The 193,194-nt window shown below is 34.2% G+C and carries 166 protein-coding genes, 5 tRNA genes, 3 rRNA genes and 1 other annotated feature (1 of these 175 cut by a window edge); of the genes, 84 read left to right on the top strand and 90 right to left on the bottom strand.

Annotated features, from left to right (window positions below):
- From ASE21_RS02520 to ASE21_RS02555, 8 genes are all read right to left on the bottom strand, one after another.
- Nucleotides 1-259 carry the 5' portion of a 2TM domain-containing protein gene (locus ASE21_RS02520; protein WP_057120987.1) on the bottom strand. 110 nt of this gene lie to the left of the window's left edge, so 259 of the gene's 369 nt are visible here — the first part of the coding sequence; its start codon is at nt 257-259; its stop codon lies off the left edge, out of view.
- An 18-nt stretch (nt 260-277) separates the two neighbouring features.
- Nucleotides 278-583 carry a 2TM domain-containing protein gene (locus ASE21_RS02525; RefSeq protein ID WP_242410207.1) on the bottom strand — a complete coding sequence of 102 codons (306 nt, stop codon included), beginning with the start codon at nt 581-583 and terminating at the stop codon, nt 278-280.
- A gap of 2 nt (nt 584-585) precedes the next feature.
- On the bottom strand, nt 586-912 hold the full coding sequence (locus tag ASE21_RS02530) for a 2TM domain-containing protein (protein WP_057120989.1): 327 nt from the start codon (nt 910-912) through the stop codon (nt 586-588).
- Between the two features lies 1 nt (nt 913).
- A complete protein-coding gene (locus tag ASE21_RS02535; protein WP_057120990.1) occupies nt 914-1,216 on the bottom strand; it encodes a 2TM domain-containing protein in 303 nt (100 codons plus the stop codon).
- A gap of 2 nt (nt 1,217-1,218) precedes the next feature.
- On the bottom strand, nt 1,219-2,559 hold the full coding sequence (locus tag ASE21_RS02540; protein WP_057120991.1) for a histidine kinase: 1,341 nt from the start codon (nt 2,557-2,559) through the stop codon (nt 1,219-1,221).
- Nucleotides 2,560-2,579: 20 nt separating this feature from the next.
- Nucleotides 2,580-3,200, bottom strand: a complete 621-nt coding sequence (locus tag ASE21_RS02545; RefSeq protein WP_057120992.1) for a hypothetical protein — start codon at nt 3,198-3,200, stop codon at nt 2,580-2,582.
- A 45-nt stretch (nt 3,201-3,245) separates the two neighbouring features.
- Nucleotides 3,246-3,653, bottom strand: coding sequence for a DUF2141 domain-containing protein (locus tag ASE21_RS02550; protein ID WP_082603431.1), 408 nt, complete (start codon nt 3,651-3,653; stop codon nt 3,246-3,248).
- Nucleotides 3,654-3,925: 272 nt separating this feature from the next.
- Nucleotides 3,926-6,091 carry a TonB-dependent receptor gene (locus ASE21_RS02555; protein WP_057120994.1) on the bottom strand — a complete coding sequence of 722 codons (2,166 nt, stop codon included), beginning with the start codon at nt 6,089-6,091 and terminating at the stop codon, nt 3,926-3,928.
- A 142-nt stretch (nt 6,092-6,233) separates the two neighbouring features.
- On the opposite strand from ASE21_RS02555, the gene ASE21_RS02560 reads away from it, so the two are divergent.
- The 8 genes from ASE21_RS02560 to ASE21_RS02595 all read left to right on the top strand — a co-directional run bounded on the left by ASE21_RS02560 (nt 6,234) and on the right by ASE21_RS02595 (nt 12,092).
- Nucleotides 6,234-6,692 carry a DinB family protein gene (locus ASE21_RS02560; RefSeq protein ID WP_057120995.1) on the top strand — a complete coding sequence of 153 codons (459 nt, stop codon included), beginning with the start codon at nt 6,234-6,236 and terminating at the stop codon, nt 6,690-6,692.
- A 75-nt stretch (nt 6,693-6,767) separates the two neighbouring features.
- Nucleotides 6,768-7,343: a sugar O-acetyltransferase gene (locus ASE21_RS02565; protein WP_057120996.1), complete on the top strand. Its 576-nt coding sequence runs from the start codon at nt 6,768-6,770 to the stop codon at nt 7,341-7,343.
- The gene (locus ASE21_RS02570) at nt 7,343-7,732 is read left to right on the top strand and encodes a VOC family protein (RefSeq protein WP_057120997.1); all 390 of its coding nucleotides are present in this window, start codon (nt 7,343-7,345) and stop codon (nt 7,730-7,732) included. The genes ASE21_RS02565 and ASE21_RS02570 overlap by 1 nt, the downstream gene beginning before the upstream one ends.
- A gap of 242 nt (nt 7,733-7,974) precedes the next feature.
- Nucleotides 7,975-9,252 (top strand): chloride channel protein, encoded by a 1,278-nt coding sequence (locus ASE21_RS02575; RefSeq protein ID WP_057120998.1) that lies wholly within the window; start codon nt 7,975-7,977, stop codon nt 9,250-9,252.
- Between the two features lie 3 nt (nt 9,253-9,255).
- Nucleotides 9,256-9,855, top strand: a complete 600-nt coding sequence (locus ASE21_RS02580) for an HPP family protein (protein ID WP_057120999.1) — start codon at nt 9,256-9,258, stop codon at nt 9,853-9,855.
- 140 nt (nt 9,856-9,995) lie between these two features.
- Complete coding sequence (locus tag ASE21_RS02585) at nt 9,996-10,538, top strand: IS1096 element passenger TnpR family protein (protein ID WP_057121000.1); 543 nt, start codon at nt 9,996-9,998, stop codon at nt 10,536-10,538.
- A 93-nt stretch (nt 10,539-10,631) separates the two neighbouring features.
- Nucleotides 10,632-10,997 (top strand): four helix bundle protein, encoded by a 366-nt coding sequence (locus ASE21_RS02590; protein WP_057121001.1) that lies wholly within the window; start codon nt 10,632-10,634, stop codon nt 10,995-10,997.
- Nucleotides 10,998-11,033: 36 nt separating this feature from the next.
- Entirely contained in the window at nt 11,034-12,092 is a 1,059-nt protein-coding gene (locus tag ASE21_RS02595) for a nucleoid-associated protein (RefSeq protein ID WP_057121002.1), read from the top strand.
- Between the two features lie 87 nt (nt 12,093-12,179).
- On the opposite strand, the gene ASE21_RS02600 is transcribed toward ASE21_RS02595, so the two are convergent.
- Nucleotides 12,180-12,761, bottom strand: a complete 582-nt coding sequence (locus tag ASE21_RS02600; protein WP_057121003.1) for a TetR/AcrR family transcriptional regulator — start codon at nt 12,759-12,761, stop codon at nt 12,180-12,182.
- A gap of 71 nt (nt 12,762-12,832) precedes the next feature.
- A complete protein-coding gene (locus ASE21_RS02605) occupies nt 12,833-13,585 on the bottom strand; it encodes an SDR family oxidoreductase (protein ID WP_057121004.1) in 753 nt (250 codons plus the stop codon).
- A gap of 231 nt (nt 13,586-13,816) precedes the next feature.
- Here ASE21_RS02605 and ASE21_RS02610 point away from each other — a divergent pair, with 231 nt between their 5' ends.
- The gene (locus ASE21_RS02610; RefSeq protein WP_057121005.1) at nt 13,817-16,186 is read left to right on the top strand and encodes a GAF domain-containing protein; all 2,370 of its coding nucleotides are present in this window, start codon (nt 13,817-13,819) and stop codon (nt 16,184-16,186) included.
- Between the two features lie 187 nt (nt 16,187-16,373).
- Here ASE21_RS02610 and ASE21_RS02615 read toward each other — a convergent pair whose 3' ends face one another.
- Nucleotides 16,374-17,552, bottom strand: a complete 1,179-nt coding sequence (locus tag ASE21_RS02615; RefSeq protein ID WP_057121006.1) for a Pycsar system effector family protein — start codon at nt 17,550-17,552, stop codon at nt 16,374-16,376.
- Between the two features lie 26 nt (nt 17,553-17,578).
- On the opposite strand from ASE21_RS02615, the gene ASE21_RS02620 reads away from it, so the two are divergent.
- On the top strand, nt 17,579-21,310 hold the full coding sequence (locus ASE21_RS02620) for a metallophosphoesterase (RefSeq protein ID WP_057121007.1): 3,732 nt from the start codon (nt 17,579-17,581) through the stop codon (nt 21,308-21,310).
- A 161-nt stretch (nt 21,311-21,471) separates the two neighbouring features.
- Here the strand turns inward: ASE21_RS02620 and ASE21_RS02625 are convergent, their stop codons facing one another.
- Together ASE21_RS02625 and ASE21_RS02630 are read right to left on the bottom strand one after the other, a co-directional pair.
- Complete coding sequence (locus ASE21_RS02625; protein WP_057121008.1) at nt 21,472-22,329, bottom strand: hypothetical protein; 858 nt, start codon at nt 22,327-22,329, stop codon at nt 21,472-21,474.
- Between the two features lie 109 nt (nt 22,330-22,438).
- Entirely contained in the window at nt 22,439-23,491 is a 1,053-nt protein-coding gene (locus ASE21_RS02630; RefSeq protein WP_057121009.1) for a hypothetical protein, read from the bottom strand.
- A gap of 108 nt (nt 23,492-23,599) precedes the next feature.
- Here ASE21_RS02630 and ASE21_RS02635 point away from each other — a divergent pair, with 108 nt between their 5' ends.
- Genes ASE21_RS02635 through ASE21_RS02645 form a run of 3 tightly spaced genes read left to right on the top strand, consistent with a single transcriptional unit; the run spans nt 23,600 to nt 27,691 of the window.
- Nucleotides 23,600-24,511, top strand: coding sequence for an ABC transporter ATP-binding protein (locus ASE21_RS02635; RefSeq protein WP_057121010.1), 912 nt, complete (start codon nt 23,600-23,602; stop codon nt 24,509-24,511).
- Nucleotides 24,512-24,514: 3 nt separating this feature from the next.
- On the top strand, nt 24,515-25,351 hold the full coding sequence (locus ASE21_RS02640; protein WP_057121011.1) for an ABC transporter permease: 837 nt from the start codon (nt 24,515-24,517) through the stop codon (nt 25,349-25,351).
- Nucleotides 25,352-25,366: 15 nt separating this feature from the next.
- The gene (locus ASE21_RS02645; protein WP_057121012.1) at nt 25,367-27,691 is read left to right on the top strand and encodes a T9SS type B sorting domain-containing protein; all 2,325 of its coding nucleotides are present in this window, start codon (nt 25,367-25,369) and stop codon (nt 27,689-27,691) included.
- Between the two features lie 110 nt (nt 27,692-27,801).
- Here the strand turns inward: ASE21_RS02645 and typA are convergent, their stop codons facing one another.
- Nucleotides 27,802-29,598, bottom strand: coding sequence for a translational GTPase TypA (gene typA, locus ASE21_RS02650; RefSeq protein WP_057121013.1), 1,797 nt, complete (start codon nt 29,596-29,598; stop codon nt 27,802-27,804).
- 222 nt (nt 29,599-29,820) lie between these two features.
- Between typA and ASE21_RS02655 the strand changes: the two genes are divergently transcribed.
- Both ASE21_RS02655 and ASE21_RS02660 read left to right on the top strand, forming a co-directional pair.
- Nucleotides 29,821-31,476, top strand: a complete 1,656-nt coding sequence (locus tag ASE21_RS02655; protein WP_242410208.1) for a PAS domain-containing protein — start codon at nt 29,821-29,823, stop codon at nt 31,474-31,476.
- 5 nt (nt 31,477-31,481) lie between these two features.
- On the top strand, nt 31,482-31,892 hold the full coding sequence (locus tag ASE21_RS02660) for a response regulator (protein ID WP_057121015.1): 411 nt from the start codon (nt 31,482-31,484) through the stop codon (nt 31,890-31,892).
- Between the two features lie 169 nt (nt 31,893-32,061).
- On the opposite strand, the gene rpsT is transcribed toward ASE21_RS02660, so the two are convergent.
- The 4 genes from rpsT to proS all read right to left on the bottom strand — a co-directional run bounded on the left by rpsT (nt 32,062) and on the right by proS (nt 34,208).
- Nucleotides 32,062-32,313, bottom strand: coding sequence for a 30S ribosomal protein S20 (gene rpsT / locus ASE21_RS02665; protein WP_053473851.1), 252 nt, complete (start codon nt 32,311-32,313; stop codon nt 32,062-32,064).
- Between the two features lie 151 nt (nt 32,314-32,464).
- Nucleotides 32,465-32,536: transfer RNA gene (locus tag ASE21_RS02670), tRNA-Glu, on the bottom strand.
- 43 nt (nt 32,537-32,579) lie between these two features.
- A tRNA-Glu gene (locus tag ASE21_RS02675) sits at nt 32,580-32,651 on the bottom strand.
- Nucleotides 32,652-32,729: 78 nt separating this feature from the next.
- Nucleotides 32,730-34,208 (bottom strand): proline--tRNA ligase, encoded by a 1,479-nt coding sequence (proS, locus tag ASE21_RS02680; protein WP_057121016.1) that lies wholly within the window; start codon nt 34,206-34,208, stop codon nt 32,730-32,732.
- 101 nt (nt 34,209-34,309) lie between these two features.
- On the opposite strand from proS, the gene ASE21_RS02685 reads away from it, so the two are divergent.
- From ASE21_RS02685 to ASE21_RS02705, 5 genes are all read left to right on the top strand, one after another.
- Nucleotides 34,310-35,290 (top strand): hypothetical protein, encoded by a 981-nt coding sequence (locus ASE21_RS02685; RefSeq protein WP_057121017.1) that lies wholly within the window; start codon nt 34,310-34,312, stop codon nt 35,288-35,290.
- Between the two features lie 48 nt (nt 35,291-35,338).
- Nucleotides 35,339-36,847, top strand: a complete 1,509-nt coding sequence (locus ASE21_RS02690) for an OmpP1/FadL family transporter (protein ID WP_057121018.1) — start codon at nt 35,339-35,341, stop codon at nt 36,845-36,847.
- A 162-nt stretch (nt 36,848-37,009) separates the two neighbouring features.
- A complete protein-coding gene (rimO, locus tag ASE21_RS02695; RefSeq protein ID WP_057121019.1) occupies nt 37,010-38,320 on the top strand; it encodes a 30S ribosomal protein S12 methylthiotransferase RimO in 1,311 nt (436 codons plus the stop codon).
- A gap of 39 nt (nt 38,321-38,359) precedes the next feature.
- Nucleotides 38,360-38,911, top strand: coding sequence for a hypothetical protein (locus ASE21_RS02700; protein ID WP_057121020.1), 552 nt, complete (start codon nt 38,360-38,362; stop codon nt 38,909-38,911).
- A gap of 30 nt (nt 38,912-38,941) precedes the next feature.
- Complete coding sequence (locus tag ASE21_RS02705; protein WP_057121021.1) at nt 38,942-39,847, top strand: N-acetylmuramoyl-L-alanine amidase; 906 nt, start codon at nt 38,942-38,944, stop codon at nt 39,845-39,847.
- Nucleotides 39,848-40,164: 317 nt separating this feature from the next.
- Here the strand turns inward: ASE21_RS02705 and ASE21_RS02710 are convergent, their stop codons facing one another.
- From ASE21_RS02710 to ASE21_RS02740, 7 genes are all read right to left on the bottom strand, one after another.
- Nucleotides 40,165-41,235, bottom strand: coding sequence for an outer membrane beta-barrel protein (locus tag ASE21_RS02710; RefSeq protein ID WP_057121022.1), 1,071 nt, complete (start codon nt 41,233-41,235; stop codon nt 40,165-40,167).
- Nucleotides 41,236-41,827: 592 nt separating this feature from the next.
- Nucleotides 41,828-42,793 (bottom strand): glycoside hydrolase family 5 protein, encoded by a 966-nt coding sequence (locus ASE21_RS02715; RefSeq protein WP_057121162.1) that lies wholly within the window; start codon nt 42,791-42,793, stop codon nt 41,828-41,830.
- A gap of 11 nt (nt 42,794-42,804) precedes the next feature.
- Entirely contained in the window at nt 42,805-44,037 is a 1,233-nt protein-coding gene (locus ASE21_RS02720; RefSeq protein ID WP_057121023.1) for a glycoside hydrolase family 27 protein, read from the bottom strand.
- A 91-nt stretch (nt 44,038-44,128) separates the two neighbouring features.
- Entirely contained in the window at nt 44,129-45,187 is a 1,059-nt protein-coding gene (locus tag ASE21_RS02725) for a hypothetical protein (RefSeq protein ID WP_057121024.1), read from the bottom strand.
- 17 nt (nt 45,188-45,204) lie between these two features.
- The gene (locus tag ASE21_RS02730) at nt 45,205-46,803 is read right to left on the bottom strand and encodes a RagB/SusD family nutrient uptake outer membrane protein (protein WP_057121025.1); all 1,599 of its coding nucleotides are present in this window, start codon (nt 46,801-46,803) and stop codon (nt 45,205-45,207) included.
- 12 nt (nt 46,804-46,815) lie between these two features.
- The gene (locus ASE21_RS02735; RefSeq protein ID WP_057121026.1) at nt 46,816-50,007 is read right to left on the bottom strand and encodes a SusC/RagA family TonB-linked outer membrane protein; all 3,192 of its coding nucleotides are present in this window, start codon (nt 50,005-50,007) and stop codon (nt 46,816-46,818) included.
- A gap of 310 nt (nt 50,008-50,317) precedes the next feature.
- Complete coding sequence (locus ASE21_RS02740) at nt 50,318-51,196, bottom strand: helix-turn-helix domain-containing protein (protein ID WP_057121027.1); 879 nt, start codon at nt 51,194-51,196, stop codon at nt 50,318-50,320.
- A 305-nt stretch (nt 51,197-51,501) separates the two neighbouring features.
- Here ASE21_RS02740 and ASE21_RS02745 point away from each other — a divergent pair, with 305 nt between their 5' ends.
- From ASE21_RS02745 to ASE21_RS02775, 7 genes are all read left to right on the top strand, one after another.
- The gene (locus tag ASE21_RS02745) at nt 51,502-52,629 is read left to right on the top strand and encodes a glycoside hydrolase family 26 protein (RefSeq protein WP_057121028.1); all 1,128 of its coding nucleotides are present in this window, start codon (nt 51,502-51,504) and stop codon (nt 52,627-52,629) included.
- 114 nt (nt 52,630-52,743) lie between these two features.
- Entirely contained in the window at nt 52,744-54,135 is a 1,392-nt protein-coding gene (locus tag ASE21_RS02750) for an MFS transporter (RefSeq protein WP_057121029.1), read from the top strand.
- A 28-nt stretch (nt 54,136-54,163) separates the two neighbouring features.
- Complete coding sequence (locus ASE21_RS02755; RefSeq protein ID WP_057121030.1) at nt 54,164-55,354, top strand: glycosidase; 1,191 nt, start codon at nt 54,164-54,166, stop codon at nt 55,352-55,354.
- 5 nt (nt 55,355-55,359) lie between these two features.
- Entirely contained in the window at nt 55,360-56,550 is a 1,191-nt protein-coding gene (locus ASE21_RS02760; protein ID WP_057121031.1) for an AGE family epimerase/isomerase, read from the top strand.
- A gap of 4 nt (nt 56,551-56,554) precedes the next feature.
- Nucleotides 56,555-57,787, top strand: coding sequence for a glycoside hydrolase family 26 protein (locus tag ASE21_RS02765; protein WP_057121032.1), 1,233 nt, complete (start codon nt 56,555-56,557; stop codon nt 57,785-57,787).
- A gap of 79 nt (nt 57,788-57,866) precedes the next feature.
- Complete coding sequence (locus ASE21_RS02770; protein WP_057121033.1) at nt 57,867-59,150, top strand: glycoside hydrolase 5 family protein; 1,284 nt, start codon at nt 57,867-57,869, stop codon at nt 59,148-59,150.
- A 34-nt stretch (nt 59,151-59,184) separates the two neighbouring features.
- Entirely contained in the window at nt 59,185-61,164 is a 1,980-nt protein-coding gene (locus ASE21_RS02775; protein ID WP_057121034.1) for a glycoside hydrolase family 97 protein, read from the top strand.
- A gap of 52 nt (nt 61,165-61,216) precedes the next feature.
- Here ASE21_RS02775 and mgrA read toward each other — a convergent pair whose 3' ends face one another.
- The 4 genes from mgrA to ASE21_RS02795 all read right to left on the bottom strand — a co-directional run bounded on the left by mgrA (nt 61,217) and on the right by ASE21_RS02795 (nt 67,450).
- The gene (mgrA, locus tag ASE21_RS02780) at nt 61,217-62,173 is read right to left on the bottom strand and encodes an L-glyceraldehyde 3-phosphate reductase (RefSeq protein WP_057121035.1); all 957 of its coding nucleotides are present in this window, start codon (nt 62,171-62,173) and stop codon (nt 61,217-61,219) included.
- A gap of 313 nt (nt 62,174-62,486) precedes the next feature.
- A complete protein-coding gene (gene bglX / locus ASE21_RS02785; RefSeq protein WP_057121036.1) occupies nt 62,487-64,781 on the bottom strand; it encodes a beta-glucosidase BglX in 2,295 nt (764 codons plus the stop codon).
- 208 nt (nt 64,782-64,989) lie between these two features.
- Complete coding sequence (locus ASE21_RS02790) at nt 64,990-66,369, bottom strand: sialate O-acetylesterase (RefSeq protein ID WP_057121037.1); 1,380 nt, start codon at nt 66,367-66,369, stop codon at nt 64,990-64,992.
- Nucleotides 66,359-67,450 (bottom strand): SGNH/GDSL hydrolase family protein, encoded by a 1,092-nt coding sequence (locus tag ASE21_RS02795; RefSeq protein WP_057121038.1) that lies wholly within the window; start codon nt 67,448-67,450, stop codon nt 66,359-66,361. Before ASE21_RS02795 ends, ASE21_RS02790 begins: the two co-directional genes overlap by 11 nt.
- A gap of 208 nt (nt 67,451-67,658) precedes the next feature.
- Here ASE21_RS02795 and ASE21_RS02800 point away from each other — a divergent pair, with 208 nt between their 5' ends.
- Nucleotides 67,659-68,159, top strand: coding sequence for a C40 family peptidase (locus ASE21_RS02800; RefSeq protein ID WP_057121039.1), 501 nt, complete (start codon nt 67,659-67,661; stop codon nt 68,157-68,159).
- A gap of 60 nt (nt 68,160-68,219) precedes the next feature.
- Here ASE21_RS02800 and ASE21_RS02805 read toward each other — a convergent pair whose 3' ends face one another.
- Nucleotides 68,220-68,633: a DUF1573 domain-containing protein gene (locus tag ASE21_RS02805; protein WP_057121040.1), complete on the bottom strand. Its 414-nt coding sequence runs from the start codon at nt 68,631-68,633 to the stop codon at nt 68,220-68,222.
- A gap of 163 nt (nt 68,634-68,796) precedes the next feature.
- On the opposite strand from ASE21_RS02805, the gene ASE21_RS02810 reads away from it, so the two are divergent.
- The 3 genes from ASE21_RS02810 (at nt 68,797) to ASE21_RS02820 (ending at nt 71,617) form a co-directional block, all read left to right on the top strand.
- Entirely contained in the window at nt 68,797-70,062 is a 1,266-nt protein-coding gene (locus ASE21_RS02810; RefSeq protein WP_057121041.1) for a sensor histidine kinase, read from the top strand.
- Nucleotides 70,059-70,745, top strand: a complete 687-nt coding sequence (locus ASE21_RS02815; RefSeq protein ID WP_057121042.1) for a response regulator transcription factor — start codon at nt 70,059-70,061, stop codon at nt 70,743-70,745. The genes ASE21_RS02810 and ASE21_RS02815 overlap by 4 nt, the downstream gene beginning before the upstream one ends.
- A 107-nt stretch (nt 70,746-70,852) precedes the next feature.
- On the top strand, nt 70,853-71,617 hold the full coding sequence (locus tag ASE21_RS02820; protein WP_057121043.1) for an MBL fold metallo-hydrolase: 765 nt from the start codon (nt 70,853-70,855) through the stop codon (nt 71,615-71,617).
- Here ASE21_RS02820 and ASE21_RS02825 read toward each other — a convergent pair whose 3' ends face one another.
- Nucleotides 71,618-73,873 carry a B12-binding domain-containing radical SAM protein gene (locus tag ASE21_RS02825; RefSeq protein WP_057121044.1) on the bottom strand — a complete coding sequence of 752 codons (2,256 nt, stop codon included), beginning with the start codon at nt 73,871-73,873 and terminating at the stop codon, nt 71,618-71,620.
- Nucleotides 73,874-74,005: 132 nt separating this feature from the next.
- Here ASE21_RS02825 and ASE21_RS02830 point away from each other — a divergent pair, with 132 nt between their 5' ends.
- Nucleotides 74,006-79,822 carry a T9SS type B sorting domain-containing protein gene (locus ASE21_RS02830; protein ID WP_057121045.1) on the top strand — a complete coding sequence of 1,939 codons (5,817 nt, stop codon included), beginning with the start codon at nt 74,006-74,008 and terminating at the stop codon, nt 79,820-79,822.
- A gap of 60 nt (nt 79,823-79,882) precedes the next feature.
- Here ASE21_RS02830 and ASE21_RS02835 read toward each other — a convergent pair whose 3' ends face one another.
- The gene (locus ASE21_RS02835; RefSeq protein ID WP_057121046.1) at nt 79,883-81,160 is read right to left on the bottom strand and encodes an MFS transporter; all 1,278 of its coding nucleotides are present in this window, start codon (nt 81,158-81,160) and stop codon (nt 79,883-79,885) included.
- A gap of 272 nt (nt 81,161-81,432) precedes the next feature.
- On the opposite strand from ASE21_RS02835, the gene bshC reads away from it, so the two are divergent.
- The 3 genes from bshC (at nt 81,433) to ASE21_RS02850 (ending at nt 85,004) form a co-directional block, all read left to right on the top strand.
- Complete coding sequence (bshC, locus tag ASE21_RS02840) at nt 81,433-83,022, top strand: bacillithiol biosynthesis cysteine-adding enzyme BshC (protein WP_057121047.1); 1,590 nt, start codon at nt 81,433-81,435, stop codon at nt 83,020-83,022.
- 114 nt (nt 83,023-83,136) lie between these two features.
- Nucleotides 83,137-84,408 carry an acyltransferase family protein gene (locus ASE21_RS02845; protein WP_057121048.1) on the top strand — a complete coding sequence of 424 codons (1,272 nt, stop codon included), beginning with the start codon at nt 83,137-83,139 and terminating at the stop codon, nt 84,406-84,408.
- A gap of 176 nt (nt 84,409-84,584) precedes the next feature.
- Nucleotides 84,585-85,004 (top strand): nucleoside-diphosphate kinase, encoded by a 420-nt coding sequence (locus ASE21_RS02850; RefSeq protein ID WP_012026941.1) that lies wholly within the window; start codon nt 84,585-84,587, stop codon nt 85,002-85,004.
- Nucleotides 85,005-85,092: 88 nt separating this feature from the next.
- Here the strand turns inward: ASE21_RS02850 and ASE21_RS02855 are convergent, their stop codons facing one another.
- The 3 genes from ASE21_RS02855 to ASE21_RS02865 form a co-directional block, all read right to left on the bottom strand.
- Nucleotides 85,093-85,809, bottom strand: a complete 717-nt coding sequence (locus tag ASE21_RS02855) for a hypothetical protein (protein ID WP_057121049.1) — start codon at nt 85,807-85,809, stop codon at nt 85,093-85,095.
- Nucleotides 85,810-85,944: 135 nt separating this feature from the next.
- Nucleotides 85,945-86,241 (bottom strand): DUF721 domain-containing protein, encoded by a 297-nt coding sequence (locus ASE21_RS02860; RefSeq protein WP_057121050.1) that lies wholly within the window; start codon nt 86,239-86,241, stop codon nt 85,945-85,947.
- A complete protein-coding gene (locus tag ASE21_RS02865; RefSeq protein WP_057121051.1) occupies nt 86,222-86,662 on the bottom strand; it encodes a hypothetical protein in 441 nt (146 codons plus the stop codon). Before ASE21_RS02865 ends, ASE21_RS02860 begins: the two co-directional genes overlap by 20 nt.
- Nucleotides 86,663-86,978: 316 nt before the next feature.
- Between ASE21_RS02865 and ASE21_RS02870 the strand changes: the two genes are divergently transcribed.
- Together ASE21_RS02870 and ASE21_RS02875 are read left to right on the top strand one after the other, a co-directional pair.
- Nucleotides 86,979-87,512 carry a hypothetical protein gene (locus ASE21_RS02870; protein ID WP_057121052.1) on the top strand — a complete coding sequence of 178 codons (534 nt, stop codon included), beginning with the start codon at nt 86,979-86,981 and terminating at the stop codon, nt 87,510-87,512.
- A gap of 71 nt (nt 87,513-87,583) precedes the next feature.
- A complete protein-coding gene (locus ASE21_RS02875; RefSeq protein ID WP_057121053.1) occupies nt 87,584-88,654 on the top strand; it encodes a serine hydrolase domain-containing protein in 1,071 nt (356 codons plus the stop codon).
- Nucleotides 88,655-88,715: 61 nt separating this feature from the next.
- On the opposite strand, the gene ASE21_RS02880 is transcribed toward ASE21_RS02875, so the two are convergent.
- The 11 genes from ASE21_RS02880 to ASE21_RS02925 form a co-directional block, all read right to left on the bottom strand.
- Entirely contained in the window at nt 88,716-88,895 is a 180-nt protein-coding gene (locus ASE21_RS02880; protein WP_057121054.1) for a hypothetical protein, read from the bottom strand.
- Between the two features lie 7 nt (nt 88,896-88,902).
- On the bottom strand, nt 88,903-89,856 hold the full coding sequence (gene ftsY, locus ASE21_RS02885) for a signal recognition particle-docking protein FtsY (RefSeq protein WP_057121055.1): 954 nt from the start codon (nt 89,854-89,856) through the stop codon (nt 88,903-88,905).
- A gap of 258 nt (nt 89,857-90,114) precedes the next feature.
- Nucleotides 90,115-90,267 (bottom strand): DUF4295 domain-containing protein, encoded by a 153-nt coding sequence (locus ASE21_RS21535; RefSeq protein ID WP_008468081.1) that lies wholly within the window; start codon nt 90,265-90,267, stop codon nt 90,115-90,117.
- A 77-nt stretch (nt 90,268-90,344) separates the two neighbouring features.
- On the bottom strand, nt 90,345-90,527 hold the full coding sequence (gene rpmG / locus ASE21_RS02890; protein ID WP_008253902.1) for a 50S ribosomal protein L33: 183 nt from the start codon (nt 90,525-90,527) through the stop codon (nt 90,345-90,347).
- Nucleotides 90,528-90,554: 27 nt separating this feature from the next.
- On the bottom strand, nt 90,555-90,791 hold the full coding sequence (rpmB, locus tag ASE21_RS02895) for a 50S ribosomal protein L28 (RefSeq protein WP_008468080.1): 237 nt from the start codon (nt 90,789-90,791) through the stop codon (nt 90,555-90,557).
- A 71-nt stretch (nt 90,792-90,862) separates the two neighbouring features.
- Nucleotides 90,863-92,116, bottom strand: coding sequence for a competence/damage-inducible protein A (locus ASE21_RS02900; protein WP_057121056.1), 1,254 nt, complete (start codon nt 92,114-92,116; stop codon nt 90,863-90,865).
- A gap of 184 nt (nt 92,117-92,300) precedes the next feature.
- Nucleotides 92,301-92,645 (bottom strand): Hpt domain-containing protein, encoded by a 345-nt coding sequence (locus ASE21_RS02905; RefSeq protein WP_057121057.1) that lies wholly within the window; start codon nt 92,643-92,645, stop codon nt 92,301-92,303.
- A complete protein-coding gene (locus ASE21_RS02910) occupies nt 92,645-93,256 on the bottom strand; it encodes a fumarylacetoacetate hydrolase family protein (protein WP_057121058.1) in 612 nt (203 codons plus the stop codon). The genes ASE21_RS02905 and ASE21_RS02910 overlap by 1 nt, the downstream gene beginning before the upstream one ends.
- Before the next feature lie 89 nt (nt 93,257-93,345).
- Nucleotides 93,346-94,116 (bottom strand): 3'-5' exonuclease, encoded by a 771-nt coding sequence (locus ASE21_RS02915; RefSeq protein WP_057121059.1) that lies wholly within the window; start codon nt 94,114-94,116, stop codon nt 93,346-93,348.
- 207 nt (nt 94,117-94,323) lie between these two features.
- Nucleotides 94,324-95,670, bottom strand: coding sequence for a dihydrolipoamide acetyltransferase family protein (locus ASE21_RS02920; RefSeq protein WP_057121060.1), 1,347 nt, complete (start codon nt 95,668-95,670; stop codon nt 94,324-94,326).
- Between the two features lie 83 nt (nt 95,671-95,753).
- Nucleotides 95,754-96,917, bottom strand: a complete 1,164-nt coding sequence (locus ASE21_RS02925) for a glycosyltransferase family 2 protein (protein WP_057121163.1) — start codon at nt 96,915-96,917, stop codon at nt 95,754-95,756.
- 128 nt (nt 96,918-97,045) lie between these two features.
- On the opposite strand from ASE21_RS02925, the gene ASE21_RS02930 reads away from it, so the two are divergent.
- The gene (locus ASE21_RS02930; RefSeq protein WP_057121061.1) at nt 97,046-97,612 is read left to right on the top strand and encodes a hypothetical protein; all 567 of its coding nucleotides are present in this window, start codon (nt 97,046-97,048) and stop codon (nt 97,610-97,612) included.
- A gap of 41 nt (nt 97,613-97,653) precedes the next feature.
- Here the strand turns inward: ASE21_RS02930 and ASE21_RS02935 are convergent, their stop codons facing one another.
- Nucleotides 97,654-98,841 (bottom strand): DUF5009 domain-containing protein, encoded by a 1,188-nt coding sequence (locus ASE21_RS02935; RefSeq protein ID WP_057121062.1) that lies wholly within the window; start codon nt 98,839-98,841, stop codon nt 97,654-97,656.
- Nucleotides 98,842-98,966: 125 nt separating this feature from the next.
- Here ASE21_RS02935 and ASE21_RS02940 point away from each other — a divergent pair, with 125 nt between their 5' ends.
- On the top strand, nt 98,967-99,707 hold the full coding sequence (locus ASE21_RS02940; protein WP_057121063.1) for a tyrosine-protein phosphatase: 741 nt from the start codon (nt 98,967-98,969) through the stop codon (nt 99,705-99,707).
- Here the strand turns inward: ASE21_RS02940 and ASE21_RS02945 are convergent.
- The gene (locus tag ASE21_RS02945; RefSeq protein WP_057121064.1) at nt 99,704-101,116 is read right to left on the bottom strand and encodes an undecaprenyl-phosphate glucose phosphotransferase; all 1,413 of its coding nucleotides are present in this window, start codon (nt 101,114-101,116) and stop codon (nt 99,704-99,706) included. The genes ASE21_RS02940 and ASE21_RS02945 overlap by 4 nt on opposite strands.
- A gap of 129 nt (nt 101,117-101,245) precedes the next feature.
- On the opposite strand from ASE21_RS02945, the gene ASE21_RS02950 reads away from it, so the two are divergent.
- From ASE21_RS02950 to ASE21_RS02970, 5 genes are all read left to right on the top strand, one after another.
- Nucleotides 101,246-102,211, top strand: a complete 966-nt coding sequence (locus tag ASE21_RS02950) for a hypothetical protein (protein ID WP_057121065.1) — start codon at nt 101,246-101,248, stop codon at nt 102,209-102,211.
- A gap of 90 nt (nt 102,212-102,301) precedes the next feature.
- Nucleotides 102,302-104,164, top strand: a complete 1,863-nt coding sequence (locus tag ASE21_RS02955) for an ABC-F family ATP-binding cassette domain-containing protein (RefSeq protein WP_057121066.1) — start codon at nt 102,302-102,304, stop codon at nt 104,162-104,164.
- 91 nt (nt 104,165-104,255) lie between these two features.
- A complete protein-coding gene (locus ASE21_RS02960) occupies nt 104,256-104,621 on the top strand; it encodes a four helix bundle protein (protein ID WP_057121164.1) in 366 nt (121 codons plus the stop codon).
- 63 nt (nt 104,622-104,684) lie between these two features.
- Nucleotides 104,685-105,143, top strand: coding sequence for an FKBP-type peptidyl-prolyl cis-trans isomerase (locus tag ASE21_RS02965; protein WP_057121067.1), 459 nt, complete (start codon nt 104,685-104,687; stop codon nt 105,141-105,143).
- Nucleotides 105,144-105,161: 18 nt separating this feature from the next.
- Nucleotides 105,162-105,941: an O-methyltransferase gene (locus ASE21_RS02970; RefSeq protein ID WP_057121068.1), complete on the top strand. Its 780-nt coding sequence runs from the start codon at nt 105,162-105,164 to the stop codon at nt 105,939-105,941.
- Between the two features lie 57 nt (nt 105,942-105,998).
- Here ASE21_RS02970 and ASE21_RS02975 read toward each other — a convergent pair whose 3' ends face one another.
- Nucleotides 105,999-106,664, bottom strand: a complete 666-nt coding sequence (locus ASE21_RS02975) for a DUF6565 domain-containing protein (protein WP_057121069.1) — start codon at nt 106,662-106,664, stop codon at nt 105,999-106,001.
- Between the two features lie 285 nt (nt 106,665-106,949).
- On the opposite strand from ASE21_RS02975, the gene ASE21_RS02980 reads away from it, so the two are divergent.
- The 8 genes from ASE21_RS02980 to ASE21_RS03015 all read left to right on the top strand — a co-directional run bounded on the left by ASE21_RS02980 (nt 106,950) and on the right by ASE21_RS03015 (nt 117,204).
- The gene (locus ASE21_RS02980) at nt 106,950-107,636 is read left to right on the top strand and encodes an ABC transporter ATP-binding protein (RefSeq protein ID WP_057121070.1); all 687 of its coding nucleotides are present in this window, start codon (nt 106,950-106,952) and stop codon (nt 107,634-107,636) included.
- Between the two features lie 86 nt (nt 107,637-107,722).
- Nucleotides 107,723-108,292, top strand: a complete 570-nt coding sequence (locus tag ASE21_RS02985; RefSeq protein ID WP_057121071.1) for a cob(I)yrinic acid a,c-diamide adenosyltransferase — start codon at nt 107,723-107,725, stop codon at nt 108,290-108,292.
- Nucleotides 108,293-108,442: 150 nt separating this feature from the next.
- A complete protein-coding gene (locus tag ASE21_RS02990; protein WP_007138072.1) occupies nt 108,443-108,664 on the top strand; it encodes a DUF2795 domain-containing protein in 222 nt (73 codons plus the stop codon).
- An 88-nt stretch (nt 108,665-108,752) separates the two neighbouring features.
- Complete coding sequence (gene secA / locus ASE21_RS02995; RefSeq protein WP_057121072.1) at nt 108,753-112,100, top strand: preprotein translocase subunit SecA; 3,348 nt, start codon at nt 108,753-108,755, stop codon at nt 112,098-112,100.
- 238 nt (nt 112,101-112,338) lie between these two features.
- Nucleotides 112,339-112,683, top strand: a complete 345-nt coding sequence (locus ASE21_RS03000; RefSeq protein ID WP_057121073.1) for a hypothetical protein — start codon at nt 112,339-112,341, stop codon at nt 112,681-112,683.
- 189 nt (nt 112,684-112,872) lie between these two features.
- Nucleotides 112,873-113,247 carry a hypothetical protein gene (locus tag ASE21_RS03005; RefSeq protein WP_242410209.1) on the top strand — a complete coding sequence of 125 codons (375 nt, stop codon included), beginning with the start codon at nt 112,873-112,875 and terminating at the stop codon, nt 113,245-113,247.
- A 90-nt stretch (nt 113,248-113,337) separates the two neighbouring features.
- Nucleotides 113,338-115,497 (top strand): TonB-dependent receptor, encoded by a 2,160-nt coding sequence (locus ASE21_RS03010; protein ID WP_057121075.1) that lies wholly within the window; start codon nt 113,338-113,340, stop codon nt 115,495-115,497.
- Nucleotides 115,498-115,599: 102 nt separating this feature from the next.
- A complete protein-coding gene (locus ASE21_RS03015; protein WP_057121076.1) occupies nt 115,600-117,204 on the top strand; it encodes a PepSY-associated TM helix domain-containing protein in 1,605 nt (534 codons plus the stop codon).
- A gap of 78 nt (nt 117,205-117,282) precedes the next feature.
- On the opposite strand, the gene ASE21_RS03020 is transcribed toward ASE21_RS03015, so the two are convergent.
- The 4 genes from ASE21_RS03020 to cysC all read right to left on the bottom strand — a co-directional run bounded on the left by ASE21_RS03020 (nt 117,283) and on the right by cysC (nt 120,321).
- Nucleotides 117,283-117,948, bottom strand: a complete 666-nt coding sequence (locus ASE21_RS03020; protein ID WP_057121077.1) for a TrmH family RNA methyltransferase — start codon at nt 117,946-117,948, stop codon at nt 117,283-117,285.
- A 61-nt stretch (nt 117,949-118,009) separates the two neighbouring features.
- Nucleotides 118,010-118,978 (bottom strand): hypothetical protein, encoded by a 969-nt coding sequence (locus tag ASE21_RS03025; protein ID WP_057121078.1) that lies wholly within the window; start codon nt 118,976-118,978, stop codon nt 118,010-118,012.
- Between the two features lie 7 nt (nt 118,979-118,985).
- Nucleotides 118,986-119,669 carry an aspartyl/asparaginyl beta-hydroxylase domain-containing protein gene (locus tag ASE21_RS03030; protein WP_057121079.1) on the bottom strand — a complete coding sequence of 228 codons (684 nt, stop codon included), beginning with the start codon at nt 119,667-119,669 and terminating at the stop codon, nt 118,986-118,988.
- Between the two features lie 118 nt (nt 119,670-119,787).
- Entirely contained in the window at nt 119,788-120,321 is a 534-nt protein-coding gene (gene cysC, locus ASE21_RS03035) for an adenylyl-sulfate kinase (RefSeq protein WP_057121080.1), read from the bottom strand.
- Nucleotides 120,322-120,484: 163 nt separating this feature from the next.
- On the opposite strand from cysC, the gene ASE21_RS03040 reads away from it, so the two are divergent.
- The 3 genes from ASE21_RS03040 (at nt 120,485) to ASE21_RS03055 (ending at nt 125,110) form a co-directional block, all read left to right on the top strand.
- Nucleotides 120,485-121,186, top strand: a complete 702-nt coding sequence (locus ASE21_RS03040) for an SIR2 family NAD-dependent protein deacylase (protein WP_057121081.1) — start codon at nt 120,485-120,487, stop codon at nt 121,184-121,186.
- Nucleotides 121,187-121,288: 102 nt separating this feature from the next.
- Nucleotides 121,289-122,635 carry an adenylosuccinate lyase gene (gene purB / locus ASE21_RS03045; protein WP_057121082.1) on the top strand — a complete coding sequence of 449 codons (1,347 nt, stop codon included), beginning with the start codon at nt 121,289-121,291 and terminating at the stop codon, nt 122,633-122,635.
- Nucleotides 122,636-122,869: 234 nt separating this feature from the next.
- Nucleotides 122,870-125,110 (top strand): cation:proton antiporter, encoded by a 2,241-nt coding sequence (locus ASE21_RS03055; protein ID WP_057121165.1) that lies wholly within the window; start codon nt 122,870-122,872, stop codon nt 125,108-125,110.
- Between the two features lie 248 nt (nt 125,111-125,358).
- On the opposite strand, the gene ASE21_RS03060 is transcribed toward ASE21_RS03055, so the two are convergent.
- Nucleotides 125,359-125,997, bottom strand: a complete 639-nt coding sequence (locus tag ASE21_RS03060; protein ID WP_057121084.1) for a peroxiredoxin — start codon at nt 125,995-125,997, stop codon at nt 125,359-125,361.
- Nucleotides 125,998-126,107: 110 nt separating this feature from the next.
- A complete protein-coding gene (locus tag ASE21_RS03065; protein WP_057121085.1) occupies nt 126,108-127,019 on the bottom strand; it encodes an AEC family transporter in 912 nt (303 codons plus the stop codon).
- 210 nt (nt 127,020-127,229) lie between these two features.
- On the opposite strand from ASE21_RS03065, the gene ASE21_RS03070 reads away from it, so the two are divergent.
- The 3 genes from ASE21_RS03070 to meaB all read left to right on the top strand — a co-directional run bounded on the left by ASE21_RS03070 (nt 127,230) and on the right by meaB (nt 129,775).
- Nucleotides 127,230-127,637, top strand: coding sequence for an RrF2 family transcriptional regulator (locus ASE21_RS03070; protein WP_057121086.1), 408 nt, complete (start codon nt 127,230-127,232; stop codon nt 127,635-127,637).
- 56 nt (nt 127,638-127,693) lie between these two features.
- Nucleotides 127,694-128,335, top strand: coding sequence for an NAD(P)-dependent oxidoreductase (locus ASE21_RS03075; RefSeq protein ID WP_057121087.1), 642 nt, complete (start codon nt 127,694-127,696; stop codon nt 128,333-128,335).
- A 348-nt stretch (nt 128,336-128,683) separates the two neighbouring features.
- A complete protein-coding gene (gene meaB / locus ASE21_RS03080; protein WP_057121088.1) occupies nt 128,684-129,775 on the top strand; it encodes a methylmalonyl Co-A mutase-associated GTPase MeaB in 1,092 nt (363 codons plus the stop codon).
- 28 nt (nt 129,776-129,803) lie between these two features.
- Here meaB and ASE21_RS03085 read toward each other — a convergent pair whose 3' ends face one another.
- The 4 genes from ASE21_RS03085 to ASE21_RS03100 form a co-directional block, all read right to left on the bottom strand.
- The gene (locus ASE21_RS03085) at nt 129,804-130,340 is read right to left on the bottom strand and encodes a hypothetical protein (RefSeq protein WP_057121166.1); all 537 of its coding nucleotides are present in this window, start codon (nt 130,338-130,340) and stop codon (nt 129,804-129,806) included.
- Between the two features lie 176 nt (nt 130,341-130,516).
- Complete coding sequence (locus ASE21_RS03090; protein WP_057121089.1) at nt 130,517-132,457, bottom strand: LTA synthase family protein; 1,941 nt, start codon at nt 132,455-132,457, stop codon at nt 130,517-130,519.
- Between the two features lie 53 nt (nt 132,458-132,510).
- On the bottom strand, nt 132,511-132,738 hold the full coding sequence (locus ASE21_RS03095) for a hypothetical protein (RefSeq protein ID WP_026984926.1): 228 nt from the start codon (nt 132,736-132,738) through the stop codon (nt 132,511-132,513).
- 130 nt (nt 132,739-132,868) lie between these two features.
- A complete protein-coding gene (locus tag ASE21_RS03100; RefSeq protein ID WP_057121167.1) occupies nt 132,869-134,254 on the bottom strand; it encodes an MATE family efflux transporter in 1,386 nt (461 codons plus the stop codon).
- A gap of 191 nt (nt 134,255-134,445) precedes the next feature.
- On the opposite strand from ASE21_RS03100, the gene ASE21_RS03105 reads away from it, so the two are divergent.
- A complete protein-coding gene (locus tag ASE21_RS03105) occupies nt 134,446-134,964 on the top strand; it encodes a hypothetical protein (RefSeq protein WP_057121090.1) in 519 nt (172 codons plus the stop codon).
- 185 nt (nt 134,965-135,149) lie between these two features.
- On the opposite strand, the gene ASE21_RS03110 is transcribed toward ASE21_RS03105, so the two are convergent.
- The 3 genes from ASE21_RS03110 to ASE21_RS03120 all read right to left on the bottom strand — a co-directional run bounded on the left by ASE21_RS03110 (nt 135,150) and on the right by ASE21_RS03120 (nt 139,549).
- The gene (locus tag ASE21_RS03110; protein WP_057121091.1) at nt 135,150-136,928 is read right to left on the bottom strand and encodes a cytochrome-c peroxidase; all 1,779 of its coding nucleotides are present in this window, start codon (nt 136,926-136,928) and stop codon (nt 135,150-135,152) included.
- 92 nt (nt 136,929-137,020) lie between these two features.
- On the bottom strand, nt 137,021-138,475 hold the full coding sequence (locus tag ASE21_RS03115; protein ID WP_128414645.1) for a DUF839 domain-containing protein: 1,455 nt from the start codon (nt 138,473-138,475) through the stop codon (nt 137,021-137,023).
- A gap of 192 nt (nt 138,476-138,667) precedes the next feature.
- Nucleotides 138,668-139,549: a PPK2 family polyphosphate kinase gene (locus ASE21_RS03120; RefSeq protein WP_057121092.1), complete on the bottom strand. Its 882-nt coding sequence runs from the start codon at nt 139,547-139,549 to the stop codon at nt 138,668-138,670.
- Nucleotides 139,550-139,755: 206 nt separating this feature from the next.
- On the opposite strand from ASE21_RS03120, the gene ASE21_RS03125 reads away from it, so the two are divergent.
- The 7 genes from ASE21_RS03125 to ASE21_RS03155 all read left to right on the top strand — a co-directional run bounded on the left by ASE21_RS03125 (nt 139,756) and on the right by ASE21_RS03155 (nt 146,543).
- On the top strand, nt 139,756-140,592 hold the full coding sequence (locus ASE21_RS03125; RefSeq protein ID WP_057121093.1) for a DUF6929 family protein: 837 nt from the start codon (nt 139,756-139,758) through the stop codon (nt 140,590-140,592).
- A 162-nt stretch (nt 140,593-140,754) separates the two neighbouring features.
- A complete protein-coding gene (locus ASE21_RS03130; protein WP_057121169.1) occupies nt 140,755-141,255 on the top strand; it encodes an RNA polymerase sigma factor in 501 nt (166 codons plus the stop codon).
- A gap of 2 nt (nt 141,256-141,257) precedes the next feature.
- Nucleotides 141,258-142,226: a hypothetical protein gene (locus ASE21_RS03135; protein WP_057121094.1), complete on the top strand. Its 969-nt coding sequence runs from the start codon at nt 141,258-141,260 to the stop codon at nt 142,224-142,226.
- A 72-nt stretch (nt 142,227-142,298) separates the two neighbouring features.
- A complete protein-coding gene (locus tag ASE21_RS03140) occupies nt 142,299-144,470 on the top strand; it encodes a vWA domain-containing protein (RefSeq protein ID WP_057121095.1) in 2,172 nt (723 codons plus the stop codon).
- A gap of 53 nt (nt 144,471-144,523) precedes the next feature.
- A complete protein-coding gene (locus ASE21_RS03145; protein WP_057121096.1) occupies nt 144,524-145,111 on the top strand; it encodes an LURP-one-related/scramblase family protein in 588 nt (195 codons plus the stop codon).
- Between the two features lie 111 nt (nt 145,112-145,222).
- Nucleotides 145,223-145,939 carry a 3-ketoacyl-ACP reductase gene (locus ASE21_RS03150; RefSeq protein WP_057121097.1) on the top strand — a complete coding sequence of 239 codons (717 nt, stop codon included), beginning with the start codon at nt 145,223-145,225 and terminating at the stop codon, nt 145,937-145,939.
- Between the two features lie 94 nt (nt 145,940-146,033).
- Nucleotides 146,034-146,543 (top strand): hypothetical protein, encoded by a 510-nt coding sequence (locus tag ASE21_RS03155; RefSeq protein ID WP_057121170.1) that lies wholly within the window; start codon nt 146,034-146,036, stop codon nt 146,541-146,543.
- Between the two features lie 128 nt (nt 146,544-146,671).
- On the opposite strand, the gene mtaB is transcribed toward ASE21_RS03155, so the two are convergent.
- On the bottom strand, nt 146,672-148,006 hold the full coding sequence (mtaB, locus tag ASE21_RS03160; RefSeq protein WP_057121098.1) for a tRNA (N(6)-L-threonylcarbamoyladenosine(37)-C(2))-methylthiotransferase MtaB: 1,335 nt from the start codon (nt 148,004-148,006) through the stop codon (nt 146,672-146,674).
- Between the two features lie 500 nt (nt 148,007-148,506).
- Here mtaB and ASE21_RS03165 point away from each other — a divergent pair, with 500 nt between their 5' ends.
- The gene (locus ASE21_RS03165) at nt 148,507-149,031 is read left to right on the top strand and encodes a hypothetical protein (protein ID WP_057121171.1); all 525 of its coding nucleotides are present in this window, start codon (nt 148,507-148,509) and stop codon (nt 149,029-149,031) included.
- 82 nt (nt 149,032-149,113) lie between these two features.
- Here ASE21_RS03165 and ASE21_RS03170 read toward each other — a convergent pair whose 3' ends face one another.
- The 12 genes from ASE21_RS03170 to hisS all read right to left on the bottom strand — a co-directional run bounded on the left by ASE21_RS03170 (nt 149,114) and on the right by hisS (nt 160,031).
- The gene (locus ASE21_RS03170) at nt 149,114-149,644 is read right to left on the bottom strand and encodes a GNAT family N-acetyltransferase (RefSeq protein WP_317039135.1); all 531 of its coding nucleotides are present in this window, start codon (nt 149,642-149,644) and stop codon (nt 149,114-149,116) included.
- Nucleotides 149,645-149,647: 3 nt separating this feature from the next.
- Nucleotides 149,648-150,451 carry a Cof-type HAD-IIB family hydrolase gene (locus ASE21_RS03175; protein WP_057121099.1) on the bottom strand — a complete coding sequence of 268 codons (804 nt, stop codon included), beginning with the start codon at nt 150,449-150,451 and terminating at the stop codon, nt 149,648-149,650.
- 119 nt (nt 150,452-150,570) lie between these two features.
- On the bottom strand, nt 150,571-150,789 hold the full coding sequence (locus ASE21_RS03180; RefSeq protein WP_057121100.1) for a putative signal transducing protein: 219 nt from the start codon (nt 150,787-150,789) through the stop codon (nt 150,571-150,573).
- 24 nt (nt 150,790-150,813) lie between these two features.
- Nucleotides 150,814-151,629, bottom strand: coding sequence for an alpha/beta hydrolase (locus ASE21_RS03185; RefSeq protein ID WP_057121101.1), 816 nt, complete (start codon nt 151,627-151,629; stop codon nt 150,814-150,816).
- Between the two features lie 80 nt (nt 151,630-151,709).
- Nucleotides 151,710-152,369: a DEAD/DEAH box helicase gene (locus tag ASE21_RS03190; RefSeq protein WP_057121102.1), complete on the bottom strand. Its 660-nt coding sequence runs from the start codon at nt 152,367-152,369 to the stop codon at nt 151,710-151,712.
- 46 nt (nt 152,370-152,415) lie between these two features.
- Nucleotides 152,416-153,579, bottom strand: a complete 1,164-nt coding sequence (locus ASE21_RS03195; protein ID WP_057121103.1) for a sigma-54-dependent transcriptional regulator — start codon at nt 153,577-153,579, stop codon at nt 152,416-152,418.
- 103 nt (nt 153,580-153,682) lie between these two features.
- Nucleotides 153,683-154,999: an ABC transporter permease gene (locus tag ASE21_RS03200; RefSeq protein ID WP_057121104.1), complete on the bottom strand. Its 1,317-nt coding sequence runs from the start codon at nt 154,997-154,999 to the stop codon at nt 153,683-153,685.
- Nucleotides 155,000-155,079: 80 nt separating this feature from the next.
- Entirely contained in the window at nt 155,080-156,009 is a 930-nt protein-coding gene (locus ASE21_RS03205) for an ABC transporter ATP-binding protein (protein ID WP_057121173.1), read from the bottom strand.
- Nucleotides 156,010-156,169: 160 nt separating this feature from the next.
- A complete protein-coding gene (dnaJ, locus tag ASE21_RS03210) occupies nt 156,170-157,279 on the bottom strand; it encodes a molecular chaperone DnaJ (RefSeq protein ID WP_057121105.1) in 1,110 nt (369 codons plus the stop codon).
- 71 nt (nt 157,280-157,350) lie between these two features.
- Nucleotides 157,351-157,929 (bottom strand): nucleotide exchange factor GrpE, encoded by a 579-nt coding sequence (locus tag ASE21_RS03215; protein ID WP_057121106.1) that lies wholly within the window; start codon nt 157,927-157,929, stop codon nt 157,351-157,353.
- Between the two features lie 352 nt (nt 157,930-158,281).
- Nucleotides 158,282-158,352: transfer RNA gene (locus tag ASE21_RS03220), tRNA-Trp, on the bottom strand.
- Between the two features lie 254 nt (nt 158,353-158,606).
- The gene (gene hisS / locus ASE21_RS03225; RefSeq protein ID WP_057121107.1) at nt 158,607-160,031 is read right to left on the bottom strand and encodes a histidine--tRNA ligase; all 1,425 of its coding nucleotides are present in this window, start codon (nt 160,029-160,031) and stop codon (nt 158,607-158,609) included.
- 239 nt (nt 160,032-160,270) lie between these two features.
- On the opposite strand from hisS, the gene ASE21_RS03230 reads away from it, so the two are divergent.
- Nucleotides 160,271-161,515: an ABC transporter permease gene (locus ASE21_RS03230; RefSeq protein ID WP_057121108.1), complete on the top strand. Its 1,245-nt coding sequence runs from the start codon at nt 160,271-160,273 to the stop codon at nt 161,513-161,515.
- An 88-nt stretch (nt 161,516-161,603) separates the two neighbouring features.
- Here ASE21_RS03230 and prmC read toward each other — a convergent pair whose 3' ends face one another.
- Both prmC and ASE21_RS03240 read right to left on the bottom strand, forming a co-directional pair.
- The gene (prmC, locus tag ASE21_RS03235; protein WP_057121109.1) at nt 161,604-162,467 is read right to left on the bottom strand and encodes a peptide chain release factor N(5)-glutamine methyltransferase; all 864 of its coding nucleotides are present in this window, start codon (nt 162,465-162,467) and stop codon (nt 161,604-161,606) included.
- 76 nt (nt 162,468-162,543) lie between these two features.
- Nucleotides 162,544-163,035 (bottom strand): GNAT family N-acetyltransferase, encoded by a 492-nt coding sequence (locus ASE21_RS03240; RefSeq protein WP_057121110.1) that lies wholly within the window; start codon nt 163,033-163,035, stop codon nt 162,544-162,546.
- A gap of 126 nt (nt 163,036-163,161) precedes the next feature.
- Between ASE21_RS03240 and ribD the strand changes: the two genes are divergently transcribed.
- The 3 genes from ribD to ASE21_RS03255 all read left to right on the top strand — a co-directional run bounded on the left by ribD (nt 163,162) and on the right by ASE21_RS03255 (nt 165,542).
- Nucleotides 163,162-164,211, top strand: a complete 1,050-nt coding sequence (gene ribD, locus ASE21_RS03245; RefSeq protein ID WP_057121111.1) for a bifunctional diaminohydroxyphosphoribosylaminopyrimidine deaminase/5-amino-6-(5-phosphoribosylamino)uracil reductase RibD — start codon at nt 163,162-163,164, stop codon at nt 164,209-164,211.
- Nucleotides 164,204-164,806 carry an HAD family hydrolase gene (locus ASE21_RS03250; protein WP_057121112.1) on the top strand — a complete coding sequence of 201 codons (603 nt, stop codon included), beginning with the start codon at nt 164,204-164,206 and terminating at the stop codon, nt 164,804-164,806. The genes ribD and ASE21_RS03250 overlap by 8 nt, the downstream gene beginning before the upstream one ends.
- Before the next feature lie 103 nt (nt 164,807-164,909).
- Nucleotides 164,910-165,542, top strand: a complete 633-nt coding sequence (locus ASE21_RS03255; protein ID WP_057121113.1) for an IMPACT family protein — start codon at nt 164,910-164,912, stop codon at nt 165,540-165,542.
- A 31-nt stretch (nt 165,543-165,573) separates the two neighbouring features.
- On the opposite strand, the gene ASE21_RS03260 is transcribed toward ASE21_RS03255, so the two are convergent.
- The gene (locus ASE21_RS03260) at nt 165,574-165,978 is read right to left on the bottom strand and encodes an acyl-CoA thioesterase (RefSeq protein WP_057121114.1); all 405 of its coding nucleotides are present in this window, start codon (nt 165,976-165,978) and stop codon (nt 165,574-165,576) included.
- A gap of 186 nt (nt 165,979-166,164) precedes the next feature.
- On the opposite strand from ASE21_RS03260, the gene dnaA reads away from it, so the two are divergent.
- From dnaA to scpA, 10 genes are all read left to right on the top strand, one after another.
- Nucleotides 166,165-167,592 carry a chromosomal replication initiator protein DnaA gene (gene dnaA / locus ASE21_RS03265; RefSeq protein WP_011921525.1) on the top strand — a complete coding sequence of 476 codons (1,428 nt, stop codon included), beginning with the start codon at nt 166,165-166,167 and terminating at the stop codon, nt 167,590-167,592.
- Between the two features lie 9 nt (nt 167,593-167,601).
- Nucleotides 167,602-168,069 carry a low molecular weight protein-tyrosine-phosphatase gene (locus ASE21_RS03270; RefSeq protein WP_057121115.1) on the top strand — a complete coding sequence of 156 codons (468 nt, stop codon included), beginning with the start codon at nt 167,602-167,604 and terminating at the stop codon, nt 168,067-168,069.
- A 59-nt stretch (nt 168,070-168,128) separates the two neighbouring features.
- On the top strand, nt 168,129-168,842 hold the full coding sequence (locus tag ASE21_RS03275; RefSeq protein WP_057121116.1) for an SAM-dependent methyltransferase: 714 nt from the start codon (nt 168,129-168,131) through the stop codon (nt 168,840-168,842).
- Between the two features lie 21 nt (nt 168,843-168,863).
- Nucleotides 168,864-169,376, top strand: coding sequence for an energy transducer TonB (locus tag ASE21_RS03280; RefSeq protein ID WP_057121117.1), 513 nt, complete (start codon nt 168,864-168,866; stop codon nt 169,374-169,376).
- Entirely contained in the window at nt 169,369-170,496 is a 1,128-nt protein-coding gene (locus ASE21_RS03285) for a methionine aminotransferase (RefSeq protein WP_057121118.1), read from the top strand. Before ASE21_RS03280 ends, ASE21_RS03285 begins: the two co-directional genes overlap by 8 nt.
- Before the next feature lie 73 nt (nt 170,497-170,569).
- Nucleotides 170,570-171,451 (top strand): SDR family oxidoreductase, encoded by an 882-nt coding sequence (locus tag ASE21_RS03290; protein WP_057121119.1) that lies wholly within the window; start codon nt 170,570-170,572, stop codon nt 171,449-171,451.
- Between the two features lie 251 nt (nt 171,452-171,702).
- Nucleotides 171,703-172,311, top strand: coding sequence for a uridine kinase (gene udk / locus ASE21_RS03295; protein WP_057121120.1), 609 nt, complete (start codon nt 171,703-171,705; stop codon nt 172,309-172,311).
- Between the two features lie 106 nt (nt 172,312-172,417).
- Complete coding sequence (locus ASE21_RS03300; protein ID WP_011921532.1) at nt 172,418-172,750, top strand: FtsB family cell division protein; 333 nt, start codon at nt 172,418-172,420, stop codon at nt 172,748-172,750.
- 16 nt (nt 172,751-172,766) lie between these two features.
- Entirely contained in the window at nt 172,767-174,128 is a 1,362-nt protein-coding gene (locus ASE21_RS03305) for a methylmalonyl-CoA mutase subunit beta (RefSeq protein ID WP_057121121.1), read from the top strand.
- 40 nt (nt 174,129-174,168) lie between these two features.
- Nucleotides 174,169-176,304, top strand: coding sequence for a methylmalonyl-CoA mutase (gene scpA / locus ASE21_RS03310; RefSeq protein WP_057121122.1), 2,136 nt, complete (start codon nt 174,169-174,171; stop codon nt 176,302-176,304).
- Between the two features lie 44 nt (nt 176,305-176,348).
- Here the strand turns inward: scpA and ASE21_RS03315 are convergent, their stop codons facing one another.
- The 5 genes from ASE21_RS03315 to dapF all read right to left on the bottom strand — a co-directional run bounded on the left by ASE21_RS03315 (nt 176,349) and on the right by dapF (nt 180,456).
- Nucleotides 176,349-176,993 carry a hypothetical protein gene (locus ASE21_RS03315; RefSeq protein ID WP_057121123.1) on the bottom strand — a complete coding sequence of 215 codons (645 nt, stop codon included), beginning with the start codon at nt 176,991-176,993 and terminating at the stop codon, nt 176,349-176,351.
- 99 nt (nt 176,994-177,092) lie between these two features.
- Nucleotides 177,093-178,010: a DUF2279 domain-containing protein gene (locus ASE21_RS03320; RefSeq protein ID WP_057121124.1), complete on the bottom strand. Its 918-nt coding sequence runs from the start codon at nt 178,008-178,010 to the stop codon at nt 177,093-177,095.
- A gap of 2 nt (nt 178,011-178,012) precedes the next feature.
- Complete coding sequence (mltG, locus tag ASE21_RS03325; RefSeq protein WP_057121125.1) at nt 178,013-179,053, bottom strand: endolytic transglycosylase MltG; 1,041 nt, start codon at nt 179,051-179,053, stop codon at nt 178,013-178,015.
- Nucleotides 179,054-179,063: 10 nt separating this feature from the next.
- The gene (locus ASE21_RS03330) at nt 179,064-179,597 is read right to left on the bottom strand and encodes a GNAT family N-acetyltransferase (protein ID WP_057121126.1); all 534 of its coding nucleotides are present in this window, start codon (nt 179,595-179,597) and stop codon (nt 179,064-179,066) included.
- Between the two features lie 76 nt (nt 179,598-179,673).
- Nucleotides 179,674-180,456, bottom strand: a complete 783-nt coding sequence (gene dapF, locus ASE21_RS03335) for a diaminopimelate epimerase (protein WP_057121127.1) — start codon at nt 180,454-180,456, stop codon at nt 179,674-179,676.
- A 174-nt stretch (nt 180,457-180,630) separates the two neighbouring features.
- On the opposite strand from dapF, the gene ASE21_RS03340 reads away from it, so the two are divergent.
- Both ASE21_RS03340 and ASE21_RS03345 read left to right on the top strand, forming a co-directional pair.
- A complete protein-coding gene (locus tag ASE21_RS03340; protein ID WP_057121128.1) occupies nt 180,631-182,031 on the top strand; it encodes a Do family serine endopeptidase in 1,401 nt (466 codons plus the stop codon).
- A 229-nt stretch (nt 182,032-182,260) separates the two neighbouring features.
- Nucleotides 182,261-183,709, top strand: a complete 1,449-nt coding sequence (locus ASE21_RS03345) for a glyceraldehyde-3-phosphate dehydrogenase (RefSeq protein ID WP_057121129.1) — start codon at nt 182,261-182,263, stop codon at nt 183,707-183,709.
- Nucleotides 183,710-183,766: 57 nt separating this feature from the next.
- Here the strand turns inward: ASE21_RS03345 and ASE21_RS03350 are convergent, their stop codons facing one another.
- Complete coding sequence (locus tag ASE21_RS03350; protein ID WP_057121130.1) at nt 183,767-184,225, bottom strand: Lrp/AsnC family transcriptional regulator; 459 nt, start codon at nt 184,223-184,225, stop codon at nt 183,767-183,769.
- 201 nt (nt 184,226-184,426) lie between these two features.
- Between ASE21_RS03350 and ald the strand changes: the two genes are divergently transcribed.
- Nucleotides 184,427-185,545: an alanine dehydrogenase gene (gene ald / locus ASE21_RS03355; protein WP_057121131.1), complete on the top strand. Its 1,119-nt coding sequence runs from the start codon at nt 184,427-184,429 to the stop codon at nt 185,543-185,545.
- Between the two features lie 112 nt (nt 185,546-185,657).
- On the opposite strand, the gene pafA is transcribed toward ald, so the two are convergent.
- The 6 genes from pafA to ASE21_RS03385 all read right to left on the bottom strand — a co-directional run bounded on the left by pafA (nt 185,658) and on the right by ASE21_RS03385 (nt 192,852).
- Complete coding sequence (gene pafA, locus ASE21_RS03360; protein ID WP_057121132.1) at nt 185,658-187,277, bottom strand: alkaline phosphatase PafA; 1,620 nt, start codon at nt 187,275-187,277, stop codon at nt 185,658-185,660.
- A 179-nt stretch (nt 187,278-187,456) separates the two neighbouring features.
- Nucleotides 187,457-187,566, bottom strand: a 5S ribosomal RNA gene (gene rrf / locus ASE21_RS03365).
- 16 nt (nt 187,567-187,582) lie between these two features.
- Nucleotides 187,583-187,666, bottom strand: a sequence feature (5S ribosomal RNA rRNA prediction is too short).
- Between the two features lie 249 nt (nt 187,667-187,915).
- Nucleotides 187,916-190,798, bottom strand: a 23S ribosomal RNA gene (locus ASE21_RS03370).
- 126 nt (nt 190,799-190,924) lie between these two features.
- Nucleotides 190,925-190,998 (bottom strand) — tRNA-Ala (locus ASE21_RS03375).
- Between the two features lie 147 nt (nt 190,999-191,145).
- Nucleotides 191,146-191,219 (bottom strand) — tRNA-Ile (locus tag ASE21_RS03380).
- Between the two features lie 119 nt (nt 191,220-191,338).
- Nucleotides 191,339-192,852: ribosomal RNA gene (locus ASE21_RS03385) — 16S ribosomal RNA — on the bottom strand.
- Together the 16S, 23S and 5S rRNA genes with 2 tRNA genes alongside form the textbook arrangement of a ribosomal RNA operon.
- Nucleotides 192,853-193,194: the final 342 nt, after the last annotated feature.

Here is a 193,194-nt window from a genome sequence, read left to right on the forward strand (position 1 = left end):
GTGCTGCTAAACCTATTCCCCAGAAAAATGCCGTCGAGTATGTCTCCCAGTCCATTAGTCCGCTTTCGTGAATATTAGCACCAAAAATATTTCGGTTCAGGTTCGCAATAATAATGATAATGTTTACAATTATGTAAACTCTCAAATGTGAATAAAATCCTTTTAACCTTTTTACTTTTCTATATGCATTATTATAGCTTTCATCTGTGCTGAATTCGTTTGCATATTCTTCGTACATGCGTCTTCTAAAACGTCCCATAATATTATTTTTATTTTATTATTTCCACTTGTTTTTACTGTCTTTTTCTTTTTCCATAAATTCCCTGATTTTTCTTTCTTCCCAGTCTTTTCCTAAAACCGGAAATACTTCAAAAACCTTTAATCCATGAAAAACAACTCCAATTCCCCACCACATTAAAGGCCAGAAAAACCATAAATATTTTGGAGAAGTGTATAGATTAATGAAAATTAAAATTGCATTTACTAATATATAAGCAGCCAAATTTCCATAAAATCCTTTAATCTTTTCTACTTTCTTTTTTGCTAAAAAGTATTTATCGTCCTCATTAAAATTCATTTCCATGATTACTCCCATTTTTGTGTTTTATTTTTCTTTTCTAAAAGACTTCTCAATTTCTTTTCTTCCCATTCCTGTCCAAATATTTTGAAAGAAACAAACATATCAATTGCAGATCCAACATAAACTGCAGTCCAGATAATTACCACAACGCCATTTAAAAATTGTAATGGAAGAGCATGTAAAGGCAGTTCTGTATACTCTTTCAGGAAATAAAGAATCATCGCGACAGCATAAAGAAAAGTATGTTTGTAAAATGATTTTAGTTTTACAACTTTCTTACTTGCAAGCTGTTTTAACTCTTCGTTTTCAAAATTATCAGAATTTGTTTCCATATTATTTCCAGTTTTTTTGATTTTGTTCTTTCTCTAAAATCTCCCTGATTTTTCTTTCTTCCCATTTTTTATTAAAGAAAGGAGGAAGATTAAAAGCTTTTAATCCGTGTAAAACGATTGGAATTCCCCATCCCATAAGCGACCAGATACACCATAAATATCCTGGCGAAGTCATCATATTTACCACAATTACAATAGGATTTACAAGTATATAAACTGTTAAATGCTCATAAAAACTTCTAATTTCTTTTACTCTTTTTTGAGCATGGTAATATCTTTCTCCTTCAAAGTAATTATTTTCCATAATTATTGCCAGGTTTTTTGATTATTCTCCTTTTCTAAAATTTCCCTGATTTTTCTTTCTTCCCAATCAGAGCTGTATCCAAAGACTTTAAAAGCATGCATTGCTACCCCAAATCCCCAGCCTAAAGCTGAAAACCAAAACCATTGAAATCCTGGTGAAAATTTTAAATTGATGAAAACTAAAAATGGAATCACACATAAGTATGAAATTATATTCCCGTAAAATCCTTTTAATTCTTCAACTCTTTTTTTAGCTCTGTAATATGCTTTTGCTTCGTCGTTATATTCTGTACTTATGTCCATAACAGTGATTTGTTTTGTTAAAATTGGAATCTTAACCGAGAAATTTTTCTCATCTTGTTCGATCAGCACTTTTCTGTCGGTTATAATTCCGTAACGATTTACAATATTCTGCAGTCCAACACCTTGCCTGTCCTGCAGAACTTCTTTTTTCTGAAGATCATTTTGAATAACCAAATAATGTTTATCAATAAAAATTCTGATATGTAATGGTTTTTGTTCGCTTACCACATTATGCTTTACCGTGTTTTCGAGTAAAAGCTGTAAGGAAAGCGGCACTACTTTAGCATCCGGATTAATATTGGCCGTTGGCAGTTCATAAAACAGACTATTCTCGAAACGCATTTTGAGCAGGTTCATGTACGTTTTTGCAAAAGACAATTCGTCTTCGACAGAAACCAGTTCCTTGTCTTTTTGTTCCAAAACATATCTGTAAATTTTAGACAAAGAAGTCGTAAATCGCTGTGCATTATCCGGATTTTCTTCAATTAATGAACTAAGAACGTTTAAGCTGTTAAAAAGAAAATGCGGGTCGATCTGATTTTTTAAACTTTCGAATTTGGCATTTGCCGTTCCCGCAATAATCTTTTGCTGTATAACTTTATTTTCCTGATATAGTTTATAAAAATGTAATGCGTGAAATATCAGTAAAACAATAAAAGTAAGGACCGAAGATTCTATATAATTTGCCGGATCTTCGTTTGCCAAAAAACTTAATAAAGGGCGTTTTTCTATAACAACCTGCGTAAAAATACGCAGTACAAAAATGACAAAAAGCGAAATAAAAAATGAACTTACAAACCCTATAAAAATTCTTTTGGCAGAAAACCTGTTTGCTCCTTCAAAAACCTTATCTAAGTACACAAATAGAGAAGCATTTACCACGTACAAAACAACGCTGTACAACATGCAGTACAAAAAATAGATGTACAAATCTTTGGTAAAAACTGCAGTTCCAAATGATGCAAAGCGAATCAGGAAGGAGAATAAAAATACTACTCCGCCAATTAAAAACGCTTTTAATAGATTTGGTTTTAAGTTCATTCTTTTATTTTTTTATTAAATTATTTACAAGTTTTCTGGATTTCCAAAGCTCTGTCTAATCCCCATTTTGGAGAAAAAGGAGTTTCTGGTTTAAAAGTAGCAAAAAGTTCAATAGATTTATCAACCTGTGCACAAAGCGGTTTTGTGTCAACTCCTGTCCATTTTGCTCCTCCTAACTGATAATCAGCTTCTCCAAAAACAGCTCTTGGATTGTTTGGGTCAATTGCTTTGGCTTTTGCGTAAGCTTCCATTACTTTACCAGAATATTTCATTCCGTTTGTCATTGGATCGGCTACCACATAACCTGTGTAAATTAAAGCCTGTAAAACATAAAGCTCTGCATTATTCTGATCTTTAATAAATTCTACATCCAATGCGTCCTGAGCTTTAGTAAGCATAAGGTCGATTTTTGTTTTGTCTTTTTCAGTAAAAACTGCCGTTGTATTCATAAGAGCAATATAATAGTTTGGCAGATAACTTGTTTTATCAGCAGCGGCAATTCTTTCAAATAATGCTGCAGCTTCTGTATTTTTTCCTTCTTTCCATAGTGCGAAAGCTTTAGTCATTCCTTGTTCAAATTGTGTTTGAGCTGAACTGATTACTACTACAAATAATGCGATTAAAGTGATGATTTTTTTCATTTTACAAGTAATTAAATGGTTGTTTTATTGTTTGTTAGTTACTATTTATAATATAATTTTAATTTTCGAATCTTTGTCTATAACAAATTTAGCATCTTTATAAGAAGGAGGTCCCATAAATCCTTTAGCATTATTTGAGGCTGCATAATCTTCAGAAGGGATTCCCATCATATTTTTGTCCAGCATTCCATTATTATTTTCGTCATGATAAGTTGAAATTGCATATTCTCCAGCCGGAAGATTTTCAAATGTTACTGCAGCTTCATTATTTTTAATTTCAGATGTAAGGCTTTTGTATGACGTTTTAAGAAATGTACCATCTGAATTGTACAAACCTACTCTAACAATTCCTGTATTGTTTTTTAAACCGGAAACAGTAACCGTTAATTTTACATTTTGAGCAGACATTAAGCTGCAGATAAATAACGTGATTATGGTAATAATTTTGGTCATGGCTTTGTTTTTTTTAAAGATTTTAAGTGACTGATTGACTAAGGTTTTAAATTTTTTTATTGATGATTAAAACTCTGTTTGTTAATTTATACTTCAAAAGTATGTCAGATTTTATGGTTTAAAAATTAAATAATACCGAGTTGTTGATTTTGGTTACTGAATTGTTTTTTTTGAGGTTCTGAGGTTCTAAGGTGCTAAGGTTCTAAGGTATTATCTAAAAAGTTGCCAAGAGAAAAACTCAGAACCTTAGCACCTTAGAACCTCAGAACCTTTTAAAGATTCTTCAACTGATTTTCATTTTTATCCTGGCTGATGGTCCAGAAGAAACCTACGAAGAAAAATCTGTCTGCTGTTGGGGTAATAGCCTGTCTGTTATATACTCCGTTTGGATCTGGTAATTTTGCATAATCGTATCCAAAAATATTTTGCGTTCCTAAAATGTTTGAAACTGAGAAATAAAGGATTTTTTGTGTTGTTAATAAATATGCCCAGTTAAAACTCAGACTATTGTAGGATTTTGTTTTTCCATTCATGAATTGCGTTTGATTTGGATCGTTGTACGGACGACCTGAACTGTAACTATTTGTAAATCCGATTTGTGATTTCCAGTCTGTAATGAAATATTTAGTTACAACAGATAATGTATGATTTGCTATAAAACTTGGCGTTGTCATGGTTGGAAAATTTTTATACTGTCTTTCAGAATCGATATAAGAATATGAAATCCAGTATTCTAAATTTTTATACAAATTGCTGTCTCTCCAAAATAAATCCAGTCCTTTTGCATAACCTGAACCGTTATTATTGAATACCGAATTGTACTGAATATCCCTTGTATTGTATTGTACTAAATTGCTGTAATCCTTGTAGTAAGCTTCTGCCCTAAAAGTTTGTCCAGGCTGTGTAAACTGATAATTCAGGATATAATGTTTTGCTTTTTCACTTTCAAACTGATGGTATTTTGAATACTTAATATAATCAACAACAGGAGTTTGAGAAAAATCTCCGTAAGCAAATGAAAACTGGCTGCTTTTTGAAACTTTATATGCCAATGAAGCTCTTGGTGCAATATTATTTTCGTTTAATAAACTGTTGTTAGAATATCTCAAACCCACTTTCATTGCCAGTTTTTTAGAAAAAAGAATATCTCCTTCGGCGTAAGCTGCAAAAATATTAGAGTCGTATCCGTTTGCAACATCTATAGAAACATTGTCGTTAAAATCTTCGTTGAATTTTGTAATGAAATAATCTGTTCCAAAAGAAACTTTGAAATAGTTTGAAATTTTCTTTCCAAGTTTTAATTTCAACTGTGCCGCATTTTCATCTGTATTGATATCACTAATATCGTATTTTGTTTTGTTTTTGCTGTAACCATAACTAATTCCAGTAGTTAGCTGCCATCCGGTTCCAAAAGTTCCTTTATAGGAAGAGTTAAGATAAAAGTTATTGTTATTTAAATCTGTTCTTACAGGATTTGCGAAGTTGATATTTTTCTGGTTCAGATCGAATCTTTCAGAATCAAAAGCGGCATACAATTTAAAGATTCCGTTTGTAAAATTATATCGGTAAACGGTTTCACCTCCAAGAGACTGATAAGGACTATTCCAGTCTACATTTTGAGGAATCACAGCCTGATAAGGCGCTAAATTAATGTAAGCCATATTTACGCTCAACGAACTTTTTTTCCATTTTTGAGTATTTCCCAAACTCAGTCCAACTGTCATTAAACCGATATCTGTTTTATTATGATCCGGCTCATCTTGAGTATTTAAAAGTAAAACACTTGACAAAGCTTCACCATATTCCGCAGAATAACCTCCTGTAGAAAAAGCAATTCCGCTGAATAAAAATGGAGAAAAACGGCTTCTTGTTGGTAAATTATTAGTGGTTGCCCCATAAGGCTGTGCAACGCGAATTCCGTCTACAAAAGTCTGCGTTTCGCTGGCTTCACCTCCGCGTACAAATAAACGGCCGTCTTCACCTACACTTTGTGTTCCCGGCAAAGTCTGCAGAGCGGCAATAATATTTCCGGCAGAACCCGCTGTTGTAACAATATCTAAAGGTTTTAAAACTGAAACCCTTGCTTTGTCTCCAGATTCTAAAGTTCCGGCTGTAATAACAACGGCATCAAGGGCATTTACATTTTCTCTTAGTTTTACCGTTTGATCTTTAAAATTGGTAACATCAATTTCTTTTTTGAAAGTTTCGAAAAGCAAAAAGCTTACTACTAAAAACTGATTTCCTGTTGAAGAAGTTTCAAAGGAGAAATCTCCTGTTTCAGAACTTGTTGCTCCGTCATAAGTACCATCTATATAAATATTGGCACCTGCTACCGGTTTTCCTTTTTGATCTAAAACTTTTCCTGAAATAACGTTTTGTGCAAAAGTGAATGCTGTCAAAAGTAAAAAGCTAATTGTAATAAGTAATTTGGTTTTCATATCATTTTGATTTTTGATACAGCAAATGTATTTTAACATTTCCTGTTAAAAAATATATAATAACCCAATTGTAGAATTTTAAGGATGAGTTGTAAATTTCTAATTTGTATCTTAGCTGTAGTGTTTTTAAAAACTATTAACTATGTCAGAAAGTAAAAGAGTTTCGAATTTGTATCAATCCATTTATAATGGAAATCCGTGGCTTGAAGTTACCTTAGCAGATACTTTAAAAGATGTAACTGCAGCTCAGGCTTATAAAAAAATTAATCCTAATTTAAACACGATTTGGGAAATTGTCAATCACCTCATTCAATGGAGAAGAAACATATTAAAACGTGTTCAGGGAGAAATAATCACAACTCCCGATCATAATTATTTTGTACCGATTTTAGATTCATCTGAACCAGCCTGGGAACAATCACTGCAAAGTCTGGCAAAATCTCAGGAATTATGGAATGATTGTCTGAGTAATTTTAATGATGCGGATTTTGAGAAAATAGATCAAAATAATAATCATAATTTTTATGAAGATATTCACGGAATTATTCAGCATGATGTTTATCATTTGGGTCAGATTGTTATTTTGAAAAAACTACTTTAATTACGCTGCTGCAGCTTTGCAGAAAACTGCAAAAATCCATTAAAGATTTCCAGGGATGAAAATGCAATACCTTATATGAAAACAGAAAAAGAAAAAATGATCAGCGGTGAATACTATAATGCTTTTGACCCCGAATTAGTAAAAGGCCGCCGGACAGCAAAAAATCTTCTGCACAGCTTAAATGTAAAAGAATACAGAGTTACAAAAAAAGCAAAAGAAATTTTAAAAGAATTAATTCCCAATGCAGGTGAAGGTTTTTACATCGAACCGCCTTTTCACTGCGATTATGGTTATAATATTATTGCCGGACAAAATGTTTATTTTAATGTAAACTGCGTTGTTTTGGATTGTGCCCCGGTCAATATCGGATCGAATGTTTTTATTGCGCCAAATGTTCAGATCTATACTGCATCGCACCCGCTTGATGCCGAATTAAGAAAATCGCTTGAAAATGCTTATCCGGTTACAATTGGAGATGACTGCTGGATTGGCGGAAACTCTGTAATCTGTCCGGGCGTTACAATTGGAAAAGGCTGCGTTATTGGAGCCGGATCTGTCGTAACAAAAGATATTCCTGATAATTCATTAGCTGTTGGAAATCCTGCAAAAGTAATTAGAAAACTAAATCAAGAACCTGAATCAAAATCCTAATGCTTACCTTAAATAAAGTCCATCATATTGCCATTTTATGCTCTGATTATCAAAAATCTAAATCTTTCTACACTGAAATTTTAGGATTGACAATTATTCGTGAAATCTATCGCGAAGAACGCCAGTCGTATAAATTAGATTTGGCTTTAAACGGAATTTATGTTATCGAATTATTTTCATTTCCAGATCCGCCAAAAAGACCTTCAAGACCAGAAGCGGTCGGTTTACGCCATTTGGCATTTGAAGTAATTAATTTAAACGAAACCGTTGCTTTTTTAACTTCCAGAAATATAGAATCAGAACCCATTCGAATTGACGAAACAACTCAGAAACGTTTTACTTTTATTGCAGATCCTGATTTACTGCCGATAGAGTTTTATGAAAGGTAACTGTATGAATAAATAGAAAATATTTAATCTCGCAAAATCGCAGAGCCGCAAAGTTTTTAAATTTTCTTGCAGCTCTGCTACTTTCCGAGATTTTCTACATCGCATATCCATAAAAAACGCACTGCAAGAATTTTCCTGTTTTTATGAGTTTTAACACATTAAAATCATTACTTCCTATAAAAAACCGATTTTGATTCCTAATTTTGTAATCCGCATTAAAATGCGATTCAAATTTCCTTCTGATGAACAAAACGGCGCAAATCAAAAAAAATCATCAATTTATTAAATTCCGAAAATTAGTTATTGTTTCTATTTTAATTGGCTTTCTTTCTGCTTTCCTCGGAATTTCTCTAAAAAAAATAACCGAATATTACGAAGCAATTTTCTTTCATGAGGTTTCGGTTAATCCGGTATTCTATATCATTTTTCCGGTTTTTGGCTTATCTGTAATTTATTTTCTAAGACAATATCTCTTTAAGAAAAAAGAAAATAAAGGAATCAAAGAGGTCTTTGAAAGTACCAAAACCACAAAAAATCTTCCTTCATACAAAATTCCATCACACTTTATAAACGGTTTGCTTACTGTTGTCTTTGGAGGCTCAACCGGAATCGAAGTTTCGACCGTTGTTGCGACTGCCACAATTGGATCTGTTGCACATGAAAAAGAAAATGTATTCCGTCAGTACAAAACAGAATTAATTTGTGCCGGAGTCGCTGCCGGAGTTACAGCACTTTTCAGCAGTCCCGCTGCCGGAATTTTATTTGCTTTCGAAGTTATTTCAAGAAGAGTTACACGCGCTTTTATTATTTCAAATTGTATTGCCGTTTTAATTGCTTTTGGTTTGCTTTCTATTTTAAAAGAAGAGCCTTTATTTGCTGTTTCGATCACAACCTGGCATTTAAAAGCAATTCCGTATTTTATTCTTTTGGGAATTTTAGCCGGAATGAATTCGGTTTACCTTACGAAATGTGTTTTGTTTTTCAAATCACAATTCGGAAAAATAAATGCCCATTATTATAAAATCCTCATTGGTTCTGCAGTATTAAGTATTTCATTGTTCATTTTTCCTCAATTGTACGGAGAAGGATATCATGCTATAAAAACTATTTTTGGAAACTCAGGAGAAATTCCTCTCACTATAACTTTAGCCTTAACATTTATCGGGATTTTGATTCTGAAACCTGTTGTAACATCTGTCACATTAGCTTCAGGAGGCGACGGCGGTGTTTTTGCTCCAAGCTTATTTATCGGAGCTTTTTTAGGATTGTTACTGGCTTCTGTTTTAAATACGTTTTTCCATGTTCATGTAATTCCGGTTAACTTTATGATCATCGGGATGGCTGCTGTTTTAAGTGCCAGTATTCATGCACCGTTTACGGCAATCTTTTTAGTCTGCGGATTAACAAACGATTATACTTTGTTTCTGCCAATTCTGGGAGTTTGCCTGATTTCAAAATATACTGCCAAAACAATTTATCCTTATACTGTATACAGTTATTCGCCAAGCTTAATCAAATAAATTATGCCCATTCAAAAAATAAAAAAAAGCTATCGCAAAACACGTTATATTCTTTATAAAGAAACTTTAATCGATTATAAAGAGCATTTTTGGTCCTTTTTAGGCTCTTTTGTTGGAATTGGAATTTTAGCCTATGTACAATCGATACACTTTTCAGGAAATGATGCTGTGTATTTAATTGGTTCGTTTGGAGCTTCCAGTGTTTTAGTTTATGGCATCATTCAAAGTCCTTTTTCCCAGCCTCGAAATTTAGTTGGGGGACATGTAATCTCGGCCCTTGTGGGTGTTACAGTCAACAAAATTGTGCCGGACATTATGTATATAGCCGCTCCATTGGCTGTTTCTATTGCAATAATTTTAATGCAGATTACAAAAACACTTCATCCGCCCGGTGGCGCGACATCACTAATTGCTGTTATTGGTACAGAAAAAGTAAAAGCGCTTGGTTATATGTATGTACTTTCTCCCGTTTTAAGCGGAGTCCTTATTTTACTTTTAACCGCTTTGATTTTTAATAATATGACTTCCGGCAGAAGTTATCCAAGCCACAGCACGTATCACAAACATTATCATAAGCTTAGAAAAAGACTTTCAGGAAAATAATTTATATCAAAATTTCTTGCAGGAATACTTATTACACTCAGGAAAAAATCCAAAATAAAATCTTTTCAACAAATCACGATTCCTGATTCGTATTTCGTTTTTTATATTTTACCTTTGACCTCTCAATAAAAACAAAGATTATGGTTTATAAATTTAGAGTAATTCTAGACGCCGAAGAAGATATTTTTAGAGATATTGCTATTCTTGAAGATGATACGCTTGAAGATTTACACAATGCAATCTTCAATGCTTTTGGTTTTGACGGATCAGAAGTTGCTTCATTTTATACTTGTGATGAAACCTGGAATCAGGAAGATGAAATTCCTCTTTTTGATACCGGCGATGTTCCGGGAGAACAAAGAACCATGAACGATTATCCGTTATCTAGTATTTTAGATAAAGAAAATACCAAGATTATCTACGTTTATGATTTCATCAGCATGTGGACATTCTTAGTAGAATTGGCTGCGATCGAAGAGGAAGCTGTAGGCGCGACTTATCCTGAAACTTTATTTTCTCACGGAGAAATGCCAGACGAAGCAACCGAAAAAAGCTTTGAAGCCGATGATATGCACAACGACATCTACGGAGAATTTGAAGATGATCTTGATGAAGATGATCTTGACATGTTCGAAGGAGACGACAGCTTCGAAGATTATGGGTTTGAGGAAAATTGGAACTAACGTTAAGCTGCTAAGATACTTAGATTCTAAGATTCTGAGTTTTTTACTTTGAAGGATTTTTCTTATTTTTAAATTCAATTTAAAAATAATCGAATGAGTCATTTTAGAAGAATTTTGGTATGGCAAAAATCAATCGCCTTAGTTACCAAAATTTACAGCACAACAAGAGCTTTTCCAAAAGAAGAAACTTTTGGATTAACTTCACAAATACGTAGAAGTTCAGTATCAATTTCAAGCAATATTGCAGAAGGATCTGGAAGAGAAAGTGCTAAAGATTTTTTACGCTTTTTATACATCTCTCTCGGTTCTGTATTTGAAATGCAGACTCAGCTCGAAATTGCAAAAAACATAATTTACATAAACGAAGAAGAATTTAACAACTTATATGAGGATAGTCGTGAGATTGAAAGAATGCTCGTATCATTAATTAATAAAATTAAGGCCAGCAGCTCAACTTAGAATCTCAGAAACTTAGAATCTCAGAAACTCAAAAATATGATAAACCTATTCAACACCCACATCGAGACGCTTGCGATACACCGCGTAGGGAATAAAAGTCGTAATGAAGCGATCTTTTTATCAGAACAGCCATTTAATCTTAATGATGAAATTGTGCCTTTGATCAAAGAATACTTTTTTAAGCCTTTTAGAGAGAAAGAAGAAAACTATTATCAGTTTGCACACGAAGTGGACTTGGATTACAATGATATGTTTAAATATGCAACGGAGATTTTTGCGAATCCTGCAAGTACTCAGGAAGTTTCAAAAAAAATCACAAAGCATTTATATGAGCAGTCTAATCATCCGCACATTAAAAACGGAGAGGTTTATGTAACGTATTTAACAAACTTAAGCATTGATAATAATGTAGTTGACGCAATTGGGATTTTTAAAAGCGAATTGCAGTCAGACTTTTTACAGTTTGAAGAAAAAGACAGCAACCTTGAAATGATTTTACAGCAGGGAATTAACCTGAGTAAACTGGATAAAGGATGCCTGATTTTTAATTATAAAAAAGAAGAAGGATACAAAATCCTGACTGTAGACAGTAACCGTTATGACGCACGCTACTGGTTAGAGCACTTTTTATCGGTTGATGCTTTTGAAGACGAAAACTTCATCACTAAAAAATATTTAAAATTCTGTCAAAACTTCGCAAAAGATGTTGTTTTACCAGCAGAAGACAAGAAAGAAGAAGTAATGTTTATGAACAGATCTGTGAATTATTTCGCTAAAAATGATCAGTTTGAAGAGCAGAATTTCCTAAATGAAGTATTAGACAATCCGGACTTAATTCCTGAATTCAAAAATTATAAAGTTGATAAAGGAGAAAAATACAGCATCGAAGATGTAACCTCATTCCCAATTGCCAATGCAGCAGTTTCTGATGCCAGAAAATCGATTAAAAACGTAATTAACCTGGATACGCACATTCAGATTAAAATGGATTTTATTAATCCTGAAAGCGCAGAAAAATTTGTTGAAAAAGGGTGGGATGAAGAAAAACAAATGTATTACTACTTAGTTTACTTCAACAAAGAAGAAAAAAGCTAAGAAGTTTTCATTTTCTATTACTTACTTAAAACAAAAAATGGCAGTTGCAAAATGTAACTGCCATTTTTTATTTGAGGTACTGCTTGTTTATAAAACAGAAAATACTGTTTTTACAATATCATCATAAACTTGTTTATCTCTTTCGCCGGTGCGGGCCAAAACCCTGATTCCGGAATAATTATTAAAGATGAATCGGGCCAAAACTCTCGCATCTTGCTGTTTAGAAATATTTCCTTGCTCCTGCCCTTTTTTAACTGCATTTGTAAAAACTTCTTCCATTGTCTGGCTGTTGTTTTTTACAATTTTTGCAATTTCTTCATCGTGCAATGCCAGTTCGACAGAAGAATTGACCATAAAACAGCCTTTTGTAATCCGGTCTTCCAGACTTTCTAGAACTGCCTGCTTAAAAATATTGTGCAATGTTTCCTTGACATTTTCAGATTTTTCCAAAAGTTCTTTTACAATATCCTGCGACTGCTTTTGATAGCGCTGCAAGGATTTAGAAAATAACTGTTGTTTGTCTCCAAAAGTATCATACAAACTCGAACGGCTTAAACCTAAATAGTTAACTAAATCCTGAGCCGATGTACCGTTATAACCTTTGTGCCAAAAAATTTCAATTGCTTTATCTAAAGCCTGATCTTCATTAAATTCTTTCGTTCTTGCCATGACTTCAAAATTAAATTTCCTTACAAATATAAGAATAAAACGGAACAATCGTTCCTGAATTAATCAAAAAATTATACTACTGCATTTACGGTAAGTCCGCCGTCAACTACAATTTCAGTTCCGGTGATAAATGATGAATCGTCTGAAGCCAGAAAAGCAACTGTTTTTGCAATTTCAGAAGATTGAGCAAAACGTTTCAATAAAATTTTTTCGCCAAGAACTGCTCCAAAGCCTTCAACTTCTTCTTTTTGCAAACCTAATTTCCCGTAAAGCGGAGTTTCAACAGGACCAGGAGAAACAGCATTTACCCTGATTTTTCTTGGAGCCAATTCTACGGCAAACACTTTATTAAAGGATAAAACAGCTGCTTTACTTGCTGCATAAACACTAGAATTTGGCATTCCAAGCTGTGCATTTACTGATGTATTAAAAATAATAGATGCCCCGTCATTTAAAATTGGCAACAATTTCTGAACTGAAAAATAAACCCCTTTTGTGTTTACATTCATAATTGTATCGTAATGGTCTTCGGGTGCAAGTTCAACCGGAGCAAAAGAAGCAACTCCTGCATTTAAAAACAGAATATCAACTTTTCCGAATTTTGCTTTTACCTCAGCCGCCAAATTATCAATTGATTTCAAATCTGACTGGTCTGCAGCGATTCCGGTAACATTTAATTCTGTTTCGGCTTTTGCCAAAGCTTCTTTATTTCTACCTGTTACAATTACTTTTGCACCCAATGATGCTAATTCTGCAGCAGCTGCATACCCAATTCCGCTATTTCCACCTGTTACAATAGCTACTTTGTTTTCTAAATTTTTCATTTTATTTATTATTTAAATTATTGATTATTCAATTATTACGGTACAAAGATATAATAACGGAACGATCGTTCCGTTATTTATTTTGTTAAAATTTCGTTAAAATTTCCTGAAGCTCTCAGAAGAGCCCTTTAATTAGGGAAATTAACTATCGGACTATAAAGGAAAGAAATCGCAAAATGTCGATCCTTTTTATTTTATGCGTAATTTTGTAGCCTAAAAACAAAAAACAAAATGGATCGTCTTTTACCAATCGAAAGCCCTTTCGAAACGATAATCTCATTTCATAAATTAATTGAATCTTTTGAGCAGATTGCTTTATCAGATGTTGATTACCGATCTAATTACGCCAAAGCAATTTTAAAGGAAATAGAAGCTTATCCTGAATTTAGAACGGGAATTCGCGATTTTAGTACTATTAAAAATAATGAAGCTTTAATTAAAAATATTGCTGCAGATTTATTTCCAACGGCTTTGACAAACAATGAAATAAAAGCTATAACAATTCCTTTTCAGAATATATCTTTTAATTATACTGAGCGGTTCAAGAAAATTTTACGCAATGCCGGCGACGAATTTTATATGGAAATCCGTGATTTTGATGATCACCAATTCTATATAAATAACTGCTGTTTAATCCTGGCTTATTATTACAATCAAAATATCGATTTTAATAAACCGTTTTTCTATGACATTCCCGATGAAGAAGGTGTAGAAAAGCATTACCGCATTTTGTATAATGCAGATTTTATGGAAATTACCCCAACAGAAAAATCTGTTGAACTTACTCAGGAAGATATAGACCAGTTAATTGATAATTATAATGATATTGACTTATGGAAATCTAAATTTCCGCCCGGAAGCTGGCAGTTAAAAGGCTTCGGGATTGTTTCTTTATTTGATGCAACTACAGAAAGTGCTATTTCTACTTTAAAAAGCAACCTTTTAAAACCTAATACAAAAGGCCTGGATTCTGATAATATTCTGGAAAACATTTTCAGATCTATTTTTAAAATCCCGAGCTTAAAAGTTGGATTTATTATTTATAATCCTGAAGAAGAAAAATTCATCAGGCCAATGAAATTCGACAAACAAATTACAAGCTTTTTATTAGATTCAGATCAGGAAATAGATTGTAAAAATGCTTTCTTTGGATGTTCATTTGAAAATCTTCTGGATAAAAATGAGCCATTTGTTATTTCAAATGTCAAAAAGTTTATTGAAGAGTCGTCAAATAAAAAACTGGGTGAACACTTATTAAAACAAGGCATTCAAAGCTGCGTGTTTGCTCCGGTAACCAAAGACGGCCATATATTAGGCGTTATCGAGCTGGTTTCAGAAAATCCGAGAGATTTAAACAGTGTAAACGCAACAAAACTGGAACTTGTTCTGCCGTATTTAACCGATACTATTGATCGCTATAATACAGATATGCAGCATCAGATTGAGGCGATTATCCAGCGTGAATACACTACAATTCACCCGAGTGTATATTGGAAATTCAGAAAAGAATCTCAAAATTATTTTCAAAATATAAATCATACAAAAGATTATATTTTCAAAGAAATTGTATTCAAAAATGTATTTCCGCTTTACGGGCAAATTGATATAAAAGGTTCTTCTGAACACCGAAATGAAACCGTAAAAATTGATTTAAAAAATCAGCTTACGGCTCTTTTGGAAATTTTCGATAATCAAAAACCAAATTCAAACCTGGTTCTTTTGGAGCAGAGAAAGTTTGAACTGGAATCGCTTCGAAATGAACTCGATTTTCCTCTAAAAGCTGATATGGAGCAGCATATTCAGCGTTATATAGAAGAAGAAATTCATCCTATATTAAAAAACACAAAAGATAATGCCCAAAATCAGCAATTAGAAGAATTGTATTTTGAAAGTCTGGATGAAAAAACCGGAATGTTTTACCAGGAAAGAAAAAAGTTTGATAATGCAATGTCTATTATCAACAAAAGGCTGGCTTCTGTTTTAGATAAAAAGCAAGTCGAAGCACAGCAAATTTATCCGCATTATTACGAGCGTTTTAAAACAGACGGAGTAGAACACAATTTATATATTGGGGCTTCTATTTCGCCGACAAAACCTTTCGATATTATGTACCTGCACAATTTGCGTTTATGGCAGCTGCAGACTTTATGTGAAATGGAACTAGAACATCATCAGCTAAAAGAATCGCTTCCTTATGAATTGGATGTTACTTCCCTGATTTTGGTTTTCAGTTCTCCGCTTTCGATTCGTTTCAGAATGGATGAAAAGCGTTTTGATGTTGACGGAACTTATAATGCAAGATATGAAGTTGTTAAAAAACGAATTGACAAGTCGCATATAAAAGGAACAAACGAACGTATCACGGAAAAAGAGAAAATCACTATCGTATATTCTCAAAACAGTGAAGAAATTGAATATTTAAAATACATTAAATACCTGCAGCACAAAAAAATTCTGGAACCTTCCATTGAACAATTTGAGGTTGAAGATCTTCAGGGTGTTTCTGGCTTAAAAGCCATTCGTGTAAAAGTGATTAATAATGCAAACACTTCTAAAATAAAGAAAATTACTTATCAGGATTTATTAGATGAGCTCAACTAAAAGTTGAGCTTTTTTATTTTGTAACACATAGAAACATAAATTTTTAAAACTTAAAAAGGCATTTCATTTGTTTAAAAAACATAGGTGAGAAACTTGTTTCTTTTACGATTCTTCATTCGAATTTAAAATCTATGCTTCTATGTGTTTAAAACATTTCGCAAACTTTGTCAAAGTTGATGATAAAGTGTTAAATCGATTTAAATGCTATTACAAACGAAATCACAGTAATAATAATTCCAACCATAAAAAGGTTATAAGCGATTCGGAGTAAATTATATTTTCGCTGTAAAACCAACCCCAGATAATACAAGTCTTTAATCATGTTAGAATAAAGATAATCACGGTCTTTCATCATTTCGTTCATTGCCCAGTCATATTCTTCTAAAGGCATTTTATAGAAATTTCCAAAAAACAATAAATTGATTTTTTTATTCTCAATATCTTCTCTTGTAAAAACACCCGAAGTTACTTTTGGCCGCGTTGAAAGAATTGCAAATATTATTGTAATAACACTCGACATGAGCATAATGAAAGTTGGAAGTACTAAATGCGCATTTTTCGGACTATCCAGTTTAGGAATAATTGTGGAAAGTGCAATCGAAATAATAATAGCATTTACAGACAATAAAATATTGGCTTTACTGTCGGCAATTCCGCTCAAACGCGTATGATTTCCTAACGTAACCCGAAATAAGGTGTCGACACCGCGATCTGGTTTTTCAATTTTTTCGCTTTTTTTGTTTTCCTTCTCAAGTGCTTCTGCAGCTTTCAACTCTTGTTTGTTTATTTTTTTCTGAATTAAAATAAGGTTTTTTTCTTTTAAAGGCTGCCATTTTTTCAAAGCATGATCTGTATAAAACCTATGTTTATTGAGTAAAAAATTCAGGTTTTCTTTTGTCCACTCCGCATTTGAAAAATTTACGATGCCGGTATTTTTTAATTCCAGACGCAATAATTCACAGGTTGTAACATATTCAGCACCCATTAAATGAGCATAATCTGCATCTTTTATTATTTTTTCCAAAAGTGTTTTTGGCTGGTAATCTTTAGCAGTAGCTAAAATTAAACCGGACACCTGTTCGATAAATTTTTCAGATTTGCCTTTTTCCCTTAAAAAATCAGCAGCAATCTTTACACTCTTGCTTTCGTGGTTTTCATATCCGTCTACATATCCCGTATCATGAAACCATGCGGCAACTAAAAGTGCCTCTTTATCATCACTTTCTACGTCTTCTTTTTTGCAAAGCTCTTTAACCGCCGTAACTACGCTAAAAGTATGGTTAAAATTATGGTAAGAATATAAATTAGAAAGTTTATCTTTGAGTAAATTACTGACGAAATCCTCGGATTGTTCTATTAGATTCATAAAGAATATTTTTATACCACTAAATTATGAAATTGTTTTTGGAAAATCATTTTATTGCGAAGATTAAAAACTTTTCTGCAGCAATAATAACACTTCTGTTTATTTATTCGTGTGCTACGAATAAAGCTCAATACGGAAAAGATATTACGGCCACCGAATCAGAAAACGCAACAGATACTATAAAAATTGACCATACCTTTTATCTTGTTGGAGATGCCGGAAATGCTGACGAAGAACAAGCGCAGCAAACACTAGGACTCTTACATCAAAAACTTAAAAAAGCAAGTAAAAAATCGACTCTTCTTTTTTTAGGTGATAACATTTATCCAAAAGGCTTTCCGGCTGATAAAAATAAAGGAGATCAGGCTCTTGCAGAAAAAAAACTTAACAATCAATTAAAACTCACTAAGGGATTTAAGGGAAAAACCATCTTTATTCCCGGAAATCATGATTGGTACAACGGAATAAAAGGTTTGGAATTACAGGCCGATTTTATAACAAAAAATTTAAATGATAAAAAAGCTTTTCTTCCGAGAAAGTCCTGCCCTATTGAAGATGTAAAAATTGACAGTATTACCACATTAGTAACTATTGACAGCGAATGGTTTCTGGAAGACTGGGACAACCATCCTACAATAAATGATAATTGTGACATCAAAACGCGTGAAGATTTTTTTGAAGAGCTTGAAAATATTTTAAATAAAAATCAGGAAAAAACAGTTGTTCTGGCTATTCATCATCCTTTATTAAGCAACGGAAGCCACGGCGGACAGTTTTCATTAGAAAAACAATTATTTCCTTTAGAGAAAAAAATCCCGCTTCCGGTAATTGGATCTTTTATAAATCTGCTTCGAAAAACTTCTGGTGTAAGTCCGCAGGATATTCAAAATAAACAATATACAATTTATGCAAAAAGAATAAAAACACTTTTGCAAAAGCAGCGAAACGTAATTGTAGTTTCAGGCCACGATCACAATTTACAATATATCAGTAAAGAAAACATTCAGCAGATTATCAGCGGTGCCGGATCAAAATCTGAAGCGGCAAGAGCCATAAATCCGTTTGATTTTTCATATGGCGGAAACGGTTATGCAGCTTTGACTTTATTTAAAAGCGGCGATGCCAAGGTTTCTTTTTATGGATATGAGAATAATAAAGAGAAACTGCTTTTTGAAAAAGAAATCATAAAAGCAAAAGAAATCAATTGGGCTTCAGATATTCCGAATAACTTTTCTCCAAAAATCACCACTTCTATCTATTCAACCAAAATGACCGATAAAAGCTGGTTTCATAAATTTCTGTTCGGACAGCATTACAGAAAATATTACAGCACACCAATCGAGGCAAAAGTGGCTACTGTAGATACTTTGATGGGCGGCTTAAAACCTATTCGCGAAGGCGGCGGACATCAATCTGTTTCTTTAAGAATGTCTGACCCAAAAGGCCGTGAATATGTAATGCGCGGCATGAAAAAAAGTGCCACAGTGTTTTTACAATCTGTTGCTTTTAAAGATCAGTATATCGTAAATGATTTTGAAGACACTTATGCGGAGAGTTTTTTATTTGATTTTTATACGACTTCTCATCCGTATGCATCATATGTAACAGGAAGCATGTCAGACAAAATTGGTATTTTTCATACCAACCCGATTTTATATTACATTCCGAAACAAAATGGTTTGGGAGAATTTAATGCAGGTTTTGGCGATCAGCTGTATATGATTGAAGAAAGGCCGGCAGACAATCATTTAGATGGTAAGAATTTTGGAAATCCGTCTAATATCATCAGCACAGATGATATGATGGCAAATCTTCATAAAGATGAAAAATATTCTGTTGACGAAAAAGAATATATAAAAGCCCGTTTATTTGATATTCTGATTGGCGACTGGGACAGACACAGCGATCAATGGCGATGGGCAGAATTTAAAAAAGGAGACAAAGTTATTTATAAACCAATTCCGCGAGACAGGGATCAGGCATTTGTTAAATATGACGGAGCACTGCTTTCTATTTTGATGAATATTCCGGCATTGCGCCACATGCGTACTTTTAAAGATAAAATTGGCAATGTAAAATGGCTGAGCAGAGAACCTTACCCGATGGATTTGGCTTTATTAAGAACTGCCGAAGAAAAAGACTGGATTGAACAGGCAAAGTTTATTCAGGATAATTTATCTGACAGCGACATTGAAAATGCTTTTAAAAATATGCCAAAAGAAGTTCAGGACGGAACTGTTGACGAAATTATCCGAAAATTAAAAAACAGAAAAAGGGAACTTCAAAAATACGCAGGCCGTTATTCTGATGTTTTAAGCAGAACAGTAATGATTGCCGGAACCGATAAAAAAGACAAATTTGTTTTGAATCATAATGCAAGAAAAAGTATTGAAATTCAGGTTTTCAGAATTAAAAAAGAAGGAGATGATTTAGTTTATACAAAGACATTACATGATGCCAAGACCAAAAATGTCTGGATTTATGGTTTAGATGATAATGATGTTTTTGAAGTAAAAGGAGATCAGAAATCCAGAATTAAAGTCCGCCTGATTGGTGGTCAAAACAACGATACCTACACTATTGAAAATGGCAGAAAAGTTATTGTTTACGATTTTAAATCAAAGGAAAACACATACCACTTAGATTCTAAAACCCAAACCCAGTTAACTGACGATTACGACGTTAATTTATACAATTATCAAAAACCGAAATATAATGTAGTTTCGGGTTTACCTAATATTGGTTACAATCCCGACGACGGTGTAAAAGTTGGTGTGAATGTAAATTATACCGTAAACAATTTTAAACAAAATCCGTACACGCAGCGTCATGTTTTTAATGCTTTTTACTATTTCGCAACAGGAGGTTTAGAATTTAATTATGCTGCACATTTCCCGGGATTATTAGGAAAATGGGTTATAGATGTTGAATCACTTTACACCACGCCAAATTTTGCGATGAATTATTTTGGGTATGGAAACGAATCTCAATATGATGATAACCTTGGTTTGGACTATAATCGGGTACGTATCCGTAAATTTAATGCTTCTGGCGCCATCAGACACGTTGGAAGATACGGAAGTGAATTTAGTATTCAGCCTATCTTTCAAAGGATGACAGTTGAAGATACAGAAAACAGATACATTGATACTCCAAATATTGTAAATCCTGATGTATTTAATAGTCAGAATTATGGAAGCCTGAAAGTAAAATATCTTTTCAAAAACTCTGATTTTGCAGCAAAACCAACTTTAGGAATGGCTTTTATGATTGCCGCAACCTGGACAACTAACTTAGAAGACACGAAGAAAAACTTTCCAACGCTGGAAAGTTATTTAGGATTCACGCATAAAATTGACCATAACGGAAAACTGGTTTTAGCCACTTATTTAAAAGGAAAAGCAATTTTTAATAATAATTACGAATTCTATCAGGGTGCAGCTCTGGGCGGAGATACCGATTTGCGTGGTTTTAGAAATGAGCGCTTTTTAGGAAACTCTTATTTCTCTCAAAGTTCTGATTTACGCCTGAGCCTTGGCAAAATACGAAAAACAATTGCTCCGTTTACATACGGAATTTTAGGCGGTTTTGATTATGGAAGGGTTTGGCTTGATGGTGAAAATTCCAGAAAATGGCATCAGGATTACGGCGGCGGACTTTGGCTGAATGCAATCAATGTATTAACTGCCAGAATATCTTATTTCAAATCTCCTGATGAAATTGGAAGGGTTATTTTTGGAGCGGCATATAGCTTTTAAAAGATTCTAAGTTTCTGAGATACTAAGATTCTAAGTTTTTTTAGACTGTAATTTAAAATAAAGAGCCACGAATTCACGAATTATTTTTATTTAAAATTCGTGAATTCGTGGCTGACTTTTTTCTTAGAATCTTAGTATCTCAGAACTTAGAGCTTAGAAGCTTAGAGTTTAAATTCATAAACATTCCCTCCTATTTTGTTTGTTTTTTCATCGGCAATTAATAGTGTGTTATTGTCTTTAAAAACGATGGCTTCTTTTTGAGAAAAGTGATTTAAATTGATTTCTGTTTGAGTTCCTTTGTGGAATAAATCTCCTTTAAAACCTTTAAACAAGACTATTTTATCATGACTTAACAAAACTACTCTTTTGCCGTCGGGGCTTATTGTGGCACTGGTTAAAACACAATGATTGTAATTATTACAGGTTTTAAATTCGCCAATTTTAACCGCTCTCTGCGTTCCTTTAGCATTTTTAATTTTGTAGATAAACGCAGTTCCGTCAAAACCTTTACTCCTGTTTTTGGTAAAAAGATAGAAATAACCGTTGTGCTCAAAGAAACCCTCAACATCGAAAAACAATTCTTTTTTCTTTGGAGGAAATTCGGTTTGTTCCGGATAGGAAAATGAGATTTTATATTCGGCGGAAGCCACATTTTTATTCAATTGATTTTTGGCTACTTTATAAATGCACAAATCTCTGCGTTCGTTGTCGTTATTTCCAAAATCTCCAATGTATATATTTCCAATTTTATCTTTGGTAATATCTTCCCAATCAACATTTAATGCGTTTGCAATGATGATAGTTCTTTCTAATTTTCCTTTGGAATTAATGGCATAAATTGCATTTTTGTTTCCGCTGTCTTCTAAAGTGTAAATTGTTTTCGTTTCAGGAAAATAGGTAATTCCCGAAACTTCTTTCAATTTCTTCGGAAGCGGATAAAGCGTTTTTAAACCGCTGTCTGATTGCTGCTGACAGGCCAATAAAACTATAGAAACGGCTACTAAAAAAGTTTTTTTCATAAGATTGATTTTTTTATTTCTCCACAGATTTCAGATTAAAATAATTTTTTTTCTAATTTGATAATCCTTCAAATCTGTAAATCCCAATAGTTATTGGGGTGGCAAATAACTAAACTAAATTTGTGTTTTTAAAATTACGAATGATGAATTCAAAAGCTGCCTGCATGATATGTCCCATTGATCTTGCATTTTTAAATTTCATATCGTTGGTGTAACGGTACAATTCCATTTTCAGCTGATTCAAATGTTCTTCTGTTGAAATGGTATCGTGGCACATTATATTTAATAATTTTTTAATTCTGTTTTCGGCAGAATGAATACGTTTGGCCAAAATCGCTCTTTCTTCATCTTTATACTGAATTATAGAGCGTTCTTCCAATTTCTCTTTAATCAGCTGAATCATCGGAGAGTTTTCTTTAAAAAACTGCGGACGATATACCTTGAAATTGCCTTCGTAACATTGCTGATCAAAATCGATCGGACGAATTTTATAAACCACCTGATCAAAATCGTGAATTGGCACAATAACATAATTATAGGCTCTCATATCTCCCAAAAGTCTAATCATGCAGCGTTCGTTGAATTTGACAAATTCTTTGGCGATCTGGGCTTTTTCCATTTCAGTACATTTGTCCAGTAAAGTATCCATAAAAACATCACCTGGAATTCCTATGATATGTTCTTCAATTAAAGTATCATTATAAACAAGAAAGTTGATTTTATCCGGCGATAAAATATCTTCTAATTCTAAACCGTAAATTCTGGAAGCATCGGCTTTTTTGATATAAAAATGAACATAATTATCGTTGAGAATATTTCGGACTTTAATCCTAAAAGGTTTTGAATTTCCAAAAGTACAATAGTCAATGGCATCAATATTTAAAAACTGAATGATCTCGCTGTTTCCGTCAGAATGCAGGAGAGAATAGATTTTCTTGAGATTGAGATCGATTTCATTTCGTTCAAATTCATTGTAATAAACCCGAATCCACAAAGTATCGGTTTCATTTTTATCGTAAACATTAACAGAACCTGCAAATCGCAATAAGTCATCATAAAACACAGATACTTTCGAAATACGCTCGTATCTGTCCAAATAACTTAAAAGTGGCTGTGTTAAAGGAAAAGAAGGTTTCTTTAACACCATCAAAGGTTCGCTCATTTTGAATATCTTTATTACAAATTTACATCAATATGATGATAAAAATAAATTTGACGTAACAATATAGAATTTGAATCGTCATACTTAAAACTAAAACCGGAAATAAATTTGGAAACCATTCTTACCATTCAAAATCTCAGTAAAAGATACGGCCGTATTCAGGCGCTTAAAAATGTATCTTTTAGTATACAAAAAGGCCATGTCTATGGAATTTTAGGCCCTAACGGAAGCGGAAAATCAACTACTTTAGGAATTGTTTTGAGTGTTGTAAACAAAACATCGGGCGATTATAAATGGTTCGACGGAAATGTACAGACACATGAAGCTCTAAAAAAAGTGGGAGCTATTATCGAGCGTCCAAATTTTTATCCGTACATGACGGCTGAAGAAAACCTTAAATTGGTTTGCAAAATTAAAAGCATCAATTATTCTAAAATTGAAGAAAAACTAAATCTTGTTGGTTTAGCTGAAAGGAAAGATTCAAGATTCAGCACTTTTTCATTAGGAATGAAACAGCGTCTGGCGATTGCATCGGCACTTTTAAATGATCCTGAAATTTTAATTCTTGATGAACCAACAAATGGATTGGATCCGCAGGGAATTCATCAGATTAGAGATATTATTAAAGAAATTGCTTCACAGGGAACTACAATTTTATTGGCTTCACATTTATTGGACGAAGTCGAAAAAGTATGTTCGCACGTTGTTGTTTTACGAAAAGGTGAAGTTTTATATTCTGGTTCTGTAGATGGAATGTCTGCAAATGAAGGTTTCTTCGAAATTTCTTCCAATGATAATCTAATGCTGAAATCTGTTTTAAGTAATCATCCGGCTGTTTCAGAAATTAAAGATGAAGACGGGAAAGTTTTAGTTTACTTAAAATCAGAATTAACAGCTTCAGAACTGAACCAGTTTTTATTTTCTAAAAATATTATTTTAAGTCACTTGGTCAAACGTAAAAATAGTTTGGAAGCCCAATTTTTAGAATTAACCAAAAATACCAATCCAAAAATTAACTAAGCCATGAAAAGACTTATCTTTATAGAATTACAAAAAATCTGGATGAACAGAGCCAGTCGTATTCTTACTTTAACTTACTTTATTTTACTTTCATTTATAGCTTTAATTGCCTCTATAAAATTTGATATAGGTCCATTTAAATTTCATTTGGCAGAAATGGGAATTTTCAATTTTCCTTTTATATGGCATTTTAATACTTATGTTGCTGCTTTTTTAAAATTCTTTCTCGCGATTGTAATCGTTTCCATGATGGCAAATGAATATAGTTACGGCACTTTAAAGCAAAATTTAATTGACGGTTTAAGCAAAAAAGAATTTATTCTGTCTAAATTCCTGACAGTAATTGTTTTTGCATTGTGCTCTACCATTTTTGTTTTTGTAATGAGTTTACTGCTGGGTTTAAGTTTTTCGTCTTATAATGAATTTGACGTTATCTTAATGGATTTAGATTATTTATTGGCCTTTTTTATAAAATTAGCGGGATTCTTTTCTTTCTGTTTATTTTTGGGAATTTTGGTAAAACGATCTGCCTTTGCTTTAGGATTTTTGTTAGTCTGGAGTATTTTTGAAAGTATAATAAAAGGAATTTTAGTATTCAGGATTTTTCCAAACAGCAGTACCGGCGACACTATTATGCAGTTTTTTCCATTAGAAGCAATGTCAAATCTAATTATAGAACCATTTACAAGATTATCAGTAATTAGAACCATAGGAACACAAATAGGTGTTGAAAATACTAAAGATTACAGCGTTCATTATTTCTCAATTCTTATCGTTGCAGTCTGGACATTTTTATTTATTTACTTTTCTTACAAATTATTAAAGAGACGGGATTTGTAGTATATTTGTTATACTATGGGTCAGGCAAGATGTTTTTTAATTAGCTTATTTTTATGCTGTGTATCTGCAAAGATAAACGCTCAATATATAACTATAGATGATCAAAAAACTCCACAGCAGCTCATTGAAGATGTTTTAGTAAACAGTTCGTGTGCTGCTGTTAGCAATATAACCGGGATTGGAGATACTTATACAACCGGAAGAAACAGTTTTGCTTACTTTAACTCAGCTGCAAGTAATTTTCCTTTTAAAGAAGGAGTAATTCTTTCAACTTCGACTAGTATTGACGCAATTGGAGGTTATTTTAGTAATCAGGGAGGCGGAAGTGAAAATTGGGTTGGAGATAACGATTTAAATCAAATTTTAGGCATAAGTTCCATAAACGCTACCTCATTTGAATTTGATTTTGTACCGCTGACAGATTTTTTAAGTTTCAACTATCTTTTTGCTTCAAACGAATATCAATATTTTTATCCATGCGAATATTCAGATGGATTTGCTTTTTTAATTAAAGAAGCCGGAACAGCAGATCCTTACAGGAATTTAGCTGTTTTACCCAATTCTGCTACACCGGTGTCTTCATTAAATGTCCGTCCGAAAATTGAACCCGGCACTGCACCAAACGGAGATAGATATCCAGGATGCGGCGAAGTTAATATTGATTATTTTAATGGTTTAAACAATAACACAAGCCCTATTAATTACGCCGGACAAACTGTTGTGATGACAGCCCAGAGCAATGTAACTGCGGGAAAAAAATATCATATAAAACTGGTCATTGCTGATGATAAAAACAGATATTATGATTCAGCAGTATTTCTGCAAGCCGGAAGTTTTGCTTCAAAAATAGATTTTGGCCCAAACAGAACATCTGCTAATAATAATCCTTTATGTTTTGGCGATAGTTATTTATTAGATACGAAATTGTCTGCGGCATATTCGTATAAATGGTTTAAGGATAATGTACAGGTAGCCACGACTCCAACCTACACCGTTACTCAAACCGGAAATTACAAAGTTGAAGTAACATTAACTCCTTCGAGCTGTAGTTTAGCCGGAGAGATTAAAATTGATTTTGCTCCTGAAATCTTTTTCACAAACACATCATTAGTTCAATGTGACGATAACAATGACGGGGTTTCAATTTTTAATTTGGATAAAGCCGGCAGCATTGTAAAAAATAATAATACATCCATTTTAATCGAAGGATATTACGAAACACAAGCTGATGCTGAAAATAAAATAAACAAAATTACATCTCCGGAAAATTACATTAATAAAAGTGCCAATCAAATCATTTATTCGCGCCTTGAAAATGAATTTGGCTGTTATAAAATTGCACAGATAACGCTTCAAATTTCTAATAATGCCATTAGCAATCCAGGTCCAGTAAGTACATGCGACAGCGATGACTCTCAAGATGGATTTTACCAATTTGATTTAAATGCAGAAATAACACCAAAAATAACAAATGGTCTTCCTAATGGATTAACAGTAAATTATTATGCAACGGCAAATGATGCCCTAACAGAAAACAATCTGCTTTCTAATATTTTTAAAAACACCACAGCTTATAATCAGACTATTTATGCAAGAGTTATAAATGGTCCCGATTGTTATGGCATAACACCTGTTAATCTTGTTGTAAATACTTTTGATCCGCCTAATTTTGAAAACGTATCTAAATTTTTATGCAAAAACGATGAGATAACCTTATCAGTCGCAGCTGGTTTCGACAGTTATTTATGGACAAATGGAGAAACAACCAACAGCATATTAGTAAGTATTCCGGGCGATTATTCTGTTACGGTAAAAGACATTAATGGCTGCGAAAAAACTAAAACTTTTAAAATAATCCTTTCAGAACCGGCAGCAATTACAAATGCTTTTGTGAAAAGTTTTGCAGGAAATGATAATTCTGTTTTAATTGAATATAAGGGGGTCGGAAATTATGAATTTTCATTAGATGGAGAAACTTTTCAGAATGAATCATTATTTGAAAATGTTAGCCCGGGAATTTATAATGTTTCGGCAAGAGATAAAAACGGATGCGGATTATCGAATTCTCTTACAGTATATGTCTTGGATTATCCCAGATTTTTTACCCCCAACGGAGACGGTTTTAATGATATCTGGTTTATTCAAAATTCTAATATTCTTCCGGATTATACAATAGATATTTTTGACCGTTACGGAAAATTCATAATGCAAATGAATAAAAACAGTGCCGGATGGAATGGTCTTTTTAACGGTCAGCAGCTTCCATCAGATGATTACTGGTTTACTTTACTTTTCAAAGACGGAAGAAATTTAAAAGGACATTTTAGTCTGAAAAGATAAGAGTTTAAAATTCCAATACTGAAATTCCAAATTTCAAAAGTTATAACTAAAAAAAATCCCAAACTCCTAATTGGAATTTGGGATTTTTATATTGAAAGTTAAAACTAAAATTAGATTTTGTATCTTTTTCTATCAGTTTCACTTAAGTAAATCTTTCTTAAACGAAGAGATTTTGGAGTAACTTCAACATACTCATCTTTTTGAATATATTCTAAAGCTTCTTCTAGAGAGAATTTTACAGCCGGAATAATTCTTGCTTTATCATCCGCTCCTGAAGAACGTACGTTTGAAAGTTTTTTCGTTTTAGTTACGTTAACTGTCATATCGTCGCTTCGGGTATTTTCTCCAATAACCTGACCTTCGTAGATATCTTCGTTTGGATCAACAAAGAATTTACCACGATCCTGTAATTTATCAATAGAGTAAGGAATTGCTTTTCCGTTTTCCATAGAGATTAACGAACCGTTGTTGCGTCCTGGAATTTCTCCTTTGTATGGTTCGTACCCAATGAAACGGTGCGCCATAATAGCCTCACCAGCAGTTGCAGTAAGCAATTGATTTCTTAAACCAATAATTCCACGAGACGGAATATTAAATTTAATAATCATACGCTCTCCTTTACCTTCCATAGAAAGCATTTCACCTTTACGGATTGTTACAAATTCAACCGCTCTACCTGAAAGGTTTTCTGGTAAATCGATTGTTAATTCTTCAATTGGCTCACATTTAACACCATCAATTTCTTTGATGATAACTTGCGGCTGACCAATTTGTAACTCATATCCTTCTCTTCTCATTGTTTCAATAAGAACAGATAAGTGAAGTACACCACGACCAAAAACCATGAATTTATCAGCAGAATCAGTTTCTCCAACTTTCATTGCTAAGTTTTTCTCAAGCTCTTTTGTTAATCTTTCACGGATATGTCTGGAAGTAACAAATTTACCTTCTTTACCAAAGAAAGGCGAATCGTTAATTGTAAATAACATACTCATTGTTGGCTCATCAATAGCAATCGTCTGTAAAGCTTCTGGATTTTCAAAATCAGCAATAGTATCACCAATTTCAAAACCTTCAATACCTACAACAGCACAAATATCTCCGGCAACAACTTCTTCTACTTTTCTACGGCCTAAACCTTCAAAAGTATGTAATTCTTTAATTCTTGATTTTATGATTTTTCCATCTCTTTTTACCAAAGAAATTGGAGATCCTTCTTTCAAAATACCTCTTTCAAGACGACCGATAGCGATACGACCTGTAAAAGAAGAGAAATCTAAAGATGTAATTAACATTTGAGGAGTACCTTCAGAAACTTTAGGAGCCGGAACATTAGCAATTACCATATCTAATAATGGCTCAATGTTTTGTGTTTGATTTTTCCAGTCATCAGACATCCAGTTGTTTTTAGCAGAACCATAAACAGTTGGGAAATCTAATTGTTCTTCAGTTGCACCTAATTCAAACATTAAGTCGAAAACTTTTTCGTGAACTTCTTCAGGAGTACAGTTTTCTTTATCAACTTTATTAATAACTACGCATGGTTTTAAACCTAAATCAATAGCTTTTTGTAATACAAAACGCGTTTGTGGCATTGGTCCTTCAAAAGCATCCACTAGTAAACATACACCATCGGCCATGTTCAATACACGTTCTACTTCACCTCCAAAATCGGCGTGGCCTGGAGTGTCAATAATATTGATTTTCGTTCCTTTGTACTGAACTGAAACGTTTTTTGAAGTAATAGTAATACCTCTCTCACGCTCTAAATCGTTATTATCAAGAATTAAATCACCTGTATTTTCGTTTTCACGAAATAATTGACAGTGATACATAATTTTATCAACCAAAGTGGTTTTACCGTGATCGACGTGGGCAATAATTGCAATATTTCTAATAGATTCCATTTGTGATTTTTAATGGGTGCAAAAGTACACTTTATTTTGATAAAAAAAACGTTTCTGCGATAGTTATCGTATATACAAGTAATTAGTTCATTAAATCAGTATTATTTTACGACCTAAAATGAACTTTACATATTGTTTAGTTATAGTTAATTTAACTATATTTGAGTAATGAAAAGTAAAACTCTCAAAATTACTCTCGTTTACGTTATCTTATCGTTAATTATGGCAATCCTCTGTCATAATCTACTCACTACTTACTTTTTTGAAGCAAAATATTCCTATTTCTTCTTTATAAAAGATGTTTGTTTTATAATCGCTACCGGATTTATTTTCAAATACATACTCTCGACAAATGAAAATAAAAATATCTCTGTTTTTAAAAAATTAAAAAGAACAAACGAAGAAATTAAAGAGTCTAACGAAAAATATGATATCGTTGCAAAAGCGACTAGTGATACCATTTGGGACTGGAAAATTCAGGAAGATAAGATAAACTGGAACAAAGGAATTGAAAGTGTTTTTGGATACAATCCTCAGGAAGTTGGAAAAACTTCAAAATGGTGGTTTGATAAAATTCATCCTGAAGACAGCATTAGAATGTCTATTAAATTATATTCTTTTATTGAACAAAAAACAGAAAAATGGCAGGATCAATACCGATTTAGATGTGCCGACGGAACTTATAAATATGTTTTGGACCGGGGTTTTTTGTTAAAAGATGAAAATGGAAGAGCCATCAGAATGATTGGGGCTATCCAGGATATTACAAAACAAAAAGAAGAAGAACAGCGATTAAAACTTTTAGAGACGGTAATTACACAATCAAAAGATTCTATTTTAATTACCGAAGCAAATTCTCAGGATCGAAAAATACCAAAAATCGTTTACGTAAATCCGGCCTTTTCTCAAATGTCAGGTTATCTTTCAAATGAAATTATTGGAAAATCAACCAATATTTTTAAAGGACCAAAATCTGATTCTGAAGAATTAAAAAAGCTTTTAAGAGCCATAAAAAACGAAGAAGAATGTGTAATTGAAACCATAACTTATACTAAAACACAAGAAGAATACTGGGTTAGGTTTGCCATGATTCCGATTTTCAACAATGAAGGTGTAATTAGCCACTGGATTTCAATTCAAAGAGACATAACGGATGAAAAGAAACTGGAAACTGAAAAAGAACATCTTATTCGGGAATTAACTCAAAACAATAAAGATTTAAAACAATTCTCCTATATAACCTCTCATAATCTTCGTGCACCGTTATCAAATTTAATTGGACTTTTAAATTTGATAGAAGATATTCCGATTGAAAACAAGGAACTGGAAGAAATCCTGACAGGTTTTACAAAGTCTACCCATTTATTAAATGAAACCATAAATGACCTTGTAAAAGTTATTATCATAAAAGATAATCCTTCCATGCAGAAAGAAGAGGTTTCACTAAAAGAAGTTTTTGAAAATGTTTTTAGTCAATTGTCTTTTCAAATCGAGTTACACAAACCAATAATCAAACTGAAATTTGATAAAGTCCCGCTTTTAATTACTAACAAAGCATATATTGAAAGTATTTTGCTTAATTTACTAACAAATTCAATAAAGTATAAATCGGAGAACAGGAAGTTAAAAATATCAATTACTGCCGAACTGGTAGATAATCACGCTATTTTAACTTTTAAAGACAATGGAATTGGGATCGATTTAGAAAGAAATCGCGATAAAGTTTTTGGTCTTTATCAAAGATTTCACAATTATCCTGACAGTAAAGGATTAGGTTTGTATCTTGTAAAATCTCAGGTAGAAACGATGGGCGGAACGATAAGTATAGAAAGCGAAGTAAACAAAGGCACCACATTTACTATAACATTTAAAAATTAACACGTATGCTTGAGCAAATTTTATGCATTGACGACGACCCTATTACGTTGATGTTGTGTAAAAAAGTAATTTCAAAATCTTCATTTTCACGCGAAATTATTACAGCTCAAAACGGCGAAGAAGCATTACATCATTTTAATACTTTAAAATATACTAATAATAAAAATAAGGTAAACAAAAAGCCGGAACTTATTTTCCTGGATTTAAACATGCCTGTAATGGGCGGCTGGGAATTTCTGGACCATTTTACATCTGATGATTATGCCGAATTCAATGACGCAAAAGTAATTGTATTATCGTCTACAATTGATCCTGAAGATTTAACAAAAGCCAAGAGATACCCAATAATTATAGATTTTCTTTCAAAACCAATTACACAGGCTATGTTGGAATATCTAAAAAAGAAAATTAGTTGATATCTAAATATTCAAATTTCAAATTTCAAATTTCAAAATAGGACGTAAATTTCTTTTTAAAGTTTAAATTGGAATTTGGAATTTAAAAATATTGAAATTTTAACAAAACGGTATAAACAAAAAAAGTCCTCAAAAGAGGACTTTTATATATTTCGTAAATTGTAGTTAATTACAATTTAGCAACGTGTTTTGTTAATTTAGACTTCAAATTAGAAGCTTTGTTATCATGAATGATATTCTTTTTAGCTAACTTATCAATCATAGAGATTACAGTTGATAATTTTGCAGCCGCATCAGCTTTATCAGTAGCTATTCTTAATGCTTTAATAGCATTACGAGTAGTTTTATGCTGGTATCTGTTAAGAACTCTTCTTTTTTCGTTACTTCTGATTCTTTTTAATGCTGACTTATGATTTGCCATTTCTTTTAATTTTAGATGTAATAATTATTATAAATACTAGTTAAAAAAGAAAAACCTCCCACAATTGTTAAAAAACACTCACTTTGGTTTTAACTAATAAAATAAAAACCGAGACACCAATTTTTATTTTATAAAACTTATTTACAACTTGTAGTCCGTAGGGGAATCGAACCCCTGTTACCAGGATGAAAACCTGGCGTCCTAACCCCTAGACGAACGGACCTAATTCTCCTAAGTTGGAAATTTTCAATATGTAATATAACTTGTAGTCCGTGGGGGAATCGAACCCCCCTTACCAGGATGAAAACCTGGCGTCCTAACCGATAGACGAACGGACCGTGCTTCTCTAATGCGGATGCAAAGATACATCTATTTTTTAGTTGCACAATAGTTGAGTCAAAAAAAAATTATTTTTTTTAATATGCCTTAGCAAAAAGCACTCTTTTAGACGAAGGATTCCCAGTAAACACACAGGTTCCCGCTTCTTCAACAGCATCCAAAGGAATGCATCGAATTGTTGCTTTTGTCAAATCTTTTATCTTTTCTTCGGTAGCTGCAGTGCCGTCCCAATGAGCCGAAATAAATCCGCCTTTGCCTTCTAAAACTTGTTTAAATTCCTCAAAATTATTTACTTCCGTAATATGAGTATTTCGATAGTTTAATGCTTTATCAAATAAATCTGTCTGAATTTGTTCTAACAGATCATTTACATGTTCTACTATTTTTTCAGCCGAAACAACTTCTTTTGATAAATTATCACGTCTTGCAACCTCAAAAGTTCCGTTTTCTAAATCCTTTGGTCCAACTGCAATTCTAACAGGAACTCCTTTCAATTCCCATTCAGCAAATTTGAATCCCGGTTTTTGAGTTGTTCTGTCATCATATTTAACTGAGATCTTAAGTTTTCTCAATTTAGCAGTAAGTTCGTTTACAGCTTCTGTAATCTGAGCCAGCTGTTCATCTGTTTTATGAATTGGTACAATTACCACTTGTATTGGAGCTAAATTTGGAGGCAGTACTAATCCCTGATCGTCAGAATGTGTCATAATTAACGCTCCCATCAAACGGGTAGAAACTCCCCATGAAGTTCCCCAAACATGTTCTTGTTTTCCTTCTGCGTTAGCAAACTTTACATCAAAAGCTTTTGCAAAATTCTGGCCTAAAAAATGCGAAGTCCCTGCCTGTAATGCTTTTCCATCCTGCATCAGTGCTTCGATACAATAGGTTTCATCTGCTCCTGCAAAACGCTCACTTTCTGTTTTAAATCCTTTTACTACAGGGATTGCCATAAAATTTTCAGCAAAATCAGCATAGACATTCATCATTTTTTCAGACTCTTCAATCGCCTCTTCCTTCGTAGCATGAGCCGTATGCCCTTCCTGCCATAAAAATTCTGCTGTTCTCAAAAATAAACGCGTACGCATTTCCCAACGCACCACATTAGCCCATTGATTAATAAGCAAAGGTAAATCTCTATAAGACTGCACCCATCCTTTATAAGTAGACCATATAATGGCCTCGCTAGTTGGACGAACAATCAGCTCCTCTTCTAATTTTGCATTTGGATCAACCATTAATTTTCCAGGTCTGTCCTCATCATTTTTTAACCTGTAATGCGTTACAACCGCACATTCTTTTGCAAATCCTTCTGCATTTTTCTCCTCAGCCTCAAACATGCTCTTAGGAACAAACAAAGGAAAATAAGCATTTTGATGTCCTGTTTCTTTAAACATTCTATCTAACTCTGCCTGCATTTTTTCCCAAATTGCATATCCGTACGGTTTGATTACCATACACCCTCTAACTCCTGAATTTTCAGCTAAATCTGCTTTGACAACCAGTTCATTATACCATTTCGAATAATCTTCTGATCGTGTAGTAAGGTTCTTACTCATATTATATAGTTTGGCACAAATTTTGTTTTAATAATTTTAACTAAATAGTTTGACAAAACTAACTATTTTTGTAATGTGCAACAATAAAAAACACCACAGATATGAAAACTAATAATACTCTCCGCCAAAACTCAAGTCATTTTTACTTAATTGGATTACTGAGTTTTCTGTTAGCATCTTGTGGCTCTTACCAAAATACATCTTATCAGGATAATGATGGTGTATATGGTAACTCTACCAACAGATACGCGCAAACAAATACCACAAACACCAATAATCAATATAAAGATTACTTTAGATCACTTCAGGATGATAATCAGCCTACTGAAATTTTTACAGACGTAGACAATTATGGCAATTATGCTGAATCTGACAGTACACAAACAGCAGCTGTAGCTTCTTACCCGGCTTGGGGAAGCAGCAATTCAGATGTTTCTGTAAATGTTTATTCTAATCCAGCCTGGTCATTCGGATTCGGATGGGGATATCCTTATTACGGATACGGATATGGATGGGGATATGGCGGATATTGGGGCGGCTACTGGGGTTATCCCGGATACGCTTGGGGATATCCTGCTTACTGGGGTCCAGGATGGGGATATCCCGGATATTGGGGAGGAAGTTACTATAGAAACTACTCTTACAGCTATGGAAGAAGAGGATCTGCTGCTTACTACGGAGGCAGAAATTATGCTTCTAACCGAAATTTCGTTAATAGCAGAAACTACTCTAACCGAGGAAGCTATACAACAAACAGAAACTATACTAACAGATCAAACGGCTATTCTGATTACAGAAGAAGCTCTTCTATAAATGGAAGAACTTACAATTCTAATCCAACTTTTAGCAACAGAAGAAGCTATTCTCAAGGTCAAAACAACAGCTACGATTATTCTAACAGAAGATCAAGCTCAACACCGACCAACAGAAGTTACAACAATAACAACAGCAGTTCATCACGAACTTACTCTCCTAGCCCATCCCGTTCATATAACAGCGGCGGCGGTGGAAGCATGAGATCGTCTGGCGGCGGTGGCGGTGGCGGAAGATCATACGGAGGCGGTGGCGGCGGAAGAAGGTAACAATTTCCTTCTTTTGCACATCTAATTACACATTAAAAACTTACCCAAATGAAAAAAATACTTTTCCTTTTAATTACAGGACTGACTGTCAGCGTCTCACACTCTCAGGAAATTTCAGATGCTGTTCGTTATTCGCAAGACAACCTGACCGGAACTGCACGATTTAGAGCAATGAGCGGTGCATTTGGAGCTGTAGGCGGCGATTTATCTGCCATGTCTGTCAATCCGGCCGGATCTGCAATTTTTAACAATAATCAGGCTGGAATAACTTTGAGTAATCAAAACTTGGTTAATAGTTCAAAATATTTCAACAATAATCAAACTCAGGACAAAGACAATTCTTTTATCCTGAATCAGGCTGGCGGTGTTTTTGTTTTTAAAGACAGAAATCCAAATAATGGATGGAATAAAATTGCTATTGGAGCAAGCTATGAGAATACAAACAATTTTAATAACAATACTTTTTCAGCCGGATGGAATCCAACAAATTCTATAGCTAATTATTTCTTAGCATACGCTAATGGAATTGCTTTAGGAGACATTACCAACATTCCTTACAGAGATCAATTTTATGATGAGCAGCAAGCAAATTTTGGATATTACGGCTTCCTGATAAACCCGGTGAATCCTAACAACAATGATAATACTCAATACACCTCTAATGTACCGGCCGGAGGAAATTATTATCAGGAAAATAATGTTTACGAACGAGGCTACAACAGCAAAGTGAGTTTTAACATTGCAACATCATATAATGATCGCATTTACTTTGGAGCAAACTTAAATGTACATGTGACAGACTACAGAAGATCAAGCAGCTTTTACGAATACAATAATAATCCGTTAACTGGTACGCCAACTATTTCGGATGCAACATTCAACAATGAATTATACACTTATGGAAATGGATTTTCTTTTCAATTAGGTGCTATAGCGAAAGTTACAGAAGAGCTTAGACTTGGTCTGGCTTATGAATCAAATACATGGTATGAACTTTACGATGAAGTTTCACAAAGTCTTTCATCCACAAGACAAGCTATTGGCGGACCAGAACTTTACAAAACCGTAAACTATAATCTGGTAAACGTCTATGATCCTTATACTTTACAAACTCCAGGAAAGTTTACTTTCAGCGGAGCTTATATATTTGGCAAATCAGGTTTAATTAGTATCGATTATTCCATCAAAGATTACAGCAATACAAAATTCAAACCTACTAGTGATTCAGGCTTTAGAGGTGTAAACACCCGAATCAATGATCAATTAACAAAAAATGGAGAATTAAGAGTTGGTGCTGAATATAAAATAAAACAATTGAGCCTGCGCGGCGGATATCGTTTTGAAGGAAGTCCTTATAAAAATGGAACTACTATTGGAGACACAAATAGTTTTTCAGGAGGTTTGGGATATAATTTTGGAGGAACAAAATTAGATTTGGCTTATTCTTATTTAGAAAGAAAATCAAACCAGCCATTTTTTAGTCAAGGTTTTACCGATGGAGCAAACATTACTTCAAAATTGAATAATGTTACTTTGTCTTTATTATTTGAATTGTAATTAAGAATAAATAGATGAATGGAAATTTCCGTCAGGTTTTACTTGGCGGATTTTTTTTGATCTGAAATTGCCGGAAACTCTTCATAAAAAACAGCTAAAAGAAAAGGAAACAAGCGGTGTTTGAATAAAAAAGTGTAATTTTGCACTCCAATTTATAAAAGTATGAGAACCAAGTCTTTAAAAAAGAACAAAATTAACGTAATCACTCTTGGGTGTTCAAAAAATGTATATGATAGTGAAGTACTTATGGGTCAGCTTCGTGCAAACGGAAAAGAAGTAACTCATGAAGCAACAAAGGACGAAGGAAACATTATTGTAATTAACACTTGTGGATTTATTGATAATGCGAAAGCAGAATCTGTAAATATGATTTTGGAATATGCAGATAAAAAAGACAAAGGATTAGTTGACAAAGTTTTCGTAACCGGATGTTTATCTGAACGTTACAGACCTGATTTAGAAAAAGAAATACCAAACGTTGACCAATATTTTGGCACAACCGAATTACCTCAGCTTTTAAAAGCTCTTGGAGCCGATTATAAACATGAATTATTAGGTGAAAGACTAACTACTACTCCTAAAAATTATGCTTATTTAAAAATTGCTGAAGGATGCGACAGACCTTGCAGTTTCTGTGCGATTCCGTTAATGCGTGGTTCTCACGTTTCGCAGCCAATTGAAAAGTTAGTTAAAGAAGCACAAGGCTTAGCTAAAAATGGCGTTAAGGAATTAATATTAATCGCTCAGGACTTAACGTATTACGGTTTAGATCTTTATAAAAAGAGAAATCTGGCAGAATTATTAGAAGCTTTAGCAGCAGTTGAAGGAATCGAATGGATTCGCCTTCATTATGCATATCCAACGGGTTTCCCAATGGATGTTCTGGAATTAATGAAACGCGAACCTAAAATTTGTAATTATATTGATATCCCGCTGCAGCATATTTCAGATTCTATTTTGAAATCAATGCGCCGTGGTACAACTCAGGCTAAAACAACACAGTTATTAAAGGATTTTCGTGCTGCGGTTCCGGGAATGGCAATCAGAACTACTCTAATTGTTGGGTATCCTGGTGAGACACAGGAAGATTTTGAAATTTTGAAGGATTTTGTTCAGGAAATGAAATTTGACAGAATGGGATGTTTCGCCTATTCTCATGAAGAAAATACACATGCTTATTTACTTGAAGATAATGTTCCGGATGATGTTAAACAAGCAAGAGCTAATGAAATCATGGAATTACAATCTCAGATTTCATGGGATTTGAATCAGGAAAAAATTGGAAAAGTATTCAGATGTATTATTGACAGAAAAGAAGGAGCACATTTTGTGGGAAGAACAGAGTTTGATAGTCCGGATGTTGATAATGAAGTTTTAATTGACGCTTCTAAACATTATGTAAAAACTGGTGAATTTGTTAATATCAAGATAATTGAAGCTACAGAATTTGATTTATACGGAGAACCTGCTTAAATTTACCGGGAACAATCGTTAACTTACACAAAACAACTTATGAAAGCTACTCAAAACTTAATAATTTTAGTTTTTACGTTATTCTGTTTCAACTTTGCTTCGGCTCAGTACGGAAATGGATATGGTAATGGTTACGGCAACGGGTATGGCGGAGGTTACGGAAGAGGCGGCGGAATGGGTATGGACAGAAGTATGATGAGCGGCCCGCAGCAAAATACCAGTAAACCTAAAGAAATTCCGGTTGAAGAAACGGCTGCAAAAATAGTTGAGCAAATGAAACCGGCAGTTAATCTTGATGAACTTCAGGCAATTGCTATAACAAATGTTTTTGCTGATGGTTTAAGAGAACAAGGAATCCTTATAAAAAATGAAAGCAGCAGTCAGGACGAAAAAATGGAGCAGTTAAAAGCTTTAAAAGAAAGCATGACAAAAAAAATCACTGCTTTTTTAAATCCTGATCAGATAGAAAAGTATAATAACTTCATGGCTGATTTTAAAGAGATTAAAAAAACAAAGTCAAAAAAGAAAAAAGATAAAGATTCAAAAGATACTAAAGAAGAAGAAAAAACAACTGAAAAAATTCAGGAATAATTGTTCTAATTCTCACAAATGTAATTAACCATGGTAAAAAAACATTTTTGTTATTTGATTTTAGCAATTATTATTACTTCTTGCTCAACAAATCCTTATAAGCATACTGAAAAAGCTTATGACCAACAGTTGAAAACTTTAGAAAATCAAATTACAAGTAAGGAAGCACAGACAATTCCGCCTATAAGTCCTTTGATTATTGATACTACTTATGCTTCGCAGCTGGGAATCATAAAAGATACTTTATCAAAAACGGGTTCAACAGCTTTATTAAATGGTATTAGTACAGAATGGATTGGTACCGTAAATTTCAATTTAAGAAAACCTAGTTTTATTATTATTCATCATACTGCTCAGGATTCTCTGCAGCAGACAATAAACACTTTTACTAAAACAAAAACTCAGGTAAGTTCACATTATATAATTTCTGAAAATGGGAAAGTTGTTCAAATGCTTAATGATTATTTAAGAGCATGGCACGCCGGAGCATCAACTTGGGGAAAAAATACCGATTTGAACTCGTCATCTATAGGAATTGAACTTGACAATAATGGTTTTAAACCTTTTACAGAAGCTCAAATAAGCAGTTTAGTAGCTTTATTGACTAAACTAAAAAAGGATTACAATATTCCGACTCAGAACATTTTAGGCCATGCCGATATTGCTCCGGGAAGAAAACAGGATCCAAGTGCTTTGTTTCCGTGGAAAACTTTAGCTGAAAAAGGTTTCGGAATCTGGCCTGATGAAGTTTTAGAAGAAGCGCCGTTTGATTTTAAAATTGAACCTGCACTTCGGATTATTGGTTACAACACAAAAAATCTTTCAGCAGCAATTCAGGCCTTTAAATTACATTATATTCAAACTGATGCCACTGCTACCTTGGACAGAAAAACAATTGATACTATTTATTCTATATACAAAAAACAACTTCAATAGTATTTCACAAAAACAAAAAACCGCATTTCTAATATATTTAGAAATGCGGTTTTTTTGTTTTTTGTAAGGTTATAAGTTATGAATTAAGAGTTATGAGTTGTTGCAAATGCTGTCTAACACACATCACTTATGCTTCTAAATTTTATATTAAACAATTTACTTAACTCCCAAAAACTCATAAACCATACATCATATTTCATCACTCACAATTGATAATCCATAATCCATAACTCACAAATCATACTAAATAAAAAAGCTGCCAAAACATTAGTATGTTTCGACAGCTCCAAAAAAAAAAAAAATATCAATCTTTATCTCTAGAAAGAGTATGTTGTAGCAAGTAAAGCGAAGAATGAACCTCCTGTTGGAGCAGCATCGCTGTCTAAAAAGATATCCTCAGATGCAGCATCGTATCTTAACTCTGGAATTATTGTAAGTTTTCCAACTTTATAGTTTAATGAAACTGTATTAGCAAATACACTAGATCCTGTTAATGTACCTAAACTTGGAGCAGCATCTTTAGCATCAAAATATTCAATTCTGTAAGCTAAAAGCAAAGAAGGACTGAATGAATAGTTAGCATATCCAACTAATGAAAACCACTCACCATCTAAAGTTGAATCAAAATCATTTTTAGTTTTAGCGTAAGTAGCATTTAATCCAAGACCAAAGCTGTCACTAATTGTTTTAGATGCAGTCAAATCAAATTGAGTTTTATTTTCATCAGATGCAGGATTGCTGCTTCCTGAAGTAAAATTCAAATAGGCACTTCCTGTATCTCCAATATACCCCACTTGTCCGATATATGTTTTTTGTGTCGAACCCGCATCCATAGCCGATTTAAAATCTGTTGGATTTGTTACACCAAACATAGCTGTGAATTTCCCTGAAGTATACTGAGCTTTAACTCCGGTATTAAAAAATGGCCCGTAAGAGAAAGCATAAGACATACTGTAGTTTTTATTATCTACGGCATCTAATACTTCATAGCCAATATGTGTACCAAAACTACCGGCAACAACTTTAAATTCGTCAGTAATCTGGTAAGTGAAAAATAATTGTTTAATTAAAAATTTAGCATTTATATCTTTATCTGTTGTTTCATTATATGAAAATTCTCCTGCTCTTTTTCCAAAGCCTAAGTCTACAAATACAGAAGCTTTCCCAAATGTATGACCTGCCTCGATCGAAGCCATTCCTAATTCAAACGAATCCTGTGAGTTGGTAAAGCTCGTTAATCCGTTCATTTGTTTAGAAAAATCATATTTATAGTAAGCATCCGCCGACCCTCCCCAAGTAGTTGCTGGTGAAGCTGGTTTTTCATCCTCTTGTGCAAAAGCAAAAGAACTGGTTAACGTGGCAGCTAAAATGTAAAATACTTTTTTCATGTGTTAATTGGTTTTTAGTTATTAATTGATTTTGGTTAGTTAATCGTTTATATATCTATTTAATAGTATAAGTCATTTTTAAAACCCTGAATCTCCCCCTAAAACCTCCTCATTTTCATTAGCGAATTTATTAACTTTTGTATGAGTAGAATAATCAGAAAGTAATTTTTTGACGTTTTAAGCGAAGAATTATGGATTACAAAAATAAAACTGGCAATAATCGTTATTTGACATTTATAGCGTTTTGTTTTTGAAAATTCAATAACTAATTTTCACGAATTTAACTCAAAAAACAAGGGCAAGCGCGCAATAAACATCATTAAAAACACCAAAAATAGTCATAAAACACATTTAATAAAGATACAGCCCTAATTTTTTAAGGGGTATATTTAAATTTAAAATATTTGAACAAAAAAAATTTCGGTCTCATAAATCAATATAAGCCTGACAAGCACATAATAAAAATTCCTACAAAAAAAACTTATTCAATTTAACCCATTGTGTTATGGAATGACAACTCCAAATGGAATAATAAAAACAAAAAAAAGCCTGCTCAGATTTGAGCAGGCTTACTTATTTCTAACCGTGTATTTTATTCCTGATTATTGTACTTTCTTAAAAACTCCCGAACTTTTATTCCTGATTCTTTTAAATCTTCATCCTTCCATTTTCCATCTGATTTTGCAGATTTTTTCAAAATAGAGCAAGTTTCATCTTTATCAGATACTGACCATGTAACCCAGCTTAGTTTTTTTGATTCCATCCAGTCAATGTATTCCTGCCATGCTTTTATATTTAACGGTCCGTCTCCAGAAGCTTCCATTCCGGCCGATTCAGACACAAATATTGGCAAACCTCTTTTTAATGCCTGATCTGTACGGTCCCTTAATTCTTTGCCATGTGTTGCTGCATAAAAGTGCATAGTATACATTATATTATTGAATCCTAAAATTGGATCTTCTGCCGGAAGATCGACATCCTGATCCCAATGCGGTGACCCTACCAATATAATATTATTAGGATCGTTTTCTCTAATGGCACTTATAACCTCTTCTGCATAGGTTTTTACTTCCCACCAGCTTTCATAATCAGGTTCATTTAATATCTCATATATTATATTAGGATATCTGGCGTATTTTTGAGACATTTCTGTAAAAAATTCTTTTGCTTCTTTTAGATTCACATTATGACTGTGCCAATCGATAATTACATATATATCAGCTTTAATAGCTCCGTTTATAACGGCTTCAATTTTTTCTTTTGAAAATTGCGGATCGTTGTTATAAGAGTAATCTCCAAGTTCAATTCCCATTGCAGCACGCACAACGTTGCAGTTAAAATCTTTTTTGAGCCAGCTTACGGCCTTTTCATTATAAAATCGCGGCCACATACTATGCCACCCAAAACTTAAACCGCGCAATACTACAGGTTCATTGTTTTTATCTACAAGCTGTGTTCCTTTAAGACTCAGCTGCCCGTGCTTTTTGACAAACTGGGCATTTAAAAATCCGCATAATAATAAAAATACAATTGTAATTAACTTTTTAAATCTGATCATACTATATAATTTTAAAGAGACAATTTCAATGTTATGCAATCATGTGAAGCTAATTCTGCTGTAAAATTCTTTTTTGTATTGCCGGAATCTTTATTGGTCCAAAGATTTTTAAGTTTGAATGTTGTTTTTTGGAAATCAGCTTCATAGCCGAAATCTACATCTTTTATTGGATTTTTCTTCCAGTCGAAATTAATTTTTTTCGCAGCTTCACTTCTGTTTAAAAAAGTAACCACCCAATTTCCATCTGACAAAGGTTTAACCCAGACTTCTAAGCCGTCTTCTGCAGCATGCTTAAAACCCTGAATCCCTAATTTATCCTGATTAATTGCAATTAATTCTTTATTGGTTAAAATTGCCAATGTTTCTTTTGACATTTTTCTGTAATCGTTTCCTGTAAATAATGGCGATGAAAGCATACACCACATTGCAAAATGCGATTTATCTTCGGTATTGTTCATTTCGTTTCCAACTTCCATCATATCAAAATCATTCCAATGATCCGGACCTGAATATTTGCGAATGTCTTTTCGCATTTCAGCAATTTTCATAAATCCCCAGGAAGACCAATTTTCCGGATGTTTGAATTCGCAGTCAAAACAAGGATAAATATCACCTGAAATTCTCCAAAGATTTCCAACAGGTTTCCCCCATTCCCACGGCTGATTATCTCCCCATTCGCAAAGACTGAAAACAATTGGTCTTCCAGCCGTTTTTAACGCATTGCTCATCGTAGTATACGCTTCAGGCGCTGTAATTCCTTTTGTATTACACCAATCGTATTTTAAAAAATCAATTCCTAGTTTAGCATAAAAACGGGCATCCTGATATTCATAACCACGGGTTCCCGGATATCCTGCACAGGTTTGCGTTCCTGCACAATTGTATAAACCAAATTTTAAACCTTTATTGTGCACATAATCAATTACCCCTTTCATTCCGTTAGGAAATTTAACAGGATCAGGAATCAGGTCTCCATTTGCATCACGTTCTTTTGTCATCCAGCCGTCGTCTAATACTATATAGTTGTATCCTGCTGCTGCCAATCCGGATGAAACCATTATGTCGGCTGTTTCTTTTACTAGTTTTTCATCAATATTGGTTCCGAAAGTATTCCACGAATTCCATCCCATTGGCGGCGTCATAGCTAAGCCTTCAAATTTTCCCCCTGTCTGCGTATGTGTATTACCCTGACTAAAACCGAAAACAGACACACATAAAGCCAATCCTAAAATTATTTTCTTCATTTTATAAAATTTAAAAACATATTATAAAAAGATATTCCCTAATCTTTCAATCAGGGAATATCTCAAACTAACTCAAAACAAGCAATTTAAATTATTTCAATACAAATCCGATATCGTCAAATAATACAGTATTACCTCCGTCATTATTTGATTCCTGGAATGTAAGCATTGTCACACTCGTTGGATCTCCTAATTTATTTAATGGAATTTCCATGTAAACCCAGGCAGCTGTAACCGGAATTACAAAATTTGGACCTCCGTTTACGCTAAAATTAACCTGCCCGTTTTTAGCTCCTTTAACAGCGATTCTGATTGCTTTATAAGGAGTCATATCAACATTGAAGCCCCAGTTTCCACCGTCCCATTGACCAAATTCCCATCTCCATGATTTTTCACCCTGATAAGAATCTCCGTCAAAATCAAAATTAACACCTTTACCAGCCCAAGGTCCTCCCCATTGCATGCCGTATAATTTATCATCGTACAATGCTGTTCCAATTGCTTCTTTAGAAACTGCTGTTCCGGAGATGTTTGTTACGGCAAGATATCTTTTATCTGCATTAGCAGGAACTTTGATGACTATTTGTTCTAATGTTGAAGAAACTACTGTAACCGGAACTTCAGGAAGTGTAGCTGTTTTAGCAAGAGTTACAACAGGATTTAAGAAATATTTCCCTTTAATAGTTACCAGATCTCCTTCGGCACAATTTATAAAGTTGAAACCAGAAAATGTTGGAGCCGGCGGCGCAACAGTAAAATCATAAACAGCTGTTCCGCTTTTTGTTACAACTTTTAATTTATTTGATGCATTGGCATAAGGTGTATTTTCATCAATCAATACAATGATATCGGTATCGGTTACAAAAGTCGGCCTGAAATAGGTATCAAAATCATTAAAATAGATTTTTGTAGTTGAAAGGAGTCCTTTACCATGAATTACATAATAGTTTTTTGGATCTCCAACGGTAACCGGAGTTAAGGGTTTCATGCTTCCATCTTCATTATATCCCGATGGAGAAACTGATTCTATAACCGGAGGACCGCTGTACGCTTCGGCACTACTATCATCACTTGAGCATGAAGTAAAAAGCATTAAAGATAACATCCATGCCATACATGCTGCTAACGAAACAATTTTTATATTTTTCATATTTTATATTTTTAAAATTATTTAAAAGTATACGGAGCTACTTCTGTTAATTTTGGATTTTTAATTAAATCATCTGCAGGATATGGCAGTAAAAGATTTGATGCAGAAATTGTAATATGTTTTTCGTTCTGCTTATCTCCTCTGTTTTGTGCTTCTAAAATTGCTTTTGCCTGAGCAAACGGAAGACGGCCTAAATCAAAATAATAATCTCCTTCGCAAGCTAACTCAGCACGTCTTTCTCTAAAAATATCATCAAAAGTAATCGACGCTTTTGGTGCTAAACCTGCTCTTTTACGAACTGCATTATAGGATTTTAAGGCATTTGCATCTGTTGTGCTTCCTGTTTGTGAACCTAAGATTGCTTCAGCATGAATTAATAATAATTCGGCATAGCGCATCATATAACTGTTCATACTGCTTTCTCCATTAAATGGTGCATTAAAAGGCCCGGTTATTGGTAAATTTTCTTTCCCGATTACATATTTCTTTAATCCTGCACCAGAATTCTGGGCTTCATTCACTAATTCAAATGTGTACCCCAAAAGTTTTGGAGAATCTACGGCCAGTGTTTGGGCATAAGTCATATTTGGATAATAATCTCCCGGAAGCATGAATGTTTCAACTCTTCTTTTATCTCCATTTTCAAAAACATTATGAATTAAATCCTGAGAAGGCGCAATTTGTCCTGAATAAGTAGTTTCTACCAATCTGTTTTCTGGTGCAAATAATGTATTTGAAAAGTTTCCTTCAAAATAAGTTCCGGCTCCAGTCCACTGCCATGAAAAAATAGACTCTTCGTTATTATTATTTTTTTGAAGCCATAAGTCAGCAAAAGATTTAGACGGAAGCTCCTCTCCTCCTAGTAATTTAAACTCTCCGCTATTGATCACTTCCTGAGCCATTGCTCTTGCCAATTCGTATTTCTTTTGATATAAATAAACTTTTGCTAAAAATGCTTTTGCAGAACCGCTTGACACGTGTGCATTGGCAGCGTAGTTTGAACCTCTGCTTTTTGATCTTAAATTAGCTATTGCAAACTTTAAGTCATTTTCTATAAAAGTATAAACGTCTGCAGTTGGATTACTTGGAATAACATAATTTTTAGAATAATCTGCATTGTTCTCAATAATTGGTACATTTCCCCAAAGTCTTACCAGGAAGAAATAAGAAAATGCTCTGATAAAATGCGCTTCTCCTAATGCATTATTTAAAGCTTCTTTACTAACAGCCGGCCCAACACTCTGAGGTAAATTGTTTATATAAGCATTTGAATTAGCAATTGCTCCAAAACAAGATCTCCATGCATCTGAAATAAAGGACTGCGAATTTGTAAAACTCAAATCAGTAAATTTTCCAAAATCATTATATTGACTTGCATACATATTTCCGGAAATAACATCTGTAATTCCGTAAAATGCAGATTTGTTCATATTAAACCATACAATTCCGTACAATCCGTTAGAAGCATTATCAAGCTTTTCGTCTGAATCGTAATAATTACCAATTGTAGGAGTTCCTTCTGCCGGCACATCAATAAAGTCCTGCGAACAAGATGATGACATCAGCATTAAAATTGTCAAAGCAAAAACGCTGCTTCTTTTTACTATATTTTTCATAATTATGTCGTATTAAAATTCAACGTTAAAACCAAAAGTTATTTGTCTCGGAACCGGGTAGCGGCCATTGTCTACGCCAGAAAGCAAAGCATCTTGGTTATATGAACCTACTTCAGGATCGTATCCTTTATATTTTGTAAAAGTGAATAAATTTTGTCCAGAGGCATACAGTCTTAATCTTGATAATTTTATTTTGGAAATCATATCTAAAGGAAGAGAATATCCTAATGTTACGTTTTGAATTCTTAAGTAAGATCCATCTTCGATATGACGTGTTGAAATTGCATTATTAATATTGTCATAAGTTGAAGGTCTTGGCAAAGAAGCATCTGTGTTCGCTGCAGAATAAAAATCTGCCGCTTCAGTTAAATAGTTTGTTCCCATATAACTGTTCATTGTACCAGATAAACGCGTTAAGTTCATTAACTTATTTCCTGATGTTCCCTGAAGGAAAATAGACAAATCGACATTTTTATATTTGAAATTGTTGGTGAATCCGTAAGTGAATTTTGGATTTGGATTTCCAATAGGAACCAAGTCATTTAAATCGATAACACCATCATTGTTCTGATCTTTATAAATTACATCTCCTTTTTGGAAATCTGGTTTTAAAGAGTTTGTTCCGTCTTTTAAAGGCACCTGAGTTCCTCCGGCACTATGTCCGTAAGTCAGTAAATCCTGATCTGTTCTGTAAATCCCTACAGCTTCGTAACCTATAAACGAACCAATTGGAAGTCCTTCCTGAGTTCTTGAAACTGTTACTGTATTATAAGCCAGTGTGTTCATTGTTTTCACAATATTTAAACCAGCCATATCCGTAACTTTATTTACATATTTTGTAAAGTTTAAATTAGAGTTCCATGAAAAATTGTCTGAGAATTTCTCCGTATAACCCAATGTAATCTCAATACCTTTATTCTGCATACTTCCAAGATTAAAGTATGGAGGATTTACACCACCTTCATAATCTCCTCCGCCTGAAAGATAATTAGGAAGCGGCACCTGGTATAAGAAGTTTTTAGATACTTTTTTGTACACATCTACAGTAGCTGTAAGTTTAGAATCAAACATTGTAAAATCTAATCCTAAGTTGGTCTGCTCCTGAGTTTCCCACTTTAAATCTTTATTTGGTGTATTGGATGGAAGATAAGAAGTTCCCATTGTGCTGTTAACCAGGTGAAGATTAGAATCGTATAAATTATTACCAATTTGGTTGTTACCGGTTTGTCCCCATCCTGCTCTAAGTTTAATGTTGTCTACATATTTCTTAGTACTTTCCATGAAAGATTCATTTGAAATTTTCCATGAACCGCTCACAGAACTAAAAACACCCCATTTATTTCCAACAAAGAATTTTGAAGATCCATCTGTTCTGACTGCACCTGTTAAACTATATCTGTCACCATAATCATACACTACCCTTCCTAAATAAGAAGATAAAGTCTGCGTTCCTGAATAAACACCGTTTGTAACCGCTTTAGACAAATCTGAAGCCGAAAGTGATTTATCATTATTATCCTTATAACCATAACCTGTTATAGAATAACCTTCCCAGTGTGCTCTGTTTGACTCTTGTACTGCCAGAACTGTAAAATTGTGTTTACCAATAGTATTTTTATAAGTAAGCATGTTTTTTAAGTTCCAGGAATTTCCGGTTGATGGATTATAATATAAGTTAGCATAGCTTTTTACAGCATTTCCTAAAGAATACATTGGATCAAAACGCTGTCCCAAATTATCGTAAATGTATCCACCAGCTTCAAATCGGTAATCCAAACCTTTGAATAAATCTACCTGAGTATAAAAGTTTCCGGAATAGTTTTTTCTAACTAATTTATTTGAACCTAATAAAGAAACTGCCACAGGGTTAACAAATGAAGTGTTTCCACCACTTGGAGGTCCGGCAAATGCACCAGATAATTCTCTAACCGCCACATCTGGTGTTGCTAATAATGAAGTAGCAACAACTCCGTTAAACTGTCCGTTTAAAGTTAATTTCTCATCGGTAACTGCACCGCTGATGTTTACTCCTACTCTAATGAAGCTGTTTACTTTAGCATCAATATTAGTTCTGAAATTATATCTTTTGAATCCAGATTCGATTACAATACCATCCTGTTTCAAAACTCCTCCGGAGATATAGTAATTAATTCCTTCTTTACCTCCTGAAAAAGACAATTGGTTAGAAGACATAAATCCTGTTTGGTAAATAGCATCCTGCCAGTCTGTTCCTTTTCCTAAAAGTTCAGGATGCGCAAATTCTGGACGGCGCGCTGTAGGATCATAAACATCTGCCAAAGCATTTTGGTGAACTGCATATTCCTGTAAATTCATAGAATGGAGTCTTTTAGGAAGATTACTTACTGAATAAGAGTTTTCAAAAGATAACTTTCCAGTTCCTTTCTTACCAGATTTTGTAGTTACAATTACAACTCCGTTTGCACCACGAGAACCATAAATCGCGGTTGCAGAAGCATCTTTTAAAATATCGATCGATTCAATGTCACTTGGATTAATAAGCGCTAAAGGACTCTGAGTGATGTTTCCGTTATTAGAAAAGTTAGAATTTCCCTGAGCATTTCTTCCTGAAGTTGATGAATTTCTGGCATCACCTGAAATCGGCACACCATCAATTACATATAAAGGTTCGTTTGTTCCTGTTAAAGAAGAAACCCCTCTAATTTTTACCGAAACGTTACTTCCCGGTTCACCCGAGTTACTGTTTACAACAACCCCAGCTGCTTTACCCTGCATCATTTGGTCAAATGAAGCAACTTTAAGGTTTTCAATATCTTTTGAGCTAATACTTGAAATAGCACTGTTTACATCTTTTCTCTTTTGAGTACCATAACCAATTACAACTACGTCTTTTAAGTCTTCAGCACTCGATTTTAAAATTACATTTATCGTTTTTCTTCCATCAACAGCAATCTTTTGCGTATTAAATCCAATAAATGAATATACTAAAGTCCCATTTGAAGGAACATCAATAGAATATTTTCCATCAAAATCGGTTGAAGTAGTTGTTTTAGAACCTGCGATGGAGATATTCGCACCGGGAATAGATAATCCTTTTTCATCAGATACCGTTCCCGAAACTTTTACCTGAGCAGCGGCAAAATTACTCAGTAACAAAAATAATATCAAAGGAATTGCTCTGTGGTTAGCATTCCAATGAATAAAATTGGTCAGTAGTTTTTTCATAATAAGTGTTTGGTTAGTTTAAATTTGTCTTCTTTATAATTCAGCAATAAAGGGTAACTTTTACTTCGAAATTATTTAACAAATCTATAACAGAAGAGATTATCAAATCGATAGTATTCCATCATTTAATGATAATATTTTTACTTTATCTCCTTAAAAAAACACATATCAAAATAAAAGCAAAGAAAAATTATATTATTCGCAATGACAGAACCCTTAACCACCATAAACTATAAAGAAAAGTTAACGAAATTGCAAAAATCAAACGTTTTCGTTAAAAATAATATTTATTCGTGCAAAAAAAGTATCACTACAAAATACGTTTTAATCCAGAAAAATCCTCACGATATTGACTAGGAGTACAGTTTTTAATAGCTTTAAAGCTACGATTGAAGTTCGCAATATTATTAAAGCCGGATTTAAAAGCTACTTCAGAAACACTCATGTCTTTTTCAACAAGCCATCTTGCGGCATATCCAATTCGGATATCATTAATATAATTGACAAAAGTTTTTCCGGTGCGTTTTTTTATAAAACGATTAAAAGAAATTATAGACATATTGGCCACATTGGCGACATCTTCTAAAGTAATTTTATCTGCAAAATGTTTTTGTACATATTCATATACTAATTTCATTTTATCATAGTCGTCAAATTTATCGTAGTCAACTGTATAGGTAGAAAGTAATCGCTGATTTCTCGAATTGGCAAGATCATATAATAAGGATGTAATTTCCAAAAAATAATCCATACCGTCTAGTTTAGAAAGCCTTACCAATCTTGGCGTTAATTCTTCGGCCACTTTTTTTGAAAATAAAATCCCGTGAATCGAGCGGTTAAACATATCCCGAATCGGATTCATGATACGTCTTGCAAGCAAAGATTCATGAAATAAATCATTATGAAACTGGATGGTAATTTCGTGTATTTTTTTATTCGTGCATTTATTAAGTTCCCATCCGTGATATAAATTTGGTCCAATCAAAACCAATTCAACATTATCAATTTCTTCAATATTATCACCCACAACGCGCCTTACTCCTTTTCCATTTAAAATAAAATTAATCTCAAATTCAGGATGATAATGAACCGGAAAATCAAAACTATCTTTAACTCTGTCAAAGACTAAAAAACTATCTCCGGCTGACAAGGGAGCGATTTCTCTATAAAAATTTTTCGTGGTACTCATATCTTAAAACTGTTTTTAGCTGATATCAATTGATTTTTTCCTGCAATAATATGATATATAATTGATAAAATAATATTAATTACGCTATAAACATAAATTTATCTTTGAAAAATAGAATTATCAACTTTACAAAATCAGTATTAATAATAAACATTAATCATTTTTAATACTCAATCTTTTTATAGTTTTAATAATTTTATCAGGAAAACAATACCGAATTCCAATTAGACAAAACGAGCTTCAGCGGCAAATTGACGATTTAAATTAAAAAGTTAAGAATGTACTGAAAAACAATATTTTTAAAAATGAAAAAATACTTTTTTAAACTTTTATCTGCAGCATTATTAGGATCTTCCTGTTCTGCACAACATAATAATAGTAATACGAATTTGTCACTTTCAGATAAAAAAGCAACATCTGAAACCGTTTTGCTGTACAAAAAACTAAATCATCTTACGGAGAAAGGATATCTTTTTGGACATCAGGACGACATGGCTTATGGCGTAAACTGGAAATATGAAAATGGAAGAAGTGACGTTAAAGATGTTGTGGGAGATTATCCTGCAGTTTACGGCTGGGATATTGCAGGTCTTGAAAAAGATAATGTCAATAATATAGACGGCGTTCCGTTCGAAAAAATGAAACAATATATTACTGATGCCAATGAAAGAGGCGGAATCTCAACCATCAGCTGGCATTTTGACAATCCTGCAACGGGAGGAAGTGCCTGGGATAACAAACCAAATTCGCTAAAAACAATTTTGCCCGGTGGAGAAAATCATCAAAAATTTACTTCATGGCTGGACAAAGCTGCTGCTTTCTTTCTATCCTTAAAAGATAAAAAAGGTAAAAACATTCCTATTTTATTCAGGCCTTATCATGAACTTTCCGGCGGATGGTTTTGGTGGGGCAAAGGAAACTGCACGCCGGAAGAATTCAAAACAGCATGGAAATTTACTTTTGAATACCTTCAGAAAAAAGGCGTTCATAATTTAATTTACATTTACAACACAGGCAGTTTCAATTCAAAAGAAGACTTTTTAATCAATTATCCCGGAGATAATTATGCCGACATTTTAAGCTTTGATTCGTATCAAAATAACAATGACAAAGAAGGTACAAAATTTATTGAAGAAGTTCAAAATCAGTTAAAAATCCTAAACGAAACAGGTCTTGAAAAACATAAATTAATTGCCGTTGCCGAAGCAGGTTACGAAGCCGTTCCTGACCCAAAATGGTGGACCGGAACTTTCTCTAAAGCAATTGGCGATTATAAAATATCCTATGTTTTATTGTGGAGAAATCACGGCTGGCAGGAAAAAGAACAAAAAATGCATTATTATGCGCCGTTTAAAGGCCAAACGAGCGAAAAAGATTTTATCGAATATTATAATATGAAAAACACACTGTTCGAAAAAGATATAAAAAAATAAATCCGCTTAATCTGCGTGATCAGCGTGCAAAAAAAATCAGCACATAGAAACACGCATAACGCATTAAAATAATTTACCCCAAAAACAAACTTTACAACCTTTAAAAAATAACCAATGCACGACAAAATTAGTTTAAAAGAAAAAATCGGTTACGGACTTGGCGACGCAGCTTCATCTATGTTCTGGAAAATCTTTAGTATGTATCTTTTGTTTTTCTATACCGATGTTTTCGGATTGGCACCTGCTGTTGTAGGAACCATGTTCCTGATTACCAGAATCTGGGATTCCTGCTTTGATCCAATTGTTGGAATCATCGCAGACAGGACAAAAACTAAATGGGGAAAATTCAGGCCTTATTTATTATGGGTTGCCATTCCTTTTGCTGTAATTGGGGTTTTAACTTTTTACACACCGGATTTTGACGAAAAGGGAAAAATAATTTATGCTTACGTAACTTATTCCTTAATGATGATGATTTATTCGTTAATCAATGTTCCGTACGCTTCACTTTTAGGTGTAATGTCGTCCGACAGAAAAGACAGGAATACTTTATCATCCTACAGAATGGTTTTTGCATTTGGCGGAAGTCTTTTGGCCCTTTGGCTGATTGAACCGCTTGTCAATTATTTTGGAGGAAACCTAAATTCTAAAACTGGCTGGCTGGCTGCAATAATTATTTTCGGAATTATAACAACCGTGTTTTTCTGGGCTTGCTTTTTCTTTACCAAAGAAAGGGTAAAACCTATTGAAAATGAACAATCAAACTTAAAAGAAGACTTAAAAGATCTTCTAAAAAATAAACCGTGGTGGATTTTATTAGGAGCCGGAATCGGAACTTTGGTTTTCAATTCTATCAGAGACGGTGCAGCGGTTTATTATTTCAAATATTATGTAAGCAGTACTGTAAACTTTGATTTTTCTCTTTTTGGAACCGATTTTCATATGACACCAACATCCATTTATTTGGTTTTGGGGCAGGCAGCAAATATTATCGGAGTGATTATTGCAACTCCAATTGCCAACAAAATTGGCAAAAAGAAAACCTTTTTTGGTGCAATGGCGATCGCTTCAATTCTGAGTTTAATTTTCTATTTCTTCGGAAAAGAAGATGTTTTCCTAATTATGGGCTTTCAGGTTTTAATCAGCATTTGTGCAGGCTGCATTTTTCCTTTAATCTGGTCAATGTATGCAGACAGCGCCGATTATTCGGAATGGAAACAAGGCCGAAGAGCAACCGGATTAGTTTTCTCTGCATCTTCCATGTCACAAAAATTCGGCTGGACCATTGGCGGCGCCGGAACCGGATGGCTTTTGGCATTTTACGGTTTTCAGGCCAATGTCGAGCAGACTGCCGTAACCCAAAACGGGATTCAATTAATGCTAAGTATACTTCCTGCAATCGCAGCAGCAATATCAGTCGCTTTTATATTATTCTATCCTTTGTCCGAAGAAAAACTGCAGACGATAGAACAAGATTTAAACGAAAAAAGAGACCAAAACAATTAAATACAAATCAGATACCGAAATCAAAAATATGACAACAATAACCTCTTCGACTACTTTTCAGGATCGAAAAGCAGCATTAGAAAAAGAACATAAAGCGTTAATCGAACAAAAAAACACACCGGAAGAAAATGCCGGAAACGGGATTTATAAACGTTATAAAAATCCTGTTGTTACCGCATCTCACGTTCCGTTGAACTGGCGTTTTGATTTAAACGAAAAAACAAATCCGTTTTTACTGGAACGAATTGGTGTAAATGCGGCTTTTAACGCAGGTGCAATGAAATGGAACGGAAAATATCTTCTTGCAGTTCGTGTAGAAGGAATTGACAGAAAGTCATTTTTTGCTATTGCCGAAAGTCCAAATGGGTTAGATAATTTTAAATTTTGGGAAAAACCCTGCGTGATTCCGCAAACAGAAGAACCGGATACCAATGTGTATGATATGCGCTTAGTAAATCATGAAGACGGGTGGGTTTACGGCATTTTTTGTACCGAACGAAAAGATCCTAAAGCCCCAAAAGGCGATACAAGTTCGGCTGTAGCCAATGCTGGAATCGTACGTTCAAAAGATTTAATAAACTGGGAAAGACTTCCTGATTTAATTTCGAATACCGGACAACAGCGAAATGTTGTACTGCATCCGGAATTTGTAAATGGAAAATATGCATTATATACGCGTCCGCAAGATGGTTTTATTGACGTTGGAAACGGAGGCGGAATTGGCTTAGGATATGTTGATGATATGACAAATCCTGTTGTAAAAGATGAGAAAATCATTTTCGGAAAACAATATCATACTATTTATGAATTAAAAAACGGATTGGGCCCTGCTCCTATTAAAACAGAAAAAGGCTGGCTGCATCTCGCACACGGTGTCCGCAATACCGCTGCAGGATTACGATATACGCTGTATATGTTCATGACCGATTTAAACGATATTTCAAAAGTAACACACGTTCCGGCAGGACATTTTATGGGTCCGGAAGGAATTGAAAGAGTTGGCGACGTATCGAACGTATTATTCTCCAACGGATGGATTGAAGATACTGACGGAACAATATATGTATATTATGCTTCTTCAGACACCAGGATGCATGTAGCCGTTTCATCTGTAGAAAAACTTGTTGATTATGTTACCAATACTCCGGCTGATACTTTTATTTCGGCAGGTTCCGTAGAAACTATTATCAATCAAATTGAAAAAAATAACGCAATTTAATCATCGTGCCAGTACAATTAAAGCAGCTTAAATCTGAATTAAAAACAGAACTCGATTCTATTTTAAATTATTGGGCAAAGCATACACTCGATGATCAAAATGGAGGTTTTATTGGTCAGATTGATTGTAACGAGCATGTTATTGCCGATGCCGAAAAAGGTTCTGTATTAAATTCCAGAATTCTTTGGACATTTTCATCAGGTTATCAAATCACAAAAAATGAAAATCATAAAATAATTGCTCAAAGAGCTTTTGAATATCTTTCAAAATATTTTTATGACGCTGAATGTGGAGGTTTATTTTGGAGTATTAATGCTGATAAAACACCAAAAGACACTAAAAATCAAATCTATGCTTTAGCTTTTGCCATTTATGGCTTAACCGAATATTATGCATTTTCAAAAGAGGAAAAAGCTTTAGAAACTGCCAAAAATTTGTATTTCAAAATTCAGGAACACAGTTACGATCCTGTAAACAAAGGTTATCTCGAAGCGTTTACACGAGATTGGCAGCCAATTGAAGATTTACGTTTAAGTGACAAAGATGCAAATGAGAAAAAGACAATGAACACGCATTTGCATATTATTGAAGCCTATGCAAATTTATTTAAAGTCTGGAAAGATGAAACGCTTAGAAAAAACAGCATCGAGTTATTAGAAACGATCGAAAAACATTTTATCAATACTAAAACCGGACACCTTCGTTTATTTTTTGATGAAAACTGGATCGAAAAACCAGATGTGATTTCATACGGTCACGACATCGAAGCAGCCTGGCTTTTATTGCAGTGTGCCGAAGTTTTAGAAGATGGAAATTTAATTGCCAGCTATAAAAAACACGCTATTCAGATTGCCGAAGTAACAAAAGAAGGTTTAGATTCTGATGGCGGCTTATGGTACGAATTTGACCCTGAAAAAAATGAATTAATTGCCGAAAAACACTGGTGGGTTCAGGCAGAAGCCTTAATTGGTTTTTACAACGCTTATCAGCTGACAGGAAATGAAGACTATCTGGAAATCGTTTTTAAAAACTGGGCATTTATACAAAAGCATATTCTTGATCTTAAAAACGGAGAATGGTTTTGGGGAGTTTACCGGGATTATTCTCGTATTGAAAAAGACAAAGCGGGATTTTGGAAATGCCCTTATCATAACAGCCGCGCCTGTTTAGAACTTATTAACCGCATTAAAACCTAAAAAAATGAAAACCAGTTTTTTGAAAACAGCCTTTTACAGTTTATCACTTCTGGCAATTGTAAGCTGTTCTTCTGATAAAGAATCAGATGATGGAGAAGTTGTCATAAACCCGCCTGTACAAAGTGATCCGCTTACGACTCAAAATGCGCCATCATATATGGTGGATGCCAACGCCACAAAAGAAACCACAGCTTTATTCTATAATTTAAAAAAACTGGCTCAAACTAAAATTGCTATTGGCCAGCAAGATGCTTTTAACGGTTTTTATCAGGATGCCGGAGGACATGCTGATATTAAAAAAAATACAGGTTTTGATCCTGCGGTTTTAGGCTCCGATTTTATGTTTATAACAGATAAAAACAATAACAATCAGGCTGATAACTGGTTTTACCAGCAAGAACAAAAAATTACAAGCGATGTAAAGGCTGCTTACGCAAAAGGTATAATCAATACTTTCAGCTGGCACATCAGAGAACCTTTTAAAGACGAATCTTTTTACGCTTCAGATATGTCTGCTCAGGAAAAAGCAACGGCTTTTAAAAGCATTCTGCCCGGCGGAACAAATCATGAATGGTACAAGAAAAAACTGGACAAGGTTGCCAGCGTAGTTTTAAACTTAAAAGGCGCAAATAATGAATTAATTCCGATAATTTTCAGGCCTTTTCATGAATTTGACGGCAGCTGGTTCTGGTGGGGAGCAAATTTCTGCACTGCTGATGAATACAAAAAAGCGTATCAGTTTACTGTTGACTATTTAAAAAACACAAAAGGTGTTCACAATATTTTATATGCGTTTTCTCCGGACAACTCTTACACTACAGAAACCAATTATTTAAGCCGGTATCCGGGCGATAAATACGTAGATATTCTCGGAATGGACAATTACGGAGATTTTAATAATCAAGGCACAGCAGGTTCCGGCAAAGCCAATGCTAAATTGAAAATGATATCTGACATTGCTAAAACTAAAGTAAAAATTGCAGCCTTAACAGAAACAGGCTATCGGGTTACAAGTTCAACGCCGCCAGTTGCAAATTGGTTTTCAACCTATTTATATGATGCATTAACAGTAAATCAAATTGAAGTGAGTTATGTAATGTTTTGGAATAATAACAGCGATGGCTATTATGTCCCGAATGGTTCCGTTTCGAATGCTTTAGATTTTAAAACTTTCAGTACAAAAACAAAATCAGCTTTAGCAAACGGATTACCAAAAATGTATGAAATGCCGAAATAAAAAAAAGCCAAAGGCTCTGCCAAACATTGTAGGGCTGGACTTCAGTCCAGCTCTACCTTAAGTTCTAACAAAATATCATATGAAAAACATATTTCTAAAAACCTTCAGCTTTGCTTTAATTTTCTCTTTAATCGCTTGTCAGGCGCAGGAAAGAATTACTGTAAAAGGGAATCAATTTTATAAAGGCAGCATACCGTACGCTTATATTGGAACTAATTATTGGTACGGAAGTTTACTGGCTTCGAAAAAAGCAGGCGATCGAAAAAGATTGATTCGTGAACTGGATTTAATGCAGAAAAACGGAATCGATAATTTGCGGATTTTAGTTGGCGGCGATGGCGGAAAATACGATTTTACAGTTCGTCCGGCATTACAATACGAACAGGGAAAATACGATGAAGATTTGCTGGACGGATTGGATTTTTTGATCAGCGAAATGAGTAAACGCAAAATGTATGCAGTTTTATATCTGACCAATAACTGGGAATGGTCCGGCGGAATGTCACAATATTTAGAATGGAATGGAAAAGGACCAATTCCGGTTCCGGCAATTCCACCAAATACATGGCCTCAGTTTATGTCGTATACCGCCCAGTTTCACAGCTGTGAACCTTGTATGAAAGCTTTAGAAAATCATGTAAAATTTATTATTGGAAGAACAAATTCATATTCTAAAAAGAAATATACTGAAGACAATACCATTATGGCGTGGCAGGTTGGGAACGAGCCCCGAACTTTTACGCCGGAAAACGAGGCAAAATTCACAGTTTGGCTAAATAACATTGTCGATTTGATCGATAGTCTTGACAAAAACCACTTAATCTCCACAGGTTCTGAAGGTAAAAACAGTTCAAATGACAGCATGGAAATTTTTGAACGTACACACCAGAATCCCAATATTGATTATCTCACAATGCATATTTGGCCAAAAAACTGGAATTGGTTTAAAGCAGAAAATGCCGAAAAAACACTGACTTCAACTTTAGAAAATGCAGGAAAATATATTGACGACCATATTAAAGTGGCCAACAATTTAAAACGCCCAATTATTATTGAAGAATTTGGTCTGCCAAGAGAAAACGAAAATTTAACTGCCGGATCTTCTGTTGTTAACCGTGATATTTTTTATAATTATATTTTTAAAAGAGTTGCCGAAAGTGTCAAAAATAAAGGCCCTTTGCAGGCGGCAAATTTCTGGGGATTTGGCGGAGAAGGAAAAGCAGTTACTGCTGAAGGAAAATGGAATCCGGGCGATCCATTAACTACAGATCCGCCGCAGGAACCCCAAGGTTTAAATTCTGTTTTTTCCGGAGATAAATCGACTTTGGAAATTGTAAAAAAATACAATTCAGAACTAAAATAATTTTCCTCCAATAAGCAGTTCAATAAATACTCACATGAAAAATATCATTATTCTTTTTTGCCTTATATTCTCTGGTATTATATCTGCACAGAAAAAGCATGATTTTACATTGATTTCTCCGAATGGAAAAATTAAAGTCTCAATTATTATAAATGATAAAATTTCGTGGTCAATTCTGCATGAGAAAGATTTGATTCTTGCGCCGTCTGAAATGTCTTTGACTTTAGACGAAAATATAATTTTAGGAAAAAATCCGGTTGTTTTAAATTCTGCAAAAGAAAGTGTAAATAAAGAATTTGAAGCTGCTTTCTATAAAAAGAAAACGGTTCAGAATAAGTATAATAGACTAACTATCAATTTTAAAAATGAATTTAGTCTTGAATTTCGGGTTTTTGATGACGGTGCTGCGTATCGATTTAGCACTAAAAAGAAAAAAGATATTACTGTTAAATCAGAAGAAGTAGTTTTAAACTTCGACAAAGATTACAATACTTTAATACCGTATGTACGAGATTTAAGAAACCCTGAAGATCCTTTTATTTCTTCGTTTGAATCGCATTATGAAAACAAGAAAATAAGTGAATTTGCAAAAGACACTCTTGCTTTTTTACCTTTTTTAATTGACTTTAAAAACCATAAAAAAGCAGTTTTTCTGGAGGCTGACCTGAACGATTATCCCGGATTGTTTGTTACAAATAATGAAAAGAAAACAGGTTTTGAATCTCGTTTTTCTAAATATCCGCTGCAGGAAATAAACGGCGGCTTTAATTACCTCAACAAATTAATTACCGAAAGGGCCGATTATTTGGTTAAAACCAAAGGAAGCCGCACTTTTCCCTGGAGAGCGATCGTGATTTCTGAAAATGATTCGGCTTTAGCCAATAATGATATGGTTCAGAAATTAGCAGAACCTTCAGTAATTAAAGATATTTCATGGATAAAACCCGGAAAAGTTGCCTGGGACTGGTGGAATGACTGGAATATTTACAATATTGATTTCAAAGCCGGAATCAATACACAGACCTATAAATATTACATTGATTTTGCTTCTAAAAACAACGTTGAATATGTGGTTTTGGATGAAGGCTGGAGCGTAGAAACCGACATTATGAAACACAACCCTGATGTTGATTTAGAAGCTTTAATTGCTTACGCAAAAGAACGAAATGTTGGAATTATTTTATGGGCTTCATGGATGGCATTAACCAAAAATACAGAAGGCGTTTTTGAAAATTATGCTAAACTTGGCATAAAAGGTTTTAAAGTTGATTTCTTAGATCGTGACGATGCTAAAATGGTCAATTCGGTTTATGATATTGCCCAAAAAGCTGCTAATCATAAATTGCTTTTGGATTTCCACGGCATGTACAAACCAACCGGAATTCAGCGTACTTTTCCAAATATTTTAAATTTTGAAGGTGTAAAAGGTTTAGAAAATAATAAATGGACACCAAATGATGATGTGCCGCTGTACGATTGTACCATTCCGTTTATCAGAATGATGGCCGGCCCAATGGATTATACGCCCGGCGCAATGCGAAATGCTGCTAAAAGCGAATTCAAACCAAGTCATTCAAATCCAATGAGTCAGGGAACAAGATGTCATCAATTGGCACTTTATACGATTTTTGAAGCGCCTTTGCAAATGATGGCCGACAGCCCAACCTCCTACATGAAAGAACAGGAAAGCACTGATTTTATTGCTAAAGTTCCAACTACTTTTGATGAAAGTATTTCTTTAGATGGTGAAGTTGGAAAGTTTGTTTCGATTGCCCGTAAAAAATCGGATGTTTGGTATTTGGGAGCAATAACAAACTGGGATTCCAGAGATATTATAATTGATTTTTCTTTCCTTGAAAAAGGTAAAAAATTTCAGGCTGAAATTTTCTCAGATGGTCTAAATGCTGATAAAGCGGCGGTTGATTATAAAAGGGAAATTATAACGGTTGATTCAAATTCTAAATTAAAATACAGATTAGCAAACGGCGGAGGTTTAGCGATGATAATCAAATAAAAAAGGAGAACAAAATGTTCTCCTTTTTTTATTGTTTTGTATTTCTGTAATATTATTTTAAAATTTTTTCAATTGTATTCAATTCATCGTGCGTAAAACTCGTATTCTCTAAACAATCAATATTATTACATAATTGTTTTACCGAACTCGCCCCAATTAAAACCGATGTAATTCGTTTGTCTTTCTGCAGCCAGGCCAAAGCCATTTGTGCCAAAGACTGGTTTCTGTTTTGAGCAATTTCATTCAGTTGAATTAATTTCTGAATACGTTCTTCTGTCACCTCATCTTCTTTCAAATGTCCATTCGGATTATGCGCTCTCGAATTCTCCGGTATTCCGTTTAAATATTTATCCGTTAAAAGTCCTTGTGCCAAAGGCGAAAAGGCAATACACCCTACACCTTTTTCTTCTAAAACATCCAATAAACCATTTTCTACCCAGCGCTCCAGCATCGAATATTTTGCCTGATGAATCAAACATGGCGTTCCCAATTGTTTTAAAACGTCGACAGCAACTCTGGTCTGTTCTGCAGAATAATTACTGATTCCAACATACAACGCTTTTCCGCTTCTTACAGCGTGGTCCAAAGCCATCATAGTTTCTTCAATAGGAGTTTCCGGATCCGGGCGGTGTGAATAAAAAATATCTACATAATCAATATTCATTCTCTTTAAACTCTGGTCCAGACTTGATAATAAATATTTTCTTGAGCCCCAGTCTCCGTATGGACCTTTCCACATGGTGTAACCTGCTTTAGTAGAAATCACGATTTCATCACGCAGATTTCCCTGAAAATTATGCCATAGTATTTTCCCGAAATTCTCTTCTGCAGAACCCGGAACAGGACCATAATTATTGGCTAAATCAAAATGTGTAATACCTTTATCAAAAGCTTCAATGGCGATACTTTCTGCATTTTCAAAATTATCTACTGAACCGAAATTATGCCATAATCCCAAGGAAATTTCAGGCAGTAATAAACCGCTTCGTCCGCATCTGTTATATTTCATTATTTTAGTTTAATGGTTGGAGTTTTAATAGAATTTAAAGGTAAAAAAATATCGAAAACTATTAATTTAAAAAGTTGTGTTTTTTAATCTCCCAAAGACGCAAAGTTGCAAAGTTTAATTTTAACATTAAGATTCAATTGCGTCCAGCTTAGCTGGATGTAAAAATAACAAACATAAAAAAAGGCTTTAGCCAAACTAAAAACAGTTTGGCTAAAGCCTTTAAAACTTAAATTTTTCCCCTAGCTAAAGCTAGGGGCTATTTAAAAAGACTTCGCGAGATCAAAAAAACTTTAAAACTTTATCACTTTGAAACTTAAAGAATCTCAAAACCACTTTGCAAACCTTTATCAGAACTTCCGCCAACCATAATTTTAAAAGTCCCCGGTTCTACTAAATAAGTTCCTTCATTATTGTAAAACCCAAGTTCTTTATCTGTCAAAGTAAAAGTTACGGTTTTGGTTTCTCCTTTTTTCAGGTTTACTAATTCAAAACCTTTCAGTTCTTTTATTGGGCGAATGATACTCGCAAATTCATCGTGAATATACAATTGCACGACTTCCTTTCCATCATAATTTCCTGAATTGCTCACTTCAACAGAAACAGTAACTTTTTCACCTTTTGCAAAAGAAGTTTTATTCAGTTTCAAATTTTTATAATCAAAAGTTGTATAACTCAATCCAAAACCAAATGGGAATTGAGGCGTTTTTTCCACATCCATATAATGCGACCAGAAAACATTTTTATCGCTGTCAGTTGGTCTTCCTGTGCTGTATTTGTTGTAATAAATTGGAACCTGGCCCACATTTCTCGGAAACGACATTGGCAGTTTACCACTCGGATTATAATCTCCGTATAAAACCTGTGCAACGGCATTTCCGGTCTGTGTTCCTAAATGCCAGGCTTCTACAATTGCCGGAACATGTTCTGCTGCCCAAGGAATACTCAACGGACGGCCATTATTTAAAACCAAAACAATATTTGGATTTACTTTGTAAATTTCTTCTAATAATTCCTGCTGTAATCCAGGTAAATTTAAATCGGTTCTGCTTCTTCCCTCACCACTTTGAAAACCGTATTCTCCTAAAACCATTACCACAACATCGGCATTTTTCGCTGCTGTTTTTGCGGCTTCAAATCCGCTTTTATCAGTTGTATTGAAAACAGTTTCTGTTAAAAATGTGGCTTTTTGTTTTAATAAATCAGCACCTTTTTCAAAAACCAATTGATTGTCTTTGTATTGCTGCATTCCTTCCAAAACCGAAACGGCTGTATTATCATCTGCGGCAATTCTCCAGCTTCCCAGCGGACTATTTTTATCATTTGCCAAAGCGCCTATCAAAGCAATTTTCTGTCCGGATTTTTTTAACGGCAATAAATTCTTTTCATTTTTCAAAAGGACGATTGATTTTTTAGCCATATTCAAAACGCCATCGTTATTGGCTTTGCTCCCAACGACTTCTTTCTCGCGTTTTTCATCACAATATCGGTACGGATCATCAAATAATCCTAATTCAAATTTCACGCGAAGAATTCTGCGTACGGCATCATCAACCAATGTTTCTTTTACTTTTCCTGATTTTACCAGATCAACCAATTTTGCAACGTATAAATACGATTCCATATCCATATCAGAACCTGCGATTACAGCTTTTGCTGTTGCATCAGCTTCATCTTTGGCATAACCGTGCGCAATCATTTCACGAATTGAAGCATAATCCGAAATTACAAATCCGTCAAACTTCCATTTTCCTTTCAAAATATCTCTTTGCAAAAAAGCATTTCCCGTTGCCGGAACGCCATTTAAGGTATTAAACGAATTCATAAACGTACGAACTCCCGCCTGAACTGTCGCTTCAAACGGAGGCAAAACCGAATTGTACAATTTAGAATTACTGATATCTACGATATTATATTCCAATCCAGCTTCGACATAACCGTAAGCCGCAAAGTGTTTCGCACAAGCTGCAATCGTATTTACTTTTGCTAAATCGGCAGTTGTTTCTCCCTGAAAACCTTTTACTCTGGCATATCCCACTTTACTTCCCAAATACGGATCTTCTCCCGCACCTTCCATAACACGTCCCCAGCGCGCGTCGTTTGCCACGTCTACGTTTGGTCCGAAAGTCCAGTTAATTCCGGATGCCGAAGCTTCATCTGCTGCAATCGCTGCCGATTTTCTAATCGCTTCCAAATCCCAGCTTGCCGCTTCTGCCAGCGGAATCGGGCTTAACGTTTTATAACCGTGTATTACATCAAAACCAATAATTAAGGGAATTCCCAAACGGGTTTCTTCAACGGCAATTTTCTGCACGGCCCTTACTTCTTTTACACCGCGAACTGTAAGCATCGAGCCAACTAATCCTTTTCGCAAATGTTCGTATTTCAATTCGGCTGTACCGCCTTTTGGCGCTGGTCCCGTAACATCCCAAAAACCATTATATTGATTCATCTGCCCTACTTTTTCCTCCAAAGTCATCAAGGGTAAAAGCAAATCGATACGCTGTTCAATAGTTTTATTTTTATCCAGATATGGCTTTTTTTGTGCATTCATATTTCCAACGGTAAACAAGGACAAAGCCCCGATAATTATTATTTTTTTATTTTTCATGATTAGTTTTTTTTAAAGGTGCTGAGATGCTAAGATTCTGAGGTACTAAGATTTTTTCCAATACTTTACGATTTAGCGTCTTTGCGAGATTAAAATTATGCATTGCGGGGCTTCGACTTCGCTCAGCCTGACAAGAGTGAACAAAAAAAATCAGTTTTAATCCGTTCAATTAGTAAAATCAGCGGGAAAAAAATCCACAATCTAAACTCTAAAGCTCTGTCGCAAAACACGAAGCCGGCAAATTTACTTTATTGAATAAATCAGACTGCGTTGTATTTCCCCAGGCAAATCTCACTTTTACCGGTTTCATTACTTTTTTACTTGTCAAAATCACCTGATTGTTTTTTATTGAAGCATCAGCAGGAAAGAAAATGCCATCTTCTCCGGAGACCTCAAACTGATTGGATGTTTTATTTTTAAAATACAATCCGTCAGCATAATCAAAAGAGACCATAACTTTGTTTTTCTCTATTTTAATTTCTTTAAAAAGCGGACCATTTACCAAATTAGAATTTGTTTTATAAACTTCTGCTAAAGCCAGATTTGCTAAACGAATTCCGACTGATTTTTTATTCTTAGGATGAATATCAATCGTGTCTGAAATATCAGAAGTTAAAACCATGCCTGTTTTTGGGACTTCTTTTAAAATCTTTCGTTGAGAATTTCTCACCGTTACGTTCGAGAAATTATTGGTTCCTGTTTTATAGGGTGCAATCTGAACGAAATAAAAAGGAAATTCATCGTTCCAGCTTTTTCTCCACGAAGTAATTAAAGCCGAAAGCGTTTTATCATAAACCAAAGATCCAACATTAGATTCGCCCTGATACCAGATTGTTCCGGCAATTTTAAATCCTGCAATTGGGGCAATCATAGCATTATAAGCGCGGCCGGGTTGGTGTGGTCCATATTCCTGTTCATTTAGCTTTTTGGCGTTTTCTAATACAACCGGATCATTTTGAACTACTTCTTCCGGCATCCAGATTTCGGCTGGAGTTCCGCCCCAGTTTGAAGATATTAATCCTATTGGGACATTTTTTAAATCTTCACGAAGACGTTTGGCAAAAAAATAGCCGACAGCACTAAAATATTTCATGGTTTCCGGAGTCGATTCAGTCCAGTTTCCCAATACATTATTCTGCGGATTTGACGCTGTTGATTTTAAAACCGTAAAAAATCGAATGTTCGGGTTTGCTGCATTTTTTACTTCTTCCCCGCCGTTGTCAATTCCCCAGCTTGCCGACATTTCCATATTAGATTGTCCGGAACAAATCCAGACTTCGCCAATCAAAATATTCTTTAGCAAAACTTCGTTATAGCCTTTTATGGAAATCGAGTACGGTCCGCCCGCTTCAGGAGTTTTGATGGTAAGTTCCCATTTTGCCTGATTATTGGTAACGGCTTTATACTCCTGATTGTTCCATCCAGAAACTAATTTGATTTCCTCTTTTGGATTTGCCCAGCCCCAGATTTTGACTTCAGAATTACGCTGTAAAACCATATTATCCCCAAAAATATTTGGAAGCGTAACATTCGCTAAAGCTGAACTGCAAATCATCAAAAATAAAACGAATAGTAAATTATTTTTCATTTAACAGCTTTTTTAAAAATGGAGCATATTCGTATGCCAAAACTTTATGATCTGCCACATCAGGATGTCCGCTGCAGCCTTTTGGAGTCATCGGTTTAAATTTGAAAATCAGAATTGCTTTATGTTGCTTATCTTCTGCGAAAGCATTTTTTATTTTATTGAGACAATCTTCAAAAACAACTGCTCTTTCTCCATTTACCATCGGGCTGTTAGTAATTACAATCTGCGCATCAGGATTATGTTCGTAAAGCATTTTTATAAAACTGATGTAATTCGAAATATATTTTTCCGGATTAAAAGGCAGACGTTCTTTTTTTCCGTCGCCGCCTGAAAAATCATTTGTTCCTAAAGCTATACTTATAATATCTGGCTGAAAAGCGAAATTATATTTAGGTTTGGAAGCATCTTTGGTCAGATACAGATTTGGATAAACATCCGGCATTATGGCTTCGTCTTTGTTCTCGTCATTCCAGTTTCTGTAAATTCCAATTCCGGAAACACAGCTCATTAAATAATCAGTTCCAATTTGTCTTGCAATTCTTGGACCGTAAGCGTAATAACTATTATGGTGATCCATATATTCTCCTTTGTTGCAGGGAATATCGGAAGGATCACTCGCAGCCCCGCAGGTTATGGAATCGCCTATAAATTCAATTTTCTTTTTCTTTTTAGAAGAAATTGAAGTCAGTTTTGCTGTTGTTCCTGCAAACAAAATATTGCCACTTTGTGCTTCGGTATTTTTATAAACTTCAATACGATGTTCTTTTTTACCGGAAGTGATTTTTATTGGAAAAGACTGAACCGGACCTTTTTCTACTCGTATTTTTCCAATATATTTTCCATCTAAAACTATAGAAACATAATTGTGATGCTCATAAGAATCGACACTCTGAAGCGAAATGGAACATTCATTTCCTTTAAAATTAAATGAAACCGAAGAAGCTGACCCAATCAAAATAACCTGATTGTTTTGTAGTTTATCAACTCTTCCGGCGTAAAGAAATTTATTTTGGTTTTGCGACTTCGAAATAACTGAAATCAGCAAAAACAGAATTAAAAGTGCGTTTTTTTTGAGAAACATAATTTATTTGTTAAAATATAAATAAGATTCACAAATATATTTGAAATGTATTAGACAAAAAGATACTAAAACATCAAAAAGTAATAAAAAAACACCACACAAACACATCAATTAAGGAGTAATTCTTACAAACTATAACATCACATTCTTTTGATTCTCGAAATTACAGCCTATCTTTAGCCAATAAACATTTTCTTACAGATTAAAAATGAAATCATATCTATATATTTTCACCGCTTGTATAATTTTATTTTCATCTTTTACGGTAAAAGAGAAAAATGAAATTATAATTCGAAAAGAAGAAGCTGCAATTAATCGTGATTCTCTGGTTGTTTTTGCTAAAAAATATTTGGGAACCCCTTATTTATATGCAAGTAATAATCCTAAAAAAGGATTTGATTGTTCCGGTTTTGTGAGTTATGTTTTTAGCAATTTCGGAATGACGCTGCCAAGAAGTTCCGGCGAGTATAAAAATTTGGGGAAACCGCTAAAACCAGAGGATTTTAAAGTTGGAGATATTTTGGTTTTTTATGGATATAAAGACAAAACAATTATTGGGCATCTGGGTATCATTTGCGAAGCCAACGGAATGCGGTCTAAATTCATTCACGCTTCATCCGGAAAAGCGCAGCAGGTTACGATAACTTCTCTTGATACAGAACATTATACAAATCGTTTTTATAAATGTATTGATGTAATTTCTAAATAAAAAAAAGCTCCGAATACATTACATATCCGAAGCCGCCACTTTATAACTAACCTTTTTTTTTTAAATAACTGTTCCTTTTAAAGTAAGTATTTTTGGAGCAGTTTCAGCACTTGTAGTTACCGTAACTGTTTTGGTAAAAGCACCTTTATTTGCGGCATTGTAAGTTGCAGTAACTTTTGCAGATTTACCCGGAGCAATTGGTTCTTTAGTATAATCTGTTGCTGTACACCCGCATGAACCCTGAACCTGAGTAATAACTACTGCCGTTTTTCCTGTATTTTTAAATTCGTAAACAATAGCTTTTGGAGTTCCCTGAGGAATTTGTCCAACATCAATAGTTTCAGCTTTCCAAACAATTGTTGAAGCTGTTTCGGTAATTTTTGTTTCAGAAACCAACGATTTTACCGGAGCGATTGCTGAAAATGACATTAGCCCTAAAGCTAAAACCAACAAAGAAATTTTAATGATTTTCATAGTTAAATATATTAAATGGTTATAGTTCGAATTTCATATTTCAAAAGTAATCCAGACTAAAACAAATCGCTGTTAACCGCTTTCAAATGTTTGTTAATGACTTGTTAATCGCTCTTTTTAACTATATTTTTGATTAATATTACACTCTCAAAAGTCTGTTTTCTTGAAAATAAATAAACTCAATAGTATCATTGTTTTAGGTTTGGTTGCCATAATTAGTATTTTGGTGGCACAACTGCTTTGGACAAAAGAAGCTTTTACAATTGAACAAAAAAAGCTCAGCCAAAAAGCTCATATTGCGCTTCTTGAAGTGGCTAAAAAACTCTATGAAGGAACCAGTCATGAGCTTCCTGCGCAAAATCCTGTGCAGAAAATTTCAAATGATTATTATATAGTAAATGTTGACAATGATTTTGAACCTGATATTTTAGAATTTTATCTGAAAACAGAATTCAAAAAAATGAACATTACAACAGATTTTGAATATGCGATGTACAATTGCCAGAGTGATGAAATGATTTACGGCGATTATATTTCTTTGTCGAAAAAAAAATCTGAATGCAAAAAAACAGTTTACTTTCCAAAACATAAAAATTTAGTTTATTATTTTGCGGTTCGTTTTCCTAATGAAACGACTTATTTATTCAGCTCGATGCGTTTTTGGTTTGTACTCTCCATTATGCTGATTTTGATTCTGCTGATTTATGTGTATTCAATTTTTACGCTTTTGCAGCAAAAAAAATACTCTGAATTACAGCGTGATTTTATTAATAATATGACTCATGAATTTAAAACCCCTTTATCTTCAATTTTAATTGCGTCGAAATATTTAAGCGAACAAAATCCTATAAAAAACGATAAAAAACTGCATACATATACCGAGATTATTATCAATCAAAGCAATAAACTGAATCATCACATCGAAAAGATTTTAAATATCGCAAAATCTGATTATGCTCCTTTAGAACTAAAAAAAGAAACGGTTTTGATTTTTCCGGTTATTGAAGAAGCGATTGAAAATATTCAGTTAAAATATCCCGAAGCGGTTATTAAAATTGAAAGTTCTTCTAAGGAATATTTATTAGAAACTGATGTTTTTCATTTTGGTAATCTGGTTTATAATCTTTTGGACAATGCAGTAAAATATTGCAATAAAAAACCGGAAATTACGATTAGGATTATAGAAGAGAATTCGATTTTGAAATTAGAATTTATTGATAACGGAATTGGAATTTCTACTAAAAAATTATCTTTTATATTTGATAAGTTTTACCGCATTCAAAACGAAAAAAGCAATGAAGTAAATGGTTTTGGACTTGGTTTATATTACGTTAAAGAAATCTGCAGTTTGCAAAACTGGAAAATAAAAGCCGAAAATAATATTGAAAACGGAGTTACGATAACTTTATCTATTCCTTATAAAAAATGAAAAATTTCAAGATACTTTACACAGAAGATGATGAAACGCTCGCATTTTTGACCAAAGATAATTTGGAACAGAATAATTATGAAGTGATTCATTGCAAGGATGGAAAATCTGGTTTGGAAACTTTTAAAAATGAAGATTTTGACATTTGTATTTTTGATATTATGATGCCCAAAATGGATGGTTTTGAACTTGCAGAAGAAGTACGAAAAATTGATGTTGATGTACCTATTATTTTTCTTTCGGCCAAAACTTTAAAAGAAGACCGAATAAAAGGGCTTCGCCTTGGGGCCGATGATTATTTGGTAAAACCTTTCAGTATTGAAGAATTGATTCTAAAAATTGAAGTTTTCCTGAAACGTTCTCAGAAAAACAATAAAATTGAAAAATCGGTTTATGAAATTGGTAAATATCAATTTGATACTAAAAATTTTATTCTTTTTAATGAAGATGAAAAAGTTGGTCTCACACAGCGCGAAGCCGAACTTTTGAAACTTTTTCTTGACAATAAAAATTTAGTTTTAAAAAGAGAACAAATTTTAACTGCACTCTGGGGAACAGATGATTATTTTATGGGAAGAAGTCTTGATGTTTTTATATCCAGGCTTCGTAAAATTTTGTCTAATGAAAAAGGCATTTCAATTGAAAATCTCCACGGAATTGGATTTAGATTTTCTATAGCGTAATTGTTAGGTGCTTCTTTGAAATAATAACAATTCTGTTAAAAATAAAGAAAAATCTGTAAACGGTTTTTGAAAAATCTTTGTATTTTTAAGTTCTAATTTTCTCAGATATGAAAATACATCATTTGCGAAATGCCACATTGGTAATTGAGACAGAAGAGCATGTTATTCTAGTCGATCCGATGTTAGGAAAAAGAAAAACAATTGCGCCATTTACTATTTTCCGTTATAAGCCAAAACGAAATCCTCTTGTGGCTCTGCCTAAAAACAGCAGAGAAATTCTGAGTAACGTAACGCATTGTTTAATTACGCATTTACACCCAGACCATATCGATAAAGCCGGTGAAGTTTTTTTGAGACGAAAAAGTATTCCTGTTATCTGCAGCACAAAAGACGAGAAAGTTTTACAGCAAAGAGGTCTTAATATTGTACAGACTTTAGACTATTGGGAACCTCAACCATTTTTAGGCGGAAGGATTATTGGAATTCCTGCTCGTCATGGTTACGGATTTATTGCCAAATTGATGGGAAATGTGATGGGTTTTCATATCGAACTTCCTAATCAGAAATCAATTTACATCAGTTCTGATACCATTTTTACAGATGATGTTCAAAAAGCTTTGATTGAACTTAAACCGGATATTGCAACTGTTGCCTGCGGAACTGCCAGATTAGATATTGGCCAGCCTTTGCTCATGCGAATGAATGATATTTTGAAATTTACTGCCCTTGCTCCCGGAAAAGTTTTTGCGAATCATCTGGAAGCTTTAAATCACTGCCCTACAACTCGCGAAGAATTAAGAAAAGCTTTGACTGAAAATAATCTTTTATCAAAAGTTGCTATTCCTAGTGATGGAACTAGTGTAGATTATTGATTATAAAACCAACAGTCCAAATTCCCGCAGCGTATTAATTGGTTTTGAATACCAAAATAATTCAAAATCTTCTAGTGAAGTTTCAAAATCATTCTTTACTTCCTGAAAAGTATAATTTTTAGGATTTGAAACTGATATTTTGTTTAGAATTTCGATTAACCAATTTCCTTCTTCCTGATTCGTCTGAATAGAAAAACTTTCTTTTTTATCGTGAAAAGTCAGGGACATCATTTCCCAGTTTCTTCCTTTTTTTGATTTTGTAAAGATTTCTGCCGAAGGTTTTCCGCCAATCCAGACTACTTTTGCATTTGGTTTTGTATTGAAATCGTTTTGTTCTTCGAGTGCATTAAAAATAAAATCGGGATGAATTTTTGTTTTCGGAATTTTAAAATCGAACCAATCCTGAAGTTCATAATCAAAACAAATTCCGTGCATAAAATTAAAGAGTGATTTCTTTAATCCGAAACTGAATTTATCGTGATTGATTCCTGTTGAATCTGTGTATTCAATATCGTTATTGGCGAAAGTTCCAATTAATTCTGTTTTCTTAGTCACACCAAATTGCTCCGGATATAATCCAACCGGACTATGAGCCGTTAATGCAAACTGATGCCAAAATCCTGATTGTAAAACTCCTGCTTCAAATAACTGGCGAACCATTTCAAGACTGTCAATCGTTTCCTGAATGGTCTGCGTTGGGTATCCGTACATTAAATACGCATGAACCATAATTCCTGCTTCGGTAAAATTGCGGGTTACTTTTGCAACTTGTTCTACGGTTACACCTTTATCAATTAACTTCAATAATCGGTCTGAAGCAACTTCTAAACCGCCAGAAACGGCAATACATCCTGAGGCTTTTAGTAATAAACATAAATCTTTAGAAAAACTTTTTTCAAAACGAATGTTTGTCCACCAGGTTACGGATAGTTTTCTTTTTAAAATTTCGAGAGCCAATGCACGCATTAAAGCCGGCGGTGCAGCTTCATCTACAAAGTGAAAACCGTTTTGACCTGTCTGCAGCATCAATTCTTCTATTCGGTCGCAAAGCAGGCTGGCCGCAACAGGCTCATAAACTTTAATATAATCGAGCGAAATATCGCAGAAAGTACATTTCCCCCAATAACAGCCATGCGCCATTGTGAGTTTGTTCCATCGTCCGTCACTCCACATTCTGTGCATCGGATTGACGATTTCAATAACCGAAATGTATTTATCCAAAGGCAAATCAGAATAATCCGGCGTTCCTACATAAGCTTGTTTATAATCGTGTTTTAGAGAATTGTTTTTATAGACAACTTCTCCGTTTTCTAATATAAATGTTCTTTTAAAACGCTTCTCGACTTCGCTCGAAGTGACAGAATCTGGATTTTCTAAATTGAAAATTAATTCTTCAATTGGAACTTCTCCATCATCTAATGTTATAAAATCAAAAAACTCAAAAACACGTTTATCAGAAAGAGAACGTAGTTCAGTATTAGGAAAACCACCTCCCATTGAAATTTTAATTTCGGGATGATTTTGTTTTACCCATTGTGCGCATCGAAAAGCGCTGTATAAATTTCCAGGAAACGGAACAGAAATTAAAAATAATGTAGGCTTTACAGTTTCAATTTTAGCTTTTAAAAGTGAAATTAAAATCGAATCAATATAAGTTGGTTCTTGCTGTAAAGCGCTGTATAATTCATCAAAAGAATTGGCGCTTCGGCCTAAACGTTCAGCATATCTGCTAAAGCCAAAATTTTCGTCAACACATTCAACAATAAAATCCGATATGTCTTCTAGATATAAAGTTGCCAAATGTTTTGCTTTGTCCTGGGTTCCCATGGTTCCAAAAGCCCAGTCGAGTTCTTCCAGCTGTGCAAAACGAGAAGCTTCCGGCAGGAAATCTTCCTGACAAATCTGTAAAGCCAATGTTGGATTTTTTCCCTGCAAAAACTGAATTACAGCATCAATCGTTTTGATGTATTCATCCTGCAGAGCAAAAATACGTTTGGAATTATCTGAAATTTCGTTTCCAACATCCTGAAACCTGAAACCTGACCCGAGGCTAGAAGCCGAATTGGCGGAGCAAACCTGAAACAAATCTTGTAATCCTTTCTTTGAAAACAGTTCTAGAATCACATCAATACCCAAATCTGCCTGAACGGATTCTATATTTTTCGTATTCAGAAAACCTTTTATATACGCCGTTGCCGGATACGGTGTATTCAGTTGGGTAAATGGCGGTGTTATGATAAAAAGTTTTGTTTTCAAAAGAAATATTTTTTGCAAAAATACGGGATATTTTAAGACTTTTCAGTAAAAGATTTTCTTGATTATCGCTTTGAGTTTTTAATTTTATTTAGTAGATATTTAACTACATTTGTTTACTCTTAAATCAATCGCATGAAGAAAACTTTACTTTTTTTATTTTTATTTATTTCAATATTTAGTTACTCTCAGGAAAAATGTAATAACGGTATCGACGATGATGGTGATGGAAAAATAGATTTAAACGACAGTGATTGTATCTGCAATAAAACAGCTTCGATTTTAGCTAATCCTTCTTTTGAAGAAAAAATAAACTGTCCATATTATAGAAACGACTTAAGTGCAGTAAATTCATGGGTAAAGGGAACCCAGCCTTCACCTGATTATATGAATTGTGAAAAGTTAAATGCTATTTACAACAAACAGCTTCAAAATTTTCCTGATGGTGATGGAATAATCAGGGCTTCATATAAAAACGGAAGAAAAGAATATCTCGCTGCTAAATTGCAAACGCCTTTAATTGCCGGAACAAAATATCAGTTAAAATTAAACATTGCCACATTAACCAGTATTTACATCGATGAAAGTACTATTAAAGAATTTGATTTTGATTACCTTGAACCGGTTAATGTTACTCTTTTTGGATGCAGTAACAAAGATAATCTGCCATTGTATACGAATTCAAGCCCAGATAGTTTTGATCCCAGCTGGATTGAAATTGGGCATGTAACATATCAGCCGCAATCTGTATGGGGAGAAATCACAATGACTTTTACCCCAAGTGTGAATATAAATGCAATAATGCTTGGGCCGCCTTCAGGAAAACTGCCTCCATTATTTGATACGTTAGAAACCTTGTCTTTTCTTTATGACAATTTAATTTTGAATACTCCGGAAAATTTTGGCGTAACTATTTCTCAAACAGGAAGTTTTTGCGGAGGAAATTTAGTATTAACTGCTAACATTACCAATAACTTAAACTCAAATACTACTTATCAGTGGTATAAAGAGGGTGTTGCAATAGCTGGTGCTGTAAGCAAAACATACCCAATATCATCGATACCATCAAAAGTTGGTACTTATTCCGTTAAAATAACAAATGGAAATGTATGTTATGTAAGTTCAAATATTACTATAAACAATTCCCTTTCAAGTCCTGAAACAATTGTAGTTCAACCTAGCTGTAATGACACGAAAGGAAGCATAACTGTTAAAGAAGCAGGTTTAAATTACAGTTTTGACAATGGTAAATCATGGCAGACCAATCCGGTTTTTCTCCCAACTGGTCCCGGAAAATATTATGTTAAAATTAAATCTGCTTCCGGATGTATTTCATCTCCTTCTATTATAACAATTATTGATCCGATACTGCTGGACAGACCTTCATTTTCAATTGTACAGCCAACATGTAATATTAATGGCAGTATCACAATTACAACTCCCGGGTCACAATATAGTTTTGATAATGGATTAACCTGGAGTACAAATCCTACTAAAGGGAATTTACCTGCAGGAGAGTATAATATTAAAGTTAAAAACAATTCGGGATGTGAATCTTATTCTCAAAATGTATTGCTTTTTATTTCGCATTTAGATTATCCTAAATATACCTTTACAGCTCCGGGCTGCAATTCTGGAGGAAGTATTACTATTACAACGCCAGCCGCTGAATATAGTTTTGACAATGGAGTCACATGGACAACAAATCCAACTGCGGCAAACCTTCCTTCAGGTTATTACTCCATAAAAATCAAGGATCAAAATGGCTGTGAATCCAATACTCCCCATGAATATATTTATCTTAAAAAGTTTTACGCTCCTTTTCCAAAAATAAGATCGGTTTACCCTTCTTGTGCCAACTTAGGCTCTATAACTATTTTAACTTCTGCAGATCAGTATAGCTTTGACAATGGCGTAACATGGACCACAAACCCTAAAGCTGTAAATCTGGAATCCGGAACTTATGCAATAAAAACAAAAAATGAGTTTGGCTGTGAAACTGAGCCGTTATATATTTACCTTAAACCTTACTTTCTTCCTAATCCTACCTACACAACTGTACAATCTACCTGTACTACCAATGGAAGTATTACAATTACAACGCCAGCAGCTGCATATAGTTTTGATCGCGGATTAACCTGGACTACAAACCCAACAGTGACAGTCCCTACTGTTTCTTCACAATATTTTATTTCCATAAAAAATGAATTTGGCTGTACATCAGACCCTCAATATGTATATATGGACCCTGTAACTTATACTGGAGATACTAAATATATAATAAATAAACAAGTAACATGTGACTCGGGCGCCAGTATAACCATCACATCAGCAGGTGAAGAATATAGTTTTGATGATGGTCAGACCTGGTCGACAAACCCAACTGCTGTAAATTTAAAAGCTAATGATTATTATTTAAAAACGAGAAATAGTAACGGATGTGTGACTTATGAGACAAGGGTTTCTATTTATGATAATTATTTAAGTTTCCCAACTTGTTTAGTTATCCAGCCTGAATGTAATACCAAAGGGAGTATTACAATTACTACACCGGCACCATTTTACAGTTTTGATGGTGGAGTAACCTGGGGAACAAACCCAGTTAAATCTAATTTAGAAGAGGGTAATTATTTTATTGTCATAAAAAATGCAGAGGGTTGTACTAGTCTGCCGTTTTATATCCATCTTTTTCCGTTTTATCTTCCAATGCCATTAATCGATTTTACTCAGCCTGCTGTTTGTGGCGAAAATGCTACAGGGAGTATAACTATAAGAACGATAGCTGATTTTTACAGCTTTAATGATGGGGCAACATGGAGCACAAATCCTACGGCTGAAAATCTGCCTGTTGATTCTGAATATCGATTAAAAATCAAAAATAATAATGGTTGTGTATCAGAAACTTTTTATTTTAATTTCAGCCCATTTGTATTAAAAAATGCAGAGTACACTTACACAGATCCAACCTGCAATAAGGGAGGAAGCATTACGATTACTACTCCAGCCCCATTTTACAGCTTTGATGCCGGACAAACCTGGGGAACGAATCCTAACGCTGTAAATTTACCACCGGGTTATTATACCCCAAAAATAAAAAATGAATATGGCTGTACTTCTCCAACCTATTATAGTATCCGTTTTACTGAACCAAAACTAACCTATCCTGATATAAGAGTAACACAGCCTAAATGCGGATCACCGGGAAGTATCATAGTGGATACTCCTGCTGCACAATATAGTTTTGATGGCGGAAGAACATGGGGCAGCTCCAACAAAGTTTTGAATATCCCGGCATCAATTTATGCTGAAAATTACTATATCATGCTAAAAGACGAAACGGGCTGCGAATCTTATCAGGTAGTTATTGGTATTCCCGCTATATTCATAGAAACGCCTGAATATACAACAACAAAACCAACATGCGAAAAAGGCGGAAGTATTTCTATTGATCCGATTGGGGATGAATATAGTTTTGACAATGGAATGACGTGGACTAAAAACCCCGTTTCTACTGATTTAGATGAAGGTACTTATTATATAATATTAAAAAACAAATTCGGATGTCAATCTTATCCGCAGCCTGTCAATATATCCAGATTTTATCTTGATGAACCTTCTATTATATTAACCCAGCCTAATTGCGAATCTTTAGGAAGTATTGAGTTTACTTCACCAGCGGCTGAATACAGTATTGATAATGGTGAAAACTGGAGTTCAAATCCTGTCTTTTCAAATCTAAAAGCCGGTGATTATCATTTAATAATCAAATCAGCATTGGGATGTGAATCGAGCGCTAAATTTCTTGCGCTAAATGACCCAGACCCAGCCGCTGATCCACCCGGCATTTTGATTCAGCAGCCAAGCAGCTGTACTTCTCCAAAAGGGACTATTACATTGGTATCAGCAACTGCTTATCAATACAGTTTTGATAATGGAGCAGCCTGGACAACAAATAATAAAATAACGGGCTTAAATGCTGGGAATTATTTTGTCAGGGTAAGAAATAGTGCTTCAGGATGTCCTTCTGTTGCTATTAAGGTAATTATCAATCCTCTGTTGGACGATATAACAAATCCTGTTTACACCTCTGTTCAGCCTACAAGCTGTACTAATCCCTTTGGAATTATTACAATTACGACCCCTGCTTCAAAATATAGTTTTGATAACGGAATAAGCTGGAAAACAAGTGCAGTTTCAGAAAATTTAGCCATTGGAACCTATAATATTAAAATTCAGAACTCAGCTGGCTGTATATCAGATCCTGTTACTGTTCAGATAAATCCTCCTGCAGATTATCCTTTTCCCCCTTCCTACAACAGCACTCAGCCAGACTGTAAGAATAGTAAAGGAAAAATAAATATTCTTTCGAGTGCAGCAGAATATAGTTTTGATAATGGAATAACGTGGAGTAATAATCCAGTGTCCGGATTTTTAGAACCGGGAGAATATTATATAAAAACCAAAAATTCCAGCGGCTGTATTTCTGAAGCTGTAAAGGTGATCATAATAAAATATGTTAATTTGATTCCGCTTCCTCAAACTTTGAGTTTACAAACCTTCTGCGTTCAGCAAAATGCTACATTAAACGACATTCAAATTACCGGCCAAAACATAAAATGGTACAGTAATTTAACAGGAGGAACACTTGCAACACCAACAACTGTCGCTCAGGATAAAGCAACTTATTACGCTTCACAAACTATAAACGGATGTGAGAGCGAAAGAGTTGCCGTTAAAATCAATATTCAGGTTACATTTCCTCCAACAGGAAATGCAAATCAATCATTCTGCACCGGACAAAATCCAACCATTGCAGATCTTCAAGTGAGCGGAACATCCATAAAATGGTATGATGCAGTAAGTAATGGCTCTTTATTAGCAGAAACTACAAATCTTGTTGACGGAAAAACTTATTATGCTTCGCAGACCGAAAATAATTGTGAAAGCCAAAGGTTAGCCATAACAACTGTGATTGTAAATACACCTTCTGCCCCAACTGGAAATGGAAGTCAATCTTTCTGTAAAAAGGAAAATGCAACTTTAAGCAGCATTCAAATTTCCGGACAAAATATAAAATGGTACGATACTAATTTCTCTGCAGCCAGTTTGCCGAATTCAACTCTATTAGAAGATAATAGAACTTACTATGCTTCGCAGACAATTGGATGTGAAGGTGAAAGAACACCAATTTTAGTCCGAATTTATAATACTCCATTGCCTACTGGAAACAATAACCAGCAATTTTGTATTGATCAAATTGCAATGATTGAAGATCTTTCTATAACCGGAACAAGCATAAAATGGTATGATGAAGCTGTAAACGGAAACATTTTATCTGATACAGATTTATTACAAACTGGAACTTACTATGCTTCGCAGACATTAAATAATTGTGAAAGTGATAGATTGGCTGTTATGGTAAAAGTACAGGATACACAAATTCCAATTGCTGATTCACCACAGGTATTTTGTATTCAAAAAAATGCTGCAATTAAGGATATTAATATTATTGGCCAGAATATAAAATGGTACAAAAGCGTTTCTTTAAATACAACTTTATCAGAAACCGAGAAGCTGGAAAATGGAATTACTTATTATGCCTCTCAAACTATTAACAATTGTGAAAGTGACAGAATTCCAGTTTCGATAAATATTCTTGAAGCCACAATTGGCGATTGTATTAATTTTGTAGATGAATTGCCGTTTCCAAAATTCTTCACTCCAAATAATGACAATTACAACGATTATTGGACAATTGATCCTGCATATTTGGCTCCAAATACAACTATAAGAATATTTGACCGATATGGAAAATTGATAAAAGCTTTATCATTGAATACTTCCTGGGACGGGACGTATCTTGGACATCAGGAACCTGCTTCAGATTATTGGTTTATTGTAACTCGTTTAAACGGAACAGAATTTAGGGGACACTTTAGTCTTAAAAGATAATTTAATTAAAAAGGCTCAGATTAATTACCTGAGCCTTTTTTATATAAAATTAGATTGTATTTAAAATTTATGCTCGTCTTTGCTTATTACGAAAAAAGAAATTAAGGAAATAAGTGCCGCTGCTGTTAAGTACAAACCAACATAGCTTACATCATAAGTTTTGGCTAACCAAATGGCAATCATAGGAGCAAAAGCCGCACCCAAAATTCCGGCCAGATTAAAAGTTAAAGATGCACCGGAATAACGAACATTTGTTGGAAACAACTCCGATAAAAAAGTTCCTAAAGGTCCGTAAGTAAATCCCATTAAAACCATACCGATGCAGGCAAAAGTGGTTAGTAAAACAATATTTCCGGTACTTAAGAAATAAGAAAAGAAAAATCCGAAAACAGCAATAGCCGCTGTTGCTATAATAAGCATTTTACGGCGTCCTATTTTATCTGCTACAACAGCTGAAACTGGAATGAAAATGGCAAAAAACAGTACCGAAAACAACTGTATTAATAAGCCGTTTCTTTTAACAATTCCCAGATCAGAAGTTACCCAGCTCAATGTAAAAACTGTCATTAAGTAAAAAACCAAAAATGTTGTAATAGCGGCAAACGTACCAAAAATCAATTGATTTTTATATGATTTCACAATCGTGAAAAAAGGTACTTTAACCTCTTCTTTTTCTTTTTTAGAATTTTCGAAAGAAGGGGTTTCAGTAATTTTTGTTCGGATATAAAACCCAACTATAACTAAAAGAGAACTGGCTATAAACGGAATTCTCCAGCCATAATCCATAAAATCTTCATTGCTCATGGAATCGGTCAGCAATAGAAAAGTTCCTCCGGAAAGTAACAATCCAATTGGAGCACCCAATTGCGGAAACATTCCGTACCAGGCGCGCTTATTTGGCGGAGCATTTTCTATAGCCAGCAAAACAGCTCCTCCCCACTCACCTCCTAAACCAACTCCTTGTCCAAATCGACAAAGCATTAATAATAATGGAGCCGCAACACCAATACTGGCATAACCTGGCAAAAATCCTATTGTAACAGTAGAAATTCCCATTGTCAGTAAAGCTGCAACTAAGGTAAATTTACGTCCGATTTTATCTCCGTAATGACCAAAAAAAGCAGAACCTAACGGTCGTGATAAAAATGCAATTGAAAAAGTAGCCAGCGACTCCAGAGTGGCTACAGTCGAATTAGAACCCGGAAAAAATAACTGAGGAAAAACCAATACCGCAGCATTGGCATAAATATAAAAATCAAAAAATTCAATTGTTGTGCCAATCAGGCTTCCAAAAAGAACGTGTTTTAATGAGTTCTTCTTATTCAGGTTAGTTTCCATGCAAAATAGATATATCTTTTTTTTGATTACAAAAATATAGTTTCATTATTAATATTTTACATTTACAACAAATACTTTCAAAACATCATAGCACTTTTAACAAATTTCATACTTTTTATATTTTAAAAATCAATTCATTATTCAAAATTAAAAACCTGATTACAGGAACTTTAAATCCAAAAAATAAAAATCAAATCTTAAGCAATAGTTAAAACCATTTTTAACTCCATATTTTCATTAAATTTACAGCTGTCAAAAATAAATTTAAAATTATGCCTACCGACTGTATCAGCTATCAAACTTCTGGATATTTTTCTAAATTGATACAAGATTATTTAGATCAGAAAACAGAATTGAAACCGCTGTACAACAATTTTCCGACTTTAGAAAATTTCGAAAAACAAATTACTGAAAAAGCCGCAAACTTTGACCACAGTAACCGAATTACCTTGATTTCATCTTTAAAAAAGCAATACCAAAATATCGAAATTTCTGATTTAACGAAACAGAATATTGAGCTTTTGGCACTCGAAAATACTTTTACCATCACAACCGGACATCAGTTAAATTTATTTAGCGGACCGTTGTATTTCTTGTATAAAATCATTTCGACAATTAATTTAACGAAAGAGTTAAAGTCAAAATATCCTTCGTACAATTTTGTCCCAATTTATTGGATGGCGACTGAAGATCATGATTTTGAAGAAATTAATTATTTTAATTTTAAAGGAAAAAAATTCAGATGGAATAAAGAAAGTACTGGGCCTGTAGGAAGACTTTCGACCGATGGCTTAGCAGAATTTCTCGAAATTTACTCTTTAGAATTGGGCTCAAGTACAAACGCCAACACTTTAAAAAAGCTTTTTGAAGATTCTTATTTAAAACATGATAATCTGGCAGATGCAACCCGGTTTTTAGCTGACAGCCTGTTTGCCAATTATGGTTTAGTAATTTTAGATGCAGATGATGCTCATTTAAAACGTGCTTTTATTCCCTTTGCAAAAGAAGAATTAGAAAAACAGACTTCATACCAGGCCGTTCAAAAAACAATTGAAAAACTAAATGATTATACTGTTCAGGTAAATCCACGCGAAATCAATTTATTTTATATTGAAGATAATCTGCGTGAGAGAATCATTTTTGAAGAAAACAAATACTTCGTTAACCATACAAAAATATCATTTTCAAAAGAAGAAATCTTTTCTGAATTAGAAAATCATCCTGAAAAATTCAGTCCAAATGTAATTATGCGTCCGCTTTATCAGGAAATTATTCTGCCAAATTTATGTTATATTGGCGGAGGCGGAGAAATTGCTTACTGGCTGGAACTTAAATCTTTTTTTGATGCCGTAAAAATAACTTTTCCAATTCTTCTGGTTCGTAATTCTGTCCTTCTGGCAACCGAAAAACAGGTTAAAAAAGCAGATCAACTGAATTTAAGCTGGCGTGATCTTTTTAATAAACAGGAAAATTTACTAAATGCGATTACACATAAAATTTCTGCATTTCCAATTGACTTAACACCTCAAAAAGAAATATTGAAAACCCAATTTAAATATCTTTATGAACTGGCAGATCAAACCGATAAATCTTTTTCCGGAGCAGTAAAGGCACAGGAAGTCAAACAAACAAAAGGTCTTGAAAATTTAGAAAAACGTTTATTAAAAGCTCAAAAAAGAAAACTAAGCGATCAGTTACAGCGCGTGACCGATTTACAATGCGAATTGTTCCCAAATAACAGTCTGCAGGAACGTCAGGCAAATTTTTCAGAATTTTACCTTGAAAAAGGCGAACAGCTGATTCCATTATTAACCCAAAAATTAAAACCTTTAGAAACTAATTTTTCAATTATCACAATATAATGATATCTTACCACAATAATTTCAGGATGAAATAACCGCCCGATTCTGAAATTATTGTTTTTAAACCAAATAGCGACTTTTAAAATTTATTAACTAACCAATTTACCCAGACAAATGGTAAAAGAACGCTTAATTTCGCTAGACGTCTTTCGTGGACTCACAATTCTATTAATGACAATTGTCAACAATCCAGGAGACTGGGGCAATGTTTACCCGCCACTATTACACGCCGAATGGAACGGCTGCACGCCAACCGACTTAGTATTTCCATTTTTCGTTTTTATAATGGGAGTTGCAGTACCGCTTGCAATGCCGGACAAATTTTATGACGGCACAACTTTCAACAAAATATTAATTCGTTCTTTACGAATGTTATGTTTGGGGATTTTCTTTAACTTTTTTGGAAAAATTCAATTATTCGGGCTTGACGGAATTCCGCTTTTAATTGGCCGATTAGCTATTACAATTGGTGTTGGGTATGCTTTAATGGGCAATTTTAGTTCTAAAATCAAAAATATTTTAGCTTTTGCAATTCTGTTTATTTACTTATTTCTGGCATACAGCGGTATCGAAGCTTACAGTGACGTACGACTTCCGGGAGTATTGCAGCGAATTGCGATTGTTTATTTTGTAGTTTCTCTTTTATATTTAAAAACATCCAGAAAAACTCAAATCTTAACCGGAATCGTTTTATTATTAGGATATTGGGCAGTCATGACTTTAATTCCTGTTCCGGGAGTTGGCGAAGCAAATCTGGATAAAGGAACCAATCTTGCCGCGTGGCTTGACAATCTTTTACTAAAAGGTCACATGTATCGCGGAACTGTAACCTGGGATCCTGAAGGAATTTTAAGCACACTTCCTTCAATAGTAAACGGAATAATTGGTTTATTAATTGGTCAGGTTTTGCAGCAGAATTTCCCAAAAACCAAAAAAGCGCAAATAATGGGAGCTGCAGGAGCTGCACTAATTGTTGGAGGTCTAATCTGGAATATTGTTTTTCCAATAAACAAATCACTCTGGACAAGCAGTTATGTTTTATATACGACAGGATTAGCCACAACATTTTTAGCAATATTATATTATGTTATTGATATCGCCGATTATAAAAAAGGATTTAAGCCATTTTTAATCTGGGGCGTAAATCCTATGATTGTTTTCTTTACTTCGCAGATTATTCCGCAGGCATTGGTGATGATTGAATTTCAAAATCCGCATAATACTTCAGAAAAGATCAATCTATTAAGCTATCTGTATAGTTTCTGGATTAAACCATTTTTCAGCAATCCAATGACAGCTTCATTAGCCGGCGCATTGGTATATGTCTGCATCTGGACATTTATTTTATGGATATTCTACAGAAACAAATTAATTTTTAAAGTGTAATTTTTTATCACAATATTGTACAGACGCACAGCAGTGCGTCTTTTTAAATTTATAATATCAAATAATTAATTACAAAACATTGCTAAAACATCGATTCACAATGTTTTTATTATGAATTTATTAAAATCAATTCGCAAAAAAAGTCTACTTTTGCACAAAATTTAATAAAATATAAAATGGCAACAAATAGAACTTTTACAATGATTAAACCAGATGCTGTTGCAAACGGACACATCGGTAATATCTTAGCAATGATCACAAATGGTGGTTTCAAAATCGTTTCATTAAAATTAACTCAATTAACTGTAGCTGATGCTAAAGCATTTTATGCAGTGCACGCAGAAAGACCTTTCTACGGAGAATTAGTTGAATTTATGTCACGCGGACCAATTGTTGCTGCAATTTTAGAAAAAGATAACGCAGTAGAAGATTTCAGAACTTTAATTGGAGCTACAAATCCTGCTGAAGCTGCTGAAGGAACTATTCGTAAAGCATACGCAACTTCTATTGGAGAAAATGCAGTTCACGGATCAGACAGCGACGAAAATGCTGCTATCGAAAGTGCTTTTCACTTTGCAGGAAGAGAGCAATTCTAATTTTAGATTTACGAATTTAGATTTAGGTTTAGATAAAAAAAAATCCCGTTTCAAATGAAACGGGATTTTTTTTTATAGCAGATATTGATTAAAGCTTGTCTGACTTTTTAACGATCTTTTCTAATTTATCATCAAGATCTTTTAAAAGCTCTTCTAATGCACTTTCGCACATAGGTAATACTTTATCAAGACTTAAAACAGGAACACCACCTACGATTGTTCCGGTTTTCTTAGAGTTTGCCCCTTCAGAAACAGCAAATACTTTTTTTCCTGTTTTATCATACAAAGCGATTCTGGCGTAAGCTCTCATCTTAACTGTTCCAGTTCCACCAACAGCGAATCCTTTTACTACAGCAAAATGAATTTCTGTAAATAAAACACCATCAGCTGATTCTTTAAACATTTGAGCAGTTGCTTCTTCATTTGCAGAACCATTGATTCCTTCGTAAATATATTTATATCCAGGATAGTTAATAATAGTACCGCTTTCTCCGCCTTCTCTTGCAAATTTAGGAGTAAAAGCAATGTATTCCGGTTTTTGAGTCACTTCAGTTTCAGGAAGTAAATCAAATGGAAATTTTTTAGCATAATCATTAAAAAATGCATTGTGATATTTCTCTAAAATTGGAGAAAGGTTAAAATTTGGATTATTCCCTAAATCTGCTATCGCAGCCAGTCCGTTTAAACCCAATTCAGAAAGACCGATTGTTTTATCTGTGTAGAAAGATACAACGGCAACTTTTTTCTTTTGAGAATAACTGTTTAAGGCAAATAATACGGTTAAAATAAGTAATACTTTTTTCATGTCTTGGATTTGATTTGTTTGTTAATTATTAAGCTGTTATTTAAAAAAATACTTCGCGCCCAAATGTATCAAAAAAAAACACTCCTAAAATAGAAGTGTAATATTTATTTTATTAATTAAATTAACAATTAAAAATTATCGCAAAACAACATCTTTTACAACCTCACGTCCAAGTTCTTCATTAATCATTTTAACTATTTTAGATTTGCCGTGGCTTAATTCTTCCCTTAAAACTGCCGATCCAAGTTCAACATACAGTGTACTCCCTTTCAAAACCACGTTTCTTGTATATGTCTTTACACCATTTCCCATTAAATTTCCCCAGGCTTCTTTTACATCAATCTGATCCATTCCGGGCTGTAATTTATTTACCTGAATGATCTGTTGCAAAACAGCACCAATTGTACTTTCGTTATTTAGTCTTTTTGCCATCGTTTAAGATATTTATTGGTCCTGTTTTTTTATAATGATATTCTTTATTCTGGTCATTTTTTACCACAAATTCCTCATCAGAAATTGAAATTAATTCTTCACTCCATTTAGCATAATCTGTATTATAATCTAAAAAAGCACCTTTATCAGTAAATCTAACCGAAACCTTTTCAAAAGTATTTGTTGTTAAAAAAGTTCCGTCCAGCTGTGCCATAACTTTCGTTCGGGTTCCAGTAGTTCCTTTAATTTTAAAAAAATCAAAATTCTCATTCATTCCGTAAATCTTGTCTTCGCCTTTGTCAAAAACCACTTTTTCAATTTCCCAATAGCCATTTAATTTTGCAATATCTGCTGGCTTTATTTCTTGTTTACAGCTTATCATCAAAAGCGATAAGACCAAAATCATAAAAGTTTTTTTCATAATTATAATATTAATAAGAAGCTATTCCTGCTGTCCGCTGTATCTTTTCCTTGCTAAAGAAGCAAGAAAAAGGATGCCGCTTCCATCAGGGCTAGGGATCCATTTTCAAAAGAAATTTAGTGGTTACAAAGGTAAGTTATAAAGTACAAAAGAAATGTTTTTTACTTCCATTTATCAATCACTTCTCAAAAAAAAATCATTTCAGAAAAAAAACTTATTCTAACAGCATTAAACCATATGGAGGCCAAAACTCAACAAAATCCATGAGACTTTTGTAAACAACTACCAATTTTAATTTTATCATATTTAAAAAGTAATGAATAAATCTTTTATTATATTTCCGGGCTTACTATTATTAATTACAGCCTGCACACAATCAAATTCGGAAAAAATAAGAGGTTCAAAACCTTTGCAAATTGAAACCAACAACAATTATAATGTATTAGAAAATAAAGACAGTTCAAATTCTGTAAAAGGAAATTTTTCAAACAAATCGCTTCAAGAAAATTCGTCAATAAAAATTATTGAATCTAAATTGATAAAAAATCAATATTCAGATCATCGGGATATTAAAATTGTCTTTAAAAATTCCGGAAAAAAAGATATCCAGGCCATTAAATTTGAGTGGTATTGCGAAAATTCATTTAACGAACCAGCAAATGGAAGATATTTTTACGGCGAAGGAAGATTTACAGGAGAAATTACATGTTTACTAAAAGCCGGTAAAAGTGTAACTAAAGTCTGGGAAGATTTCTCTACAGATGCAAATCGCATTATGAATGCAAGAGCCTATTATGTAGTGTTTACTGACGGCACTAAGTGGAAACTCAATAAAAGCACAAATCATTAAAAATAAGTTTTATTATGCATTAAACTATTTTGCATATTTTTGATCAAACCCCAAACTAAAACTAAAAAACCATGATCAAAACTATTTGCACAATCCTGACTGCATTATTGCTTATTAGCTGCAGCAAAGACTCATCAGAACCTGATCCGGTTCCAACTTCATCAGAAAACATGTATTTTCCTCCACTATCAGGAACAACATGGGAAACAAAATCTATTGCCGATTTAAAATGGAATCAAAATGCTGTTCAGCCGCTTTTAGATTATCTCGAATTAAAACACTCTAAGTCCTTTATTATTTTAGTTAATGGGCGAATTGTGATGGAAAATTATTTTAACGGTCATACTGCAGCAACAAATTGGTATTGGGCAAGTGCCGGAAAAACATTAACTTCAACTGTAACCGGAATTGCACAACAAGAAGGTTTATTAAATATCAACAATAAAGTTTCACAATACATTGGAACGGGCTGGACAAGTGAAACATTAGCTCAGGAAAACCAAATTACCTGCAAACATTTGTTAACTATGACATCCGGACTTAATGATTCAACAGATGATGTAGATCCGGCAAGTTTAATTTACAAAGCCGATGCAGGATCCAGATGGGCATATCATAATGTGTATGTAAAACTACAGGACGTTGTGGCGAGTGCAAGCGGACAGACCTGGGAAAATTATTTCAATACCAAATTAAGAGATAAAATAGGAATGAACGGATCCTGGGTGCAGCTAGGCGTTAACAGCGTTTATACCAGTACATCCAGAAGTATGGCACGTTTTGGATTGCTAATGCTTAACAAAGGAAAATGGGAAAACAACGTAGTTTTAAACGAAACTTATTTTAATGAAGCAACTAATACCTCTCAAAATATCAATTTAGGATATGGTTATTTATGGTGGTTAAATGGCAAAAGTTCGTATCATTTACCACAATCGCAGCTTACTTTTCAGGGAAGCGTAATTCCAACCGGACCAAGTGATATGTTTATGGCTTTAGGAAAAAACGATCAGAAAATCTATGTTGTTCCGAGCAAAAAAATGGTTATAATCAGAATGGGAGACGCAGCGGATAACGTAAATCTTGCCTTATCTGATTTTGACAAAGTTTTATGGCAAAAAATCAGCGCTTTATATCAATAATAAGATAAAACACCGGCATTTAAAATAAATCCCGGTGTTTTTACTAAATATGATATTTTTATTATCTCTTAGTACGCAATCTTTTTAAAATTCCCATAAAAAAGAAACCTAATCCAAGAACTAATAAAACGTAGTAAAATGAAAGACTGTTATCTCTTGTAAGATTCGCCAAAACAAAACAAACAACACTCGCAAAGTAAAACGTAAGCGGTGTAATATTTTTAAAAGAAGAAAAACTCATTAATTCATTATTTAAAGAAACTGTCTACGAATTCATATTTATTAAAGACTTGTAAATCTTCTATTCCTTCGCCAACACCAATATATTTTACAGGAATTTGAAATTGGTCTGAAATACCAATTACAACGCCTCCTTTTGCTGTTCCGTCTAGTTTTGTAACCGCTAATGAAGTTACTTCTGTAGCTGCTGTAAATTGTTTTGCCTGCTCAAAAGCATTTTGACCTGTAGAACCATCCAAAACCAAAAGAACATCATGAGGTGCATCCGCTACAACTTTTTGCATTACACGTTTTACTTTTGAAAGTTCGTTCATCAAATTAATTTTATTATGCAAACGTCCTGCAGTATCAATAATTACAATATCTGCATTTTGTGCCACAGCCGACTGAAGGGTATCAAAAGCTACCGAAGCAGGATCACTTCCCATATTTTGTTTCACAATCGGAACATTTACTCTGTCAGCCCAAACCTGTAATTGATCGATCGCAGCAGCACGGAAAGTATCTGCAGCACCTAAAACTACTTTATAACCCGATTTTTTAAACTGATAAGCCAATTTTCCAATTGTTGTAGTTTTTCCAACACCATTTACTCCAACAACCATTAAAACGTATGGTTTTTTATCTTTTGGAATTTCAAATTCAGTTGCTTCTCCAGTATTTGTTTCAGATAAAAGTCCTCCTATTTCATCACGAAGAATCTGGTTTAATTCATCTGTTCCTAAATATCTATCTGCCGCTACACGCTTTTCAATTCTTTCAATGATTTTTAACGTTGTGTTTACCCCAACGTCTGAACCTACCAAAACTTCTTCCAGATTATCTAAAACATCGTCATCGACTTTAGATTTTCCGGCTACGGCTTTACTTAATTTTGAGAAAAAAGTAGTTTTTGTTTTTTCAAGACCTTTATCTAAAGTCTCTTTTTTTTCGGTAGAAAATAATTTTTTAAAAAAACTCATTTTAAATTTATTGTTAGTTGTAGATTGTTTTTAAAATCTCAAACAATCCTTTGTTTACAGAATACCGTTTTCAATTTTAATTCAACAGGAAAATTCTTTCATTTACTATTTTTATTCAAGTAAAGATAAAGAGTATAACCGGAACTAATATTTAAAAAAAACACAAATTGACTGGTTTCTATAAAATTTTAAACAAATATAAAAAATAAAAAAGCTACTTCCGAATGAAAGTAGCTTTTCTATATATTGTAATTGTAATTATTTCTTTTTCAAGAATTCATCAACTTCTTCAGGAGCCATAATAGATTCTACGAATGTATATGCGCCAGTTTTAGGAGATTTTACCATTTTGATGGCTTTTGATAATCTCTTAGAAGATGTTTGTAACGATGCTACGGTTTTCTTTGCCATGATTCAAATGTTATTTGAAGTTTTTTATAAAACTCTAAATGGCAAAACCATTTGAGATTTACAAAAATCTCTAATTATTACTTAATTTCTTTGTGAACAGTTACACGTTTCAAGATTGGATTAAATTTTTTAATCTCTAATCTGTCTGGAGTATTTTTTTTGTTCTTAGTTGTAATATATCTAGAAGTTCCCGGAACACCAGAAGTCTTGTGCTCAGTACATTCTAAAATTACCTGGATTCTATTACCTTTCTTTGCCATCTTGCTATATATTTATTTAGGAAAAGATTATTTGATAAATCCTTCTGACTGTGCTTTTTTCAAAACAGCAGTGATTCCATTTTTATTAATTGTTTTTATCGTAGATGCTGCTACTCTAAGAGTAATCCATCTATCTTCTTCTGGAAGATAAAAACGCTTTTTAACTAAGTTTACAGAAAACTTTCTCTTAGTTTTGTTCATAGCGTGAGAAACGTTATTTCCTACCATCGCTCTTTTACCTGTAAGGTCACAAACTCTTGACATTATACTTATCTTTTATCGTTATTCAAAATCAGGGTGCAAAGAAAAGAAAAATAAACCATTGTAGCAAAAAATTATTGCACAATTTTTAAAATTTCTTTTTGTAATATTTCCAAACTCTTAATAGTGGCTCTATCTATCACTTTTTCACGAGGTTGACCAAAGTTAAATTCTTCTGTAATTACTCCGTCCGGGGTCGCCAGGGCTATAAAAACAGTTCCTATTTCAGCATCCGCATCGCCTTTTGACGGACCGGCGTTACCGGTTGTTGCTATTGCATAGTCTGTTTTGAGTATGTCTTTCACATTCAAAGCCATAGCTGCCGCAACCTCAGCACTTACTACCGAAAATTGATTAATTAAATCCTGTGAAACCCCGAGGACATTCACTTTAGCTTCCGTTGCGTAGGAAACCACACTTCCTTTAAAATATCCTGACGCTCCCTGAACAGAAGATAAAAGCGAAGCAATTTTTCCGCCCGTACAACTTTCTGCAGTTGATATGGTTTTATTTTCTTTGGCCAGCAATTTACCCACTACTCTTTCTATTGTTTCGTTTTCATCATAACCTACTATAATATCATGAATTATAGCGTCTAATGACTGAACATTTTCTTCAATAGCTTTTTCTAACAACTCTTTATCGGTTCCGCGGGCTGTCAAACGCAGACGAACACGTCCCGGATTTGGCAGATAGGCCAGTTTAATAAATTCCGGCAGGTTGTTTTCCCAGTTTTCGATACGTTCTGCGACTAAACTTTCGCCCTGACCGTATGTTAGAATTGTTTTGTGTATAATATAAGGACGTTTATATTCTTTTATAATCTTGGGAATTATTTCATTTTCTACCAGATATTTCATTTCATACGGAACTCCGGGAAGCGAAATAAAGACCGTATTTTCTTTTTTCATCCACATTCCCGGCGCTGTTCCCATTTTGTTATGCAGAACGGTGCATTTGGAAGGAACAAGAGCCTGGTCTTTATTTAATTGCGAAATTGGTCTTTTGTAAAAACCTTCAATAAGTTCTGTTACGTGTGCCAGAACTTCGGGATTTACAACCAGTTCATCATCAAAATAATCACAAAAAGTTTTTTTGGTAATATCATCTTTTGTCGGACCTAAACCACCGGTTATAATTACAACATCAACTTTGTTTTGTAATTGGGCAAAAGTGTTTAAAATATGCTGTTTATCATCACTTATTGAAATCATTTCATAAGTCTGAACACCAATCCTGTCCAGTTCTTTTGCAATAAAATTAGAATTTGTATCTACAATTTGACCAATTAAAATTTCATCTCCAATGGTAACTATTGTTGCTTTCATAGCTGTAAAAAGTTTTACTTATAATTTTATAAGTGTAATTATGGAATAAGATTGCAGAAATAATTTGGGGCAGGAAAACAAAAGAGAATTTCTTTTTATTATGTGAAGGAAGTTTTAAAAGTGCGGGTTAAAAAAACAAAAATTTATTCCGCTTTTTCAGAATCAAAAGCGGAATTATTTTGAGTTATATTTCAAAGTCTTTTTTAATCTCTTTAATCGCGTCTTTTACCTGTACTTTTATACTTTTAAAAGTTTCGATAATATCTTTTTTCTTTCCTTCTGCTTTTGTCCAGGCTTCGACTTGCAGAATTTCTTCAAAAGCAACATTCAGTCCCATTAAATCCAGTGTAGGTTTTATTTTATGCGCGTATGAATATGCATATTTATGATCTTTTTTCTTGATTCCTTCTTTGATTTGTTTCAAGTCTTCAGGAACTTCCGTAACAAATAGTTTTAGAATTTCGTTTACAAATTCCGGGTCATTGTCTGAAAGCGCATACACTTTCGAAAGGTTATACTTTAAAGCCATTATTTTACTTGTATTCTGAATAATTTTTTATCTTCTAAAAAGCCTTCTAAAACATCATTAGGTTTTACCGGCGCTACACCGGCAGGCGTTCCCGTAAAAATAATATCTCCAATTTTTAACGTAAAAAACTGCGAAACATACGAAACCAATTCATCAATTTTCCAAAGCATAAAGCTTGTATTTCCCTTTTGAACTGTTTCAGAATTATTTTTGAGTTCAAACGTAAGATTTTCTAATGAAACAAAATCATTTTTTGGTAAAAAATCTCCAATAACGGCAGAACCGTCAAAAGCTTTTGCTTTTTCCCAAGGCAGTCCTTTTGCTTTTAATTTATCCTGTAAATCTCTGGCAGTAAAATCGATACCTACACTAATCTCATCATAATATTTGTGCGCAAACTTAGGTTCAATATACTTTCCAACTTTGTTAATTTTCACAATTATTTCTAATTCGTGATGAACTTCCTCAGAAAATTCCGGGATTACAAACGGATGCTGTTTCAATAAAACCGCAGAATCGGGCTTCATAAAAACAACAGGCTCATCCGGACGTTCGTTTTTTAATTCTTCAATATGATTGGTATAATTTCTACCGATACAGATGATTTTCATTCTTTTTAAAGGTACTGAGATTCTGAGATCCTAAGGTTCTAAGAAATTGAGAAAAACTCAGGAACTTAGAATCTTAGGAGCTTAGAGCCTTATTTCGTATTTAATTTTCTTAATTTAATTCCTGTCAAAACTTTTTTGGTATACAAAGGAAAATCTGCGTTTTGAATCCAGCTGAAATATCCAGGCTCTGTTTCCAGAACTTTTTCAACTTTTGCTCCTTTGTGTTTTCCAAAAGTAAAGATTTCTTCATCGTCTTTATCAAAAGCAATCATTCCTGCAAAATCGGCTATTCTTTTACGGGTTGTAAATTCAGACAATGCTTTCATATCGTTTTCTAATTCCGGATAACGATCTAATTGCGCTTTCAGAATTTCATAAGTTGCCATGGTATCCGCCTCTGCAGAATGGGCGTTTTCAAGGCTCTTTCCACAATAAAATTTAAAAGCCGCACTTAATGTACGTTCTTCCATTTTATGAAAAATAGTCTGTACATCGACCGAAACTTTATTTTTCATATCAAAGTCTACTCCTGCCCGAAGCAATTCTTCTGCTAATAACGGAATATCAAAACGATCTGAATTAAAACCTCCCAAATCACTGTCCTTAATCATATTATGAACATGATGAGCCAGTTCTGCAAAGGTTGGTTCATTGGCTACTTTTTCATCCGTAATACCATGAACAGCTGTAGTTTGTGGAGGAATTGGAATTGTTGGATTAACCAGCCAGGTTTTACTTTCTTTATTTCCGTTTGGAAAAACTTTAAATATCGAAATTTCTACAATCCGATCTTTACCAATGTCTATTCCAGTTGTTTCAAGATCAAAAAAGCAGATTGGTTTGTTAAGTTTTAATTCCATTTTTAATTTTTATAAGATTACAAATGTAAATTTTTAAAGCCAAAGTTCCCGCCCTAAATTCTATTTTTTTGAGCAAAATTGGCATTTTTTAGTGATTTTTATTTTAAAATTACAGCAAATTTACCCTGAATTCCAAATTCTGCGCAAACAAAAAAACCCGAAAAAGTTTTTAATTTTTCGGGTTTTAAAATTTATTTGGTAAGTCAATTAGAAATCTCTGTCTACATCAAAAGCTTCTAAATATTCTGCTACTCTTTTTACAAAACTTCCTCCTAATGCACCATCAACCACTCTGTGATCGTAAGAGTGTGATAAGAACATTTTTTGACGAATTCCGATGAAATCACCTTCCGGAGTTTCGATAACCGCCGGCACTTTGCGAATCGCCCCAAGAGCTAAAATACCAACTTGCGGCTGATTGATAATCGGCGTTCCAAAAACGCTTCCAAAAGTTCCTACGTTTGTCACTGTATAAGTTCCGCCTTGTGTATCGTCTGGTTTTAGTTTTCCTGCTTTTGCACGGTTTCCTAAATCGTTAACTGCTTTTGCCATTCCAACAAGATTTAACTGATCTGCATTTTTAATTACAGGCACAATTAAATTTCCATTTGGCAATGCCGCTGCCATTCCTAAATTGATGTTTTTCTTTTTGATGATATAATCGCCATCCACAGAAATGTTCATTCCAGGAAAATCTTTTAAGGCTTTCGCAACGGCTTCCATCATAATTGGTGTAAAAGTCAGCTTCTCGCCTTCTCTCTTTTCAAAAGCCGTTTTAACTTTATCTCTCCATTTTACAATGTTGGTTACGTCAACTTCAATAAAAGACTGAACGTGAGCCGAAGTCTGTACAGAAGCAACCATGTAACCTGAAATCAGCTTACGCATTCTGTCCATTTCTATAATTTCGTCACCACCGTTTACAGAAACCGGAACTGCCTGCTGACTTTTCTGAACGGCAGGTTGTGGTGTTTGAACTGTTTTTGGAGTTTCAACTACAGTTTTTGGAGCTTCTTCAGCCACTTTCGGAGCTTGTACAGCACCCGACTTGCGGTCTTCTATATATTTTAAAATATCGTCTTTTGTTACTCTGCCATCTTTTCCTGAACCCTGAATATTATCCAGTTCAGCAACAGAAACACCTTCTTCTTTTGCAATATTTTTTACCAAAGGAGAAAAGAATTTATCTGATCCTGCGAAATCCTGCGGCACAGAGGAAGCCTCTTTTACTGCCTCAATTGTTTTTTCAATTTCTATAGCTTCTGCAGGAGCAGCCGTTTCTACAGTCGATTGTGCTGCAGGTGCATCACCCCCTTCAGTTTCGATAATTGCAATAGTCTGCCCTACCTGAACTAAATCATCTTTGCCAAATAATTGTTCAACTAAAATTCCTGACACTTCACTTGGTACTTCACTGTCAACTTTATCTGTTGCGATTTCAAGTACTGCTTCATCAGCTTCAATTTTGTCTCCCACTTCTTTCAACCAGTTTGTAATGGTTGCTTCAGCGACGCTCTCTCCCATTTTAGGAAGCTTTAATTCAAATCTTGCCATATTGTTATTCTAAAGGGTGATTTTAATTTTCTGATTGCGAAATTACTGAAATTTTCAAATATAAATTACACTTAATATAATTTTTACTTAATTTTTCTGATTTGCCCCCTGTCATTTCTCGAATTACTTCCTATTATAAAACTTGTCTTTTTAGGGAAAATCTTAAAAGTAATGTTCTTATCTTTAAGAGTTTCTATGATATTGATACATTTTTTGAATGAAACATAGTGATTATCCAAAATGATCTCTGTCTTTTTACCCTTTAAAATCAGCGACGAATTTACCATTTTTTCTTTTTTGAAATCTAAAAAACTAACTTTATTTTCTAAAATCGAAGCCAGTTTTTCAGACAAATTCTCATTTTCTGAATATAAAATATAACTTTCCGGCAAAGGTTTTATTTTAGATTTTCCCTGAAACATTTTTACAAATGAAAAAAACCACGTTCCGGTTTGAATAAAAAAACTAAAAAACCATGATTTTTTAAAATGCTTCTGATAGAAAAAATTCATTGCGTCCTGAAAACGTTTCATATACAATTCGTCTCTAAGGGTACTTTCTCCCTTATAATGCAAAACGGTCGTTTCATGAAAATAATAGTTGGATTTTTTCATTTGCAGCGCTCTGTAAGACAAATCAATATCATCTGCGTACATAAAGCAGTTTTCATCAAAACCATTTAGTTTTTCATATAAATCTTTCTCCAGAAACATAAAAGCCCCAACTAAAATCTCCACTTTTCCGGTTTGGTTTTCAGTTAAGTACTGCGCATAATAACGATTAAAAATTTTTGATTTTGGAAATACTTTATACAATCCGAAAATTTTGGTAAAAGCAACCCATGGAGTTGGAATTCCTCGTTTACTTTCGGGCAGAAAATTTCCTGTTCCGTCAATCAATTTACAGCCAATAATTCCGAGATCCTGTTTTTCTTCGGCGAAAGCCAAAATTTTAGTAAAAGTATCCTCAGCAACGACCGTGTCCGGATTTAAAATGCAGATGTATTTTCCTCCGGCTTGCCCGACTGCAATATTATTTCCTTTTGGAAAACCGAAATTTTCCTGATTTTGAATCAATTTTACTTTTGGAAATCGTGTCTGCATCATCAAACAGCTGTCGTCAGACGAATTATTATCAACTACAATAATTTCGGCATCAAGACCGGCAATTGCTTCCTGAACACTTAAAACGCATTGTTCCAGAAAGTAACGCACATTATAATTAAGGATAACAACCGATAACTGCATTGAAAAATGTAAAATTTGATTTTGGGGAAAGTTAGAAATTTTCAAATAAACCTAATCGCAATAACCAGTCATTTTTTAAAAGAATAAAAAGAAATCCTATTTTTGAATAAACATCAAATGTCATTTTTATGAACATCAAAGCATTTATTTTAACAGGTTCACTCTTTTTTCTGTTTGCTGCAGGTTTAACATCTGCAAAGCAAAATACTGACCTTGTAAAAACGTCAACGTGGTTTATTGCAGGTCCTGCAAAAGAAAACCAGGAAATAATTAATAAAGTCCGCAAAGAAAAAGGCATTGTAAAAGTTACCGCAAGCGATTATCCTGCCGGAGAAATCGAACTGAATGTTATGATTACCGAATCTGATTCAAACGACGGCAAACCAACCAATTTGTCCGGAAAATCAAAATATTTGAGTATTACCTATAAATCAACCCATTTGATAAAACTTCAGGCCCGTGAAGGAAATGAAGAAGGTACGGGATGTGTTCATGGCGGTTCACATCCCAGAGTTGATTTACCTGTTTCTGCTAAAAAATTTACCACTTTAAAAATTCCGTGGAGCGACTTTAAACAAGATGGCCTGACAAATGGAAAACCTTTAAACATTCACAATTTGTGCAAGTTTAATTTTGTGAATTATAATCCTGTTCCCGGAGCGGTTTTAGAAATAAAATCTTTAATTGTGGAATAGTTTTTTAAGGTTTTGAAATGAGAATATCTTTAACTCAAATTCTACAAATGGAGCTGAATTTTATATTTATTGAAGATTTTCATTACGAATAACATGATTGTTGAGAAAATAAGTGACCAGACAATTCCCGCAACGCCTTCGCGGAAAAATTCCGGAACGATACGAATTTTAAAAGCCAGATTGAAATAATAAATAACACCCGGCAAAATATAAATCAGTAAAGGATTTGCGGCAGCTGGCATGAAAAATTCACTCCATTTTGTCTGCTTTTTAACTTCTATTAACCAATACAAAAAATAAAACAGAACCGTGCAGATTCCAGCCGATATTAAGGTCCAGGAAGGAGTTCCATGTATTTTTGAGATTCCGTAATAAGGTCTTAGAAAAAATCCAACGGCAAAAAATAATGCTATAAAAAAGACAACCGTCCAATTGATTTTATTTTCGATTTTTCGGTCAAAAAACAATAATGAAATGATGATTCCCGCAGTTACTAAAGTGGCGTGTGTTAAATGTCCTGCAATAAAGCGAAACCATTCCGGCAAGCTTAAGCCTTCTGTCAAATTAGCTGAATTCGCAGCCACACACACCACAAGAAAAGCAATCATTGCCCATAATCTGCCCGAAACAAGCCAATAATACAGGACCGAAATAAGATAAGCCCAACCTATTAAACCGAGAATTCCCCACCATTTTGGCGTGATTCCTGTTTTGCCTGTTTCTTCCTGAACGTATAAGAAGTAAAGTGCAATTAAAACTACTATTCCACCATATTGCAGGATATATTTTAACCAGACAGAAAAGTCTTTCGGATATTTATTCCAAATTGGAATTGGCATTGAATAAGCCAAAAGTCCCCAAAAAGCAGGTTCGATTATCATTTTTGAAGCATCATAACCATATTCAGCATTGACCATATAAACGCCAATAATTATTAAGGCCAAAGCACGTTTTAAAGTATGCGTCCAGATTATTTTTGGACTGTCGCCTTTTAGGAGTCTGGCGTTAAAAGCAAACGGAACTGACATTCCTACTATAAATAAAAAAGCCGGGAAAACTAAATCTACAAAGGTCATGGCGTCGGCGTCGGCGGGCATGTGTTTCATCCATTGCGGTACATTTTTTACACTTGCGAGTTCATTTACAAATATCATTACAAAAATGGTAATTCCGCGCAAAGCATCAATCGAAATAATCCTTTGATTGTATAAATTCTCCTTTATTTTCATAAAATTTTAGTTTTTATTCAAATATAACATAATTATAAAATGACGGTTACATTGTTACATAAATTTCTTCGGAATTATTTTTTTCTGCTTAGATAAAAACAATATCAATTCTTTACTTTTGCAAAATGTTTTCATTTCTTAAATCAAAGCCTTTTTTAAAAGATCTTTTAGCCGGCAGTTATGTCGATATACATTCGCATTTGCTTCCGGGAATTGATGATGGTGCCAGAACCATAAAAAAAACAATAAAACTAGCTAAAGCATTTGAAGAATTGGGAATTTCTCAATTTGTTACCACACCGCATATCAGTCATTATGTTTGGAATAATTCTGAAGAAAATATTGTACGCAGATTACAAGAAACTCAGGTTTTGCTGCAAGAAGAAAATAGCACTATTCCATTTAAAGCTGCTGCCGAATATTTTATAGACGACTGGTTTCAAAATCACATCAAAACCGAAAAACTTTTAACGCTTAAAGACAATTATATTTTAGTAGAGATATCGTATTTAAGTGCTCCGCTAAACTTATATAAAATTATTTTTGAGATACAGCTGGCAGGTTATATACCCGTTTTAGCACATCCTGAACGGTATTTATATTATCATAAAAATTTTGTGGAATACGAAAAACTGAAAAAAGCAGGCTGTTTGTTTCAATTGAATTTATTAGCCGTTACGGGATATTACGGGAGCGAAATCACTAAAACCGCAGCACTTTTGCTAAAGAAAGGAATGTATGATTTTTCGGGAACAGATGTACATCACGGCAGACATATTGAATCTTTAAATCAAAAAATTAAAATAGATGCTGCTGAAAATTTAAAAGAAGTGATTCAAAATAATCAGTTTTTTAAATTTAGCTAATAAGCGTTTTCTTCGCCTTTTAGAACATTAATAATGGTTCGCACAATAATTTTAATATCGAGCAATAAACTCCAGTTTTCGATATACCAAATATCATATTCGACCCTGTTTTCCATGTCGATGAGTTCTTTGGTTTCGCCTCTAAAACCGTTTACCTGTGCCCATCCTGTAATTCCGGGTTTGGCAAACTGCCGAACTAAGTAATTATTAATCAATTCACTATATTCTTTTGAAAGATTTACCATGTGCGGTCTGGGCCCAACAACAGACATGTCGCCCCAAAAAACATTAAAAAACTGCGGCAATTCGTCAATACTCGTTTTGCGGATAAAAGCCCCAAATTTTGTGATACGACTGTCTCCTTTTCCTGCTTGTTTATTATCTGCCAGGTCATTAATATACATACTTCTAAATTTCAAACAGGTAAATGCCCTGTTATCACGTCCTGATCTTTTTTGTTTAAAAAAAAACGGTCCGGGAGATTCTAATTTTATAATTAACATAACCACTGGAAACAACCACGGAAATATTAATAAAATAACCAATGCAGAGAAACACACATCAAATGCTTTTTTGATTAATTTATTCATCGCAAATTCTAATGGTTCACGACGCAGCATTAATACAGGTGTATTTTCATAAAAAGTAATTTCGACCTTATTTGATTTTGTATACAATTGAAAATCGGGAATAAATTTAATCCGGATCATATTCTGTTCACAAATTTTAATCAGTTTATTGATTACTTCAATTTTGTCGATATGAAGCGCAACATACATTTCATCTACATTTTCTTTTAAAACAAAATCTTCAACTGCATCAAAATCTCCTAAAATTTGTTCTGACAACGAAGCTTCAACTTTATCATCAAAAAAACCTAAAAATTTATATCCATAGGTTAAATCTTTAGCCAGGATTTTTCGCATCCCTTCGCCTGTTTCATTAGCTCCAGCGATGATGATTTTTTTAAAATTATACCCCTTCGATCTTATCTCTTTGAGAAGTTTCATTGAGATGTATCTGGAAATCAATAAAATTCCGAAAAAGAACAAATAAAAATACAAAAGCCGAAGTCTGGAGATATCAGTAAATTTGAGGAAAACAACAAAAATAGCAATTAAGGAAGCGTGAATAATTAGTTTTCTGATTGTTCGCATCAGGATCGATTCAATGCGTTCAATACGAATCATACGGTAAGAATCTTTATTCAAAAGTAAGCCTATCCAGATTAAATTTGCCAGTAACGAAACTGTTTTTTCTTCTTTGATCCAAAGTTCTTCCAGACTTCCAAATCGGGCCAGAGCCGAAAGAAGAATAGCGGTATTTAGTAAAATTACATCCCAGCATACAAACAAAAGTTTGAAATATCGGGACATTCTAAAACGCGATAATTCTTCTAAAATTTTCATATTTGAAGGCTCGGCTTAAATTTTAAACTTGTGGCTGCAAAATAACATTTAATTATATTAATAATCTTATTTTTTAATCGATTCTTTAAAAATTTACCTTTATCTTAATCCAAATTTAAAAGGCAGATCATGCGCAGGATTATTTTATTCTTTTTTATTACAATTTCTTCAGTTAACGCTCAAATTTCCGGATGCAGCGATCCTCTTTCTAAAAATTACAATAAAAATGCGGTTACTAATAACGGAAGCTGTGTCTATGAAAACTTAAAACTAAAACCCGGATATTCTTTAAAATTAAGTGATTCTATAAAAGAAACTTCGGGCTTAACTGCTTTTAATAATCTATTATGGACACATAACGACGACCACGATAAAACAATTTACGGATTAGATTCTTTAGGAAAAATTAAAAAGAAAATCACTCTGGATAAAGCCATCAATCATGACTGGGAGGAAATTTCACAAGACAGTTTGTATTTATATATAGGCGATTTTGGAAATAATTTCAAAGGAAACAGAACAGATTTGAATATTTTAAAAATAGAAAAAAAATCTTTTACAGAAGGAAACCCTGTTATCGAAAAAATCTCGTTTAAATATGAGGACCAAACTGACTTTTCTGCTCAAAAACCAAATTCAACCAATTTTGACTGCGAAGCATTTATAGTTTCCAAAGACAGTATTTTTTTGTTTACCAAACAATGGAAATCGTCCAAAACCAGTATTTATGCCTTGCCAAAACAGCCCGGAAATTATGTTGCCAAATTTAAAAGCACATTAGAAACAAACGGGTTAGTTACGGGCGCTGCTTATTTAGAAAAAAAGAAAATCGTAGTACTTTGCGGTTATTCTAAAATAGGAAAAACATTTCTATACCTTTTATATGATTTTAAAAACCATGATTTTACATCCGGAAATAAACGAAAAATTGATCTCAGGCTTTCCTTTCATCAAATAGAAGGAATTGCGACAAAAGATGGTCTTCATTATTTTATTACCAATGAATCTTTGGTTCGAAAACCTATTTTAAATGTGGAGCAGCAAATTCATTATTTAGACCTGAGTTCCGTATTAAATTTGTATCTCCATAAATAATTCGTAAATCAAAACATATAACTTACTTTTGCAAAAAGTTATGTTTTCCAAAACATCATAACTTATAATTTATAACTTACAATTTACAAAGTGAATTACTTATCTGTAGAAAATATATCGAAGTCATTTGGCGAAAGAGTCCTTTTTGACAACATTTCTTTTGGAATCAACAAAGACCAAAAAATCGCTTTTATTGCTAAAAATGGTTCTGGTAAAACAACCATTATGAGCATTATTAATGGCTTAGACGAACCAGACACCGGACAGGTTGTTTTAAGAAAAGGAATCAGAATGGCTTTTCTTTCTCAGGATAATAATCTTCAGGATGAACTTACTATTGAAGAAAGTATTTTTGCTTCGGATAATGAAACTTTGAAAATTATTGAAGCGTATGAAAAAGCATTAGAAAATCCAAATGATGAAGAAGCGTACCAAAAGGCTTTTGACGGAATGGATCAGCATAATGCGTGGGATTTTGAAACGCAGTATAAACAGATTTTGTTTAAATTAAAACTGGAAGATTTTAAACTAAAAGTAAAAAATCTTTCCGGAGGACAAAAAAAGCGTCTTTCATTGGCCATAATTCTAATTAATCGCCCTGATTTATTGATTCTGGATGAACCTACCAACCATTTAGATCTCGAAATGATCGAATGGCTTGAAAGTTATTTTGCCAAAGAAAATATTACGCTGTTTATGGTAACACACGACCGTTTCTTTCTGGAACGTGTCTGCAATGAAATTATCGAACTTGACAACGGAAAATTATACCAATACAAAGGAAATTACTCTTATTATTTAGAGAAAAAAGAAGAAAGAATTACTTCTGAAAATTCCAGTATTGACAAAGCCAAAAACTTATTTGTAAAAGAATTAGAATGGATGCGCCGCCAGCCAAAAGCAAGAACGACAAAATCTAAATCACGTCAGGACGATTTTTACGTAATTAAAGAAAAAGCTCAAAGCCGACGCAAAGAGAACAAAGTCGAACTTGAAATTAATATGGAAAGAATGGGAAGCAAAATTATTGAGCTTCATAAACTTTCTAAAAAATTTAAAGACCGTGTTATTCTGGACAATTTTAGTTTTGATTTCCAACGCGGGGAGAGAATCGGGATTATTGGTAAAAACGGAACAGGAAAATCGACATTCTTAAATCTGCTTACAGGCACAATTCCGCCAGACAGCGGACGTGTTGTAAAAGGTGATACTATTAAAATTGGTTATTATACACAATCCGGAATTAATCCGAAACCGGGACAGCGTGTTATCGATATTATTAAGGAATATGGAGAATATATTCCGCTGGCAAAAGGAAAAATCATTTCAGCTTCGCAGCTTTTAGAACGTTTTCTTTTTGACGCTAAAAAACAATACGATTATGTTGAAAAATTGAGCGGAGGAGAATTAAAACGTTTGTATTTGTGTACGGTTTTAATTCAAAACCCAAACTTTTTAATTCTCGATGAGCCAACAAACGATTTGGATATTGTTACGCTGAACGTACTTGAAAGTTTTCTTTTAGATTATCCGGGCTGTTTATTAGTAGTTTCGCACGACCGTTATTTTATGGATAAAATTGTCGATCATTTATTTGTTTTCAGAGGTCAGGGCGAAATTGAAAATTTCCCTGGAAACTATTCCGATTTCCGTGCTTATGAAGACAGTGCCGATGTAGCTCAGAAAGAAGAAAACAAAGCTGAAAAGAAAGACTGGAAACAAAATAATCCAACTGGAAATTTAAGTTTTAACGAGCAGAAAGAATATCAGAAAATCGAAAGGGAAATCAAAGATTTAGAAATCGAAAAAACAAAAATTGAACAATTATTCTCTGAAGGAAAAGTTGCTGACGCTGATATTGAAAAGAAAGCAAACGAATTGCAGAACATCATAAATAAAATCGAAGCAAAAGAAGAACGATGGTTTGAACTTTCTGCTAAAATTGAAGGATAGTTCTAGTTTTCAGTCTCAGTCTCAGTTTTTAGTTTTTTATTCAAAAGCAAGTTTTTTCTTTCTTTTTTATTATTCTTGTAAAAAAATAAAAATGGATTTTAAAGAGTTATTGGTTTATAAAAAATCATTTGAACTGGCAATGGAAATTTTTGAGATTTCGAAAATGTTTCCTAAAGAAGAAAAATATTCACTTATTGATCAAATACGACGTTCATCAAGAAGTGTTACCGCTAATATTGCAGAAGCGTATCGAAAAAGAAGATACGTAAATCATTTTATCAGCAAATTAACTGATAGTGATGCTGAAAATTCAGAAACAAATACGTGGCTGGAGTTTTCTCTAAAATGCCAATATATAAATCAGGAATTATTTGATAAATTAAATTCTAAAAATATCGAAATTGGCAGACTGATTAATTATATGATTAACAACCCAAACAAATTTGGCTGTAGTTAAAACTAAAAACTGAGACTGAGACTGAAAACTGAGACTAAAAACCGAAACTAAAAAAAGACAAAAATGAAACACCTTTTATCAGCATTACTTGCAGTAACACTTTTTATTTCTTGTTCTAAAGATAAAGATGAAGTTAAAGACTATACTGCTCAAAATGAACAGGAAATTAAAGAGTATTTAGCTAAAAATAATTTGACCGCTCAAAGAACAGATTCTGGTTTATATTATAGTATTGAAGAAGAAGGCGAAGGAAATAATCCAAATTCAAATTCTAATGTAACTGTTATTTACACCGGTTATTTTACAAGCGGAACAATATTTGACAAAAGCGAACCTGAAGGAATTTCATTTGGCCTTAATCAGGTAATTCAGGGCTGGAAAGAAGGAATTCCATTTTTTAAACCAGGAGGAAAAGGCAAACTTTTCGTTCCTGCACATTTAGGGTACGGAAGTAAGGATTACCATAATATTCCGGGAGGATCTGTACTTATATTTGATATTACATTAAAGTCGGTCAATTAAGATAATTTCAAACTCGACATGCTTTTTCAAATCAAATCTTATTTAAAATTTCTTTGGAATTCTAAAAACGAACATGGCGTTCATTCTCCATTTGTTTTTAGCTTGCTTACAAAATGTTTCTATGACAAGAAACCAAAACCAGAGTATCAAATTTTAAAAAACTATCGAAAATCGCTTCTTGAAAATAAAAATTTCATTGAAGTAACTGATTTTGGCGCCGGTTCAAAAGTTTTTAAATCAAACAAAAGACAGATTTCAAAAATTGCATCGACAGCCGGAATATCCCCAAAACGCGCCGAATTACTATTTCGCGTAACCAATTATTTTAAGCCGGACAATATTCTTGAAATAGGAACTTCATTGGGCTTAGCAACTTCTGCGCTTGCGCTTGGAAATACAAATGCAAAAGTAATTACAATTGAAGGCTGCCCCAATACTGCAAACACTGCACAAAACCAATTAGATAGATTTGATTGTAAAAATGTTGAAAATATAATTTCAGAATTTGGATCTTTTTTAATTTCAGAAAATCTAAATTCTAAAATCTACAATTTAATATACTTCGACGGTAATCATTCAAAAAAAGCTACTTTAACTTATTTCGAACTTTTACTGCCAACAACCGACAATGATTCGGTTTGGATTTTTGATGATATTCACTGGTCGCCGGAAATGGAAGAAGCGTGGGAGATGATAAAAAACCATCCCAAAGTAAAAGTCACAATCGACACTTTTCAATGGGGATTTGTATTTTTTAGATACGAACAGGAAAAAGAACATTTTATAATTCGTGCATAAAAAAAATGACGGCCATTTCTGGTCGTCATTTTTTTTACTAATTCAAAATATTTACAATTATTTTTTAGCTTCTTTATTTTCTTCAGATTTTGCACCCATTCTGTTAACAGTATACATTGGTGCAAATTTAACTTTCAGACCTGCGATTTTTCTATTATCTTCAGAGGTAAGTCCTTCTTTTTCAACTGTATTTTTACGGCTGTCAAGTGCTTCGTACATCAATTTAATTTCATCCCAGTCTTCTCTTGAATATTTATCTTTATTATCTTCAACGGTGTGAACGAACTGCTGATAAACACTATGAATATTTTGAGCATTTACCCAGCTAAAGTTCATATCATCACCAATTTTTCCTGCACCAAACAAAGCATCTCTTAATTGCTGTTTTGGACTTGGAGCCGGAGCTGGTGGGGCAAAAACGGTGGACATCTCATTTTTAAACTCTTCATATTTTGCTTTGCTGGCATTTACTTTTTCGGTCGCGGCCGAATTATCTTTTAAATCTGCCAGTGCTGCCTGAGCTTCCTGAGATTTTCTGTCGTATTCAGCATCGACTGCTTTCCAGTCTGCTTTTAAATTATCTGCTGAAACATTTTTAACTGAGTCTACATACGCTACATAAGCGTCGACTTTCTTTTGAGCTTGTTCTTGTTTTTCATCTTTACATGATGCGAAACCTAATGCAATTAATGCGATTCCAAATAATATTTGTATGTTTTTCATAATATTAATGTTTAAAATTTATAAGACAAATATAGTTAAAAATTTGAATAATCATAAATTATTATTAGAAATTTAATATTAAAAATAAATATTTTTCAGATAATTTTAAAAAATATGATAATTATATAAATTTGATAAAAAATTATATAACATCTTTTATGGAAATCAAATTATACTTTTTATAAAAACTATTTCACTTTAATATGTAACAAAAATGAATTCTTACTTACTCATCTTTTAATTAAAAAGTGTTTTGTACTTTTAAATCCAAAATTGTAAAACGAAATGGCAAATCCATTAATTAAAATAACCGACATAAAACGAAATTTTGTACTTGGCAATGAGATTGTTTATGTTTTAAAAGGAATTAATTTAGAAATCAATAAAGGAGAATATGTTGCTTTAATGGGGCCTTCGGGATCAGGAAAATCAACTTTAATGAATTTATTGGGCTGTTTAGATACGCCTACTTCCGGACGTTACGTTTTAAACGGAAAGGATGTCAGCCAGATGCGTGACGACGAATTAGCCGGAATTAGAAATACTGAGATCGGATTTGTTTTTCAAACTTTTAATCTTTTACCAAGAACCACCGCTTTAGATAATGTGGCTTTACCCATGATTTATGCCGGATATTCAAAATCTGAAAGAAATACAAGAGCCACAGAAGTTTTAAATCAGGTAAATTTAGCTGACAGAATGGATCACCAGCCAAATCAATTATCAGGAGGACAGCGCCAGCGTGTTGCCATTGCCCGCGCTTTAGTCAATAAACCTTCGATTATTCTGGCAGATGAGCCAACCGGAAATTTAGACAGTAAAACTTCTGTCGAGATTATGAAACTTTTTGGCGACATTCATGCTCAGGGAAATACTGTAATCCTGGTAACACATGAAGAAGATATCGCAGCTTATGCACATCGCGTAATTCGTTTAAGAGACGGATTAATTGAAAGTGACACAACAAAATAGTTTAATCGTTTATTGGGTTAGCTGTTTAATCGTAAGATTGAAAACTTAGAATCTTAGCACCTCAAAACCTTAGCATCTAAAAAAAAATGAAAGTATATACCAAAACAGGCGATAAAGGAACAACGGCTCTTTTTGGAGGCACGCGCGTTCCTAAGGATCATATCAGGATTGACAGTTACGGCACTGTTGATGAATTAAACTCCTATATAGGATTAATTCGCGATCAGGAAATGGATTTGCACTATAAAACCATTTTAATAGAAATCCAGGACCGTCTTTTTACTGTGGGCGCCATTTTGGCAACTCCGCAGGAAAAAGAAGTTTTAAAAAATGGCGAACTTCGCTTAAAGAATCTCGGAATAATCGATTCTGATATTGAATTACTGGAAAATGAAATAGATAAGATGGAAGAAAGCCTTCCGCAGATGACTCACTTTGTTTTGCCCGGAGGTCATCAAACCGTGTCATATTGTCACATTGCACGCTGCGTGTGTCGCCGTGCAGAACGTTTGGCAGTACATTTGAGCCACAATGAACATGTTCCAGAAATCGCAATTATGTACTTAAACCGACTTTCTGACTACCTTTTTGTCTTGGCACGAAAGTTGTCCTCAGACCTAAAAGCGGAGGAAGTGAAATGGATTCCGCGCAAGTAAGCAGTCACAGTTTTTCAGTTTTCAGACTGCAAACTGCCACTGAAAACTGATTACTTCTATGGACGTTCTTAAATTTTATTAAAATAAATCAAATTTTACTTGTCTTTTTCAGTAAAAAATTTATTTTTGCACAAACTAAACAGATAACAGATGTATTGGACATTAGAATTAGCATCTTATTTAAGTGATGCGCCATGGCCTGCTAACAAAGACGAACTTATTGACTACGCTATTAGAGCTGGTGCTCCATTAGAAGTAGTAGAAAACCTTCAGTCAATTGAAGACGAAGGTGAGATATATGAATCAATGGAAGAAATTTGGCCTGATTATCCAACAGACGAAGATTATCTTTGGAATGAGGATGAATATTAAAAAAATAAACCAAAGGAAAAAGTCTCATCACAGAGGCTTTTTTTTTGGTTCAAATACACATTATATAATAAAGAAATACAAATAAATTATGAGTTTCATAAACAGCATTATTAAGGTCTTTGTAGGCGATAAATCTCAAAAAGATGTTAAAGCTTTACAACCTTATTTAAACAAAATTAAAACTTTCGAAACTAGTTTAATGAGTTTATCTCATGACGAACTTAGAGCTAGAACTGCTTATTTTAAAGAAAAAATTAAAGAAGCAAGAGCAGAGAAAGATGCTAAAATTGCTTCGCTTAAAGCTGAAGTTGAAAGCATTGAAGATATCGACAAAAGAGAAGATATTTATGATGCAATAGACGCTCTTGAAAAAGAAGCTTATGAAATCTCTGAAAAGACTTTGTTAGAAATTCTGCCGGAAGCTTTTTCTGTTGTAAAAGAAACAGCACGCCGTTTTAAAGAAAACTCTCATATTGAAGTTACTGCAACTGCAAAAGACCGTGAATTTTCTGCAACAAAACCTTATATTACAATTGATGGTGAAAAATCTATCTGGGCTAATAAATGGAATGCTGCCGGGAAAGACATTACCTGGGACATGATTCACTACGATGTTCAGTTAATTGGCGGAATGGTTTTGCACGAAGGGAAAGTTGCCGAAATGCAAACGGGAGAAGGTAAAACGTTAGTTGCTACTTTACCGCTTTACTTAAACGCGTTAACCGGAAACGGAGTTCACTTAGTAACCGTGAATGACTATCTGGCGAAACGTGACAGTACATGGAAAGCACCTTTATTCGAATTCCACGGTTTGTCTGTTGATTGTATTGATAATCACCAGCCGAGTACAGAAGCGAGAAAAAAAGCTTATGATGCTGATATCACTTACGGAACCAATAACGAATTTGGTTTTGACTATTTAAGAGATAATATGGCCCATTCGCCAAGCGATTTAGTACAGAGAAAACACAATTTTGCAATTGTCGATGAGGTCGATTCTGTATTGATCGATGATGCAAGAACACCACTTATTATTTCAGGTCCGGTTCCTCAGGGAGATCGTCATGAATTTAATGAACTGAAACCAAAAATCGAAAACCTCGTTGCACAACAGCGTCAGCTTGCAAATGGTTTTTTGGCAGAAGCTAAAAAATTAATCAAAGAAGGAAATACTAAAGAAGGTGGTTTCTTATTATTAAGGGCTTACAGAAGTTTACCTAAAAATAAAGCATTAATTAAATTTTTGAGTGAAGAAGGAATTAAACAATTGCTTCAAAAAACTGAAAATCAATATATGCAGGACAACAATCGTGAAATGCATAAAGTTGATGAGGCTTTGTATTTTGTGATTGAAGAAAAAAACAATCAGGTAGAATTAACAGATAATGGTATCCAATATTTATCCGGAGATACTGATGCAGATTTCTTCGTTTTACCAGACATTGGAACAGAAATCGCTAAAATCGAAAAACAAAAATTAGACAAAGACGCTGAAGCTGAAGCCAAAGAAAGATTATTTCAGGATTTTGGTGTAAAAAGCGAGCGTATCCATACTCTAACACAGCTTTTAAAAGCTTATGCTTTATTTGAAAAAGATGTTGAGTATGTTATCATGGACAACAAAATTATGATTGTCGATGAGCAGACAGGTCGTATTATGGATGGACGTCGTTATTCTGATGGTCTTCACCAGGCGATTGAAGCTAAAGAAAATGTAAAAATCGAAGCTGCAACTCAAACATTTGCAACAGTTACATTACAGAACTATTTCAGAATGTACAGCAAATTAGCCGGTATGACAGGTACAGCGGTTACAGAAGCTGGCGAGTTATGGCAGATTTACAAACTGGATGTTGTTGAAATTCCAACCAACCGTCCAATTGCAAGACACGATAAAGAAGATTATATCTATAAAACAACACGTGAGAAATTCAATGCTGTAATTGAAGACGTTACCGAATTATCAAACGCAGGAAGACCGGTATTAATTGGAACAACTTCTGTAGAGATCTCAGAATTATTAAGCCGTATGCTTAAAATGAGAGGAATTACACACAATGTATTAAATGCTAAAATGCACAAGCAGGAAGCACAAATCGTTGAAGAAGCTGGTAAAGCCGGAGTGGTAACTATTGCTACAAACATGGCAGGTCGTGGTACCGATATTAAATTGTCTCCAGAAGTAAAAGCTGCCGGAGGTTTAGCAATTGTGGGTACAGAGCGTCATGATTCACGTCGTGTAGACAGACAATTACGTGGTCGTTCCGGACGTCAGGGAGATCCTGGAAGTTCTCAGTTTTATGTTTCTCTTGAAGATAACTTAATGCGTTTATTCGGTTCTGAAAGAGTAGCTAAAGTTATGGACAGAATGGGCCTTAAAGAAGGTGAAGTTATTCAGCATTCTATGATGACAAAGTCTATTGAACGTGCTCAGAAAAAAGTAGAAGAAAACAACTTTGGTGTTCGTAAACGTTTATTAGAATATGATGACGTAATGAACTCGCAGCGTGAAGTAGTCTACAAACGTCGTCGTCACGCATTGTTTGGTGAGCGTTTGAAACTTGATATCGCTAATATGCTTTATGATACCTGCGAATTAATCGTAAGCAATAATAAAGTTACAAATGATTTCAAAGGATTTGATTTTGACTTAATTCGTTATTTCGGAATTACATCACCAATTTCAGAAGCTGATTTTTCAAAATTATCAGACATTGAAATTACCGGAAAAGTATATAAAGAAGCTTTGGCTTTTTATAATGAAAAAACAGAAAGAAGCGCAAGAGAAGCTTTCCCAATTATTAGAGGAGTTTACGAAGAACCAAACAATCATTTTGAAAGAATCGTAGTTCCTTTTACAGACGGAATCAAAACTTTGAATGTTGTTACAGACCTGAAAAAAGCTTACGAAAGCGAAGGTGCTCAGTTAATCGCTGATTTTGAGAAAAATATCACACTTTCTATTGTTGATGAAGCATGGAAAAAACATTTACGCAAAATGGACGAATTGAAACAATCTGTTCAATTGGCCGTTCACGAACAAAAAGATCCATTGCTTATTTATAAGTTAGAAGCTTTCAACTTGTTTAGAGGAATGTTAGACAACGTAAACAAAGAGGTTATTTCGTTCTTGTTCAAAGGTGATTTACCTGCTCAAAATGTTAGTTCTGAAATCCAGGAAGCAAGAGAAGTTCGTCAAAAAGAGAATTTACAATTAAGTAAAGACGAAATTCCAAACAGCGAAAACATGAATCGCGAAGCTGGAGAAACACAACAGCGTCAGGTTACAGAGACTATCGTTAGAGATACTCCAAAAATCAACAGAAATGATACTGTTACAGTTCAAGAAGTTGCAACCGGTAAAACAGAAACAATGAAATTTAAAAAAGCTGAAAATCTTTTAGCTGCAGGAACCTGGGTTCTTGTTAAAGAATAATTAGTTTCAGTTTTCAGACTGACAATATAAATTATACATCTCAAACCCGACAAGTTTTAAAACCTGTCGGGTTTTTATTTACCAATTAACAGGCAGAGTTTTCAGGTTACAGCTGCAACTGAAAACTAAAAAACTTTTTCCGGAAACTCTTGGTAATAAACGCGAATTAAATGTATTTTTGCCCTTGTAAACAACGAATCATCTTTTGAAAAGATTTTTTATCATATTTCTTTCCTGCATGCTATTAGTTCCTTCTTTTGGCAGTTTCTTTGTTTATACCTCTTTCAAATTAAATCAGGAAGAAATTTCAAAAACCATCTGCGTACAGCGTAAAATGGTTTTTAATACTTGTAACGGCCGTTGTGAACTTCAGAAGAGTTTAAAAAAATACGCCGACAACGAAAAGAAAATGCAGGACAATCTTAAAGAAAAAGCAGAGATTGTTTATATACAGAATACATTCGAAAATAACTTCAAATTAGTAATTCCGGTAGAATCAAAAAAAGAAATCCTGACTTCGCTGGATGAGAAACCTATTTCTGTTTCCAATACTACTTTTCATCCCCCATCCTATTTTATATAATTTAAAATTTCAACTGAATTGAAATGAATTTTCATTGCATCATATTAAGTGCAATGAAAAGGATTTACGCATAACTTGTTTTCAGAACATTGATTTTATTTCAAACTTCAACCGCAAAGTTTAAATAGATATCCAATGTAAACTGCGTAAGCTTAAATTATATTTTAAAATTATTAAACATCGAAATCCTTGAAGAGATTTTTCATCATATTTCTTTCCTGTATGCTATTAGTTCCGTCTTTTGGCAGTTTCTTTGTTTATGCCTCTTTCAAATTAAATCAGAAAGAAATTTCAAAAACTATTTGCGTTCAGCGCAAAATGGTTTTTAATAGTTGTAACGGCCGATGCGAACTTCAAAAAAGTTTAAAAAAATATGCCGATAACGAAAAAAGAATGCAAAACAATCTTAAAGAAAAAGCAGAGGTTGTTTATATTCAAAATGCCATCCTAAACAATTTTCAATTTATAATTCCAATCGAAACTGATGTAAAACTGTTTGCTTCATTTGACGGAAAACCTGTTGCGGTTTCTAGTTCAACTTTTCACCCTCCATCCTTTATATAAATTTTAATTCCGCTTTTCACTAAATCTGAAAAGTGTTTTTTGGTTTCAAGCCAAAAAATATCGGTTAGTTTCAAAATTTATATAATTAAAATGAAAAAAATATACTTCATCCTATTAATCATAGGACAATGTGTTTTGGCACAAAATAAAACACAACAAGACACAACAAAATCTCAGGAGCTTGAAAATGTTTTTGTTACGGCAAATCGCACTGCTGCATTACGAAAAGAAACTCCGGTTGCCATTAGTAAACTGACGGCAAAAACCATTAACGAAACCAAGGCTGCTGCAGTTTATGAAATCGTGAATAAAACGCCCGGTGTATTAATGGTTAATTTAGGAAACGAACAGCACATGATGTCAATTCGTCAGCCCATGACTACCAATGCTTATTATTTATATCTTGAAGATGGTCTGCCAATTCGTCCAATGGGAATTTTCAACCATAACGCATTATTAGAAATCAATCAGTTTAACCTTCAAAGTATTGAGGTTGTAAAAGGTCCGGTATCTTCCTTATATGGCCCGGAAGCAGTTGGAGGAACTATTAATTTAATTTCGCTAAAACCACCTGTTGATCCTGAATTTAAATTTGGCATTCAGGCTGATAATTACGGTTACCGAAGATTTCAGGCAGCCGGCGGTGCTACTATCGGAAAAGTTGGTTTTCATCTTGCCGGAATTTCAAGCCTTCAGACAAACGGCTGGATGACTTACTCAGATTATAATAAAGATAATCTGAATGCCCGAATCGACTATAATATCTCGCCTTCTACCCGATTGATAAGCAATACAATGTATGGAAAATATTATTCTGACATGAGCGGAACAGTTAATGAGGAAGCCTTTAATAACAGAACTTACAAAAGCACTTCTGATTTCACTTATAGAAAATCTGATGCCTTAAGAACGCGATTAACTTTAGAACACGACTGGAACGTTAATTCAGGCAGTTATATTACAGTTTATTTGCGTGATAATAAATTAGGTCAAAATCCTTCATACGGTATTAAATGGAGCCCAACTGTAAATCCGACAACAGCAAAAGGCGAAGTCAATTCGAACAACTTTAAAAGTTACGGAGCAATTGGACAGCATACTCAAAAATTTGATTTCCTGAATACAAAAATTGTGGCAGGCGCTCTTTATGATTATTCTCCCGTAACGTATTGGTCGTATGTAATTGATTTAAAAGCAAATTTAAATCCGGGCGAGACAGGAAAACAAACTGTTGATTCTTATGAAATTATTGCCGAACATCCAGATTCTAAATTAGCAGATTATACCGCAGATATATTTAACACAGCTGCTTATGCACAAGTAAGTTTTAATCCGTTTGAAAAATTGATTTTAACAATTGGAGGCCGTTATGACAACATGAAAGTGAATTATGATAATGCGCTGGATCTTTCATCGGGAAGTAAAATATATGACAAAGCTACTTTTAAAGTTGGAGCCAATTACAATCCGATTGAATTTGCAGGGTTTTACGGAAATTATTCTCAGGGATTTGCACCTCCCGGAATTACTTCCATTTTTAGAACTAAACCCGGAACAGGAGGAACAACTGGCGTTCCCGCTGATTTTTATTATAATTTGAAACCTGCCACTTTTGATAATTATGAAATTGGCGGATGGTTTTCTTTCTTAGAAAACAAACTAAATTTTGATTATGCTTTTTATTATATGGAAGGCAAAAATGAATTATTAAACATCAAACTTGCCGATAACTCTACTGATTATCGTTCGGCTGGAGAAACCCGTCATAAAGGAATCGAATTTGGAGCTTCTTACAGACCTTCAAAACAATTTAATTTTCGCTTAGGCGGAACTTACGCGCAGCATACTTATATAGATTTTAAACTTTCAGACAAACCAACAGATCCAGTTCAGGATTTAAACGGAAAAGAAATGCCTGCAGCACCAAAATGGTCAGGAAATTCAGAACTAAGTTATTATCCAAACTGGCTTCCAAATCTGAGAACTTCAATCGAATGGCAGCTTGTAGGAAGCTACTATCAGGATCAGGTTAATACGGTAAAATACGACGGATATAATTTATTCAATGCGCGAGTCGGCTACCAATGGAAAAAAATTGAGGTTTATGGAAATGTTATGAATTTAACCGATAAATTATATGCTTACAATGTTTCGAGAGCAAACACCGCGGGCGCACAGCCAACTTATACCGCAGCAGCTCCAAGGACTTTTGTGTTCGGAATTCAATATAATTTTTCATTAAAAAAATAAAATTCTGCCACAGGTTAAAATGATTAACAGATTAAAGAATTAACGAAAAGCTTTAAAAAAATCATTTGAAATCCTTTAATCTGTGGCTTTAAAAAAACAGCTATGAATAAGGAAAAAAAGAAAAGAAAATCTAAAAAGAAGGATTCTAAATTCATCAAAAAGATTAAACAAAACATGTACAAATGGCATCGTGTTATTGGTTTAATTACGATTATCCCTGTCATCTTCTGGACATTATCCGGGTTGATGCATCCCTTTATGGCGCATTTTTTCAAACCGGAAATTGCCCGCGATAAACTCGAAACACAGCTTATTGACAAATCACAACTGCATTTTTCGATTCAGGAAGTTTTACAAAAAAATGAATTAACACAATTCAAAAATTTCAGGATTGTTACTTTCAACAATAAAACGTATTATCAGTTAAAAACAATATTTGGCGAATTGTGGTATTTTGATGCTGCAACTGCTAAAAAACTGGAAAACGGAGATCAGATATATGCAGAGTGGCTTTCGCGTTATTTTTTAGATGATCAAAAAAGTCCTGTGAAACAAAGTGAAGTTGTTACCGAATTTACTTCTCAATATAAATATGTAAATCGTTATCTGCCAGTTTATAAACTTACTTTTAACCGTCCTGATGCTATGGAAATTTATGTAGAAACTTCTTCCGGCAAACTGGCAACTTACAATCCGAAATCGAGACAGGCTTTCATCTGGTTTTTTGATACTTTCCATAATTGGTCTTTTATGGATGCGATTACAAACAATAGTATCCGCATTATTACTATGATTTTTCTATTGACAGTAATTGGATTTTCTGCCTTGAGCGGAATTCTGATTTATGGTTTGCTGTGGAAACAATTTAAAAAAACAGACAGTCTGGAACCCAAAAGAGGATTGAGAAAATATCATCGTCAAATTGGGATTTGGATTTCTCTTTTTACCCTGACTTTTGCCTTTAGCGGCGCTTATCACGCAACTACAAAGTGGTCGCCGTATACCTTGTCTCAAATGGTGTATGAACCAACATTTAAAACGAGCGACATTGTTAAAACTGCCAATACAAATCTTAATTTAGACTGGAGCCGTTTTCAAAATATTGGAATTATAATGTTTAACGATACAATTTATTATCGCTGCCAGCTGAAAGAAAAGGAAAAGGGAAAATACAAAATAGCTGAATCAGATTCGAAATGGAAGAAAAAAGACGATTCAAAATCTGAAATTGTTTACATCAACGCTTCGACAAATCAAATTGTTCCGGGTCTTGATCTTCAGTATGCTGAGTTTCTGGCTTATTATTTTACAGGCGGCGCGCCAAAACTGGCCTGCTGCGAAATAGACATGAGTTCTTATGAAGAGGAAGAAGTTAATTTGGAAAATGTAAAACTTTTAGAATCAAAAGTTTTTACTGATTTTGAAAGCAGGGAATATGGTTTTGTAAACAAAAGACTTCCAGTTATAAAACTCGCGTATGACACTCCGGAAAAAACGACTTATTTTATTGAAACATCAACATCAAGACTCGCTGCGGTGATCAAAAACTCTGATAAGGTGGAAGGTTATTCGTTTGCCTTTTTACATAAATTCTTATTTATGGACTGGGCAGGAAAAAATATTCGCGACTTGTCAATGGTTCTGGCTGCACTGACGATTTTAATTGTTAGTGTTTTAGGATTTATTTTATTTTTAAAGAAAAAATAGGTTCTGTCTGAGATACTAAGATTCTAAGTTCTAAGATTCTGAGACTCTAAGTATCTTAGAATCTTAGAACTTAGAATCTTAAATTCCCGGATTATCCTGATAATAACGCGCTTCGATTCGTTTAATATCTTTTATAGAGTTTTTTGCCCAATCGAGGCGTTTTATTAAAATTTCTTCTTCAGATAGCTGCCATTTTATATCAGATCTTCGGAGTCTGTTTGTTAAACTTTGGATAATGATTGCGGCTGATACTGAAATATTTAAACTTTCTGTAAAACCAACCATTGGAATTTTCAGAAAACCATCGGCGTTGTCCATAATTTCCTGTGATAAACCTTCTTTTTCTGTTCCAAAAAATAATGCGCTTGGTTTTGTGATATCAAAATCTTCCAGTAAACTGTCTTTTTCGTGAGGCGTAGTGGCAATAATCTGATATCCTTTGTTTTTCAAATCTGTAAGACATCCGGAAACAGAATCAAAACGATTGATGTCAACCCACTTTTGGGCTCCCAAAGCAATTTCCTTATCAATACGTTTTCCAAAACGCTGTTCGATTACATTCAGTTCCTGAATTCCGAAAACTTCGCAGCTGCGCATTACAGCACTTGTATTATGCATTTGAAAAACATCTTCTACAGCAACTGTAAAGTGTTTTGTACGGTTTTCTAATACTTTTAAAAAATTACTTTTTCTATTCTCTGTTAATATATTTTCAAGAAATGCGAGGTAATCCAGATCAATCATTTTATTTGTATTTGGCGCAAAAATACATATAAATCAACAGAAAGAAAATTCAGGAGTATTTTCAATGTTCAGAATGTTCCAGCAATATATTATTTAACTTTTCGTGGAGCACATTTAGTTTGGTGAAATTTATTTCTAAAGCCTCTTCTTTAAACAAATCGCCTTTAAAGTCAGTCCCATTATTTTTAGAATGTTTATTTAAACGCTCAAACATTTTATTAATCTCATTATCAGAATAATCAACATTAATAAACGATATAAACTTTTCGATAACCTGTTTCATCCCTTCATTATAATTTAGGATTACAGCATTTTGGTCTTTCTCATAAAAATTTAGAAATCCCTGAAAATACTTCTCCAGAACCAAAGCGCCATATTGCTGAAAACTTACTTCGTTAATTTCCTGTGGTGTAATTCCAAAAACACCTGGCGGCAGTAAATTAGGAACCATATGCATTCCTACGAGTTTTTGATGTGATTTTAAAACTTCTACAGGGTTTCTGTAAAGCAGTCCAAAGGGAATATCTGGAAAAACAGATCTTAAATAACCGGCCTCAAAAATATGCCACGCATCCAGTTTTAGAATCAGATTTTTTTGTTCTGGAAACCTTTTCTGTCCTAAAAATTTAAGTACAGATTTTATAAGAGTCGTTTTGGTATCAAGACCAAAATGACTGCTTCTTAGAATTTCATCAAAAACAGGAGCTTCTGAGACGATTATATTTTCAGAAGCCGTTGCCAAAGACTGACTCAGCATTGTAGAACCGCATCTGGAAACATGAAAAACCAATGACTTTAAATCTATTGAAACTAATTCATTCGACCATTCTATCAAATTTTCAGGAGTCGTTACTACTTTTAACGATTTAGAATTATACTCATGTTTTTTGCATTTCAAAATTGTTTCCTCAAAAAAAGGTTCTGAATATTTTATGTCGTCCAAATAAATCCATTCAAAATAAATATTATTTTCTTTTTCAATTAATTTATAAGGAATCCAATTTGAAAGAGGGTGAATACTGTTTTCCATTTTGATTTTATTTTGATTGAAGACCGGCAATAATTTTAGCGTTTATTTCTGATGGATTCTGCATAAGTTCTGCAATAATCTGCTGTTTTACTTCTTCAGAATACTGATTTTTATTAGAAGAAAAATGAATATCAAAACCCATTTCTTCAAATAATCTATCAGACCATTCATTCCGCAAGCAATCCAATGTGAGATGAATTCTCGGTTCTGAACTTTTATTTTCCACACTATGCGGAAGCTGGAAATCAGCATACCAGCACTCTCCCATTTCCATTAAAACGCGCTTTTTATCTACATAAAAAAAGACGTCAGTATTTGTTACGACAGGAATATGAATTCGAAAAAAACCGTCTTCATAAGAAGTATCATTATCTGTATGTTCTTTAATTTCGCTGTTTGGTCCTAATCGAAGTAATCGTACTGCTTCTTTTTCGCATTTAAACCAATCCATTATTTCTTTAAAATAATGACAGCGATCTAACAAAGGCGTATTTATATATTTTTTATTTGAAAAAGACGTAATGTCATTTACCAATCCGGATTGTGATCGCAAAGAAACACTGGTCCAGTTTCCTTCGTACCTGTTTGTATTAAAATGCGGTGTCCATAAATCATTTTCACAAATGGTAAGTTCCTGCTGTAATTTTTCGACCGAACAAGTAATAGGAAGTCTGCTTGAAGAAGGATTCATAAGCTTCGGTAAATTAAATTTGAGATATGTTTTGGTGCAGTAAATATATAAAATGTAGCAACTTAATCACCAAATAAATAAGCGAAATTTTACAAATTCAGGAATTCGCTTTTTAAGATTAAACTTCTTCGGTTATATTATCAATAATAAAGTTGTAGAGTTTATTTGTTGAAAAAGATACCGTTTCTGAATCGGTTTTTAAGACTAAATCTGCTTTTAGCGGAGTTTCAAAAACGTCGCTGATTCCGGTAAAATTTTTTATTTTATTAATGTCGCCGTCAGGCAGTAATGCTTTTTTGTATAATCCTTTTGGGTCTCTTCGGATCAAATTATCTATGGAACAATCCAGAAATATAGTTCGTACAAATTCATTCATCCTTAATTCATTTCGAAGATTTTCATACGGATTTATGACAGACATCAAAACAATTGTATTTGATGCAACAAAATTTTTGCCAACATCAAATAATCTTTTCACATTTTCGCATCGGTCTTCTTTAGAAAATCCTAAATCTTTACAGATCGTTTTTCGGTAAACATCTCCATCAATAATTTCTGCTTTATAGCCATTTTCAATTAACAAATGACGAACATTTTCTGCCAGTGTCGTTTTTCCTGAACCTGATAAACCTGTAAACTGAAGTAAAATCATTTAGAATCTATTTTATTTTTCGGCATTAAAACTAGACAATCTGCAAAGTCAAAACAATAAGTAGAATTACGGTTTTATTCTTTCAAAAATATAAAAAAAGATAGTGTAAGTAAGTCTTACATTTTCGAAATTGCTATTTTTATCTTTTAATTAATTTTTTAAAATGAAAAAGAAACTTGTTGTTTTAACCGGCGCCGGAATTAGTGCTGAAAGTGGCATTAAAACATTTCGTGACAGCGACGGATTATGGGAAGGGCATGACGTAATGGAAGTTGCAACTCCGGAAGGCTGGCACAAAAACCAGGATTTGGTTTTGGATTTTTACAATAAAAGACGCCGGCAGTTAAAAGAAGTGCAGCCAAATTCTGGCCATCTAATTCTGGCCGAATTAGAAAAAGATTTCGATGTTTATATTATTACACAAAATGTTGATGATCTGCATGAACGTGCCGGAAGCACAAAAGTTTTGCATTTGCATGGAGAACTCTTAAAAGTCAGAAGCACAAAAAACAAAAATCTAATTTTGGATTGGACAGACGATTTACTAACCGGAAATTTTGATGAAAACGGGCATCAGCTGCGTCCGCATATTGTTTGGTTTGGTGAAGAAGTGTCTGCGCTTGAAGAAGCCATTAATATTACAGAAACCGCAGATTATTTTGCTGTAATTGGAACTTCGCTTCAGGTTTATCCAGCGGCCGGACTTATTTCTTATACGCCAGCTGCAGCACCTTTATTTTACATTGATCCAAAACCAATTTCAATTCCTAATCTTCGAAACAAAGTTGAAGTTATTGCAAAAACTGCCACCGAAGGCGTTGCAGAAATGAGAAAAAAATTATCCGAATTAGAAAATCTGTCCTGAAAGTCAAATTATTATTGCAGTAAAGCTATAATAACCCTTCAGTAATTTTCAGAAGTTTTAACAATCACTTATATTTGCACCTTTCGAAAAAACAACATAACAATGACTACTCTAAACGAATTGAATGCTATATCGCCAATTGATGGAAGATATAGAAATAAAACTCAAAATTTAGCACCTTTCTTTTCTGAAGAAGCTTTAATAAAATACCGTGTATTGGTTGAAATTGAATATTTCATTGCTTTATGCGAAATTCCTTTACCTCAGCTTTCTGGCGTAAATTCAGATTTATTTGAAAGTTTAAGAAATATCTACAAAAATTTCTCTACAGAAGATGCCCTTTGGATTAAGGAAACAGAAAAAGTAACCAACCACGACGTAAAAGCAGTAGAGTACTTTATTAAAGATGCATTTGAAAAATTAGGTTTATCGCAATACAAAGAGTTCATTCACTTCGGGTTAACATCTCAGGATATTAATAATACTGCTATTCCGCTTTCTACAAAAGAAGCTTTTGAGCAGGTTTATATGCCTTCATTAATTGCTTTAATTTCTAAATTAAAAGAATTAAGCGTAGAATGGAAAGACATTCCGATGCTGGCCCGCACACACGGACAGCCGGCTTCTCCTACTCGTTTAGGAAAAGAAATCCTTGTTTTTGTAGAGCGTTTAGAAGAGCAGATGCGTTTGTTATTCAATATTCCGTTTGCTGCTAAATTTGGCGGTGCAACCGGAAACTTCAATGCACATCATGTAGCATATCCGCAAATTGACTGGAAACAATTTGGAAACAAATTTGTTGAAACTGAGCTTGGTTTACAGCATTCTTTTCCAACAACACAAATTGAACATTACGATCATTTTGCTGCATTTTTTGACGGTTTAAAAAGAATCAACAATATCATTATCGATTTAGATCGTGATATCTGGACGTATGTTTCAATGGATTATTTTAAACAAAAAATCAAAGCCGGAGAAATTGGTTCATCTGCAATGCCGCATAAAGTAAATCCAATTGATTTTGAAAATTCTGAAGGAAATTTAGGAATTGCAAATGCTATTTTTGAACACTTGGCTGCAAAACTTCCAATTTCAAGATTACAACGTGATTTAACAGACAGTACTGTTTTAAGAAACGTTGGTGTGCCAATCGGGCACACAATTATCGCTTTTGAAGCTACGTTGAAAGGTTTGAATAAATTGCTTTTAAACGAAAGTAAATTTGCCGAAGATTTGGAGAAAAACTGGGCTGTTGTAGCAGAAGCTATCCAAACTATTTTACGCCGCGAAGCATATCCAAATCCTTATGAAGCATTAAAAGGTTTAACCAGAACGAATGAAGCAATTGACAAAAAGGCAATTCATAATTTTATTGCGACTTTAGAAGTTTCAGATGCTGTCAGAGCCGAATTATTGCAGATAACTCCTAGTAATTACACAGGTATTTAAAGAAAACCTAAAATATTTTGCCAAAAAAAGCTATCTTTATCGGGATAGCTTTTTTTATTAATATCGACAGGACTAGCCCAGATTGCAATGAAAAGCCTTTTGCGAAAAAAACTATATTTTTTTGCTGTTACAGAGCGACCGAAGGAAGCTCCTGTAAGAGCATTAAAAAATAAGTTTTTTGAGTAAAAGCTTGAAATGGAAAGCTGGATTAAGCTCCTCAAAAAATACCACTTTATGATTGCCTTAAATGCCGCAGCAGAAACTACACACCATTTACAACCTTTAATTAGTGATCTGGGATTAATCCTGATGACTGCAGGAATTGCTGTTCTGTTATTTAAAAAAATGAAACAACCTTTGGTTTTAGGTTACCTGATTGCAGGTTTTTTAGCCGGAAACCATTTTGATTTTTTCCCTTCTATAACCGATATGAAAAGTGTTGAAGTCTGGGCAGAAATTGGCGTTATATTTTTATTATTTAGTTTAGGACTTGAATTCAGCTTTAAGAAACTAATGAAAGTTGGAGGTACTTCTTCCGTCACGGCCATAACCCAGATTTTATTTATGACTCTTGTTGGTTACTGTGTCGGACAATGGATGGGCTGGGGAAAAATGGACAGTATATTTCTTGGAGCGACACTTTCTATTTCGTCTACAACTATTATTATAAGGGCTTTTGATGAATTGGGAGTTAAGGGAAAGAAATTCGTCGGAATTGTTTTTGGAGCTTTAATTGTTGAAGATATTGTAGCAATTTTAATGCTTGTTTTATTATCGACAATTGCAGTGAGCGATCAGGTTTCGGGCGGAGCCTTAATACAATCTGTTTTAAAGTTAGTTTTCTTTTTAATTATATGGTTTCTCGGCGGAATCTTTATCATTCCGACAATTTTGAAAAAAGCCAAACATCTTTTAACCGATGAAATGCTGCTTATTATTTCATTGGCATTGTGTTTAATGATGGTAATTTTTGCCGCAAATGTTGGTTTCTCTCCGGCTTTGGGAGCTTTTATCATGGGATCTATTATTGCTGAAACGACAATGGCCGAAAAAATCGAACATTTAATTCAGCCTGTAAAAGATTTATTCGGAGCGGTTTTCTTTGTATCTGTGGGCATGTTGATTAATCCGGAAACTTTGGTTACTTATGCGCTTCCGGTGGCTTTAATTACACTTTTAACTATTTTTGGAAAAGCATTTAGCTCCTCAATCGGGGCTCTTCTTTCGGGGCAGCCGCTTAAACAATCTGTACAAACCGGAATGAGTCTGGCGCAAATTGGTGAGTTTTCATTTATCATTGCAACATTAGGAATGACATTAAAAGTTACCAGCGATTTCTTATATCCAATAATTGTTGCGGTTTCTGCCATTACGACTTTTACAACTCCGTTTTTAATTAAATATTCTGAATCTTTTGCTCAGATTTTAGAACAAAAAATGCCAAAAAAATGGGTTAAAAACATTAACAGATATAGTCTTAACGCACAGGCAATTAAATCTGTAAGTATCTGGCAGGTTGTTTTAAGATCTTCTATTACGCAAATTATACTGCACACAATCATTATTACGGCCATAATTTTATTGTCATCAAAATTTGTAGCGCCATTAGTAGCCGATACACGATTTGGCAATACTTTGGCCGCCTTGTTGACACTTGTTGTCATTGCTCCGTTTTTATGGGCTTTGTCGCTTCGTCGTGTTAAGGTCGAAGAAGTAGAAATACTTTGGGAAGAACGCAAATACCGCGGCGCACTTTTAATGCTTATTTTAATTAGAATGAGCCTTGGTTTGTTTTTCGTTGGATTTTTACTGAATATTTTCTTCTCGCCATTAGTGGCTTTTGTTGCGCTTATTATTGCAATTGGAGCGTATCAGCTTTTCCCTAAAAAATTAAATGAGCAGTATCATAAAATTGAAAATCACTTTTTAAAGAACTTAAACGACCGCGAGAACAAAAAAATCGACAGAAGATATGCCAATTTAATGCCCTGGGATGGTCACATGTCTATTTTTGATATTGGAAAAGAATCTAATCTTGCCGGAAAAACACTTGAAGAATTAAAAATTCGCGAATTAATGGGAATTAATATTGCATATATACGCCGCGGAGAAGTTACAATTCCAATTCCTTCAAAAAACGAACGTTTATTTCCAGGCGATGAAATTTGTGTAATTGGTACCGATGCCCAAATTACCGAATTCACAAAATACTTAACTCAAAATGAAATCGAAGCCAAAACAATTGAAGAATCTGAAATTGTTTTGCGCCAGCTTGAAGTTTCTCAGGAAGAATTTACCCAAAAAAGCATTGGCCAGTTTAGAGGAAAAACCGGCGGTATGGTCGTAGGGATTGAAAGAAACGGGAATCGGATTCTTAATCCGGAATCCAGCCTGATTTTACAGCCCAATGATATTATCTGGGTTGTAGGAGACAAGAAAAAAATGGCACAGTTAATTAGTTTTAAAAGGGCCTGAGATTTTCTGAGGCTTTTCCTTTGCAAAATCTTTTTTGCCACGAATTGCACAAATTTTCTCTAATTTTTTTTCATAGCCCAAGGTTTCAACCTTGGGGAGCATGATATTCAATGACAAGGTTGAAGCTTGGGGGTATGGTTAATATTATTGTTTTGAAATTGTTTTTTCATAAATAAAGACGTAAAAAAAGTCCTGAAATCCTAAAAACTTAGAACCTCAGAACCTTAGTATCTTAGAACTATAAAAAACTATTTATTCGGCTGTGGTGTCATTCTCAAATAAGGTTTTATAGGAGTGTGCCCTTTTGGAAATTTTGCCGGAATATCGCTGTCCTGAATTGCAGGAGCAATAACGACATCTTCACCATCTCTCCAGTTTGCAGGGGTCGCGACACTATAATTTGCAGTTAATTGTAAACTGTCGATTACACGAAGTAATTCATCAAAATTTCTTCCTGTAGATGCCGGATAAGTCAATGTTAATTTGATTTTTTTATCTGGTCCGATAACAAAAACAGAACGCACTGTAAATTTATCGCTTGCATTAGGATGAAGCATATCGTATAAATTAGCTACTTTTTTATCCTCGTCAGCAATAATCGGAAAATTAACTTCCGTATCCTGAGTTTCATTAATGTCTTTAATCCACTCTTTATGAGACTCTAAACCGTCTACACTCAAAGCAATAACCTTAGTATTTCTTTTGGTAAATTCAGGAACATAATTCGCCACAGTTCCCAATTCAGTTGTACAAACAGGAGTAAAATCTGCCGGGTGCGAAAATAAAACTCCCCATGAATCTCCTAACCATTCATGAAAATGGATTGTTCCTTGTGTGGTTTCTGCCTGAAAATCCGGAGCTATATCGCCTAATCTTAATGTTGACATAATTTAATTTTTTAGTTCCTCTAAAATTAACTAAAAAATACATTTGGAAAACACACAGGAATTAAAAAAAAGTTAAAATTCTACTTTCTCGATATAATTAGTATTTTAAATTAAATAAAACTTAAAATAAAATACCAAAAGGCAAGCGTTATAAATGATATCGGAATTCCAAAACCCACCATCATACTGCTTAATCTTGGCTTTAAGCCATATGTAGAGGCTAAAATTGCACCTGTAATCATTGGTGCCATTGCAGTTTCCATTAAAGTAATTTTTATGACCTCGGAACGCTGATTAAAAATAAAAACATACAGCACAAAAATTATAAATGGAACTAAAAGCAATTTGAAAAAAAGTCCAAGCCGTAAAAATTTCCAATGCTGGCTTTTCCGGTCAAAAGTTAATTGCAGTCCAACAGAAAGCAACGCCAGAGGTGTAACCAGACTTCCAATTTTAAGTAAACCCAATTGGATATTGTCATCTAAATCAACTTGAAAAACATTCATTAAACAAGCCAAAACAAACATCACAAATGGCGGAAAAAGAATAATCTTTTTTAAAATCCCAAAAGCATCCGGGCTTCCTTTAGAATAAAAGGCAGCCGTAAAAACACCAAGAGTAGAAACGATCACAAAAGTTCCCGGCTGATCTACCAAAACGGCAGTCTCTAAACCTTTTTTCCCAAATAAAGCTTCAATAATTGGATATCCAAGAAAAGAACTGTTGCTTAATCCTGCCGTCAAAATTAAACAGCCAATCAGCTTATTAGACCATCCATTTCTTTTTCCTAAAAAATGAAAAAAAATAAAAGCCAAAATATAAGTAATCCATCCCGCACCAATTGGAAACAGCAATTCACTACTCCATCTTATTTTTGGAATGTGGTATAATGTAATCGCAGGAAGACAGAAATAAATAACAATTTTATTGAGCGTCTTATATATAGGAACAGGAAATTGTTTTACCCGCTGTAAAACCAAGCCTAATGAAAGGAAAAGAAATATTAGAAGAAAGTTGTTCATACCTTAAGATGAACACAAAAATAACTATTTATAATTTAGTGATTATTGAAAAGTCACGAGTAAGTGATTTTTTTTCGTGAATAGTCACTGCTGATTTTCTTTTGTTAAACCTATAACATCTTCTAATTACAAACGATTTTTACATTTTTATAAAAAAATAACTTTCATTTCAAAAAAACATCTTATATTTGTAACATATTTTATTACAGTATGCTTTCAGGTAAGTTTGCCATAACGATTCACATTTTAACTCTGCTCAATAAATTTCCGAATGATTATTTGTCATCAGAATATATTGCGGGCAGTATTAATTTGAACCCGGTTTTGGTTCGAAAAGAAATTGCTAACCTAAAAGCGCATCATATTGTAGAAAGTAAGGAAGGAAAAAATGGCGGCACAAAACTGGCTGTAGATTCATCAAAACTGACTTTAAAAGAGATTTTTGAAATGACTTTTGAAACGATAAACTTAGGTTATGCTAAAAACCAGCCTAATCCGGATTGTCCTGTCGGAAAAAAAATTAATCAAAATCTGGATGCTTTATATTCCGATATGAACCAAAAAGTGAGTGCGCAACTGGAGGGAATTTCCTTAGAAGATTTTTCGAATCAGTTTTAAACTATTTTTTTACCCAAAACTGTAACATTTTTTATTACTAAATAAATTTATATATTATGAAAATCGCAATCATTGGAGCAACAGGATTTGTTGGCTCAGCAATTTTAAACGAATTAGCAGACAGAAATCACGATATTACTGCTATCGCAAGAAATCCAAAAGACACCGCAGGTGTTAACTGGAAAAGTGCTGACATTTTTAATGTAGAAGAACTGGCAGCAATTTTAAAAGGAAATGATGCTGTTATCAACGCTTACAATCCGGGATGGACAAACCCTAATATTTACGATGATTTTATTGCAGGTTCAAAAGCAATTCAGGAAGCGGTAAAAAAATCTGGCGTAAAACGTTATATCACAATTGGCGGCGGCGGAAGTTTATTTGTAGCTCCGGGTTTACAAGCAGTTGATACACCGGATTTTCCAAAAGAATTTTATGCAGGAGCAACTGCTGCAAGAGATTATTTAAATATCATAAAAGAAGAAAAAGAATTAGACTGGGCATTTTTTAGTCCTGCTTTTGAAATGCATCAGGGCATTACAACCGGAAGAACCGGAAAATATCGCTTAGGTTTAGAAAATCCAGTTTTTAATGACGAACAAAGAAGTATTTTATCTGTGGAAGATTTGGCAGTTGTGATCGCTGATGAAACGGAAACACCAAAACATCATCAGGTTCGTTTTACAGCGGCATATTAATTTTTAAGGGGCTGAGATACTAAGGTTCTGAGTTTCTTAGTTAACTTTTGCCATGAATTGCACGAATTACACTAATTTTTACATAGTCCAAGGTTTCGATCTTGGGAACGCAATAGATTTGCACAATCTAATCGCAAGGTTGAAAACTTGGGCTATGATTTTCAAATATCACAAAATTAAGATCTAAAAAATTCGTGCAATTTGTGTAATTCGCGGCAAACTCTATACCCATAAAAACAATGCAAATCGATGTAATTTGTGGCAAACCTAACAATACAGTTTCTGAGTCAGAATTGTCTTTTGAAACTGTTTTTGTTTTCAGTACTTTTACAATATTAAAAAAGTATTTTGTCAAGTTTCAAAAAACAGTCGGGCAGTTTAACGGAAAAAGCTGGTATTTCACCTCCTGAAATCACCAATGTTGCTGCTATCAGTGAAATTAAAAACAGACGCAGACAACAGCCATCTGCTGAGGAATTAATCTCGGGAATTCTTTCGGGAAACCGCACTTCATTAAGCCGCGCTATTACTCTTATTGAAAGCACTAATCCGGAACATACTCAAAAGGCTGAAACGATTATTAAAGGCTGTCTTTCTCATGCCAATAAATCAATTCGAATAGGAATTACCGGAGTTCCCGGAGTTGGAAAAAGTACTTTTATAGAAGCTTTTGGAACTTATTTAACCCAATCAGGAAAAAAAGTGGCTGTTTTGGCCGTAGATCCAAGCAGTTCTATTTCGCACGGAAGTATTTTAGGCGATAAAACCCGAATGGAAGAATTGGTAAAAGATGAAAATGCTTTTATCCGTCCGAGTGCATCTGGTGAAAATTTAGGCGGCGTTGCACGTAAAACCCGCGAAACGATTATTTTATGCGAAGCTGCAGGTTTTGATACGATTATTATTGAAACAGTTGGCGTTGGTCAAAGCGAAACTGCAGTTCACAGTATGGTTGACTTTTTTCTATTACTGAAAATTTCCGGTGCCGGCGACGAACTTCAAGGGATTAAACGCGGTATTATGGAAATGGCAGATGCTGTCGTAATCAATAAAGCCGACGGAGATAATATTAAAAAAGCCAATCAGGCAAAATTAGAATTCAACCGGGCTTTGCATTTATTTCCTTCAAAAAAATCAAACTGGCAGCCAAAAGTTACGACTTGCAGCTCGGTTACAAAAGACGGGATTTCGGAAATATGGAATACCATTTCTGATTATTTTGAATTAACCAAAGAATCTGGATTCTTTCAGGAAAAAAGAAATGAACAAAACCAGTTTTGGATGATGGAGACTATCGATGAACAATTGAAATCAAACTTTTACAATCAACCTGACATTATTTCACAATTGAAACAAATTAAAAAAGCGGTGCAAAATAATGAAATATCACCTTTTGCAGCCGCTCAGATTTTATTAAATGAATATAAAAAAAACCTATAATTTCTTAAAGCTGTTTTTAAATATTCATTTATTTTACATTAATTGAAAGTTTATAAGTCTCTTCACTTTCCTGAATAGGGTATTTACCGGGAACTAAAATATCTGAATTGAATTTTAAAGATTTAACTAATTCCGGTTGTATAATCTGTCCCTCAGGTATTACATAAATTTCGCCATTTCGTAATAATACTTTTTTATGTTCTTCGGTTAAAGCGCTTTTTTGAATTTCCATAACAAAATTTCCTTTTTCATTTGTAACACGTACTGGTGTTCCATCAGGAGTTGGTTTCGCAAAGCCATAGGTTATCCAATCGTAATGAACAAAATTACAAAACCCTTCAGGCTGGCTGCAATCAATATTATGCGCTCCCCAAGCTCTCACAATAGTTCCTTCATAATGAGGCAAATACCTTTGAGTACTTGGTTGATTTTGCTGCTCTGTGTTTGATAATGGAGCCGTTTTCTGTTCAACCGAGTCGTTGTTACAGCTTACAAAAAAAGCGGTAATGGCTAACACTACCATTACTTTTAATACTTCAGATTTTTTTTGTGGTATTTTTTTCATAATAAATAATTTAATTGTCTCTACTCTATCTCCGGCTTTTCGGGTTACGCCTTTTGGTTTAGTGTATATCAATTAAATTATTTTTTTGTTACCCTTTTTGTTTGAATTTAGATACAAAAAAAAGCAGTTAAGTATGAAATTACACACTTAACAGCTTTTTTTTAATAAATTAAAAATTATTTTTTCTTATTCCTAAGCTTATATTTACTTTCCTTATACAAATTACCTGCAGTTATAACATGTGCCAAGGCATCTTTTGCTAATTCTTCATTTAATTTAACCGGAATTAAAGTTGTATCGTTTTTGATTTCGAATTGAAGCGGTTTCAAATTCGGCTGCATAATCACAACCTGATTTTCAACTCTAAATGCATTGATATCATTAAACTGCATAATCGATCTTCCCTGAACTTTTGGATCTAATTTATTTAAATTACGACCCACCATTGGTGTTTCAAACGGAATTCCTAAATAACCTAACAAAGTTGGCGGAATATCAATTTGGCTTGCCAGTCTGTCGTAAACGGCACCTTTTTGAACTCCAGGACCCATAATAAATGCCGGAATATGGAATTTATTTATCGGCACTAAATTCTTTCCGTATGTTCTTGTATTATGATCGGCAATTACGATAAAAATAGTGTTTTTAAAGTACGGTTCTTTTTTAGCCATTTCGAAGAATTTTCCAATTGAGAAATCGGCATATTTCATGGCATTGTTTACTGTTGCCGGTTTTTTATCGTAAGGTTTTATTCTTCCTGCCGGATATTCAAACGGTTCGTGATTTGAAGTCGAGAACATTAAAGAAAAGAATGGTTTATCACCTTTTGATTTAAAATAATTATTGGCCTTAGTCACCAAATCTTCATCAGAATAACCCCAGGTTCCTTTAAAAGCATATTTATTTCCGTCTGATTCAAAATCTTCCTGATCTATAATATCCTGAAAACCATTTCCGTTAAAAAATGAAGCCATATTATCAAAATTGGCCATTCCTCCGTAAATAAAACTTGTATCGTAACCCTTTTGTTTTAAAGCATCAGCAAGAGTAAAAAATCCTTGCTGTGAGTTTCCGAGTTTAACAACGCTTTCTGATGGCGAAGGTAAAAATCCTGTTACAACCGCTTCAATTCCTCGAACACTTCTGGTTCCGGTGCAATATAAATTGGTAAACAATAATCCTTCTTTTGATAATTTATCAAATTCCGGTGTCAGTGGTTTTCCACCTAATATTCCAACGTATTCAGCACCCAAACTTTCTTGTAGAAAAATGACCAGATTGTATGGTTTTTTCGTCACAGAATCCGGCTGCTGCACATGAAGAAACGGAATTTCAGGATCTGTAAAATCATTTGGACCGGCAATCATATATTTTTTTACACGAGCAATCGCCTCCGCTTCTTCCATTTTACCGTACATTTTTGTATTTCCCTCGTTCTTAATAGAATAAGCAGCAAAAGCAACGGTATAAAATGAATTTAATCCTAACGTATTCGTTAATTGATCCGTTGAGAAAACGGCATTACTAGCATTGATTGGACGTTTTGAAGTAAGACTGGAACGTGCTCCAAAAAACAATAAAAAAGCTACTAACGGAAACACCATTAATTTGAATTTATATTGAGTGCTGGTGGTATGAAAATATTTTTTTCCTTTTTTGAAGGCAAAATAAAGCACAACTCCCAAAATTAAAAAAGTCACGATGATAGAAGTGAGATAACTTTTTAAAAGCATTCCCACAACTTCTTTTGGATAAATTAGATAATCCAGGAAAATCTTATTTGGACGCGTATCGTATTGTTTAACAAAATCCGGTGAAGCCAATTCTACAAAAAGAATAAGAAACAGGAACAAAAAACTGTAAATTATCAAAAACCTATTGGTGAATTTAAGCCATTTATTTGGAAGAAAAGTGATTAAAACTGCAGGAAGAAAAGACAAATAACATAATAAAATCAAATCCATTCGAAGGCCGATTGGAAAAATATACCAGAAATTTGGCGTCTGCTCTACTCTTTCTTTAAAAAGAAAAAACAAAAAGATTCGGCTTAAAGTAGTGATAAGTAAGCCGATTAATATAAAATTGAAAACAGGTTTTAAAAAACTTAATTTTTTCATTGAATGATGAACATATATTTTGCAAAATGCCGATTAAAACTTGTCAGTACCTTTTATTCTTCGTAGCGATTTATTTCCCTATCGTAAAAATCATTTGCTTTTTCGATCAAACCTTCCATTTCAGCATTTAATTCTGCTTCGTCAAGATCTTCGGCTTCTTCCAGAAATTCAACCTCATCATCTTTTAGATTAATTATAAATCGTGGGTAATCAAGGTGAATGATAAAAATATCATCTGGAAAATCAGTATTGTCTCCAAGTAAAAATTTAGGTAATTCCATTTTATTTAAATTTATTTTTTAAGATTTATAGTTGTAAGTGTTGCCGTTGTTTTACAGATTAGAGGATTTATTCTAAGAATATTAAATTTGAAATCTGTGAAATCTGCGGTTTAAAAATATTTTTTCAAATTTAGTTATTTGAAAATGAATTTGAGATTAATTTCTTCGTTAAGTAATGAAAGCGTAAGTACAGGAAAACTGCTGCTGTTGTCAATCCTGCCAAAAGTCCAATCCATACTCCCTGTGCTTTCCATTCGGTAAATTCTCCCAAATAATATGAAATCGGAAAACCAACAATCCAATAGGCAACAAAAGTAATATACATTGGAATTTTAACATCCTGCAAACCGCGTAAAGCGCCAAGAACTACCACCTGAATTCCATCTGAAATCTGGAAAATAGCGGCAATCAATAATAATTTTGAGGCTATTTCAATTACTTCTGTATTATCCAGAAGCTGGCCTCCATTTTCCATATTTAAAAAGATATGAGGAAAAAAATCATGGAAAACCACAAACAGAAATGCAAAAAATGTTTCGATAACAATAGCCAGTAAAAATATGGAACGAGCCACAACTATAAGTTTTTTAAAATCCTGTAATCCTCTTTGATTACTTACCCTGATCATCGATGTTACACTTAATCCCATAGCAAACATAAAAGTAAGCGAAGATAAACTCAACGCAATTTGATTGGCTGCCTGGCTGGTTTTACCAATATTTCCGCAAAGCCAGATCGAAGCTGTAAACAAAACAACTTCAAAAAGCATCTGCATTGCTGATGGAAAACCTAAGCTTATTATCTTTTTTAAAGTGGCACTTTTAATTTCGCTGAAGCTGAAATCTTTAAAAAAGTGTTTTAAATCATTTCTTCGCGACAGCATAATATGCATAAATGTTACTAAAAATATTCTAGAAATTACCGTACCAAGTGCCGCACCAATAATTCCCATTTTAGGAAAAAACCATATTCCGTAAATCAATACATAATTGATACCTACGTGAAGTACATTGGCCATAATCATGGCGTACATAGAATATTTTGTCAGAGACTTTCCGTCGGCAAATTGTTTATATCCCTGATACATTACTAACGGAATCAATGAAAAAGCTACCCAGTCTAAATATGGTTTTGCCAATACAATTACTTCTTTTGGCTGTTCCAGCAATTCCATTAATGGTTTTGCCAGCACAATAACGCCAAAAAGCATCAACCCGATAATAGCACATAAAAATAAACCGTGGTGAAATGCAGAACGAATTTTGCCATCGTTTTTTTCTGCATCACCTTCGGCAACAATAGGCGTAATAGCGGTCGAAAAACCAATTCCCAATGACATGGCTATAAAAATCATACTGTTTCCAAGTGAAACTGCAGCCAGCTCCGTACTTCCCAGTTTTCCAACCATAATATTATCGACAATACCAATTAAAGTATGCCCTACCATACCTAATATTATAGGATATGCTAATCTGAAATTATATGAAAACTCTTTGGTGTACTGTTTTAGATTCACTTTTGCTATTTTTTTTGTCGACAAAGATAGTCAGAAGCTTCGAATTCTGTCCTATTAATAAAAACATACACTGTTTTTAAGTGTAAAATCAGTATACCATAATATTATATAAAGATTTTTAAAAATTATATAACAAGCTCAAAAGACCTCTATTTTACTTTTACATTATTAATAATTCAAAAATATTTGCCATGAGAAAATTACAGTTTATATGCCTTGCAGCTTTTGCTTTTTTATACTCCAACACAACTTTTGCACAAGATACAGCCGCAACAAATTACGATCAGGGATTTAGATTAGGTTTTGGTTTAAACGGAGGAATCCCGACAGACAACGACTATGACTGGTCACTTGGTGGAGACGTTCGTTTACAATATGATTTGTCAAAAAGAACTTCATTAACATTAACTACAGGTTTTACTAACTTGTTTTTAGGAAAAGATGAATTAGGAAATGACGTAAAAGATTTAGGATTTATTCCTGCAAAAGCTGGTTTTAAAGCTTTTATCTGGGAAGACCAATTTTACGTTTTAGGTGAAGTAGGTGCCGGTTTTGCCGTTACAAATGGTTATGACGACACTACTTTTTTATGGTCACCAGGAATTGGTTACGCTAACAAATACATTGATATCAGTCTCCGTTATGAGGACTATCAAAAATTCAAAACCAATCAAGTGGCGTTTCGTTTAGCGTATGGTTTTGATCTATAAAAAGAAAGGTTTATTTTATTTTTTTGTTTTTGGTAACAAACCCCGGAAGTTTTCATAGTCTTCCGGGTTTTGTATTTTATAGAAATTCTTATTTTGAAGCTTTTTGATTGAGAAAAATTTATCAGGTCTTGATATAGAATTTTGTCAAAGTTTAAAACTTTGAAGATGGCATCAGAATAATCTAATCAGCTCTTTTTCAAAAACTTTTTATCCGTTAAAGTTTTCATGAAGGCAATTAATTGTTTTTTTTCTTTAACAGTTAAATTCAGCTTATCTTCCGGAAGTGTTTGGTTTGGAAGATCAAATCCTAAACCTAATCCTCCGCCCTGATCATAAAAATCTATCACTTCTTCCAGCGTTTTATAAACACCATTATGCATATAAGGAGCGGTAAGTTCAATATTTCGTATCGTTGGTGTTTTAAAAGAATGTTTATGAATGGCGGCCTGCGTAATGACAAACTTTCCTAAATCGCCGTCCAGCTTTTTGTTTTTATCCGGAACACCCAAAATTTCACTTTCAGATTTGTCAAAATTGGGCGGTACAGTTCCGTTTGTTAACGGAATAAAATGACAGGTGGCACATTTGGCTTTTCCGGCAAATAAATTAAAACCTGCTTTTTCATCTGCAGCAAAAGAGGTTTTATTCTGCATATAATGATCAAATTTAGCATCATAATGACTCAAAGACCTAATGTAAGACCCTAAAGCATTTTTGATTGTAAATTCATTTATTTCTCCTTTCGCGAAAGCTGTTTTAAAATCTTTTACATATTGTGCTTTTTTTTGAATAGCTAATGCTGATTTCTCTAAAGATCCGTGCATTTCGTTTTCATTCTTAATTACAGCAATCGCCTGATCTTCGAGATAACTAACCCGGGAATCTGCAAAAAACACACGTTGAAATGCAATATTGGCCAATGTAGGCGTATTACGCTGAATCATGGATTTTCCGTCTAATGAAACTGCTTTTTCAAGTCCGTCTGTAAAAGCTTTCTCAGCATGGTGGCAGGAAGCGCAGGAACGCGTATTGTTTCCCGATAAAATGGGATCATTGAATAATTTCTTTCCTAAAGCTATTTTCTCCGGTGTTGTTTTGTAATCGGGGAAACCCGAGAATGCATCGGGATCAAAAGCATCTTTATCAAACAAGGTCTGCGAAGTAACTTTTAAGCCTTTTTGTTCTTTCATTAACGGAATTCCTAATTCTGCCTGCGTTTTAAAAAGTCCTTTACTTAAAGGGTTTAAAATTTCTTTAATAAAATAAGCCCTGTCAAATGCATTAAAATTGTTGTTTGACTGTAAATACTTTTTCCCCTTTTCTAAAATTCCCAGTACTTGAGGAGCACTTGAAATTTCCTTATTCTCCAGATAAACCCGATAATATTTTTCGATTGTTTCCAGCGATATTGAAGCTTCGGGAAGAGAGTTTAACACAACCGGCGAATCGAATCCTGTAATTCCTAAAGTAATTATTCTGTAAACTTCTAACCGCATTGCATCAAAAACATGGGCATCGGTCAGTTCATTTGAATTAGCAACTTTTTCTAACCGAATTAAATTTGCGGATAAAACACCTATTTCCTGAAGCAGTTCTTTTTTATTTTTTTTGTCGTATTTCGGAAAAACTAATTCTTCAATAACCTGAAATCCTTCGGGATTAACTGTTATATTATCATTTTCTTCAAATTCAGGTATTGCTGGTCCGTTGATCGATTTTGAAACGGCCGGCGAATAATACTCGCTTAATAATTCCACTTTTTTATACCCCTGATGTGCTTCCAGAAACTGTTCTTGAATTTGTGCTTCCGCAGAATCAGATTCAACGGATTGCTTTAGTTGTGCAGCTTTTTCGATTAACAAACGAATGTCTTCCTGAAACAATTTATTTATTTCCTGATGTTTGTCTTTTTTCTGACAAGCGGCAAATGCGACCAAGAATAGTAAACAATATATTTTTTTCATAATGTAATCACAGATTAAGAAGAATACCAAAAAACAGAAACCACTACCTCAAAATAGAAATAGTGGAAAACTGTTTAATTATAACTTAAAATTTATCTTGCTAAACCTTTAAGTACTACAATCTGACTTGCTTGCTTTTCGTTAGGACGATTTTCTCCTCCGTCTGGTTTTTTATATTTTTCATCAGTCCATGAATGAGGCTGTATGCTTAACATAAAAGTATCCGGAATTCCTAATTGTTCAGATACATCGATTAAAGCTCCGTATTCCCAGGCGCCAAATTTAGATGTTCCGCCAACATTGTATTTTGCCGCATCTGAAGCAGTACGACGGTGATCTAATTCTAATACAACTTTTAAATCTTTTGCAGCAATATTATATTGATAGATATAAGCATCATGAGTTTCATCTCCGTATCCGTTAGCATCTTCCTGAACGTAAACATAGTTTTTAGTCACACAAATGTTATCCGGATTTTGGAATTTACCTGCAATTCCGGAACGGTTATCTCCGTCAAGAACGACTTCTAAAGTTCCTTTTAAAGGATCGGCAGCATCAAGATTTAATCTGTAAACTCTTCCGTATTTAGTTCTTGAACCGTCAGCATTTGTTCCTGTAAGATCTTGTCCGGTTACGTTAAAATACAATTCACGATCTGCAGCCTCACCGCCTTTGCGATAATCCAAATCTTCTACACGACCAAACTTAATAGCTTTTAAAGTATTTACAGCAGCATTAATCTGAGCACCGGTAAGTGTTTTATGATTTTCAATTTTCACGAAAGAAACAGGATAGCTTTTACTCACTTCCATATCTTTTTCTCTTTGGTTATCGTCGTTTCTTTTTAGCATATACAAAGAACCATTGGTTAAATCACCTACCGTATTTGATACATACATAAAAACCTGACCTCCGTAAGTTCCAGAATCATCGTCACCAATTACAACAACTGTTTTTCCTTTGTAAGCAGAAGTACGCAATGGCAAAGCATTCTCTGCACTTAAGCGCCCGAAACCGGCTAATTCTTTAGATACAGATGCTGAACCTACATCTCCATAAGGATCTAAAGCATGTGTACGGGATTCTTCTCCAGATTCTCCACAAGTCAAATAAACCGGTCCAAAACCGTGTTCTGCTTGTGTAGCCATAGTTGCTCCGCACAACCTCCAGGTTCCACCGCTGGAATTTAATAAATATTCTCCCTTTGTAGGTTTGAATGTTTTGTCAAGAGTAATTCTTGAAACAGAAAAATTGTCTTCATTGTTTACCAAAAAAGTAAAAGTTCCGTCTGTGTTTTTTAATAAACCGGAACCATCTGCAGAACCTCCAAAAATATATTTTGGACTATCCGGAAAAACGTCATCTGAACTAAAAAGAGAATAAATCTTCAGATTTTCAAAACCTGATTGTGCCTTAATTAAACTTGGCGTTACAGACTGATCTTTTAACACAACACTTGTTGTTTCTGTGTCGTCTTTAGAATCGTTGTTATTACAGGATATAACAACAGATCCTAAAATAAGCAGAGGTAAAATAATTCGTTTCATTTAGCTAAATATTGGTTTTTATTTTTTTACAAAGTAAATCCCTACTCTTTAACTAAAAATGACTTTCATATTATCAAAAAAATAAGGCTTTTATTTAAAACGCCTTACAGCACAAAAAAAATTAACATTAATTTAGTAATACGCAATACTGTTAAACTTACAGTAACATAAAACAAAAAAAAGAGTCTTACATTAAGACTCTTTTTCCAGTTGTTGTTTATAATAATCAAAATTATCTTTAATTTCTTTATCCAGTGCCGGAACCTGAATATCAGTATATTGCTTCATTTCTTCCCAGATAATTTTTGCTGCGATGTAACGTGCCATTTCCTTATCATCTGCCGGAATTACATACCAGGGCGCATGCTCTTTTGAAGTTTCGTTTATGGCTTCTTCATAATATTTATAATATTCATCCCAATGTTCCCTTTCTTTAAGATCGCCGGGAGAAAATTTCCAATTGTGTTTTCCTTCTTCCAAACGGCGTAATAAGCGATTCTTTTGCTCGTCTTTACTCAAATGAAGGAAAAACTTCATGACAATTGTTCCGTTTTCGGCAATATGTTTTTCGAAATTATTAATCTGTTCAATTCTGTTTTTCCAGAATTTAGGCTTAATATCGTCAACCGAATTAATTCCCGGTAAATTTTCCGCCAGAATAAATTCTGGATGCACCCGGGTAACCAAAACATTTTCGTAATGCGTCCTGTTAAAAATCGCAAACTTTCCTTTTTCCGGCAATGCAATATAATGGCGCCATAAATAATCGTGTTCCAGTTCAGTCGAATTTGGTGTTTTAAAACTATGAACCACAACGCCGCGCGGATTAAATTCTTTAAAAACTTCCCGAATCAGACTGTCTTTTCCGGAAGTGTCCATTCCCTGAAAGCAGATCAAAACCGAATATTTATTGTGTGCATACATTACATCCTGCAAATCACTCAGTTTCGCCTGAACCTTATCCAGCTTTTCTTCCTTTTCATCATTATCTGCATCAACATTTAGTAAAGTGGGAAGTTTACTTAACTTAATTTTATCTGTGACTTTAAAATCTTTCGGGTCTATTGATTTCATATTTTCAAATTTTGTATTATAAATATAGTAATTTTACGAAGCAAATTCCTGCTATCCATTGCAATACTTTTTCAATAAATTGTTTTTTCCAAAGCCATAACAAGAGCTTCCGCCGGTCGCTTTGTTCTGTCAGGAAAAAATTCAATTTCTTTTCAAAGTATTTCCATTCCTATCAGGGCTAGGCAGTCATTTTCAAAATACAATTCATGGAAAAATTCACTTTAGAAATATTATTTCAAATCATCGGAATCGGTTCAGCATCAGGATTATTTTATAATAATGATGCACTCTATATTATTGGCGACAACAGCGGATTTTTATACGAATACAATATGCAGAATCAGCAGTTAAGTCAGCATGCTTTGATTGATAATCCAACGCAGAATATCCCCAAAAACCTAAAACCCGATTTTGAATCCTTAACACATCATAACGATACACTGTATGTATTTGGTTCCGGTTCTACCGAAAACCGAAACAAAATGATTGAATTTGATATCAAGTCCAAAACGGTTTTACAAAAAAACAATTTAGTCGATTTATATGCCGTGATGCAGAATTTCGGTGCTGTAAAATCAGAAGATTTTAATTTGGAAGGCGCTATTTTTGATGGTGAAAACTGGTATTTATTCAATCGCGGAAACGGAATTTCAAACAAAAACATCATTTTTACGATTCATGCTAAAAGTCTGGGTGATGAATTTGCTTTGGTTGCCACCAATTATAAACTGCCAAAAATAAAAGGCGTTCGCTCCAGTTTTACTGATGCAGTTTTAGTAGAAGATAAAATCTATTTCCTTTCAACGGCAGAAGATACAAAATCAACTTACGACGATGGAGAAATCCTTGGAAGTTTTATTGGAAGAATTGATCTTAAAAGCATGAAAATCGATTTTACCCAAAAAATTACTTCAACTAATAAATTTGAAGGTTTGACTTTCTATAAAAAAGAAAATAATAAAATTGAGTTTTTACTTTGCGAGGATAATGACACGGAATTACTGGAAACTAAGATTTTTAAACTGACTTTGCCGGTTAAATAAATATTATTATTTCTAAACCCTTTGAGCCTATCGAACTTTGATTCTTTATATCTAAAAAAACTTTTTTTCATACCTGTCCCAACCTTTTTATCTTTTTCGCTCTCTTTATAAATAAAGACCAACATTGTGATAAACGAAACGCTGATTTCTAACTGCAAAAAAATGAACCGCGATGCGCAGCGTCAGGTTTATGAGCACATGGCTCCGAAATTGTATCGTGTCTGCAAGCGATACCTCAAAAAGGAAGAAGAAATTGAAGAAGCTCTGGCCGACACATTTTATACCATATTTACAAAACTTGATCAGCTTAAAGAGGAAAAAGCCTTTGAAGCCTGGGCAAGAAAAATTGCGGTTAATTACTGTTTGGCTGGCATCAGGAAAAATACAAATTTCAATATGTATCTTGATGATGTAAAAGTGCTTTCGCAGCCTTTTACAGACGAAATGAACACATTAGAAGAAGAAGATTTACTCAATTTATTAAACCATATTCCGGATGGCTGTAAAACTGTTTTTAACCTTTTTGTTATTGAAGGTTACGGACATAAAGAAATTGCAGCAATGCTAAACATTTCCGAAGGCACTTCAAAATCACAGTTGAATGCCTCGAAAACCAAGCTCAAAGAATTAGTAAATAAATTGTATTATCAAAAAGCAAAATAGTCATGGACAATCAGGATAAAATATTCAACAGATTTAAGGAAGCTGCAGACAATGCAGAAGCCAAGGATTTTCCGGGAATGGAAAAAGTCTGGTCACGCGTTGAAGATAAACTCGACAGAAAAGAAGATAAAAAAAGTATTTCGCTTTGGAAAAAAATTGCAATTGCTGCTTCTCTTTTATTAGTAATCTCTTTAGGTTATCAGTTTTTAAAAACAAACAAAAAAACAGTTATTCAAACAACTGATAAAATTGTGACAAACGAAACTGAAAAAGAAATAATTGAAAATTCAGTAGTAGAAAAAAATAAAGATGCTGTTACTGCTGCAGATTCACAATTAGTTCCAAAAGAAGAAGCTGCTAAAATTCTGGAGACACAAATTAAACAACAGCAAAAAGTGGCCATTCGGGAAATACAAATTGCTCCTAACCAAATTGCGGCACCAGTGGCAAGTATGGTACCAATGCCTGACGAAAGTCCGATGCCGCCCCAACCTGAATATTTTGAAGAAGAACCTGTTTCATCCAAAGAAAAAGACAAAACAAATCTAAGTTATGGATATTCAGCAAAAATGGAAACAGAAAGATTTAAATCCAATTCTGCAGAACTGCAGGCTCCGAAAGCAAAAAAAAGAGCGCCTTTAGTTATCTTAAACGGAAACGCAATGGCTCACAGCGATGATGCAAAAAGAGACCAGATGATGCTGAAAGAACTTCCAAATCTAAGTCCTGAAAATGTAGAATCGCTGGTTATTTTAGATGAACCGCTTTATATTATTGACGGAATTTATTATTCAGAAAATGATCTCTTCGGCGCAAACCCAACAAGTCCATACGCTCCATTAAACGAGCAGGAAATAAAAACCATAACAATTCTTCAGGATCTTGAAGCCACTTCTAAATACGGCGAAAGAGGAAAAAAAGGAGTTGTAATCATTACTACTAAAACAGGAAAACCGAAGCCTAAAAAATAGTCGGCTCTGGAAAACTTTGTCAAAGTTTAAAACTTTGACAAAGTTAATTATCAAACCTTAAAATTTACTATCATGAAAAGTTTAAAACTTATTTCATCAGCCATTGCTATGCTTATATGTTTCGCTGCAATGGCGCAAGAAAAAACAATTACAGGAATTGTTACAGATGAATCTAATGCAGCACTGCCAGGTGTTACTATTCTAAATCAAACTTCAAAAGCAAACGCCACAACCGATTTTGAAGGCAGATACAGCATTAAAGCTACAAAAGGCGATATGCTTACTTTTAGTTACATTGGATTCAAAACACAAAGACAAAAAGTAGAAAAATACAATACAATTAATATAAAACTAATTTCAGATATTCAAACTTTGAACGAAGTTGTAACTGTTGGTTTTGGCAGAAGCAGTTCAGAATATGAAGATCAAAGTTATGCCCATAACGACAGAAAAAAAGCCAGGATGAAAACTGCAGAAACGCTGCAGGGAAGAGCTGCCGGAGTGCAGGTTCAACCACATATGGGATATCTTGCAATGCCGGCTCCTACTATTGCTGTGAGAGGAATTACATCAGTTTCTCCAAAAAATGAACCTATGTATATTGTTGACGGCGTTGCAATAAAAGCCGATCAAATGGTAAAAATTAATCCGAATGATATTGACAATGTATCGGTTTTAAAAGATGGGGCAGCAACATCAGTTTATGGCAGTAAAGCTTCTAATGGCGTTGTCGTTATTGCAACCAAAAACGAACTTTATAAAAACCTTTCTGAAAAAGAATTAGATCAAAAACTAAGTCAAATCAATCCTGTTCATCCTGTTGAACCAACTCAGGAAGATTATGACACTTTTGTAGAAAATGCCTTTGAAAGTCCAAAAACAGCTCCGCTTTCTACTTTTTCAATTGATGTTGACAATGCTTCTTATACCAATATCAGACGCTTTTTAAACAACGGACAGGAAGTACCAAAAGATGCTGTGCGGGTAGAAGAAATGATAAATTTCTTTAAATACAATTATCCTCAGCCAAAAAATGAGCATCCGTTTTCTATCAATACAGAAGTAAGCGATTCGCCATGGAACTCTAAAAATAAAATCCTGAAAATTGGTTTACAGGGTAAAAATATTCCAACAGACAATTTACCTGCATCGAATCTTGTTTTCTTAATTGATGTATCGGGTTCAATGGGCGACATGAATAAACTTCCTTTATTAAAACAGTCCATGAAAATACTGGTAAATGAACTACGACCAAAAGACAAAGTGGCAATAGTAGTTTATGCCGGAGCCGCAGGAATGGTTTTACCGCCGACTTCCGGTGACGAGAAAAAAACAATCATCAATGCATTGGATCAATTACAATCTGGCGGAAGTACTGCCGGCGGCGCAGGAATCGAACTTGCCTATAAAATTGCTGCAGAAAATTTCATTAAAAACGGAAATAACCGTGTAATTCTTGCAACCGACGGAGATTTTAATGTGGGAACTTCTTCGAACTCTGATATGGAAAAACTGATTGAAGAAAAAAGAAAAACAGGTGTTTTCCTGACTTGTCTGGGTTACGGAATGGGAAATTACAAAGACAGTAAAATGGAAGTCCTTGCTGATAAAGGAAACGGAAATTATGCCTATATCGATAATATTCAGGAAGCCAATCGTTTTCTTGGAAAAGAATTTAAAGGTTCTATGTTCACCATTGCAAAAGATGTAAAAATCCAGATTGAATTTAACCCAAAACAAGTTCAGGCATATCGATTGATTGGTTATGAAAACCGAAAACTTCGTCCGGAAGATTTTAAAAATGATGCCATCGATGCCGGAGAATTGGGAAGCAATCATACCGTTACGGCTTTGTATGAAATTATTCCGGCAGGTGTAAAAAGCGATTATTTAAACGTGCAGCCAGATGATTTAAAATATACTAAAACCGAAGCCGGCTCTAATAATTACAACACAGAACTGGCTACTATAAAGTTCCGTTACAAAAAACCTGACGGCGATAAAAGTATTGAAATGGTTCAGGTTATTGACAATAAAACTATTTCTATGGAAAAAGCGAGTGACGATATGAAATTTAGCGCTGCTGTTGCGTGGTTTGGACTAAAACTGAGAGATTCAAAATTAATTGCTGATAAATCTTCTGAAGAAATTGTGAAATTGGCAAAACAGGGAAATTCAAATGACGGCGAAGGTTATAAAGCCGAATTTATTCGTCTTGTTGAAGGTGCAAAGCAGTATAATTAATAAATATTTATTTACATTTGGCCTTTAACAGAATTTATAATTTAAATACAACTATGAATCCAATTTTAAGCCAAAATCTATTTTTAGTTAAAGAACATATCGGAATGTTTAAAGCCGCAAATAACTATGATATTTATGATCCGCAGACCAATCAAATAATAATGAACTGCAGAGAAAATAATCTTGGTTTTTTTACTAAAATATTTCGTTTTACAGATTATAAAAGAGCGACACCTTTTGATATTGAAATTACAACTGCTTCAGGAGAAAAATTAATTTCTGTAAAAAAAGGAGTTGCAATTTTTCGCTCAACAGTTGAAGTTTTTGATGAAAAAGACAGACTAATTGGAACCTTCAAACAAAAGTTCTTTTCTATTGGAGGTAAATTTGATATTCTGGATAAAAATGAAAAACCCGTGGCAACACTGCAGGGAAAATGGACAGGCTGGGATTTTAAATTTTCTTACGAAAACAAACAACTTGCCCAGGTAAATAAAAAATGGGCAGGCCTGGGTAAAGAGTTTTTTACAAGTGCAGATAATTATGTGCTTCAAATTGAAGAAACTGTTGCACCAGACAGCCCGCTTCGACAATTAATCCTTGCTGCCGTAATGTGTATCGATATGGTTTTGAAAGAGTAAAAGTTGTTAAACTTAGATTAAGAAAACACTTAAAAGCATTATTTTAGTTTACAAAAGTTTTATTTTTGTTAGACTTAAAATGATGCTTTTTTGCATTTCTAAACATAAATCATGACAGACTTAAAAAATAAAAATGCGCTTATTACAGGCGCGGGAAAAGGAATTGGAAAAGCTATTGCAATTGCTTTGGCAAAAGAAGGTGTAAACGTAATTTTAGTGGCGAGAACTCAGGCAGATGTTGATAAGCTGGCGGCTGAAACCAATAAACTTGGTGTTAAATCTTTAGCTTTATCTGCAGATGTATCTGATATAAACTCTGTAAATGCTGCCGTAGAAAAAGCTTTGGCAGAATTTAAAACAATTGATATCCTGATCAATAATGCCGGAATTGGTGCCTTTGGAAAATTCATGGAACTGGAACCTGCAGACTGGGAAAGAATCATTCAGGTAAACTTAATGGGGACATATTATACAACCCGCGCCGTTATTCCAAATATGATCGAAAGACAATCCGGCGATATTATTAATATTTCTTCAACAGCAGGATTAAACGGTAACGCTGTAACTAGTGCTTACAGCGCATCGAAGTTTGCAGTTTTAGGCTTGACCGATTCTTTAATGCAGGAAATGAGAAAACATAATATTAGGGTTACGGCTTTAACACCAAGTACCGTTGCAACTGATTTAGCAATTGATTTAAAATTAACAGACGGAAATCCGGAAAAAGTAATGCAGTCTGAAGATGTGGCAGAACTTATTATTGCTCAATTAAAATTAAACCGTCGCGTGTTTATTAAAAACAGCAGTATCTGGTCGACAAATCCTTAAAAAAATAAATTCCAAATTTTAAATTCCAAATCCCAACTTTTAAGCAATTGGAATTTGGAATTTAATTATTTAGAATTTCAAAAATACTAATATGATGGAACAATATTTAAGGCAATTAATTGCGATAGAATTTCAGGACAAAAAAGAAATTTTTACCGGATTTCTTATTGATTACTCTGATGACTGGATTTTACTGAGAAATAATCCGGTTGATTATATTTTAGATGGTTATGTAATTCTGAAAAACAAAAACATCGAAGCAGTTCACAGAGATCAGGATCTTGCTTTCACAGAAAAAGTAATCCGATTGAAAGGTTTAAAGACAAATGCCGAAGATATTATTCCTATTCGGGATTTGAGTTCGATTTTAAATTTCATCCATAATAAACACGGGATTTTTCAAATTTCAAAAAAATCAGCAAAATCAGCTTATCTCGGAAAATTAATTTCTCTGACAGATGATGAGCTGACAATAGATTTTCTGGACACCAGAGGTCAGTTTGGCGGAGAACTCGGATTTAATCCTGAAAAAATCAGAGTTATTGAGTTTGATACGGATTATATTAATTCCCTGAAACTGGTGATTTCTGAAGACCACAAGTAGATTTAGATAACGATTAACTTTTGAAAGTTCAAACTTCCCAAAAAAAAGAAAGCACTTAATTAAAAGTGCTTTCTTTTTTTATTTCCTTCAATCGAAATGACAAACTATATGTGTATTATGTTTTAGAATTAAGCTTCTGCCAATTTATTTACAAACTCCAAACGAACACTTCCATCTTCATCAATTTTAGTTAAATTAATTTCATGCAGCGTGTTTATTAATTCAGGATTCCATGGTGTTTTTACTTTTACGTAATTTTCGGTAAAACCGTGAATATAACCTTCTTTATTTTCGCTTTCAAAAAGAACCGTTCTGTTTGTTCCAAGCTGGCTTTCATAAAAAGCACGACGTTTTTTAACCGATAACCCGCGCAGCATTTTGCTTCGTTTGGCACGCACATTTGCCGGAACAACTCCCGGCATATCTGCTGCTTCTGTATTATCTCTTTCAGAATAAGTAAAAACGTGCAGATACGAAATATCCATTTCGTTTAAGAAATGATACGTTTCTAAGAAATGCTCATCTGTTTCACCGGGAAAACCAACAATTACGTCAACACCAATACAGGCATGCGGCATGACTTCACGAATTTTATTGACACGATCAGTATATACTTCGCGTAAATAACGGCGTTTCATCAATTTTAAAATATCATTGCTCCCTGATTGTAACGGAATATGGAAATGCGGCACAAAAGTTCTGCTTTTAGAAACAAATTCAATTGTTTCATTTTTCAGTAAGTTAGGTTCAATAGAGGAAATACGAAGACGTTCAATTCCTTCTACCTCATCTAAAGCCTGCACCAAATCAAGAAAAGTATGCTCGTGTTTTTTATTTCCGAATTCACCTTTTCCGTAATCTCCAATATTTACTCCGGTTAAAACAATTTCACGAATGTTTTGCGCTGAGATTTCTTTGGCATTTTTCAGAACATTTTCTAAAGCATCACTTCTGGAAATTCCGCGGGCAAGAGGAATTGTACAATACGTACATTTATAATCACAGCCATCCTGAACTTTTAAGAAAGCACGTGTACGATCGCCGATAGAATAACTTCCAACGTAAAAATCGGCTTCGGCAATTTCGCAGGAGTGAACTTCGCCCATATCGTTTTTGCTCAAATCATGAATATAATCTGTGATTTTGAATTTTTCTGTAGCTCCCAAAACCAAATCCACACCATCAACTGCTGCTAATTCTTCCGGTTTTAACTGCGCATAACATCCAACAGCGGCCACAAAAGCTTTATCATTAAGTTTCATTGCTTTTTTTACAACCTGCTTAAACTGCTTATCAGCATTTTCTGTTACAGAACAAGTATTGATAACATATATATCTGCAATTTCTTCAAAATCGACACGATCAAAACCTTCATCATTAAAGTTTCTGGCGATTGTAGAAGTTTCGGAGAAATTCAATTTGCAGCCAAGCGTATAAAAAGCAACTTTTTTTCTATTTTCCATAGGAATGCACTACGTTTATAAGTAGTAAGATATTATATTTACATCTCTATTAAAGAGTTTGCAAATTTACATACAATATTCTTTAAAATAAAATCAATAATACACTATATATCAATATTTTGCATTAACCATCTATTTTAAAACAGATTAAAAAATTAAATACTAAATCATTTATTTCTTAAATTTATTGTTTTTAACAGAGAATGAATTTTATTTCAATAAGAATAAAATGACAAAAATATCGATTAAGTGCAAATTTTATCGATTAAATACATTTTTTTGTCGTTTAAATTAAAATTTTCTTACATTTAACTTTGTTTAGAAAATTTCAGCTTATAATTGAGTTTTTACAGATTTTAAACGGGAATATTAATATTATAACAATTCACACAAAACAATTTTGAATTTCAATCGTTATGTTGTTGTTTTGTTATTAAAAAAGAATGGGAACGCCGAAAACCAGAAAGAGTAGGCAAAAATTAAAAATTAAAAACTCCACTATGAAAGCATTTTTACCCACAATCTGCTTGATGTTCTTAACCATTTTTAGTTCGCAAGCGCAAACTAATGCTCCAGCTGCAACTGCTAATCCATTTCCATCAATTAGTACTTTAACAACCTGGGCGAGTTTAAATTCTCAGTCTCAGTTTGATATTGCAATTCGTGCAGTTGGATTTAAATTTGAAGTAAAGGAACCAGGTGCAGAATCTACGGCTTATACTTACATTCGTAAAGTAACTGTAAACGAAGTAAACTATACTGATAGAATTGTGTACAGAATTACCAACAATAATTCAGCAAGTATTATCTCTTTAGTAACTGCTTCTACAGACTTAGTAAGTTTATATACTCCACAATTAGCTACATTCAAAAATAATAATTGTAAAACTGAAATGTCTAAAGACAAAAATACAACTTGCAGCTGTTACGAAAGTGTAAATTTTGCGATCGACCTTTGCGACGAACGTGTAAAGCTTACAATGGGTGACGGAAATAAATATTTTGTTTCTGTAGCGAAAAAATAAATTTAAAAGAAACTACGTTTTCCAAATCTTTGCAGACTTCTAAAAAAGCTTCAAAGATTTGGAACGGATTTCTTGAAAAAAATTACAAGTTTGGATTGTTTAGCTCATACCAAACCTGAGTTTCTCCTTCATATTCAAAAGAGTTTACAAATCGTAAACCTAATTTTTCCAAAGTTTTTCTGGAATTTTGATTGCCTTCATCTGCGTAGGCATAAATTGCATCCACTTTCATTTTCCTGAATGCATGATCTATAAAGGCTTTCCCGGCTTCAGTTGCATAACCTTTATTCCAGTGTTTTTCTATAAACCGATAACCAATCTCATAAAAGCTTTGATGGTTATTTATTTCATTGGTAATAAATTTTATTCCTGACCAGCCAATAAATTCATTGGTTTCTTTAAGAATTACTGCCCGGCGCCCAGTTCCAAAATCCTTATATTGCTTTTGAATATTTTCAATCTGAGCTTTGCTTTCCTCAATTTTGGTAAAGGGTTTATTGCCAAGATAAAGGTGCACATTGGGGTTTGAATCCAATTCGAACATTACTTCTGCATCTGAAAGAAGTAATTCTCTCAATACTAAGCGTTCTGTTTCGATTGGATCTTTCATCATATTTTAATTCAGTATATATTTCTGTACAACCTCTGCAACTCCATCATTATTATTTGAAGCTACAATTAAGTCTGCCTTATGGCGCAACTCAGGATTCACATTATCAACCCAAACGCCTAAACCGGCATATTCGATCATGGTTAAATCATTTCCTGCATTTCCAACAGCGATAATTTCACTTTGATGAATTCCGAGTTTTTCTGCCAGCAGTTTTAAACTCGCTGCTTTGTCAATTCCCTGCTGCGCTGCTTCTAAGAAAAAAGGTTTTGACATAGAAACAGTTAAATGCGGCATTGCTTCAATTAAATCTTTTTCAACAGATTTTAAATATGCCGGATTTTCAAGTAAAATACATTTCACAGCCGGTCTGTCAACATAATCTTTGAAACTCGAAACTTTGCGATGCACCATTCCGGTAATCTCTTTCTCGACTTCTATATATTCAGAATCTGTTTCACTTACAATTTCATCATCTAAATAAGTAATAATATGTGTTTTCATTTTAACACTGTAATCGTATAGATCATGAATTTGATCGACAGTGAGTTTTTGTTCGAAAAAGACTAAACCATCTTTTACACGGCTGATAATAGCTCCGTTAAAAGAAATCATGTACGAATCGTTTATATCTAACTCCAATTCTTTAGCATAAGCCGTCATTGCAGAAGTTGGACGTCCGGAAGCCAAAACGACATAAACACCTTTCGCCTGAGCTTCTAAAAGTACTTTTTTATTTAAATCTGAAATTTTGTGGTCGTCTGTTAACAAGGTATCATCCATGTCCAGAACTAACATTTTATATTGCATTTTTTTTAGTTTGCAGTTTGCAGTCTCAGAGTCAGTTTGCAGTTTACAATCTCAGTTGACAGTTCTACACTGTATACTGAGACCGAAAACCGGGACTGTAAACTGGAACTGAAAACTTCTTAAATACTCATTCTAAACTCTTCGATAACAGGATTTGCTTTTGCAAAATCTGTTTCCTGAATAAAAACCTCAACGGCCAGATCTGTACCGCCAAAACCTCCTAAACGAGCTGATTGAATGTTATCTTTTTTTACAGTTTCTACTCCCGCTTCTTCCAGTCTTTCCTGTAAAGCAATAGCGAGCACTTCGCTTCCTGAATACACTTTCATTAATCCCATGGCATTTATTTTTTAATTATTAATCTATTCTAATATTGTTTTTAATTGATTTTGAAAACTCTCATTTTCATTTATTCCAATATGCTCCTGATTCTTTAGTGGAAACAAATGAGCATTTGAACTTAAAAGTTTTTTTAACCGAACTGAATTATCAAAAGGAATCAACTGGTCTTCGGTGCCGTGAAAAATATAAATTGGAGCTTTTACTTTAGGAAGATAAAGATTGGTTTCCAGACTAAATTTTTTCATAAAATCAGGAAAAAGCGGCACTCTCGAACTTGATAATTCTAAAAAATTGTAATATGGAGCCTGAAGCAGCAAAGCTTTTGGTTTGTTTTCCAAAGCCAGTTTTACGGCAAATCCCGAACCTATTGAATATCCTGCAATTATGATTTTATTTTCAGGATATCTTTCAGCCATTGATTTATATACAATCGAAATATCTTTGGTTAATTGTTCTTCATTTTCGATTTTACCTTCGCTTTTTCCAAAACTTCTGTAATCTAAAATAAAGATATCGTATCCTAATGACGTGTATATTTTTGCAATTTTACCCCAGGTTTCAAGTGTTCCTGCATTTCCGTGAAGATAAAAAACCAAACCCTTAGAATTTTCAGCTTTAAACAGTAAACCATTCAGGATATTTCCGTCAAATGATTTAATATTAATTTCTTCAAATTGCTGCTGGTAACCAAATTTATAATCTTTTGGAAGTTTTGAATTATGAAAAACCAATTCAACCTGATTAAAATAAATATAGGAAATGATCAAAACATAAATAATCAGAAAAAAACACAAAAGTACGATCACCAGGAATTTAACTGTTTTAAAAACCTCCATATATTGTTTTTTAGTTTTCAGTCTCAGTCTCTGTTTTCAGTTAAAAAAACTGTAAACTGAGACCGAAAACTGGGACTTTTTTACTCTTCAATATCTTCTTCTTCTTCGTCAAGCTCGTCCTCACCTTCTTCATCCATATCGAATAAATAAGGTTCTACAAGCATTTTATCGGCCAAAATTTCGATACGTTCTGTCAAAGTTTCAGCAAAAATTAAACGCTGCGTTTTGGCAATACTGTTTGAAATTCGCATAATTTTAGTTTCGTGGCGTAATTTCAAAATCGGATCAGCATCATCCAGAATAAACATTTTTAAACGATTTACATTGTATCCTGCAGTAGAAAACATATCGCTTAATTTATTTGGTGTTCCAATTAAAACATCAATTCCGGTAGAAACGTAATTTTTATCATAATCCATGTCGCCTTTGTCATGCACACCATATACTTCAAGATTGGCATATTTTCCATACTTCTCAAAAAGCTCTTCCATTTCCAGCACCTTAGCTTTGTCTTCAACAATAATTAAAGCACGAGGCGATTCTTCGTTTTTACCAGCTAATTGCTGAATTACATTCAGTACAATTGTAGTGGTTTTTCCCGATCCTTTTGGAGAAATAATGATACAATCGGCACCACTTTTTATCGTCGAAAAAGTTTCCATCTGCAAAACATTTGCTTCTGTTAAACCATTTTCAATTAGTCCGTCTTGTAATTTCTCGTTTATTTTTTTTAGTTTCATGCTTAATTTTAGATTTATGATTTTAGAATTTAGATTCTAAATCATTTTATTTGCTTGCGAACATTTTTACATCGCTTTCAGAAATTTCGTTTCCTCCCAAAATGATTAATCTTTCCACAACATTTCGAAGTTCACGAATATTCCCTGTCCAATCATATTCCTGCAATAATTGTATGGCTTGCGCCGAAAATATTTTAACCGCATTTCCTTGTTCAGAAGCAATTTTCTCTGCAAAATGTTTTATCAAAGCAGGGATATCTTCGCGTCTTTCATTTAATGGCGGTACTTTAATTAAAATCACGGCCAGACGATGGTACAAATCTTCACGGAAACGGCCTTCGGCAATTTCTGTTTTTAAATCTTTATTGGTTGCCGCAACAACGCGTACATCAACTTTAATATCTTTATCGGCACCAACTCTCGTAATCATGCTTTCCTGTAATGCCCTCAAAACTTTGGCTTGCGCCGAAAGGCTCATATCACCAATTTCATCTAAGAAAATAGTTCCTTTATCTGCAGCTTCAAACTTTCCGGCACGATCTTTCACTGCCGATGTAAAAGCTCCTTTTACATGTCCGAATAACTCACTTTCGATCAATTCACTCGGAATTGCAGCACAGTTTACTTCAATTAAAGGAAAATTAGCGCGTTCGCTTTTTTCATGTAATTGATGTGCCACTAATTCTTTTCCGGTTCCGTTTGGACCCGTAATCAAAACTCTGGCTTCGGTTTGAGCCACTTTATCAATCATCACTTTAATATGATTAATTGATTCGCTCTCGCCTATCATTTCGTAATTTTTGCTGACTTTTTTCTTTAGAATTTTATTCTCGACAACTAATTGTTTTTTGTCTAAAGCGTTACGAACTGTATTCAGTAAACGATTCAAATCCGGTGGTTTTGAAATATAATCAAAAGCTCCTAAACGCATGGTGTGAATAGCCGTTTCCATATCGCCATGACCTGAAATCATAACCATCGGAATCTCCGGTTTTATCTTTTTTACTTCTTCCAAAACCTCAACACCGTCCATTTTTGGCATTTTGATATCACACAAAACCAAATCGTAATCGTTGTTTTTTATTTTTTCAAGACCAGCGACGCCATCTTCGGCTTCATCAACCTGATAAGAATCATTTTCTTCTGATAAAATTTTTACCAAAACCCTTCTGATTGCTGCTTCGTCTTCTATGATTAGTATTTTACTCATTTTTTTTAAGGTTCTAAGGTTCTGAGACGCTAAGATTCTAAGGTTCATCTTTTGGTACTAATATCTTAGAACCTCAGAATCTTAGTATCTTAGCACCTTTAAATCAATATTTAAGCCATCTATACAATTCTTTCCATGTTGGTTTTTTGCCGTACATTAAAATACCTACGCGGTAAATTTTTGCAGCAAACCAAACGACAAGGAAAAATGTAGCAAACAATAATGATACCGAAATTGCGATTTGCCACCACGGCACTCCAAACGGAATACGCATTAACATAACGATTGGCGATGTAAGCGGGATCATCGAAAACACAACGGCAACAGTTCCGTGAGGATCGTTTACTACAGTAAAAAATCCAATGTAAACACTTAAAATCAGAGGCATCAATATTGGAAGTAAAAATTGCTGAGAATCGGTTTGATTGTCAACTGCTGCTCCAATTGCTGCGTAGAACGAACTGTAGAGAAAATAACCTCCAATAAAATAAATGACAAATCCTATTAGAATACTTGCAATAGGCAGATTCCATGCTTCACTTAATCCAATTTGCATTATGTCTGAAAAATTATGTCCCATTGACTGCATCAAAGCTGGTGGTATGTTAGAGGTTGGTCCTACATTAACACCAAAAAATGCCGAAGCAGCAAACATTAAACTTAAACCAATAATCGCCCAAATCATAAATTGTAAAATTCCTGCCAGTGAAGTGCCGACAATTTTTCCAATCATTAACTGAAAAGGCTTTACAGATGAAATGATAATTTCGATAATTCGGTTTGTTTTTTCTTCGATTACGCTTCGCATTACCATATTTCCGTAAATGATAATGAACATCATAATCAAATATCCAAATGCTCCGCCAATCCCAATTTTTATTTCATTTAAACCTTTTAAACTTTCTTCTCCGGAAGCTTTAATCAAATGTATATTTACTTTTGATTGTGCTTTTTGAATCGCCAGAGTATCTAATTTTGCTCCTTCAAGGTTTAATTTTGTGATTTTTGCGGCAATAATATCCTGTGTGTCTTCTACAAAAGAAATACTTGGACTGTTATTCGAAATAAACTCAATTTTGCTTTCTAAATCTTTAGTATTATTTGTTTTTGGAATAACAATTAACCCGCTGAAATTTTCTTTTGCAATGCTGTCTTTTAAAGCCTTTACATCAATTTCAGATAAATTAAGATATTTGAATTCTGATCCTTTTTTATTTTCTTTTAAAAAGTCAGCAGCAAAAAGTCCGGTTTCGTCATGAATCGCAATGCGTTTTGTTTCGGCTTTCATTGTACTTAAATAGCCAATAAAAACAGCTATTGCCACAAATAAAAGCGGGCTCAGAAAAGTCATGACAACAAAAGATTTATTGCGGACTTTGGCAATAAATTCTCTTTTTATAATCAACGAGATAATACTCATAAATATTTTTAAATTTCAAATTCTAAATTCCAATTAAATACATCTAAAATTGGAATTTGGAATTTAATTATTGGAATTTTTTAAATCTTGTTTTCAGTTACAGTCTGAATAAAAATATCATTTATGCTTGGAATTTTTTCTACAAAATGCGTTACTTGTCCGCGTTGTGTCAGGACGTTCAGTAATTCATTTGACGAAGCGTTTCCTATTTGAATATTTAATTTTAAATCATCATTCAGCGATTTGAAATTTGCAGGCGAAACGGTAAATTTCTGTGTAATGTCATACATCAGGCCTTCAACATTATTAGTCAGGATTCCAACCTCAAAACTGTTTGTTCTAAACTGACGTTTTATATCGCCAATTTTTCCTTCCAACAATTTATTTGACTTATGGATCAGGGCAATATTTTCGCAAAGTTCTTCTACGCTTTCCATTCTGTGCGTAGAAAAAATAATCGTTGAACCCTGCTCTTTCAAAGCCAGGATTTCATCTTTAATAATATTTGCATTTACAGGATCAAATCCGGAAAAAGGCTCATCTAAAATCAATAATTTCGGTTTATGAAGCACACAAACCACAAACTGAATTTTCTGTGCCATTCCTTTAGAAAGTTCCTGAATTTTCTTATTCCACCAGCCCTGAATTCCCAAACGATCGAACCAGTAATCTAATTGCTTTTTAGCTTCGGCTTTGGAAAGTCCTTTCATCTGTGCCAAATACAAACACTGCTCTCCTACTTTCATTGAACTGTACAAACCTCTTTCTTCCGGAAGATATCCAATTGTCTGTACATGTTTAGGCTGTAGTTTTTCTCCATCCAAAATTACTTCGCCGCTGTCTGGCAGGGTAATTTGATTTATGATTCTGATAAGGGAAGTTTTTCCGGCTCCATTTGGACCTAATAGTCCATAAATACTGCCTTTAGGCACATTTAATGAAACTTCGTTAAGCGCCACATAATCGCCATATTGTTTTACGACTTTATGTACTTCTAGTAAGTTGCTCATTTGTTTTATTGGATTTTCTTGTACTGGCTTTTGCAATTTTTGCCAACAGTCTGTAAAAGTAAATAATTACAAGCGAATCTGCATAATAATACGCAAAAAACCCATTCTATTTCTGTCTAGAATGGGTTTTAAATTATATAAACATTTTAAAAAGTTTAGATTATGAGAACATATCTTTTACTTTTTCAAAAAATGATTTTTCTGATTTTTCAGGACTTGGAACAAAATGTTCATCATTTAGGGCATTTTCAAAAAATTGTTTTTGCTCTTTATTCAATGTTCTTGGTGTCCAAACATTTACGTGAACCAATAAATCTCCATTTCCGTAACCGTTTAAACTTGGAATTCCTTTTCCTTTTAATCTTAAGATTTTTCCGGACTGGATTCCCTCTTCAAGTTTAATACGAACTTTTCCGTTAATGGCTTCAATATCTTTTGAAGCTCCTAAAACTGCTTCAGGGAAACTGATATACAAATCAAAATGAACATTTTCTCCTTCACGTTTCAGGAATTCGTGCTCTACTTCTTCAATAGCAACAATTAAATCCCCAGGAATACTGTTTCCAGGCGCATCGTTACCTTTGTTAGAAACCTTCAACTGCATTCCGTCAGTAACACCTGCAGGAATTTTGATTGATACGGTTTCATCTTCCTGAACCATTCCTTGTGCATCTGCTTCAGAAGGTTTTTTATCTAAAATCTGACCAGACCCGCCGCAAGTAGGACAAGTTGATGCAGACTGCATTCTTCCTAAAATAGTATTGGTTACACGCATTACCTGACCCTGACCATTACAAGTCGTACAAGTTTTATACGTTACGCCTTTAGCCTGAACCTTACGTTTTACTTTTACTTTTTTCTCTACTCCGTTTGCAATCTCTTCTAAAGTCAATTTCACTTTAATACGAAGATTACTTCCTTTCGCACGGCGAGGGCCTCCGCCTCCGCCTCCGAAACCGCCAAATCCGCCTCCAAAAATATCACCAAACTGGCTGAAAATGTCATCCATATTCATACCGCCGTGGCCTCCGCCAAATCCGCCGGCGCCATCAAATGCCTGATGTCCGTATTGGTCGTATTTTGCTTTTTTATTAGGATCGCTTAAAACTTCATATGCTTCTGCAGCTAATTTAAAGTTTTCTTCTGCCTCTTTGTCGCCTGGATTTTTATCCGGATGATATTTAAGCGCACTTTTTCTATATGCTTTTTTTATCTCAGCAGCGTCAGCATTTTTTGAAATGCCAAGTATTTCGTAAAAATCTTTTTTCATAATTAGATTAAATTCCAAATCTTAAAAATTCCAAAATCCAAAAATGCATTTGAAATCCCTATTTGCATTTTTTAGTTTCCAACAACAACTTTAGGGAAACGAATAATTTTGTCTCCTAATTTGTATCCTTTTTCTATAACATCAACAATTTTCCCTTTTAAATTTTCAGACGGAGCCGGAATTTGGGTAATTGCCTCAGCAACATCAGCATTGAAAGCATCACCTGCTTGTATTTCAACCTGCTCTAAACCTTTAGAAACCAGAGTACTTTTAAATTTTTCGTGAATTAATTCAACACCTTTTTTCAGGTTTTCATCTTCAGATTTATTGATTTCTACCGCCGCTCTGTCAAAATCGTCCAAAACAGGAAGCATTGCTAACAAAACTTCTTGGTTTGCCGTTTTAAACAAATCGATACGCTCTTTTGAAGTTCTTTTTTTGTAATTTTCAAATTCTGCAAATAATCTCAAAAACTTATCTTTTTCTTTGGCCAAGTCTTGAGCTAATTGCTCTTCAACACTTAATTCTTCAACAATTAACTGCTCCCCGTTGGCATTGTTCTCTAACGTTACATCGTCTAATTCCTGATCGAATTCTGTATTTTCCGTAGTCATATTACTTTTATTTTTAAAAATATTTTTAAACTTCATTTTTTATTTCTTTCTGTTGGATTGCAAAAGTACTGCCAAATCTTCTAAAATGTCAAATTGTCACTTTATTAATTATGAGTGTTTTAAAAAGCGAAAATAGTCAATAAAATTTTATTATAATTTTAAGACTATTACGTTTTAGTTTGTCTTATCTTTGGTATCCAAATTGGGAACAAAAATTATTACCTATCAAAATTGAATTTAAGGGTTGGCCTCGGCCTCATAAATAATTATTAATTCAAGTTTACCTTATATTAAAAAAAGCTTCGCCTTATAGAGAGACGAAGCTTTTTTTTATATTCTTAGCTTTCAATTTCTCGAAAACCTCTGATAAATAATCACTATTTATTTGCACGGGCGGAGGGATTCGAACCCCCATCAACGGTTTTGGAGACCGCTATTCTACCCTTGAACTACGCCCGTATCAAGGCCGCAAATTAAAAGCTTTTTTCTTTCCCAGCCAACTATTTACTGCAGATTTAAAAAGATTCCAGTCAAGTTGTTCAGCTTCTTTAAATTACAAATCAAATTTAATCTGCTAAAATGTCCCTCAAGCATAAAAAATTTTTAATCTGTGGAATTTTTGGAGGTTTTCTTTGCGTCCCCACGGTTGAAACCGCGGGCTATTTTTTATAATCAGTAAATTTTCCCTCAATAGCTATCAAAATTTATTAATCCTAGATTAATGCATTTTTCAATCCTTCAAAATCTACAGAAACCTGCTCGCCTGTTACCAGATTTTTTAATGCATAAGAATTCGATTCAATTTCCTGATCACCGGCAATTACAGCAAACGAAATCAAACGTTTATCTGCATATTGAAATTGTTTACCTACTTTTACATTATCGGGATACAATTCTACTTTTATATTTTCCTGTCTTAATTTCTGAATTGCTTTTGACGCATACAAAGCTTCTTTGTCACCATAATTAATAAACAACGCCTTTGAAGTTGCAGCAACGGTTTCGGGAAACAATTGTAATTCTTCCAAAACCAAATAAATCCTGTCAAGACCAAAAGAGATTCCGACACCACTCATATTTTTCAAACCAAAAATACCCGTCAGGTCATCGTATCTTCCGCCGCCGCCAATAGAACCAATTGCCACTGTTTTTGGCGCCGCTACTTCAAAAATAGCTCCGGTATAATAATTAAGTCCTCGGGCCAAAGTCACGTCTAAGTCTAAAATTGCTGTAGACAAACCTAAATCTGCAACATTGTCACAAATAAATTTCAATTCTTCTACACCTTTCATTCCTTCTTCTGATTCGGCTAATAATTCTGAAAGCTGGTTGATCTTATCTGCAAAACTTCCTGAAAAGCTAAAAAGCGGCTGCACTTTTACCAGCGCTTCTTCAGCAATTCCTTTTTCAATCATTTCTTTTTTAACGCCGTCTTCACCAATTTTATCTAATTTATCGAGAGCCACTGTAAAATCGATTAATTTATCTGAAGCTCCAATAACCTCAGCAATACCGGATAAAATTTTTCTGTTGTTGATTTTAATCGTAACACCTTCTAAACCTAAAGCTGTAAAAACAGTATCGTATAACTGAACTAATTCGACTTCCTGCCAAAGTGATTTAGAACCTACAACATCGGCATCACATTGAAAAAACTCTCTGTAACGCCCTTTCTGAGGACGATCTGCTCGCCAAACTGGTTGAATCTGGTATCTTTTAAAGGGAAATTCTATTTCATTTTGGTGCTGTACCACATATCTCGCAAAAGGAACTGTAAGATCGTAACGTAATGCTTTTTCTGAAATTCTTCCTGTAAATTTATTCAGTTCAATTCTTTGGCTCAAATCGATTGTTTCGGCAGAATTAGACTGAAGCGCCTCAATAGATTCCGGCAGTTCAATTTTATTTTTATTGAAGAAAAAATTACCGGAATTCAGGATTTTAAAAATCAAACGATCTCCTTCTTCTCCATATTTTCCCATCAAAGTATCTGAATTTTCAAACGAAGGTGTTTCGATTGGCTGAAAACCAAATTTTTCGAAGTTACTTTTTATGGTTTGAATAATATATTGACGTTTTGACACCTCTGCAGGCGAAAAATCTCTTGTCCCTTGTGGTATGCTTGGTTTTGAAGCCATCTTTTTTTATTTTAGATTGTTGATTTAGATTTTAGATTCTTTTGAAACTAAATCTAAAACCTTAATATTAATTTATTTCCAGATTTTTTTTATTGTTGGTTTTTAACACTTTCGACTTTATGAGTTCCAACTTTCGACTTAATTTAAAATCGCCTGCAAATATCTTATTTTTTAAAATAAATAATGCCAGTTCGAAAACAAACTTGTAACAAAAACCGTATTTTCGTGACAAATTGGTCATGATGCTAAAATTATTTAAAGAAAATATCCGAATTGCTTTTGGTTCTATCAAAACTCAATTACTGCGAACCATTCTTACTGTTTTAATTATTGCCATCGGAATTACTGCTTTGGTTGGGATTTTAACTGTTGTAACAGCGCTGGAAAATACTGTTTCGACCAATTTTGCATCAATGGGAGCTAATACCTTTAATATTAATCAATACGAAAACACGGTTCGAAACCGCGGTGGAAATGAACGCGAAGTTATAAATCCAATCATTTCTTATCCTGAAGCGGTAGCTTTTAAAAACAAATATAAATATCCTTTTACAGAAACTTCCCTTTCCTTTACTGCAACATCAAAAGCTGAAGTAAAATATTTAGATACTAAAACAGATCCAGAAATTACGGTTGTTGGTGTCGACGAACATTTTATTTCAAATTCTGGTCTGGAAACCACTTTAGGAAGATCTTTTAATCAGTTTGATATTGATAACAATACATATTCCTGCATTGTAGGTTCTGATTTTGAAAAAGGTTTACTGAAAGATGTGAACCCAATTGATAAAATAATTTCTATTCGAGGTGCACGTTTTAAAGTAATCGGCGTTTTAAAAGAGAAAGGATCAACTTTTGGAAACAGTCAGGATTTACGCGTTTTAATTCCCATTCAGGTTGCAAGATCTTTATTTGCGGCTCCAAATATTAACTATGCTATAAGTATAATGGTTTCTAAAAAAGAACTTTTGGATGAAGCTGTCGATAATGCAACCAGTACCATGCGAAGAGTCCGTAAGCTAAGTCCGGTTCGTGATAATAATTTTGGGATTGGCCGAAGCGATGATTTAATCAACAGAATTTTGGGAATTACAAAATACTTAGGCTGGGCCTCCTGGATCATCTCAATCATTACCATTTTGGGTTCTTCTATTGCTTTAATGAATATTATGATTGTTTCGGTTACAGAACGTACCCGTGAAATTGGTGTTCGAAAAGCACTTGGTGCAACAAAAATCACAATCTCGGTTCAGTTTTTTATCGAAACTCTATTAATTGGGCAGATTGGCGGTCTGGTCGGAATAATTTTAGGCATTCTGATTGGCTTTGCATTTGCTGCTGCAATGAGTTTTGCATTTGTGATTCCGTGGATGGCCATTTTTGCGGCCTTCGCTACGAGTTTTCTTGTGGCTCTTTTTTCCGGATTATATCCTGCAATAAAAGCTTCGAAATTAGATCCAATCGAGGCTCTCCGATACGAGTAATTTTTTAGTTTTAAGTATTCAGTCGCAGTTTACATTTGCTTTGAAGAATGAAAACTGCGACTGAAAATTGCGACTAAAAACTGAACTGCTAAGTCTTCGAAACTTTACAGGAAATCATACGGTCGTTATCGTAAATATCTTTTCTGAGATCGATGTTTATAAAATCCATTTTACCTAACAAATCAATCATTTCTTTCCCTAAATACTGATTAATTTCAAAATATAATTTTCCGTTTTCCAGAAGATTATTTTGGGCCAAAGAAGCTATTTTTCTGTAAAAAACCAAAGCATCACTATCATCAACAAAAAGCGCCAGATGCGGTTCGTAATTAAGGACATTTTTCTTGATTTCTCTTTTTTCTAAATTTCGTACATACGGCGGATTTGAAACAATAATATCGAACTGACATTTTAATTCTTCTGTTTCCAGAATATTCTGAAATATAAAAGTAACATCTACATTGTTTTTATTCGCATTTCGTTTTGCTGTTTCTATAGCTTTTTTAGAAACATCAATAGCGTAAACTTCTGCATTTGGAAGATTTTTGGCCAGCGAAATCGCAATACATCCGCTTCCTGTTCCAATATCAAGAATTTTTAGTTTTTTACTTCTGTCGGTTGCGGCATTTTCATTGATAATCCATTCGACTAATTCTTCTGTTTCCGGTCTTGGAATTAAAACATTTTCGTTTACTTCAAAATCCAAACCGTAAAAACTGGTTTTTCCCAGTAAATATTGAATCGGAACTTCTTTTTTTAATTGTGCCAAAAGCAGATCCCAAACAGCAAAATCAGATTCAGAAAAACACAATTCATGATTTAGCGCCAAATCTATTTGACGCAGTTTATGCTTTTCTTCTAAAATTAAATAGAAAAAACTCTCCGCTTCATACGCATCGTACAAAGTAGATAATTCTTTAATAAACTGAGTACGATATTGTTTAATTTTCATTTTGTTTGTTAAGTATTATTTTTCAGCTAAAACCAATTATTCTTCACCAGTATTTTACAAATCTAATTTGTTACAATTAGTTTTGTAAATCTTTCAACATCCATACGGGGCAAGAACTATGCCCGGTACATCCCATTGGAGCGTCTAAATATTCAAAACCTGATCTTTTGTATAGTTTTTGTGCCGCATGCATAAACGGCATGGTTTCTATATAACATTTTTCAAAGCCAAAATTTCTTGCCTGTTCTAAACATTCATCCATCATTTTACTTCCTATTCCTAAGCCTCGGACTTCCGGAAGAAAATACATTTTCTGTAATTCACAAATTTTAGGATCTCCGTTTTCTAACGGTGCAATTCCTGCACTGCCCAAAATTTCCCCATCACACTCCACTACAAAATAAACCGATTTTGGTTTATTGTATTCTTCAAACATTAAATCTAAATATGGATCTTCATACGCAGTGCCGACTTTTGGAATTTCCATTTCATCAAAAACGGACCTTATTAATTTTGCCACTGCCTTATTATCTTCTTTTTTAATTTTTCTGATGGTCCAATTTTTCATTTTCTTTATTCACTAGTATCTACAAAAATAAAAATACTTTTTTGATACTTTCATAACTATCTGTATTGTTTCACAACTATTTTCATAAGAGTCGACTCGAAACTCAAAAATAGTTATTTTTGCACCGTGAATATACATGAGAAATATATCAAACGATGCATCGAACTTGCCAAAAATGGTTTTGGAACAACTTATCCAAATCCAATGGTGGGAAGTGTGATTGTTTATGAAGATAAAATTATTGGCGAAGGCTGGCACAAAAAAGCGGGTGAACCCCACGCCGAAGTAAATGCAGTAAGATCTGTAAAAGACAAATCGCTTTTAAAAAAGGCTGCAATTTATGTGAGTTTGGAACCCTGCTCTCATTTTGGAAAAACTCCGCCTTGCTGCGATTTAATTATTGCCAATGAGATTCCGAATGTAGTGGTTGGAACAGTTGACCCAAATGAAAAAGTAGCCGGAAACGGAATTAAAAAACTGGTTGAAGCCGGAATTAATGTCGTCGTGGGAATTTTAGAAGAAGAATGTAATGAACTCAACAAACGCTTTTTTACTTTTCATCAAAAAAAGAGACCTTATATTATATTAAAATGGGCCGAAAGTCTGGATGGATTTCTTGCTCCTGAAAAAAACATGGATCAGGAAAGAAAACCGGTCTGGATTACCAATCAATATTCCCGCCAATTGGTACATAAATGGAGAAGTGAAGAACAGGCCATTTTAGCAGGAACTCAAACGGTTGTTGATGATAATCCTAAATTAAACACAAGGGATTGGTCTGGAAATAATCCGGTTCGGGTGATTTTAGATCAGAATAACCGAATTTCAAAAGATAGTTTTGTTTTGGATGACAGTGTCAAAACTATTATTTTTTCGAAATCTGAAAAAAATATTTCGACTGAAAATACGATTTTTGAAAACATTGATTTTGATAAAAATATGATTATGAATGTTTTATCTGTTTTATATCAGCATCAAATTCAGTCTGTAATTATTGAAGGCGGAAGGCAGACGCTGCAATCTTTTATAGATCAGAATATTTGGGACGAAGCCAGAATTTTTGTTGGCAGAAATGTTTTTCAAAAAGGAACAAAAGCACCTGAACTTCAAAAGAAAAATGCTGTTAAAACTTTTATTCAAAACGACGAATTAATATACGTGCGAAATCATGATTGATACGATAATTTTTGACTTTGGTGACATCTTTATCAATTTAAACAAACAAGGAACTATTTCCGGCTTGCAAAAATTAGGTTTAACAGAATGGAATACTGAACTGGATCGTTTAAACTTATCATTTGAAACCGGAGATATTTCATACGACGACTTTTTAGCCGGATTTAAAAAGCAGCTTCCTAATGCAGGTACAGAAGAAATTCTGGAAGCATGGAATGCCGTTTTGGGTGATTTTCCTTCTTATCGATTGGATTTCTTAAAAGAACTTTCAAAAAAATACCGTTTGTTCTTATTAAGTAATACAGATTCAATTCATATTGCGACTTTTGAGAAAACAAGCGGCATCACTTTCTACAGCGATTTTTATAATTGTTTTGAAAAAGTTCATTTTTCATTTGAAATTGGAAAACGAAAACCAAATGCCAGTTCGTATCTACATTTAATAGCCGAACATAATTTAATTCCGGAGCAGACATTGTTTATTGATGACAAAAAAGAAAACACTGATGCCGCAGCGGCTTTAGGCCTTCATGTCTGGAATTTACAAGTCGGCAAAGAAGATGTAGTCGATTTATTTTCTAAAAATATACTATAATATATATAGCCACAGATTAAAGGTTTTTTTTTGTTTACGATAAAATCTATGTGATCTTTTTAATCTGCAGCAAAAAAATAAAACACAATCTGGAATTTTTATTTTGGAATACAACGATACATATCAAACCATTGCCTCAGCATCTGAAGAAGTGTTGTTTAAGGAAAAAGGAAGCAAATTTTTTGGTTATGCTTTTCCTATAGAAAATGAGGAAGAAGTAAAACCTATTATTGAGGACTTAAGAAAGCTTCATCCGCATGCTGTACATTATTGCTACGCCTACCAGTTAGGCACCGCACCAAAAATTTCCTATCGTGCCAATGATGACGGGGAACCAGGCAATACTGCCGGAGCACCAATTTATGGACAAATACAATCTTTTAGTTTAACCAACGTTCTGGTTGTAGTGGTTCGATTTTTTGGCGGAACAAAATTAGGTGTGGGTGGTTTGATCGCAGCCTACAGAACAACGGCGCAGATGACATTAGAAATCTGCGAAATTGTTAAAAAAACAATAGATGTTCAGTTTTTAATTTCATTTGATTATAAAAACATGAATAAGGTAATGCGTGTTATAAAGGAGAAAAAACTGGAAATTATATCTCAGGAAATGGAAATGGATGAAACATCCGGACTTCCTATTGGCAAAATAATAACAAAAACGCGTAAAAAAAATGCCGAAATGATATTCGACATTTTTGATTTAATGTTTGAAATTGAGATTAAAATTATCTAAATTAGTATAAAATTCTTTTGAGTTTTAACAATTATTCCATCGTTTTAAACAACTCTAAAATATAATCCGGAGGAGCAGTTGGACGACCCGTTTTTAACGAAATAAATACTAAAATGAACACTGCGGTTGTTAATAACTCATTTGCTTCATTATAGATTTCGCAGTCAAATTCGATCTTAACAGAAGACTGACTTTTGAATGTTGTATGGATTGTTAAAAGTTCATCATACCGAGCTGATTTTTTATAATTAATCTGCATGGAAACAATTGGCAGTCCAATTCCGCTTTCTTCCATGCTTTTATATGAAATCCCTTTATTTCTAAGCCATTCGACGCGTCCAATTTCAAAATAAGGCACATAATTTCCGTGATAAACGACTCCCATTTGGTCAGTTTCGGAGTAACGAACACGCACTTGCGTTTGATGATTTTTCATTATTTATATATTAAAAAAATTTAAGTTATTCAAGTTCTCTTACAACATTTTTTTATAAAATTAGGCGCCAAAATATTTTTTTTTACAGAAATTTGTTCACATATTTGTTATCCTGAAAAACGGAAAAATTTTGCTCCTTTTTTATAGGAGAATCTTTATCAATAATAAAAAAATTTATTTGAATCTATGACTAAAACTGCTCAATCGGTATGGGAAAACTGTTTGTCTTTTATAAAGGACAATATTCAAGATCAAGCATACAAAACTTGGTTTGAACCAATCAAATCAGTTGAGCTAACCGACAACGCGTTATATATTCAGGTACCAAGTAAATTTTTCTACGAATGGTTAGAAGAACACTACGTAAAATTATTGAAAGTTGCGCTTACCAAAGAACTGGGAAAAAACGCAAAGTTACTCTATAAAATTAAAATGGAGAACACTTATGGAAATAAACAGCCATTTACCGAGCAGCTGCCAAGTTCCAACAGAGTTCCAATGAAACCGCAAGAGGTTGATGCTCCGTTTAAAAACTTAAATCCTGAACTTAAAAATCCTTTTGTAATTCCGGGAATCCGAAATTTAAAAATCGAATCCCAGTTAAACCCTAATTACAGTTTCGATAATTTCCTTGAAGGAGACTCAAACCGTTTAGCCCGTTCTGCCGGTATGGCCGTTGCCAATAAACCGGGAGGAACTTCGTTTAACCCTTTATTGATTTTTGGAGGAGTTGGTTTAGGAAAAACACACTTGGCACACGCTATTGGTGTCGAAGTAAAAGACAAATATCCAGAAAAAACGGTTTTATATATTTCTGCCGAAATTTTCACACAACAATATATTGATTCTGTAAAAAAGAATAATCGTAATGATTTTATTCATTTTTACCAGTTAATCGACGTTTTGATTATTGATGATGTTCAGTTTTTATCTGGAAAATCAGGAACTCAGGACGTATTTTTCCACATTTTCAACTATTTGCACCAAAACGGAAAACAGGTAATTTTAACTTCTGACAAGGCACCTGTAGACATGCAGGATATTGAACAGCGTTTATTATCTCGTTTTAAATGGGGATTGTCTGCAGAATTGCACCAACCTGATTATGAAACCCGTATCTCGATATTAAAAAACATTTTATACCGTGATGGTGTAGATATGCCGGAAGATATTTTAGAATATGTTGCCCGAAATATCAAATCTAACGTAAGAGAATTAGAAGGTGCTATTATCTCGTTAATTGCTCAGTCTTCTTTCAATAAAAAAGAAGTTACAATTGAATTAGCAAAAAGCGTAGTTGAAAAATTCGTTAAAAACGTTAAGAGAGAAATCTCTATTGATTATATTCAAAAAATCGTATCCGATTATTTTCAGCTGGACATTGAGACACTTCAGTCTAAAACCAGAAAAAGACACGTTGTTCAGGCGAGACAATTGGCCATGTTTTTTGCAAAGAAATTTACAAAAGCTTCTTTGGCAAATATTGGTTCACAAATTGGAGACCGTGATCATGCTACCGTTTTACATGCTTGTAAAACCGTTGACAATTTAGTTTCTACAGACAAACAATTTAAAAAATTTGTCGAAGACATCAACAAAAAACTAACGCTGTAAACGCGAATCATGCCAGTAAAAATTTTAATGGTTTGTTTGGGGAATATCTGCAGATCTCCTTTAGCAGAAGGAATTTTAGCATCAAAATTACCCGCAGATAAATTTATTGTTGATTCTGCCGGAACCGGTTCCTGGCATGTTGGTCATTGCCCGGATAAACGCTCGATAGATGTTGCCCGAAAAAACGGAATTAACATTAGTGCACAAAAAGGCAGACAAATCAAATCTTCAGATTTTGACGAATTTGACTATATCTATGTAATGGATAGTTCCAATTTTCGCGATGTAGTTCATTTGGCCAAAACACCGGAACATAAAAACAAAGTCCGCATGATTCTTAATGAATTATTTCCAGACGAAAATGTTGATGTTCCAGATCCATATTACGGCGCCGTAAACGGTTTTGACAATGTTTATCAAATGCTGGATGAAGTTACTGACCTAATCGCTGATCAGCTTCTAAAAAAACACTCCTAATTCAATTCAATTGTTTCTAAAAAGAGATAATTGAATTTTTTAATTTTAAACAAATTCATATGAAACTTCTCGGAAAATTATATCTTATTCCAACCACAATGGGCGAAAGCGATCCGATGGATGTTTTACCACAAACTGTAAGAAGAACCATAGAAGTCATTGACCATTACATTGTTGAAAATGACAAAACGGCCAGAAAATCTATAAAAGCGGTTTATCCTGAAAAAAAACAATCGGAACTGGTACTTTTTACCTTAAATAAAAGAACAGAACCAAGCGAACATTTAGATTTTATAAAACCTTTATTAGAAGGAAAAAATATGGGTTTGATGAGCGAAGCCGGATGTCCGGGCGTTGCTGATCCGGGTGCTGTGATTGTGAAACTGGCACATGAAAAAGGAATTCAGGTTGTGCCTTTGGTTGGTCCTTCTTCTATTTTATTAGCTATGATGGCTTCCGGAATGAACGGACAAAGTTTTACTTTCAACGGATATTTACCAATTGATAAAGACGAGAAAAAATCGGCAATTCGTCATTTTGAGAAATTATCCCAAGACAAAAACCAATCTCAGTTATTTATTGAAACACCTTATAGAAATAATAAATTGATTGAAGATCTTTTGCAGATTTTAAATCCATCAACACATTTATGTATTGCAACAGATATTACTCTGCCTACAGAATTTATTAAAACAATGAAGGTTTCGGATTGGAAAAAGTTAAAAGTAGATATTGATAAACGACCTACTATTTTTATTATTCATAAAATGTAATTGACTTCAAAATCTTCATCTATGAAAAAATTATCAGCTCTAATATTCATTCTCTTAACGTACTGTATTTCTTCTCCTGATACTAAAAAAAATTCAGGGACTAATATTTTAAAAAACACAAGTACAGAACAAAATGATCTAGAAAAAAATGATGCTGAAGATCTAGGTTCTCAGATAAATACAGATACAGATAAAACGGTAAAAGAAGATACTAAAATCTATACTATTGACTCAGTAGACGCAAAGCCATATTTTGAAGGAGGAATAAATAAATTTCAAAAATTTATTCGTAATAATTATTACTACCCAGACGAATGGCCTGTGATAAATGGAACTGTCGAAACAAATTTCATAGTAGAAAAAGATAGCACAATTAGCGATATATCAATTACTAAAGATGCCGGCTATGAAACAGGAAAAGAAGCAATTCGTATTTTAAAAAAGTCACCTAGATGGATTCCTGGAATATATAATCATAAACCTGTGAGAGTACGTTACTATTTAACGATTCCATTAAATACAAATCATGAGTAAACTCCCAAACGTAACCACAAGCATCTTTACAGTAATGTCAAAAATGGCAGCTGAATACAATGCCATAAATCTTTCTCAGGGATTTCCGAATTTTCCTGTCGATGAAAGATTGACAGATATTGTAGCGAAGTTATCCAAAGAAAACGTACATCAATATACACCAATGGCAGGTTATCCACAGTTGATGGACAAAATTGCTAAACTGACTTTTGATTCATACAATAGAACTATAAATCCAGAATCTGAACTTTTAGTTACGGCTGGAGCAACACAGGGAATTTTCACCACGATTTTGGCTTTAGTAAAAGAAAAAGACGAAGTTATTATCCTCGACCCGAGTTATGATTCTTATGAATCTCCAGTTTTATTATGTAATGCAAAACCGGTTCGTGTAGCACTTAATGACGATTATACGCCAAATTGGGAAAGAATAGAAAAAGCCTGTTCTGCAAAAACAAGGTTAATGATTATCAATAATCCACATAATCCAACGGGGAAAATATTAACCGAAAATGATTTTATTCAGTTAAAAAACCTGCTGGAAAAATATCCTGATATTATCATTCTGTCTGACGAAGTTTACGAATACATTACTTTCGAAGAAAAACATATTTCGGCACATACCAAAGATTTTCTTTTAGACCGCTGCGTCATGGTTTCTTCTTTTGGAAAATCATTTCATATTACAGGCTGGAAAATTGGCTACACAATTGCACCGGAACATTTAATGAAAGAAATCAAAAAAGTCCATCAGTTTTTGGTTTTCAGTGTCAACAGTATTTCACAATTTGCCATCAGCGAATATCTTGATGTTGTTGATGTTAATTTACTTGGCAAGTTCTATCAGGAAAAACGAGATTATTTTCAAAAACTGCTTCAAAACAGCCGATTTGAATTGAAACCATGCGAAGGAACTTATTTTCAGGTTGCTTCTTACACCAATATTTCAAATGAAGACGATGTAACTTTCTGCAAAAATCTAATTATTGATCACGGCGTTGCAGCAATTCCTATTTCTACCTTTTATTCTGATCATAAAGACCAGAAATTAATTCGTTTTTGTTTTGCCAAAGACAATTTTACTTTAGAATCTGCCGCAAAAAAATTATGCGATATATAAAGTTTACGAAAATTTTATAACAATATTATGCGTGCATCCTATTTTTTTAATTAATATTGTAAAAAAGAAAAGTATGAGCTATACAGATAAAATGTTACGTGACGACGCTTTAAAAGGAAAAGTCATTGTAGTAACAGGCGGCGGAAGCGGTTTAGGAAAAGCAATGACAAAATATTTTTTGGAATTAGGCGCTCAGGTTGCAATTACCTCCAGAGATTTGGAAAAGCTGAAAACTACTGCAGCAGAACTTGAAAGTGAAACTGGCGGAAAATGTTTACCGCTTCAATGTGATGTTCGCCATTATGAAAAAGTTGAAAACATGCTTCAGGAAACTTTAAAAGTTTTTGGAAAAGTAGACGTTCTTTTAAACAATGCGGCTGGAAATTTTATCTCGCCAACAGAACGTTTATCTGCAAATGCATTTGACACTGTGATAGATATCGTACTTAAAGGTTCTAAAAACTGTACACTTGCTTTTGGAAAACACTGGATTGATACCAAACAAACATCAGCAACGATTTTAAATATTGTAACTACTTATGCCTGGACAGGATCTGCTTATGTTGTGCCAAGTGCAACCGCAAAAGCCGGAGTTCTGGCCATGACCAGAAGTCTTGCCGTAGAATGGGCAAAATACGGAATTCGTTCTAACGCGATCGCTCCAGGACCATTCCCTACAAAAGGTGCCTGGGACAGATTACTGCCGGGAGATCTTTCTGAAAAGTTTGACATGGCAAAAAAAGTACCTTTAAAACGTGTTGGAGATCATCAGGAACTGGCGAATTTAGCCGCTTATTTAGTCTCTGATTTTTCTGCTTATGTAAATGGAGATGTTATTACAATTGATGGCGGCGAATGGTTGAAAGGTGCTGGACAATTCAATTTATTAGAAGCAATTCCGGAAGAACTTTGGGATCAGCTTGAAATGATGATAAAAGCAAAAAAGAATAAATAATTACAAGTGCTTACTAAATTCAGAATATTTTTTAAAACTATACTGATTGCACCAAATCCCGAAGGTTTACTTTCGGGATTTTTTTTATTATTTTCACTATATATGTGATATAAGTTTAGTTAAGGATCGATTTCTGTAAATATTTTAGAGCTAATAATTGCTTCCATTACTTATATGGTTAAATTACATTGTATGTTTAGCAATTCACTTAAATTATTATTTTTGCCAAACAAATATCAAACAAAAATTTTATGCTCATTATTGGAATTGCAGGAGGAACTGGAAGCGGAAAAACAACAGTTGTACATCAAATCATGAATGAATTACCAGACACTGAAGTTGGTGTAATTTCTCAGGATTCGTATTATAAAGAAACCCATAACTTGTCTTTTGACGAGAGAGCATTAATCAATTTTGATCACCCTCGTGCCATTGATTTTGAATTATTAGTAAGGCACCTTAAAGCATTAAAAGCAGGTGAAACTATCGACCAGCCCGTTTATTCTTTTATTCAGCATAACAGAACCGACGATACGATTTCGACACATCCAAGAAAAGTAATGATAGTTGAGGGAATTTTGATTTTAACAAATCCCGAGTTAAGAGAACTTTTTGACATTAAAATATATGTTCACGCCGATTCTGACGAAAGATTAATTCGTCGTTTAAAAAGAGATATTTCTGAACGCGGACGTGATATCGACGAGGTTTTAAACCGTTACCAAACTACCTTAAAACCTATGCACGAGCAGTTTATTGAACCAACAAAAGCATTTGCAGATATTATTATTCCAAATGACAAATACAATACTGTAGCAATTGATGTGGTTCGTGCTGTAATTAATCAGAGAATTTTATAATTTTTATCGTAAATTTAAACCATAAAAACAGAAGCTTCCCGATAATGGTCGGGATTGCTTTCTATACTGTCTAAAACTCAATCATATACACAAGAAACACTCTTATATGAAATTTAAAAATCCGTATAAAGACAAAAAATGGTTCAAATTCCTGGGCAATAAATATGTCTGGGTATTATTGTTTTTTGTGATCTGGATGTTATTTTTAGACAATTACTCCTATTTCGACCATCGTTTTTTAGACGGACAAATCAATGAGTTAAAAGACAATAAGAAATATTATCAGGAAGAAATAAAAAAAGATCAGGAACAGATCAAACAACTTAAAAATCCTGAACAAATAGAAAAATATGCCCGCGAAAAGTACTTTATGAAAAAAGACAGCGAAGATATTTACATCATTCATTTTGAAGGAGACACTATTCAGGAAAAAGAATAATCAGAAAAAACACTCAATGGCCACTACCCTATTCGAAGATTTTAATCCGATTTCATCCAAACAATGGAAACAAAAAATTCAGTTTGAATTGGATGGAGCCGATTATAACCAAACCGTAATTTGGAATTCCCCCGAAGATATTCAGGTAAAACCTTTTTATCACAGCGACGAATTTACCAAAAGCGCTTCTGTACAAACTCAAGCTTCTGCATTTAAAATCTGTCAAAACATATTTGTTCATGATGTCGAAAAATCCATCAACAGAGCTATAAATACTATCGAAAGAGGTGCAGAAAGTTTACGTTTTACAATTCAAAACGAAAATACTGACATTCAAAAATTATTAGAAAACCTTCCTTTAGAAAACAGGACCGTTTACTTTCATTTGAGTTTTCTCTCAATCGATTTCGTAAAAAAACTGGACACAATTTCTATTCAAAAAAAGGCCGTTTTTTATTGTAATTTAGATCCAATTGGACAATTAGCCCGCGATGGAAACTGGTTTACAACATCTGATAAAAATAATTTTGAAACACTTCAAAAAATTTCAAACCAAACTAATCTTTCGTTTCTTAGCGTAGATTTGGGTTTGTATCAAAATGCCGGAGCAAATATCACACAGCAGATTGCTTATAGTCTGGCTCATGCCAATGAATACTTAAATTATTTTCCAACTTCATCCAAACCAATTGTTTTTCAAATCTCCGTTGGTACCAATTATTTTTTTGAAATTGCGAAACTGCGTGCGTTACGAATGCTTTTTAAATTAATTGCAGCAGAATATAATCCGGAAACAGATTGTCATTTTCTGGTAACTCCAACTAAGCGCAATAAAACCATTTATGATTATAATGTCAATATGCTTCGCACAACAACCGAATGCATGGCGGCTGTTATAGGCGGTGCAGATGCTGTCGCAAATTTACCATATGATGCATTGTACCATAAAGATAATGAGTTTGGAGACCGAATTGCACGAAACCAGCTTTTAATTTTAAAACACGAAAGTTATTTTGACAAAGTCGATAATCCAGCAGACGGAAGTTATTATATCGAAAGTTTAACAATGCAATTGGCTGAAAAAAGTCTGGCATTATTCAAAGACATTGAAGCAAACGGAGGTTTCTTAAAACTTTTAAATGACGGAACGATTAAAAAGAAAATTCAGGAAAGTGCCAATAAAGAGCAGGAATTATTCGATTCTAAAAAAGAAGTTCTTTTAGGAACAAATAAATATCCAAATAAAGAAGACCGAATGAAACATGATTTAGAATTGTTTCCTTTTGTAAAAATCAAACCAAGAAAAACATTAATTACACCAATTATAGAAAAAAGATTAGCTGAAAAACTGGAACAGGAAAGACTGGAACAGGAATAATTTTTATCGTAATTAATATTCAAATAAAGACAAAGCGTCTATGATAAGAAAAGACCTTAAACATATTAGTCTTCAAAGTCAGAAGTCAAAAGTCGAAAGTCAAGAATTAGAAAATTTGACAGATAACTTTACAACTGCGGAAGGAATCGAACTTAAAAAAAACTATTCTGAAAAAGATATAGAAGATTTAGAGTTTCTGGATTTTGGAGCTGGTTTTACACCAAATTTACGCGGACCTTATGCTACAATGTACGTACGTCGTCCGTGGACAATTCGACAATATGCCGGATTTTCGACAGCAGAAGAAAGTAATGCCTTTTACAGAAGAAATCTTGCGGCTGGACAAAAAGGACTTTCGATAGCTTTTGATTTACCAACGCATCGCGGTTATGACTCAGACCATGAAAGAGTGGTTGGCGATGTTGGAAAAGCAGGAGTTGCAATCGATTCTGTTGAAGATATGAAAGTATTATTCGACCAGATTCCACTAGACGAAATGTCGGTATCAATGACTATGAATGGCGCTGTTTTACCAATTATGGCATTTTATATTGTTGCAGCTGAAGAACAGGGAGTTGAATTAAGTAAACTTTCGGGAACTATTCAGAATGACATTTTGAAAGAGTTCATGGTACGTAATACATACATTTACCCGCCGACACCTTCCATGAAAATTATTGCTGATATTTTTGAATTTACTAGCAAAAAAATGCCAAAATTCAATTCTATCTCTATTTCGGGTTATCATATGCAGGAAGCCGGAGCTACTGCAGATATTGAACTGGCTTATACACTGGCTGACGGTTTGGAATATATCAGAACCGGATTGTCAACAGGAATGACGATTGATGAATTTGCACCCCGCTTATCTTTCTTTTGGGCAATTGGAATGAATCATTTCATGGAAATTGCCAAAATGAGAGCGGGTCGAATGATTTGGGCAAAACTAATTCAGCAATTTAATCCAAAAAGTGACAAATCCTTAGCATTACGTACACATTGTCAAACCAGCGGATGGAGTTTAACAGAGCAAGATCCGTTTAATAATGTAGCCAGAACTTGTATTGAAGCTGCTGCCGCTGCTTTTGGCGGAACGCAGTCCCTGCACACAAACGCTTTAGATGAGGCAATTGCCCTACCAACAGATTTTTCAGCAAGAATTGCAAGAAATACACAGATTTATTTACAGGAAGAGACTAAAATAACTAAAACAGTTGATCCATGGGGAGGAAGTTACTACGTTGAATCCCTGACAAATGAAATCTTAGAAAATACCTGGAAACTAATTGAAGAAGTTGAAGAACTGGGCGGAATGACCAAAGCAATTGAAGCCGGAATTCCAAAACTTCGAATCGAAGAAGCAGCTGCCAGAAAACAAGCCAGAATTGACAGCGGTCAGGATATTATTGTGGGTGTAAATAAATATAGATTAGAAAAAGAAGACCCGCTGCATATATTAGATGTTGATAACCAGATGGTGCGAAAGCAGCAAATAGAACGACTTGAAGAAATTAAAGCAAAAAGAAATACTACAGAAGTAAATCAATCACTAGAAAAATTAATTCATTGTGCTAAAACCGGAGAAGGCAATTTATTAGAAATTGGTGTAGAAGCTGCCAGAAACAGAGCTACATTAGGCGAAATAAGTGATGCGTTAGAAAGTGTTTTCGGAAGGTTCAAAGCTCAAATAAAATCATTTAGCGGTGTGTATAGTGCAGCAATAAAAAATGACGAAAATTTTGAAAAAGCAAAACAATTAGCAGATGTTTTTGCAAAACAAGAAGGAAGACGTCCACGAATTATGATTGCCAAAATGGGACAAGACGGTCATGACCGCGGTGCAAAAGTAGTCGCAACGGGTTATGCAGATGTTGGTTTTGATGTTGATATAGGCCCATTATTTCAAACTCCGGCCGAAGCCGCGAAACAGGCTGTAGAAAATGATGTCCATATTTTAGGTGTTTCATCGCTTGCTGCAGGACATAAAACATTGGTTCCGCAAGTAATTGAAGAACTTAAAAAACATGACCGTGAAGATATTATGGTTATTGTAGGCGGTGTAATTCCTGCACAGGACTATCAATTTTTGTTTGATGCCGGTGCAGCGGCCATATTTGGCCCGGGAACTAAAATAAGTGAAGCGGCAATTAAAATATTAGAAATCTTAATTGACTAAATATAATCCAAAAAAAATCCCGATTTATAATCGGGATTTTTTTGTTAGTCATTTATTGTCGCATTGTTATCTGCTTCAATAAAAGAAAGATCGTAGCCTGCAAAATCTCTCATATAACTTTTTAACGATGTTCCAAAAGCATCTCTAAAATGCCTGTTTCCCCGATGTTTAAAAAAGTTTTTTACAGATCCTGCGCCTCCTAAATGTGCAGCAGCCAAAATACCAGATTCTGTAATTTCGACACCATTAATAACTTTTCCTTCATACTTTTCGATTTCATTGCGCAAAATCCATTTGTTTTTGGATAATAAGGCAACAAAAGCTTTTTCCTGTAATGCCGGATCTTTTAAAAAGTCTTTGTCGTTTCTAACTCCGATTGCTCGTAAAGCTTTAGAACCAAATTGATATTTTCCCATGTAACCCAGTGAATTTACCATTCGGTATTTTCCCTGAGATTCTTTGAAAGCTACCGCTTCTTTAAAACCGATAAGATGATTTCCTGTGTATGGGACGTTGAGATTGACTTTAGGATATTCATCCTTTTCTAAAGATGGAAAAATGTATTCTGATCCATCTGTTTTTTCTGTTAGAAACCACGGTTTGGTTTCGACACTAAAGGGTTTAAAACCCAAACTTAAAAATGTAATAATAACGATTAAACTCGCATAAAAATACCACTTCTTTATCATAAATTGTTTTTCTTCAAATCGCTGTCACCTCTTTGAAATTTCTACGGTGCAAAGATAAATAAAAACAAAAAAATCTAATAATCAGTACTTTAGGAAAAATCAAAAATATAACGCATGTGCTTTAAAGCCTTTATTTGCGGAGTATTCAAGAGTTGGAGCCGGAATTTTTATAGTGTTCAAAACAGAAAAAATTGTTTTCAAAAAATGCGATTTTGTGTCAATTTTAGCTAAATTCACATCAAAAGAAAGAAAAAACTTACGATATCTTTCTGAGTTTTGAATCAATGCAGGATTATTTTCATACGAATTTCCTGTCAGCATACCTTCGGCTCCATATCCAAAAGCAGCATTAAACCATTTTGGAATTTTACTTTCTTTTGCAAAAGAATGAAGATTTACAGAAAGCCAATACGTCTGTCCATTATAATCTTTTAAAATTTGTTCATTTAATGATTTTCCTAAAATATTAGGACGCTGACCAGCATATTGGGTTGTATGAAATGAAAATTTTGGAATGATACGCTGTTCTTTCCACAGTAATTCCTGAGAAACGTACAAAGCTGTTCCGGTAGCATTGGCAATTATATCTCCGGAAGAAGCGCCCCATTCTGAAGAATATCCGTCTAAAACTTCAACTGCAGTTAAAAAAGCAAAACCTAAACCTGCGCCGTAAATTAATTGTTTTTTTTGATCTGCTCCGCTCCAGTTAAGCATTTCAGCACCAAATCTGCCTAAATGATAAGCAGAGTACATATGCCCAATTTTATCCATTTGAAGCCATTCATTATTATCATTTATAAAATGAAATTTCGATCTTGGATAATCGGCATACCAAAGCTGATTTAAACCCAGCAGGGTAACTGAGGCAACAGCGGTTTCGGTTACAATTACTGTAGTTTGTCTTTTTTTATTTAAAGTATCAGATGGAGTTAAAAAGCTTTCAATCTTGCTTTGGGCAAACGATTGAAAGCTTAGTATAAATAAAACCGGTAATAAAAGGTATTCTTTTAAATTCAAAACTATCTTGTTACGCCTTGACCAGCAATCCAGTCTGAATATCTTTTTGCATTTTTTTGGTGTTCTGCATAATTTGAAGCAAATTCATGGTAACCAAATCGGTCAACACTTGCGCAGAAATAAATGTAGTCGTGTTTCTCTGGCTTTAAAACGGCTTCAAGCGCTGTTATATCAGCCATTGCAATTGGCCCGGGAGGCAAACCAACATTTACATAAGTATTGTAGGGAGATCTCATAATTAAATCATTATAGAAAACTCTTTTTATAACCTGATCAAAATTATTATCTCTCAGTTTTAAAGCGTAAATTACAGTTGGATCTGCCTGTAATGGCATTTCAAGACGAAGGCGGTTTAAGTAAACCCCTGCAATTCTTGGTCTTTCATCTTTTTTTACTGATTCTTTGTGCACAATTGAAGCTAAAATAGAGACCTGAACCGGAGTTAATCCTTGTTTTTTTGCCTGCTCTATTCTTTCAGGAGTCCAGAATTTGTGATATTCTTTGATCATTTTATCACGGAATTTTTCTGCCGAAGTATTCCAGTAAACTTCATACGTATTTGGAATAAACATGGCAAAAACATTTTCTTCATTGAATCCGTTTTCTTTCAAAAACTCAGGATCTCTAAAAGCTTTTAATAAAGATAAACTGTCTGCTTCGATTTCTGAACCTACTCTTCCTGCAAAATTTTCTAAACGCTCCTGATTGTTAAAAGCTAATTTGACCGGAACATTAGATCGCATGGCACGTACCAAATCAATATTATTCATGTCCTTTTTAAGAAGAAAACGTCCAGATTTTACGTTTTCAGGATAACTTCTTTTACTTGCAACCAATTCAAAGTTGTCAAAATTCTTGATATATGGTGCTAATATTTTTTTTACATCACTGTAATTGGCTCCGGTTGGCACGTGTACGTAAACTTCTTTTTCTTCAAATTTTGTGTTGGCACTAAAAATTCGGCTGATTAAAATAAAACCGTAAATCAGCAAAACAGAAATTACGGCTACAGCGATTATCGTGATAATTTTTTTTAATTTCAAAGCTATTAGTTTAAATGTTTTTATTGATTAACTGAAAAATTGCTTCATCTTCATAGTGGTTGTTTAGCAAAATCCAGTCTTTTTTAATTCCTATTTTCTCAAACCCAAATTTAGTAAAAAGAGCTATACTTGCTTCATTATTTGTACTAATATTTGCATAAAGCTGATGCAGATTTAAATTGAAAAAAGCATACTTTATTAAAAGCTCTAATGCCTCAGAGCCAATATTTTGTCCTCTATTTTCTTTTTTCTGAATAACAATACCAACTCCCGCCCTGTTGTTTTTTGGATCAAATTCAAAAATATCAATGAGGCCAATGGCCGGAAAATCTTCATCCTGGCAGATGGCCAATCGTAATTGCTTCGCTTCATAAATATCCTGTTGTGCATTTTCAAGATACTGGCGTATTAAATAACGACTATAAGGTGTATTGGTGTTGCTGACAGCCCAAATGCTCTGATCATTTTCCATTCCATGCACAAACTCCAGATCTTCCGGTTCAAGTGCACGCAGATAAATAGTATCGCCTTTGAGTGTTATCATTTGCAATTTTAGATTTTAGATTGTTGATTTTAGATTCCAATTGGAATTTGGATTTTAAAAATTGAAAATTATAAATTTAAACTTCAATTGTTCCTTTGAAAACAAATTTAGCAGGTCCTGTTAAAAAAACATTTGTAAAATGATCTCCTGATTTATCAAAAGAAACGACTAATTTTCCTCCTTCAACATTTAAATTAATTGAAGTTTTATCCGTCTGCCCAATAGCGTTCATCGCAATAGCCACAGCAGTTGCTCCGGTTCCGCAGGCCAGAGTTTCATCTTCAACACCTCTCTCATAAGTTCGAAGAGAAAAAGTATCGTTATCTACTTTTTTTACAAAATTAACGTTGCTTCCTTTTTCGCCATATAATTCACCGTAACGAATTGCTGCTCCGTTTTCTTTAACATTATAATGTTCCAAATCATCAACTATTTGTACATGATGCGGAGATCCTGTATTTAAAAAAGTATAAGAATCCTTTTTTTGTATTTCGTCGACATCAATCATTTGCAATGACACAATGGCATCATTACCTACTGATGCATGATGAAGACCATCTGTAGCGATAAAAGTTGTTTTATTATCTATGACTCCTAATTGATTTGCAAAAGCCACCAGGCAGCGGCCGCCATTCCCGCACATCGAACTCTGGTTTCCGTCTGAATTATAATAAACCATTCTAAAATCTGTTTCAGAATCGTTTTCTAATAAAATTAGTCCGTCAGCTCCAATTCCGAAACGTCTGTCACACAGGCGTTCAATTAACTTTACATCTTCTTTCGGAAAAAAATCAGATCTATTGTCAATCATTACAAAATCATTGCCTGTCCCTTGATATTTATAAAATTCTATTTGCATTTTTTTGTCGTTAAGAGATACAAAAGTACGAAGAAACTATGAAGATTATTTAAGGAAATGTTAATCAATGTTAAAGAGAGTTAAAGCATTTTATCAAATAATTTTTTGGCATAATTTTACGTTATAAATGTTAAAAACAAATATCTAAAATAACTTAAAAACATAAACAGTAACATGAAAAAGATTTCAACCTTATTTTTAGTTTCACTACTAAGCGGTGCTACTACGCTTGGTGCTTACAAGTTATTATTTGATGGCAGTGATTCTTTTTTTGGAAAAGGCAGTTCTGTTGTAACGCTCGCTCCTAATTCATACGGAAGAACTGTTGGTTTACCTGCCGAAGCCGTTGATTTTACAGAAGCTGCAGACAAAACAATTCATACTGTTGTTCACGTAAAAAATGTTTCAAGAAGAACAATTAGTAATCCGATGCTGGAATTTTTCTACGGATACGGAGGACAACAGCAGCAAGAACAGGTAGGTACCGGATCTGGTGTTATTATTTCTGAAGATGGATATATTGTAACCAACAATCATGTTATTAAAGATGCATCTGAAATTGAAATAACTTTAAACAACAAAAAATCATACAAAGCAAAACTTATTGGTACCGATTCTAAAATGGATATCGCATTATTAAAAATTAATGCCGATGAAAAACTGCCTTATACTGCTTTTGCGAATTCTGATTCTGTAAAAGTTGGAGAATGGGTTTTGGCCGTTGGAAATCCATATAACTTAACTTCTACCGTTACTGCCGGAATTGTTTCGGCGAAAGCCAGAAATTTAGACCAAAGCGGAATCCAGTCATTCATTCAGACTGATGCTGCTGTAAATCCGGGGAATTCTGGAGGAGCACTAGTAAATACAAGAGGAGAATTAATTGGAATTAATACTATGATTTCGTCTATGACAGGATCGTATGTTGGATATTCTTTTGCTGTTCCATCAAATATTGCCCGAAAAATTATTGAAGATATCATGGAATATGGAAATGTTCAAAGAGGAATTTTGGGTGTTGAAGGAGGCGAATTAAACAGTACTGCTTCAAAAGAATTAGGAATTACCGAAACTCAAGGTTTCTATATCAACAAAGTTTCTAAAAATTCCGGTGCAGAAAAAGCGGGTCTTACTAAGGGCGATATTATTGTAAAATTAGACGAACAAAACATTTCGACTTTTGCTGATCTTTCTGGTTACATTAATACAAAACGTCCAAACGATGTTGTAAAAGTAACTTATATTAAAGACGGAAAAACTAAAACTGTTCCGGTTACTTTAAGTAAAAATGAATTTTTCAGCACTGAATTTAAAGGAATTGAGTTAGAAAATATTGATGCTGCTGATAAAAAGAAATTCAGAATCGATTATGGTGTAAAAATTAAAAACATCACAAATGAGAATTTAATGCAGTATCAAAATGAATTGCAGGGAAATATTATTTTGAGCATCGATAATGTAAAAGCCACAAATGTTGAAACGGTTTCTAAACTTTTAAATAAAAAAGATGAAGGACAAAGCGTACGCATTGAAATGATCAATAAAAACGGAGAAATTTTTAGAATAATTATTTAAGTCGCAGTTTACAGTCGCGGTTTTCAGTCAAAGTTTAAAGTAATAAAAACTGAAAACTGAGACTGCGACTGCGACTGAAAACTCATAAAAAGCCATCTTAATAAATTTAAGGCGGCTTTTTTTGTTTTAAAAATAAATCACAAAAAAGTTTACGAAATCGATTGAAATAGATACTTTTGCGCCAAATTATAAAATAAGTGAGTGTTTTATTATTTCAATTAAATCAATTATGAGCAAAAATTCTTTATACCAAAAAGAGGTATCATTACAAGTCGACCGAAGAAGAGCTGGTGTCGAATTAATTAAAGTGATAAGTGATTTATGGTATGACAAATCCATTGAAATGGTTTTATTTAAAAATCAATTACTGGATAAAAATGTCAGCGATATTATCAATCTTCATCAATATGCCGGCGAATTTGTAGGGAAGCCCATTACTATTTTCGATTCGGTCGAAATTGCAAAAGTTGTTTTATCATTAGATCTTCCGCCTGCGAAAATAGATCTTGGAAAATTAACTTATGAATATCGTTTAGAAGATGAAAAATATCCAGATGCGAGATATTTTGTTATTGAAAAACTTAAAAAGTCAAAATCTTCCAAAGAAATTCAGCCAAAAGATGTTATTCTGTATGGTTTTGGAAGAATTGGACGTTTACTGGCAAGGGAATTAATGTCGAAAACCGGAAAGGGAAACCAACTGCGTTTAAGAGCAATTGTTACCCGCGACAAGAATGATACAACCAGTTTAGAAAAAAGAGCTTCACTTTTGCGTTATGACTCCATCCACGGAGATTTTCAGGGTTCTGTAATTGCTGATCCTAAAAATAATGCATTAATTATAAACGGAACAACCGTTCATATCATAACTGCCAATTCTCCGGAAGAAATAGATTATACTCAATATGAAATCAACGATGCATTAGTAATCGATAATACAGGAGCATTTACGACTGAGGAAGCTCTAAAAAGGCATTTAACTTCAAATGGAGTGAATAAAGTATTATTGACAGCTCCCGGAAAAGGAGTGCCTAATATTGTACATGGAGTAAATCATAATGATTATAATCCGGATGAAAATGATATTTTTTCTGCAGCTTCCTGCACTACAAATGCCATTACACCAGTTTTAAAAGTTATTGAAGAAACTTTAGGAGTAGTAAAAGGACATTTAGAAACAATTCATGCTTATACAAACGATCAGAATCTGGTTGACAATATGCATAGAAAATACCGTCGAGGAAGAGCAGCCGCATTAAATATGGTAATTACCGAAACTGGCGCAGGAAGCGCTGTTGCGAAGGCCTTACCATCTTTAGAAGGAAAATTAACTTCAAATGCAATCCGTGTTCCAGTTCCGAATGGCTCACTGGTGGTTTTAAATTTAGAAGTTAAAAAAGCAACATCTATTGCCGGAATCAATAAAATAATGAAAAAATATGCTCTGGAAGGAGAGCTGGTAGAGCAGATAAAATATTCACTGAATAATGAACTGGTATCATCTGATATTGTTGGAACTACTGCTCCTTCTATTTATGACAGCAATGCCACAATTGTATCTAAAGACGGAAAAAACATTGTGCTTTATATTTGGTATGACAACGAATATGGCTACAGTCATCAAGTTATTCGCCTTGCAAAATATATTGCCAAAGTAAGACGTTATACTTATTATTAATTCAACCTAACTCATTTTTTTAAGCCATCAGGTTTTATCTGGTGGCTTTTTCTTTTCTTAAATAGGCAGAACTGTTGTGCTTTTTACTTCTGATATTACAAAAACTGTATTAATTAAGGAAACCTCAGGCAAAACAGATAATTTTTTTTGATGAAAATGATGATAACTCTCCATATCAGGAATTATTATTTTAAGCATATAATCGAAATTTCCTGAAACATAATTACACTCAACAACTTCAGGTAAATTCAAAATCGATTGATTAAACCCTTCAGATGTATCATAAGTCTGTTTGGTGAGTGTGACCTGACAGTAAACCGTTAAATTATTGCCGAGTTTTTTCTTATCTAAAATAGTCACATATTTTTCTATAATGCCTTCTTTTTCAAGACGTTTTACACGATCATGAACCGGAGTTAAGGACAAATTTATTTTGTTTGCGATGTCTTTTAAAGTGTAATGCGCATCTTCTTGCAAAAGACGTAAGATTTTTTTGTCAATTTCATCTAAAGCCATAACGAAAACGTTTTATTGAGGATATTAATTTTAGTCTTTTTTTCTTTTTGAAGTATAAATTTAGCACTCAAACAGAATAATTTTCTGTAAAAGTAAAAAATAAAATAATATTTTCTTATTTATTAATCAGTAAACCATAATTTATTCTCTCTCTGTAGATTTGTAAAACAATTTCAATAAAAAATAAAAAAATATAACAAAATGATAATAGGTGTTCCAAAAGAAATAAAAAACAATGAGAATAGAGTTGCTTTAACTCCGGCTGGTGTATCAGAAATGAAAAAGCACGGACATACGGTTTATGTTCAGGCTACTGCTGGTTTAGGGAGCGGTTTTGCTGATGAAGAATATGCTCAGGCTGGTGCTGTGGTTTTACCAACTATTGAAGAGGTATATGCTATTGCTGAAATGATTATTAAAGTTAAAGAACCAATTGCATCTGAATACCCATTAATCAAAAAAGATCAATTGTTATTTACTTATTTTCACTTTGCTTCTTCTGAAGAATTAACACACGCAATGCTTGAAAAAGGTGCCGTTTGTTTAGCTTATGAGACAGTTGAAAAAACAGACCGCAGTTTACCATTATTAGTTCCAATGTCTGAAGTTGCTGGCCGTATGGCTATTCAACAAGGAGCAAAATACCTTGAAAAACCATTAAAAGGAAGAGGAATTCTTTTAGGTGGTGTTCCGGGTGTACCACCGGCTAAAGTTTTAGTTTTAGGCGGAGGAATTGTTGGAACTCAAGCTGCAAAAATGGCTGCAGGATTAGGAGCTCAGGTAACAATAATGGATTTAAGTTTGCCGCGTTTACGTCAATTAGACGATATTATGCCTGCAAATGTAAATACAGAAATGTCTAACCATTATAACATAACAAGAGCGATTAAAGATGCTGACTTAATTGTTGGGGCCGTTTTAATTCCGGGGGCAAAAGCACCTCACTTAATTACTCGTGACATGCTAAAATTAATGCGTCCAGGAACCGTTGTTGTTGACGTTGCAGTGGATCAAGGCGGATGCATCGAGACTTGTACCCCAACAACTCACGAAAACCCAACTTTTATTATTGATGATATTGTTCACTATTGTGTAGCTAACATGCCAGGAGCTGTACCTTACACTTCTACTTTGGCCTTAACCAATGCTACTCTGCCTTATGCAGTACAATTAGCAAACAAAGGATGGGAAAAAGCGTGTTCAGAAAATGAAGAATTGAAAAAAGGTCTAAATATTGCTAATGGAAAAATCCTTTACAAAGGAGTTGCAGAAGCATGGAACCTTCCTTTTAATGAAGAATTAGTATTGGCAAACGCATAGTGCCAATATTATATAAGTGCTTACTAAGCAATAAAGTAAAAGGCTTTTCCAATATGGAAAAGCCTTTTTTATTAAATCTGTATTTTAATACAGGTATTGATGATAAATATGGTTATTTCTTTTCATCTAAAACTTCCTGCAATACCTTTGCTTCAGTTCCATTTGGAAAAGTAACTTTAATTTTCTGAGCAATTGTTGGAGCTATTTCTGTAATTGCCTTTTTATCATAAGATTCTCCTTTTTTAATGTGCCATCCGTAGAAAATAGCAGGGACATGTGTATCATAACTATAAATTGTTCCATGAGAAGTTCCAGTAGTAGAATATTCAATATCGCCTGGCTTATCAACAACTACAAGATCTCCGTTTTGAGTTACATCATAACCTTTAGCAATAAAATTTAAAGAATAATCATTTCCGCCATTCGCTAAAATCTCTTCTTCAGTATAAACCTTTTTAACTTGCGGCTGCGTTATAAGAAACTCTTTCAATGATTGTTTAACTTTTGCCAATTCCAATCCTTTATCTTTTATAATTTGTTTATTAAGAAAAATATTGAAATTTGAATAATTTAAAATTAAATCTACTCCAAAAGTTTTTGTTGAGAAATCCTGTAAGCTTTTCTTAACGTCTTTTGATGGATAATTGTCTACATTATACTTGCGATCTTTTAAGTAAATCACATTTTCAGCACCAGCATGGTCTGCAGTTAAAAACAATAAATAATTCCCTTTACCTACTGTTTTATCCAAATAAGCTAAGAAATCGGCAATAGTTTGATCCAATCTCAAATAAGTATCCTGAAGCTCCATTGATCTTGGCCCCAATAAATGTCCAACATAGTCAGTAGAAGAAAAACTAACCGTCAAAAAGTCGGTAATATTATCTTTTCCAAGTTCTTCTTTCTCAATAGCTCTTTTAGCAAATTCAGCTAAAAGATCATTTCCAAAAGGCGTTGAGCGAATCACACCTGCATCATTTTTCTCATACATAGATTTCAAATCGTAAGGAAAAACAGGAACTGCACTTCCATACAATTTACCTTCATAGGGATTATTATCCGGTAAGCTTTCGTTATAAAAAGATGCAGGTTTATATAAATCCCAGCCTTTATTAATATATTTTAAGTAGTTTTTTTCATTATTGAATTCAGAAACCCACTCTGGTAATTTATCTCCGTAAAATGTGCTGGAAATAAAGGATCCTGTTTTACTGTACCAAAAAGCCCAATTTGCAAAATGTCCTGCAGGAAGAATTGCTCCACGGTCTTTAAGGCTCATTCCAATAACTTTTCCGGCAAAATTGGTGGCCATCCGAACTTCATCTGTGATAGTAGTGCTTTGAAGATTCTTAGGAGACATTGATCCTTCTTCCACGGTACCGTCGCCAACAGTTTTTACTCCCGCATCATCAGTGCAATACATATCTTTTCCAAGAGTTCTGCTAAACCATTCGTTACCAACAATTCCGTGTGTAGCGGGGGTTGTACCTGTATATATTGAAGCATGTCCCGGAGCAGTGTAAGTCGGCATATAATTATAATGCATATTTTGGAAAACAAATCCATTATCCATTAATCTTTTAAAACCGTTTTGTGAAAAATCATCTGAAAATCGATACAAATATTCCATCTTCATTTGATCTACTACTATACCAACTACTAACTTGGGACGTTGTTGTGCACTTAAATTTGTAATAACAAAAAGTGCCAACAGTAAAATACTTTTCTTCATGTTTAATAAATAATTTAAACACAAAAATAATCATTCAAATTTAAAACTTGTAGAGTATGAATGATGAAGAACAAACAATTGACTATAATTTAACAGTTTACTGCTTTGTTGGCAATATCATTTTCAAAACTGCATAAAAACAAAAAAACCCTGTCTAGTAAAGACAGGGTTTTTAAAAAGAAAGGCGACGACATACTCTCCCACATAACTGCAGTACCATCTGCGCAGGCGGGCTTAACTTCTCTGTTCGGGATGGGAAGAGGTGAGCCCCGCCGCAATAACCACCTTAAGANTACTCTCCCACATAACTGCAGTACCATCTGCGCAGGCGGGCTTAACTTCTCTGTTCGGGATGGGAAGAGGTGAGCCCCGCCGCAATAACCACCTTAAGAAGTTATATTGCCTTGGGCAATGCTGTAATTAATTAAAAATTTAGAATTAAAAATTAAAATACAGTAATATTTTAACATACTGAGATAAAGAAAAGAAGTATGGATTTAGAAAGTTTCCTCCCCCGACTTGCATCGGGGGAAAAGGTGTACATAAGCTTACGGATTATTAGTACTACTCGACTATGACATTACTGCCTTTACATCTATAGCCTATCAACGTGGTCATCTTCCACGATCCTTAAGGGTGTACATAAGCTTACGGATTATTAGTACTACTCGACTATGACATTACTGCCTTTACATCTATAGCCTATCAACGTGGTCATCTTCCACGATCCTTAAAAGAAATCTCATCTTGTGGTGGGTTTCGCGCTTATATGCTTTCAGCGCTTATCCCTTCCCAACGTAGCTACTCTGCGGTGCCCCTGGCGGGACAACAGATACACTAGAGGTTAGTCCAATTCGGTCCTCTCGTACTAGAATCAGATCCACTCAAATTTCTAACGCCCACAGTAGATAGAGACCGAACTGTCTCACGACGTTCTGAACCCAGCTCGCGTGCCACTTTAATGGGCGAACAGCCCAACCCTTGGGACCTTCTCCAGCCCCAGGATGTGACGAGCCGACATCGAGGTGCCAAACCCCCCCGTCGATATGAGCTCTTGGGGGAGATCAGCCTGTTATCCCCGGCGTACCTTTTATCCTTTGAGCGATGGCCCTTCCATGCGGAACCACCGGATCACTATGCTCTACTTTCGTACCTGATCGACCTGTATGTCTCTCAGTCAAGCTCCCTTATGCCATTGCACTCTACGCACGGTTACCAAGCGTACTGAGGGAACCTTTAGAAGCCTCCGTTACTCTTTTGGAGGCGACCACCCCAGTCAAACTACCCACCAAGCAATGTCCCCCCGGATGGGGGTTAGGCCTCAGATAAACAAAGGGTTGTATTTCAACAATGACTCCACAACGCCTGGCGACGCCGCTTCATAGTCTCCAACCTATCCTACACATCATTTATCCAAGGTCAATACTAAGCTATAGTAAAGGTGCACAGGGTCTTTTCGTCCCACTGCGGGTAAACGGCATCTTCACCGTTACTACAATTTCACCGAGCTCATGGCTGAGACAGTGTCCAGATCGTTACACCATTCGTGCAGGTCGGAACTTACCCGACAAGGAATTTCGCTACCTTAGGACCGTTATAGTTACGGCCGCCGTTTACTGGGGCTTCAATTCAATGCTTCTCCGAAGATAACATCTCCTCTTAACCTTCCAGCACCGGGCAGGTGTCAGGCCCTATACTTCATCTTACGATTTTGCAGAGCCCTGTGTTTTTGATAAACAGTCGCCTGGACCTCTTCACTGCGGCCCCGATTGCTCGGGGCGACCTTTCTCCCGAAGTTACAGGTCTATTTTGCCTAATTCCTTAGCCATGAATCTCTCGAGCACCTTAGGATTCTCTCCTCAACTACCTGTGTCGGTTTACGGTACTGGTACTAATTACCTGAAGTTTAGAGGTTTTTCTTGGAAGCCCTTAGGCGCACTATCTCTTTGTCCGAAGACTCCGAGTACTATCGTATTTCACCAAAACCTGCGGATTTGCCTACAGGTCTTATAGCTAGGTACTTTAACGAACTATTCCGTCAGTTCGCGGCGCTTTCATCACTCCGTCACCCCATCACAGTAATTAGTAGTACGGGAATATTAACCCGTTGGCCATCGACTGTCCCTTTCGGGTTCGCCTTAGGACCAGACTAACCCACAGCTGATTAGCATAGCTGTGGAAACCTTAGTTTTTCGGTGTGCGGGTTTCTCGCCCGCATTATCGTTACTTATGCCTACATTTTCTTTTCCAGCCGGTCCAGCATACCTTACGATACACCTTCAGCCCTGCTGGAATGCTCCCCTACCACTTACAGTAAACTGTAAATCCATAGCTTCGGTAATATGCTTATGCCCGATTATTATCCATGCTCGTCCGCTCGACTAGTGAGCTGTTACGCACTCTTTAAATGAATGGCTGCTTCCAAGCCAACATCCTAGCTGTCTGGGCAGACAAACCTCGTTCTTTCAACTTAGCATATATTTGGGGACCTTAGCTGATGGTCTGGGTTCTTTCCCTCTCGGACTTGGACCTTAGCACCCAAGCCCTCACTGTTAGTGAACATTATACAGCATTCGGAGTTTGTCAGGAATTGGTAGGCGGTGAAGCCCCCGCATCCAATCAGTAGCTCTACCTCTATATAACTTTATAACTAACGCTGCACCTAAATGCATTTCGGGGAGTACGAGCTATTTCCGAGTTTGATTGGCCTTTCACCCCTACCCACAGGTCATCCGAAGACTTTTCAACGTCAACCGGTTCGGTCCTCCACTGTGTGTTACCACAGCTTCAACCTGCCCATGGGTAGATCACACGGTTTCGCGTCTAACACTACTGACTAAAGCGCCCTATTCAGACTCGCTTTCGCTGCGGATCCATGGCTTAACCACTTATCCTTGCCAGCAGCGTTAACTCGTAGGCTCATTATGCAAAAGGCACGCCGTCACCCCACTAAAGGGCTCCGACCGCTTGTAAGCGTATGGTTTCAGGATCTATTTCACTCCGTTATTCACGGTTCTTTTCACCTTTCCCTCACGGTACTGGTTCACTATCGGTCTCTCAGGAGTATTTAGCCTTAGCGGATGGTCCCGCCAAATTCAGACAGGGTTTCACGTGCCCCGCCCTACTCAGGATACCACTATTTATTACATTTATTACCCATACGGGACTATCACCCTCTATGGTGCCGCTTTCCAGCAGCTTCCGGTTCTGCATGCATAAAATCTCGTGGTCCTACAACCCCAGCGATGCCGTAACAACACTGGTTTGGGCTAATCCGCGTTCGCTCGCCACTACTTACGGAATCACTTTTGTTTTCTTCTCCTCCGCCTACTTAGATGTTTCAGTTCAGCGGGTTTGCCCACCTATCGGTGTACTATGTCTTCAACATAGTGGGTTGCCCCATTCGGATACCTGCGGATCAATCGGTGTGTGCCCGTCCCCGCAGCTTTTCGCAGCTTATCACGTCCTTCTTCGCCTCTGAGAGCCTAGGCATCCCCCATACGCCCTTATTTTGCTTATTGTACCAATCATAAAATCAATTATGACCGTTTTTTTGTCTTTTGTTATCAAATAACAAAAAACGCTTTCTACTTTCTTATTATTTTCTTATCTCAATATGTCAATGAACTTTAAAGCTTTCGCTTTTGTGGAGAATAACGGAGTCGAACCGTTGACCTCCTGCGTGCAAGGCAGGCGCTCTAGCCAGCTGAGCTAATCCCCCATTTTTAAATCCAGATCTTAGAATTCAGATTTTAGATTTCTAATTCTTCTCTAATTTCTTTTGGTGAATCCCAGCTTCCAGAATTTCCTTTTTCTTAAGCAAACATTTTAATTCTTAATTTTCAATCCTTAATTGAAGCTTAAAAAGTAGTCCCGGGCAGACTCGAACTGCCGACCCCTACATTATCAGTGTAGTACTCTAACCAGCTGAGCTACGAGACTCTGTTTTACTTAAAAATTTATTATTTGAACTAACAGCAAGAGCAATACAATCCCCAGAACAGTAAACCAATAGGGCATCTTCTCCCTGAGCGTGCATAAAGCTAACACCCAGGCTCTAGAAAGGAGGTGTTCCAGCCGCACCTTCCGGTACGGCTACCTTGTTACGACTTAGCCCTAGTTACCAGTTTTACCCTAGGCAGCTCCTTGCGGTCACCGACTTCAGGCACCCCCAGCTTCCATGGCTTGACGGGCGGTGTGTACAAGGCCCGGGAACGTATTCACCGGATCATGGCTGATATCCGATTACTAGCGATTCCAGCTTCACGGAGTCGAGTTGCAGACTCCGATCCGAACTGTGACCGGCTTTATAGATTCGCTCCCCCTCGCGAGGTGGCTGCTCTCTGTACCGGCCATTGTAGCACGTGTGTAGCCCAAGGCGTAAGGGCCGTGATGATTTGACGTCATCCCCACCTTCCTCACAGTTTGCACTGGCAGTCTTGTTAGAGTTCCCGACATGACTCGCTGGCAACTAACAACAGGGGTTGCGCTCGTTATAGGACTTAACCTGACACCTCACGGCACGAGCTGACGACAACCATGCAGCACCTTGTAAATTGTCTTGCGAAAAATCTGTTTCCAAATCGGTCAATCTACATTTAAGCCTTGGTAAGGTTCCTCGCGTATCATCGAATTAAACCACATGCTCCACCGCTTGTGCGGGCCCCCGTCAATTCCTTTGAGTTTCAAACTTGCGTTCGTACTCCCCAGGTGGGATACTTATCACTTTCGCTTAGCCACTGAAATTGCTTCCAACAGCTAGTATCCATCGTTTACGGCGTGGACTACCAGGGTATCTAATCCTGTTCGCTCCCCACGCTTTCGTCCATCAGCGTCAATCCATTAGTAGTAACCTGCCTTCGCAATTGGTATTCCATGTAATATCTAAGCATTTCACCGCTACACTACATATTCTAGTTACTTCCTAATAATTCAAGTTCAGCAGTATCAATGGCCGTTCCACCGTTGAGCGATGGGCTTTCACCACTGACTTACTAAACCGCCTACGGACCCTTTAAACCCAATGATTCCGGATAACGCTTGGATCCTCCGTATTACCGCGGCTGCTGGCACGGAGTTAGCCGATCCTTATTCTTACGATACCGTCAAGCTGATTCACGAATCAGTGTTTCTTCTCGTACAAAAGCAGTTTACAATCCATAGGACCGTCATCCTGCACGCGGCATGGCTGGTTCAGGCTTGCGCCCATTGACCAATATTCCTCACTGCTGCCTCCCGTAGGAGTCTGGTCCGTGTCTCAGTACCAGTGTGGGGGATCTCCCTCTCAGGACCCCTACCCATCGTTGCCTTGGTAAGCCGTTACCTTACCAACTAGCTAATGGGACGCATGCTCATCTTTCACCGTTGTGACTTTAATTATAAAAGGATGCCCTTCCATAATACTATGAGGTATTAATCCAAATTTCTCTGGGCTATCCCTCTGTGAAAGGCAGATTGCATACGCGTTACGCACCCGTGCGCCGGTCTCTAGTCCCGAAGGACTATACCCCTCGACTTGCATGTGTTAAGCCTGCCGCTAGCGTTCATCCTGAGCCAGGATCAAACTCTTCATCGTATATTTTTATATTATATTGCGATGCCGTATTCTAGTGGTTCTTTTCGAATCTGTCGATTCTATTACTCTTTATTATTGTTTTGAAATCTCTTTCAAAACGGCTGTCAATTCAATATGTCTACGAACGTGTTTCTTTTTCTGTTCCGCTTGTCTCTCAAAGCGGGTGCAAAACTAAAACTTCTTTTTGTTTCCTGCAAGAAAAATTTAAAAAAATTTGAAACTTTTTTTTCGTCCCTTTTTTCCCAATTTCCCTCCCAGTATATCAATGAACTTTCCGTGTTTTGCGGGGTGCAAATGTAAAAAGCATTTTCAAATCTCGCAAGCTTTTTTGAATCTTTTTTT

This window comes from Flavobacterium sp. Root901, assembly GCF_001429765.1.
Classification (GTDB): Bacteria; Bacteroidota; Bacteroidia; order Flavobacteriales; family Flavobacteriaceae; genus Flavobacterium.

Excerpts from the sequence above, each read along its gene's own strand:
- ASE21_RS02525 (WP_242410207.1), bottom strand. The coding sequence starts at position 583 with ATGGAAATGAATTTTAATGAGGACGATAAATACTTTTTAGCAAAAAAG.
- ASE21_RS02530 (WP_057120989.1), bottom strand. The coding sequence starts at position 912 with ATGGAAACAAATTCTGATAATTTTGAAAACGAAGAGTTAAAACAGCTT.
- ASE21_RS02535 (WP_057120990.1), bottom strand. The coding sequence starts at position 1,216 with ATGGAAAATAATTACTTTGAAGGAGAAAGATATTACCATGCTCAAAAA.
- ASE21_RS02540 (WP_057120991.1), bottom strand. The coding sequence starts at position 2,559 with ATGAACTTAAAACCAAATCTATTAAAAGCGTTTTTAATTGGCGGAGTA.
- ASE21_RS02545 (WP_057120992.1), bottom strand. The coding sequence starts at position 3,200 with ATGAAAAAAATCATCACTTTAATCGCATTATTTGTAGTAGTAATCAGT.
- ASE21_RS02550 (WP_082603431.1), bottom strand. The coding sequence starts at position 3,653 with ATGACCAAAATTATTACCATAATCACGTTATTTATCTGCAGCTTAATG.
- ASE21_RS02555 (WP_057120994.1), bottom strand. The coding sequence starts at position 6,091 with ATGAAAACCAAATTACTTATTACAATTAGCTTTTTACTTTTGACAGCA.
- ASE21_RS02560 (WP_057120995.1), top strand. The coding sequence starts at position 6,234 with ATGTCAGAAAGTAAAAGAGTTTCGAATTTGTATCAATCCATTTATAAT.
- ASE21_RS02565 (WP_057120996.1), top strand. The coding sequence starts at position 6,768 with ATGAAAACAGAAAAAGAAAAAATGATCAGCGGTGAATACTATAATGCT.
- ASE21_RS02570 (WP_057120997.1), top strand. The coding sequence starts at position 7,343 with ATGCTTACCTTAAATAAAGTCCATCATATTGCCATTTTATGCTCTGAT.
- ASE21_RS02575 (WP_057120998.1), top strand. The coding sequence starts at position 7,975 with ATGAACAAAACGGCGCAAATCAAAAAAAATCATCAATTTATTAAATTC.
- ASE21_RS02580 (WP_057120999.1), top strand. The coding sequence starts at position 9,256 with ATGCCCATTCAAAAAATAAAAAAAAGCTATCGCAAAACACGTTATATT.
- ASE21_RS02585 (WP_057121000.1), top strand. The coding sequence starts at position 9,996 with ATGGTTTATAAATTTAGAGTAATTCTAGACGCCGAAGAAGATATTTTT.
- ASE21_RS02590 (WP_057121001.1), top strand. The coding sequence starts at position 10,632 with ATGAGTCATTTTAGAAGAATTTTGGTATGGCAAAAATCAATCGCCTTA.
- ASE21_RS02595 (WP_057121002.1), top strand. The coding sequence starts at position 11,034 with ATGATAAACCTATTCAACACCCACATCGAGACGCTTGCGATACACCGC.
- ASE21_RS02600 (WP_057121003.1), bottom strand. The coding sequence starts at position 12,761 with ATGGCAAGAACGAAAGAATTTAATGAAGATCAGGCTTTAGATAAAGCA.
- ASE21_RS02605 (WP_057121004.1), bottom strand. The coding sequence starts at position 13,585 with ATGAAAAATTTAGAAAACAAAGTAGCTATTGTAACAGGTGGAAATAGC.
- ASE21_RS02610 (WP_057121005.1), top strand. The coding sequence starts at position 13,817 with ATGGATCGTCTTTTACCAATCGAAAGCCCTTTCGAAACGATAATCTCA.
- ASE21_RS02615 (WP_057121006.1), bottom strand. The coding sequence starts at position 17,552 with ATGAATCTAATAGAACAATCCGAGGATTTCGTCAGTAATTTACTCAAA.
- ASE21_RS02620 (WP_057121007.1), top strand. The coding sequence starts at position 17,579 with ATGAAATTGTTTTTGGAAAATCATTTTATTGCGAAGATTAAAAACTTT.
- ASE21_RS02625 (WP_057121008.1), bottom strand. The coding sequence starts at position 22,329 with ATGAAAAAAACTTTTTTAGTAGCCGTTTCTATAGTTTTATTGGCCTGT.
- ASE21_RS02630 (WP_057121009.1), bottom strand. The coding sequence starts at position 23,491 with ATGAGCGAACCTTTGATGGTGTTAAAGAAACCTTCTTTTCCTTTAACA.
- ASE21_RS02640 (WP_057121011.1), top strand. The coding sequence starts at position 24,515 with ATGAAAAGACTTATCTTTATAGAATTACAAAAAATCTGGATGAACAGA.
- ASE21_RS02645 (WP_057121012.1), top strand. The coding sequence starts at position 25,367 with ATGGGTCAGGCAAGATGTTTTTTAATTAGCTTATTTTTATGCTGTGTA.
- typA (WP_057121013.1), bottom strand. The coding sequence starts at position 29,598 with ATGGAATCTATTAGAAATATTGCAATTATTGCCCACGTCGATCACGGT.
- ASE21_RS02655 (WP_242410208.1), top strand. The coding sequence starts at position 29,821 with ATGGCAATCCTCTGTCATAATCTACTCACTACTTACTTTTTTGAAGCA.
- ASE21_RS02660 (WP_057121015.1), top strand. The coding sequence starts at position 31,482 with ATGCTTGAGCAAATTTTATGCATTGACGACGACCCTATTACGTTGATG.
- rpsT (WP_053473851.1), bottom strand. The coding sequence starts at position 32,313 with ATGGCAAATCATAAGTCAGCATTAAAAAGAATCAGAAGTAACGAAAAA.
- proS (WP_057121016.1), bottom strand. The coding sequence starts at position 34,208 with ATGAGTAAGAACCTTACTACACGATCAGAAGATTATTCGAAATGGTAT.
- ASE21_RS02685 (WP_057121017.1), top strand. The coding sequence starts at position 34,310 with ATGAAAACTAATAATACTCTCCGCCAAAACTCAAGTCATTTTTACTTA.
- ASE21_RS02690 (WP_057121018.1), top strand. The coding sequence starts at position 35,339 with ATGAAAAAAATACTTTTCCTTTTAATTACAGGACTGACTGTCAGCGTC.
- rimO (WP_057121019.1), top strand. The coding sequence starts at position 37,010 with ATGAGAACCAAGTCTTTAAAAAAGAACAAAATTAACGTAATCACTCTT.
- ASE21_RS02700 (WP_057121020.1), top strand. The coding sequence starts at position 38,360 with ATGAAAGCTACTCAAAACTTAATAATTTTAGTTTTTACGTTATTCTGT.
- ASE21_RS02705 (WP_057121021.1), top strand. The coding sequence starts at position 38,942 with ATGGTAAAAAAACATTTTTGTTATTTGATTTTAGCAATTATTATTACT.
- ASE21_RS02710 (WP_057121022.1), bottom strand. The coding sequence starts at position 41,235 with ATGAAAAAAGTATTTTACATTTTAGCTGCCACGTTAACCAGTTCTTTT.
- ASE21_RS02715 (WP_057121162.1), bottom strand. The coding sequence starts at position 42,793 with ATGATCAGATTTAAAAAGTTAATTACAATTGTATTTTTATTATTATGC.
- ASE21_RS02720 (WP_057121023.1), bottom strand. The coding sequence starts at position 44,037 with ATGAAGAAAATAATTTTAGGATTGGCTTTATGTGTGTCTGTTTTCGGT.
- ASE21_RS02725 (WP_057121024.1), bottom strand. The coding sequence starts at position 45,187 with ATGAAAAATATAAAAATTGTTTCGTTAGCAGCATGTATGGCATGGATG.
- ASE21_RS02730 (WP_057121025.1), bottom strand. The coding sequence starts at position 46,803 with ATGAAAAATATAGTAAAAAGAAGCAGCGTTTTTGCTTTGACAATTTTA.
- ASE21_RS02735 (WP_057121026.1), bottom strand. The coding sequence starts at position 50,007 with ATGAAAAAACTACTGACCAATTTTATTCATTGGAATGCTAACCACAGA.
- ASE21_RS02740 (WP_057121027.1), bottom strand. The coding sequence starts at position 51,196 with ATGAGTACCACGAAAAATTTTTATAGAGAAATCGCTCCCTTGTCAGCC.
- ASE21_RS02745 (WP_057121028.1), top strand. The coding sequence starts at position 51,502 with ATGAAAAAATACTTTTTTAAACTTTTATCTGCAGCATTATTAGGATCT.
- ASE21_RS02750 (WP_057121029.1), top strand. The coding sequence starts at position 52,744 with ATGCACGACAAAATTAGTTTAAAAGAAAAAATCGGTTACGGACTTGGC.
- ASE21_RS02755 (WP_057121030.1), top strand. The coding sequence starts at position 54,164 with ATGACAACAATAACCTCTTCGACTACTTTTCAGGATCGAAAAGCAGCA.
- ASE21_RS02765 (WP_057121032.1), top strand. The coding sequence starts at position 56,555 with ATGAAAACCAGTTTTTTGAAAACAGCCTTTTACAGTTTATCACTTCTG.
- ASE21_RS02770 (WP_057121033.1), top strand. The coding sequence starts at position 57,867 with ATGAAAAACATATTTCTAAAAACCTTCAGCTTTGCTTTAATTTTCTCT.
- ASE21_RS02775 (WP_057121034.1), top strand. The coding sequence starts at position 59,185 with ATGAAAAATATCATTATTCTTTTTTGCCTTATATTCTCTGGTATTATA.
- mgrA (WP_057121035.1), bottom strand. The coding sequence starts at position 62,173 with ATGAAATATAACAGATGCGGACGAAGCGGTTTATTACTGCCTGAAATT.
- bglX (WP_057121036.1), bottom strand. The coding sequence starts at position 64,781 with ATGAAAAATAAAAAAATAATAATTATCGGGGCTTTGTCCTTGTTTACC.
- ASE21_RS02790 (WP_057121037.1), bottom strand. The coding sequence starts at position 66,369 with ATGAAAAATAATTTACTATTCGTTTTATTTTTGATGATTTGCAGTTCA.
- ASE21_RS02795 (WP_057121038.1), bottom strand. The coding sequence starts at position 67,450 with ATGTTTCTCAAAAAAAACGCACTTTTAATTCTGTTTTTGCTGATTTCA.
- ASE21_RS02800 (WP_057121039.1), top strand. The coding sequence starts at position 67,659 with ATGAAATCATATCTATATATTTTCACCGCTTGTATAATTTTATTTTCA.
- ASE21_RS02805 (WP_057121040.1), bottom strand. The coding sequence starts at position 68,633 with ATGAAAATCATTAAAATTTCTTTGTTGGTTTTAGCTTTAGGGCTAATG.
- ASE21_RS02815 (WP_057121042.1), top strand. The coding sequence starts at position 70,059 with ATGAAAAATTTCAAGATACTTTACACAGAAGATGATGAAACGCTCGCA.
- ASE21_RS02820 (WP_057121043.1), top strand. The coding sequence starts at position 70,853 with ATGAAAATACATCATTTGCGAAATGCCACATTGGTAATTGAGACAGAA.
- ASE21_RS02830 (WP_057121045.1), top strand. The coding sequence starts at position 74,006 with ATGAAGAAAACTTTACTTTTTTTATTTTTATTTATTTCAATATTTAGT.
- ASE21_RS02835 (WP_057121046.1), bottom strand. The coding sequence starts at position 81,160 with ATGGAAACTAACCTGAATAAGAAGAACTCATTAAAACACGTTCTTTTT.
- bshC (WP_057121047.1), top strand. The coding sequence starts at position 81,433 with ATGCCTACCGACTGTATCAGCTATCAAACTTCTGGATATTTTTCTAAA.
- ASE21_RS02845 (WP_057121048.1), top strand. The coding sequence starts at position 83,137 with ATGGTAAAAGAACGCTTAATTTCGCTAGACGTCTTTCGTGGACTCACA.
- ASE21_RS02850 (WP_012026941.1), top strand. The coding sequence starts at position 84,585 with ATGGCAACAAATAGAACTTTTACAATGATTAAACCAGATGCTGTTGCA.
- ASE21_RS02855 (WP_057121049.1), bottom strand. The coding sequence starts at position 85,809 with ATGAAAAAAGTATTACTTATTTTAACCGTATTATTTGCCTTAAACAGT.
- ASE21_RS02860 (WP_057121050.1), bottom strand. The coding sequence starts at position 86,241 with ATGGCAAAAAGACTAAATAACGAAAGTACAATTGGTGCTGTTTTGCAA.
- ASE21_RS02865 (WP_057121051.1), bottom strand. The coding sequence starts at position 86,662 with ATGAAAAAAACTTTTATGATTTTGGTCTTATCGCTTTTGATGATAAGC.
- ASE21_RS02870 (WP_057121052.1), top strand. The coding sequence starts at position 86,979 with ATGAATAAATCTTTTATTATATTTCCGGGCTTACTATTATTAATTACA.
- ASE21_RS02875 (WP_057121053.1), top strand. The coding sequence starts at position 87,584 with ATGATCAAAACTATTTGCACAATCCTGACTGCATTATTGCTTATTAGC.
- ASE21_RS02880 (WP_057121054.1), bottom strand. The coding sequence starts at position 88,895 with ATGAGTTTTTCTTCTTTTAAAAATATTACACCGCTTACGTTTTACTTT.
- ftsY (WP_057121055.1), bottom strand. The coding sequence starts at position 89,856 with ATGAGTTTTTTTAAAAAATTATTTTCTACCGAAAAAAAAGAGACTTTA.
- ASE21_RS21535 (WP_008468081.1), bottom strand. The coding sequence starts at position 90,267 with ATGGCAAAGAAAACCGTAGCATCGTTACAAACATCTTCTAAGAGATTA.
- rpmG (WP_008253902.1), bottom strand. The coding sequence starts at position 90,527 with ATGGCAAAGAAAGGTAATAGAATCCAGGTAATTTTAGAATGTACTGAG.
- rpmB (WP_008468080.1), bottom strand. The coding sequence starts at position 90,791 with ATGTCAAGAGTTTGTGACCTTACAGGTAAAAGAGCGATGGTAGGAAAT.
- ASE21_RS02900 (WP_057121056.1), bottom strand. The coding sequence starts at position 92,116 with ATGAAAGCAACAATAGTTACCATTGGAGATGAAATTTTAATTGGTCAA.
- ASE21_RS02905 (WP_057121057.1), bottom strand. The coding sequence starts at position 92,645 with ATGGCTTTAAAGTATAACCTTTCGAAAGTGTATGCGCTTTCAGACAAT.
- ASE21_RS02910 (WP_057121058.1), bottom strand. The coding sequence starts at position 93,256 with ATGAAAATCATCTGTATCGGTAGAAATTATACCAATCATATTGAAGAA.
- ASE21_RS02915 (WP_057121059.1), bottom strand. The coding sequence starts at position 94,116 with ATGGAATTAAAACTTAACAAACCAATCTGCTTTTTTGATCTTGAAACA.
- ASE21_RS02920 (WP_057121060.1), bottom strand. The coding sequence starts at position 95,670 with ATGGCAAGATTTGAATTAAAGCTTCCTAAAATGGGAGAGAGCGTCGCT.
- ASE21_RS02925 (WP_057121163.1), bottom strand. The coding sequence starts at position 96,917 with ATGCAGTTATCGGTTGTTATCCTTAATTATAATGTGCGTTACTTTCTG.
- ASE21_RS02930 (WP_057121061.1), top strand. The coding sequence starts at position 97,046 with ATGAACATCAAAGCATTTATTTTAACAGGTTCACTCTTTTTTCTGTTT.
- ASE21_RS02935 (WP_057121062.1), bottom strand. The coding sequence starts at position 98,841 with ATGAAAATAAAGGAGAATTTATACAATCAAAGGATTATTTCGATTGAT.
- ASE21_RS02940 (WP_057121063.1), top strand. The coding sequence starts at position 98,967 with ATGTTTTCATTTCTTAAATCAAAGCCTTTTTTAAAAGATCTTTTAGCC.
- ASE21_RS02945 (WP_057121064.1), bottom strand. The coding sequence starts at position 101,116 with ATGAAAATTTTAGAAGAATTATCGCGTTTTAGAATGTCCCGATATTTC.
- ASE21_RS02950 (WP_057121065.1), top strand. The coding sequence starts at position 101,246 with ATGCGCAGGATTATTTTATTCTTTTTTATTACAATTTCTTCAGTTAAC.
- ASE21_RS02960 (WP_057121164.1), top strand. The coding sequence starts at position 104,256 with ATGGATTTTAAAGAGTTATTGGTTTATAAAAAATCATTTGAACTGGCA.
- ASE21_RS02965 (WP_057121067.1), top strand. The coding sequence starts at position 104,685 with ATGAAACACCTTTTATCAGCATTACTTGCAGTAACACTTTTTATTTCT.
- ASE21_RS02970 (WP_057121068.1), top strand. The coding sequence starts at position 105,162 with ATGCTTTTTCAAATCAAATCTTATTTAAAATTTCTTTGGAATTCTAAA.
- ASE21_RS02975 (WP_057121069.1), bottom strand. The coding sequence starts at position 106,664 with ATGAAAAACATACAAATATTATTTGGAATCGCATTAATTGCATTAGGT.
- ASE21_RS02980 (WP_057121070.1), top strand. The coding sequence starts at position 106,950 with ATGGCAAATCCATTAATTAAAATAACCGACATAAAACGAAATTTTGTA.
- ASE21_RS02985 (WP_057121071.1), top strand. The coding sequence starts at position 107,723 with ATGAAAGTATATACCAAAACAGGCGATAAAGGAACAACGGCTCTTTTT.
- ASE21_RS02990 (WP_007138072.1), top strand. The coding sequence starts at position 108,443 with ATGTATTGGACATTAGAATTAGCATCTTATTTAAGTGATGCGCCATGG.
- secA (WP_057121072.1), top strand. The coding sequence starts at position 108,753 with ATGAGTTTCATAAACAGCATTATTAAGGTCTTTGTAGGCGATAAATCT.
- ASE21_RS03000 (WP_057121073.1), top strand. The coding sequence starts at position 112,339 with ATGCTATTAGTTCCTTCTTTTGGCAGTTTCTTTGTTTATACCTCTTTC.
- ASE21_RS03010 (WP_057121075.1), top strand. The coding sequence starts at position 113,338 with ATGAAAAAAATATACTTCATCCTATTAATCATAGGACAATGTGTTTTG.
- ASE21_RS03015 (WP_057121076.1), top strand. The coding sequence starts at position 115,600 with ATGAATAAGGAAAAAAAGAAAAGAAAATCTAAAAAGAAGGATTCTAAA.
- ASE21_RS03020 (WP_057121077.1), bottom strand. The coding sequence starts at position 117,948 with ATGATTGATCTGGATTACCTCGCATTTCTTGAAAATATATTAACAGAG.
- ASE21_RS03025 (WP_057121078.1), bottom strand. The coding sequence starts at position 118,978 with ATGGAAAACAGTATTCACCCTCTTTCAAATTGGATTCCTTATAAATTA.
- ASE21_RS03030 (WP_057121079.1), bottom strand. The coding sequence starts at position 119,669 with ATGAATCCTTCTTCAAGCAGACTTCCTATTACTTGTTCGGTCGAAAAA.
- cysC (WP_057121080.1), bottom strand. The coding sequence starts at position 120,321 with ATGATTTTACTTCAGTTTACAGGTTTATCAGGTTCAGGAAAAACGACA.
- ASE21_RS03040 (WP_057121081.1), top strand. The coding sequence starts at position 120,485 with ATGAAAAAGAAACTTGTTGTTTTAACCGGCGCCGGAATTAGTGCTGAA.
- purB (WP_057121082.1), top strand. The coding sequence starts at position 121,289 with ATGACTACTCTAAACGAATTGAATGCTATATCGCCAATTGATGGAAGA.
- ASE21_RS03055 (WP_057121165.1), top strand. The coding sequence starts at position 122,870 with ATGATTGCCTTAAATGCCGCAGCAGAAACTACACACCATTTACAACCT.
- ASE21_RS03060 (WP_057121084.1), bottom strand. The coding sequence starts at position 125,997 with ATGTCAACATTAAGATTAGGCGATATAGCTCCGGATTTTCAGGCAGAA.
- ASE21_RS03065 (WP_057121085.1), bottom strand. The coding sequence starts at position 127,019 with ATGAACAACTTTCTTCTAATATTTCTTTTCCTTTCATTAGGCTTGGTT.
- ASE21_RS03070 (WP_057121086.1), top strand. The coding sequence starts at position 127,230 with ATGCTTTCAGGTAAGTTTGCCATAACGATTCACATTTTAACTCTGCTC.
- ASE21_RS03075 (WP_057121087.1), top strand. The coding sequence starts at position 127,694 with ATGAAAATCGCAATCATTGGAGCAACAGGATTTGTTGGCTCAGCAATT.
- ASE21_RS03085 (WP_057121166.1), bottom strand. The coding sequence starts at position 130,340 with ATGAAAAAAATACCACAAAAAAAATCTGAAGTATTAAAAGTAATGGTA.
- ASE21_RS03090 (WP_057121089.1), bottom strand. The coding sequence starts at position 132,457 with ATGAAAAAATTAAGTTTTTTAAAACCTGTTTTCAATTTTATATTAATC.
- ASE21_RS03095 (WP_026984926.1), bottom strand. The coding sequence starts at position 132,738 with ATGGAATTACCTAAATTTTTACTTGGAGACAATACTGATTTTCCAGAT.
- ASE21_RS03105 (WP_057121090.1), top strand. The coding sequence starts at position 134,446 with ATGAGAAAATTACAGTTTATATGCCTTGCAGCTTTTGCTTTTTTATAC.
- ASE21_RS03110 (WP_057121091.1), bottom strand. The coding sequence starts at position 136,928 with ATGAAAAAAATATATTGTTTACTATTCTTGGTCGCATTTGCCGCTTGT.
- ASE21_RS03115 (WP_128414645.1), bottom strand. The coding sequence starts at position 138,475 with ATGAAACGAATTATTTTACCTCTGCTTATTTTAGGATCTGTTGTTATA.
- ASE21_RS03120 (WP_057121092.1), bottom strand. The coding sequence starts at position 139,549 with ATGAAATCAATAGACCCGAAAGATTTTAAAGTCACAGATAAAATTAAG.
- ASE21_RS03125 (WP_057121093.1), top strand. The coding sequence starts at position 139,756 with ATGGAAAAATTCACTTTAGAAATATTATTTCAAATCATCGGAATCGGT.
- ASE21_RS03130 (WP_057121169.1), top strand. The coding sequence starts at position 140,755 with ATGAACCGCGATGCGCAGCGTCAGGTTTATGAGCACATGGCTCCGAAA.
- ASE21_RS03135 (WP_057121094.1), top strand. The coding sequence starts at position 141,258 with ATGGACAATCAGGATAAAATATTCAACAGATTTAAGGAAGCTGCAGAC.
- ASE21_RS03140 (WP_057121095.1), top strand. The coding sequence starts at position 142,299 with ATGAAAAGTTTAAAACTTATTTCATCAGCCATTGCTATGCTTATATGT.
- ASE21_RS03145 (WP_057121096.1), top strand. The coding sequence starts at position 144,524 with ATGAATCCAATTTTAAGCCAAAATCTATTTTTAGTTAAAGAACATATC.
- ASE21_RS03150 (WP_057121097.1), top strand. The coding sequence starts at position 145,223 with ATGACAGACTTAAAAAATAAAAATGCGCTTATTACAGGCGCGGGAAAA.
- ASE21_RS03155 (WP_057121170.1), top strand. The coding sequence starts at position 146,034 with ATGGAACAATATTTAAGGCAATTAATTGCGATAGAATTTCAGGACAAA.
- mtaB (WP_057121098.1), bottom strand. The coding sequence starts at position 148,006 with ATGGAAAATAGAAAAAAAGTTGCTTTTTATACGCTTGGCTGCAAATTG.
- ASE21_RS03165 (WP_057121171.1), top strand. The coding sequence starts at position 148,507 with ATGAAAGCATTTTTACCCACAATCTGCTTGATGTTCTTAACCATTTTT.
- ASE21_RS03170 (WP_317039135.1), bottom strand. The coding sequence starts at position 149,644 with ATGATGAAAGATCCAATCGAAACAGAACGCTTAGTATTGAGAGAATTA.
- ASE21_RS03175 (WP_057121099.1), bottom strand. The coding sequence starts at position 150,451 with ATGCAATATAAAATGTTAGTTCTGGACATGGATGATACCTTGTTAACA.
- ASE21_RS03180 (WP_057121100.1), bottom strand. The coding sequence starts at position 150,789 with ATGGGATTAATGAAAGTGTATTCAGGAAGCGAAGTGCTCGCTATTGCT.
- ASE21_RS03185 (WP_057121101.1), bottom strand. The coding sequence starts at position 151,629 with ATGGAGGTTTTTAAAACAGTTAAATTCCTGGTGATCGTACTTTTGTGT.
- ASE21_RS03190 (WP_057121102.1), bottom strand. The coding sequence starts at position 152,369 with ATGAAACTAAAAAAAATAAACGAGAAATTACAAGACGGACTAATTGAA.
- ASE21_RS03195 (WP_057121103.1), bottom strand. The coding sequence starts at position 153,579 with ATGAGTAAAATACTAATCATAGAAGACGAAGCAGCAATCAGAAGGGTT.
- ASE21_RS03200 (WP_057121104.1), bottom strand. The coding sequence starts at position 154,999 with ATGAGTATTATCTCGTTGATTATAAAAAGAGAATTTATTGCCAAAGTC.
- ASE21_RS03205 (WP_057121173.1), bottom strand. The coding sequence starts at position 156,009 with ATGAGCAACTTACTAGAAGTACATAAAGTCGTAAAACAATATGGCGAT.
- dnaJ (WP_057121105.1), bottom strand. The coding sequence starts at position 157,279 with ATGAAAAAAGATTTTTACGAAATACTTGGCATTTCAAAAAATGCTGAC.
- ASE21_RS03215 (WP_057121106.1), bottom strand. The coding sequence starts at position 157,929 with ATGAAGTTTAAAAATATTTTTAAAAATAAAAGTAATATGACTACGGAA.
- hisS (WP_057121107.1), bottom strand. The coding sequence starts at position 160,031 with ATGGCTTCAAAACCAAGCATACCACAAGGGACAAGAGATTTTTCGCCT.
- ASE21_RS03230 (WP_057121108.1), top strand. The coding sequence starts at position 160,271 with ATGATGCTAAAATTATTTAAAGAAAATATCCGAATTGCTTTTGGTTCT.
- prmC (WP_057121109.1), bottom strand. The coding sequence starts at position 162,467 with ATGAAAATTAAACAATATCGTACTCAGTTTATTAAAGAATTATCTACT.
- ASE21_RS03240 (WP_057121110.1), bottom strand. The coding sequence starts at position 163,035 with ATGAAAAATTGGACCATCAGAAAAATTAAAAAAGAAGATAATAAGGCA.
- ASE21_RS03250 (WP_057121112.1), top strand. The coding sequence starts at position 164,204 with ATGATTGATACGATAATTTTTGACTTTGGTGACATCTTTATCAATTTA.
- ASE21_RS03260 (WP_057121114.1), bottom strand. The coding sequence starts at position 165,978 with ATGAAAAATCATCAAACGCAAGTGCGTGTTCGTTACTCCGAAACTGAC.
- dnaA (WP_011921525.1), top strand. The coding sequence starts at position 166,165 with ATGACTAAAACTGCTCAATCGGTATGGGAAAACTGTTTGTCTTTTATA.
- ASE21_RS03270 (WP_057121115.1), top strand. The coding sequence starts at position 167,602 with ATGCCAGTAAAAATTTTAATGGTTTGTTTGGGGAATATCTGCAGATCT.
- ASE21_RS03275 (WP_057121116.1), top strand. The coding sequence starts at position 168,129 with ATGAAACTTCTCGGAAAATTATATCTTATTCCAACCACAATGGGCGAA.
- ASE21_RS03280 (WP_057121117.1), top strand. The coding sequence starts at position 168,864 with ATGAAAAAATTATCAGCTCTAATATTCATTCTCTTAACGTACTGTATT.
- ASE21_RS03285 (WP_057121118.1), top strand. The coding sequence starts at position 169,369 with ATGAGTAAACTCCCAAACGTAACCACAAGCATCTTTACAGTAATGTCA.
- ASE21_RS03290 (WP_057121119.1), top strand. The coding sequence starts at position 170,570 with ATGAGCTATACAGATAAAATGTTACGTGACGACGCTTTAAAAGGAAAA.
- udk (WP_057121120.1), top strand. The coding sequence starts at position 171,703 with ATGCTCATTATTGGAATTGCAGGAGGAACTGGAAGCGGAAAAACAACA.
- ASE21_RS03300 (WP_011921532.1), top strand. The coding sequence starts at position 172,418 with ATGAAATTTAAAAATCCGTATAAAGACAAAAAATGGTTCAAATTCCTG.
- ASE21_RS03305 (WP_057121121.1), top strand. The coding sequence starts at position 172,767 with ATGGCCACTACCCTATTCGAAGATTTTAATCCGATTTCATCCAAACAA.
- scpA (WP_057121122.1), top strand. The coding sequence starts at position 174,169 with ATGATAAGAAAAGACCTTAAACATATTAGTCTTCAAAGTCAGAAGTCA.
- ASE21_RS03315 (WP_057121123.1), bottom strand. The coding sequence starts at position 176,993 with ATGATAAAGAAGTGGTATTTTTATGCGAGTTTAATCGTTATTATTACA.
- ASE21_RS03330 (WP_057121126.1), bottom strand. The coding sequence starts at position 179,597 with ATGATAACACTCAAAGGCGATACTATTTATCTGCGTGCACTTGAACCG.
- dapF (WP_057121127.1), bottom strand. The coding sequence starts at position 180,456 with ATGCAAATAGAATTTTATAAATATCAAGGGACAGGCAATGATTTTGTA.
- ASE21_RS03340 (WP_057121128.1), top strand. The coding sequence starts at position 180,631 with ATGAAAAAGATTTCAACCTTATTTTTAGTTTCACTACTAAGCGGTGCT.
- ASE21_RS03345 (WP_057121129.1), top strand. The coding sequence starts at position 182,261 with ATGAGCAAAAATTCTTTATACCAAAAAGAGGTATCATTACAAGTCGAC.
- ASE21_RS03350 (WP_057121130.1), bottom strand. The coding sequence starts at position 184,225 with ATGGCTTTAGATGAAATTGACAAAAAAATCTTACGTCTTTTGCAAGAA.
- ald (WP_057121131.1), top strand. The coding sequence starts at position 184,427 with ATGATAATAGGTGTTCCAAAAGAAATAAAAAACAATGAGAATAGAGTT.
- pafA (WP_057121132.1), bottom strand. The coding sequence starts at position 187,277 with ATGAAGAAAAGTATTTTACTGTTGGCACTTTTTGTTATTACAAATTTA.